Genomic DNA, 230,686 nt, shown 5'->3' with positions numbered 1-230,686 from the left:
AATACTTACCATAAGCAAAGCCTGCTCTACCTTGTTTAGCATGTTGACAATGCCATTTATCAGTTTTGTGAGCAACACCCTTATCATCAATATAGAAGTGTTTGTCGTCAGCTTCATCACAAGGAATCGTTTCGATAGCGCCTTGATCGTCACGGGCTACGGAGATCAAATATTGAGGTTTAACATTACCTGCACCACGGTTCAACCATGCGGTATCAATACGCATAGCCAACTTGTTTTCAGCCTTATCCTTACTCCAAATGCCAAGGTAATCAACAAACTCATCTGTAAAGTTCTTATTACCTTCATCCATCAAGTATTCTTTACGATATTTCTCAACGAATACTAAGCTATCCGGACCATCATTTTCATTTTCACCCAAGATTGCCTTGTTGAAACGACGATACAACGGAGCATCGCTAGGCTCTACAGTAAATGCGGAGGTTCTAGACTCGTTCAATAACTGAACCTTCAAACCTGCAGTCATACCGTCATCAGCGATACCAACTTTAGAAGTCGCAGTATTCAGATTAGCGATATATGCCGCATTATTCGTGTTATCATAAGCTGTCTCCAAGATCGCATAGTAATGCTTGCCATCATAGTGGTTGTTCTCTTTGAAGAAGAATGTATCCACCTCTGCAACTGTACCATAGTTAGCAGCACCCATAGAATACTTGCTACCATAAGCTTTTACCAACTTAGCAGATTTGTTTTTAGCAATTACATAGTTTGTTCTTTCCAATTGAGCAAGTCCCGGAATCTTCTTCAGCAAAGCAGCATCTACATCGATACCATATGCTGCTGTAGAACCTTCAGACAAAGTATACTCGTTAGCAGCTTGTTTAACGTAAATCAAAGAATCTTTGTCTGCACCATTAGCAATCCAGTATTCTTGAGTGAACGGGTTCAAATAGTTAAACTTATATTTATTAACGATCAACTCATTCTTAGAAAGATACTTATAGCCTAACTTAGCATCCTTAATAATAGCAGAATCCTTAATTTGAACGAAAGTAGCATTATTCAAGTTAGCAACAGAAGCAACGATCTCACCCTTCTCATTTAATCTCAACTGTACATTTGCAGATTTCAATGATGGGAACTCACGGTTTACAACATTGATAGGAGATGTTGCTTGAGCAGTAGCAGAACTTAAAGTTTTAGTAATTACGAATTGGTAAGCAGGCATATGCATTGGATCTTGTTCATCTAATGTCACCCACTCAAGTTTGTTATTACCTGCATTATCATTCTCATGAATAGGAGCAGCTAATACCTGACCTTTAGCATTCTTAATGATATACAGACCATTCTCTAAAGAAGTCTTATCACTCTTAACAAAACAGTTTGTAGCATTATACTTAATGTGAGTATTGATCGGTTTCAAACCAATTGTAGCAATTCTATCAGCTACTGTAAAGTTTTGCAACTTAACGAACAAACTATCAGCGCTCACAGCAGTACCTGTAGAGAAAATATCTTGATAGGTAATACCATAGTTAATGATATTACTTACTTGATTCCAATATTTTTCAGGAGTTTTCTCATTTTTGTAACGAACCTGCTTTACTTGGATATACAAGCTATCTGTAGAAGGACGATACGTAAACAAGAACTTATGTTGATCTGCCAAAGTAGAATTCTCAACATTAGCGCTAGGCTCTTTTGACTCATCAGTCCAACCAAATTTCAAGAATTGGATACCAACACCATTAGCAGCAGTATCAACTTTCAAATATTGGTTTGCGTCAGCCTTAGAAGTTACGAAAACGAAATCACGTGTTGTGTTGTCCGCTTTCTTGTCAGCAACAGCTTTTGCTACGAACTCTGTTGTAGAGAATGGATTAACATCTGCATTAGCATCTTTATCAAATGTCAACACAAACTTGTTATCTTTCACATACTCATTAATTTCGCTTGCGCTCAATACATAAGTACCAGCATTAAACAACGTCAACTCAACAGCATCATTAGAAGATGCATTTTGTCTAATATCCTGAGCCAATACTCTTTTAGCTTGAAGACCATTATTTGCACCTTTTGTCAATAAAAGGACATAATCAGGCTCATAATAAGTGTACATCGGTTGATCAGGCAATAAAGAAGTAACATAAGTACTAGAGAAGGCCCAACCACCAAAACTCTCACCAACAGTTAAAGAATCTGTTGAAGCAAATGTTCCAGCCTTAATTGCAGAAGCATCTAAATCCGAAACGGCTAAAGTCTCACCTGTAGATTTGTTAAAGAAGTCATAGATTGGCTCTTTTCCAGAAGCTTCTTCCGTAACTTTCACACACCATAATGAAGCCTTTAGATCAGACAAATTAGCTACAGTTTTAAATGCATACTTGCCATTCTCAATAACAAGTACATTTCCTGCATTGTCTCTAATTTGGTACACACCCTTTTGGGCAGCCTCATCTAACTTTTGCACTGCACCAGCACCAGCACCAACAGGAGCATTAGCTAACTGCGCATTTGCTGACATCGCACTTAAAAGCGCAACACCAGCCAAAAGAGTAGAAAACTTTTTGTTCATAATTAAATAATTTAATATTAATACTAAAGTGTAATAAGCTCTTTAACAACGATCGCTCTCTTAAAAATCAAAACAAACGACGATCGACTTTATTCATCATTTGCAAAGGTACGCGTTTCTTTGATTCGCGCAACCCTTCTTTATCATTTTTTTCTCGCCATATAGGCTTTCTTATCAATCAAATAGACTATTCATTACAAAACCACCGATTACAAAGACAAACCCACTATTGTTCGGTACAAAAGATATATATTTTCCGATTAATTTCATTAATAAATAGAGATCTATATATAATGTACACGTACCTTAATATATAGATATATTATTTTCCGCAAATAATACATAGAGCTATCTGGAACTAGATATATTAATAACACGTACCTTCGCTGCTCAAAAACATCACTTACAATAAGAAACCTCCTTAAAAGCATAGCGACGGATGCTTCCATCCCGTAACGTTAGCAAAAGATGCCCGGTTGATTCAATATCATGGATACAGGCCTCGAATTCTCCCGCCTCATCCCTATAGGCATGATAGCCCTCCCTTCTATACAATGCGAATTGATAGCGGATACGAATATCCTCGTATTCCTCTTGGAGGAGAGATAAATAATAGCGATAGAATACCGAGAGGAAACGGTCCAAAACCTCTTCTCGATCTACTTCCTTACCGATTATTTGAAACAAAGAAACAGGATTCGGAGCATCTCCCCGAAACACCGCTTGATTCAAGTTTATGCCGATCCCGATGATGGAGCAATATAGATTATGCCCTGATAGATCGTTCTCGATCAACATTCCGCAAATCTTCTTATCTTTCCAATAAATATCATTCGGCCATTTCACTGTGACATGATCCGTATATAAGTCTAACGTCTCTTTCACGCTCAAGGCCGCTATTTGAGAAATCAAGAATTGGCGATTTGCCGGGATGCACGTAGGGTACAGGACTGTACTAAACATCAAGTTCTTTCCCGCCTCAGACTCCCAGACATTCCCGATCTGCCCACGTCCGGCTGTCTGGAAATCAGCGACAACTACACTTCCTTCCGGAAGAGATTCTTTGATGATCAACTCACGAAGCAGGCTATTCGTAGAAGTGGTTTCCACCACACGCAAGATGCGGGGAGATTCATTATCAGTGCTCATCATTATAAATCTCCCTTATATTTTTTGGTAGTTTAGCGATCACCTCCCGGTAAGAGTGGAAGATCCAACGTTTAACCTCCTCGTCCTCCATATCCCGATCCAGATAAATGCTATTCCAGTATTTCTTATTAAAATGATAAGCCGGCTCAACCGCCGTATACCGTTCCCGTAACTCTTCCACATAGTCTGTACTGCATTTCAAGGAGACATGAGGCTCCTCCGCATCCAAAGGAAGCAGCAGGAACATCTTATTCTCTACCTTAAAGACCAGCGATACCTCATCGAACGGGAAACACTCGATGGTATTCTTCAAGGAAAGGCAGTATTCACGTACTTCTTCTATATTCATAACTTTTATCTTTTAACGGCAAGGAGCATAGAAAGCATCTTCGATATGGTCGATCAGGAAACCCGTCTCTTTCTTGATCAATGTCACGATATCAAAACGGACCGGTAAGTCTATATTAAAATAACGGACATAGGCATCCGCAGCGGCGACAATCCTCCGAATCTTCTTGGTGTCTACCGCATCTTCCGGTGAAAGCAAAAAATCCTCAGAGCGTGTCTTCACCTCCACCACGATTAACTCATCTTCCTTGACAGCGATAATATCCAGTTCATAATGATGCCAATGCCAATTGGTATGCAACACGTTATATCCATGTTTTACCAGATAGGCACGAGCCTCAGACTCACCTTCCCGACCCATATCGTTCTGTCTTGCCATCGCTTTAATTTGCACAAATATAGCCATTTTCTTTGTTATTCGGCTATTCACTCGTACATTTGCAAATGTATGAAAGAAGAACGTAAATATTCATCGGCTCACCCCAATCATCCGAGGGTACACAAAGTGACCTTTATGCTGAATGACGAAGAGCATAAAGCGGTAAAACGTTACCTTTCACGCTACAAGATCGAGAACAAGTCCCGTTGGTACCGAGAGACGATCCTTTCTCACATCCTCAAGACCTTGGAGGAGGATTATCCGACTCTTTTCAACGAAAATGAGATGAGAAGATGAATCCTTTCAATGACGAATATTTCATGAAGCAAGCGTTGGTGGAAGCTCGTGCGGCAGCGTCCGAGGGTGAGGTTCCCGTAGGAGCTGTTATCGTCTGCAACAACCAGATCATAGCGAGGGCGCATAATCAAACCGAATGCTTGAACGACGTGACCGCACATGCCGAGATGTTGGCGATTACGGCCGCCGCCGGAGTCTTAGGAGCGAAATACCTAACAAATTGTAGTCTATACGTAACCGTGGAACCCTGCATAATGTGTGCCGGCGCGATCGGATGGGCACAATTAAGCACGATCGTATACGGGGCATCCGATGATAAAAGAGGTTTCTCCAAATTCGCCCCTCAAGCCTTCCATCCGAAAGCGATTATCAAAAAAGGTATCCTTGAAAAAGAGTGCGCGGAAGAAATGCAGCGTTTCTTCAAGCAAAGACGCTAAGCTCTATTTAACTTCCTCGTAATCCACATACTCCCCTTCATCCTTGGCGAATATCTTCTTACGGTGCACATAAGGTGTACGATCATCATCATCGTCCCGGGCGGTAGTAGTCGTAGAACGATGTCCGGAAGTATTGCTATTTGTTTGACGACGTTGTTCTCCCTTACGAGTGTTGTTTCCGCTACCAAAAAAGATGTTCTTAAAGGTACGCAAGATGGAGAAACCCATCAGAAACACCAACAGGATAAAGAAAAAAAATATTACAAACAAAAACTTAAACATAATCCGATACTTAAATGATTCTTTACTATCACAAACACAAAGATAAGAATTCTTGTTTATCCCTTTTTGTTAAAAATAGACAAGACTATATATAACAGGATGGTTCCAGAGATTCCCAAGAATCCCCATAACGCCACGAAAATAATGGCACAAGCGATCAATATATAGCGAAGCTCATTACCCTTCCACGCTAAGGATTTCACCTTCAGCGAGAACATCGGTATCTCAGACACCAACAGCAAGGAGGTAATAAACGCCAAGATAACAGTCACCAACACGAACAAGCCTTCATTCGCATGAACAACCGGTAAAACAGAATACCCCGCCGAAGCCCAAAATAAAGCATGCGCCGGAACCGGCAAGCCGATAAACGAGGTAGTTTGCCGTTCATCAATATTGAACTTAGCCAAACGCAAACCTGAAAACGTAGGGATCACGAACGCCAGATAAGGGATATACGTATTCAAAGAGCCAAAAGGCAAAGCCGTAGAAGCCTCTCCCAACAACCAATAGACCACCATGCCCGGAGCGAAGCCGAAACTTACCATATCCGACAAGGAATCCAATTCCTTTCCCATCGGCGAGTAAGCCTTCAATAAACGAGCGGCAAAGCCATCGCAGAAATCAAAGACCGCGGCTATAATAATCCAAATCAACGCAGATAAAAGATTTCCGTGCAAGGCCATAACACTGGCGACACACCCGGACAGAAGGCTCAGACACGTAATTGTATTAGGAATATGTTTTCTTATACTCATTTTGACAAACGGGCTATAGGCGTTTGATTGCCTGTTACTTTTTGATCCATCTCTATTAACACCTCTGTTCCTACCGGCAGGTAGACATCCACGCGAGAACCGAATTTAATAAACCCCATTTGCTCGTCCACATGACATTTCTCTCCCGGCTTGGCATACGTAACGATGCGGCGTGCCATCGCCCCGGCAATCTGACGAGCCAAGACATCCACCCCGTTCCTCGTGGTAATCACGACCGCCGAACGTTCGTTCTCCGTACTACTCTTCGGCAGATAAGCCGCCATAAAACGCCCGTTCTGGTGGGAAACATGCTTAACGGTACCGTTTACGGGAAACCAATTGGCATGTACGTTGAAGATAGACATAAAGATAGATATCTGTAGGCACTTCTTATGAAGGATCTCGTTCTCCATCACTTCCTCGATGGCAACGATCGTACCATCGGCGGGAGCGATCACCAAGCCTTCCGAATCATAAGGAAACCGACGGAAAGGACTACGGAAGAAGTTTAATACCAATAGGAACAATACGGTAGAAACAAAAGCGACAGAATAAAACAGCATACCCTTACCTACCGTATGGTACAAAGTTATATTCACAATAAATAATATTGTAAACAACGTAAGCAGTAAACCGGTTCCTTCTTTATGTACTTTCATTCTTCTTTGACTGTATCGTTTTATACTAAGAATCTGCAAAAATATTCATTTTTACCGAATATCAAAAATATATCACTTATTCACTGCCTCTATTTTACCTAACTCTACGTACCAAAGGTATCCATCGACCCGCTCGAAACCCATTTTACGGATTAATTGCAGGTAATTTCTTACCTGATTAGGATGGCGCTTATCTTGCCGTTCGCCAAATTTATAATCCACGACAATTACCTTGTTATCTTTTATCATCACCCGGTCCGGGCGTTTAGACAAGCCTTTACCGAACAGGATATCCACTTCATTCAAGACACGGGCGGAACCATCATACCAAGCCTTTACCTCCTCCGCTTGCAATAATTCTTCCAGACGGCTGATCAACTCCGCCGCTTCCTCCCGATTAATCACCCCGGCTAACCGATAACTTTCGACCGAAGCAGGAATATCTTTCGGCGTACGTATCCGGCTCAATACCTCATGCATCAAGGTACCGTGCTTCCGCCTGGCATTATCGAAAAAGAACCCTTTCCCATGCAGGCGTAATTGTAAACGATCATCCGGGGAAACGGAATACAGGCGGCTCATGGGGATTTCCTCCAAGGTATCTTCTGCCGTTCTATCCGAAGCTGGATGCCACCATTCGCCCCTTTCAAAGGTATCATCCTCGATATCCGTCTCCACCCCCGCCCACAATAGATCGGCGATGGAAGTTATCTTCTCAACCTTACCTTCCTTGTTGATCTTCCTCGGACGGGGGGAGAATACGATCAGTTCTTCTTTCGAACGGGTAAAAGCGACGTATAAGGTGTTCAAGTTATCGATGAAAGCATGCAAGCGCTCCTTGAAATAATCCTTGGCGAAAATCGTGCTACTCAGGATCTGTCCGTAACGGACAGGAACTAAGTGCAGGCGGTCAAACGGCTTCTTCTCCGGGTGGCACCAAAGGATAACGGGCTTTGTCGGCTTATGGTCGATCTCCCAGTCCCCGAAAGGAATGATAACGACCTTAAAACCTAAGCCCTTGGATTTATGTACGGTCAAGATGCGGATAGCGTTTTGCCCATCCGGGGTAGCGATCGTCTTTCGATAACCGGTCTCGTCCCACCATCTCAAGAAACGGTTCAAATCCGCGCTTTCTTTTTGGGCGTACTCGGAAACCATATCCAGAAAGGCTTGCACGAATACCTGTTCCGTTTCCGGGAAGTAAGCGGAGAAGTTACGGAAGAGCCCTTCGGTTACCTCGTACAAGGATTGCCGGGAAATAGACTGAAGGTTTTGAGAAACAGACTTATCCGCCTCGCTCTCCCCGAATTTTCCGGTTAATACTTGATAGGCATACATCGCCAATTTCCTGTTCGTCTGGTCCTCCGGATTTCGCAAATAGCGCAATACGGCGATCAGGAAACGGACCGCCGGAGAACTACCCACAAACAGAGCATCATCGGAGATGATATCGTAATTGTACCGGTCGGACGGATGCTCTTCCTTATAGGCTAGCAACGTATCAGCCACTAAAGCGCCTTCTTGATTGGTACGCACGAGTATGGCGATGTCTTTTAGCGCGTAACCGTTATCCTGCAAGCGCTCCAAGGTAGCCGGCAAGCGCTCCATCGCCTCTTGCTCCCACTTCTTCTCCTCATCGCCGGACAAGAAATCGATCCGTACATGTCCGTCCTTCTTCTGGAAAGGGGGAGGGACACGCTGAATGCTCTTATCATAAGCGGTCATGATCTTCGTGAAAAAGGCCATGCGTTCTTCCTCGTTTAATGAGGAGGTTTTCAACGCTTCATTATATAGATCTTGCAGGATTGCCGGAGCGGTGGTGAAGAACCCGTTATTAAACTCCACGATATGGCGGCAGCTTCGCCAATTATCCATCAGGGTTTCCTCACGGACCTGTTCCTCCTCGAAATCCCTGCGGACTTGCTCGTCCAATAGCTTCCAATCCGAGTTACGGAAACGATAAATACTTTGCTTCACATCGCCAACGATCAAGTTCGCCCTACCATTCGCCAGACTCTCCTCCACCAAGGGCCGGAAATTATTCCACTGCATGCCGCTGGTATCTTGGAACTCATCGATCATATAATGATCTACGTGCGTACCCGTCTTCTCGTAGATAAAGGGGGCGTCGCTGCCACTGATGACCTTATTCAGCAACTCGGTCGTATCGGCGATCAGCATCACATTCTTTTCTTCCCGGTAAGAGGCGATTTGCCGGGAGATATCGGTTAAGATCCCTAACGTATAATAATAACGCACGATCTCCCGGGCCGTGTTATAGGCCGTCAGGTTGGCGAACAGGGATACGATATTCTTTACGCAGGCATTCAACCCTTCCTCATATACACACCCGATGATCTGCCGGAGGCCCGGTGGAGTCGTCTTGGTCGTATAGGCCTCCGGATTATCCGGCAAAGTTTGGAATGTGGCAGTCGGCTCTTTCATCTCACCTCTCGCCAGCTTCTCGAAATAGAAAAACGGGGAACGGCTTCCCCCCTTAAAATCCGAGGGTTGTAACGCGAACTGTTTCAGCAACGCCACTCCCTCCTCTCCTAAACGTTTCGCCTCCGCCTCTACGGAGCGGATAATGGCGTATAGCTCATTCTTATAGGCATCTAGGGCCTGCTTATCCGCAATATCTTTACCGACCTCCTCGCTAAATGCCTTATAACTCTCCTTAAAGACCTCCCGGCTGAGCGACATGATATCCTTCCGCAAGCTCCAGCCGCCACCATCCTCGATCTTGTCCTCGGCGAAACGCAGCAGCCAACCTAGCAAATCCTTGCTCTCCGGCTTCTCCAGATCGGCCAGCAGGTTATCGATCGCCTCGGTCAAGACCAGTTCTTGGTCCATCTCGATGCCATAGCCGCCTTGCAAACCGATCTCGCGGGTAAAGGCACGCATCGTTTGCTGGAAAAAGCGGTCGATCGTACTGATATTAAAGGCGGAGTAATCGTGCAGGATAGCGACCAGAATCTTCCGGGCCTGCTCCCTCACCTGCCGCTCCGTCAAGGAATAGGCGGAAGAGAGTAGCTGGATATAATCGGACGCGCGGCCGGAAGCGAGGTGATAAAGTTCTTGAACGATACGGGTTTTCATCTCATCCGTCGCCTTATTCGTAAACGTCACGGCCAAGATCCGGCGGTAAGCGCCCGGCTGGGAGAAGAGTAACATCAGGTACTCCCCTGTCAATTTATGCGTCTTGCCCGCCCCGGCAGAAGCCCTATAGATTGTTAGCATAGCGATCGGGGATTAGATCGTACGGCTTTTCGAATAGCCCTCTTTCCGGAGGATATCCAACACCTTGGCACGCAGGTCCCCTTGGATGATTATCTCCCCGTCCTTCGCGGAGCCGCCTACGCCGCATTTCACTTTCAAGAGTTTCCCCAAGGCGGTCAGATCCTCGGAAGTACCCCGGAACCCGGTGATCAAGGTAACCATCTTCCCTCCCCGGTTCCGTTTGTCCAAGGAAATACGCAAAGCTTGTTTCTCCTTCGGCAACGTATCTTCCTCCTCCGTATCTCCCGTATTATATTGAAAATCGGGATTCGTGGAGTACATCACGCCTAATCGATCTTTCCAGTCGTTCGTCTTCATATCGCTCTTTTTTGAGAGCCAAAACTACGGATTTATCTTGGGATGGGCAAACGGGAATTATTCTTTCTCTCTTTCTAAAAAATCTCATCAAAAATCATCCAATCCTAACTCAATTATATATATTTGCAATTAATAATTTGTATCACTTAAATCCAATAAAGTTATGAAGAAAAAAGTTTTAAAGTTTACAGCACTAATCGGTTTAATTTTTTTCGCTCTAAACACTGATGTTTTAGCTGAAAACAGTGACGATAGCGCATGTCCTGATGACGGAGGAGGCCCGGGTATAACTTGTGGTAGATATGAGGGAGCTTGTTGGGCTCTTGACCGAATAAGCCCTATTATTTATATTCATTGCTATTTTTCAGGATGGCAAGAAGATCATTGTTATCCAGATTAACCGAATGAAAAATAGCATTTACTACTATTCGATAGTATCCATATTTCTCTTTCTTTCTTGTACGGGATGGAAAGATAAGAGAAATATGGAATCTGATATCATAACCGCAAATCTGGAAAGGAGAGATAATGTCTCCACCAAGGAACTATTTTCCGATATCCAAGTCATCCCACTGGAGACAACGCCGGAATCGCTGATCCGTGATATAACCCAGATCAAGTTTTTTGAGGGCCGATATTATATCCATGATTATCGAAGATCCCAAATCTTTGTTTTCGACCGGGAGGGACGTTTCCAATTCGCACTTAACGAAAAAGGAGACGGCCCGGGGCAGTACCTAAATCTGTCTGATTTCGCGATCGATACAGCCCGCAGGAATCTTGTAGTACTCTGCGCCGTCAGCAACGCTCTCTTTTTCTATGACCTAGGGGGTAAATTCATCGAGAAAAAGAGACTTCCCGATATCGCAGGGGCTTATAGTTCTCTACAGTTCCAAAACAAGGATACAATCGCTTTCTTTACCTATGATTATGACAATCGCCTGAAGTTCTATTCCTTATCAAAGGATAAAATAATCGATGAATATTTCCATGAAGAGAAAAAAGATATATTTTGCAAAGACGTATTTCCATTCCCACACTCTCTTTGCAGATCTTTGACTAACACGATTTACTCACTCTCAAAAACTACCTTGACAGAGCTTTATCACTGGGATTTTGGTAATTTAAATAACGACATCGAGAAATTGGAGTTTCCTTCCGGCTGGAACCAACAAGAAAAAATCCAATACGCGAAGGATGCCTATTCCTCTAAGAGTGTAAATTATGTGATAGAGTTTCATGGGCAAAATAGCAGATACCGATACGCTATGGTTGTCCGTAAAAACAAGTATATCCAGCTGTTTTATGACGGAAAAAAGCAAAGCTTGCTCCAATTCGAGCGAACCAAAGAGGGTTTGCAACTGTATCCGATCTACTTCGGAGAGGACTTTATCCTTTGCACTCCCGAGGGAGGGCTTCCTTTAGATGACATATTTCCCGAGAAACTACGGAATGAGGAGCAGCGAAGGATCATTCAATCGCATTCGGAAGAAGAGAATCCAATCTTAATTAAATATGTTTTCAAAAATGAAGATTAACGAGAATCTAATTTACATTTTCCTTTTGGGGATACTAGCTGGTATAATTTGCGTACGATGTGTGAATCACTTAAAAAAGTCCCCAAAAGATATGTATATAGACAATTTCGAATACGAGAAAGAAAGTCTGTATATCTACAAAAAGGAAGAATTAAAAAATGGGCATTATGAATGCCTCGACCAAAGGTGCTATTGGGGAACAGACTCTCTAAGTTCCTTCTCCTTAAGCAATCTATGTAATGATAAAAAGTTATTCTTTTGTTTTTCAGAAAAAACATGTCCTCCTTGTATTGACGCAGTTGTCGATATGTTAAACGAGGTTTTTACAGAAGAGGAAATAAAGACAAAAGTAGTTTTCATATCACCCGATTATCCCGCTCGATTAAGAAATGATTGCTATGGAAAAAAGCTATTGACCTTACATAATAAATATTTAGGGTTACCCATAGAACTAGAAGATTCTTTCGCTCCTTTTTTATTCATCATGAACAAAGATTTATGTGTTAAATATCTACATATCCACAATAAAGCACTGCCACAACTTACCTTAATCTATTTGGAAGAAATAAGAAAAATGTGGTAGATGATAGATGACCTCATTGGAAAGATCCCGGGACTTTGTCAAGTAAGTTTTTTTAACATCTAGCCTCCCAGAAGTTTCTACGGCTCTGTCGAGGGGTAGGTACAGGGTCCTAGAAATTCCTACGGCTCTGTCGAGGGGTGAGTACAAGGCCGTAGAAGTTCCAGCGGCCCTGTCGAGGGGTGAGTACGGGGTCCTAGAAGTTTCTAGCGCATTATCCCGCATTATTCCAGCCTTAAATTTGTATCGTAAGCGCTAACTCCTTACATTTGGGAGATCACAAGTTTCTTGATCATTCATTTTTAAATCTAATAGACATGAGAACAATTAAAGCTTTCAATTTGTCCCCACTTCACGTGGAGGAGGATTTCGGATTCCTGAAACAATTCCACGATGAGGCGGTAACGCTACGAGGCGGATCGGGTGGAGACTCGGAGAGCCCCGACGAGATAGCCGACGAGGTGAACCCCGTGCTGGACGGCCAGATCAGCGCGTTCGAGACCAAGTTAGACGCATTCGACGAGGCGCTGAAATCATCCAGCAGCCTGCCTTCCACAGCCTTGGCGACAGACGCTGACGTGGAGCGAGACAGCGCGTGGCGGGGCGCCAACGCTTACGTAAAGGCCATGACGGAGCATCCGGACGTAGCCACCGCCACCGCCGCTATGGAGGTCAAGAGGTTATTTGATACCTATGGCGACCCCACCAGCCTCGCCCAGACTGAGGAAAGCGGAGTGCTGCACAATCTCATCCAAGACCTCAAGGCGCTGGACGCCGAGAAAGCGCGGCTCTTGGCGCTCACCCCATGGATCAACAACCTAGAGAACAAAGAAAAAGCCTTCAAGGAGGCGGCCCAAAAAAGAACGGACGAAAAGTCGAGAGTCATCGTAGGTGTCGTGAAGCAATGCCGTTCCGAGGCAGACAACGCCTACAGGCAGCTGGTGAGCACCGTAAACGCCCTTTGCTTGATTGAGGGCGAGGAGAAATACACTACCTTCATTGATCACGTGAACGTGATGATAGACGAGCGAAAGACGATCCTACGTACCCGGTCTACTATCAACGCAAAGAAAAACAAAACGGACATGCCTGCCCAATAAATCACCCCGGCAATATGCCCCGGCGGATAAATCCCGCCGGGGTATATCCCCTATCTCCTCCCAAGAGCTTTATTTTCAGGCAAACCTCTTGCTTAATAAAGCGGAATCACTACATTTGCTGCCAGAATCACGTTCGCTACATATATCGCTTAGAATTAACGGCCATGAGAAATATCATTCTTTTTATTTTTATTATACTAACGGTCCACTTGAACATGAGTGCGCGAGGCTCCGGCGAGAAACCGTCTATAGTCGTACTGCACTCCATCAACTTCGAGGAAAGCTGGACGAAACAGACCTATCTTGATATAGAAAATAAATTCGGGAAGGAAGGGTTTACCGTAAAGGCGATTCCCTTACAGATCCCCGGTATCCGCACGATGGAAGGTTTTCAAGAGAAGAGACAAATGATCCTAGAGAGAGTACCTGTGCCACCCACCTTAGTCGTATGCATAGGAGATCCCTCTTGGCTTATCACCCGCCCGTTGTTTGACAAGGAATGGAAAGATGTTCCCTCTATCATCTGCTATGCCAGAGATAATATGTACCCGAAAGAAGAATATCTGATAGATCTGGATACCAACGCGCTCGAGACCTTAACCCCCATCACGGACGTAGTAAAAGGCTATAACGCCACTTTTATAAAATACTCAGTCTATATCAAGCAGACGATCGAGCTAATCAAAAAGCTACAACCGGGATTAACCAAGCTGGCCTTTATTTTCGACCATCGTTATATAAGTCAGCAAACGAAAGCGGATGTGGAGGCCGTGCTACGGAAAGATTTCCCGGGCATCCAATTCGAGCCGCTGTCTACGACTTCCATTTCCACCGAGAACTTATTGGACAGGTTGGCCTCTTTCGACAATAAGACCGGCGTCCTTTATTACTCATGGTACAGGACCCAGAAGGACAACGAGAATCGTTACCTAGTCGATAACGTCCAGAAAATGATTAACAGCTTCTCAGTTCCCCCCGTCTTTACCTTGCAAGACGTACAAACAGAAAACGGGAATTTCGCCGGGGGATATTATGTTTCTCCGGAGGATTACGCGCAGGTGACGGCCAACACGATCGAAATGATCCTCTCGGGAAAAGATTGCAAAGAAATCTCTACCCTGACTTCGGGAACCCCGAAGACTTACCTGAATTACCAACACCTATTGCTTCACCAAATCGATCCCGGCTTATATCCCCCAAACGCCACTTATTTCCAAGAGCCTCCCGGTTTCTTTCAGAAATACAAGGTCCATATCATAAGCCTACTCGTCATTCTGGTGTTATTGATAACGATAGGGATATTACGGGTACACCTCTTTATCCAAAAGCAAAAGGGCAAAGACAAGGAACTACGAATCGCACGCCAAGCGCAGGACTTAAACCAGAAATATCAACTCGTCTTGAAAGCCAGCAACATGATGACATGGACGTGGGACGTAAGAGCCGAGATCATAGAGTGCAATAATGTCTACCTCACCCAAAGATCCGCCCGTGACAAAGGCGTAAACGGGATATTCAAGATGTCGCCCGATGAGTTCTATAGCGGCGTGTACCCGGATGACCTAGACCGGCTCCGTGATAAGATGGAAGCACTTGCCTCCGGCGAGGGCCAACCGGTAGATGAGGAAATCCGCTACCTAGACGATACGGGGGAAAACTATATATGGATAGAAATTTACGCCATCACCGGCAAGACCGATCCCGTCGGTAAACCTATCTACCTGATCGGGGGAACTGCCCTGATCCACCAACGCAAGCTGATGGAGCAGGAATTGAGGGACAAAGCGAAGGTAGAGGAATCCAACCGGCTGAAATCAGCCTTCCTAGCGAACATGAGCCACGAGATACGTACCCCGCTGAACGCTATCGTAGGGTTCTCGAACCTGCTCGCCCAAACAAACCCCTCCGAGGAGACAAAAGAATTTTGCGAGATCATCGAGACGAACAACGAACTTCTCCTTCAACTCGTGAACGATATTCTGGATCTATCGAAGATCGAGGCCGGGCAAATGGATTTCATCTATTCCGAGTTCAAGGTATCCACGCTATTCCGGAGCTTATACCAGACCTTCCAAAGCCGGGTGAAAGGCGGAGTCACTCTCTATTGCGAGATACCCGAACAGGATTGTGTTATCTATTCCGAGAAGAATCGCTTGACCCAAGTGATCACCAACTTCCTCACGAACGCCTGTAAGTTCACGTTCCAAGGGTCTATCCGCATGGGATACAAGGAGAGGGAAGATGGATTATACTTTTACGTAAAAGATACCGGAAAAGGTATTGAGCGGAAGAACCTCCCGCACGTATTCGAGCGTTTCGCCAAATTCGATTCCTTTATCCAAGGAACCGGACTCGGGCTATCCATTTGCCAAACGATCCTAGAGAATCTTCACGGGAAGATCGGCGTAGAGTCGGAAGAAGGAAAAGGGAGTACTTTCTGGTTTACGATCCCATGCGCTGTATCAAGACCGTAGCGTAAGCCGAGATCCCTTCCTGCCGTCCGGTGAAGCCCAGCTTCTCCGTGGTCGTAGCCTTGATAGAGATATCCTCCTCGTCCACGTTCATGACCTCGGCCAGCGTTTTCTTCATCAGAGGGATATGGGGATTCAATTTAGGGCGTTCGGCGGCTACGGTGGCATCGATATTACCCAACTCATAGCCCGCGTCTCTCAAAAGCTTCATGGTGTCACGAAGCAATATCTTGCTATCAATGTTCTTATATTCACCTGCCGTATCCGGGAAATGATAACCGATATCCCGCATATTGGCCGCTCCCAGTAAAGCGTCACAGACCGCATGGATCAGCACGTCCGCATCGCTATGTCCCAATAGGCCCAACGTATGCTCGATCTTAATCCCGCCCAGCCATAATTCCCGGTCCGGCACCAAGGCGTGGACGTCATAACCAAAACCTACACGTATCTTCATACCCATTTATCTGAAAAGGTTCTTGATTCCATCCATATCGAACGACAAGGAGAAGCGCAATGTCTGGTCCAACGGGTTACTCTGTACCGTACTGATCAGATAAGCGGCATCCAACTGGAAAACACTCATGCGGAAACCGGCACCGACCGAGAAATACTGACGGTTTCCCTGATATTTATTCTCATAGTAATAACCGCCACGAACAAAGAACTGCTGATTGTAATTATACTCCAGACCGATAGAGGCCATAATCTCCTCTAACTCGCCCTTGAAGCCATTCGGCGAGTCACCGAATGATTTGAAGATACCCGTGATCGGGGACATATTGTTATATTCATCATGTTTTTCCTTATAAGCAGCCTCATCCTCGGGAGTCGTACCTTCTTGAATAGGTTCGGTAGGAACTAAATATTTACTCAAATCCACATAGATACCGATTTGGTTATAATCATCGATCGGATACAGCAAACCGGTTCCAACCTTTAACATCGTAGGCAAGAATTGGTTGGTATTTCCGCCGTCGTAAGAGACCTTCGTACCGATATTGGAGACATTAAAACCAAAGCTCCACAGGCACTCGCTATTCCCTAAGATCACGTATTTCTCCAGATAACCGGCGATATCAGCGGCAAAAGCGTTATCCGGAACCATATCCGCATCCGACGAGGCACCCATGTCCGAACGAATATAGCGCAAGGCGACTGCCATAGAAAACACATCCGATAATTTACGGCTATAACTTACATCAAAAGCCATCTCATAAGGATTCAATATGAGCTGATTACCCATTCCTCCATCCCGGCTTTCCTGTACTTCTCCTAAAGAGAAATAACGCAAAGAAGCTCCGATCGCCTGCATATCGCTATCGCCTAATTTATAATAACCGGCCAGATACGCTAAAGCCACATCATTCACCAATTTACGTAACCAAGGCGTATAGGATAAAGCGACTCCGGCCTTACTATAGCTAAAAGCATACTTAGCCGGGTTCCAGTATTGGGAATTCACATCCGGCGTAGTAGCCACACCGTTATCACCCATAGCACCTCCGCGAGCGTCGGGCGCGATAGACAAAGACGGTATCGCCGTATTAATCGGGGCGAATTTATGTTTAACATCGTCTGCGCCTCCTTGGGCATATAAAGCCGTAAATGCCGTCAAAAAGCTGAAAACCGCTAGTAACAGACTGAATCTTGAAACTCTTACCATATATTCTATTCTAAAAATACATTTACATTTATCATTCCTAGAGGGTAATAAACATACCCCCATGCTTATTATAAACTAATTACCCAATACTTTATTGTGCGAGGATGATTAATTTATTCGCTTTCGTCGCCTCTTTCGAGTTATTCGTGCTAATCGCCGCCCGATACAGATAAACTCCCGGGCGCAACCGCCTGCCACCGTTATCCGTCAAGTTCCAAGTTACGATATAAGCCTTAAACAACTCGGAGGAACCGCTCTTCTCGGTACTCCATAGGAACTTACCGGTCATATCATAAACCATAACCGTCACCTTTAAGTTCGACTCCGGACGATTGTGATGCAGAAAGAATTCCACTTGATCCCGTGCCGGATTCGGGGTGGCATACAGCTCGATCAGATTAGGTTTCAACCCTTCCGCCACCTCAAAAGTAAAGGTATAGGTCGTGGAGTTATTTAAGATATCCCACACCTTAAACTCGGCCGTATGCATTCCCGGCTCCAGCTCGGGGATGGAGAACTGGACAAGTCCTTCGTTCTCACTATCTGGTAGCAACGCATAATAACTATTTAAGTTATAGCTCATAGAGGGCATACTATCAATCGTCAACATCATATCATGCCCTACGCTACTGCCGGTTATATTCACGCCGCTCTTATCCCACAGTTTCGCTACAAAATAAGGAGTCGTGTTTACCTTATCGCCCGAAACAAAACTGGAATCATTCAAATAGATCTGCCGGATTTCGGGACCGATCGTATCAGTCTCCGCCGTATCCGAAGTCCCCCCCACGATAAAATCGAAGAAAGAACCCTGCGCCTCTTTTGTCTCGGAAGATGCATATAGGTTTAATTTACCTTTCTTATTGGAATAAGAGATATCCTTCGGGACCATAAAAGTAAAGCTGAACTTTCCATTTCGAACCGAGTCTCTACCTATATAAATCGTATTCGGATAATCGAGATAAGTGAATTTCTCAGAGCTATTCCCTAAAGTCGTAATGGAACTTTGGCTATCAAATATGGTCGAGCTTAATACGCCCGTGAAATCCGCGGCAAAAGAATCTGACGGATTCAAGATTTCACCCTCTACCGTAATCCGGGATAACGCCTTAAACTCAAAAGGCTCATCAGAAACAGCTTCTCCATTCACAGCCGTCACCCGAGCCTTATACTCTGGATACGCAAACTTTAACGCCGGGTCTCCGATTAAGATAAAGTTCAATTTATTTGAGTCATTGAGTTGACGTTTCGTATACATCATCGCCTCTCCAAGCGTATAACGGCTATTCGCGTCTTCTTGGAACAGGTTATCGATGAGCGCCTTATTTAAGTTCGCATTATTACCGGAGAACACGACACGGGTCGTCGTAAACAAAGCGATACCCCCACTGGTAGGATTCAAGAAAACAGATTCACCCGCAGAAGTTGTCACATCGTCAAAACGGGTAAAGTCGCAAGTAGCCGTCACCCACACCGGCAGATGCTTATAACTGGAATTATTGATATCGGTTTGTGTCCATACGCTTTCGTCCGCCCAATGGGTCGTACTGCCATGCCCCGTATAATTAATCAACAACTGACCACTTTTTAATAGTTTCTCAATCTCATTATGCACATCCGGATAAGTCCCGAGGCTGCTACGCTTATAAGCATCGAAATACACTTTATTAACTAGAAAACCGGGTTGCATCTCTTCAATGGCCTCAGCAAGCTGATCTGCCTGCTTCATATGATTCGTTGTGAAGCTATCCTCATTATTTCCATCATCCGCCACGAATGTCACGTTATTCTTCCAACTACCCGAATCCTTGTTCTCCATATAAGAAATCGTTTTATCCACCATCTGAGTCGCCTCCGTTACTGTACGGATTGGAAAGCGCCCGACACCCAGACACATCTTATCTCGGCTAAAATTACTGCCGGAATTATCCTCTAAAAACGCAAAATAATCATCTGTCGCATAAGAGTAGACATTCAATGACTCTTGAGACTGGAAAGTCAGGAGCATATTACTCCGCGAAACACCTTGAACCTCACCGCTTATCCCCCGATTATCATAGATCCCGTCTCCGAAAAGCAATAAATATTTTGGAGGATTACCCAAAGAAGAACTACGATCGTAAAACATCTTCATCAAACGACGATATGCCGTCGCATCTGGAGTTCCACTAGAGAACTCATTATAAATCGCCTCTGGAGTTACGACTTCAACAGTCAAGCCATCTTTCTCACGGTGCGCAACCGCCAAACGCTCCGCCTGCTGAACCAAAGACGGGGCCGATATAATAATCATATCCCTCTGTTCCAAACCATGCAGATTCGAGGAAGCGACTTCTCCCACGACTTCCGGAGAAGGAAATGTTTGATTGGTTTGAACCAACACAAACTCCCTCAATCTACCCGCTGGTATTGTAAATGAAAGTTCAGAACCATTCAGATCGGCTTCCACTCTCTTCACATTCAACGCATCGGTCACATCAAACACCAAGGTATTCGAATTCGCCTCGCTAATAACAAAGCGAGACGCATTTCCTACAGAAGTCAAGCTTCTGAAAAAAGTACAAGCCCCATAAGGGCGCAACGTACGGACAAATTGCATACGGATATAGTCCAAACGTACATTCGTATGTCCACTTGAACTATAGGAAACCACTACGTTATTTTCCTCACTTTTTGATCCCTTCCATAACGCGGTGGTTGTCCCGGGAATCGCCTTTGTATACGATCTGACATTCGAGCTTACTGTTTGGATAGAAGGTATGGTTATATCCAACAATTCGGAGTCATTGATACTTAAAGAAGCCGTACCGGAGCCAGAGTTAATTCTTGAGATAAAACGCATGGTCACCTTACCGTCCGCATCCGTAATCCCGGGAATAGAAGAAAAGGTAGAAATTGTACGAGGGCGTGCCCCACTAAAGTCCTCTCCAAAAAACTCCCGGCCGGATTGGTTTACGGAGACTAACTCTTGCTCATGCAATAGATAATCATCATAAGTCGTAATCCGAGTGGAAGCGCCACTCGCTTGAGCCACGGAAGTCATATCATTCGTGGGTGTGGCATCGGTCACAAAATAATAACCATACAAAGAATAAGGATTATTCGTATGCACGAATGTCTGGCTCGACGAGTCATACTCCCATTTAACCGGCCCTTTCCCGTAGAATAACAGGTAATCACTCCCACGCCAAACCGGTGTAGAAGGGACATCATCGATATATTCCTTACTGAAATCCTCATCCAAGGGCCATCCTCCATAGCCATGGACAGAGACTTTCGATGGGTCCGAGAAACCCATATTCTTCAAATCCGCATAGGATAATTTGTAGATTCCGGTCTTATCCACCCGGATCTTCACCCATTTCCCCTCCGATAACAGGGATTTAGAAGCATAACGGCTACCATCCGCCCATGTATATGAGCAAAGTAATAAACCTATAATGAATATATATATTAATCTTCTCATCTCACATAAAAATCCAGAAGCTTCCGCTCGCCAAGATATCCCTCCAGATGATCGTCGATCTTCACGGGACCTACGCCAGCAGGTGTTCCGGTATAAATCAAATCGCCTATTTTCAGCGTAAAGAAGCGACTTACGTACGCAATAATCTTATCTACCGAAAACAGCATATTCGAGGTATTGCCTTCCTGTACCTTCGAGCCATTAATATCCAGATGGAACGGAAGCCGGTTTACATCCCCCGCTTGCTCCAGCGGAATAAAGGTCCCGATCACAGCCGAATTATCAAACGCCTTACTAATCTCCCACGGTAATCCTTGCGCACGCAATTTATTCTGCAAATCCCGTGCCGTGAAATCAATACCGACCGTAACCTCATTGTAATAACGATGAGCGAAACGCTCGGCTATATTTTTCCCCAAACGGTCTATCCGTACCACGATCTCCGTCTCATAATGAACTTCCGATGAAAAATCCGGAATAAAAAACGGTTTCCCATCTTTCAACAAAGAGGAGTCCGACTTCATAAAAATAGTAGGCTCTGATAATTCTAACGAATGATGCAGCTCTTTATTGTGAGCGGCATAGTTCATTCCAACGGCGATAATCTTCATATTTTAGTGATTCATTGAGTTCAATCGATTAAACATAACAGCTAAATGCGCATACATAGAAGTATTCTGGACTACGATATGTTCCGGCACCCGTATACGGAAGGGGGTAAAATTCCAAAGAGCCTTGATTCCTCCCTCGATAATCCGGTCTGTCACCTCCTGCGCTTTCTCCACCGGCACGGTGATCACCCCGATCGTCGCGCCATATTCTTTCTGCTTGGCAGGAAAATCATCCATATGAAAAACGGGAATGCCATTAATCATGCTCCCGTCCAAATCCTCACGAACATCAAAGCCCGCCACGATCTCCAATCCATATTGACTCAGTCCGGTGTCATGCAACAAAGAAGCGCCCAGACTCCCTACCCCAAACAGAAATGCCTTATGCTGGGATGTAAAACCGAGGAAATCCTCCAGTACGTCAACCAATGCGTTAATATCGTATCCCACTCTCGTCTTCCCGGAGATATTCACAAAAGAGAGATCTTTAGCGACCTGACTAGGATCTACATTTATCTCCTTAGCGATCTGGGTGGATGAGATAAACGTTTCCCCTTTTCCTTTCATCAACTTTACAAACGCAAGATACCACGGCAACCTCCTTAACGTAGGTTCCGGCACTTTCCATGCCTGTTTTATATCATCGCTGGCCATTGTCTAATTTTCCTATTCATGTATAACATTCGTGCAAGCTTGCAAAAGTACAAAATTAAAAAGATTCACCAAAAAAGCCCCGATCGAGAAACTGTATTTAACTACCACCTTAACAGTGGTCTCACATTCAACAATCACGGCTTCGATACCGGCAAGTATGACGATCCTAGCGTTGTCGGTAATAAAAACTGTCTCTACGATCCTTTTTCCCGTATAAACCTGGGAGGCATTCGAATCTTTTGTATTTTTACGCAAAAGTTTCGAGATATCCAAAACCATAGCACAGATTTAGGTATCATCCACTTTTAACTAAAGTGTTCACACAAAAACTTCAATTATGACAAAGAAAGAAGCTATCAAGATTTTCGAAGAGAAAAAAGTACGTACAGTCTGGGACGATGAAACAGAGGAATGGTTTTTCTCTATAGTAGACGTTGTAAGTATCCTCACCGAAAGTGTGGATGGAAGGAAATATTGGAATAAACTCAAACAAAGGCTAAAAGCTGAAGGTAGTGAGTTGGTGACAAATTGTCACCAACTGAAATTACCTTCTACCGACGGGAAATACTACAAAACCGACGTAGCTACGACAGAACAGCTGTTCCGGCTTATCCAATCCATCCCGTCTCCTAAAGCAGAACCTTTCAAGTTATGGATGGCCCAAGTGGCAAAAGAGCGATTGGATGAAATGCAAGACCCCGAGTTAACGATAGATCGAGCCATGAGGGAATATAAAGCGTTGGGGTACTCGGATAATTGGATTAATCAACGCCTTAAAAGCATCGAGATACGCAAGGACCTAACCGATGAATGGAAACGGCACGGACTACAAGAGGGTATTCAGTTCGCTACCCTTACAGATATCATCTATCAAACGTGGGCCGGTAAAACTTCCAAAGAATATAAACAATTCAAAGGTCTGAAAAAAGAGAGCTTACGAGACAATATGACCAATACGGAACTTGCTCTTAATATGCTTGCCGAAGCAGCTACCACTGAATTGTCCAAAGAAAAGAATCCGCAACATCTCGAAGAACACGAAGTTATCGCCAAACAAGGAGGAAAAGCAGCAGAGGCCGCCCGCAAACAACTTGAAAGCGATTTAGGCCACTCGGTAATCTCTCCCCTCAACGCTAGAACCGGATTGAGACTTAAAGATAAAAACGACAAAGAATAGGCAAAAAGCCCCGATCGAGAAACCGACCGGGGCTTATTCTTTTTCCGCTTTCTTGCCTCACGGAAATACTGACGGAGAGCTTTAATTTTTTACTTTAGTATTAATATCCCCGCATGTTCAACCTCTCGGTTTACTTGAAGACGAATCTCCGCACGGGAATTTTAGAATTATATATCTTTATTATTTAACTACCACCTTAACAGCTTCCTCACCATCAACAGCTACGGCTACGATACCAGCAGGTACGGCGATTGTAGCGTTATCAGATGTAAGAATAGTCTCAGCAACTACCTTACCTAAGATATTGGTGATTACTACAGACTTACCAGCTGCGCCTTGGATAGTCACGGCACCGTTAGTAGCTACTACAGATACGCCTTCTACGGATACCTCATCATTAGAAGTTACCATATCATCCTTTTCTGTCGGGCGAACAGCATTGAAGATCAAAGCACCGTCAGAACCAGTCTTAGCCGCATCAAATTTAGAATCACCACGAGTCAATACCAAGCAACCATTCTGCATCTTCAACCATGCGGCATATTCAGGAGCGATTGAGCCAGACTGAGCCTCTTGGAAGCCCTTTGTTGCTTTTCCGTCAGTAGAAACACCTGCTACTGTTGCATTTGTAGACTTATAGCCTGTTTTCTCATAGATGTTAGATTCGAACAAGAACTCATTGTTCACACCTTCACCTTCGCCTCCTTCAATATAAGCCTTGGCAGCCTCTAACGGATTTACATAACGGAATGACCAAGTTACGTTCTTGTGATTATCACCAGTTAAGTCAACAATGAAGCGCTCGCACTTCGTTGCCTTATAGTTAGCGAAGATCTCAGCGGTATCAATCTTAGCTGGTTCAACTTTCTCGAAACCATTCGTTAATACGACTAAAGAATCGCCAACCTTAATAGCTCTCACGAATCCTACGCGAGTGTAACCACCCTTGATATCCATGTATGGAGCTTCCATGTCATTAACCATAGCGGAGTCACCGAAACTTACCAAATACTTACCATACGTGAAGCCTAAGGTCTTGTGAGTAGCATGAACACATTCGTATGGATCCGTTGTCGGAGTTCCGTCCGGCTTGATGTGAGGACCAGCCTCAGTACAAGGATGAGTCACGATGTTCAAATCTTGATCTTGACGATCAACAGAGATCAAGTATTGTGGTTTGATATAACCTTTACCACGATTTACCCAAGCCGTATCAATATTGAACACCAACTTACCTTTTGCTTTATCCCGGTTCCAGATACCTGCGTAATCAACGGTTTCTGAAGTCAAGCTAGGATTCCACTCATCCATCAAGTATTCTTGACGGATCTTCTCAACGAAAATCAAGCTATCAGCAGCATCGTCGGCCTTCTCACCTATGACGGCATTGTTGAAACGGCGATACAACGGGGTCTTATCTGCTTCTACCGTGAAGGCAGATGTACGAGTCTCGTTCAAGATCTGAACTTTCAATACGGCGCTCTTACCGTCATCAGCAGTACCAACCTTATGAGTTGCCTTGTCAAACTCAGCACTTACGCTTTGGATGATAGCACCAGCCCACTTATAATTAGAAACTGAAACGTCTTGGCCTTGCGCATCTACATATTTCACAACTTCGCCTTTGTCATTCTTTACCTCGTAGGCATAGATAACTTTTCCATCAGAAGCTACCCATTTCGGAGCAGACTCTACAATCGCATAGAAATGTTTAGCATTATAATGATTATTTTCCTTGAAGAAGAATGTATCAACAACATAAGGAGTTACCTTATAATTATTAACACCCATAGAGTACTTCTCACCGTAAGCCTCAACCAAAGACTTCGCACCGTCTACAGTCTTGACTACATAGTTCGTTCTCTCCAAACGTGCGATGCCTAAACGAGCCAATGCTTTACCTTCCGGAGTATCCTTATCTTTACCGTAACCATAACCGTATCCGGCAGTAGAACCTTCTTCCAACATGTAGCGGCTTGCCGTTTCTTTCACATAGTTTACAGAATCCTTATCTGCTCCGTTGGCCATCCAATAGCTATCCGTAAACGGATTCAAATAGTTAAATACATACTTATTAACCAATAAAGAATCTGTCGGGATATAACGATAGCCTAATTTCTTATCACCTAAGATATTCTTATCCGTGATACGAGTGAAAGTAGCTTTATTCAAGACTTTATCAATAGTAGTACCCACTGCCGTACCTATGATATCACCATCCTCATTTAAAGTTAATTGAACAGAATTCGCATACAATTCGGGGAACTCACGGTTAACGAACTTTACAGGAGAAGTAGCCTTTGCCTTATCTGCCGTATAAACCTTTGTTACAACCCATTGATAAGCTGGCATGTGCATCGGATCTTGCTCATCCAAAGTAATCCATTGAGCCTCGTTCGCAGCATTGTTATCATTTAAGTGGATAGGAGCGGCCAAAACTTGTCCCTTATCATTCTTGATAATATACAAACCCTCGTCCAAGGATGTCTTGTTATTAGATGCGACACAACCATTAATACCGAAACTAATCTGTGTATTGATAGCCTTGGTACCGATCGTGACAATACGATCGGCTACCGTATAGTTTTGTAACTTAACGAATAATTGATCCGCATCGGAGTTTGCGTCTGCCGCCTGTTTGCCATCGCAATAAATATCATGGTAGTTTGAACCATATTTCACTTTGGTGGCATCTTTCCAATACCCTCTTTCAGCGGTAGGTTTCTGCGTATCCCTAACACGAGCTTCTTTTACTTGAATAAACAAGCTATCAGCAGAAGGACGATAAGTGAATAGGAACTTATGTTGCTGTGAAATATCATCCGCATCACCCGTTACCGTAAGCGCATCTGCATATTTCTCAACATTCGTATCAGACCATCCGAATTTCAAGAACTCGATACCCACACCGTTAGCGGCTGTATCGACCTTCAAGTAAGTCTTCTTATCTTTCTCGTCTTTCTTAACGACATAAACGAAATTCTTTCCATCAGCGGTTACACCATCGGCCACCTTTGCTTCAATTTGAGAAGCAGAGAATGGGTTGACATCCGCATTAGCATCCAAATGGAAATTCAATACGTCTTTGTTGTTTTTCAAATAAGCGTTGATCTCATTAGCGCTCAATACATAAGTACCGGCGTTCCAAACAGTAAATTTCAATGCACCTTGAGCGTCACCTGTTTTGTCCTCGGCATCAGAAGCCATTACTTTTTTAGCTTTAACCTCATCGCCTTCACCAAACAAAATATAAGCATAATCGGAATCGATGTAAGTAAACAACTCCTTATCGGGTCTTAAACCACCCTTAGTTGGATCTTTCTCGTAACTACTCTTTGTCCAAGTTGAAGAAAAAGCCCAACCACCGAAAGAAGAACCTACATTGCTTGTCTCTGTATCAAATGCCAAAATAGCGCCAGTCTTCTTATTGATGAAATCGAAGATAGGGTTCTTTCCTTGGCTCTCTGTCTCAGTGATAGAGATACACCATAAAGAAGATTCAACATCCGTAAGATCAGAAGGAGCAACCAATTTGTACTTATCATTTTCCACGATAAGGACTTTGTCGTTTGCTTTCAATTGGAACATTCCTTTAGGAGTGGCAGACTCAAAATAGGGTACTGCCGCCGCCCCCACTCCTGAAATAGAAGTAAGAGCATCAATATGCTGAGCCTGTGCAGGAGTTTGAGCATTCAATGTGAATGCGGAAACCAGCAGACCAGCACACAAAAGTGTAGAAAACTTTTTGTTCATAATACTGAAATTAATATTAATACTAGTGTTTATTAAGATAATCAAATACTTAGTCCTATTAAACCGACCCCTAAACCATACAAAACGACTAGTCTAAACGATCGATTAAATCTTGCGTTTTTTTGATGCCTAAACGCACAGTTCGTTGAAGGAATCGCTTGTTTCGTAAAGGATAACCTATCCTATTGATAAGAAAGAGAATAAGCGGTAAAAAAATAGCCCGGAAGGGTTGTAAGTATCGAAGAAACGCGTACCTTTGCAAATGACTAAAAGAATCGATCGTTTAGACTAGTCGTTTTCATACTCCAAATATCATTTCAATCTATTATTCATCAACTTTTATAGTATAGCATTAATTTAATGTACAGGCGTACATTAATATTATATTAAACAAGTCATCCGGAATTTACGGATTGTCATTGTGACACTTTGAAAATTAAAGCCCTTGAGAATCGAATTTTCCGGGAGATTATACATACAGTTCCGTAAAACGAGAAAAAATATTCGCAAGTAGTTATTCCATAACAAGATAACGGAATATGCCCTTTCTTTCTAGCGAAAATTATTCATCCTAATTCATATTCTTAAGGCTAAAACCTGTAATTCACCCGTATGTGAAGGCTATTTCTATCGTATGCGATGGGGATTACTACCGTATGTATCACCTAACGCATACGGTTGCGTCGGCTAACGCATATATTCGCGTGGGCAAACACCACCTTTCTCACCGGAAAAGCGACCTTTTACCTATAAATAAGAGACAAAAAGGCCCTTTTCACCTATTACTTCTCTCTGGTTAGACTTCTCCAAAGAAGAGGTATGTCACACAAACAACCTTGTTTCGCACAAACTGTCATGATTATCGCCGCTTCGCTTACCATCCATCCGCAAGGGCTACAATAGAATAATCGACATAGAAAAGCCCCGCAGGATAACTGAAGCGCACCCCAAAAGTCGCTGAGAAGACCTTGTTGGTTCCGGTATAAAAAGGCTTTCCAAGTGATTAGTTATTCACTTCCCAAGCCGTCAGTTAGCGGCTAGGTATAGCCGCCAGTTATTCACTCGACAAGCCGTCAGTTATTCACTTCAGCAGCCAATGAGAGGGCCCGTTTCTTGGTTATCAGGGCCTGTAAAGCACATGTTTCCCGTATTTTCAAAAAACACTCAAATCTCACAAAAGTGAAACTTTTGGCACACCAGCCCTGCCTCCTTTTAAAAAAAAGCGTATCTTTACCGCAAAGGATGAGATAGGATCATCCGTTTAATCATTTAATCATTTAATCATTTAAACCTATAAGCACTATGGGAAAATTTATCAATCCCTTCACCGATTTCGGCTTTCACCGGATATTCGGGCAGGAGGTACACAAGGAGTTACTAATCGATTTCCTGAACCAGTTGTTCTTCGGAGAGCACTACATTGAGGATATCACGTTCCTTAACCCGATTCAGACCCCCGAGACGCTGGATGACAGGGGAATCGTTTTTGACGTGCATTGCAAGGACAGCAACGGAAACCTATTCGTCGTTGAGATGCAAACCGGGGCACAACCCTATTTCCACGACAGGGGACTGTACTATCTGGCGAGGGCCATCAGTAACCAAGGACAAAAAGGGAAGGACTGGAAATTCGTGTTACAACCCGTATACGGGGTATTCCTACTTAATTACAAGATGGACGTGAACTCAAAGTTCCGGACCGATGTTATATTGGCGGACCGGGAAACCGGAAGGATGTTTAGCGACAGGATACGGCAAGTCTATCTCGAGCTGCCTTACTTCCAAAAAGAACCGGACGAGTGCGAGAATGATTTTGAACGTTGGATTTATTTATTGAAGCATATGGACACTTTAGAGAGAATGCCGTTCAAGGCGAAAAAGGCGGTCTTCGATAAGTTGCTGGAAGTAGCCGACGTGGCAAACCTCAGCAAGGAAGAACGCATACAATACGACGAGGCTCTGAAACGATACAGGGATTATAAGAATACGATCGATTACGCAGAGGAGAAAGGGATATTGAAAGGGAAAGAATCTACGGCCCGCAACATGAAAGCGGATGGATTATCCCACTCAATTATCCAAAAATACACTGGGCTCTCCCTTGAGGATATAGACAAACTATAAAAATAAACCCTCCAGCCCTATTCTCGCTAACCGAATGGTTAGAAGAACAAAGGCTGGAGGGCTTGTTTAATATCTATAAGGAAAGAGATCCTTAGATTCTCTCCAAAGTAGCTATAATAAACTCCCAGATCTTCTGTACGGAATGAATATTCACTCGTTCGTCCGGTGAGTGCGGATATTCCAAATCCGGTCCGATAGAAACCATATCCATATTCGGATAAGCACCTTGGATGATACCGCATTCCAATCCGGCATGCATCACCTTCACCTCAGGTTCCTTACCAAATAAATCCAGATAGGTAGATTTCATCAAGTTCAAGATCGGGGAATTGATATTAGGCTGCCAGCCATTATAATGACCGGACTCCTCCACCTTAGCCCCTGCCAAAGCGAATACACTTTCCAGACTTGAGCAAACAGAATCCCTGCGAGACTCGGATGAGCTACGCACCAAGATCTTCACCTCGATCAACTCATCAGATGTCTTCACGATCGCCAAGTTAGAGGAAGACTCAACCGTACCCGGGAAATCATGCAACATGCTAATCACACCATTCTGGCAACCTTCGATCGCATTGATCAAATCATCCTGTATCTCCTCCGGAATCAACGTAGACGGCAATTCAACCATCTCCGCGACGAAATCGATCTTATCCTCCACACCCATATACTCCGTACGGAACATATCTTGGTAATCAGCCACTAGCTCCCAAAGAGACTCCACGTTATCACCCGGAATCGTTATCACGGCAAAAGCCTCACGAGGGATTGCGTTAGGCAAGGAACCACCCGCCACAGAAGACAAACGAGCGCCATAATCGCATACCGCCTCTTTCAAGAAACGGAAGATCAACTTGTTCGCGTTCGCACGCCCTAAATGAATATCCACACCGGAATGGCCACCTTTCAAGCCAGCCAAGCTAACCTTGACAGCCACGTCACCTTCCGGAATATAAGTATCCTCCTTAAATTGGAAAGAGACATTCACGTTAGCGCCACCCGCGCAACCTACGAACAACTCCCCTTCCTTCTCGGAATCACAATTCAATAAAATATCACCCTTTAAGAAATGCGGCTTCAAGCCGAAAGCGCCGTCCATTCCCTGTTCCTCATCAATCGTAAACAGGGCCTCGATAGGTCCGTGACGCAAGCTATTGTCCGCCAACACGGCCATCGCCAGAGCGGCGCCCATGCCATTGTCCGCCCCCAAAGTCGTCTCACGGGCCGTCACCCAATCACCGTCTATGTAAGCGTCAATCGGATCTTTCTCGAAATCATGCTTTACGGAAGAGTTTTTTTGGGGAACCATATCCAGATGAGACTGCAATGTCACGGTCTTACGACCTTCCATTCCGGGCGTAGCCGGCTTACGGATCAATACGTTACCCACCTCATCTTGCAGGGTTTCCAGTCCCAATCCTTTACCAAAGGATATCATAAAACGGGTTACTGCCTCCATATGTCCGGTCGGACGGGGGATTTGCGTAAGGTCATAAAAATAACCCCATACATGCTTCGGAGATAGATCTTTGATTTCTGCTGACATAGATGTTAATAATTTAGTTCAGTTCATATTTAATACATATCTTGTATTCATCACGAAACAACGACCGGAGCCTCTTTGTTCTCCCGGTTGGTGAGCGGCAAAGCCACCACGCCGAATAATCCGCACAATCCCGTCCATACCGTCTGTACCGTATGAACGACCAAGGCGAACGCCGCCGCGTCATTCTCGTTCACGCCAAAACAAACCAAGGTAGCGATCACCATGAAATGCCACGGTCCGATACCGCCTTGAACAGGCACCGCCACGCCGATACTACTCATCGTAAACGTGATCAGCCCGACCACGATACCCAAGTCCTTGGTAAAGTCGAAAGCATAGAACGTAATATAAAAGTAACAGAAATAACCTCCCCAAATCAATAACGTCTCTATCACGAAACGCATCTTATGCTCCATGTACCAGATACTCTTCATACCGGTCCATACATTCTTCAACATACCTTTGGCTTTCTGTACCAGCGTAAAGTTACTCATATAAGTGAATACAAACCAAATTACAGCGACAAAAATTATCACCGCCACGTAAATCCATATCGAATTAAACATGGATTGGAACCCTTCGAGCAAAGCCGGGTTCTTAGCGAAGAAACTCGTAAAGAAGCTTATATTAAATATGAATATCATCAAGGTTATCAAACCGACCATGATCGTATCGCTCACACGGTCGATCAATAAGGTACCTAAAAGCTTGGTAAACGAGATCTTATCGTATTTCGTGATCATACCGCAACGCCATACCTCGCCGACACGGGGCAACACCAGATTCACGGCGTAATTACCCAACACGGCGTAAATCACGTTACTCATCTTGAAGCGCTCGCCCAAGGAACTGATCAGCAATCCCCACCGTAAACCACGGACGATATTGGCGAACAAGCCGAACAGTAAAGAAACCAGAATAATATCATAACGAACCCCCTCCTTGACTACTCGCCAAATCTCAGTGATATCCATTTTCCGATACAAAAACCAAAGGAGTAAACAGCCGAAGGCTAAAGGTAGAATTATCTTCAGAAACGTACGTAGAATGCTCTTAAAATCCATTAGGTATAGGGAACTTTAAATTATTTATTGTACTTTTGTGCATCCGCAAAGATAAGCATAATATTTAAAAACAAACACATTACACCGAAAAGTGGATGAGATTAGTTAAGCCAAAAAAAGCATTAGGGCAACATTTCCTAAAGGATCTGCAAATAGCACAGCGCATTGCGGACACACTCGATACTTTCAATTCCTTGCCGGTCTTGGAAATCGGACCGGGAATGGGAGTCCTTACCCAGTTCTTGCTGGAGGCGGGACATGATTTGACCGTTGTCGAGTTGGACATGGAATCCGTAGATTACCTGAACCAGAATTTCCCCGATCTGAAAGGGCGTATCATCGCCGAGGATTTCCTGAAATTGGATCTCTCGAAGCTATTTCCGGGGCAGTTTTGTGTGATCGGTAATTACCCCTATAATATCTCCAGCCAGATATTCTTCAAGGTCCTCGATTATAAGGACCAGATTCCCTGCTGCTCGGGGATGTTACAAAAAGAGGTAGCGGAACGCCTAGCGGCGGGTCCCGGTAGCAAGACGTACGGGATATTGAGCGTACTGTTGCAAGCTTGGTACGACGTGGAATACCTCTTTACCGTCAGTGAGAAAGTATTCGATCCGCCTCCAAAAGTGAAAAGCGCCGTATTGAAAATTACCCGTAACGACCGCAAGGAGCTGGGATGCGACGAGAAGTTATTCAAGACTGTAGTAAAGACCTCATTCAACCAACGAAGGAAAACGCTTCGTAATTCCATGAAACCCCTATTGGGTAAAGATTGCCCGGATTACGCCTTGCCGATATTCGACAAGCGCCCGGAACAGTTATCCGTGGAGCAATTCGTGGAACTGACCTTGATCAGCCAAAAGCATTTGGAGAAGTAGGCTGGTGATGTCCTATAATAATATAAGAGTCCAATGATCGAACTGACGAAAGATTACATCGAGAACCTGAAAAGCATCATCGAGGCCAAAGATGACGCGAAGGCACAGGAGGTACTTCATGAACTATATCCTGCCGATATAGCCGAGCTTTATCAAGAACTGAACTTGCAAGAGGCCATTTATCTCTATCTATTGATGGATGGCGACAAAGCGGCGGATGTCTTGATGGAGCTGGATGAGGAAGACCGTCATAAATTATTGAAGGAACTTCCCAATGAGCTTATCGCCAAGCGTTTCGTCGATAACATGGAAACGGATGATGCCGTTGACTTGATGCGTGAGTTGGACGAGGATACCCAAGAGGAGATCCTTTCGCATATCGAGGACGTAGAGCAGGCCGGTGATATCGTGGACTTGTTGAAATACGACGAGGACACCGCCGGCGGTTTGATGGGTACCGAGATGATCGTGGTGAACGAGAATTGGAGTATGCCCAAATGTATCGACGAGATGCGCAAGCAAGCGGAGGAGATGAGCGAGATCTATTATGTATATGTAGTGGATGACGACGAGCGCTTGAAAGGTGTGCTCCCCTTGCAGAAACTGATCACCCACCCATCTGTCTCCAAGATCAAGCATGTCATGAAAAAAGACCCGATCTCCGTTCGCGACAGCGACAGTATCGAGGAGGTTACGGAGACGATCGAGAAATACGACTTGGTAGCCTTGCCCGTAGTCGATAGTATCGGACGTCTGGTAGGACGTATCACGATCGATGACGTTATGGATGAGGTACGCGAGCAACACGAGCGTGATTACCAGTTGGCATCCGGTATCTCGCAAGACGTGGAAACCTCGGATAATGTATTCACCCAAACCGCCGCCCGCCTACCTTGGCTGCTGATCGGCATGATCGGAGGATTGGGAAACTCCGTTATCCTCGGTGGTTTCGAGAGCAGTTTCGCCACTAACCCGAAGATGGCGCTATTTATCCCGCTGATCGGTGGTACCGGTGGAAACGTAGGCATACAATCTTCCGCTATCGTGGTACAAGGCTTGGCAAACAATACCTTGAAGGAAGGGAATATCGTACCGCAAATCCTAAAAGAGTCCGTAGTTTCGTTAATCAATGCCAGCATTATCAGTCTGGTCGTGTTCATTTACAATTTCTTCATGCTGGGAGACCGGGGGATTACGGCCTCCGTATCTTTAAGCCTATTCGCCGTCGTAATGTTCGCCAGTATATTCGGCACGTTAGTTCCCATGACCTTAGATAAGATGAAGATAGATCCGGCCTTGGCGACCGGACCGTTTATCACCATTACCAACGATATTATCGGTATGATGATTTATATGTTCATTACTTCCGCGTTAGCTTGATGCCACGGGTGGGCGAACCCCGCCCCTATTATGTTAAAATAATATGTTATAGAACATATCTACGAAATAGCTGTTATCTTTGTAGCGGTTATCAAAAAAGGTAGAAAAACTATGCTAACAGAAGCATTTTACATTCTCTTCTTCTATTTCACGGGAGAGTTTATCAGCTACTTTATCGACGGTTTCATACCGGGTAGCGTAATTGGGATGGTGCTATTGTTCTTAGCCCTCGCGTTCAAGAAAGTAAAACCTGAAAAGGTGAAACGTCTTTCCACGGTTCTTACCCAAAACATGGGATTATTCTTCGTTCCTGCCGGTGTAGGGCTTATGAATTCCTTCGGGATCATCTCCGAGTATTGGGCAGTCCTGCTGATCGCTTCCGTAGTAAGTACAATTTTAGTCATCGCCAGCGTAGCGTTGGTGCAACAAAAACTGGAAAAGGGAAAATAGACCATGGATAATCTGGCGCATTCCGAGATTTTCGCTCTTACCTTGGTAATTGGTACCTACCTGACTTCCTTGGCTCTTTACAAGAAAGTCCATATCAGTCTTTTGCATCCTTTGCTTACGACCATCTTCGTGATTATCGTGGTACTGGAAGTCCTAGGCATTCAATATGAGTCGTTCCAGCAAAGCAGTCATTTGATCCATTTTATGCTGGGGCCTTCCGTAGTAGCCCTTGGCTATGTGTTATATGAGCAAATCCAATATCTAAAGGGAAATGTCGTTTCGATCTTGACTTCCGTATTTGTCGGGGCCATTGTCGGAATCGTAAGCGTAATCATCATCGGTAAATTGATGGGAGCCGACCAAGCGTTGATCGCCACGCTCCAACCGAAATCCGTCACCACCCCGATCGCTATGGGGATAGCGGAGAAAGCGGGCGGCATACCTTCACTTACCGCCGTCATCGTCGTAGCGGTAGGAATCTTTGGCAGTATAGTGGGCCCTATCGTGATGAGGGTACTGGGAATAGATAGCCATATCGCTAAAGGACTGGCGTTAGGGGCTTCCTCCCATGGAGTAGGAACAGCAGCGGCCATTCAAATCGGGGCCATCGAAGGAGCATTAAGCGGACTGGCGATTGGCTTGATGGGTATCATGACAGCGGTCTTGGTTCCGGTTATTCGGTTGATTTGCAACTATTTTTCCATATAAATACGCAAAACTTTTTGCTACTTTAGCAGGAATGTACTACTTTTGTACCCAAAAATCGTTAAGGATTACTCTATAACATATATAAATAAAGAAAATAAATATGATCAATTCACAAGACATTAAGAAAGGAACTTGTATCCGTTTGGACGGAAAACTCTATTTCTGCGTCGATTTCCTTCACGTAAAACCGGGTAAAGGTAATACCATCATGCGTACCACATTGAAAGATGTTGTAAAAGGCGGTCAGATCGAGCGTCGTTTCAATATCGGTGAGAAGTTGGAAGATGTACGCGTAGAACGTCGCCCGTATCAGTTCACTTATACGGAAGGCGAGCATTATCATTTCATGAACCAAGAGACATTCGATGACGTGATCATCGACAAAAACTTGATCAACGGCGTTGATTTCATGAAAGAGGGAGAAATTGTAGACGTTGTTTCTGATGCATCTACCGATACGGTTCTTTTCGCCGACATGCCTACAAAAGTTCAATTAAAAGTTACTTATACAGAACCGGGTATTAAAGGTGACACTGCTACTAACACCTTGAAACCGGCAACCGTAGAGACTGGTGCGGAAGTTCGCGTTCCGTTGTTCATCAACGAGGGCGAAGTTATCGAGATCAATACGACTGATGGTTCTTACGTAGGCCGTATCCGCGAGTAATCCGGGTCTTGTCAAAATATACGGTTCCCGCTTGATAAGCAGGCGGGAACTATTTTTTTAACCAAATCATAAACCTTTCCCGACTATGAAAGAAAAGACAGGAAAACTTTCCATCAAGGAATGGGCCGAAGAAGACAGGCCCCGTGAGAAAATGCTTCAAAAAGGCGCTTCCGTATTAAGCGATGCCGAATTGATCGCCATACTGATCGGATCCGGCAACAATGAGGAGACGGCCGTACAACTCTCTCAACGGATACTTCACTCCGTAAACAACAATCTGAATACATTGGGTAAACGTTCCATCAAAGAATTAACTTCCGGCTTTAAAGGTATCGGAGAGGCGAAGGCGGTCACGATCTGCGCCGCTATGGAACTAGGGAAACGGCGGGAAACCTCAGAGGCGTCTCCTCAAGATGCTATCCGAAGCAGCAAAGACTCCTATCTCCTATTCCGTACCCAACTATGCGATTTACCTTATGAGGAACTCTGGATCGCTCTAACCAATCCATTAAATAAGGTGATACAAAAGGTAAAAATCAGTCAGGGCGGAGTAAACCAGACTTCCGTGGATATCCGTTTGGTATTAAAAGCGGCGATCAACGCCTTGGCCTCCGGTATAATCCTATGCCATAATCATCCATCCGGTAGCCTCCGCCCCAGTACGCACGACGATGCCTTGACCGAGCGTATCCAAAAAGCGGCGAAGCTGATGGATATTAGGATACTGGACCATATCATCCTGTCCGATAGCGGTTATTATAGCTATGCGGATGAAGGAAGGCTGGTCCGGTGAAACAAATTCTCTTTTCCCCCGGTTTAGTATATAGAAGTATTAATGTATATTCGCGTATAAAACAAAAGAAGATGAACAACGAATTTCTCCAAACAGAAGAAGCGATCGTCGCTATGCTGAAGACGGTATACGACCCGGAAATACCCGTAAACGTATACGATCTTGGGCTTATATATAAGGTAGATATCGATGAGGAAAAAAATGTACGCATCGATATGACCCTCACCGCCCCGAACTGTCCGGCGGCCGATTTCATATTGGAAGATGTCCGTATGAAGGTAGAAGCGGTCGATGGGGTGAACAATGTAGAGGTAAACCTCGTCTTCGAGCCGGAATGGGACAAGGACATGATGACGGAGGAGGCTAAACTGGAATTAGGTTTTCTATGAAAATATATTTCGCCTCAGACGCACATCTGGGAGCCCGTTTCCACAAGGACCCTTTAGCCATCGAGAAGAAACTGGTACGTTGGCTGGATAGCATCAAGGAAGACGCTTCCGCCATTTGGTTTCTGGGGGATATGTTCGATTATTGGTACGAATACAAATACGTCGTACCGAAAGGTCACGTACGTTTTCTGGGGAAATTGGCCGAGTTAGCGGACAGAGGCATAGAAATACATATCTTTATCGGTAACCATGACATCTGGATGTTCGACTACTTGCCGAAAGAGATAGGCGCCATCATCCATCGGGATACCTTGACAGTCGATTTATTAGGGAAACGTTTCTTCCTCGGGCATGGCGATGAGGTAGATTTCCGGAGTAAGGCATTCCGTCTGATCAGGGCTATTTTCCGGAACAAGTTCTGCCAATGGTTATATGCGGGAATACACCCCCGCTGGACGTTCGGGTTCGCTTTAGGTTGGTCGCTCAACAGCCGGAAGAGCGGACTGGAAAAGCAAGAGGCTAAAAAGTATCAAGGGGAAGACGCTGAATATATGGTTGTTTTCGCCAAGGAATATCTAAAGACGCATCCCGATATAAACTTCTTCATTTTCGGCCATCGCCACATCATGTTGGACTTGATGTTAAGCCGTACCTCCCGTATTCTCATAGCCGGGGATTGGATGCAATTCTTCTCTTATATCGTATGGGATGGCGAGAATCTGTATATGGATCAGTTTCTGGAAGAGACGGACGGACAATCTTATCCCAACACATAAGACAGCGTTGTCTTAACACCTTAGACAGTACTGTCGAAGCACCTTAGACAGCGTTGTATGATGTGCTCATACAACGCTGTCCGGATTCTCCGCTTACTTTACCGGGATATAACCAACCTTCTTCACCGTCGCTTGTCCTTCGGCAGACATCACATAATCGATGAACGGTCGCACCTTTGAGGCATTCTTCGTCTCATAGTAGTAGAACAACGGACGGACAACCGGATAGGTCTTATTCCTTGCGTTCTCCAACGAAGGCTCCACGTAGGATTTTCCGGCATCATACGATACATGGATCGGCTTCACTTCTTTATTCAAATAAGCAAGACCTACATAGCCAATGGCTCCTTTCGTCTGGCTTACGCTTTGGATAATGGCACCTGTAGCCGGCATGCTCAAGATACCGTTCATATAGTTCTTATTTTTCAACACGCTCTCCTTGAAGAACTCGTAGGTTCCGGAAGAAGTCTCGCGGGAATAGGCCACGATCTTCATATCCGCACCACCCACTTCTTTCCAATTCTTGATCTTGCCGGTAAAAATGCCTTCCAATTGCTCCCGGGTCAGATTGGATACCTTGTTGGAAGGATGCACGACAACAGCCAGAGCGTCGTAGGCGATCACCTCCTCTTTCGTTTTCTTTCCGGCTTCTTGCAACTTCATGCGCTCGTCGAATTTCATCTTACGGGAAGCCATCGCTATATCCGTAGTGCCTTCCATCAAAGCGGAGATACCCACGCCGGAGCCACCACCCGTCACCGTGATCTTAGCGGCTTTGTCCTTATTCATGAAATTCTCGGCTTCAGTCTGGGTAAGAGGCAAACAAGTATCGCTACCCTTTATCTTCTGGGCAAACACATTCGTAGCAAACAAACACGCTGCCATGGCAGCTAATAAAATCGTCTTCTTCATTACTTTGTATTTATCTTTTATTTACGATACAAAATAAATACTTCGGTATTTCAATGGGATGAAACAGATATTACAATCCTATGAATTAAAACTTATATTGAAGACGGACTGTCAATACATTATCCTTCCGGTCGTTCTCGTAGCCCTTCACGAGGTTACTTTTCTCATTGAAGTTAAACTCGTAGTAAGCTTGTAGACGGATATGTTTATTGAAATTATAGATACCGCCGATACCTATCGTGCTTTGAGCCAAGTCGGTTTTTGAGGTGAAGCTATTTTCCGCCCCTACCTCATTTCCACTCACCTTCGTATTCGGATCGTAAACGTCATATTTCAATACGGCGGAGAAAGGAGAGGCGCCTATATCCTGTACCAAATAAAAGAAGTAACCAAGGAAAGGGCGCTTAAACAAAGAATTTTCCGGCAAATTCTCCGGTCGGGTACTGTAGTTCGGGCTTTTACTGCTCCCGGCGATACCGGGTTGAGTACCGATCAAACCTTCCGCACGGAGAGTGGTCTTTCCTAAAGATGAAAGAAAACTAAACTGTCCATCCAAACCTAAATACTGGCGCTTCATATAAGTACCCGTCTCTCCCATATCCCTCTTAACGAAATGATTGCCACGCATCTCATACGCCTCGGTAGTCGGGTTGTAGACAAAACCATGGTAATAGGAGAAACCGGCTCCCCATTTTCCCCAGTCGCCTATCGCCTTCTCGGCACCCAGACGCCCGATGAAATCTTTCCGGCTATCCGTCTCCCGGTTGATACTGTTTCCGGCAAACAGACCGGCATCCAATCGCAAGAAACTCAATGGGCTGGTAGTCTTGGTACGTAAGGTAAGCATCGCTCCCAAGTCACGCTCATCCGGGAAGAAATACTGGATAATAGTCGCTCTCTCCGGAGATTCGAGAGAACTCGTGGAATAACAGACCTCATAACCGAAAGGACGGTTGAACACACCAGCCATCAACTGGCTACGCTTCGTCCAAGGGTCCTTGATACCGATATACAGATCACGGAAACTTACTCCCTTATCATTCACCTCGATCTGGACAGCACCTGTTCCGATCCCATCATTGTACTCGAACTTCATACGGCCCCGGCGGATACCGATCCGGTTAAACCCTTTATCCAAGTTCTCGTTCTTATCGCCCACCTTCAAGGTAGCGTCCTCCTGTCCATATTGGTATTGTCCTTGGATATAAGCGGAAACCTTGAATTTGCTTAGCTTCTGGACTACCTTATCCAAGGTAGTCACTTCCGTAGCCAAGGAATCGATACGTTTTTCCACCGACTGATCCACCTCCTGCGCTCCCATACTGAATGGAAGCAGCACTAACATGAGCGCTATAACTTTTCCTAATTTCATTCCTAACTATAAAAACTATATTTGCGTCGCAAAGTTACAACGCTCCTGTTTCACACCCGTTTCACATACATTACAATCCTGTTACAGACGTCTTGCCTAATTATTCAGGGACGAATTTACATAAAATAATCGGTTCGTTCCATACATTGCACATGACTAGAATATTTGCGCGATAATTCTGGTCCATTTCGCACATTTATTGGGATATTGTGCTACCTTTGCCTCGATTATTGAAACACTATATTTATTTTTTTAATGAAGACATTAACAATCGGAGACCTAAAGGCTCGTATTCCAATCATCCAAGGTGGAATGGGCGTAGGCATCTCTCTTTCCGGCTTAGCCTCGGCCGTCGCAAATGAAGGTGGGATCGGCGTTATCTCCGCAGCCGGTCTCGGACTTTTATATAAGAAATTGTCACCCAGCAATTATACGGAAGCTGGGAATCTCGGGTTAGCGGAAGAGATCCGCAAGGCCCGGGAAAAAGCGAAAGGTATCATCGGCGTAAACGTAATGGTAGCTCTTTCCGACTTCGCTGAACTGGTGAAGACCAGTATAGCGGAAAAGGTAGACATCATTTTCAGCGGTGCTGGACTGCCTTTGGACTTGCCTTCTTTCCTCAAGAAAGATAGCGTCACCAAGCTGGTTCCCATCGTTTCCAGCGCACGTGCCGTACGTATCATCTGCGAGAAATGGAAGAATAACTATGATTATCTTCCGGATGCGGTGGTACTAGAAGGCCCGAAAGCGGGTGGACATCTGGGATATAAGGAAAACCAGTTGGAAGACCAGCATTTCTCATTGGAAGAATTATTACCTCAAGTCGTAGAGGAAGTCTCTCATTTCGAGCAGAAATACGACAAAAAGATCCCGGTAATCGCGGCAGGAGGCATTTATACGGGTGAAGATATCAAACGCATGATAGACCTTGGAGCATCAGGCGTTCAGTTAGGAACCCGGTTCGTTACCACCACGGAATGCGATGCCTCGGAAGCCTTCAAACAGACCTATATACAGGCCGAGGAGAAGGACATAGAGATCATCAAAAGTCCCGTCGGCATGCCCGGACGAGCCATCCATTGCAGTTTCCTTGAGAAAGTAAAGGCGGGAATCAAGCAACCGAAAGCTTGTCCCTTCAACTGTATCAAGACGTGCGATATATCACGCAGCCCGTATTGTATCGTCACCGCCTTATACAACGCCTTCAAAGGGAATTTCGAGAATGGATACGCTTTCGCCGGCAGTAACGCTTGGCGAGCGAATAAGATCACTTCGGTACGAGAAACCATTACCGAGTTGATGAATGAATGGAAAGCGAAATTATAAGCACAAAAAAAGCCTCCGGGAACGGGGGCTTTTTTTTATATTCGAAGGTAAGTATCTCCATTATTGCTCGGCTAACCAAGCAGCCAGCTCATCCCGGTTCGCAGCGGCATCTTGCACGCCGGCTTGGGCAGCTTGATCGAAATATTGCATAGCGGTCGTATAATCCTTCTTCATCGCATAAGCGACACCTAGGTTATTCCATGCTTCCGGCAAATTAATACCTTGCAAACGACTGATGGCCGGATCGTAAGCACCAGTCTCAATCTCAAGGGCCGCCGTATTTAATTGAGCGATCGGGTCGGTCGGATAAAGACGAACGGCGATATCGAATACCTCCTTGAACTGATCGCTACCTTTATCATAAGAATTGGCTACCAAGAACATCTCATTCAAACTTAAATATTGAGGTTTCGTCTTGATCACTTGCTTGGCCTCGTTCACGTCGAACGGACGTGCGATATAAGCCAAGGTATAATCAATACGTCTTAAAGGAGGATAGTATTTATCCAATAATATCTTATACGTCCGACCTCCGTTCAAGGCATGTAGTTTAGCCTTGCGCTTGTTTATATCTTGAATATCCAAGATCTCCAGAATCTCCTTCTTATTCGCCAAATCCGATTTCGTAACCTCTTGACGCAATCCGATCCAATCCTCACCCATCCAATTTACTTTCATCAAGGAAGGGTCCATCTTCTCCTTATCTTTCATGTAAGCGACAAAAGCCTTGGCACGGCTCTCGGACAATCTCATATTATAATCGTAGCCACCTTCCGGGGAAGCGTATCCGGTAACCTTAAATTCGGTAAAGCTAAGATTCTTATCGTTACGGACTTCCGTTACAATCTTATTCACCTCATTCAGCACGGTAGCGTTATCCTTGAAATCACGTAACAATACGGACTTGCCTACCTCAAAGTTTAAATAAGCGGAATGCGTCTCGCTCCGTTGTTTCACAGGCTCTACCGGAGGAGTAACATAGCTAAGCTCATAAACGGGAGGAGCTAACGGAGGCAATACACGGCTCATCACCCCATAGATGTCATTTGAGACCTCACAAGAAGCGCATCCCGTGGTATTCTCATCCACCATCAAGGTAGCGTTTCGCATCCATCCCGCATAGGGTACGGACAATTCCACCGGAATCAATTCCGGCCCCTTCTTCGTCTGACGGATAATCAAGCTAGGAGTTTGGGGAAATTCATAACTATCGAAACCCAACTCACGGTTCAACGCCTTCATACGTGCCCGCCCGGTAATCACGATCGGGTTAAACTGGTAAGACTGCGATTTATCCACCGATTGCAATACCGGTGTCAGGATGACCATCTCTTGGGATTTCAAACGCAGATTGCTCAGATTGGTCGTAAAATTCATCATAAGCTGGCTTCCGTCCTTCTTTGCGCTTACATTCTCGAAACTAACAGTTCCTCGCACACCGTTCTGTGCCTGTAGGCTCACACCTCCGAGGAACAATAAAGCGATACATATACTCAATAAATGTCTCATATCTCTCTAGATCGTTTTTTAGTGGATAAAATAAATGATAGAAAGGGCCGCTTTCGTTACACCCCAATAGTTCGAGTTCTTGGTCTCGATCTTGGAGCCACATTCCCCGCAATTATACTTATCATAATGTACACGGGCATAACCGGCGCCGATAGCGGCTTCTATACTCCAACGCTTATTCAGTATCCATTGATGTCCCAACGTAAGTCCGCCACCGTACAAATAACCATCATAACGATGGTCCTTCAAATTAGGGAATATGCCAAAGGGTAATTTAATCCCAGCGATATTATACTGTCCGCCCAACGCATGCACGCCAATAAACGTACCGTTGAATTTCTCGCAAGTCCAATAACGCACTTCCGGCATGACAAGCCAATGCTTCAGTTTCTTACCGTCATTGAACTTGAAAGGATTATATCCCGCCGAGACATCCAATGTAACCTTTTTGCTTAAGCCCACCTCGAATCCTAAGTTCGGAGTCGTAGTCGCATCGTAGAGAAGATTGTTCTTCAACGCGAAATGCTGTGCGCTCATAGATAAGGAAAATAACAATGCTAATCCAAGTAAAAATGCTTTCTTCATTTCTTATAAGCTTAATGATTTGAAGAAGAAACAGGAATAAACGGGTTTTAGTTTTCGATAAGCGTTAATAAGATATGATCATTAAATTTAATTATATTAATAGTAAAGGGAATGCGGAAGGCGCTTTTATCGCTTATCCACATTCCCTTTAACTTACTTATAAATATACGATTACTGCTTGATGTCGCCTAATTCGACCAGCTTATTGACAATCGCATAGATCGTAAGACCGCTAGCACTATGAATTTGAAGTTTCCGAGCGATATTACGGCGGTGGGTGATGACCGTATGCGTAGAAAGAAACAAACGATCCGCTATCTCCCGGTTTGTCATTCCCTTCACGACGCAGACTACGATCTCTTTTTCCCTCGAGCTTAACGATTGTTGCTCGTCATCCCCTTCCGGCTCGTCATCCGGAAGTACCTCGGCGTTCAACCGTTCCAATTTGTGCTTGATCTCATCAGCGCTATCGTATATGTTAATTTGTTCATCATAAGAACGCAATAACACACTGTCTGAGACAGAATATAATAAAGCGATACATTTCATCTCGGCACAGCCGCTTTCCTCCTTCAAATGCTGCAACGTGAAATAGCCGGGCAAAGCCGGATTCACGATCAACACATCCGGTTTGTGCATACGAAGCGAGTCGAAAAGAGATTCCACCGAATGAATCTCCACCATCTGGATACGGAAACCCGGTAACCGTTTCAACAGGTTCTCCAGTCCGCTCCTTATGATAACAGAAGGTTCGGCTATCGCAATCTTTAGATTTGTACTCATCGATTCATGCTTATAATTGTTTTTCCAAAGCCAATATGGCCGGTACAAACAAATAATCCTCCACACGGGTATGTGAAGCCAAGTCTTCCTCCGTGGCAAAAATATCGAACAAGACACTATTCAGCATATTCGTACCCGCTCCCGGATAGTATTTGATCAGGATATTTTTCAACTCCGTGATCTTCATCTCGATCTGATCATGACGCTTGCGGAAGATCGTAATATTGTATTTCGGATCTCTCTTTCCTTCCAACAAATTACGGACATAAGGGAAAACAGCACGTTCCTCATAAGACATATGTTTATTTACCTCCTCCGCATACTCATCGAAAAACTTCGTGATCACAAAAGCGACATCCTCCGGGCACCCGGATATAGCGTCTACCAATTTACGACGGATATGTGGCAAGCGGAAGTTCAAGAAGTAATCATGGGCATTATGCAAATAGCGGATCAAGTTCTCGATCGACAGGCATTTGCTGATATTCTCGACAGGCGTATTCACTTCCTCGACCAAGAAATTCACGACCGTCAGGAAAGTACAAGCATCCACCCCATTCTGCCGGCAAACCTCCCCGATATTCTTCTCTCCGAACCCGAGCGCTATACCAAAACGGCTCATGACTAAAACCATCGGATAGTTCTCGCAGATCAGATCACTCATTTTATCGGTTTCCCGGTACATTCCATTTTTATACATAGGCTTCTTTCTAACTTGTCTTGGTGTTTGAATAGCCAAATATACTCCTTTTTCTTCCATATCTCGTACATTTATTATTATTTCACAAAGGCTTAAAGGACGACTCCGTCGGCACGACCGCTATACACTCAGTCTCTATCAACCATCCGGGACGGCAAACGGGGGCCAAGACTATCAAATGTGGCAAATCCGGGTAATGCGCCTCAAAATACTTCTTAACCACCGCATAATCAGCCATATCTCTCAAATAGGTGATCGCCTGCGTAATATCACGAGTAGTAGCGTCCGCCTCTTTCAGCAACACGCTGATATTTTCCATCATCCGCTCGGTTTGTTTTACGATATCGCCCGGATAGACAATCTCTCCCCGGTTATCTATACTCGCCGTACCCGAGATGAAGACCTGTTTACGATCCCCATACGTAACAGCCGTACCCCGCTCGAAGGTTACTCCATATTCATAAGTAGGATTCAAGTGCGTGGGAGCGTAAAGGAACTGAATCTGTCCCGGCTCCAACCCATCCACCGCATAACTGTCCATCTGTACCAACACCGAGGGATCGGCATGACGTCCCTCGATACCCGTACTAGCGATATAATGCGTCTTCTCCGTAAGATTCTGCGTGATAAAAACTTCTTTCCGGGCTTTCACCACACCGGCGTAATTCACGTCTACGTTTTGCACAAAGAACCAAGTACGGACACAATGAGAGGCCAACGTACAACGCTGCCCCATCAATTGCATCACATAGTCATTCAATAAAAGCCGGATCTGGTATTCCGAATTGGCCGCCTTATTGAAGGCACCTCCCCCCCAGAGGTGCCTATAACCGTTATGCGACGCTTCCAGTAAACCGGAATCGTACGTTTGTACCGACATGCCCGTTTGCAAATAAGTCCACATAGCGATCTTTGTTCCATTCAAAGGCGGTTGCTGCACGATAGAGAGCGGACAAAAGGCGCTCTCGCACTCCCACTCCATCACGCTATCCGTCTGATTAGCCGCGTCACTTAAAAAATAACGGCGGAAAACGGCGGTAGCGTCATTCGATAGCTCTTCCTTCACGACAGTCACATAAACCCGCAAAAGGTTTTGCAATTGCTCCACGAAAGACAAACAAGGGTCTGTAATCGATACCATCACCTGATATTCCGTTGTTCCACCTTTGCCCGTGAATGAAGAGATCTGAACCTCTACCGCTTTATCCGTATCTATTTTTCTCGTATAATTCATCATTTTCTTTCTTATCAATTATCCAATGCCCCTCCTAAGATCCAACCTTGGATCAAAGCAAGGACCTCCTGTTTCCCGGAACTATTGAACATATCCTTATGTACCGGATTATCCTCCAATATATCCAGCAAGAAACTATCGTTTATATCACCCGGGGTCACGTAGTTCTTACCCTCTTCCGAAAGGGGCGCCTTGACATTCACTAAGGATTTATAGGCTACATCGTCCCTAAGATCCAGCTGACCGGCCAATCCCGATCCCCCGCCATGACAAGACAGGCAATTCAAGTCGAACACCTGCGCTTGTACACGTTTGAAGCTCGCTAAATCCAATTCGCCCACAGACAAATCAAGCGGTTCGTCCGAATCATCCACCGGAGACGTATAATAGGAGTAAACCAACCGCAATCCCCTACTAATCACAGCGACCTCTATACTCCTCGTATCCGGAGTGACATTATTCAATCGGAGTTTTAGTCTTTTGCCGTCTTCCGCCGGCTTACTGATACGCTGGGTTTGCAAAGGTTTCGACTTATCCTCGCCAAAAGCGCATAACGAGAGCATATTCTCCTTCGGCCAAGCTTTCAGGCCAGTGAAAGAAAGTGACACGGTAGCGGTTCGCCCGGAATCAACCGTCTCATCCGGATAAATCTTACCCTCATCACAACCCAGCCCGAATAACAGGAATAAGGCATACATTATATATAGACTATATAGTTTCATACCCAAAGATTAGAACGTGAACTGCAACATAGCCGTAGCGGAGTGACGAGCCAATCCAATAGCGTCCTCATCCCGGTCATTCTGCGTAGCATGACCGCTACGACCTAAATATTGATACATAACCTGTAGTTTCAAATTATTATTAAAGAAATAATAATTCAAACCAGCGGCGGGCATATTTAACAAACCACCCTCATCCGTAGCGTTTCGATCATAGAAATCATATCGCAAAGCACCCTGTAATTTCGGAGTGATGAAATAGCCCAATTGAGCGTAAGCTCCCCAGAAATTCTTATCCGGCTTTTGCATGATCTTGGTAAAATGCATATTCATATAATAACCTTCGGCTGCTACATACCAGCGGTTCTTGATCCATGCGAACTCAACGCCCACACGGGTGTCGCTACTGGTCAAGAACTCAGCCTCCGCATTATAAGAGGCAGATACGGCGATAGACATCTTATCGTCGTTCAGATTCTCCGGCGAGCCTTGAGACGTTGGCATCTCCCCCTTCGGCATAAAGGCCAGACGACCCGCATATAACAGCGAAGGCAACCATTTATGATCATCGCAGTTTGTCTTAGTCGCCAAATTCACGTCGATACCCGTACCATTAAAAATACCGACTTGATAATTCCATTTATCATGGATCAAACCATGTACCTGTACACCCAAGTCGAATCCCGTGGACATATTCGGTATAACATAATTCACGTCGTAAGGAAGCAATACGGATTGGGAAGCGGAATAAGGCAGTACCGGAAACAACGTCTCCCCCAAAGTACTTAAATAGCCATGCATAAACGGTGTCTTGAACTTACCGACACGGATACGAAACGATTCCTTGATCGCTACGTCGAACCAAGCCTGTTGCAATAAGGCCCCTCCACTCTTAGCGGCATTCAGCGATAAATTGAAAGTAACCCGTCCAAAAGCCTTACCCGTAAAACCGAGAATAGCGTTAGGGATCGCGAAACCAGAGTTCGCTACGCTCTTGGCATAATGGCTTTCCAGCCCTTGGTCGTCATACCGGTTGTAGCAAGCGCTTGCCTGTACCAACGCATAGGGCTTAAACAAAAAGTCACCAGCCTTGGTAGAAAAGGAAAAGCCCTTCTTTCCCGCTAGTGAAACCACATCGTTCTCTACATATTTATCATCCATCTCTTTCTTTGTATCTTGAGCTTTCACGGAGAAAGCACCCGCTGATAGAAGCACCACAAGCAACGTCCTATATATTTTTTTCATTTCGATTCTATGCGTTATTTATTCATAAACTTTGTAGGAATTTAATCAAAGCGGCCCGCTCGTCTTTTGTCATGCGAGAGAATAGGGTACGCGACGCAGCCCCTTCCCCACCATGCCACATAATAGCCTCCGTCAGGTTCCGGGCACGGCCATCATGTAAATAATAGGTATGGCCGTTTACGACCTCTTGTAATCCCAATCCCCATAACGGGGTAGTCCTCCATTCATTACCGTAGGCCAAGCCACTGGGATAATCATCCCCTAGCTCAACCCCCATATCATGCAATAAAAAGTCCGAATAAGGATGGATCACCTGATTACCTAATTGAGGCAATTCCGTATTATTCAAAAGGACAGATCCGCGAGGGCGTGTCTTCAAGGAAGTCACATGGCATAAATGACATTTCGCTTGATAGAAAAGTTGCTCTCCTTGAAGAACCGTAGGATCATCCACATTCCGACGGGCGGGTACCCCCAAGGTCTGGAGGTATAAATCCACATCTTCCATATCTTCCGTAGAGACCTGCGCCCCGGTCATGGCAAAACCCATCATATTACTCTGTCCTTCTCCTACCTCATGCGGGAAACGATCGTTCGTTACACCGAGGTCGGAAGAGAATCCCAATTCCACCGTTAAGTCGGCATGATTCGCCTTATTACCAGAGATACCGATCTGCTTCTTTCCCTTTTCCGTCACATAGTTTATACGTCCACTAATACCATATTCCGGATAATTGCTTTTAGCAGCGATCTGCTTTAGCATATCCAAGTCGAGCGCCATCATCTGCCCCATTCCGACATGCCGTAAGGGTTGACGTACGGAAATCCGTAAATCCGACATCGGGATACTATCAGCATACCATTCCTTTATCTCATAATGAGGGGTGACCAACTCATATTCCTCCCCATCGGGGAACGTATATTTTTGGGAAGTAGTAGTAATCTTAACCCTTCCCTCCGGTTTCGTTCCGTATATCGCTTGATCATGTAGTACCCGGCCGTAATCTTGAAAATAGCCGCCACTTTTACGTGATATATAAATAAGCATGGATGAGAAGCCGGGGCCGGAACCTCCATCGGCTATAGCCGGACGGGTCCGCCCGGTACTTTTATGACAGGAACCGCAAGAATATCCGGCATAAAGCGGCCCTAGTCCTCCACCATCCACATTCTCAACACCGCGAGCATCGTCGTACAATCCATCACCACGATTAAATCGCGTCTCTAATTCGCCCGTAACCCAGTTTGCCTGCGTATCGTACGCATCCGGGGCATTGGAGAAAATGGTTGAGATACCCGCGGACAATTCCTTCTCGGAAGCTACCTGCCCATTGGGTTTCTTAACCTGCCAATTTTCCAAGTCCTCGGATTCGCAACTACACAGCAGACTACCGGATAAAGCGAATAATAGAAGTAATCTTCGTTTCATCGTATCGGCTTGTCCGATTAGTTCGTGAACTTAGACTTAACAACGCCCAAACCTGTCGTTAAATCAGCGCAAGCTTCTGTAGCTGTATTGATATGCTCCGTATCCCCTAGATTGTTACGGAAAGGATAGCCGATCGCATTGATAGCGTCGATTGTCTTATCAATTTGAACTACCATCAAACTATCCAACGTAGGATTAATCATTTTAGTCAACGCATGCAAGCTACTCTCGGAAGCGGATTTCTCATCCAAATCACGACCGCCGAAATAAGCGTTCTTGATACTTACGATATTGTTCTTATAGTCGTCCAAGGAATTCCAGCTATACCAAGACTCTACAGCCAAGACACCGGGGTTATTCGGGTCAGTAGCGTCTTTATTACTTCCATTCCATGCGGTCACCGGGTCAGTTATCTTAGCGGAACCTACTTCATTGGAGATTCCAGCCATACCATTATTTCCATTCAGCATAAGCTCAATCGCCTGATACACATTACCAATGGAATAGGCAGAACCGTCATGTTTCTTCATAGCCTCCGCATAAGAAGAAGGAACATCCGAAGTTCCTAAGCCTTTCAACCAACCATTGTATAAGTCTTGAGTATCAGATAACATACGTTCGGACACTAACTTCAAATACTCCAATTCATTCTTTGCGAACGGGCTTGTTTCCAGATCACGAGGCTCGCCGTCTAAGAATAACATCTTTTCCGCCGTATGGAATCCACGTAAATTTTGAGGACCATCTTCCGCATCTTCGTCTACAGCTCCTGAAATCTTGCTGAATTCTCCTGTAGCTATAATCTCCTCTATACCGTTCTTATCCAAAGGCCAGCTATCCAAGCTCGGGTCGAGCTGTGCCAAATCCGCCACACCGAACAAGAATGCCTCACTTTGTTCCCAAGGTACACGAACCGCACGCCAAGCGTCGCAGGCATCCGCTAAATCATTCTTAGAACCAGACGCGATGAACTTGTCTACCGCATTTTTATAGGCGGTCATCTTTGTCAACATGTCCTTATAGGTAGGCAAAGCTACCTCATCAACGAAAGTAGCGACAACCGCACTCATCTGATCTTCTGTTGGTTTTGCACCCGAATCCGCAGGAAGATTCTTAAAGTCATAAGTTACAACATCGGGGTCCTTGCCCGGATCATCGTTGTCTCCACAAGAAGTGAAGCTCAAAGCCACACCCATCAACATCATGGGTAATAAAAGTACTTTTTTCATATTCTTACATATATATTTGTTAATAGTCTATTATCTTGATAAGAACCAGCCGATATAAGCGATACCGACAGAAACCATATTCTGGCTATTATAATCACCCTTACCTACAATACGGTGCGCATAATCCGCCTTTACGACCAGATTAGGCAATGCGTAATAGTTAAGGCCAGCCGTAATCACGCTCTTTTGAAGACGTCTATCCGCCAGTTTATTACTGCCTTTCTCCACGGATTGCATCGGATTATAATATTCGTAGCGAACGAAAGGATAAATTCTAGGGGCTTTCCGACTAAAGAAGGAACCTACATTATAGCCAACCTCAGCCGCATAACTGACAGCGGTCTCCGCCACGGTTGAATTAGGATATCCGGAAGCTGAAGATGAGTTATTGTTTACCTTTGTCAAAGCGTTGCTGTTGCCCAGATGGCCGTAAACGATATTACCTCTGGCGATCAAATTATTGTTCGGACTTTTATATTGAGCGTCCGCCGTCACGATAGTAAGCGGATATTTCTCACCTTGGTTACGCAGCGGTTTGCTACTATTCTTAGAGGGTTGGTTATAATAAAAAGAAGCGCCCACACGTAAGCCTTTAAATTTCTTCACTCCATTATAGTTGACACGAGCCACAAAGGCAGGATGCGTAAATTGAGTTTCCTCGAAAGCGCCTTGCGTACCTTTGCCAACCCAGTTCTCCATACGGAAACCTTGTGGGTCCAGACCGGAAACGACTTGTAACTCGTAATCGAAATTTCCTAAATCACCAAATAGAGCCACACCCGTCTCATGCCAAGTAGAAGGTAATATGGTAGTCTCTCCTTCCGGACGATATACACCGAAAAAGTTCAAGGGTTCATGATGTGCGTTGGTCAAGCCTACCGGTACGATCATATGTCCAAAACGGAAGTTTAAATGCTTGTTCATCAGATAAGAGATATGGAACTGCTCCAAGGCGACCTCGCCACCTTTCTCGATCTCGGTCTCATATTCTCCATTCTCCTCGTACCACTCCACTTCCCGTGCGGCGCCTGTTCCTCCATACTCAAACTCAATCTCGGAACTCAGTACCCATTTGGGAGAGAACTTATAATCAAAAGCTAAAATAAAACGAGGGATAGAGACAGTAGCCCGATTCATATGTGATGTACCTTGAGGTGTCACCCAATTCCAATCATAATCCATATAACTGGCAGCCATCTCACCATATCCTCCAAAACGGAATTTAGAAAAACCGTCGGCATACATCTCCGATGCCTTTACGGTAGAGCTCATATTACTCTCTTGAGCATGTAGAGCGGTAAAGGAAAGTAATCCAATCGCTAATAAATTTGTTAACGTTCTCATTGCGTTTTATAATTTTTGGCAAAATTACAGGGGCTGAGAATTTGCTACAATCGCCCGAAGTAGGTAAAATGAGACCCTAATTACCTACTCATAGGTATCCCGGAAGAATATTTTCAGGACGTCACACCCAATAGGCCCCATTATTGACCCGCAAGACAACTTGATAGTTAATTTTGGAAAATACGGTTTTGTATTATTTCAGAGGTAAGCGTTAGTTATTACAAGCGAGAAGATCATTAGTTCTAAAAATCGATCTCCATGAAAAGATATATAACAATTAATAGGTATGAGCTCTCCTTTTTTACATATATATAGGTATTGCGCACCCTTATAGGCCGACGTATCTTTGCAATGTCAAAAAGAATGTAACACTATTAGTATATCGCAAACCAAAGCCTTCTGCTAATTTTATGTAAGCATATAAGATGATTAACACCGTAGTGTCGGGAAGTTTTTATTGGTTATTTCCGGCATCACATAAAAAGGGCCTCCCTGTGAAGAGAGGCTCTTTTTGTGTTCAGCTATCCGGTTCATTGATGATGTATTGATAGAGATCCGAGTCTCCGGCCTTATTCATGATCTTATGCTTTTCCAGCTGAAATTTTAACTGGTCTAAACCGAGAGGGCCGAATCCCGAAATCTTCAACAAAGAATCGAGCCCTTTCTTCCTAGCGTAGCGCAATAGGTCCTCCATAGTCTCCAGTTCCAATTTTTGGAGGCATTTACGGATGTAGGGAGACAGGGTTAGGCTTGTGACCGGTAGGGAGATCCGTTTGGCCGCATCCGTGGGGATATCGAACGATGATTTCGGAGCATCGAGACTCAAGCCACTTTTGAGGACTGCTTTATAGAGCGTTCTCAGCTCATATTCCATGTTTCGCTTCTCAAGTCGCAGGCGCTCTATCTCTAGGTCTTGACAGCTGATCGTTTTCTTATATTCGGCTAAGAATCCGGTGTTTTCCTGCAAGCGGAGTACTATGTTCTTATATCGGTAGCACATCCTATCGTAAGATATATCGCAGCGTTTGGCTACGTCCAGTATTTTTGCCCCAGAGGTTATTTCCGTGAATATATACCGATCTTGCTTATCATCTATAAATGTGGATAGTTCGGCGATGATTTGTTTAAGTAGGGGAGAGATGTTCTTTAAGGATCGTAGGCAGAAAAGGTAATCGTCGTACTGGGCGATAATCTCGTCGGCTTCCTCCTCCTTGTCTTGAATGACCAGTTGCAAGTATAGTTTTTGAATCCCTAGATGTTCGATATGGGCAATGAAATCACGTAGGTTCTCAGGATCTACCATACGTGTACCGGTTCTCGTATGGAAAGAGGTTATCTTTCGGGATTTTACCCAATCTTCAATCTCCTCGTACGGGAAACCGGTAATACGGGCGGCTTCTTCTATGGATATGAGTTCTGGCATAAGCATAAGATTGTATTACGAATAAAGTTGTTTTTGTTTAGTTAAAATGCGGAATTTGGAACCGACCAATAACGGTAAGTAGATCAGGTATTCTTTTCGCATCTCAATTAAGAAATAAGAGCCATCATGGGACACTCCCGTAATGTCACTATATCTCCGCACGATACCATGTATCTGGAATTCCCTCTCATTACAATAAAACCCTAACTCTGGAAAATACTTGCTGAAACAAGCGGAGTAGTAAATAAAGAGATTCTGGATCTCATCAATATTACAAGCGTCCATAAGCCATTCACTTTACATGATTAATTATTAGATTTACAAGATCCGGACATGTTTTAGAAAAGATGTCCTTCGTAAAGACGAGCGCTATATGGCTTTTGTTAAGTAGTGGTCCTTTCTTATAAAATAAAGGAAGGGCGAGGACTGAACATTTATGTAGACGAAGGTTCGGCTAAGACCCAACTCCCAATAAAGTCAGCCACACGCCCCCTTTATCTGTATACAAAATATATCCATACTATATTAGCATAGATAACACGTATATCCAGTAAAGGGTTGCGGGGCCTTCTTCGTGCATAGGGAGATTTAAGAAAATTAGCCGATTTTCGTCCTACAGCACAAATATCACACGCAACACGAGGCTCTTAATTAAAAAGCCTTTTCTTGTCGCAAATATACGTATTAATAATATTTCAACCTAAGATAATCCATATGTTTTTTAGTTTATCATTGTTTGATACCAATTATTCGCTTTGACTTATCCAGTCATGCAAATGTATAATATTTTATTTGATTTTCAAACTCCAATACCTCACTTCCAAAGCAAGCTAACTTACTTTTTTCGCCCAATTTTGTCTCCAGTTGTAGAGACGCAGCGTGCTGCGTCTCATCCCCTCAAAATGGTAACTTAAAATAATACGCCAATAACCACCAAAGTCTGCGCCTTCACGAGACAATATACCCATAGAACGCAATTTTGCGATTTGTTTTTCTACAGCACGGGAACTTATACCTAATTTTATAAGCCATAGCTTCGGCTGACATAGAAAGGTCGGAAATGACAAGGTCGATGATCTTCTGTGCTGTTCTACCTATATTTTTAGGCTTATCCGCAGTGTCTCCGAACTCACTCTCCGAACTTTTCTTCATTTACAAGAATGTTTGCTGGCATCCACTTGGGTAGGAAGTGAATCCCATGTCATGTGCATACCCTTCAATATCAATGAAAGAAGTTGTTGAGAATTACATTCTACACTTTCATTACCCACTCTTGTATAGGCAGTGCGTGTTCCGTCTTGGTAATATAATATACAATAAGGTATACAAATGGCACAAATATATAAATTGTTTAATATCAACACCTTAAAAACACGATTGTGATTTTTGAAAAACACGTACGTGTTTCTGTAAAAAGTCGTACATGTTTTTCGGGAAACACGTACGACTTTTTACAGCATCATTCGATAAGGAGCAAGAGCGTACATGAAAATATACGATAAGCCCCCCTTTTAACCAGAGCCAAAAAGCATTTCTTCCTAAGCTCCATCTCATAGATATTTTGGTGTGGTTACCCTTATTCTGAAATAATTTGGTTATTTTTGTATATAATTCAATTAATGTCCATAGAACATGCCATGAATAAGAAATCGCAGATACACAACAAGAACATCTAAATAATAAACAACATGAAATCAACACTTATCGTAGGGATCGGTGCCTCGCTTCTTACAGCCGGTATCGCAAAAGCCCAACAGAGACAAGACATTACACCTAGAACGCCAAACGTATTGTTCATCTATGCGGATGACTTGGGATATGGAGACTTGGAATGCTACGACGGCACGCAAGTGAAAACCCCGAATATCAACCGGCTCGCCAAGAACGGTATCCGCTTCACCAACGCTCACGCGACCGCCTCTACCAGTACGCCCTCCCGATATTCCATGCTAACCGGAGAGTACGCATGGCGCCGCCCGGGAACGGACATCGCCGCGGGAAACGCCGGAATGATCATACGACCGGAGCGTTATACGATAGCCGATATGTTCAAGAACGCGGGATACGCCACGGCCGCTATCGGCAAATGGCATCTTGGCCTAGGAGACAAAGCGGGAGAGCAAGACTGGAACGCCCCACTCCCCACCGCCCTTGGCGATCTGGGATTTGATTATTCCTATATCATGGCGGCGACGGCAGACCGCGTCCCCTGCGTATTCATCGAGAACGGGCAGGTGGCGAACTACGATCCGGACGCCCCGATCTATGTCAGTTACCAGCAGAACTTTCCCGGAGAGCCGACCGGAAAAGATAATCCGGAATTATTATACAACCAGAAGCCTAGTTTCGGGCACGACCAATCCATCGTAAACGGAATCAGCCGTATCGGTTACATGAAAGGTGGCGGCAAGGCGCTTTGGAAAGACGAGAATATCGCCGATTCTATCGTGACACACGCCATCGATTTTATCAAGGAGAATAAAGAGAAGCCTTTCTTCATGTATTTCGCCACGAACGACGTGCATGTACCCCGCTTCCCGCACGACCGTTTCCGGGGAAAGAACCCGATGGGCGTGAGGGGCGACGCTATCGAGCAATTCGACTGGAGCGTAGGCCAATTGATGAAAACATTGGATGAGATGGGATTGACGGAAAACACCTTGATCATCTTGTCAAGCGATAACGGACCTGTCGTAGATGATGGTTACGCGGACCGGGCCGTGGAGCTACTAGGCGATCATAAACCCGCCGGACCGCTTAGAGGTAATAAATACAGTGCCTTCGAAGGGGGAACCCGTATCCCGGCTATCGTACATTGGCCAAAGGAGATCAAGCAAGCCGCCGTATCAGATGCGCTAGTGAGCCAGATCGACTGGTTCGCCTCCCTTGCCTCACTGACGAATTCCCGTCTTCCGGAAGGAAGCGCGCCGGATAGCTATGATTATCTGGATACTTGGATCGGGAAAAGCAAGGAAGACCGCCCGTGGGTAATCGAGCAAGCGCTTAATAAGGCACTTTCCGTCCGTACGAAAGATTGGAAATATATCGAGCCGAGTGTAGGTTCCGCTATCATGGAATATGAGAAGATTGAGACCGGATATTCCCCCGAGCCTCAGTTATACGACATGACGAAGGTCTACGAGGAAGGAAACAAGGCCTTGCAACATCCGGAGATCGTTTTCCAATTGCAGGGAATCTTAAAAGGAGTTCGGGATCACACAATCAAGGCTAAATAATGGAAAGAAGAAACTTCATTAAATCATCCCTCGGAATCGGTCTGGGTGCGACACTTCCGGGGATGACGCATAGCAAAAGCGGGAAAGAGGCAGAGACCGCCGTCTCTCCCGCCATGCCCGTAAAGAGCGGTAAGCCGCATATCATCTTGATCATGACCGATCAACAACGGGGCGACGCCCTCGGCTGCATGGGAAACAAGGCGGTGATCTCACCGAATATCGACCGGCTGGCGCAAGAAGGCTCGTTGTTCGTGAGCGGATATTCCTCCGCTCCAAGTAGTACTCCGGGACGGGCCGGTTTATTGACCGGGATGTCTCCTTGGCATCATGGTATGCTGGGATACGGACGCATGGCCTTGAAGTATCGTTACGAGATGCCTCAGATGATGCGGAATCTGGGGTATTATACCTTCGGGATCGGTAAGATGCATTGGTTTCCGCAGAAAGCGCTTCACGGATTCCACGCGACCTTGATCGACGAGAGTGGCCGGGTGGAAAGTCCCGATTTCATCAGCGATTACCGGGAATGGTTTCAATTGCAGGCACCCGGCAAAGACCCGGATCTTACGGGTATCGGCTGGAACGACCATGCCGCCGGTGTCTATAAGTTAGACGAACGACTTCATCCTACGGCTTGGACCGGACAGACCGCTTGCGAGTTGATCCGGAACTACGACAACGACAAGCCCTTATTCCTCAAGGTATCATTCGCCCGCCCGCATAGTCCTTATGATCCGCCTCAACGTTATCTGGATATGTATAAGGACGCGGATATCCCGAAACCCCATATAGGAGATTGGTGCGGACAATACGCCGAGCCGAAAGATCCTCTCCAAGGAGCATCGGATGCCCCATTCGGTAATTTCGGGGATGCGTATGCCATAAACTCCCGTCGCCATTATTACGCCAATATCACCTTTATCGACGATCAAGTAGGGCAAATCATCCAGACCCTAAAAGACAAAGGTATGTACGACAATGCCCTGATTTGTTTCACGGCGGATCATGGCGATATGTTGGGCGATCATTATCATTGGCGGAAAACCTATCCGTACGAGGGTTCGGCCCATATTCCTTATATCGTAAAATGGCCCGCCGGTATATCCAAATCCATACCGGACGGAAGCAGCATAGAACAACCTGTAGAACTGAGAGACTTCTTGCCTACCTTTATCGATATCGCCGGCGGGTCGGTTCCTCCCGATATGGACGGGCGGTCTTTACTCAAGCTGATCCAAGGCCAGCAGGAACAATGGCGCCCCTATATAGACATGGAGCATGCCACTTGCTATAGCGACGATAATTACTGGGCAGCCCTTACCGATGGGAAGATTAAGTATATCTGGAATTTCCACAACGGAAGCGAGCAGTTGTTCGATTTACGGGAAGACCCGGGAGAGACACATAACCTTAGTGAGGACGCAGCCTATCAGAATAAGTTGTCCGAATTACGCAAGATGATGGTAGAGCATCTGTCCGAGCGAGGAGACTCATTCGTGAAAGACGGTAAATTGATGACTCTCGATACGACCCTATTGTACAGTCCCAATTTCCCGAAATAAGGGACGAGCGAGCCTCGTCCCTACAGTATCTTACGTTTTTTACCTTTTTTTTATCGCGGAATGGATGTATCTTTGCCCAAGAAACTAGAAGAGACTCAACTTAATGCTAGGAATCGTTAGTAAAGGAATCATTATAGGTGTATTGGTTTCGGCCCCCATGGGCCCCATCGGTATGCTCTGTATACAAAGAACACTAAATAAAGGACGTTGGCACGGGTTCGTCACCGGATTAGGGGCCGCTCTATCCGACGTGATTTATGCGGCACTGACTTGTCTGGGCATGGGAGTTGTGGTCAACTTCGTGGAGGCGAACCAAGCGCCCCTGCAATTGATCGGAAGTATCGTTCTCGGCATTTTCGGGTATTATATCTTCCAAAGCAACCCGACTAGGAACCTAAAGAAACACCGAGAAAAAAAATTATCGTTCACCCAAGACTTTATTACAGCTTTTCTACTTACCTTTAGCAACGTGTTAATCGTCTTGCTCTATATCGGATTATTCGCCCGGTTCGGTTTCGTGTTACCGGAACATTCGTTTTGGCTGCTGGTATTGGGCATTGTTTGCATAGGGTTAGGGGCCGTTCTTTGGTGGTTCGGCATAACATATATTATTGGAAAACTGAGAAAATGGTTCAACGTTAGAGGTATTTGGTTACTGAACCGGATCGTGGGCTCTGTCATTATCGTATTGTCTATTATCGGTGCCCTATCGGTTTTATTGACCTCCTACTTACAATGGCCTTTACTTCAAATCTATAGTTAAAATGAAAAGACTGAAAGTTCCTGTTATCCCCGTTCTGGATGTACTCGATATAACATCCATAGAACCGATTCTTGAGGTGCAATCCCAACGTGAGTTCCTCACCCATGCCAATTGGCATGAGTATCCATATAAGCCGATCACCGCTTTTAATATAGCCCGGACAGAGAAAAATCTATATATACGATATAGCGTGCAGGGTAATTCGCTAAAGGCGTCTTATGAGATGGACAATTCCTCGGTCCATAAGGATAGTTGCGTGGAGTTCTTCATGAAAAAGGAAGGTGACTCGCATTATATGAATTTCGAGTTTAATTGTATCGGGACTTGCGATGCCGCCCGCCGTACCTCACGGGATATCAAGACGTCGCTTTCGCAAGAAGAGTATAAAAGCATCATAAGACTCCCATCCGTGAGAAGAAGGGCATTCGAGGAGATTAAAGGTATTCATACATGGAACTTGATCGTAGTCATACCACTCAAGTTGATGGGGTTAGATCCTAGTAATCTGCCGGAGAAAATACTAGGGAACTTCTATAAATGCGCCGATGAGACAATGAATCCGCATTTCGTAAGTTGGAGTCCGATCGACCTTCCCGAGCCTAATTTCCATTGTCCTGAATTCTTCGGGGAGATCTACCTGTAGTATAGACGTAGCGTGCTGCATGCAGCACGCTACGTCTATACAGGCAAGCCTATGGCTATTTATTATTCTTACCTAGTTTCAGCTCAATGACGAAGGCTATTATCAAGCCGATTCCCCCGAACAAAAGAACCGAAGCCCCATAAGCCGTACCCGCTACCTCATGCCTGTACCAACCATCATCATAATAAGAATTTGTCGCCATACACATATTAATAATAAAGCCTACCAACAAACCTAATCCGATTCCCGCCAAAAGGCACCCGGCCTTTAAGCTACTGAACGAGAAGTTTCGCATGTAGTTAGGCAGTCCCAATTTACCATCGAAAGCAGAGGCATCCAGTTTATCACCGATCTTCTCGATAATCGCCAAACGTTCCCTCTTGCGAACAAACAACTCAAATAATCCGTAAATACCTGCACAAACGATTCCGACAACTAGCGGAACAGAAATAAAATCCATCATAACTGTATAATTTTAATTGATTCATTCATATTGTTTGCTAATTTGACGCAACAGTTTCCCATAGGTTACACCTCCGGGCTGAAAAATATTTTTTATTTTTGTTACCGCAAGTTGTAACCTATTTACCCGGCTTGCGTCCATTAAGTACAATGGAATTGTATACCGATACATATTACATACAAAGGATACAAGCAGGGGACGTGGCATGTTTCGCTTGCCTTTTGGACAAGTATAGCCGTCCGATTCACTCGTTGATCCTCAAAGTGGTACGAAGCCAAGAGGAGGCTGAGGAGTTGGCGCAAGATACGTTTATGAAGGTATTCAAAAACCTAGCCTCATTCAAAGGGGATTGTAGTTTCTCCACATGGATTTACCGGATTGCCTATAACACGGCGATATCATCGGTCAGGAAGAAGAGATATGAGTTTCTAGCGATTGAGGAGACTACACTTGAAAACGTATCGGAGGAGGAGGTCACGAACCTGTTCGGACAAACCGAATCCACGGAACAGGTTCAAAGATTGGAAGTCGCCCTTGAACAACTTCTACCGGACGAACGGGCCTTGATCTTGCTCTTTTATTGGAAAGAAAAGACAATAGAAGAACTGGTCTCTATCACCGGCTTGACCGCCTCGAATATTAAAGTCAAGCTACATCGCATCCGAAAAAAATTGTTTGTATTATTAAAAGGAATGGATCATGAGTAAGATAAACACAAATAAGGAACAACCCGATTTATTGGGGGATTTATTCAAACGCATACCGGAGGAGGAGCTTCCCGCCTCGTTCCGTTCGAACGTAATGCGACAAATCATGCTTGAGTCCGCAAAGGCGAAGAAACGTGACGAACGGTTCAGCCTGTTAGCGGCGATCGTGGCCTCGCTTATCATGATTTCCCTTGCGATCGTATCTTTCGTATATATGGAGATACCCAAGATAGCCGTCCCCACAATAAGCACATCGGCCTTGGCTTTCTATTTATACATAGGGGCCATCACGCTCATACTTCTATTGGCGGATTATAAATTGAGGAATCTATTTCACAAGAAAGGATAAGCACGAAGCGAGCTCCGTCCGTATACGAGGAATCTATGGACAAGGAACCATTCAGCCGCTCGGCGATCAAAAGACAGATAGAAAGTCCTAAACCCGCACCGGGTTTGTAATCATCCAGCTTCTCAAAGCGATTGAATACCGCAGCTTGTTTTTCAAGGGGAATACCGGCACCCGTATCCGTAACGGCTATGTATACCTTTTCCCGATCCGGCGCAAGTTGGAACGATAGGTTAATCTCATATTGCTCATCCAGCAGGGCTTTATATTGTTCCAAGATTCGTTCCGTCAACGTATATTGTTTCGTTCGGACACTACTTTCCAATTGATAAGAAGTTAACCGGATTTTAGTATCCATGATATCGGGAACATCTTTTATATCCTTCAATAAATCCAAACCTTCCTGAAAAGAGACTACGGCATCGCTATCCCTACGGATACGTTGGTAAACCATTCCTAAATCACGATAGGCCCGCAGTAAACCATAATCGTTCTTACTATCCCGGGCCAGATCCATATATCGCATGGCCCTATCCATAGCCAACTCATAATTGCCGGACCATAGATAATCCTGACAAACCAAGCTACCGGATAAAAACAACCCTCTGGGACTCTCATGCCTTTTTGAGGCCAACGAATCCAATTGCCCCACCCAATATAATAGGCTATCTCTATTTTCCACATTATAATAATAACGACTCAAGCCAGCCATCGCATCGTACACGATCCCGATGGAATCCAAAGGCATCGCGATATCGATTATCTCTTTCAACGCCGGTACCTCCTCCGGCAATTGCCAGTACAAGCCGATTAATTCTTTAAGAAGGGGTATCTTATCCTGAGGTTTTTGGATACGTGATAAAGATTGGCGTATGCTATCCGCACGAAATTTACTCACGGCATTCTGCGCACTTGTGCCCACCGCAAACAAAATCCACACTATTCCTATAAAAGTATTGACGCTGGACTTTCTTAAAAATCCTCTACTCATTGATTTATCGCTTACAATTCGCAAACTTACAAAATAAATATCAATAAAAATCAACAGCTTTCCGTAATTACAGCCAACACGGCCCAAATGAATGTTTTTACCCCTCAAAACTCTTGTCAATCAGAAAAAAAGCATTACCTTTGCCCCGATTTTTGAGAGATGACAACATAAAGTCTAACTTACTAATTAAAACAAACTTAGTATTAACAATTAAAGAATGGAAAATTTAAAAAACATCCAGCCGGTTGAAGATTTCAACTGGGACGCTTTCGAGCAAGGCGAGACTTACACCGAAGTAAGCAAGGACGATCTTGTAAAAACGTATGACGAGACCCTGAACACGGTAAAAGACAAAGAAGTGGTTATGGGTACCGTTACTTCTATGAACAAACGTGAGGTTGTTGTAAACATCGGTTTCAAATCTGACGGTGTTGTTCCTATGTCCGAGTTCCGTTATAACCCGGATTTAAAGATTGGTGACGAGGTAGAGGTTTACATCGAGAGCCAAGAAGACAAAAAAGGACAATTGATCCTTTCACACAAGAAAGCACGCGCTACACGTTCTTGGGATCGTGTTAACGAGGCTCTTGAAAAAGACGAAATTATCAAAGGTTACATCAAATGTCGTACGAAGGGCGGTATGATTGTCGACGTATTCGGCATCGAAGCGTTCTTGCCGGGTTCTCAGATCGATGTGAAGCCGATCCGCGACTACGATGTATTTGTAGGTAAGACTATGGAATTCAAGATTGTTAAGATCAATCAAGAATTCAAGAATGTTGTTGTATCTCACAAGGCTCTTATCGAGGCTGAGTTGGAACAACAGAAGAAAGATATCATCTCCAAATTGGAGAAAGGACAGGTATTGGAAGGAACTGTCAAAAACATCACTTCTTACGGTGTATTCATCGACTTGGGTGGCGTAGACGGTTTGATCCACATCACAGACCTTTCTTGGGGACGTGTTTCTCATCCGGAAGAAATCGTTCAGCTTGACCAGAAGATCAATGTTGTTATCTTGGACTTCGACGACGAGAAGAAACGTATCGCTCTTGGCTTGAAGCAATTGACTCCGCACCCATGGGATGCTTTGGATACGAACTTGAAGGTTGGTGACAAGGTTAAGGGTAAAGTTGTCGTTATGGCTGACTATGGCGCATTCATCGAGATCGCTCCGGGCGTAGAAGGTTTGATCCACGTTTCAGAGATGTCTTGGACACAGCACTTGCGTTCCGCTCAAGACTTCATGAAGGTTGGTGACGAGATCGAGGCCGTAATCTTGACTTTGGATCGTGACGAGCGTAAGATGTCTCTTGGTATCAAGCAATTGAAGGCTGATCCTTGGGAAAACATCGAGGAGCGCTTCCCGGTAGGTTCTCGTCATGCGGCTAAGGTTCGTAACTTCACAAACTTCGGTGTATTCGTAGAAATCGAGGAAGGTGTTGACGGCTTGATCCACATCTCTGACTTGTCTTGGACGAAGAAGATCAAACATCCGTCTGAATTCACTCAGATCGGAGCAGAGATCGAGGTTCAAGTATTGGAAATCGATAAGGAAAACCGTCGCTTAAGCTTAGGCCACAAGCAATTGGAAGAGAATCCTTGGGATGTATTCGAGACAATCTTCACGGTTGGTTCTATCCACGAAGGTACAATCATCGAAGTATTGGATAAGGGTGCCGTTATCTCTTTGCCTTACGGCGTAGAAGGTTTCGCTACTCCGAAGCATCTTGTAAAAGAAGATGGTTCTCAAGCTCAAGTAGATGAGAAACTTTCATTCAAGGTAATCGAGTTCAACAAGGAAGCTAAACGTATCATCCTTTCTCACAGCCGCATCTTTGAAGATGAGCAAAAAGGCGCTAAGGCAACTTCTGAAAAGAAGGCATCCTCAAAACGTGGTGGTAAAAAAGAAGAGGAATCTGGAATGGTAACCGGTCCGGTTGAAAAGACTACATTAGGTGACATCGAGGAATTGGCTGCTTTGAAAGAAAAACTTTCTGGTAAGTAATTGATCCTTCTTTGAGATATAATAAAAGGAGATATCTGATTCAGGTATCTCCTTTTTCTATGTTATTCCTACTGCGGCTTATTTAAGAAAAGCATTCTTCCGTGACACGTGTCTCACATGGCTCGGAAATACCCAACAAATCATTGATCTCCTTTCTTTTCTCTAAATCCGTAAAATAAGCCTCTACAACTTTATAAATATCAAAACCTCCCGTAGAACCGGCTGCCAAGTTTAGTGACTCGACTAATTTACCTGTAGCTTTATGAATCTCAGCTTGTTTCAGCAAATGAAATTCATTCCCGTGAATTAATTGATTCTTTCCCATGATGTTCCAATTTTAGGTTATACAATATATTACAAAGGATTTCTATTCCTGTCCTAAAGATACAAATATCTTATATATGACCTAATACTTTTATCTATTTTTAAATCGGTTCATCTATTTTATCAGTCGAAAGGGGAAGTATATCTCTACATTCCATTAATTTTGCCAGAAAACTAAAATGAAAAAGTTAGTAATATTCGATCTTGACGGAACATTATTAAATACGATCGCGGATTTAGCCCATAGCACGAACCATGCGTTGCGGCAAAACGGCTTTCCGACACATGACGTAAAGGAGTATAACTTCTTCGTAGGAAACGGCATCAACAAATTATTCGAACGTGCGTTACCCGAAGGTGAAAAGACGGAAGAGAATATACTAAAGGTAAGGGAAGAGTTCTTGAAGCATTACGATCTGCATAACACAGATCGCAGCGTTCCCTACCCCGGTATCCCTGAGTTATTAGCCTTGTTGCAGGAAAGAGGGATAAAACTGGCGGTCGCTTCTAATAAATATCAAGCCGCTACCCGTAAGCTCATCGCCCATTTCTTCCCTTCCATACAATTTACGGAGGTTCTCGGACAGCGTGAAGGAGTAAAGGCGAAGCCAGATCCCAGTATCGTCAATGAGATCGTAGAACGAGCGAGCATATCCAAAGAGTACGCTCTTTATGTCGGTGACTCGGACGTAGACATGCAAACCGCCATCAACAGCGAAGTGACCTCCTGTGGGGTAACATGGGGCTTTCGCCCTCGTACGGAATTAGAGAAATACGCACCCGATCATATAGCGGAAAAGGCAGAAGATATACTCAAGTTTATCTAAAAGACGACCTAAGCCTGTCGTGCGAGGCAATCCTTCCCGTTCTTGTCTCGCACGCTTGTCCTTAACCTGAATTACTAATATTTCCTAACACATATTCCATCCAGCTCTCACAGCCCTTAGAATACAAGTTATCCCTAACATCACCTCAACCGTATTTGCAAAAAAGTATTAGACCTACAAACAAAAACATCCAATAGCGGTTATTTTTCAAGGTATCATTTAAACCAAACTTTAAAAAACGCCAAAACGAGACCTATATTTCTGTAATATTATACCAAACAACCACTAGATAAATATAGTAAAAGACGAAGTTATAATTTTACATAAGAAACATAGACAAAAAGAATGTCGGGAAATATTAAAAAAATAGTTGAGCCGAATAGTGGTATTGATTATTCTTTGGAGAAGGACTTCAAGATCTTTACACTTTCCAAAGAACTCCCTATTACCACTTACCCTTCTTATATAAGATTAGGGATTGTCATCTATTGTGTAAAAGGAAACGCTAAAATTGATATCTATTCCAACAAGCACATTATAACCCCCAAAGAGCTCATCATCATCTTGCCGGGGCAATTGGTCGCATTAACGGACGTTAGCGTAGATTTCCAAATCAGATATTTCACGATCACGGAATCCTTTTATACTGATATATTAAGCGGTATCAGTCGTTTCTCGCCACATTTCTTTTTCTATATGAGGCAACATTACTATTTTGAGATGGAAGACGTGGAAACTCTTTCCTTTGTAGACTTCTTTGAATTACTTATAAGAAAAGCCGTCGATCCGGAAAACCAGTATCGAAGAGAGTCGGTCATACTCTTACTTCGCATATTATTCCTTGATATATATAATCATTATAAAATCAATTCTTTAGACAGCACGGTAACGATAGATGTACACAAGAAAGAACTGACCCACAAATTCTTTCAATTGGTCATGAGTAATTACAAAGTGAACAGAAGCGTGACGTTCTACGCGAACTCTCTATGCATCACCCCTAAATACTTGACCATGGTTGTTAAGGAGGTAAGCGGCAAATCCGCCAAAGATTGGATTACGGAATATATGATCCTAGAATTAAAAGGATTACTCACCAACTCTACCTTGAATATCCAAGAGATTGTTGAGAAGACGCAGTTCTCGAACCAATCCTCGTTGGGACGCTTCTTTCGGAGGCACACGGGCTTATCGCCTTTGCAATACAGGAAAAAATATTTAACAACAGAGCAAAGAACAAACTTCTCAAAAAATAATACGATATGAATAAAAGTCAGCTAATCGAGGAATTATCGAAAAGAGTCGGTAATGACAAAGAAGAAATCCGGTACATATTGGAAGAACTGAATAACATCATCTTAGAGAAAACGAGAGCCGGAGAAAAGGTATGTATACAGGGTTTCGGTGTTTATACTCCCCGCTTGCAGACAAGCAGGTTGGCTAGAAACCCGAAAAGCGGAGAGACTTTAATGTTGATCCCCAGAACCATTGTCCATTTTAAGTGCGCGCCCAATTTGGTAAAAGAGATCAATAAATGAAAAATAAAGGGTCGGCTCCATCAGGAACCGGCCCTTTCGTTATACCTATTAATGACATACCAAAGACAACTTTCTATAATCTACATCAATATTTGTCGAGCATATTTCACGCAAGTGCCTACCTCTTTCACGGAGTCAGACCAAGGCTTGATATCATATTCCAGTTCTATATCGCAATAGATAGGCCATTTCTCTTGTTTGATCAACAAGAGCACGTCTTCCAACGGCATCTCCCCTTGTCCCCATACTTGATTCGTATTCGGCTGGTCCCCTGTCGTAGGCCCCGTCTTGTCTTTCAAGTGGATACTATAGATCCGATCATGATATTTCTTGATCATCTCATTCGGATGGATACCTGTAGAGCCAAAGAAGTGGCCCGCGTCAAAATTCAACATAATAGAAGGAGAGACCGCTAAGATCGGATCGCAACTAAAGCCTTCTTCGGCATATTGCATATGATTATGGAAAGCCATATACATCCCATGCTTCTCGGCAAATGGAGCGACTCTTTTCGCCGTCTCCAAATTAATCTCGTCCGTCACGGCTTTAGCGCCCATGGCCTTGGCTACCTTGAACGCATAATCGATTTCCTCGTCCGAACCCATACGGGAAGGTTCCATCTTCACGATATGCGCCGATATTCCTGCTTCGTTCAATAACTTACGGGCACCTTCCACCTTCGATAGATCCAGCCCGAGACGCCACGCTTTCACCTCTTCCTTATATTTATCGATCTCAGCCTGCTGCTCCGGAGTAAACTTCGGGGGACCCATCCGACGAGGAGCCGCAGGTTTCTCACCCGGTTTCGCCGCGGGTTGAGGAGCTTGCTGACGGAAGAATTTCATCATCGGATTCTCCGGAGCTCCTAAATAAGCTTCCAGATCACCTCCCATCAACTCAATGGAACTGATATTCGCCTCTTGGCAATACTTGATGATATTCTCCAATCCACCCGGCATGGAACGCCAACTATAAGTGATCGTGCCGATTTGCACGCCACCGAACTTCGAGTTAACCTTGCCTGCCTCCGCCGCCGTATCAACCGGAGCGGGAGCCGCCACACTCTTCCCCGTACAAGAGAAAGCACTCGGAAGGAAAGACGCGGCCGCCAAAGCAGCGACCGATCTTCCTAGAAACTCACGTCTGGACTGACCATTGTTCACATCTTTATTCATAACCATTCAATTTATAAATTAATCTTAACCCTTAGAAGAAAGTCCCTTACAGGCTCCAGCCTTTACGATACTCATAGTGGAAATAATCGTTCGCTTCCGGACAATTCGTGATTCTCATATTCTCTGCGTCATATTCCAACGTAAGATCCAACCGTTGCGCGGCGACAGCGACATTCGTCAGCAACATAATCTCCGTCAATTTAGCGGATACCTCAAAATCATTAGCGGCTTTGCGACCTTCCTTTATCGCCTCGATAAAATCCACATAAATATTACTCGGTCGCTTTAATGTCTTCGCCGGAGCTACGAACCCCGGTCTTTCCGGTATCAGTTGCGGCTCCGCTCCATGGGTACCATGCATGATCAGACCTTTATCGCCTATATAAAGCGCTTCCCTTAACTGGCGGTTCGGTTCCAACTCCGCCGGACGAGCCGGTTTTATACCCCCATCACTCCAAGTTACCTTTACCGGAGGCATATTCCCACGAGCCGGGAACTCATACGTCACGCATTCCGATTGTGGCAGATAGTCCTTATTGTAAGGGGTGGAAGTAGCTTGTATTTTCGTGGGCATACCCAAATTAAGCGCCCAAATCGGAGCGTCGAAGGTATGAGCTCCCATATCCCCCATAGCGCCTGTACCGTAATCCCATAATCCACGCCAAGCGAAATGAAGCATCTCCGGATTATAAGGTTTATCAGGGGCCGGACCCAACCATACGTCATAGTTAAGATTAGACGGTATATCCACTCCCGCCGGACGATCAAAATAACCTTGGCGCCACATCGGACGGTTTGTCCACAAATGAACTTCCCTTACGTCACCGATCACACCACCTTGAATCCATTCGACCGTCTGCATAGTCCCTTCAATATTATGCCCTTGGTTACCCATCTGGGTAACAACACCGGTTTGCTTTGCCAGATCCCTCAAAAAGCGGGTCTCATAAATCGTCTTAGCCATCGGCTTTTCTACAAATACATGCTTACCTGCTTTCATCGCATAAGCGGCAATAACCGCATGGGTGTGGTCCGGAGTACCGATCAATACCGCATCGATCTCTTTCTCCTTGTCGATCATTTCCCGGAAATCGGTATACTTCTTCGCTTTCGGGTATCCCGCTAAGATATGTCCGGAGTAATCGTGGTCTACATCACATAGCGCATAAATATTCGCATGCTTAAACGATTGTTTCTCCGCATCTCCCATTTGCACAGGATTATCCGACGCTCTTCGTTCCCGTCTGGGTGGCTGGATGCCCGCATAAGGTTGCATCAGCATACCGCCTCCACCAAAAGATCTCCTTTTAATAGGTACATCCGGAGTAGCGATATTCTGTATATCGCCACCACCTTGGCTACCCACACCGATACCGGCCAAATTGACCATATCGCTAGGTGCCGTATAGCCCGGTCCACCCAAAACGGAACGAGGTACGATTGTAAACGCCGCCGCTGCAGCTACTGTACCTAAGAACTCCCTACGTGTGAAGTTCACCGAATTCTTGTCAGACATAGTGTTACTCATAGTATTAAATTTAAAGTCGAAAAAAAAATATATATAGTAAAACACAACTTCGCTTCCTCGTGCGAAACAACGAGAGCGAATATAGGGAGGAGCAGTAAACCATGAGTTAACGAACGCTAAACAAGGCATTAACCTAGGGCTAATTTAAGGCAAATTTCATATCCGCACAAAGCATAATTCACGCAATAACAGCGACATAAATAAATCAAGAAATATTTATAAAAATCTTCGATAAGTCAGAGGCATAGCACCTGCCTCCCTATTCGAAAGGATCGCTATCAGTGGGGTGCATACATTTGTCACTGTAATGCCAGAGGAGTGCCACACGGATGGCACAGGCATGCCATAACGGTGGCACGGTCTTGCCACAACGATGGCACAGGTGTGACAATAGCGATGGCACAGTCCTGCCAATGAGCAGGCACACTATAATATTACTGGGGAGATTGCTGACTCATCAGCGAAGACGGTACGACCTGCTCAAAAGAAGAGGGGAAAGCCTCGCCATACATCTCTTGGTATAAAGCGCAAAAGCGGTCGTACACATAACGGGCCAATTTGAAGTTGTTCTGGTAAATCAAGGCTTTGATCTTATAGAGCAAAGCCTCCTCGTTGCAAGGATCGTTCAGAAGGATCTGGTCTGCTATCTGGATCACCCGATCCGCCTCATCCTCGATCGAGTAAGTGTCGATAAAGCGAGACAAGACATCCACCGTACTATTACAGATATAACTTTTAAAATCATCCATCCAATCAAACGATTCCCCTTTGAACACTTCTCCTTTGCTGATAATATCATAGAAATATTCAAAGTCCGGCTGAGTCCGTACCCGTTTATCTTTCAGCCAATCCAAACAAGCCAAATAATCGCAATAGACATCTTCCGAAAGCTGGAGAATATATCGATTCGCGTTAAATAGAACCTCGACCGTATCGATACGTTCCAATATCTTCCGGAGTTTCAATATAGATACGCTTCGAAGGCTCTTCGTACTTTTCGAGGGGTTGTCATTCCCCCAAATCATCCGTGTCAAGTCCTTGCTCGATATCCCGAAACCTCCACGGGAAGAGTGAAGCATAATCAAGATAAACAGCTGTTTTAATTTTGGGGTAAATAGAGAGGTTATATCATTTCCATCCCGGTCCAACACATAGAACTCTCCAAACAATCGGATATAATTGCGCAGAACCGGAACCTCCTCAATCTCCTCCGACATCTCTCGCGAAGAACGATCCGGCTCCTCGATTCCTTCCTCGATTCCCTCCTCCGCAACCGTTCCCGCATCAGCCTCATCCTGCCTTGGCTTTTCTTTCACCTTCCGATAGCCTAGATAAGCTATCGAGACCAGAGCCATCAAAATCAACCCAATTCCAAGGACATCCAACCAAGTAATCGCATTCGATATATGTAAATCTAATAACTGGTTGCTCAATCCCAATATCTCCTTATCGCTCAACACACGAGACCAAATACAAAGATTATCCAGCACACCCACGAAGTTCGAGGACTGGCTGAAATTCACGAAACCGACATATAAGCTATCACTACCCAGATAAGCCGGACGATCAAAAGAGATCGCGTCCAGTTTTCCATTTACGAATATAGCCTGCTCCCCATTCCGCTTATTATACCGCCATACGACATTATACCATTTACCCGGCTCGATCTCCGTGTTACCAACCAGATCGTTGTTAAAGAATCCCATATACGGTTTCCGGTTCCGTATCAGTAGATGCAACGCTTGTTGATAAGTACTGTTCTTAGCTCCCAGAATACAATAATCCTCCTTCTCCGGCAGGTACTTAGGTATTTTCAACCAAACGCCGACAGTGAAATCATGATCCCGCATATGAAGTTCCGAAGCGGTCGGTAAATCCACACGGGCCTGATTCTCCAAGGAAGCGACCTGTCCCCGTATAGGGTCCTGAATAAACTCGACATTCCTAGATACCGTGAGATTATGATTGGACGAACCATCTTTCTCATCGCCCTCAAACGGTAAATAAATCTCTATATCCTCGTCAATCCGCAAAGGTCTAGCCTTAAAATCGCTAGCGAAAGCCTTCCTTTGGGTACCGGAGATATAAACCGTAGCCGGCTCTATCCTATAGCCCGGAGAGATCGGGGAAAGCATCAACTCGGCTCCGGGCTCTAGCGGAAAGCAATATTTACCCGTCGTATAATTAGACATCCCATCCCAATTCACGTAGTTAAGCAACTCATTGTTATTCGTAACCGCGCCGTAAATGATATCGAAATTCCGGAAAGTAACCAACGAGACATCCAACCATGCGTAATACTTATCTACTAACACAAAATTGGGAACCCTTCCATCCCGGATCCACGCTCTTTTAAACGATTCTATTAAATAGGGTGTCTGCCGGGCTAAAGCCGAGATATCATTACTATTTCCCCGGGAAGTCTCCAAGAACTTATATCCGGTAAATAAAGACAAATTCTTTTTCAGCCGCTCATCAAAACTCTCAACCCCTTCCGGTTGATTTCCCCAATCAGCGTCCGTATGCTCCACAAAATCCCTCATATTATGCAACCATGAAGGACTGTTCAAATGTTTCTGAACCTCGAAAACGACCAGTCGCTTTCCGGAACTCAACATATCCTTCAGGGATGGCCATCCGTTTTTCGTATCATACTCAAGTACATACTCCATCAAGCCTATTTCCTTAAAAGAGGATTCCAGCTCCATCTCTACATAGAAATCGAGGAAAAGCGTCATAACCTTAGTGGAGTCCGCATCCAAGGCCGTCTTAATGGCTTCCAATGATTCACTAAAAGGAGTAAACGTACCATCAGGTTTCCTTAGTAACAATACATTTGTCTCCGTATCCCGCTTCAAATAGAAATAAAAGCCTTCGATCTGCTTCCGCAATAACTCGTCCAAAGAAAGTTTTTCCGGGGAATTGGAGGATAGACAAGAATAATTAGATAGGATGTAGACGCTCTCGTTATATAAAAGACCGGCCTCTACATCCTCTTGACGTTGAGAAACCAGACGTTGTGCCGAAAGTAATTCCGGCAGGGTGATTATAAGGCTAACAATTAAACATATATAACGAAACCACGCTATCATCGTATACAATATCTTAATTATAAGATCATCCAAAAATAAAGCTTTAATATGACATGACAATGTTTTTAGATTATTATCTTCGCATCAAAATAAAGCGAAGTCATATGGACATACTAGAAATAACGCGAAAGCAAGATCCTCTCTATCCTACCTTTGAGCAAATATATACGGCAAGTTTCCCTCTATTTGAGCAGCGAACAGAAGAACAACAAGAACAGGCCTTCCAATCTCCCAACTATCATCTAGAGGTTTATCTGAAAGATAACCTCTTTATTGGCTTTATCTCATACTGGGATTTTAGCACCTATGTATATATCGAACATTTCGCCATTCATGAGAACTTCAGAGGACAAGGCTATGGCAGCTTATTACTGGAGGATTTTAATAAACGCCTGAATAAGATCATTTTATTAGAGATCGATCCTATCATGGACGAGGTATCAGCTAACCGGTTAAAGTTCTACAAGAAATGTGGTTTCTTTGAAAACAGTTACGACCACCTCCATCCTCCTTATAGAAACGCCTATCAAGGACATGCGTTAATCATCCTGACAACAGAGAGGCCAATTACTGAAGATGAGTATATCCAATTCTGTTCCGACTTGCGGAATATCGTCATGGCAAATTAAGATATAAATATCAAAGCCCCGATCGTTTCTTCGATCAGGACTTTATTTAATATCACCAGAAGCCGGAAACAGGAACTAAGGAGGACAACACCCTTCTTTTCGTAAATTTTCGCATACATCCCGAATAACCGCATATGGCTTTTTATCATAGCCACTGTCAAAAAACTTTTCCATGGCTTCGACTGTATCCAGATAAAGCCATGCTCCTTTCTTCAAGCAAATCAATCTTACGAAACGTGCCTCTATCAGTTTCTCTAACTTCATATAGGCTAAAGTATCATAAAAATATTTCACCAAACGTCTCGCCTCGTCATACTCAAAGGCTTTCGGCAAATTATTTTTCATATCACTCTCCCATTGTTCCAACCGATATACCCCCCGCTTTATATCTTTCAATTTACGTAAAGCCAATTTCATATCCTCCTTCGCGTATTGCGAGATAAAGAACAGATACATATCCGAGGTATTTTTAGTGGTAGCCTGTCTTAAAGCATAAAGAGACAAAAGCACACTTAATACACTAACCACCAAAGCTGTTATATTCCATATATCTTCCATGATTTATCATTTAAAGAGTTTATAAGCCTTTATTCCCCAATCCGTACACCTCCAATGATCACCCTCGCAATCAAATATACAAACCCCGCCTGTCGGGACCTTAATATCATGTGTCGCACAGAAATCCTCATAATTCCCCAGAATATAGGGGGAGAAACGCATCACTCCATTGGAAGAGACTAGTAACCAAGTCTCACCATCAGGGATACTAGCCGCCAAATCCTGCCAACCGCTTATCAGTTTCTCTACATCTACGTTCCATCCTAACGGTACCACGGCCTTCTCATTCCATTGGGCGATCACGGAAAGTCCCCTCTCCACGATCCGATCTTCCGTTAGGTCTTTCCGGCCCATTCCCTCCTTTTCTAAATAGAGAGATCCCAAACGTTTTATTACATGATCTTCTACCATATTCTCATCCGGCCCATAATCAATCTCTTTAAGACGTAAGTCTTGAATGATAGGCAAATCCACATTCATTTCCTCCAAGATATAATTAGCGGTCTCCAATGTGCGTTTTAAGGGGGCCGAAATCACCTTGTCGATCACAATCCCCTTCTCACGTAAATAACGTCCCGCAGATCTAGCTCGTTCCTCCTCTACCAGAGGCAAATCAGTTCTAGCTCCAACCCGAGTCGGAGTCTCTCCCGCACGAAACGTATTACCATGCCGTACGATCACAAGTTTTCTACATTTTTCCATGGTTGTATTAATTTAAAGTCATCTACTATTTTTTGATATTCAGGTAACAAATCTATCAAGCAATCCCAACGTTTTTTCACTTGCTCCTCCGGGAAAAAACGATTCCTCCGAGCCAATCTTTTGATAACCATTTCTGGTGTCGCATCGATGCACACCATATGAATCCGATATCCAAGACTCTTTATCTTCTTATACAAATCCACATGTTCTCTCAACGCATTACTATGTTCAAATAAAATAGGCCACCCATTCCTCAATCCCAACAAAAGAAGACGGTAACCTAAAAAACGAGCAGGAAGTTCCCAACGTAAGAACGCATTCTCCCTATCTAGCGAGTAATCTGCTTGATACCCGGATAATGCCTCCATGATAGCGTCGAAAGCAATATGCAAACAAGGCCCATTCTCAGATAGCCATTCCTCCGCCCAATACGATTTACCGGATGCGGGTATACCACATATATTCAAGAGTAAGGGTGATTCCGATGTCCGCATATCCACCTTTTGGCTGTCTACCCAACAGTCAAAATCCATCCATACCGGACCAGCATCACAGCCAGAAGGTAGAACCTCCTCCAAAGTATGGTAGGGAGATAAAATAGAATCTACGATTCCATCTAAGTCACGAAAGATCGAACTCTCCATACTTCTCAAGTATTTCCTCAACCCGTTTGACATCTTCCGGGGAATCAACCCCGCTTGTTGTCTCACGTCCCCGATAATCGACGTCTACGACCCTCATTTTGATGCCATTCTCTAAGAAGCGCATCTGTTCCAATCCTTCTATATAAGAGCGTTCATACACAGACGGAGGTAATGAGAAATAAGACTCGAGGGCTCGACCGCTATACGCATATAAACCCACATGCCGCCTGACAGGGCTTTTAGGCAAAAGATCCCTAGCCTGATCCTCCTTACGGATAGCGGGTATGGTTTGTTTCGAAAAAGCTAAGGCATATCCCAGCCGATCCACCAATACCGTCGTGCCGGAATAAGGGGTTTCCTTTTTCATCGCCAGTAATTGATCGTATTCGCTCCATCCCAACAAGACCGAGGCGGTAAGGACATCCGCCTTCTCCTTTCTCCATGTATCGATCAGATCTTGCAAGATCCAAGGAGGACACGTGGGATTATCGCCTTGCAGATTTATTATCAGTCCGGGATTGGTGTCCTGTTTCCTTACCGCCTCATAGCAACGTTCCGTACCACTTTTACAATTCGTGGAAGTCATCATCACCGGAATCTCCCGGGATTCGCAAAACGAGACGATGCGCTCATCATCCGTAGCTACCAAATAAGAACAAGACTCATTTTTGCGACATACAAAATCCGCTATATCCGAAACCCGTTTTATCATCTCTATACCTTTAATCTTAACCAAAGGCTTACCCGGCAACCGGCTTGAATCATACCGAGCCGGTATTACAATCAGTACTTTTTCCATAATCACTTCATTTAATAGATTAACATTCTAAACCGTTTAATTTTATAATATGTAATACAATCAGAGTATTGAGGGTCCTTTGTATGATCATCCGCCGCACGGCAAACCACGTGCATATCCTCACCTACGATACATAACGAAGGATAATTTCTTGAATATAATTCATTCCCTTGGCAAGCGATCATCCCAGCCATACACCAGTCCACACAATTCTTCGAGAATAATAATTGTAAACGATGCCTCTCATTATTCGGGAGTCCATACCGGGAAGTCTCAGGTAATGAGCTTATCGTCCGCATAGAATCGAAAGATTGATTGGATGCCATCCAATACAACCGGGATATTTCATCATACACTATAAAGAATTTCAAATGGCCACCGGGAAAGGGCAAGAAAAGCAAGGTCTGTCCGGAAGGAGTCTCTTGAAAGCCGGTTACCATCTGGCCGTTCTTATCTTCCCTCACTTTTAATAAACAAGCGTATCCAATCCCTCCGGTATGCGCACGAAGAAACATATGGAACGTTTTCCCCTCCGGATCATACCAAATATGATGTTTATCCTTTATTTGAACCACTTGAGCCTCCAGCCATCCAGTGGGCGCATTAAAACGACCGGGAGCCAATTCCAGCGGCTTATTGGTCAATGACTCGTAAAAAGGAATGCCAACCCCTTCCGGGAAATGTACCTTATCCCTGAAAACAAAAGGATCGGAACGTCGCCAAGAAGACGCATCCAGTAAATCATCGTGAATAGAGCAAGATAGCAAGGTAGGGCTCAAACCCGCCACATTCCAGCCTTCTATCTCCGAGTTATAAAAACGCTGTTCCATCGCCAAGTAAACCCGCTCGTTAGCGAAAAGAACATTACAGGCAGAAGAATGCCATTTCTCACCTTGGGAGAGAAACGAGGGAACGCTCCACGTATTCCCATCATCTTCCGAGCATATAATACATAAATCGCCTGCGTTTCCTATGATATATATCTTTTCCCCTATACAAAAAGGGCGGGCATGCCAAAAATTAAAATCCGAGATAAAACACCAACTAGCGCCTTGGTCGTCCGATACAAAAATCTTACCGATACCTAACCGTCTTGTCCTTTCCGTGTACAGCTGCGAAGAAGCATAGATTTCTTTTACCCCCTTGCCGCCCAAGTCGAAAGTCACGACCAAGCGTCCCGTCGAAGTCACGGTGATTCCGGGAGTATAACAATAAATGTCTTCCGGACTAATTGATTTATAGATCAATGTTTCTTGAGTAGATATAAGCATAGCACGAGATTTAAGAGTACAAAAAAAGGTCACGACATTTCTTCACAGAAGTTCTCGTGACCTGAGCTTTTAATTTATTACTTTAGTATTAATACCCCCGCATGTTCTACCATCGCGGTGTACTTGAAGAATCTATCTCCACACGGGAATTTCAGAATTATAAATATCTTCTTAAAGGAAGAGATGGGGGAACCCCCATCTCTTGACCTATCTATTTGTTTAATTATTTAACAACCACTTTAACAGCTTCCTCACCATCAACAGCTACAGCTACGATACCGGCAGGTACGGCAATTGTTGCGTTATCAGATGTAAGAACTGTCTCAGCGACTACCTTACCTAAGATGTTAGAGATAACTACTGATTTACCAGCAGCGCCTTGGATAGTTACAGTACCATTATCAGTTGTGATGGAAACACCTTCTACAGCATCGATTGTCTCGTTATCTGTAGCGATATCGTCACCTTGCTCTACGTTGAAGATTAAAGCGTCATCACCACCGGTAGCAGTTTCGTCAAACTTAGAATCATCTTTATCAGACAATACCAAGCAACCATTCTGCATTTTCAACCAAGCAGCTTTTGTAGGAGCGATGTCAAGACCATCTGCCTGCATTGATTCGAACAAGAATGATCTATCAGCCTCAACCTCATTAGCGGCAGCATTTCTGTTAACGAAACGCATTGACCAAGTCACATACTTGTGGTTGTCACCAGATAAAACATATTTGTAAGATACGAAGTTATCCTTGCTTACACCAGCCTTCTTAGCGGCAGCCCAAGCTGCTTCCTCAGCCTTATTTAAAGCCTCAATCGTGATCTCCTCATTCTTCAAGTTCTTGAATTCGTCTCTCAAGATGAACAATGTATCAGCTACACGAACAGCCTCTACGAAACCGGCACGATCATATTTCTTCCACATATAAGCGGCGTCTTTCTTCGCATCGGAAGTATTAGCCTTATCATGTTTCAAAGCGAAATCATGGAAGTTGATCAAATACTTACCTCTCTCGAAACCGGGGATAGCCGGAGTAGCATGTGAACAGTGCGCTGCGTCTACCTTGTTACCTTCATTGTCATAGTGATTGTGAGTATATGTACAAGCAACACCCGGTGTACCCTCGAAGTCGTTACGATCGATTGAGATCAAATACTGAGGTTTGATATTACCAGCGCCACGATTTACCCATGCCGTATCAACGATGAATGACAAGCCATCTTCCGTCTTATCCGGAGTGTAGATACCTAAGAAATCGATATCACCATTCATGAAATTCTTGTTGTTCTCAACTTGCAAGTACTCTTTACGATATTTCTCGATGAAACGTAATGTATCAGCCTTGTCACCTTCATTACCTTCAAGCTCAAGAGAATTGAAACGACGGTACAGTGGAGTCTCATCCGGTTCGATAGCGAATGCGGATGTTCTGGATTCTTTCAATACTTGAGATTTCAATGTAGCAGAGCCATCATAGTCAGATACACCAGCCTTGTTGTCATCTGAAATTGAATAATGTACATCGTTTACATCTTTAGTGTCTTTTTCAGTAGACAAGATCGCATAATAACACTTACCCGTTTCTTTGATCTCATTATTCTCCTTGAAGAAGAACGGAGTAACCTCCTCATTTTCGCCTGTAGTCCGATAATCGTTATGAGTAGGTACATTGAACTTATCCTCTTTATTGATAGCTAAGCCAATACCATTTAATTTCACTACATAAGCCGTTCTATAAAGTTGTTTCAAGCCTTTGATACGATCTTGATGTTCTTTCTCTACCTTGAAACCAAACTTCTCTACCGCATATACAGAGCTGTTTGCACTTCTCTTAGCAGTATCTACATTAAAGGCAGATACACCAACATTAACTGTCAAAGTTGAGTCTTTAGAAGACTTAGCGATGTATTTATCCGTCGCATACGGATGCCAGTAATTAAATGTATATTTATTAACCTTCAACTCATCGTTCGTTAAATTCTTATAACCTAACAAAGAATCAGATACAGCCTCGGCCGGAACCTCTAGAAAACGTAAGTCACTCTTCGCTGCTACTGTAAATTTAGAAGAAACACCATCTTGTGTTAATTCTACATTGCTTTTTGTATATACATATTCCGTATCAGCATTCTTATACAAACTAAATGTTCCTTTCGCATCCTCAAACTCACGGTTAGTAGCTGTTACTGAAGACAGATTATTCTGATCTTTAGCGTTTGTCTTCAAAACAACCCATTGATAGGCTGGCATATGAGCTACATTTTGCTCATCAGCATTCACGGTAGTCCAACGAATCACGCCATTCTCATAGATCGGAGAAGCTAAGTACTCACCCTTCTTGTTCATGATGTAGTAAACACCATCCTTAACAGAGGTCTTTGATTGATCAGCCTCGCAACCACCATAACCTAATTTGATGGTTGTATTCTGTTTGGAATAATCAACGGTCAAGATACGAGTCTCATCCTTGATCAAATCTTGCAAAGACACACGCCAGTTATTTCTTTGGTTGTCTGTCTTTTGATAAATCTCTTTCCAATATTTTACCTTATCATCATCACCTCTCCAAGTGATCTTTTTTACATAGATCTTCAATTCATCTTTGCTAGGAGAATAAACAAATAAGAACTTATGTTGATCTTGTAAATCCCCTAAGCGATCAATAGCCTCTTGTGTTTTGCTAGGACCAGTCCAGCCATAAGCCAAGAACTTGGCACCGGTCTCATTTGTATAAGCTGTATCGACCTTCAAATAAGTGTCCTTATTATCATCGTTCTTACGTGTCACATAAAGCCATTCGCCATTTGTCAAAGTCGCAGTACTGCTAGCATTCACATCGTAATACTTGTTATCACCTGTAGATTCAGCGATAAATTCCTTCTCGTTGAACGGATTCTTTAAGCTGGTACCCTTAACATCCGGAGAGAAATTCAATTTAACACCCGCATCAGCATCCTGCAAATCGAAAATCTTATTCAATTGATCCGCATCTAATACGATATCTTCTGCTTGATACAAAGTAAAGCCAGAGAACGTATTCTTCGCTTCAGTTGAAAGGTTTGAAAGATCTGTAACGTCTGTAGCAGCTGTAGGATCTACCTTTACATCATTCAAGGCATATTTAGCGACCTTGATAGTTCCGTTATCGTTCAACAAACCAATAACAGAGTCTGTGCTAAAGTGAGAATACAAAGGAACATTCTTCTCCAACTTATTCAATACAGAAGAAAAGGCCCAACCAGAGATCTCACCACCGATTATAGGCTTCCACCAATAGCCCTTCTTACCATCCGCACTTTTCAGATCATCACCCATAGCGATATCCAACATCATGCCAGTACCCTTGTTCATGAAATCGAATTTTACCGCTTGACCTTGACTATACGGCTGAGTAGTCACACACCATAACGTATTTTTCAAAACGAAATCCTTATCATTGGCACTCATTGCGACCAATGAATATTCGCCATTCACTTCCTTCATCATCAAGATCTGATCATTCGCATCTCTCAATTGATAAAGGCCGCCCTTGGTATCTTTGTCATACGTAGGCAAAGCTTGTGCACTTTTGTTAATGTCAAGAGCCACTCCGTCCTTAACATCAGCAAGATTCTGCGCATTAGCAGATACCGCAGCAACAAGCGCAGCACCTGCCAAAAGAGTAGAAAACTTTTTGTTCATAATAAATAAATTAATATTAATACTAGTGTTTATTAAGATAATCAACCTGTTAGACTAATTGAAAATCGTCGTTTGCTATTAAAAACGACTAGTCTAAACGATCGTCTAAATCTTGCGTTTTTTGAGCGTCGAGACGGGAGGTTCGTTGAAGGAATCGCTTGTTTCGTGAAGGATAACCTATCCTATTGATAAGAAAGAGAATAAGCGATAAAAAAATCGTCTGGAAGGGTTGCAAGTATCGAAGAAACGCGTACCTTTGCAAATGACTAAAAGAATCGATCGTTTAAACTAGTCGTTTCTATACTAGAAAAATATTTATTAATCATATAAACTTTACTCTCCTATACTAATGTACACATGTACATTTATATCTATATCAAAATATAACACTTTGACATCTTGTATTCTTAACTCCCGGAGAATCGAATTTTTTAGGCTCACCCGATAAATCGTGGGGATAATCTCGCAATGTACTTTTATCTACACTTCAATTTGTTTATCGCACGTTTCACGTCAGCCAACTTGCTTTATGTCAGTGATATGTTGTAAAGGCTGTGAAAGGGAGCGCAGAGATGCCTACGAAGAGTTGTTACCGTTGAGTCTTTCTATTTAATACAAACATTATCGGCAGTAGCTTGCTCTATCTACCCATGAAATCGTTTCACGGTTGTGATACAATCTTTTCACCTATGCGAAACGATTGTATCACGTAGGTGAAAAGATCTCTTCACGAATGTGAAATGATCAGATCATGTAGTGCCTGGCCATACTATCCCTTGGTGGAATATACATTCAGGAAAATTATCCCCACGATTTATCGGCTGATCCGGTATTTGAAGTAGTTACATTATGCCTCTCAAAAAACACGTACGAGTTTTTCGAAAAACATGTACGTGTTTCCGAAAAAACTCGTACGTGTTTTCTTAAAAGCTAAAACGATGCCTATCCTATTAAAAAAGTAGTATCTTTACAACCGGAAGACAGGGTGCCCCGTCTTATTATACTATTATTCATTATTAATCACTGAAACCTATAAACACTATGGGAAAATTTATCAATCCCTTCACCGATTTCGGCTTCAAGCACATATTCGGTAGGGAAATGGACAAGGACATACTAATCGAGTTCCTGAACGACCTCCTCGAAGGGGAGCATACGATCATGGACTTGAGAATCATGAACAATGAGCGATTGCCCGAGACAGAGCAAGGAAGGAAAGTCATCTTTGACATTCATTGCGAGACCGACAAGGGCGAACGGATCATAATCGAGATGCAGAACAGGGAACAGCCCCACTTCAAGGACAGGGCCTTATACTACCTCTCGCACTCGGTGGTGGAACAGGGGATAAAGGGAACATGGGACTATGAGCTGACGGCCGTGTACGGTGTTTTTTTCTTGAACTTCACGCTAGACGAGGAGAACAGGCCAAACAATAACAGGAACGAAGGAAAGTTCCGAAGGGACATCGTGCTGGCGGACCGAGAGAACGGACAGGTATTCAACCCCAAGTTCCGCCAGATCTATATTGAGCTTCCCCGATTCAACAAAGAGGAGGAAGAATGCGAGACCGATTTTGAACGTTGGATTTATGTACTAAAGCATATGGACACATTAGACAGAATGCCATTCAAGGCACGCAAGGCCATATTCGAGCGGTTGGAACGCATCGGATCCATGGCGAACCTAACACCCAAGCAACGGAAGCAGTACGAGGCGGAGTGGAAGATGTATAATGATTATTATAACACCTTGGACTTCGCCGTCGAGAAAGGCATGAAAAAAGGGATGGAAGAAGGCATGGAAAAAGGATTGCAAAAAGGATTGGAGGAAGGGCTACAGAAAGGTTTGCAAAAAGGAAAAGCTGAAGGGCGACAGGAAGAGAAACACTCCATAGCACTTAATCTTAAGAAATTAGGAGTTAGTATAGAGCAAATCGCCTTTGCCACCGGCCTCTCCATAGAAGAAATAGAGAAACTATAATAATCTGAGACCTTTCGCCTGATCAACAACTGATTAGGCGAAAGGACAACTCCCATCCCTCACACCCCAACCATTGTTCGCAAATTATTGTTACCTTTGTACGACAACTATAAGGATAAAACGATATGACAAACGAGAGACCGTTGATTCTGATCACGAATGATGATGGCGTATGGGCTAAAGGTATTAACGAATTGATTGAGTGCCTGAAAGATCTAGGCGATTTGGTGGTATTCGCTCCCGATGGACCTCGTTCCGGGATGGGTAGTGCCATTACATCTTTAGTTCCTATCAAGTATACCTTGTTGAAAAAGGAGGAAGGACTTACCATCTATAGTTGCACCGGGACACCGGTTGATTGTGTTAAATTAGCGATTAATGAGGTTTTGGAGCGCAAGCCCGATCTGTTAGTCTCCGGTATCAACCACGGGGGGAATATGGCTATCTGCGTAAATTATTCCGGAACGATGGGTGCCGCCGCCGAGGGCTGTATTTTCAATGTCCCTTCCATGGGTGTATCCTTACTGGACCATGCGGCTGATGCCGACTTCTCCGAATGCTGCCGTCTTGGACGTATGCTGGCACGCCGGGTATTAAAAGAAGGCTTACCGCACGGAACCTACTTAAACCTCAACGTGCCGAAGCTACCGCAAGTGAAAGGATTGAAAGTTTGTCGCCAAGCTGACGGTCGTTGGGTACGTGAATTCAAGCGTTCCGAGAACGCCAGCGGAGAGCCCGTATTCTGGTTGACAGGAGCTTTCGAAAGCGCCAAACCCATCCACCCGGACAATGATATGCTTGCGCTGGACAGCGGATACGCCTCCCTAGTCCCCTGCAAGATCGACGTTACGGACTACAACTTCATGGCCACCCTAAACAACTGGATCCTTTAATTTTCAATTCTCAATTCATGAAGTATTACCTGATAGCCGGAGAAGCCTCCGGAGACCTGCACGCCTCGAATTTGATGGCAGCCTTGAAAGAGAATGACCCGAAGGCCGAGTTCCGCTTTCTGGGCGGCGATCTGATGAGAGCCGTCGGAGGAACCCTTGTCAAACATTACCGGGAGATGGCGTTCATGGGCTTTATCCCGGTATTGCTGAACTTGCGCACCATCTTAAATAACATGAGGACGTGCCAAGAGGATATCCGCCGCTATCAACCAGATGTCGTCATCTTAATTGACTACCCGGGATTCAACCTGAAGATCGCCAAATATGTGAAAACCCAATTGGGTCTCCCGGTATATTACTATATATCCCCCAAGATATGGGCCTGGAAACAATACCGCATCAGGGACTTCCGGCGTTATGTAGATCGTATGTTCTGCATCCTGCCGTTCGAGACCGAGTTTTTCCGGAAGCTTAATTATTCGGTAGATTACGTAGGAAATCCTTCTGTAGACTCCGTCGCCTATTACAAGGAGCATCAAGCGATTCCCAAAGATGCATTTATCAAAGAGGAAGGATTGGCCGACAAGCCTATCCTCGCCTTGCTATCCGGTAGCCGCAAACAAGAGATCAAGGATAATTTACCGACCATGCTGAAAGTAGCCTCCGCATATCCCGACTACCAGCCGGTAATAGCCGGAGCGCCAGGCATCGATCCTGCCTACTATCAAGAATACATAGGCTCTTATCCCGCCAAGATCGTGTTCGGTAAAACCTATCCCTTGCTACAACATAGCGCCGCCGCCTTGGTAACCTCCGGCACGGCAACCTTGGAAACCGCCCTGTTCCGGGTTCCGCAAGTCGTTTGCTACTACGTCGTGGCCGGACAGTTGGCCAGCTTTATTTTCAAGCATTTCTTCCATACGAAATACATATCCCTCGTGAACCTGATCGGGGGACGGGAGATCGTACAAGAACTATTCGGAGCCCGCTTCTCCGAATCGCAAATACAAGACGAGCTAGGACGTATCCTACAAGATCCGGCCTATCGAAAACGAATGCTAGACGGATACGACGAGATTATCCATACGCTAGGAATGCCCGGGGCTTCAAAGCGTACGGCACGGCTAATCGTTGAATCCCTTGGTTCTTAACATCTTTTATTAACGTCTTTTGCAGCATTTCACCCCGAACTTACATCTTTCCTCATAGAACGATGAAATGTGAACTTTTTAAGAAACAAAAGGAATGAAGACGTTGAGAGCTTTTTTATTGGTTATCGGGATCGCTTTAGTATCCCTTACCCTACCCTCTTGCTTAGATGACGATGACTCGTATTCTTTAGGTGATATCTGGATAGCGGTCGCTACCGTAGTACCGGAAGGCAATAACGTATATTACTTACGGCTGGACGACGGAGATAAGCTATGGCCCGCCGCCACGAACTATCCGAACTATCAGCCGAAGCCTAACCAACGTGCCTTGGTGAACTTCACGATATTGGCGGATTCCACCCAAAGTAATCTAGGAGGTTTCTCCCATTATGTCAAGGTTAACGCGATCCATAACATCCTTACGAAATCCATCGCTAAGAACGAGGGAGCGGCTAATGATTCGATCTATGGTACGGACCCGGTAAGTATTTATGAGAATAACATGTGGATCGGAGACGGATATTTGAATATCTATTTCGAGACACTCTGGGGAGGCAAGACCGCCCACTTTATCAACCTGATCCAACCGGATGCCGAGAATGATCCTTATACGCTGGAGTTTAGGCATAACGCTTACGATGATCCCCAATATACGATCGGGGCCGGACGTGTGGCGTTCAATTTGTCTTCCTTGCCGGATACCAAAGGAGAGACGGTCGATCTTGTCGTAAACTATTGGACTTCCGACGGGAAACAGGCTTATAAATTGAAATATAATTCGGATAAGACAAAAATGGAAGGTACTTCGCAAGGCTATACGAACGATAGTATCTCCAATATAACAGACATGAAATAAACCTTCCCACATAACTTTTATTTTTATCATTTAGTTCAGGAGGAGAGGCGTCGAGATGATGCCTTTCTTTTTTTTGTATTTTTACGCTACAAGATGCAACGGTCAAGGCATCACTCTCGTTTATATAAACAAATGGACAAAGTAACCGAACATCTGATCGAGGGTTGCCGCCGGGGAGACCGGAGCTCGCAACTGAAGTTGTACAAACAATACGCACAGCGATTGTATATAGCCTGCTTGCGTATCGTTGGCAACTCATCCGAGGCGGAAGAAGCCATGCAGGACTCGTTCCTCAAGATCTTCACACGCTTGGACCAATATCATGACGGGCAATGCTTTGAGGCATGGATGCATCGTATCGCCATCCATACGGCCATCGATTATGTACGTCGCCAAGCACCGGACCAAGAGGAACTTTCCGACAATCTGGCCGAACCGGACGAGGAAGGGCCGGACGAGGAAGATATCCAATACTCCGTGGCACAGATAAAGGAAGCCACCACGAAGTTGCCGGCAGGCTATCGCATAATCCTCTCGCTTTACCTCTTTGAGGGATATGATATGGAAGAGATCGCCTCTATCCTGAAAATCCAACCGCCAAGTGTCCGTAGCCAGTACCTACGCGCTAAGCGGAAATTGTTAGACATTATAGCAGCCAATTAAACATGGATAAACTAAAGAATTTCATAGACGCAAACCGTGACGCATTCGAGGAAGATGAGATGCTTCCCGAAGGTCACTTCGAACGTTTCGAGCAAAAACTGCCGAAGCCACGGAAAAACCGTGCGGCCCTATACAACCTATCGGCCTTTGCCATAGCTGCCTCTATCGCTTTGTTGCTCTTATTCCGCTTGCCGGGAGGGACCGGTCTGCCGGAACCCGCGCAAAAGACCACGGCCCAGACCTGCGAGGCCCAAGAAGAGATCGAGGAACTACGTCTATATTACAATATGCAAATGAACGACGTATTGACGCAGATGAAGAAGTTGTATAAACAGGACCGGACACCGGGAGCGGAAGAGTTATTGCAAGAGAGCAAACGGATCCTCACGGATAATTATATGTTCGAGGAAACGATACTCCCTACCTTGCCTTGTTCCAACGACGGTCTCTTCGCCATGACCCAGCATTACAGCAATAGCTTGGAGGGCCTCACGCTGATGCTTAAGCAAATGGAACAAGTCACGGATAACCAGAAATAGTAATAACAATTAATACATATCAATCATGAACACGACACACGTAAAATTGAGTCCCGCCGTATTGCTGACTTTCGTATTGCTGCTATGCAATCTATCGGCAATAGCTAGGCCACAAGAGAAGATCAAGAAAAAAGAGATATCCCAATCCTACAGCGTAAGCGCCGGTGATCGTCTCCAAGTAGAAAATCGTTATGGAAACATCACCGTTACCCACTGGAATCAGAATACGGTAGCTATACGGGTTGAGGTAGAATGTAAGGCTCGCAGCGAGGAACGTGCTCAAGAGAACTTGGACCGTATCCAAATCGAGACCAAGAAGATAGGTGGTATTGTCTCAGCGGTCACTACGATAAAGAAGGAGATGAATAGCAATTCGAATAACGAGTCCATGACGATCAATTATTATATCCAGATGCCTCCTAAGCTCGCCGCAGACTTGAACCAGAAATATGGAAATATCAACTTGCCAAGCGATAATAACGGCAACATGGATATCCATGTAAAATACGGCAACCTGAATGCGGGTAATTTCACAGCCAACGCAATGATAGAGGCCAAATATGGTAACATCGAGGTAGGAAATCTACAGGACGCCCAACTGGATCTGGGCTACGTAGGAACCGCCAAGATTCGCAACGCTAAAGATTTAACGATAGACAGCAAATATTCCAATCTGGATATACAGGATATACAATCTTTACGCATGGAGATTAAATATGGTAATCTCACCATTGAAAGCGTAAGCAGACTAGACATGGAGATTAAGTACAGCGACGCTAAAATCGGGACTCTTAAGGATGCATTAAATGTAAGTAGTCTTAGCTATAGTAACTTAAAGATACGGAACTTGTCTCCCTCTTTCTCGAAGGTGAACGTAGAATCCCATTATGGAAATTTAGAGGTAGCGCTTCCCGCAAAAACTTCTTTCCGGATAGTAGCGGAGAACATGAAGTATTCAAGCTGCGACGTGAACGGTTTCAATATCACCCGCAAGCATTTTGACGATGAGGATCGTGACAAGAATTACACCTATGAGATTAATGGTGGAAAGCAACCGACGATTCACTTCGAAGGAAATCGATATGGAAATCTAAAAGTCAAGGCCAATTAATCGGTTGTAGAGACGGGGCGTGCCCCGTCTCTACAACCGGATATTTTTATTTTGAGGTGTTTTGCCGGCGTATCTCTTCTCTCTTCAACCAGTTATCGAGTTGTGTAAACAGGAAGAAACAAGAGATCCCGGAAGCAATCGTTAAAACAATCGGGAAATAGGCTCGCAAAGAGCCTAAAACCGTTTCCGCCCCGCCCGGAGAAAGCTTAACCAAATACAAGATGCCTACTAACACAAGCATATAAGCGACAAATATGCTAAAAATGCCTACAGGTGTAAATCGTTTCTTGATATAGTACTTATATACCCGCTTCTTCTCTTGTATAATCAATGCCATAATACGGGAGTTTAATGAGGCCGAAGGTTGTTCCGCCGTCCCTCGCATCAACTTACGTGTCAAATGATCAATATCTTTCTCATTCATATTCATAACAAATCAGCTGTCTCTAATTTCATTTTATCTTGCAATACTTCATAAAACCGTTTCCGCCCACGGAATAGTTTTACTTTCACATTAGAAGCGCTCAATTCTGTGATCTGGCAGATCTCTTCCACCGAGCATTCCTCCAAATAATAAAGAGTAAGCAACAAGGCCTCATCAGCCGGAAGCTTTTTCAGCGTACGTGCGATCATCTCTTTCCGGTCCTCACGCTCTAATAAAGCCGTAGCCGATTCAACCTCGCCATTCGAAAGGTCTACAGGGCCCGCCTCCTCATAACTCACGAACATACGCTGTTGTCTCAAGGCCGTCAACGCCGTACGATACACGATCCTATAAAACCATGTTGAGAACTTACTATCGAAATGAAAATCGGAAAGAGCACGATACATCTTCACGAACGCATCCTGTACGGCCTCTTCTGCCTCCTCGCGATTTTCCAAGATACGAAGAGCGATGGTATAAGCCATCTTCTCATACTTCGCGACAAGGCAGGAGAAACTTTGCGTGTCCCCTGCCAAAATACGTTCTATCCACTTTCGCTCATCCATCCGGTATCGTTTATTCTTCCAGACGCATTTTCTTCTCGTCCTCCAATCTCTCCTTCTCCATTAAAGAACGGGAAAGAAAGAAATAAATTATAAAAGCTACTCCACCGAACATAATCGTAATAGCCGGAACTAACAAAAAGAACCAATCGCTATCGTAAGTGAAAGCAGAGTCGACCATCATACCGACAATCACACCCAATGACAAACCGATCATAAAAATACCGTTACGCAGGGTATTATAACGATTAGGCCTTCTCTCGGGGCGCATAGCCTCTTCCAACACAATTCCTTTCTCGATCATCGCCATCTTTTCCTCATGCTTACTTTTAATGGTCATGTAACTAGCGATAATACCTAACAATACCGGCATACCTACCGCACAAATAACACCTAAAATAGGAATCCACAACTCGTTCATATCTTTTATTCTTTAAAGGTTTAATAAATTATTCGCTTTTATCAATAAGACATGAGTAATCACAAATCGGTTACAAAAAAGAGAAGAAATTTTATACATGCACAAATAAAAGAAGCGAACTCCATCCATTTATGAAGTTCGCTTCTTGGGAAAGTTATTTATCGTCTTTTTAGATACTTACGCAAGTTCACCTCTTACGATCTCTTCTTTGTCCTTATCCCAGTACATCGTACGTCCTTCCAGATAAGCACGCGTACCCATGTGGGCAGTCATAGCTTCTTGGAAAGCAGCGTCGATATTACAGCTAGGAGTCTTGCCTTGACGGATACATTCTAGCCACTCACGGATATGCAAGTGAGTCGTATCATAACGTTTACCATTTACATACGTATACAGCAAACCACGTTTAGCGAAATACAACTCCGTAGGAGATGTAACGGAATCCGAGCTATTTTGTCCCGGTACATAGGTATAGAACGGAGTATCTGTAGGAATAATACCTTCCTTGATCTTATCCGCATAACGAGTGGAATCTTGGTCAACCGTAATAGCCAAGATATTGGAAACCTCCATAGAAGCATCATGCCCCATGAACACCTTGCCACGGTTACGGCTACTTGCCAATGTAGCGCTATACAACATCGTCAAGTCACGATCCGGCCACTCGAAAGTAGTCTGCAATACATCAGGTACCGTACGTCCGTCCTTGAAGAAATAAACACCGCCGGATGAAGTAGCGGAATGAGGTATACCCACATGCATGATCTGGTTGACAGCGTCATACTCATGTGTCAACAAGTCACCGGAAAGACCTGTACTATAATCCCACCAGCAACGCCAGCGGAAGAAACGTTCCAGACTGAACTTGCTACGCTCGTCCGGACCGATATATCTTTCAAGCTTGTTGGATGTCATATAATCCATATATTCCTTAATACGCTCAGGATCACCCTCGAACTGCTTCCAATCAATCGTATTAGGATTTGAGCCTTCGATAATATCATATACCCAAGCACCATTTGGAGAGTTACGGTTCGTACAAACCTCGATCAAGTTAACAGGACCTAATAATCCGTTACCGATAATCTCCTCGGCCTTCTGATAGCAATCGGTCTGACGTCCTTGGTGACCTAACTGAAATACAACTCCGGTCTCTTTGATCACTTGGCGAACCATATACGTCTCAGGAACCGTCCATGATAACGGTTTCTCGCAATATACATGCTTTCCGGCACGTGCCGCAGCCATAGCGATCGTGCTATGCCAGTGGTCCGGACCAGCGATAATAACGGCATCCACATCCGGAGCCGTTACCAACTCTTGATAAGTCCGGTAACGTTTCGGAGCAGGCCCGAACTTACCGCCGCTACCCTCACGATGGATATTGGAACCGGTCAATACAGCGGCCTCACCATATACATCAAATATATCACAAACCGCGGTTATCTCAATATTCAGATCATCTTGCTCCATATATTGCTGATAACGCGTGTCTTTCTTATTCAACTTATTAGCTTCTTTCATCTTATCGATCCAAGAAGGCTCAGCGAAACCTGCGGCACGCATCAATTGCTTTCCACGAATACCGAAGCCGACCAAACCGATACGGATCTTCTTGCCATCGCCTTGCGGCTCCAAATAGGAGGCCTGTCTGTTACTTACCTGAAATACATCTGATATGTTACGGCCTCTTAAAGCGTCTTTCCTTTTTTGATAAACGCCATATGCCAAAGCACCTAAGATAGGCACTGTAGCCAATGTCTTCAATGTGTCCCGACGTCCTTTATCGGGCATTTGCTCCTGAGAAGGAGTATTCTTTGCATCTTCTGTTGCCATGGGTATCAAATAAATTTAAGTTTATGCAATATCGGACACACACGTCCTAACACACGATCGAATCCTATGATTTGTGATGTAGGGAATACGCACATCAAACCTAAGGCGGCGAACTCCACAAGGTTCTTGTCAATCCATAAATAAGAGCCTTCAAACGGCATCATATAGCTCGCTCCCACAAAAGAGGGGTGGGATAACGTGTACATAGCGAGAAGAATCATACCTCCAACAGAAGATAAACGATACAAACAGCCTAAAGTCAAGCCTAGGCCGATCAATAACAGAGCCCACTCATTCAAGAAGTTGATGGTCGTCATCAAACTGTCGTCTTGAGTCAATTTGATAAAAAATGAAGCAGCGGGACCCTTTGAATCGAGTAGATAGGGTAGAGATGTCCATTTTGGGTTCATGATTTTTACTAGGCCTTCATACATAAAGTGCCAACCTATAAAAAGACGCAGCATCATCAGCCAAGTCATCTGCGCTTTCGTGTAACCTTGTTCTATTTTCATTTCTTGGTCCTAAAAAATTGGTTTAGAAAAAGTCGATTATTAAAAACACAACACCCGAAGCTAAAATCATAGATTTAGGCCTCGGGCGTTATTTATGCTAAAATGTGCTTGATACGATTAATCCAAAACTTTAACAGTAATGTTACGGAACCAAACATCATCCCCGTGGTCTTGAAATCCGATGAAACCTTCTTTGTTAGCGCCACCGCAATTCAACAACAACTCATAAGCCAACGGCCATTTGTCTTTGCTAAATTTGCTGTTATCCAACATTTCTTTCCACTGCGGAGTCCACAAGTGATACTCAACAACAGGTTCATCGCTATTCAAATAGTGAACAACTGTACCCTTATAGCACATGATCTTACCCTTGTTCCACTCACCGAACGGTTTAGCGTTCTGCGGTTTAGCTGGGATCATGTCATACAGTGATGAAGATTTACGATTGCCATCCTTACCTAACTTAGCGTCGGGGTGGTTCTCGTTATCCAATACTTGGTACTCAGGAGCAGAGATGTAAGAAGGTTGTCCCTCTACCTCTTGAATCATGATGAATACACCAGAGTTAGATCCTTTACCTACTTTCCATTCGAACTCAAGCTCGAAGTTACCCAACTTATGAGCGAAGATCAAGTCCCCACCGTTGGAAGCACCAGCCTCACCAGCACCAGAGCCATTGATTTTGATCGCTCCGTCCTCGATTGTCCAAGCACCCGGAACGTCAGCACGGTCATAACCTCTCCAGCCATTGAATGTCTTACCATCGAAGATCACATATCTACCCTCTTTATCTTTCGGGAAAGTCGTGATATCTACAGTAGGAAGATCTGTCATGAGCTTGTACTCAGGAGTTGCGGCTTCTGTTGTAGTCTCAGCAGCTGCAGGAGCTTCTTCTGTTTTCTTTCCACCACCACAAGATGTGAAATAACACATCATGATAGCGGCACTTGCTAATAATACTGACTTTTTCATTTTATTTATTGAGTTAAAACTATTATCTCGGCATATCTACCAGCTTCCAACCGTCACGATAATTGTGCTTAATCAAACCTGCAGCAAATTCTTGAGCGTTGATAGGATCCGTCCACACTGTCTTAAATTTCGGGTCGCCATCGATAACCTCGAAGGTATCTTTCTGGATAATCTTGATCGTATCATTCGGATCGATATTCGTAAATCTCATGTTAGGACCATCCCACAACAATTCTTTATTCAATCTTTGTAAACGAACAGCCAATACACCCATTACAACCATTTCATTGAACGGACCAGCCTCCAAGAAGTTAGACTTCGTCTGAACACGGCTACCAGCGCTTTCCTTACAAGCACGGATCCAGTCTTGTTCGTGACCACCCTTCATAGCATCTTTCACACGGCGCAATGTTTGAGGAACGTTCGGTTTACGACCAGATAACAACCATGGGTTAACACCGTAGCAACCGCAGATCAATGTATCTTTCGTACCGTGGAAGATACACAATCCACCACCTTCACCCATCAATTCCTTACCTTGAGGGAATCCTTCTGGACGATCCGGCATCATACCACCATCATACCAGTGAACTTCAACCTCCGGCATAGCTACCTTCGGCATATTATCACGAGCCGGGAATACCAACTTAACATGCTGAGCGTTAGGAGCACAGTCTTGTAATAACAATGTAGAAGAACCTTGTACTCTTGTCGGATAGCCTAAATTCAAGCCTTTGAATACCGGATGCAAGATGTGGCAAGCCATATCACCCAACGCACCTGTACCATAATCCCACCATCCGCGCCAGTTCCAAGGATGATATGTCTTATTAAACGGTCTCAATTTAGCAGGACCCGTAAACAAATCCCAATTCAATGTAGAAGGAATCTTATCTACTTTCTCAGGAGCGTTCAAACCTTGCGGCCAAATAGGACGGTTGGTAGCGCATTCTACTTTAGTAACCTCACCAATCTCACCATTCCAAATCCATTCGCAGATCAAATCTACACCTTCAGCCAATGAAGAACCTTGGTTACCCATCTGAGTAGCTACGTCATACTTCTTAGCCAAGTTCGTAAGCAAACGGGACTCATAAACAGAGTGAGTCAACGGTTTCTGAGTGTATACGTGTTTGCCAAGCGTCATAGCGTCAGCCGTGATCATGGCATGAGTATGGTCGGCGGTAGCTACCAACACAGCGTCGATAGATTTACCCATCTCATCATACATCTTACGATAATCCCAGTATTTCTTAGCTTGAGGATGACGGTCGAATACCGGTTTCGCATACTTCCAGTCAATATCACAAAGAGCTACGATATTCTCGGTAGTCTCCATGTTCTTTAAGTTAGCGTTACCCATACCTCCGATACCTACACCGGCAATATTCAATTTATCAGTTGGAGCGATATGACCATGGGTTTTACCTAGGACCGCACTCGGAACAATAGTCAAAGCTGCTGCGGCAGCCGTACCTTTTTGAAGAAAAGATCTTCTAGAAATGTTTGACATAGTAATAATTTTTTATAGATTAGCACTTAACAATGATATTTCATGTGTCTTTACACCTTTACAGGCAACAAATTGTCGCAAATATAGCCAATGCTGTATTATTGACAAGATCAAAAGACCGCTTTCTTATTTAAAATAGTTTTTTTTAACAGACAGGATAGATCTTATTTATAATTTCATAAATATTATCTATAGGATTGGGGGTATTTTATTAACGCGGTTTGGATATATTTGTAAAAACATGAAAACATATTCATATTAACAACTGTTATCTTAAATGAGAACAACTATATGAAAAAAGAATCTGCATTCATACGAATATATCGCTTTTATCTGGAAGGATTCCGGGAGATGAAGCTGGGCAAGACTCTTTGGCTAATAATTCTAGTCAAATTGTTTATCATGTTTTTTATCCTGAGATTATTCTTCTTTCCTAATTATCTCGGGCAATTCGATAGCGATAGTGAGAAGGAGAACCACGTATCGAACGAACTCATACAACGGGCAATAAATCCTTAAAACATTAATAAATATGATTGAAAACATTGACACTTCATTGATCGATTGGTCGAGGGCCCAATTTGCCCTTACTGCCATGTATCATTGGCTCTTCGTGCCACTAACACTAGGACTTGGCGTTATCCAAGCTATTATGGAGACGATTTATTATCGGACAGGTAATGAGGCATGGAAAAAGACCGCCCAATTTTGGATGAAATTATTCGGTATCAATTTCGCTATCGGTGTCGCTACGGGATTGATCCTCGAGTTCGAGTTCGGAACCAACTGGTCTAACTATAGTTGGTTTGTCGGGGATATCTTCGGGGCACCTTTGGCTATCGAGGGAATTCTCGCCTTCTTTATGGAAGCTACCTTTATCGCTGTTATGTTTTTTGGTTGGGACAAGGTTAGCAAACGCTTTCATCTCGCCTCCACTTGGCTGACGATTATCGGTGCTACTCTTTCCGCTCTCTGGATCTTGATCGCTAACGCATGGATGCAATATCCGGTCGGTATGCATTTCAATCCGGATACGGTCCGTAACGAGATGTTCGATTTCTGGGCCGTAGCCTTATCGCCTGTCGCCATTAATAAGTTTTTCCATACGGTATTGTCCGGTTGGATCGTAGGCGCCTTGTTCGTACTAGGAATCAGCTGCTGGTATTTATTAAAGAAACGGAATACCGAATTCGCTTTGTCAAGTATCAAGGTCAGCGCTATATTCGGGTTGGTAGCCTCCATCCTTATTATCTGGACGGGTGATGGCTCCGCTTACCAAGTCGCTCAAAAGCAGCCGATGAAACTAGCCGCCATGGAAGGTCTTTATGAGGGTGGCAACGGAGTAGGACTCGTAGGTATCGGCATCTTAAATCCGGCAAAGACGAGTTATCTGGATAACCAGAACGCATTTATTTTTGACATTAAGTTCCCCAAGCTCCTCTCCTTCTTAGCAGAACGTGACATCAACGCATACGTTCCGGGTATCGTAAACTTGATAGAGGGAGGCTATACGACCAATAAGGGAACGGTAGCGCTCTCCGCCAAAGAAAAAATTGAGAAAGGTAAAGCCGCTATCAAAGCGTTAGCTGATTATCGTAAAGCGGTCAAAGATAAAGATACCGCAGCCGCCGGGCAATACAGGGTAACTTTGGAAGAGAATTTCCCCTATTTCGGATATGGTTATATTAAGGATCCGGCAGAGTTAATCCCGCATGTAGGATTGACATTCTATTCTTTCCGTGTGATGGTGATCCTTGGTTGTTTCTTCATCTTACTATTCATTATTACGTTGATATGGGATAAAAAAGGGAAAATCGCTAATACACGTTGGTTGCAATACGTGGGCCTATGGTCTATACCTTTAGGATATATAGCGGGACAAGCCGGTTGGATCGTAGCGGAGGTAGGACGTCAGCCTTGGGCTATACAGGATATCTTGCCGACCAGCGCTTCGATATCCAAGTTAAACCCGTCCTCGGTACAGACCACTTTCTACCTGTTCCTTATCTTATTTACGATCCTGCTGATCGCAGAGATTGGAATCATGGTTAAGGCCATCAAGAAAGGGCCGGAAGCTGCCGCCCACTAATTTTCAATTTTCAAATATCAATTCTTAATTAGAAAGTCCTATGGATAGTACATATATATTGTTACAACATTACTGGTGGTTTCTGGTATCTCTACTGGGAGCGCTATTAGTATTCCTTCTTTTTGTACAAGGAGGCCAATCTCTACTCTTCACTATCGGCAAGACGGAGATACAGCAAAAAATGTTATTGAACTCGACCGGGCGTAAGTGGGAGTTTACTTTCACTACGTTGGTCACTTTCGGAGGTGCTTTCTTCGCCTCTTTCCCTTTATTTTATTCCACAAGCTTCGGCGGAGCCTATTGGGTATGGATGCTGATCTTACTTTGCTTCGTGATACAAGCCGTATCTTACGAGTATCAAGCGAAAAAAGGCAACTTACTCGGGAAAAAGACGTATCAAGTATTTCTTATGATCAATGGTATAGCAGGTCCGATCTTACTCGGAACCGCTGTAGCGACCTTCTTTAACGGCGCCGAATTTATTGTTAACAAAGAACAGTTGACTGATGTAGCCATGCCCGTCATTTCCACGTGGGCCAATCCTTGGCATGGATTAGAGGCGGCTTTGGTATTTTGGAATTTGTGCCTAGGACTGGCAGTTTTCTTCTTGGCACGAGCTCTGGCCCTACTCTATTTTATCAACAATATCGATGATCCAGAGATTGTCGCTAAAAGCCGGAAACAATTGATACCGGAGACAATCTTGTTCCTCGTCTTTTTCTTGACATTCTTGATCCGTTTATTGTTGGTGGACGGTTTTGCCGTAAATCCGGATACCGGAGAAGTATTTATGCAACCGTATAAGTATTTTATGAACCTGATCGAGATGCCAATCGTGTTAGCCGTATTATTGATTGGCGTGGTTGGCGTGTTATTCGGCATAGGGAAAACGATATTCTCGAAGACTTGGAGAAAAGGCATCTGGTTCGCGGGAGCAGGGACTGTCTTGACCGTATTAGCTTTATTACTTTGCGCAGGATGGAATAATACGGCTTACTACCCATCTTTGGCGGATCTACAAAGTTCATTGACGATCCAGAATAGTTGCTCAAGCCCATTCACGTTGAAAGTAATGAGCTATGTATCTATTCTCGTCCCATTCGTATTAGCCTACATTTTCTATGCTTGGAGAGCGCTTGATCTACATAAGATCAATAGTAAGGAAATGCAAGAAGGAGGTCATACCTATTAAATAATGTGCAAATTAAATAATATGCCAATGTGCCAATATGTCAATGTGCCAGTGAGAATGCAAGTGATAGTATCTTAATTGACACATTAGCATATTGGCATATTGCTACATTGGCACATTAATTTATTGCCTTTGGAAGTCCGCCTCTTTTGTCCACTTAGGCATCTCATCATTGTTGGCGATGACTAAACCGATACTAAACATTAAGTTCATATCTTCCATAGCCCCATCAAAATCCCACCAAGATTCATCATACTCATCATTCGGTTGGTGATACCGGTAAACTTTCGGTTTAGCCTCATGGCGTGCTTTATCCACGTAATCCTTACCGCCACCAACTAAAATCGTAGGTACGCCTTTTTTCACGAAATTAAAATGATCGGAACGGAAATAACCACCCGCAGGATCTTCGGTAATAACCTTCACGGTCCGTCCTTGTGCCGAGGCCATAGCGATCACCAAGGCATCTGTATCCGTCTTGCCCGCTGCCCGGAGAGAAACATCATGGGTACGCTCACGCGGGGCCGTGCCGTCAAAATTCAAGTTAATAGCTGTTTTAGATAACGGGAACAAAGGATGCTCACAATAGTACTGAGAACCTAATAAGCCACATTCCTCGGAAGTCACCGCCACGAATACGATAGAGCGACGAGGACGAACAGGCAATGATTGATATTTCTTAGCTAATAGCATTAAGGTAGCCACACCCGAAGCATTATCACTAGCGCCATTATAGATACTATCCCCATCTATCGGAGTACCGATCCCAAAATGATCCCAATGAGCGGTAAAAACCAAGTATTCATCTTTCAAGTCCGTGCCCGGTAAAACAGCCGCCACATTATGAGACTCGCCTACGGTCATCTTTACATTTAATATAACCTTACTCTTCGCCTTCATCGTAAAACTCTTGAAACCCGGTTTCTTCGCCGCGGCAATCGTCTCATCAAAATTCAATCCGCTAAGGGCGAACATTTTCTTGCAAGCCTCCTCCGAGAGCCATCCCTTCATGCCCAAAGCTTCCGCATTCATTGTCTCCGAGCAAAGAGCGATATTTGTCTGCACGTGAGAAGCCTGACAGACCTTCCAACCATACGAAGCGGCCGCCTCGTTATGAAGAACCAATAAACCTGCGGCACCTTGGCGTTGCGCCTCCTCGAACTTATAAGTCCAACGACCATAATAGGTCATGTTCTTTCCGCGAAACAAAGACGTATCATAAAAACCGGGATCATTCACCATAGCGATAACGATTTTCCCCTTCACGTCTACATTCGCATAATCGTTCCATCCATATTCCGGCGCATTAATGCCAAACCCACAGAACACATAGTCCGTAGTAGGGATAACTACCTGCTCTGTTCCCCGGTTCGTCCAAACGACAATATCATCCGAGAACTTCAAATCCATAGAGCCTTTCGCGCATTTCACCGTGATCTTATCCTTTACCAGACGGGTAAAAGTAGATATTTCCTTCACCGGCTGGAAATAACTATCGCCATTAGCAGGTTGAAGACCTAGTTTCTTAAATTCATCAGCGATGTAATGGATTGTTTTCGTCTCATACTCGGTCAAAGGCTTACGCCCTCCGAACTCATCCGAGCCTAAAGTCTTTACTCGTTCCTTAAAAAAAGCCAAATCTTCCTCATAACTCTGGGCCATAACAGATACGCCCATAGCGAGCATCAGAAGAAAAACAGAGATAAAATTCTTGTTCATAATCGTAGATTGTTAAATGACATAATTTATTAGATATAGGTATTTAGATTTCAAAATAACAATAAAAAAAGGAAACGGCGAAGCTCACGCTTGGCCGTTTCTACATTTAACCGTTTTAAACAAAAAGAAAAAGTTAGTTAAGGCTTAGAAAAAAATATCTTAAGTCTATTTACCGACTGTATATTCGCTTTCCCGAAGGACAGCAAACAAATATATGGAATCCACCTCATCCTGCATACATTACACTTTGTTTTTTTGTTATTTTTCACAGAACAGAAATGCTTTTGTATTATCTTTGCACTCAATTATTCCCATAGACAACAAATGGCTGATTTTGATATAAACATATTGGGATGCGGTTCCGCATTGCCCACGACACGCCATCTGGCGACCTCTCAAATAGTAGATTTACGAGATAAACTATACATGATCGACTGCGGGGAAGGCACGCAAGTGCAAATGCGTCGTATGCGTATAAAATTCAGTCGTTTAAATCATATCTTCATCTCCCACCTACACGGAGATCATTGCTTCGGGCTACCGGGATTGATCTCTACATTAGGTATGCTGGGACGTAATGGAGAACTTGTTATTCATGGGCCGAAAGAGATCGAGAGCTATATGCGTCCGATACTTGATATCTTTTGCAAAGGGTTGCCTTATGAGATCCGTTTTAACTTAATCGATCCGACAACTCATTCGTTAGTTATGGAAGATCGCTCCTTAAGCGTTTATTCCATTCCGTTAAAGCACCGGATACCCTGTTGTGGCTATTTGTTCGCCGAGAAAGCCAAAGAAGCGCATATCATCCGGGAGATGACGGATTTCTATCAGGTTCCTGTCCGTATGATACAAGAGATCAAAAGGGGCGCTGATTTCGTCACCCCGGAAGGAGAGGTAATCCCGAATGCCCGCTTAACCTGCCCTGCCGTCGCTCCCAAACGGTATGCTTATTGCTCGGATACAGCTTTTCACCCATCTATAATCCCCATCATTGAAGGGGTGGATTTATTATACCACGAGGCGACTTTCGCTGAATGTGACGCCGCACGTGCGAAAGAGACCTTCCACTCTACCGCCCGCCAAGCGGCCGAGATTGCTTATAAAGCCCAAGTGAAGCGATTGGTTATCGGTCATTACTCGGCTCGTTACGAGGATATGGCACCGTTAAAGAAAGAAGCAGACAAGATATTTCCCGGCACGATCTTAGGAGAGGAAGGTATGAGGCTTAGTGTATAATCATACATCCGTTTTACGAAATAAAGCTAATTACTTTCTAATATGCAGAAAACTTTCTACATTTGTACGAATTTAGGGACAAGTAAATGAAGCTTATACATATCATCGCTTTGGCACTTGCATTCTCCGCAAGTTATCCGGTTTACGCGCAAGCTAATAAATCGGGAGTCAAGACATTTGCTTCTAGGCAAGAAGATCCCTCTCCTATCGAAATCACGGCCTACGAGAATCGTATCAAGGTAGAGAACGCTCCTGTCGGGAGTATCTTGGAAATCTACAGTGTCGTAGGCATCAAGGTGAAAGAAATCGAAGTCAAGCAGTCCACCGCCGAATATGTCGTAGATATCGCAAAGGGATATTATATCATCCGCATTGGCGATACGGTACGCAAGGTGGCGATACGATAAATAAAAGCCCCATAGGATAAATCCCACGGGGCTTGTTTTTTGATCCGCTCTCTCTTCTCACGAGGATACCTGCGGAAGAACTTTTAATTACTTTAGTATTAATATGCCACGTGTTCACCCGTCACGGGATACTTTTTTATTGTGGCATAGTTATTTAATTATATATATTACATAAAGGCGGGTCTCCCCGCCTCTATTATTTTAAGCTATACGGCTTATCTTATTTAACGACTGTCTTAACAGCCTCTTCACCATCAACAGCTACTGCTACGATACCAGCAGGTACGGAGATTGTAGCGTTATCAGAAGTAAGAACTGTCTCAGCGACAACCTTACCTAAGATGTTAGTGATAACTACAGACTTGCCAGCGGCACCTTGAACAGTTACAGTACCGTTACCAGCTACTACAGATACGCCTTCTACAGAAACTTCATCGTTAGAAGTTACCATATCCTCAGCGTCTGTCTTCTGGTATGCGTTGAATACCAATGCACCGTCACCACCAGTCTTAGCAGCCTCGAATGTAGCGGCCTTGTCGGTCAATACTAAACATCCATTATGCATCTTCAACCAAGCGGCAGCATTTTTAGGAGCGATTGCACGAGAAGCGTCACCAGCTACGGTCTGATATTGAGTATCAGTTGCGCCATATACGTTAGACTCGATCAAGAATGAGTTGTTCTCACCCTCTTTACCATCTACATAAGCGATAGCAGCCAAATCAGGATTTACATAACGGAATGACCAAGTTACATTCTTATGCTTGTCACCTGTCAATACGTTGATGAAGCTAGCGTAGTTCTTGTGGTAGTCTGCGCTGATCGCCTCGATACCCTCGTTCTTCAATTGCTCAGCAGTCATACCTTTGTATTTGCCAGTCAAAACAAACAAAGTATCACCGTATTGAACGGCAGGAACGAAACCTACGCGAGTATAGCTACTGTTAGAAACAGCCTTGGTATTGAACAAATACGGGTTAACAGAAGCAGCGATGTTTGCTTTAGCTGAGTCAGAGAAGTTAACCAAATACTTACCATAGATGAAAGCCGGAGTCTTCACATGAACGGCATGTACACATTGATATGGATCATCTGTAACTTTACCGTCAGCAGTGATGTGATTATTTGTAGTCTCCGTACAAGGAATGATCTTCTCACCCTCGATCAACTCACGATAAGCAGAAACCAAGTATTGAGGTTTAACCTTACCTGCGCCACGAGTCAACCAAGCGGTATCGATACGGAAGGCCAATTTACCATTTGCTTTATCTTTATTCCAGATACCAGCGTAATCAACAGTCTCCGTAGTCAAGTTCGGGTTCCACTCATCCATCAAGTATTCCTGACGAATAGACTCAACGAAATACAAGCTATCTGTTGAGTTATCAGCATTCTCACCTACAAGCTTATTATCGAACTGACGATACAACGGAGTCTGATCCGGAGCGATATAGAAAGCAGAAGTTCTTGTCTCTTTCAAGGTCTGAGCCTTCAAGGAAGCGTTAGCGTCATAGTCAGAAACACCAGCCTTATAGTTACGGATGATACCATTTGTACTAGCCTCCAAGATCGCATAGTAATGATTATAGCCAGCACCTTCCGCCAACTCAATACAGTTGTTCTCCTTGAAGTAAACCGAATCCGAAGATGCATTCAACTTACTTACAGTGTATTTGTTCTCTTTAGCCTCATCGTAGTTACCGAAGATCGCTCCATCATAAGAAATCTGGTACATCTTTCTAACCAACTGAGCCAAGCCCGGGATTCTGCCCTTGTCACCATTGATAGCGGAAGGATTATAACCATAAGCATGTTCTTTGCCTTTAGTCTGGATCTTGAACGCAGTCATACCATCCTTTACAGTCATCGTAGAATCTTTCACGACAGCGATGTATTTGTCTGTCGCATATGGATGCCAGTAGTTGAATGTATACTTGTTGATCATCAACTCTTCTTCAGACAGATTCTTGTAACCAAGATATTTATCGCTATAGTACTTCTTATCTACCGGTACAAATTCCAAAGAATCTCCAGCGAAGTTTGAAGCATAGTAATATTTAGCACCTACATTCTTATTCAACTGAATACCAGAATAAGTAACTGCTGGAGAATACTCACGGTTCCAAGCATTGATCGGAGAAACATTATTCTTATCCGTAGCGTTCACCTTCAATACAACCCATTGATAAGCCGGCATATGATTAGCATCCTGTAAGTCCAAAGTCACCCATTCTGCTGTATTCGTTTGCTCTACGTTATTAACCCAAGTAGTATCGTTATGGATAGGGACTGACAAATACTTACCAGTCTTAGCGCTCTTGATCAAATATACGCCATCAGCGATAGAAGTCTTCGTTGTCGTATAAGTGCCACAGCCCTTATAGTTCAAAGCGATCTCAACCTCTTTCTTGAAATAGATCGTAGCGATACGGATTTGGTCAGCCTTAACCAAGTCTTGAACAGTTACGTAGTTTGCTTTTCCATATTGATCAACATCCGCATTGGTAGCATTAACAGAATTAGTACTGTCAAACGTACCATCGGCTTTTAACTTAATGATTTCCGCAGTATTAGCTGCAATAGCCGCACCAAACTTACCGTTCTTGCCATCCTTCGTATAAGTAACTTGCTTAACCTGAATAACCAAGCTATCTTTTGCAGGGAAGTAAACGAAACGGAACTTAGATTGATCTTTCAAAGCTGTGCCCAATGTATCAGCTACTGTATGCTTCGTCGTTCCAGCTGCGTTCAATTTAGCATAAGTAAGTTGTTTTGTGTTGAAACCTAAGAAACGAGCACCATTCTCATTTACATAAGCAGTATCTACATAAACGAAAGTAGAATCAGCTTTCTTACCTGTAATGATACGCAACCAAGAAGGGTCTACCGTACCGTTATCCTCTGCATCTACAGCGAAGAACTTAGCGTCGTCCGTGAAATAATTCTTCAAAGTAGTGTTATTCTTGTCGTCAACGAATGTCAGCTTAACACCCTTATCAGCGGTTTGAGTTCCGAAGATTGTATTAACAGCATTCGCGTTCATTACGATTGAATCCGGTTCTACCAAAGTGAATTTAGTAAATACAGAACCAGTTTGAGCATCTGCTTGAGCAGTTGTAGCAGTCGCTTTTCCTAACACGAATACATTTGATGTATTAAGCTTAAGACCAACCACTGAATCTGCGTGGAAATAAGAATACAAAGTAGCAGGGTTCATCGCATCCTTATAAGTCGCAGAGAAAGCCCAATCTTGCATCTCACCACCTACGACAGCACCAGTTGCAGCATATGTAGCACCCGAAGCAGGTTTAGCCGCACCATTCAGCGCTGTACCGGCATACGCAACATCCAAACGCTGACCTGTAGCCTTATTCGTGAAGTTGTAGACAGGAGCTTTTCCATAACCCTCAGCAGTTACCTCAACACACCACAAGGAATACGCAAGAGTGTCGGGATTTGCAGCAATCTGATTATACGTCAACGGAAGAAGCTTGCCGTCCTTGTCCATTGTAAGGACCCTGTCTGTGCCAGTAGTTGCCCCAGTGACATCAACCGCCAACTGATATAAACCATCAGCAGCGACAGTCTTCACGGGTCCTCCCGCATTAGCCGTCACCGCACCCAGAAGCGCAGCACCAGCCAAAAGAGTAGAAAACTTTTTGTTCATAATTCTAAAATTAATATTAATACTAGTGTTTATTAAGATAATCAGCTCATTACGTTATCGTATCGATTGCTTTGTCATTCAAAAACGACTAGTTTAAACGAAGGTTTTAATCTTGCGTTTTATAAGGGGTAAATAGAAAGGTTTGTTGAAGGAATCGCTTGTTTCGTAAAGGATAACCTATCCTATTGATAAGAAAGAGAATAAGCTGTAAAAAAATAGCCCGGAAGGGTTGCAAGTATCGAAGAAACGCGTACCTTTGCAAATGACTAAAAGAATCGTTCGTTTAAACTAGTCGTTTCCATACTCCAGATATCATTTCAATCTATTATTCATCAACTTTTATAGTATAGCATTAATAATGTACAGGCGTACATTAATATTATATTAAACAAGTCATCCGGAATTTACGGATTGTCATTATGACACTTTGTAAATTAAAGCCCTTGAGAATCGAATTTTCCGGGAGATTATACATATAGTTCCGTAAAACGAGAAAAAATATTCGCAAGTAGTTATTCCATAATAAGATAACGGAATACGCCCTTTCATTCTGGCGAAAATTATTCATCCTAATTCATATTCTTAAGGCTAAAACCTATAATTCATCCGTATGTGAAGGCTATTTCTATCGTATGCGATAGGGATTACTACCGTATGTATCACCTAATACATACGGTTATGTCGGCTAAAACATACGGTTGCGTCGGCTAACGCATATATTCGCGTGGGCAAACACCACCTTTCTCACCGGAAAAGCGACCTTTTACCTATAAATAAGAGACAAAAAGGCCCTTTTCACCTATTTCTTCTCTCTGGTTAGACTTCTCCAAAGAAGAGGTATGTCAAACAAACAGCCTTGTTTCGCACAAACTGTCATGATTATCGCCGCTTCGCTTACCATCCATCCGCGAGGGCTATAACAGAATAATCGACATAGAAAAGCCCCGCAGGATAACTGAACCGCATCCCAAAGCCACTGAGAAGACCTTGTTGGTTCCGGTATAAAAAGGCTTTCCAAGTGATTAGTTATTCACTTCCCAAGCCGTCAGTTATTCACTTCAACAGCCAATGAGAGGGCCCGTTTCTTGGTTATCTGGGCCTGTACAGGCACATGTTTCCCGTATTTTCAAATAAGCTATGGCTTACATTTGACGCGGAAAGCCTCATTAACCCACCTTTAGCTTTAAGGCTGTATCCTTTATGCGTTCACTATATCTCGTCTTCACTCAAACTACACAAGATATTTCCGAAAAAAAGACGTACGTGTTTTTTTAAAGCCTAAATGAATGCCCCATATAATAAAAATCGTATCTTTATCGCCAAAGATGGAAAAGAGCCATCTATATCCTATTAATCACTAAAACCTATAAACACTATGGGAAAATTTATCAACCCCTTCACCGATTTCGGCTTCAAGCACATATTCGGCAGGGAAATGGACAAGGACATTTTAATCGAGTTCCTGAATGACCTCCTCGAAGGGGAGTATACTATCATGGACCTGAGGATCATGAACAATGAGCGATTGCCCGAGACAGAGCAAGGAAGGAAGGTCATCTTTGACATTCATTGCGAGACCGACAAGGGCGAACGGATCATAATCGAGATGCAGAACAGGGAACAGCCCCACTTCAAGGACAGGGCCTTATACTACCTCTCGCACTCGGTGGTGGAACAGGGGATAAAGGGAACATGGGACTATGAGCTGGCGGCTGTGTACGGCGTCTTCTTCTTGAACTTCACGCTCGACGAAGAGAACGGGCCAGACAAAAACGGGAAGGAGGGTAAATTCCGAAGGGACATCATATTGGCGGACCGGGAGAACGGACAGGTATTCAACCCCAAGTTCCGCCAGATCTATATTGAGCTTCCTCGATTCAACAAAGAGGAGGAAGAATGCGAGACAGATTTTGAACGTTGGATTTATGTACTAAAGCATATGGATACATTAGACAGAATGCCTTTCAAGGCACGCAAGGCCATATTCGAGCGGTTGGAACGCATCGGATCCATGGCGAACCTCACCCCCAAACAACGGGCGCAGTACGAGGCGGAGTGGAAGATGTATAATGATTATTATAACACCTTGGACTTCGCCGTTGAGAAAGGCATGAAAAAAGGGATGGAAGAAGGCATGGAAAAAGGATTGCAAAAAGGATTGCAAAAAGGATTACAAGAAGGACTGCAAAAAGGAAAAGAATCTACGGCACGTAATATGAAAGCCGAAGGAATAACCCCTCTTATCATCCAAAAATGCACCGGCCTTTCCCTTGAGGAAATAGAGCGACTATAAAACAAAATCCCTTCAGCCTCCATCCGTTTTTAACGTATAGTTATCAAAGGAAGAGACTGAAGGGATTTTTTATATTTATAAACGATCTAAAAGCTACTCCTCACGCTGCTTCTTCCATTCCTCCGCACACTCTTCCAAGGCCTTATACCAAGCCTGGCCGAACTTACGGATCAAGGGCTCCTTGAGGAACTTATAAACCGGTAATTGCTCTTTCTTTCCTAAGATCTCCGCTGCCTTACAAACGCTCCAGCGATGATAGTTCACGGCCTTGAAATCCCGATACTGAGTGACACGTATCGGGTAAAGATGGCAAGAAACAGGCTTATAGAAATCCGTCTTACCTTCCCGGTATGCTTTCTCGATAGCGCATTTACAAGTACCATCGGCGTCGTAACAGGTAAAGACACAATCTTTGCCGTTCACGATAGAGGTAACCGTATCGCCTTCCTCATCGATATAAGCTACGCCTTGCTTATGAATGACCTCTTGAGCTTTCGGGGATAAATCATCCCAGATAATGGGCAATACTTTCTGGAGCTTCGCCAACTCCGAATCCTCTAATGGAGCGCCGGAATCTCCTTCCACGCAGCATTCCCCCTTACATTTGGAAAGATCACATAAAAAATAACGCTCGATAACGTCAAGACTTACTAAAGTGTCATCTATCTGGATCATAAGATGCGCCTAGCTCTTATTTAATCAATGACTTACCAGTCATCTCCTTCGGCTGTTTCAAGCCCAAGATGTGAAGGATTGAAGGAGCCACATCGGCCAAGATACCATCCTCTACTTTAGCGTCCTTGTTGGCTGTCACATAAACGAATGGAACAGGGTTCAAGGAGTGAGCCGTATTCGGAGTGCCATCCTCGTTCAAGGCGTGATCCGCATTACCATGGTCAGCGATGATGATTACCTCATAGTCGTTGGCTTTAGCGGCCTCAACCGTATCGTGCAAGCAAGCGTCGATCGTTACGACCGCTTTCTCGATCGCTTTGTAGATACCCGTATGGCCTACCATATCACCGTTGGCGTAGTTCACTACGATGAAATCGAATTTCTTCGTATTGATAGCGTCCACCAATTTATCTTTCACCTCGAAAGCGCTCATTTCCGGTTTTAAGTCGTAAGTAGCCACTTTAGGAGAAGCGACCAAGATACGCTCCTCGCTATCGAACGGAGTCTCGCGGCCACCGTTGAAGAAGAAAGTCACGTGAGCGTATTTCTCTGTCTCGGCGATATGCAACTGAGTCTTACCTACGTTTGCCAAGAACTCACCCAGCGTATTATTTACGTTCTCTTTGTCGAACAAGATATGAACACCCTTGAAGCTAGCGTCATACGGAGTCATACAGAAATATTGCAAGCCCGGGATCGTATGCATACCAGCCTCCGGCATATCTTGCTGAGTCAATACAACCGTAAGCTCTTTCGCACGGTCGTTACGATAGTTGAAGAAGATCACGACATCGCCTTCCTCGATAACAGCAACCGGCTTTCCGTTCTCAACGTGAACGATCGGCTTGATGAACTCGTCCGTTACACCCTCGGCATACGACTCTTCCATCGCTTTTACCATGCACTCGGCTTGCTTACCCTTACCTTCAACCAATAAGTCGTAAGCCTCTTTCACGCGTTCCCAACGTTTGTCACGGTCCATAGCGTAATAACGTCCGATGATAGAAGCGATCTTACCGCCGGTAGTCTTCAGATGATTCTCCAACGTTTCGATAAAACCTTTACCACTCTTCGGGTCCGTATCACGGCCATCCATGAAGCAATGTACATAAGCCTTGCTGATTCCGTATTCCTTGGCGATATCCGTCAACTTCAAAAGATGCTCCAAAGAGCTATGTACACCACCATCGGAAACCAAGCCCATGAAGTGGATCTGCTTATTATTCTCTTTCGCATAGCCATAAGCACGTTTGATCTCCGGGTTCTCCATGATCGTATTCTCGCGGCAAGCGATGTTGATCTTCACCAAATCTTGGTAAACGATACGGCCAGCACCGATGTTCAAGTGGCCCACCTCAGAGTTACCCATTTGTCCGTCAGGCAAACCAACGTTCTCGCCAGAAGCCTGTAACTGTGAGGCTGGATAAGTTTTCAATAACTCGTCCCAATATGGAGTCGGCGTGTTAAAGATCACGTCGTCTTTACCTTTGTCACCAATTCCCCAACCATCACAGATAATTAAAAGTGCTTTTTTGCTCATGATTGCTAATTTATTATATTGATTATGTTTTTAACCTTTACGATCGCGAAGATAATCAATTCCATCGTATTATTGTTTCTCTCAATGTATTACTTTTGTGGCAGGAATGGAAAAGAATATACAAGACAAGGATTTGGGAGTCATAACGCTCCGTACCACTCCCCGGGCCACTCGATACACGCTCAAGATATCAAAAGGAAAGATAACCGCCACGATGCCACCCGGGGGAGACGAGAAACGTATGATCGCTTTTATCATGGAGAACAAGGCCCGGCTGGTAAAAGCGCTCCAGAAGCATCCGGCCCGGCCCCTGCTCGACGAAAGATCGGAGTTACAGGCTACGACATTCCGCTTGCATATCTTCCGCACCGAGCGAAGTAATTTCTACATGAGATTGGAAGATGGGGTACTGCACATCGCTTGTCCGAATGAGACTCGTTTCGAGGAGGAAGAGGTGCAATCCTTACTGAAATCCATGCTGGAGAAGGCGCTCCGCCACGAGGCGAAACGGTTGTTGCCGGAACGTATCACGCTATTGGCAAGGCAACATGGATTTATGTTGACCGGGGTGAAAATCAATAATAGCAAAACGCATTGGGGAAGTTGTACAATGAAGAAGAGCATTAACCTCTCGCAATCATTAATGCTTCTTCCTTGGCATTTGGTGGATTATGTATTATTGCATGAGCTTTGCCATACGATAGAGATGAACCATAGCGAAAGATTCTGGAAACTGATGGATAAGGTGACGGACAATCAAGCGATTCGTTTACGAAATGAGTTGAAAAGTTATCATATGTTGTAGAGACGGGGGATGAGACGGAGCGTGCTCCGTCTCTACAACCGGGTGAATTGTCAGAAATTGGCTCCTACTTGCAGAATGAAAGTCCGAGGTGCGCCGACATCCATCGGACGGGCGCTATAGCGCTTGTTTAAGAGGTTGTTCACCAGTCCTTGTACATGGATATTCTTCGTCACTTTCATCCCGACACGCATATCCATGACGAAATATCCTTTATTGTTCTCTGCCCAATAATCATGTAAGTTTCCGAATAGCATCGAACGCATATAATCCATCAGGTTAGGCTCCGCTTTCATACGCTCATCGACCATAAAATAATCGACCGCCAATGTCTTGCTTTTCCATGACATATTCGTTCCGATATTAAACCGTTTCCATTCCAGATCGAATACCCCCTTTACGGAATGTTTCTGGCGATATTTTAAATACTTGCTGTCATTCGATTTCGAACGCATCGCCATTAAGTCATCATTCGCTTCCTCCTCCGCGTTCCGTGAATCCACGTCCATATCGATCGGATTCGTATAAACATACCCCAAAGTATATGCCAGACGAGTATCACGGTTAAACTCATACACACCCGAGGTAGACAAATCTACCCCATAAATCTCCGCCCGGCCTACGTTCGTGAACTGAGCGCCGATTCCTAAGCCGTCGCCGCTAGAGAACGCATTAAACAACTTGGAAAGCCCATCGATATAATCGAAGGTCTTATTATTAAACAGGCCGAAACGGAACTCGATCATATCCTTGTAACGGGTATAAAAGCCAGCCACATCGACAAAGCCTTTCAAATTGCCGAACTTATAACCTTGCTTGAAACCAAGTTCGGCATTATAACCTTGCTCCGCTTTCAATTCAGCGTTCGGGAAAGCTCCCACACCTCCGATATCCTTCAGGATAAACTTCTCCGTAACGGATGGATAACGGTATCCCTGTCCGAAAGATGCCCGGATAAAACTATACTCACCCAACTCATAATTCAAGCCTCCACGGAAAACAGGTTTTACCGGAACCTTCGCCCCGAAAATCTTCGTCTCCGCTTCCCGGTAGAAATCATCGACCCGGTAATACTCCAGACGAACACCGACCGAGACGTTCAAACGATCGATAAACTTATGATCATATTGCAGGAAGGTAGCCACATTATCGCTACTATGCTGCCCGGTCACTTTCGAATCCGCATGAATACGCTCATAAGTACCTCCAACCGTGAGTTGTGAATGTTCGAACTTCTTGCTGAATTGGTAATCCAGATTATAGGAATAGGTATGATCCGTAGCCTCCGGCGCTTTTTTCTCCATCGGTTTCATGGCATCTACCAACCAAGCCCCTACGTTATTCTTATCGGGTAGCGGAGTACGTCCCATCACCCAAGAAATCAAGTCCATATAATCCGCCGAGGTAGCTGTCGGGAAAAAATGATTTCCCAACTTGCCCAATTCACCCATCAATCCGCTCACCTTCCCGTTCATCACCTCCGGCAAATACGGTAAGAAGGTCGGCAATAACTCAGTTTGCCAGTTTTGCGCCATATTGATAATCTCCGGAACGGATGAGATATCAAAACCCATATTATTCGTTATGTCAAAAAGAGACTTATCCGTGGTATGCGTGATGATACGGCTTCCCCGATGGAAGAAACGCCCCTTGAAACGATGAGTCGTTCCTTTTTCCGAATTTGTATAATTCAAGAAAGGATCTATATAAAATGTATTCTCACGGCGTCCCATATTCGCCAGCGGAGATTGAATATAGGGTTCCTCCGGAGAACGCCAGATAAAGAAACCGGTATAATCGTTATACAAGTAATTCACGTTCACGCCATAGTTCAACCCTTGTACCCGGGGATCGTGATACGTAAGATTCCCACCGACCCGGACACGGCGGTTGTAATTATCCTGCCGATACCCGTCGTCCAAGAATGTATTAGCCCCCACTGTCAAATCAAAATTCTTGATCCTACGGGAATGAGAGAGATCCAAGCCTCCATATAAAGGCGTCCCGTCTTGGCGCGGCTTCCCATACAATCCTCCTTGTACGTTCACCTGTGTTACCGGATCTAATCCGGGGCGTTTCGTTTTCACGTGAATCAAACCATTCAAGGCAGAAGAGCCATATAATACGGAAGAGGCCCCTTTCAGTACCTCTACTTGATCGACGTTCTCCATCGGGATCATATTCCAGTTTATCTCGCCGGAACCCGGAGTTAATACCGACATTCCGTCCACCAGAATCAAGCAACGGCTACCCACGCCATAGGTCCATCCCGTACCACCGCGTACGGAAGGTTGCCGGTCCGTTACGTCCACACCAGAGATATTCTTCAATACATCCGTTAAATCTTTCGGAGACTGACGAGTGATATCTTTCGCTTTCAACAATTCCATAGAGACGGTAATAGCGCTTAGCTTTTGCTCATAACGCCCGACGCTCACGACTACCTCGTCCATCATGTTTGAGCTTGTTCGTAAGGATACGTCACGTGTCAAGAACTCTCCCGGATCTACTTTCACGGGAACGCTCAACGTTTCATATCCCAGATAGCTAAAAGTCAATACAGCGTCGCCATCCGTCACTTTCAGCTCATAATAACCGTTTATATCAGACACAGTTCCTCTTGTACCCCCTTTGTCCTTATAAAAAACGTTTACCCCGGCTAAAGCCTCCTTGCTCTCCGCATCCTTAATATACCCTTTCACGTCTTGGCCGAAAGAGGCATGGGTTATCAAGAGAAGAAATAATATCAATTTGTAAGTATTCTTCATATCCAAATTATATTTCGCACAAATATAAAGGTTTATTCCATACCGCTAGACAGGTATTTAAAAACAGACCAAGAAGTCCTGTAAATAGACTATACTCTTTTTATTGCGCTAAGGAGAACCGTAAACTAATACCATAGTTTGAGTTCGAAGTCGGGTAAGATGAGGTGGACACGATCGGCTCATTGATCTGTAAATCATAGAACGCTCTCAATGTCAAGGCACGACTTAACCCGTAATCCGCAGAGAACTGGATGGTCTTGGCGATATTCCCGCTGGTAGCCTGCGTAAACTGATCCTCTATCTTACGGATCAACGATTGCATTTTACGGTAAGAGAAATCTAAGCGGATCGTAAGATCATTACTGAAGTCCCGTGTCTTTTTCATTTTCAACACCTTGTTAAACTCAGTCAACTTATATCCTACTCCTATCACGAATTCGTTGGAAAGCGCTTCCACCAATTGGTAAGAGGAAATATTCAGGCTTAAGTTACGAGTCTTGCGCAACTCAAACTTACCGGTTATATTATTCAATAAAGTAGCGTCTACACCAAACAACGGGCTGAATCCTTCCGTGATACTCACGGCTGCTATATCATAAGGAGACGACGGTGTAGGATTACCGGTTTGGATATCACGGATATATCCCAAACCATCCTGCCCAGCATCTACCCAATCCAAGAAGGAGGAAAACGCACCTACGCTATAGGAACAACGATATTGATGACTCAACATCATGCTCTTAAAGTATTTGCGAATAACCGGTATACGGATCAAGCCATCATACGTAATACGCCAGTTCGGTAGCAGACTCTTAATGGACGGGAAGGCTGACAAGCCTACCTTATTCGGGTCCTTGCCTGTATAAGCCGCCAAGAAAGCAGGCACCAATACCTCCATGGAATTCAGACTTACACCTCCCCCTACGGCTGGATCATAAGGTTTTCCCGCTAAAGCATGCCCCGCCATAAAACCGGAACTCGGATAAACCGTACCGGAATATGTATCCGCCAAGCGCTGGGCGATCACGCTACGGTGAGCGATAAATTTATCGAACGCTTTCGAGGAATAACCGTTATTAGCGTTTCCGCTACCGCCGAAAGCGCTACCCAAGGCAATCGTCGTCATCGTAAAGCTACCTCCCATCTGCTCGGGCATACCGTCTTGCATATAATAGATATCGGTACTACGGGTATCTACCCGGTTTGCGTTCAAATCAATCTTCAAGCCGGCTATAGGTTCTAGATTCGCACGGATCGTAAGATTCTTCGCGCTATTGATCATGGCAGGCGTCGTCATATTCTCATTCTTTACCAACCAGCCCCGCTCGTCCGCCTCGTCGATAAAGCTCCTTCTTACCGCTCCAAAGGCAAAACCGAGTCCCGGAGCCAAAGTTCCTGTACGCCGTTGCCCGAACATATCACCAACCTCCGGAGCGTAACCACTCAACATCATACCGTCTATCAACGAGTACTGCACGTTTACCCGGCGCAGCATCATCAAGAAACGACTGCCATATTCCGCTACTTTCGTCAAGGTTCCTTCCAAAGGTTGCGGGCCGGGCACGATCGTCAACTTCAAATGAGCCGTATCTTTATTCAAGATCATGACTTGGGCATAATTGATCGGCTTATATTTAATTGAATAGACCTTCCCATCCGCTCCACGTGCCGTGATACGAACCTTCTTCGTAAACATTCCATGCTGCACGATCGTTCCACTATCCGGGCTCAATTGAATCTCTTTCTCTAGTTTCACCTCTTTCTTCTTTTTCTCCGGTTGACGAGCGCTTACCCGGGAAGAGGCCATAAATTTCTGGTTGATCTTCTTCAGATATTTATTCTTATTGTACAATGACTGCAAATTGAAACTACCCTGCCAGTCAAATTGACGTTGGTTCTTTATTATATTACCCTGTTCCAACTCAATACTAGCGACATTGGCTCCACGATCCCAGTTGTACGTGGCATTATAAGTCAATGAACTATTTACCCAGTCTAATGCCGGTATGAATTGCAATGGCATATTCCAAGTGACATTAAACGTTTGGTCATATTTCAAAGGAGTACCCAAATCACGGATACTTTGCTTCACGGAATCCTTCCATACCTGATAATCATCCGGATTCAATTTCTTATTCACTTGAACATTCGGTTCCTCGATGCGGGCATTCGTACCGGAAGTAAACGTCATGCTCAGATTATTCGTAAAGTCCCAACGCAAACTGAAGGCACGGTCCCACAAGAAATTGTGACTGAATGAGAGCAACTGGTTACCTCCATCCGTAGAACTTGTCAAATCCCTTAGCTTAATCTCATAGTAATTCCGCATCATCGCCGTCTGGAAACTAATATTCGACGGAACGTAATTCAGTCCGAATTGCTTGATATATTTTGTATATCCATTATTCTTCTTCAGCTTCTCGAAGGGTCGGAACGGTTTCACGTAAGGCGTATAGTTATAAGCGAAATTACCCCGGTAATCCTTGGTTGTCTCATATTCGGTCTCCGGATTCTTCTTACTGTTCTGGCTATAAGAGTAACCTAACGAGAAGTTCGCCGGATCATACGGCATCGGGTTCTTGCTACGGATATCCACCTTTACGTTATTGAATGATACACTCTTAATCGTGGTCTGGTCCAAAGAATAACTCTTGATGGAGTCTTTCTCGGCTTGGGTCTCTACCGCATCCAAAGCGTCCGAAAGCTTAATATCCTCATTCAACGGATCATACTCAGGAGTTGTAGTCTCTTTCGAATAAGCATAGTAAAAAGGTATGCTAACCTTTGCTTTCTCAGGGAACAACTTACCCAACTCAATCGAGGTCGCCACACTATATTGCGAATAATCATCCATCCGACGTTCGGCCAGCGACTGATCCAACGCACCGAAACCAGCGGTTTCCATTCGTCCACTTACATTGACTGTACCCAAATCTGATAAAGCGACGTTCAGATTCGCATTAGCGGCCCAACCGCCTTTCTCATCGAAATCGGTCATACGAAGTTCGTTTACCCAGACCTCACCGCTCTTGATATCACCCGTATTATTACGTACGCCGATCATGATCACTTTCACCTCCGCTAAGCTAGGGTTACCGATGATACTGATTTTATTACGCGTATTATCCGGATCATTTTTCGAATAAACCTTTTGGTAGCTTATATTTCCCTGTCCTTGACGTTTCAATTTATTTCGCTCCAACTTCAAGTCGGTTAGAGTCTCCAGTTTAAAATTCAAGGTATTATTTAAAGGCCATACTTTTTCTTGATCCGCGCTATTGTTCGTATTATAAAGAATAGTACTATGGGGAGTCAGATCCAAAGGCACCTCATACTCATAATAATTATTCTTATAGTCAGAACCTAAACGAATAAATACAGAGAAATCACCATTCGACAAAGTCTTGCTCTCATCAATCGGCGCTTCCGCATGAGCGAACATTTGTAATCGTTTATACCGGCGAAGGTCATAAGCGGTAGATTTATAAACCGCACGTGCATCCGCAGGAGATAAATCCGTTATTTTCATAGACAATGCCTGCTCGTTCTGTTGAAGCAACTGAGGCTGGCTGGAATCGAACATACGGCTGATACCCGGAGGCAACACATAGTTGACCGGCTGACGCTGCCCGTTCTCCTCTATATTTACAGAAGATACGACGATCTGTCCATCAGACTTTGGCGGAATAAGAGGATTTGACAAATCCTGCGTATAAGTACGCCAATCACCACGAACCAATTCCAAGGTACCGAAACGCAGAACCGTAGACTTACGGAATCCTGTCATATACATACGCATGAAACGGACTGTCTTGAAATCCCGGATCGCTCCAACCCTCTTCTCATAATCTTTAATAGGAATCTTAAATAGATACCATTTTACTTTCTCCTTATCACCATTCATTAAGGTTACTTCCGGAGTACGCTCATCAACGATGTTGTTTACACCGACCTGCAAATCTTTTGGACGGAGAGAGATCTTGTACTCAAAATATTTCTCTGTCTCATTCAACGTATTATCGCCATTGATATCTTCCACATCCGGTGTACTCTTTCCGGCTGTAGCATATCTTTGATCGGATTCTTGTGAGTTTCCCTCTGTACCGTTATATCGTTTATAGCGAGATAAGATATCCAACTCCTTAGCATCGTAATCATCCCCACGGAAATAGTGATAATTATCCCCGGCAGGATCGTTAAAAGGAGAAAACGGATCATCCATCATCTTAGAGATTGTCTCGCCGGATAGTTTCGCCCTCAATTTATTCAAATAATCCGCATACGTAGGGAAAATTTGCTCTTCCTCCGTAGAAAGACCGTTCAAACCGACATCTTGCAGCTCACGATTTTGGGCATCAAACGCATATCCCGTACTTTGCGTGCGAGGCACCTTACCCCAAACAGTCGTATCAACTTTCGACATATCACCGTCCACAGGCATACCATTCTCAAAGAATTTCCGCTCATCTTTCAAGATATCCTCGGAAATCTCACCCAAGTTAAAGTATAGGTCACCACCCTCGGCTGTCTCGTCCTCAAGATACGGGTCTAAAAGCCAGAATTCGATATATTCATAATTGGCAGATTCCAAATCGCTAGGCTCGATCTTGCGCATTACACCACCCCAACGTTTTTCCGGATTACCCAACGTACCGTCCGAGTTTACATTTTCCGCATCCAGGTTATACGGACCACGCTCATTCGGGTAAAAAGCGAGGTTTAATACAGGCAAAGTCGTATTATCATTGGTTCCCAACTCTTTATTCGGGAAGATCTCTTTATAACTGACTCCACGGGTGTAATGATTCGATAAATCATCATTCGTAAGATGTCGAGGGCGGGAAGAGGAACTCTTCCGTGTGAAGATTCCGTCTACCGTATACCAAGCCAACAAAGCTCTGTTTTTACCATAAGCGATATCGTTCACCTTCTCCGCTTCCGGAAATTTAGGATTCGAATCTTCATAGGGGGTACTCGCCAAGTTCCAAGCATACGGGTTCAAAAGATCCATACCACTTTGTGTAGACTCGAAGTCATCCAAATAAGAGTAACCACCCGTATATTGATTCTCATAATGTCCCGCTATTAAATGAGCGAATTCCGCATTGAATGAGATTTGGCTAGGTTTGGTCAATGTCAACAAGGGTAACTTATCAAATACATTTGTCAACCACTGGCTCTCGGCTTTATAAGAGGTATTCAAGCCCCATAAAGTATTCTTTATAGACTCATCTCCCAAAGTGGTTTTTACCGTAAGAGGCATTTCCGACATATGCATAACCGTGGCACCGACCATGAAGTCCTTATTGAACTGGTAATTCAAGTCTAACCCGATCATCGTCTTTCGCTGCATATTAAAAGTAGACTGGTTCTCCAGAGATACGCTAACGGGTGTCCCACTCGATATGATGCTCTCATTCAAGATCGTCACACGTCCTAAACTGTAATCTACCGTATAATCCACATTCTCGGTCAGTGTAGCTCCTCCTGCCGTGACACGTACGGATCCACGGGCCACGTTAGTAGCTCCCAAGTCGATCTCCGAACCCGACGAGGCTTTATACTCACCACTTAAAAGAAATTTATTTTTCTCGGCGATCTGGCGAGCAACAGTTAATGTCGAGTCATACAACTCTTGGAATACATATTTACTGGCATAGGCATTACCTACCTTTTCCCGTAATTTCGAGCCGAAAGGTTGTACACAAGGGAATATAATCTTACCGGTCTCCGCCTGTATCGTATAACCGTCAATAAAATCAAAGAAACCATCCGGATTCGGATTGTCATAGGTATCCAAGCGATCCAGCCCTAATACCCGAATCAAGATTTGATTCGCACAATTACCTTCCGGAAGATAGTTTACATACGTACCGGTAGAATCGCTCTGGTAGGTAACGTTTAACTTAAACTTCTCTTTCTGCACCGAATAAGCACCCAATGAGTATACGTTCTTCATCATCAAGTCCCAGAACATCATATCAGGCGACATCGTGATGCCCTTTAGCAACTTCACATAAATACAGTCGCTCGTATTCTCTTTATTATCCGTAGAGAACTCACCGACTTGATAGGTCTTGCCATTATAGATAAAACTAAAAGCGACACCCAATACCTCATCAGCCTGTAACTGAGTCCTCAAAGAAATATAACCCAATTTCTTGTTTAATGTATACTCAGATGACTCTAGCAAACGGGCACTCTCGATTTTTTCAAAATCCCGTCCTCCCTCCATGGCACCTTTCAAAGCATCATTCACCATATTAATCTTACGGGCACCCGTAAATTGAGTGGTTAAAGTCGTATATAAATTGTTTGCGGAATTATTCGGACGCCTATCCGTTCCGGAAGGCATTACCAAGGCTGTATTACCGATATTACGAGATTCATTTTCTCCCAAATCAGTGAAAGCTACGATATTGCGGGACTGGTCATAATTACCTCGTTTATTGGTCACCCACACTTCTATCTTAGAGATCTCGATACCGGAGGTGACGGTAGGCAAAGACTCCATAAACTTATCGTAGTTATCATAGAAATAATGGCCCAAGAAGAAGTGACGGTTCTCGTCGTATTCATCCACCTTGATCTCGAAGGGCTTCGTCTGCACGCCCCCTTTTGAGCTAACCGTCTTGGATTCAGATTCCTGCTGGGCAAACAAGGCGTTCACTCGCAACTTACCAAATTGTAAATCCGCTTTCATACCAAATAAAGCCGCACCTCCATTAATCAAGGAATTGCTGGTATTCATGCTCACGTTACCGGCTTCCAACGATTTGATAATCTCATCCTCCTCGCCCGTATACGCCAACTTCAATTTCTTGGAATCGAAATCAAAAGAGGTCTCGGTATTGTAATTCATTCCGAAATTCACCTTGCTACCCACCGAGGCTTGTACATTTAACTGCACACTCTCGTCAAAATTGAAGAAAGTACGTTTACGGGAACGCTCCGGAAGAGAAGGATCATTATTCTTATTCGTCTTCAATCCCATCGTGATCTCGGCCGAACCTTGTGTTCTTACACGTACTCCACCGGGGCCGAAAATACGTTCCGCCGCACCGATATTAAACTGCATATCGGTTAAGTTAAACTGTTTATTCGTAGCTTTTTGGAATTCTTCCTCGTTCTTTTGGCGGAAATAGGAACGAAGTGATTGTTGCATAGAATAATCTTGGTATTCCGCTGGGGTTAAACTCATCGGCGTACCAATCTCCATATCGCCTAATTTCGTACGAACAATATACGTATTCGTCTTTAAATCATACTCAATCGTAGTCTTGACATTCTCCGGATCACGCAAATCGGCAGGTGATTGTTTCACGATATCTTGATATTCCTCCGGTGTAGTTTTAGCTACCGGATAACGGGGAGGAATCGTATCCTCCGGAGCTTCCAGCAACTCCAATTCCGGCAAAGATGATGTATACGCAAGGTAATCAGCATTCAGCGAATACAAGCCGACACCAAACAATAATACAACGATCCATATGGAATATTTCAGTATTCGTTTTCTCATTTTCTCATTTAATTGTCAATTGTTAATCGTTAATCCTCAATTGTCAATTATCAAAGCATTCTAAGCGCAGTTTTAATTACTTGTTCCACAGCTAAAGTGGGCGAGCCTTTCAAAATAGCGGATACCGCTTTTTGCGAAGCCGCTTTCTGGAAACCCAACATAACCAATGCGGCTACGGCCTCCTCGGTTACCGCTCCATTAGAGACTGATGCCTCCGGCAAGTTTCCGGCCATACTCTCCATAGGTTTCACCTTATTTTTCAAATCTACCAAGATACGCTGGGCCGTCTTCAAACCAATCCCTTTCACGGCAGTCAATGCGGCCTCATTCTTTGAACCGATCACTTGAACCAATTCGGAGGGCGGTAGAGAAGAAAGGATCATGCGTGCGGTATTCGGTCCCACTCCAGAAACGGAAGTAAGCAAAAGGAACAACTCCCTTTCGATTTTCTCGGCAAAGCCAAATAGTAAATGAGCATCTTCCCGGATTACCTCATATATATATATTTTTCCGGTAGTCTTGTTCCCAAACGCACTATATGTATTCAAGGATATATTCAGCTCGTAGCCTATACCACCACACTCCAAAATCATACGTGTAGGTGTAAGTTCCACGATTTCACCCTTTATATATTCTATCATCTATATATCTTTTTAATATTCCGTACCTATTATAACGCAAAATTAATCAAAAACGTATATCGGGTTACCATTCTTTTCCCGGATAAGGAACCTTAAAGGTTTCAAAACAACCCCGATCCTGCAATGTCACATAACATTGACGATGATCAGGTCCTCCAAATGTTAAGTTAGACGGCTGTTTTCCTGTCAATTGAATCTCTTCAACTAAATCTCCTTGCGGATTTAACAAAGCTATAGTACCCTTATCATAACGGCAAATATAAAGATTTCCTTTCTCGTCACACTTCATACCATCCATACCGTACCCCTCAAAAGTATGAAATAGACGTTTATTCCTTAAAGTACCATCCGGGCATATATCATATACCCAGACTTTTAATTGGGCAGATTCATTAACGTACAAGCGTTTACCATCCTCACTCACAGCAATGCCATTAGTCGTTCCCATATTCGTCTCCAATAAGGAGACTTTCGCATCCGGGGTAATCAACCAAAGTTGGCCTTTTTGATTCGGCCAATCCGGGTCACTCGCATAGATATTTCCATTTGGCGCGAATACGATATCGTTTGGTTGATTCATCTTTGGCTCATGAGCGAATACGCTGATCTTCTTAGATCTCATATCCACTTTTAAGATATTATGCCCTGTATAATCCGCCACGTACATATTTCCGTCTTTCCCGAAGCGGATACTATTCCCGGTAGATCCTTCCGGCAAAGTGAGAAAACAGCCATGGCTACCATCTGGGCGTACAATACCGATCGTCCCTTCTTTCTTATAATTTACGGCATATAAATTTCCTTCGCTATCTACAGCCGGCCCTTCTATACCGGAAGTAAATGTGTGCTCTGGCATCCAACCCGTTGCTTTCAATACATTCTGGGCATTTAAAGAAATCCCACAATACAGAATACCACACAGCAGACTAGCAATGACCTGTATACTTTTCATTTTCAATAATTTTACTGTTTCCAAAAACCGGGGACTAATATCGTTAATACCGTAAATATCTCCAGACGCCCTGTTAACATCAAAAAAGACAGAAACCATTTCGACACCGTGGGGACATCCGCAAAATTACTTACCGGACCAAGCGTTCCCAAGCCGGGCCCAACGTTACTTATAGCAGAAACAGCGGCACCAATCGCCTCCGAAAATCCCATCCCATCCAAAGATAAAGCCAAACAGCTCACCACGATTAACGTAATATAAGCGAACACAAAAGCTAACACACGGTGTACGATATCACCAGATACGACATGCCCGTTCATTCGTACTGGAATCACCGCATGGGGATGTGTCTGTTTCTTAAATTCATTGGAGAGATTCTTCGTTAAAATAACGAAGCGTCCCATCTTCAAGCCACCGCAAGTAGATCCGGCGCATCCACAAATAAACATCAAGATCAATGCGATAAACCAGAAAAACGGTCCCCAAGGAATATAGTCATCCGTAGCGAATCCACAGGTAGAAACCAAGGTCACCACTTGGAAAGCCGCCTTACGGAACGCATTCTCTACATCCGAGGCGAATCCAAGGTACAAGATCCACACCATGACAACGATAATAGCACTTAAAACAAAAAAGAAAAACCAGCGAAACTCCTCATCTTTAATCAATTTCTTCACATTTCCATTAAAACAGAAATAAACCAATGTCATATTGGTAGCTCCGATAAACATGAAAATAGTTATTACATACTCTATATAAGAGGAATTCCAATAAGCGATACTTGCGTTTTTGGTTGAATATCCACCAGTAGATATAGCCGTGAACGCATGATTTACCGCATCATACAAATTCATCGGACCAGCCCATAAAAGGCCGACTAAAAAAAGTGTCAGAAAAACATACACCCCCCACAGGCGTTTAGCGACTTGCGTAATACGAGGACGAAAACGTTCATGGGTTATACCGGGCGTTTCGGCATCAAACATCTGCGAGGCACCACCTCCGAAAATAGGCATCAAAGCCACGGTGAATACGACCATACCGATACCTCCCTGCCACTGTGTAAGACTCCGCCAGAATAAGATACCTTTAGGCAATGCCTCTATATTCGTTAAAATAGTAGAGCCGGTAGTCGTAAATCCGGACATGGTCTCGAAAAAGGCATCGGTCACATTATCTATATATCCTCCAATATAGAATGGTAACATTCCAAATAAAGAGAATAAAATCCAAGTCAATGTCACGATCAACATTCCTTCCCGCCGGCCGGCCGAGTGTTCATTCGCCTTAAAGCCCATAGAGTAGAACAAAAAACCGGTCCCGAATAAGATTCCGCTTGAAATAAGAAGCGGATATACATCACTCCCCCGATAAAGGAAAGCTACGACGGTAGCGGCCAGCATAAAAAAAGTCTCAAGGATGAACATCACCCCTAGCATCTTCACTATAAAACGTACGTTCAACATAACTATCAACTAGTTAAAGTAGTCCTCCAGCTTACGCATAGCCGTATCCAAGCAGAATACGACAACATGATCGTATGCCTGTATCTGAGTATCACCCTTGATCATCATAGGTTCACCGTCACGAATCAACCCACCGAGAGTCATATCTTTCGGCAGACGGAGATCCTTGACTTGTTTCTTGGTAATCTTTGAATCCGGGCGAGCCACCAACTCCGCCACATCCGCATTCGCAAAGGTCAAACATTTCACGTTAGAGACATCCGCATCCAAAAGAAATTGATAGATATGGCTGGCTGCTATCAGCTTTTTGTTGATAACCGAACCGATGTCCATACTTTCCGCCAATTGGATATAATCGATATTCTCAATCTTAGCGATTGTCTTAAACACACCTAAACGCTTAGCGGCCAGACATGCCAATATATTCGTGCTGGAATTTTCCGTCAAAGCTATAAAAGTCTGCGCATCCTTGATGCCTTCTTGCATCAACAAATCAGTATCACGGCCGTCTCCGTTTATAATCAAGACATTACTAGGCACTACCTCAGCGATTCGATGACTTTTCTCTTTATTAGCCTCAATTACTTTTACCCGGATGTTATTAGGTAAATATTGGCAAGCACGGATAGCGATACGGCTTCCTCCCATAATAATAACCTTCTTTACTTCCGGATCTTTCTTTCCGGCCAGTAAGCGCACATCCTCTATATGAGATCGGGTCGTCGTAAAGAATACGATGTCACCAGACTCTATCCGGTCCGTACCACGGGGGATTATCGTCTCGTTCTTTCGCTTAATAGCGACAATATGATATAGCTTCTGCTCATTTAGCAATTCGGCCAATACCCGGTTCACCAAACGGGAATTATCCCGAACTTTAACACCTATCAGAATTAAAGCTCCACCAAACAGCTCCCAATATTGGCGTGTCCACGGACGGCGTACAGCTGTCACGATCTCCTTAGCCGCCAACATCTCAGGATAAATCATCGAGTTGATTCCTAATTTCTCGAACAGCTCTTTATTTTTGGGTAATAAATATTCGTAATTATTGATTCGGGCCAACGTACGATGCGCTCCTAGATTATGAGCCAACATACAAGCCGTCACATTGGTAGTCTCCTCGGGAGTAACACTTACGAACAAGTCCGCTTTCTTGATCCCCGCTTCCTCCAAATCTCTAAGCGAGGTCGGATTCCCGACCATAGGGAGAATCTCCATGCTAGATTTTGAGAAATTCAGCCGTTCCTCATTCGGATCCATCAAAATGATGTCCTGATTCTCTTGAGATAACATTTTCGCTAAATGTGTACCTACTTCTCCCGCACCGGCTATGACAATTTTCATATTTTATTAATTGACAATAATCAATTCTCCTTTTTCAACTGTTTCGCAATGCTCTCGGCATCCATACCACATAATTGATACAGTTCCGGTATAGAACCATGCTCGATAAACGCATCCGGCACTCCGATACGCTTTACATGAGGCGTATAACCATTGTCTGCCATAAACTCAAGGACAGCGCTACCAAAACCACCTTTTATCACTCCATTCTCTACCGTAATAATACGGTTATATTTCCGCCCGATCTCATGCAACAGCTCCTCATCCAACGGTTTCAAGTAGATCATATCGTAATGGGCTATCGATACCCCCTCTTCTTTCACCATCTCGATGGCTTTGATCACCTCGTTTCCGATCGGTCCGATAGAAAGTACGGCGATATCATCCCCGTCACGCAACTTTTTCCCTTTTCCTATAGGCAATACTTGCATCTCGTTACGCCAATCTTTCATCTCCCCCTTACCTCTAGGGTAACGGATTACGAACGGGCCATTAAAAGCAGCATAGCCTGTATACATCAAATTCCGTAAATCCAACTCATTCAATGGGGAAGCGATTACCAAATTCGGTATCGGACGAAGATATGCTAAATCAAACACGCCATGATGTGTAGCTCCATCCTCTCCCACTAATCCCGCACGATCCAGACAGATCACCATATGTAGTTTTTGCAAAGCTACATCATGGATAACCATATCATACGCACGCTGCATAAACGAAGAATACACGTTGCAGAAAGGTATCATTCCCTCCTTAGCTAATCCGGCAGAGAAAGTTACGGAATGTCCTTCCGCAATTCCCACATCAAACGCACGATCCGGGAAGGCTTTCATCATATAAGTCATCGAGCAACCGGAAGGCATAGCCGGAGTTACGCCTACAATACGTTCATCTTTCTCCGCAAGCTCTACCAATGTATGACCGAAGACGTCTTGATATAATTGAGGTTCATCTAATTTACGAACGATAATACGCTGGCCGGTTTCCTTATTGAACTTTCCGGGAGCATGCCATTCCGTAGCAGACTCTTCCGCAGGTTTAAAGCCTTTTCCTTTTTTCGTTTTGATGTGCAACAGCTTAGGGCCTTGCATATCTTTTATATCATTCAATACCTTCACCAGATAATTTACATCATGCCCATCCACCGGACCAAAGTAACGGATGCTGAAGCCTTCAAATAAATTATGTTGCTGGGTAAGCAATGCTTTAAGGCTATTGTTAAAACGTAAGATGTTTTCCCGGCGATCGTTATTGATGAGCTTGATCTTCTTTAAGCCTCGATACACATCGTATCTCATTTTATTATAGGCTTGACTCGTCGTTATATCCACTAAATACTGGCTAAGACCACCTACGCTATGATCTATCGCCATATCGTTATCATTCAAGATAATCAACAAATTATTAGGGTTGGCAGACGCATTATTTAACCCCTCGAAGGCGAGTCCTCCGGTCATAGCGCCATCCCCGATCACGGCGATCACATGGCGATCCAGTTCCTTCTTCAAGGCCGAGGCTACCGACATACCCATCGCCGCAGAGATTGAATTTGAGGCGTGCCCGGCGATAAAAGCGTCATACTCACTTTCCGCAGGATTAGGGAAGCCGCTAATTCCTTTAAACTTACGGAGCGTATGGAAAATATCTTTCCTTCCTGTAAGTATTTTATGTCCGTAAGCTTGATGCCCGACATCCCAGACAATACGGTCATAGGGGGTATTGAATACATAATGAAGGGCGACTGTCAGCTCTACCGTACCAAGGCTTGCACCTAGGTGACCGGGATTCTCAGACAAAACATCGATAATATATTGACGCAAATCGGCACATACCTGCTCCAACTTATCCTGTGACAAATGTCTCAGGTCTTCCGGAAAATGAATGCTATCCAATAGGTGTTCAACTTTGCTTTCAGCCATGTCTGCTAATTTTTCTGGCAAAAATACAGAATAAACGGCATATATAATAGTATTGTTCTGTCATTTCTTAGACAAGGGGGAAATCCATATTGATTTTAACAGCTAAATCCTATAAAATTTCACAGTTATGTTTTTTTCAAAACATAGTTATGAGTTGTGAATTTCATAACTATGAATTTTTCAAGTTATAATATAGTCATGAAATAACACCATTTGGAAATAAAAATAGCCCAACCACACCAAATTTGATCTCTTAAAAAGTACAATAAGTCTAATATTTCCAAACCATTACCTATACACCTAATAATCAACATACAATAAAATCGTATCTATCCAAGCTCCGATTAGTATCCATAGTATTTTGAATTTCTATTAATACTAATCGCTATTTCTATGAATAGTAAATCAGCCTACAATGGAGCCTATTTTCAAGAAATATACAATAAACAGAATGACTCCCGGCTGATTAATAATACGTTTAGCGGTAAAACATATACATAGATACGTTTTCAAGTAAAGATTCGTATTTGGTACAGTTGTCCAAATAAAAAAGAGCTGTGCTTCCCATTTTACCGAGAAGCTTAACAGCTCTTTCTTCTTACAAAACCTCTTAATTTTTTATTCCAAGGTAAAGCTACCGGTCAAGTGTCCCAACCGATGTAACAACACAACCTGATACTGGCCATTTGCTTCTCCCGCTAAAGAGAAAGAATAAGTTCCACCTGCCTCTGAAGAAACAACATCTTCATAGACTTTCACTCCTTTATCATTCATGACACATACGGTCAAGTTTGATAAAGCATCTTCAAAGCTCAAGGAAAGGATGTCTCCTTCGATTGATACAACTGGAGGACGGTTTGTGTTAACGGAACGATAATATTCATCATCCCAAATACCTTCGGTTGGAATATTATCTCCAAACAAAGGTTGTACTAATAACATTGCAAATAAAATTGCACAAAAGGTAAATCGGTTTACATTTCTCATAATAACATTGTGTATTAATTGTGCAACAAACATACAGCGATCCTTTCAAAAATACAGGCATATCTATTGCACAAAATATGCACAAATACAATTAAAACTCACGAATGAACCTATCAAACTTCTCAGACGACCCTGTATCTGAATGTATTTTCTCATAAAGACGTTTTCGAATCATAGAAACATTTGTCGGGGTTGTTACTATCAACATCGCAATAGTAACTGGAGGTACATTTGCTTTAACCAAACAACTTACTCTTAATTCTGTTGTAGTCAACTTTGGCGCTACTCCCATTAAACGATGGGTAAAATTATCGTATGCTTCGTCTATCGCTTTAAATAATTGACACCAATCCTCTTCTTTAGGCCTCCATTCATCTTTAATGTGGAAACGATAATAAATATCAGAAACACAAAACTTGTCTATCAAAAGCTGGCTCTCTGTTTTGACACATTCTAAGCGTTGAATTTCAGCTTCTAACTTCATCTTTTGAAGAGCCATAAGTTCCTTCTCTTTTTCACTATATGCAACAGAAGATTGTTGTAATAGCCTTTCTAAATCAGCTATTTTTTCCTCATTTTCATTTATACGGGCTTGGTCTTCTTCCCGCTTCTTTTTTAAAGCGACTAATCTATCTTGGTGCTCTTGCAAACGTATTTTCTTCTTTTTTAACTGTATATATGATACAACAATGACAACACACACTCCGATTAAACAACCTACAACAATCATACACATATATAAATTATTAACCTTTATACGTTCCAGTAAGATTGTTGCATGCAATAATTTAGCTTCTGACTGATGATAGTCATAGATATTTTCGACTCTTCGGATTGATTCTGTTTGCTTCACTAGGCTTATTGAATCTCTTAACATCTCATACCTCATTTGATTCTCGGCATATTTTTCCCACTGCTTTTGTCCTTTCTCTAACTGCGCTAAAAAATAATAAGCACCAGCTCGAGTCTGTAACCTAGAACTATGTATACAAATGTTCAAAAAGTGATATGCAGAATCTATCTGACTTGTTTTTTGATACAACTTGCCTAGCGCTAAACAAACTGATTCCAACATATTCTCTTTCAATGGATACTTTAATGTCTCATTAAGAAAATAATAACCTTTCGGATATTCTCCCTTTTCGATATACAAATTACCTAATTCTTTATATATCGAAAGCTTACTAGATCGACTTCCAAGAGTAAGCGCTTTTTCATAACACATAATAGCACTATCTTTTTTTGACAAAATAGTAAAAGCTCTTCCTATATCTCTCAAAGCAAAAGACTGACCAATAGAATCCCCTAAAGTCTCAAAGCAATTCAAAGCTTTTTTTTGATATGGAATAGCTTTTTCATATACTTCTTGATAAGTATACAGCATTCCTATACTATTATATATACGCCCAAGTAGCGCATAATCTTCTACTTCACTCTCTTCTTGCAATGCTTTTAAATAGAAGTCCTGCGCATGAAGAGCATCACCTAGGTCTTGGTTTATTCTCCCTCTATAATACCAAGCCTTCGCTTTTCTTCCCCAATCTTCGGTTTTATCAAAATATTGAGTAGAAATAGCGATCAACGAATCTGAAGTAGGTTTGACATAAGTCTTATTTTGAGCTTCTGTCAAAAGCAGGTAGTACATAGCACGATCCTTTTCTGAAAGATCATTTACATCTTGTATTGTTGATAGCAATGTTAAAACGCTATCGGGATGTTGGGACATTATCTTTTCCGCATGTTCATATAGACCTGAGTGATGGCTACATGACATTAGTCCAGTAATAAAGAACAGAAAAAAGACGTATAGATTGTTTTTCATACTCTGTAACATTTTTATTTTCCACAAATGTAAGTAAAATCTCTAATCCTAAAAGTCTTGATTTTTACTGAATTAGACACATACAAGGATTTACGGGTATTTGTATTCCTCCATCTGTTTTGAAAATCAAAACGGATCAAACACCCCGCAAATAAGAAGTAAGTTTAAACTCTTTTACCTTTTAAATACACACAGAAGCACTAGAATACGCAGGATTACTCTAGTATTAGGGCAACAAAGACAACACAAGAGAGTGAACCTTGCCATTGCTGGCAACTACCTGTTCACCCGAAGCCCAGTTCTCTCCTCCATTGAAATCTGATATTTTTCCTCCGGCCTGCAATAGAATCAAGGCACCAGCGGCTACGTCCCAAGGGCCTAAATAGGCTTCTATACGGGCATCAAAACGTCCTGCTGCCACATAACACAGTTCAGCGGCGGCAGATCCCATCAAACGGGTACCTCCCGCAAAACCATACAACCTATCAACCAAATGAGCGGCTACCGGACGATAAGCATCAGAGTTATAAGGGAAACCCAATGCGATAAATGCCTTATCCAATACTGATACATCCGATACATATATCTCATTCCCATCCAAGTAAGCCTTACCGCCTTTCACGGCATAGAAACACTCGTCCCTACACACCTCATAGACTACTCCTAACAATAACTCCTTCCGATTTCTTAAAGCGATACTCACGCAATAAGGTGCGATATCATGAATATAGTTTGAAGTACCGTCCAATGGATCAATTACCCAACAATATTCCTCATCGGTCAAACTTCCAGAGCCTTCCTCCGCGATAAAACCAGCCTCGGGTAGCAAAGTAGACAAAGCCTCTATGATCTGTCGTTCCGATTCTTTATCCACATAAGATACATAGTTATGAGCACTTTTTTCCTCCACTAAGTTCCGGTCAAACTTTCGGCGTTCTTCTTTTAAGAATGTCGCAGAAGCACGAGCTATTTCTCGAACCTCCTTACACAAATAGGCTAAATCTAATTCCATACCGTTCATTTTATTTTGGCAAATGTAATGATTTCCATTTATAGTAATCTCATTTTAGCGACAAATGAGACCACATAGAAACGTAAAAATAATACCTATTACGAATTTACCCTAAAACTCTGCCTTTAAGAAATATTATATTATCTTTGTGTTATGTTCAGCTAAAAAGATTGAGCTATGAAAACAATACATTATCTTTCAATCATCATCTTATCATTCAGCAGTCAAATACTTTTGGCACAGAATGATACTTTAGTCGGTGTATTGCGTGACATCAGCGATAAAATAATCAAACGCTATCCGGTCACGCTAGGCAGTCAGAATCCGATCACCGTGAAAACGAACAAACATGGCGTATTCACCATCCCGGGGGCTAACCTGAATGATACCTTGTTCGTCACTATTAAGAAAACAAGAAATATAGTCAAAGTCCCAGTCAACGGATACAATTATATAACCATTACTTTAGAGAATAGCACATTCAACGCAAAGCGTAGTTTTGAACCGGATGAGGCCCTGAAAGAAATTATGGAAAGGGAACGAAACAAAATAGTAAGCTCAAGCGTTATGAATAAAGAAGAGATACAGAAAACCGGATGCCGGGATCTCTATTGCCTGCTACGAAGGATGAGTGGCATAACATTCGCCGATGGTTCCGTACGCATCCGTGCGAGCGTTTCCCTAAACAGTCCTAGTGACCCGCTAGTAGTGGTAGACGGTATACCGATGGACCTATCTGTTCTAAACACGATTCCCGTCGAAGATGTCTCGGAATTAAAAGTATTGAAAGACGCCGGTGAATACGGGGTAAGAGGCGCAAACGGAGCGATCGTCATAAAAACAGGCAAATAAACAAATAAGAAAAAGAGAAACGTATCAACATGAGAGTATGGATTAAACGGATAGGAGTGATATGCCTAATACCGATCGCATTGGTATTGTTACTCTCTATATTACTATATATACCTCCTTTCCAAAACTTCGCGGTACGGAAAGCGACCGAATATGCGGGAAAAGCGACTGGTATGCAAATCGGGATCGAGCAGATTAGGCTATCTTTCCCGTTAGACCTTACGGTTAAGGGTGTCGAGGTCGTAAATCCTCCCGCCGATACCTTGTTGAGTTTACAGAGCTTGACGGTACGGGTTCGTGCCCTTCCTCTTTTGCGGAAGCAAGTATTGGTAGAGGCGATCGACCTCCGGAACGTAAAGGTTAACACCGGGACTATGATTGAAGGTATAGAAATCAAAGGATTCTTGGGAAAGCTTTACCTGCACACCGATCGTATAGACCTGTCCGAGGAGAAAGCTACATTTAATACCGTAGATTTATCCGATACCGCCATTACCCTTCTATTAAATGATTCAACCTCGAAAGAAGACACGACTTCCACACCTCTGAACTGGGTACTCAAGCTGGATAAAATCAGTTTGGACCGGGTAGCCTTCGCCCTACAAATGCCCTCGGATTCCTTACGCCTTACGGCTTTCGTTAATAAAGCCGGGCTAAATAACGGCCTCGTAGATCTTGGAGCGGAACAATATAAGGCGAGAAACTTTGACATAACGAATTCTACATTCGCTTATGACGGGAATTACGCGGCACCCGAGCAAGGACTCGATTTCTCCCATATTAGTTTAACGAACCTGAACACTTCTATCGATTCCATCTTATATCAAGGAAAAGAAATAAACGCCCACATCAAGGAATTCTTCGTGGAAGAACGTTCCGGCCTCAAGGTTTCGGCATTGGCAGGAAATGTCCGGAGTGACCATGAACAGATAGACGTACCGGATCTACTTCTCCAGACACCAAATTCCGAAGTGAGATTGACAGCGACTATCCCTTGGAGCTCCCTCGAGGACCACCCACAAGGGAGCATGAAAGCCCTGTTAAACGCCTCGTTGGGGAAAGAGGATTTATTGATAGCGGCAGGTTCTCTTCCGGAGGATTTCAAGAAAGCCTACCCGGACAAGCCTCTCGCTATTACGGCTGGCGTAGAAGGCAACCTCTCCAGTATACGTATCATACAAGGCGATATCATGCTGCCGGGAGCGTTTCAGATGAACGTCACGGGTAGCATGGAGTCCGTGACGGATAGCATCCGGCGAACCGGTGAGATTCAGTTAAACGCTCGATCCGGTAATCTGGACTTTTTGCTGGCGATGCTTCCCGCCTCCCAACGGGATCAATTTGCCATTCCGGCAGGAATTCAGTTGAAGGGGGAAGCTACAGTCGCAAATCAAGAATACCGCACCGAGCTTGTTCTTACCCAAGATAAAGGCAAAGTAGGTCTGACCGCCCGCTATAATCCGGTAAAACTGGCTTATGAGGCTAATTTACGGATAGACAGTCTGGAACCTACTCATTTCATGCCCAAAGACTCTCTATTTTGGCTGACCGCCTCTGTTAAAGCAGAAGGCCGGGGCACAGACCCTTTCTCTGAACGTACATGGGCCAAACTGGACGGTAAGATATCGGATATACGCTATGGCGCCTCATCGGTATCAGACGTATCCATCGATGGCTCTCTGGAAAAGAACTTACTGAAAGTGGATCTGCTTAGCAAATACCCGTTGGCGAAAATGGATGTCTCCTTAAACGCGACCCTCCACAAGCACGAGGTGAAAGCGATGTTGATAGCGGATGTAGAGAACATGGATTTACAGGGTATGCACTTAATGGCAAATCCCTTCGCCACCTCTTTCCAGCTCTTCGCCGAGGCAGAAAGTAATCTGGATGAAGATAACACGATCGACGTTACGTTAGGAAACTGGGAGGTCGTCACCCCGAAACAAAGTTTCAAGCCGAAAACGCTGACCTTGCATGCCCGGACGGATATCGATACCACCCGTGTGTCTTTCCACGCCGGGGATTTAGGGATCATCCTCACGGGTAATGATTGCATACACCACATCACGGATAAGTTGACTAAGGTATCGAACGATATCACCCTCCAATTGGAACGGGACTCGACAGTCAATCTGGAGATCCTTCGCCCGCTCCTCCCCGATATGTACCTCGAGGTACGGGCAGGACAGGACAATCCGATCTACAACTATCTCCAAACCTATTACGTAGATTTCAAGAGCATCGCCATGAACGCCTATACCTCACCGGAAACGGGTATACGCATGGATGCCTCCATTTACGATCTGGCACGGGATACGATGCAGATCGATACCATCCGGGCGGAGATGCACCAAGATTCGCTCGGACTACTCTATAGCGCCCAAGTGATCAAGAATAAATACAGGCAGCAACAACCTTTCAGCGCTGGGCTGGACGGGCAAATACGTTATGGCTTCGGCGACGCCCGCCTTTATTTCAAGGACGGGAAAGGCGAGACCGGCTTGTTGCTCGGAATCCGGGCCGATAAGATACAGAACGGGGTCAAGTTCCATCTCTTCCCCGATGACCCGATCATAGCGTTCTGCCCTTTCAAGCTGAATCCGGATAATTACGTCGTGGTACGCAGCATGAAGGATATCGAGGCGAACCTACGACTCAGCGGAGATAATAACGCCGCCCTCTGGATACACTCCCAAGCGGAAAGTGACGAGATGGAGGAAGTCCACGCCGAGTTGAACCAGATCGACCTTGGGGTTATCTCCAACGCATTCAGTTATATCCCGCCGATGAAAGGTATATTGAACGCCGATTTCCAGTACGCTCCTTCCGACTCGGCCTTCATGGTCGTGGCGGATATGAACATTGATGATCTGTATTATGAGAACGAGCGGGTCGGCGAACTCATGTTCAACGCTGTCTATCTACCTTTAGAGCAGGGGAACCATCAAGTGGATATGCACCTTTTCCGGGACCGGAAAGAGGTGAGTGCCATTACCGCCTTATACCAGATGGGCGAGACCGACCATATCAGCGGTAATATCGAGTTCATGCACTTCCCCTTGGATATCGCCAACCCGTTCATCCCGGATGATATGGCGAAAATGGGCGGAGACCTCGATGGTACGCTCGCTATCAGCGGACAAAGCGATAAACCCATGGCCGAGGGATATCTGATTCTCGATACCGCCTCCGTTTATGTAGGCGCCGCAGGTTCTACCTTCCGTTTCGACGATAAGAAGATAGAGATAAAGAACAACCGGATCTTGTTCAACCAATATGGTATTTACGCATACAACAAGAATCCGTTTATCATCAACGGAGAAGTGGATTTCAACGATTTATCCCGCATGACCGCCAATCTTAAACTAACGGCGAATAACTTGCAACTGCTGAACGTTAAGAAAAACGAGGAAAGCCTTGTCTACGGAAAGCTGTTCGTCAACCTGAATTCTACCGTACGCGGGCCGTTGGATGCCTTGACCATGCGAGGGGACTTGCAATTATTGGGCGGCACGAATATCACCTACGTGCTGAAAGACTCCCCGCTGACCGTGCAAGACCGTATGTCGGATATGGTAACCTTCACCTCTTTCACGGATACCTTACGTCGGCGCATGCCTCGTAAGCCCCCGTTGCCGATGGGAGGCATGGACATGTTGATGACGATCCACATCGATCCCGCCGTACAAGCGAACGTGGATTTAAGTCCCGACCAGTCCAACCATATCAATTTGGAGGGTGGCGGCGACCTTTCCTTCCAGTATACCCCGCAAGGCGATATGTTCTTGAACGGACGCTACACGCTGACGGGCGGAACCATCAAGTACTCCATCCCGGTCATCCCGCTGAAGGAGTTCAACGTACAGGAGGGTAGCTACGTGCAATGGACGGGCAACCCCATGGACCCGACCTTGAACCTTACGGCTACCGAGCGAGTCCGTACGTCCGTCACCCTAACCGGGCAATCATCGCCCCGCTTGGTAAATTTCGACGTAGGCATCGAACTGACCCAGCGACTGGAGAACCTAGGGTTGCAATTTACCCTCACCGCCCCGGAAGACATGGCGATGCAAGAGGAACTAACCTCGAAAGGTCCGGAGGAACGGGCGAAGCTGGCTGTCAGCATGCTCGTGACCGGTATGTACCTCGGCGGCGGTGGCGGTGGCGGCAAGGTGAACATGAATATGGGAGACGCCTTGAGCAGCTTCTTGCAAAGCGAGATCAACAACATCGCCGGAAGCGCCTTGAAGTCCGTGGATATCAGTTTCGGCATGGAGACGTACGACGATAATGGCGACGCCGGAGGCGGTACCCGTACCGACTACTCCTTCCGCTTCGCCAAGCGATTCTATAATGACCGTATCCGTGTGGTTCTAGGCGGCCGTATCTCTACCGGCGAGAACATTAACAACGGGCAGGCGCAGCCGTTCATCGACAACGTATCCGTCGAATACCGGCTGGACAGCAGCGGCTCCCGCTACGTCAAGCTCTTCCACGACAAGAACTACGAAAGCCTGCTGGAAGGCGAGATCACGGAGACCGGGGCCGGTATCGTGCTCCGCAAGAAAATGATGCACCTCAGGGAGTTATTCAACTTCAAGAAAACGAAAGTGAAACCCATAAATGATGAAAAGGAATGAAAAGCATTTTAATATATTTTAGGCGGGACGACTCCCTCGGGCGGGGGAGGATGTCTCCCTCGGGCAGGGGAGAGTGTCTCCCTCGGGCAGGGGAGGATGTCTCCCTCGGGCGAGGGAGAGCGTCTAACCCGAGCGGGGGATGGCACGTCGCCACCGGGAGCATCCTCCTATCCGTACTTCTTCTCTCCTCTTGCTCCACCACGAAGAACCTTCCCGAGGGAGCGGTCCTATATACCGGTATCAAGAAAATAGAGGTGAAGAACGAGGATAAGACCAAACCCGGCGAAGCCGCTTTGGAAGAAGTCGAGGCCGCCCTAGCCTATCCTCCCAACAACGCCTTGCTGGGAAGCTCCTCGATCCGGGTGCCTTTTCCTTTCGGCCTGTGGGTCTACAACGCTTTCGTGAACAAGAAAGGGAAGGTCGGCAAGTGGATCTTCAACAAACTAGCGTCGAAACCGGTGCTGATCACCACCGTGAACCCGGATGTCCGCGTCAAGGTAGCCCGGAATCTATTGAACGAGTACGGTTATTTCAACGGAGAGACCTCTTTCGAGATCATACCCGATCCCAAGAATCCCCGGAAGGCGAAGCTGGAATACAGTGTCACCATGAACGATCCGTATACGCTGGACAGCATCCAATACGTCCATATCCGTCACCGTGCCGACTCATTGATCGATGCCACGATCGGCGATCGTATCCTCCACAAAGGAGAGAATTTCAATGTCGTCCAGTTGCAAGCCGAGCGGGAACGCATCTCGTCCTTGCTCCGTAACAACGGCTATTACTATTTCCGTCCCGATTTCATCACCTATCAAGCGGATACCTTGTTGAACCCGGGGAAAGTGGCCTTACGGGTGACCCCGAAGGAAAGCCTGCCCCCCTCGGCCCTCCGCCCTTGGAAGCTCGGGGATATATCCGTCTGGCTAAACGGCTACCAGAATGAGACTCCCACGGACTCGATCCGCTATAAGGACCTTACGATCCATTATGAGGGCAAGCTAAGGGTTCGCCCCTCGGTCATTTACAACCGTTTATATTTCAAGCCGGGGGAACTTTATAACCAGCGGGCGCAGGAACGGACGCAAACGGCCCTGTCCCGCTTGGGTATCTTCCGTTATGCCGAGTTGCAATATTCCCCCCGTGATACCATGCGCCGCCAAGATACGCTGGATCTGCGGATCAATACGGTCTACGATCTTCCATTGGACGGCGAGCTCGAGTTGAACGTTACCGCCAAGAGTAACGACCAAGTGGGTCCGGGCGCCATTTTCAGCGTGACCAAACGGAATGTCTTCGGAGGGGGCGAGACCTTCGGCGTGAAACTCCGCGGCTCTTACGAATGGCAGACCGGCAACAAGCTGGATGGTAGCAACTCCAAGATCAACAGTTATGAGTTAGGCTTGACTACCACGCTGACTTTCCCACGGGTATTGTTCCCTACATTCAGCAAACGGGACATGAATTTCCCGGCCAGCACCACCTTCCGCCTCTATGCGGACCAGATGAACCGGGCCCGTTTCTTCAAGTTGCTGGCATTCGGTGGTGACGCCTCGTATGAGTTCCAGCCTACCGCCACGTCTCATCATTCCATCACCCCTTTCAAGCTGACGTTCAACTTGCTCCAGCATACCACGCATGAGTTCGACAGCATTACCAACGTGAACAAGGCCCTAAAGAAGAGTTTGCAAAATCAATTCATCCCGGCCATGAACTATACCTATACCTATGATGATTCCCCGATTACCAGTCGCCGGAACCATCTTTGGTGGCAGGCATCCGTTACCCAAGCGGGCCTTGTCTTGGATGGGATTTATGCGTTAGCCGGGAAGAAATTCAATAAAGAGGATAAGGAATTACTCGGCAACCCCTTCGCCCAATTCATCAAGGGAACCGCCGAGATACGTTATAATTACGCCCTCGGGCATAAGCAATATCTCGTAGGCCGATTAATGGCCGGCGCTATTTATAGCTACGGCAACGCCCGTACCTCCCCTTATAACGAGCAATTCTACATCGGCGGAGCGAATAGCATCCGTGCCTTTACGATCCGCAGCATCGGTCCCGGACGCTACTACCAGAACAGCGACAACAATAAATACGCTTACATCGACCGTACGGGTGATCTTAAATTCGAGGCCAACCTCGAATACCGCTTCCCGATCCTTGGCGACCTCCACGGGGCTACCTTCCTCGACAGCGGCAACATCTGGTTGATCCGAAACGATCCGGATCGTCCCGGCGGACAACTGAAATGGGGTAGCTTCCTCAAGGATCTAGCCTTGGGAACCGGCTTCGGCCTGCGTTACGACCTCACCTTTATCGTCATCCGTTTCGACGTGGGTATCGGTCTGCACCTCCCTTACGATACCGGAAAGAAAGGCTATTACAATATCCCAAAATTCAAGGACGGCATGGGTTACCATTTCGCTATCGGATACCCCTTCTAGCTGTTCCATTCCTAGGATTCTGTGGTCTTATCCAAGGTATTTCATTTTCAATAGGTCAACCCTAATTGGAAATGAGATACTTTTGCGCTCTCATTTTAATAACAAACAGATTAATTAACGAACAGAATCATGAAGAAGATTTTTTACTTAATGTTGGTAGCCCTTACTGTGGGTATGTTCACCGCTTGCGACGACGATGATGAGAATACCCCTCAAATCAACAACCCGGAACCCAAGGAACAATGGGGCAAGACGCTTCGAGGCGACAATCAAACCCTACTGGCCTTTCCTGATATCTATGCCGATTATTGGGAATACACCTATTCTTACAAAGATAATCCAAACATCGGCCTTCGTTTGACTGGAAAGTTCCCGAAGTCACGCTTCTTCAACTTCACGGTTTATAACGACGAGACCCAAATAGACGTATCCAGCATTGAAGACGTAAATATCCAACCCGACGACAGCTCCATCAACCCTTATGTAAAGGAAACAGATGACTACGGAGCAAATGGCTATACGATTTACATCATTCCCGCTAACACCCCCGCCAGCGCACGTGCCTCGATGAAGAACGTATGTGAGTTCCCGGAAGATGTCAATATGGTCTCCATTTTCATGCGTCTTTACTTGGCGAAACAATATAGCGGCGATGAGTATGGCGGCGTGGACATGCCTGCTATCCAAGCTTTCGATGTGACTACAGGTGAGGAAGTAGATTTCCCGAAGCGTGAGGTCTGCAACATCCACGAATCGTTGAACTTGCCGCCGATGGATTTCTCCGCCGACCTGCCGCAACTCCCGTTCATGCGTGCCCCGCTGAGCCTAATGTACCCGAACAGCCCGGCAGAATACCTATTCGCCCGCATCAAACTGAACGAAGGGGAGGTAGCAACTTTCCGTTTCATCCCTCCTACGGCTCCTAAAAGCGTAAGCGAATACGCCACCGCCGATGTACGATACTGGTCCATATGCCTCGGGTCAGCCGAGACCTACTCGTATGCCTCTATTTACGACAAAGAAATGCCTAAAGTGGACAAGGAAGGTTTCGTAACCTTTATCATAGCGGACGCCAACTCCGCCAAACTGCCCGATCTCCAAGCGAAGGCGGAAGCCAACGACGGTACATATATACTGACTTGGAACCGTAAGGAGCAAGGAGATGGAATCCTTGCCTTATACCGCAACATGGTGATCAATGAGAATTATCCACATTCCATGCGCAAGCTGATGGAGTCCGTTCCTCTAGCGGCCGCCGGCGGCGATATGAGCGGTTTCAACCCGATGAAGATGATCGCCATGCTCGCTATGGGCAACTGGGGACCGCAAGGCTATAAATTCAGCGAGGACGATTTCTTGAGCGATAGCTTCAATTACGCCAATATCCGAAGAATGAAATAAACCAATAGACATATCGTATTTTCAAGTCCCCTCGTATCCGGTCTGAACCGGGACAAGGGGACTTCCTTTTCACACTCTTATCATAAACCATGGAATTTAGATTCCTTATAGACGGGCGGTAATATAATCAATGATCTGCAGACAAAGGTTTGTGGTCTGCTCGTTCACGTCCAGTTCCGGATTCAGCTCTACCAAATCCATCGACTTAACCAGATTCGTAGACAACATATGATCCACGAAGTTATTAAACTCATCCGGCATCAGTCCCTCACACACACGGGTTCCCGTGCCCGGAGCGAAACGGGGGTCTATGCTATCCACGTCTATGCTGAAATGCACGTTGCGGATCTTCCGTTCCTTCAATTTCCGCTTGATATCCTCAGCTACGAAGCCGATGCCTTTCAGATGGATCGTCTCCATCGTATAGACACTCAGCTTCTCCCGTTCGATCAAATCCCACTCGCCCTCATCCAGACTGCGGGTCCCGACCAAGAATACGTTCTGAGGATTCACCTTATTCCCGGGAGCGTAGATATTCACCAGTTCCTCGCTTCCCATCCCCATCAACGCACTCAGAGGCATCCCGTGGATATTACCACTGGGTGACGTCTCGCTGGTATTGATATCCCCATGAGCGTCCAGCCAGATAATGCCGAAATCATCATAACATTTGCCCACGCCCGAGGCACTTCCCAAGCCCAGCGAATGATCCCCGCCAATCACCAAGGGGAACGCTCCTCCACGCAATGTATCATAAACCAACTCCGCCAGATTCGTATTCACCTCCACGATCGCATCCAGATATTTCATGCTGTTACCCCGTACGAACTTATCCGCCTCGCTAACAGGGGGTACATACAAATTACCCAAATCAAAGGCTTTATGCCCGTTCTTCCGGATCACTCCCATCAATCCCCGTTCCCGGAGGTGATTCGGGGCACGCTCTACGCCCTCCCGATCACATCCCAAGTTCAAGGGAACGCCTATTACATTTATTTTCATACCTTAGAATTTAGCGAATGTATCTCGTATGATACCAATAGCTTCCATCATTTGCTCCTCAGTAATCACCAAAGGAGGCGTGAAGCGGATGATATGATCGTGGGTAGGCTTGGCTATCAAGCCGTTTTCCTTCAACGCCAAACAGATGTCCCATGCCGTCTTCCCATCTTTAGGTTCCGTCACGACAGCGTTCAGCAAGCCTTTACCCCGTACTTTCTTAATCATCGGATTATCGATCTTCTCGATCTCGCTACGGAACAATTCACCCATCTTGAAAGCGTTCTCCGAGAGACGCTCATCGCGTACCACCTCCAAGGCGGCGATAGCTACCTTCGCCGCCAAAGGATTGCCCCCGTAGGTAGAACCGTGCTCTCCCGGAGCGATCGTTAGCATGATCTCATCATCCGCCAATACCGCCGAGACCGGACTGACCCCACCCGACAAGGCCTTTCCCAAGATCAAGATATCCGGGCGAATCCCCTCGTAATCGCAAGCCAATAGCTTACCGGTACGACCGATACCTGTCTGTATCTCATCCGCGATAAACAACACATTATGCTGATGGCAAAGATCATAGCAAGCCCGCAGATAACCATCGTCGGGCACCACGACCCCGGCCTCACCTTGGATCGGTTCCACCAAGAAGCCTACTACATCGGAATCTTTCAAGGCCTCGGCCAACGCATCCACCTTATTATAGGGTATCTTTATAAATCCGGGCGTATAAGGGCCGAAATCGGCGTAGGAACTAGGATCGGTGCTCATGGAGATAATCGTAATCGTACGTCCGTGGAAATTCTCGCTACAAACCACGATCTTCGCACGCTCCGGAGCGCCCCCTTTCCGACGGTATCCCCAACGGCGGCAAAGCTTCAAGGCCGTCTCTACCGCCTCGGCCCCCGTATTCATCGGCAAGAGCTTATCATATCCGAAAAACTTACAGGTAAATTCCATGTACTCACCCAGTATATCCGCATGAAAAGCACGGGATACGAGCGTAAGCTTCTCCGCCTGCTCCATCAGGGCCTTCACGATCTTAGGATGGCAATGTCCTTGGCTCAAGGCAGAATAGCCAGACAAGAAATCAAAATAACGTTTTCCTTCCACGTCCCACACGAACACGCCTTCGCCTCTTCTGAGAACGACCGGCAGAGGATGGTAGTTGTGGGCACCATACTTCTCCTCTCTGGTAATGTAATCTTCCGGTTTCATACTATAATTGAGTTTAAATGACTAGCATATTGTAAGCGTTTGCATCGGGATAGCTCAAAGATAAGCATTTGCGGCTAACCAATTGATTACGGGTATGTATGTTAAGAAACATATTCACAAAAAAGAAGGGATGCCCCGCTCTCCCCAAGGAGAAACAAGGGCATCCCTCTCACGTCAAACAAACAACGCTTAGTTCCGTATCCGTACCTTATAGGTCTGGTCGGCTATCCGGACAAGATAGACTCCCGAGGGAAGAGCGCGTCTTGTCTCGCCGGGAACGACCGCGAACCGGGCACGACGAGCACCCGACAGGCCGACAACCCATGCCTCAGCCGGACGATCCGCACGGATATGGAGGGCGTTGGCAGAGGTCCAAACCGCTATGCCTCCCTCTACCGAGGCATTCGATGTCGGGGTATCCGGGGTGTCGGGTGTGTCAGGATAATCGGGATCCACCGGCCCAGATTTGGGCGTATAGCTTACCACGAACGGGCTGAAGCTGGCAACGGAGATCTCCATATAATCATCCTCTAATGTCAAATTGTTATTACCCTCGGAATACACGTCTACCACGCCGTCCGAGCGGAGGTGGATAATCACGATATCATGTTGGGTTTTATTTACGCCTTCCGGATACGGGATACGTACCGTCACGATATCGGAGGGCTGCACGGGAGTTACGGCGGTAGTGGTGGATGCGTCGGTAGCGGAAATCGTGGTCGTCACCTTAACCAAGGTCACTTCCATCACGATCTTCGGGGCATCAGGAGCGATACCCGCATCTTGGGCGGCAGCTTTCGCTTTCTCTTCAATCTCAGCCTTTTTCGCTGGGTCTTCTATATCTTCCTTCACCAAGCGGAGGCTGGAGAGTTCCGTATCCGATGGCAGGGATACGGCATCGGGGATGATCACGATCGAGTTATCATCCGTTGGAACATTCGTTCCCTCCTGCCCTTCCTTTTCCTTGGGAACGGCCGGCGTACCGATCGTAGCGATCTCTTCCGGAGTCACGGAAGATTCCTGCGTAAAGGCAGCGGTTATCGTCAAGTCGTCGGTACCGGAGACGGTAATATTCCCAGATGCTAGCGGGTCATCATTCACTTTGTAACTCACGAATTCGTACTTTGGCAAGGCCGTATGTGCCAAGCTCAACTCAGTACCAACGGGTACGGCATCGCCGGATTTCACGCTCACTTCCTTACCCTCTTTTGTATAAGAAACGGAGATCGTACCGCCTTCCGGCTGCAGGATCTTGACGTAATATTCCGACTCGGGAAGTACCGTGAAGTTTACCTCATACGTACGCTTGGTCTGTCCATCCTCGGCGGTAACGACCAAGGTAGCCTTGGCCGATCCACTCTCGAGCGATACGGTAGCCGTGAACGATCCTGTCGGTTCTACGGAAACAGGCGATCCATTCACGAGCAGCTCAGCCTTCGCATCGACCAGCTGGCCGGATAAGGTGAGGGTAGCCGATTTCTGGGTGGAATTTGGGAGCAGCACCTCATATTTCATCGTAGAGGCAAGAAAACCGGGAAGCGGGGTAACCTCCCCACTTCCTTCCTTATACGATAGGGAACTCAAACGGGCTTCCGAGGACAGAGCCACGAGGATAGGCTCAAATTTCACCTCAGCCTCCACCGTATAGGCCGGCATCAAGAAGTAGGTCGTACCATCTTTCTCTTTCTGCAACGGAACAGTATTGGTTTTATCCCCGACCTTCCCGGATACCTTCAAGGAGCCGAACACCATTTGGTAGCCTTTGTTGGGGGTGGCGGCAATCGTCACCTTCGTACCGGAGGCGACCTCGCCGCCGGAAACAATCGAACTACCCGGAGCATCGGCGGTACTCAAGGTAAGCGTACCGTTCGCCGGGTTGGCGAAGGTGACGGTGGACTGGATCTTCTCGTACTCCACCTCTACCGTGACCGGGAAGTCCGGCATGGTGAAGGTGTAGAGGTAGGCGATACCGCTACTGGCATCGGGCTTAAACGTAGCCGGTACCGTTTCGGAGGGCGTACCCGTGCGGTAAACCTTCGGGTAACCGGAAGCCATTCGGTAGCCGTCGGCGGGGGTGACGGTAATCGTCACCTCGGTGCCGGAATGCAAGGTCGTAGGGGATGTGAGGGTCTCACCGTCCGCCGAGATCGATAAGGAGGCAGATCCTTCCGCGGGAGCCTCGAAAGTCAACATGAAAGGAAGAGCGGGGTAGTCGGGACGAGCCTTCGTCTCGATCCCTTCCTGCGCCCGGGCGGTCATCGAGAAGACCGCCAGCAGGCATACGAGCCATAAACTAGTATATTGTTTCATATCAAAGCGCTATTTTATAAGTGATGTTATTGATTCGAACCATGTAAATACCGGAAGGCAAAGCCAAGCGGGTATCGCCGGGGGCGATAGAGGCGGCGTAGACGGTACGTCCGTCGGAGCGTACCACGGTAAGCGCGGCGGCCTCCCCGGAATAGACATGCAGCGCACCGTCGGCGGCCCAGATACGGACAGCGGCGGTAGCGGTAGCGATCTCGTTGGCGGTCACCACGGAGCCATCGCACACACCCACGCTACGAACCAGCGAGCGGGTGACGGCATTGGCGGTGATGTATGCCTCGAAAGGCTTCAGCACATAATCCGCCTCCTGAAGGTCGAAGCGGGTACCCTCGGCATTGAGCACGTAGATACCACGGAGCGTAAGGTTGGCGAGATTCGGGTTCGTCCGGAAGAGGAACACGCCGTTCTCGAGGGCATCGCCGGAAGCGACCGTAGCCGTAGCCGGTATCTCGATCGGCGCGTCGGAGGCTGTTTGGCTAAAGGTTACCCGAGTCAAGGCTGCGTCGGCGGCCAACAGATAGGGGCTACCGGCGGTGAGATCGACCCTTTTCCCGTAAAGGACAGAGACCTCTTCCCAACCTTGGGCAACGGCCTCCTTAGCGGTGTAGCCGGTGGCGGCATAAAGGATTAGCCCACTACCATATTCCGCAGAGGCTGTCAATTCGATAGGGCTACCGAAGGTCGTCCATTTGTTATTCAGCGAACGGTTGGTTTTGAAAGTCTTGGACACCTTCAGCGCATTCGTTGTCACGACCTGCGCACCCTCCTCCAATGTCAACTCAAAGACGGACGCATTCTCGCTATCGACGGTAAGCACGCCATCGGATTTAACGATGACACTCTGTGACAGGCCGGCCTCGGAGAGATTCTGATTGCCGGAGATCTCGACCTCTTTCCAATCACTCACCTCCGTAAAGGTCGTTACCCTACCATCCGCCTCGGGAGCAGGGAAGCGATCGATTGCCGTGCCTTCGCTATCGAGGCCTTTCTGCGGGATAAACGTACTAGCTTTCATCTCCCAGAGCTTATACTCCTCGCCCGCCGTAACGGTAGTGGCTAAGGTCTTGTTGTAGCGTTTTACTTCGATGGGCTGGGATGAGCGAGGCAGAAACCTTATCGTAGCGCCAGCATCTCCCGCCTCATCCGTGAACAGACATTCCATCCAAGCATTGGTAAGGGTACCGGTGTTATGGATAGCGGTGTGGGCACAATGGAAAGTGGTATAGCCATTTACCGGATCAAGCACGCTGAAGGTGCCAGAGTTATCGAGGCAGTAATGCATATCGGACGAGCTGCTGTTTTCAATGCGGAAGCTGCTGCCCGACAGCCTCAAGGTGCCTTTATTGATCAAGGTAGAGGCACCGGACGAGCCGAGGATCGAACCGGTCTGCGCAATTGTCAGATCACAACCTTCGTTGACGGTCAAGGCAGCACCGTCGGTCGGGCGTATCGTTACGTAATTCAACGTCAGCGTCGGGTTGCCGGTAGCGGTGGCGACGATGAGCTTGTTGGCGGAAGGGCCTGGGGGTGACGATATTTTGCCGTTGAAACGGGTCTCCGTTCCGGCTCCCTTTTTATAACTCCATTTGTTGTTGGAGTAGAAGAGCATGAAGGTCATCGTATCGCTAGAAGACAAGGGCAGTGACAACAAGGACCTCAGATAGGAGGCAGACGACAAGCCGGACTGGCCGGGGATAATAGTACTCGCGTAAGCTGTAGGCAGACCGTCAGCGCCATAGCCGGCAATAGCTTTCAGTTGCGGGAGCAGGCCGTTCTCGGCGGTACCGATGGCGGTGAAGGCTTGTGTATTTTCGGGGCCTGCCCAAGCGGCGATCTCGGCGGCGACATCATCGAGGTAAGTGTCGGCACCGTTTGCCTTATCGCTACCTATGTTATCGGTAGGGACTGGCGTATTATCTCCTATCGTCAGTTGGATCATGGTGCTGGCGTAGTTGTCGAGAAGGGTAACTTTATTAGTAGGTGAATCAGATCCGAGAATCCGACCGGCCTGTTTATCCGACGTATTTCCTAAGGCTTTCACGCCGGCGGTAGTTAAGGCGAGGCAATTCTTTATCATTATATTAATGTTTCCAGCAAAAGCTTGCCCCACAATACCACCTGCGGCAGCTATCCGGCTGTCGCTGTTTGATCCTGCAGAAACAGCGCCTGTGGCAAAACAAGATTCAATCGTCGTTTTCTCAGATAGTCCGGCAATGCCGCCGGAATAAGCATTAGCAGCGGAAGATTTAGCGATTATCCACCCTGTCGAATAGCAGTGCGATATGCTACAATTACCGCTACTATAGGCTCCGATACCGCCCGCATACGCGGCATCGCTAGAACCAGAACCGGTAGCAGTAACACGGATATCCTCCGTATTGAAGCAGGAAACGATAGAAGAGCCATTATTAGTCGCTACGATTCCACCACCACGACCCATCTTTCCGGTCATAGTGACAGCTCCCCTGTTTGAACAAGCGCTAATCACCGAACCTTCAGAGTAACCGGCAATTCCACCGAGAGACCCAGAATTGCCGGTCACAGAAAAACTAACCTTGCATTGATTATGGCAATTGATGATTTTTCCATTCTTTACATAACCTGCCACGCAGCCAAGATAGTAAGCGGTATCTTGAGCATTAGCAATAGTTGTCAAATTAATATTGTCAGATCCTGCCATCGTCAGATTCCGCACGGTCGCTCCATACAGATAACCGAAAAGGCCGATATAGTAAAACGAGGCCGAGGAGATCGTCATTCCGGTAATCGTATGGCCGCCACCATCGAAGGTGCCTTGAAAGTAGTAACGTGCATCGAAGCCTTTATAAGTCCCTATCGGTATCCAATTAGCCTCGAAGCCGCTCGCCACGCCTTGGGCAGGTTTCGCCAGCGAGATATCGTCCGCAAGCGTAACCGTACAGTCCTTGAAGCCCTCGGAGGCGGGATAGGAATCGGTATAGGTTTTATCGGCATCGGCGATTGTCTTCCCGTTATTCGTCACCCAAGCGATCCACGCGAGGCCGCAGGCGGTCTTGACGGTGTAGGTAGTGCCGGAGACGGCGACATCGGTGCCAGTCGGGCCGACATTGGCTAATTTGGCGTACTCGGGCCAGTCGGCGGGGAGAGTCGTCATGCCTGAGAAGGAGACTAATTTATCTTCCGTTGCCGTAAAGACGGTTGTTCCTTTCGAATCCATCAGTTGTTCGTTGCCCAGCCAAAGGGTGTAGCCGGTGTTCTTTGTGACGTTGATGGCGAAACCCTTCTTTTTACCGTCGGTGGTGAATTGGATAACGGGATCGAACGATTGGCCGCTGGCGTCTTTCACCTCGAGCGTCTGGCCACTCGTTGGGGCGGTGGCGAACTGCCATTGGAGGAAGGGGGATTTCACTCTAGAGCTTCCATAAATTGCGTCTCCACCTTTATCTTCCGAAGAAACCGTTACTTTCGCGTCTTCGGTAGCCGAGAAAGCACCCCAATTGTCTAGAAACACAGCAACAGCTTCCGCCGTGACAGTTATCTTGCCTTTGATGGTGGTATTTATAGCAGAACTAGTAGAGTACAGATATATTCCATATGATCCAGTTCCTTCCGCGGCGATATTCAATCCGGCGGTGCCACCATCCAGAAGCAGGATGCATCCTTGGTAGTTATTAATCACATCCTTTTTCGCTTTCAGGTTACTGGCAGAGTTGCCTGTCGCTTGGATACAGAACGGTTTACTGCCCTCCAGATAAAATAATGAGCCGTCGGCAGTAGTGGAGGTCAGGTTTAGCCCATCCAATTTTAGGATCGGGTAGCTGTCAAGATTATTCGCGTCGGCTATCGCTTTCTCGCTTTTGATATTGATCGCGCCCTGCTGCCAGTTTGCGTTCGTGCCCGTCAGCGTACCGGAGAACTCGGTGTCGGTGCCATTAGTCCCGATCTTGTAAAACCAAGCGTAATCGGTCGAGCCGGCGGTTTTCGGTTTATAGGTGAGGGTTAGTTTATCAGTAATACTAGTACTAGCCACGTCAAGCGGCTGTGGCTGCGCTTGCGCTCCTGCCATTGCCGGCCCCCATAGGGCCAGCGTCAGGATACAGAACATCCGCACGGCGGCCCGGAGGGAGAGCCGCGCGGATATCTTTCTAGAAAGATAAAATTCGTTCATATGGATTCGATTTTAAGTGTTTGACAATTTGCTAGGCTCAGATCTCGTCCGGGCTCTCGCTATCGCCGCCGGGGTTCTCGGGGTCGGGCGCAGGGTCGGGTGTGGGATAAGGCTTGTCGTCGGACTTGGAGGGGCTGGTGGGGCCTCCCTTGGCGGCGATGAGGTTCTTATACTTGCGGAAGATCTGGTTCACGGTGTCGATGAAGGCGTTGATGGCCTCGGTAGGCTCAAGTACGGCGTAGGCGTTGACACGCTGGATGATGAGGTCGAGGGTCTCGTCGGTCGCCTTGCGGGCCTTGGTGGTATCGGTCTTCACACGGGCGGAGTACTCGTCGGTGCGGGTGATGTCGAGAGCCTTGTAGGCATCGTTCAAGGTTTTCAACTGGGCCACGTAGGTGTCGAGGTGGAGGGTCTTGAGGGCTTCCGATACGTCAGCCTTGGCGAGGTCGAGCAGCAGGCCGTCGATCAGGGCGGTCTCCTCGGCGTAGGCCTTGGCGTAGATCTTGTCGTAGGCCCGCAGCACGCTGTCTACCAGCAGGGCGGGGGTACGCAGGGTCTCGTCGGGGCATACCTTATAGGAGCCGTTCATGGAGTAGATGAACTGGAGGGTCTTGTCACGCTCCTTGTCTTTCGCCTCCAGCTGGGCGGTGGAGGCGCTCTTGGTGACGCGGTTCACGCACTCCGCCTCCCGGTCGATGCATTCCTTGTAACCCGGGGCGAGGGCCTCCAGATGGAGGGCGGCCACGGTCGTATCCAAGATACGGGCGTAGATCTCGTTGTTCATGTTCATGTGGCCGGCGTTGGTCAACGCGGTCTTCGATACCGATCCGATTTGTTTCGCTAAACTCATACTGTTTGTTGTTTTTTCGTTAATACTTTCCTCTTGTCCGCAGACGTAAGGTTTCCTACAAATGCAGGATAATCCCTTTGATAATCATATATTTTTCTATCAAACAATGCCTACGGGTGTCGAAATCTCTCCCGAGACATCGGAAAGGACCGCTATGGTCGTAAGGATCGCTCCGGACGCCTCGGGAGAGGCCACTACGACCATAGGGATCACTCCAGAGGCTTCGGGAGGGGCCGTTACGGTCGTGGGGATCGTTCCGGAGGCCTCGAGAGGGATGGCTACGGTCGTAGGGATCGTTTCCGAGGTATTTCGCTAGTCCGTCGCTTTCGTAAACCGGATCGGCCAGTCCAACGGCTTGGTGGTGTAGACCGGGAAGATCCATTGCTCATGGTTGGTGGCTTTGTTGCGGCCGAACCAACTGTCTCCCTCGTTCAAGTCGTTCTCTTGGTCCACCCCGAAGCGGTACGGCGGGTTCTCGCTCTTCAATTTATACTCCTTGCTTCCCCAATAGGCCGGGAATTGCTCGTCGATGGAGTAAGGAAGCGTCATGTCGGTACCGGGCGAGGTGGCGATCACGTAGTATAGGTCATCGCTCTTCCCCTTGCGGGCGATGCCCACGCCGGAGACCGGTTCCTTATGGCTGTCGTCGGGCGAGAACTTCAAGCAAACGTAATGGTTATCGATCGCGTCCCACATCATTCCCGATTCGGCGTCCTGCCCCCGCGGTTCGAAGCCGTGCTTGCGGGCGTCGTCCTCCTTCATGAAGCGCATGTGGTAGATGGGGCGGCACTCGTCCTTGAAGTCGAGGGCTACCCACCAGAGCTGGTCGGCGTTATCCCCCACGTCGAGGTACTCGTGGGCCGAGGTATCGAGCATCTTGCCGATCCGCGAGTCGTTCGGTCCCTTGGTATTCAGCACCAGCGGGCTGTAGATGCGCTCCTTGCCGTCCGGCCCGGTGAAGACACGTTGTCCGGCGGGATCCCCGTGATTGTCCTTCCCGGTACGCATCATGAAGTCGGCCAGGATCAGCTGCGGTTTCTTGGCCAGCTTCGAACGCGCCTCCACGTAGGGGTCCAGATATTTCTTCAGCGCGTCTTGCCGCGCGTAGTTCTTCGTCAGGTAATACAGGGGGACCAGGAAGCAACGGGTGGTATCGCCCCTCGGGCCGTAGCTTACGAGGTGGAGGTTGCTGTTCTCGTCGGCGATGGACTTGTCCCAGCTCTCGAAGTCCACGGAGGCGTTGCCGCCGGTGATGATCATGATGCTCTCCTCGGACATATGCTCGTTCAGCTCCGACTTCGTATAGCCGCCCCCGGCGCCGATCTTGCCGCCGTGGGTACCCATCACGCGGTAGTAGGTCTGGAGCCAGTTCTCGTTCTCTCCCGCCGGCGACGACGACTTGGCGGAAAGCTCCGCCTCGGCGGCGAACACCGTCTCGTCGTAATAGAGGTTCTCCTTCCGGCTGTAGATATAGGTATAGCTCCCGCCGAAGACACCGCCCACCAGCACGTGGGTGCCGTAGGTGTCGTATAGATCGTAGATGCCCTTCTGTGTGTTGCCGTATCGCTTGTAGAGGTCGCTATTGGTTTCGTTCAGCAAGCGCGAGGCGGTCGTGGTGAGGAACGGCAGGAAGACGTCGGGATCGCTGGCAGAGGTATAGATGGCGGTGGCCATATGCAGCTCCACCATCGGCTTGACATGCACGTCCACGTGATACTCGAAGCGGTTGGACGAGGTCTGGTTATGCTGGAACCGCTGGTCGAAGGAGCCGGAGAAGAGTTTCGACCTCGTAGGCGTAGGAGCGCCTTGGTTCGTGAAGCCGAGGCTGCTCACCGAGATGCCGAGCTCCTGCCACATGTTGTCCACCATCTCCTCGTAGTCCACGCCGGAGCGTTCCCGTCCCCACGACTCGGCGTGGGGGGTCTTCACGAAAGCCTCCGTGCCGTACATCAGGTCGAAATCTAGGAAAGGCTCGCTAGGGGCGGCGAAGATATCGCCCGCCGTGTTCACCGTCTTGCCCACGTTGTGCATATAGCTCGGGGCGTTATCCGACGCTGAGCTTTCCAGCTTGGGTTGCGACACGAGGAAGAGCGTGTCCGTCGCCGCCTCCCCCGACTTGCTGGCGATCCCCCGCAGGGCGATCTTCTCGAGGAAAGGCTTACGCTCCACCTCCTTCTTGAGGTTGAGCACGAGGAAGCGGCTCTCGGCCCCCTGCCTCATCTCCCAATCGAAATACTTGCCGCTGAACTCGAAGTCGCGGATACGATCATCGTGCACCGGGATGGCGATCTCGCCCTCCCACGGATGGATGATGAACAGCCGGTTGCCGTCCGACTCGTCGGAGAGGTTGAACTCCGCCACACGCTGGGGGACGTACACTTCCGTGTCGTCGTCGGAACATCCCGTGAGGAAGGCCGACACCACCAGCGTCAAAATACCGAAAAATAAAGATTCTCTTCTCATACTGATTCTTCTTAGATAAAGGTGTATACTCTATATTATAATGTAGGGAGTTCGCCTCCCCATGACCCTATTCGATCGCCCGTACCCATTCGTCCATGCCCTTGGCGGCCTCCGGCGGCATCTTCTGTTTCAGCCGGTAGCGGGTGGTGTGCAAGCTTCCGATGGAGATAGACATCTTGTCGGCGATCTCCCGGTTGCTCAGGTTCATCTTGATCAGCATGCAAAGCGTTTCCTCCGCCGGCGTGATCCCCGGCACCCGCTCCCTAAGCGTCGGCAGGAAACCCGGATACGATGCCCGGAACGATCGGTGGAACGATCCGTTCCCTTTTCGCTCCGGATCGGCGGGAAGGCACGAGGCCAGCAGGTGCTCCTTCCGTATCGGGCACTCGGCGGCGTGACGCTCCAAGTGTTCCGACAGTACGTCGAACCGCTCGTCGATCCGCCGGCGCAGATGCTTCCATGCGAACACCCAGCAGCCCCCGCAGAGGAGGAGCGCCAGCATCCCGCACATCATCAAAATCCGTAAGTATGACCCTTCCATTACTACTTCGTTTTTGTTTCTCAAAGGAAACCATTCCTATCCTTATACGACGAATTCTTTTTTGAGCAATCCGCTCAACAAGTCCTCAACAACGGCCTTATCCGCACGAAATGCGATCATCAATTTAATTGACACGCCGCTCGGGGCACCGGTGGTACGGACAAGTCAAAGGTACGCCGCCGGGCCTTCGGACGGATAAAAAACCAATAGATGATTCAATCGATTTATCCCCCGGGACACGCTATTTTCCATGAAAAACGGCGTATATTCGCGATAAACCATAAAATCCTACGCAGATGAGAGACATCACGCATTTCCTGCTAGCCACCCTCCTCTCGCTAGCCACCCTCGCTTGCCGGCACGACACGCCTCCCGCGGACGGCTCCCTCTCCCGGCAGCTTCCGCCCGATACCAAGGAGATACTCCGGCAGCTCAACGACCGCGACAACCGGGAGGAGGCCTTGCGCCTCGCCGACAGCCTCGCCGCTCTTCCCCCTTCCGACGACCCGTGGCTAGAGATCCGTATCGCCCAAGCGGTAGCCAACACGCTCTATAAATTCCGCCGCGACCCTTCGGATGCGATCCGTGTGCAAGAAAGGGCCCTCGCCGTCTATCGCCTCCACCCCGATGCCGCCGACGATCCGGCCGACCTGCTCTCTACCCTCGGCCATTATTACCGCCGCAAGGGAATGCGGGAAAAAGAGGTGGAAGTCATACAGGAAGCCATGGACTGGTGCGTAGCCCACCCCGAGAAGCTCAACCGGGGTTTCGTCTACACCTTCGCCGACCTCTCCTCCACCTATAGCGACCTCGGATTGTACGACAAGGCTATGGAGGCCATCTCACGCTCCATCGACTACTCCCTCCAGTTGGATAGTTTTACCATCAGCGACCTCTACCGGATGAAAGCCGGGATATTCTGGGAGCTGGAACAGCACGACTCTACCTTATATTACGCACGGCAGGCCTTAAAGAGAGGGGAGGAGCTGAAAGAGAACGCCTATGTCCTCGCCGCCAAAAACATACTTTACAATTATTACTACGAATATGTGCCCGACTCTATCCCTGCCGCCCTCGAAGGGTACAAGGAATTGATAGAAGAGGAAGAAGCGATCTCCGCGGGGTATCAAGATCTTTTCAAATTCATGCTGGGGGCCTGCCTCGTACGCGACGGAAAGCCGGAAAAAGGCTTCCCCCTGATGGAAGAGGCCTACGCTCTCTACAAGAAATACGAGGCGAACGATATGATGGATTGGACCGGACGGCATTTGCTCAACCTTTACGCCCAACAAAAGAAGGGAGACAAGATGGCTGAGATCTACCCGGAATACAAGGAGATACACGACTCGTTGCAACTGGCGGAGAAACAGCGGTACGCCATTGGTGCCAACGTACGCTACGAGACCGGACGGAAGGAGCAGGAGAATCGGGCCTTATCCGCCGAAGTGGCCTTGAAGGAACGTTCGCTCGTTTATACGCGCGTCATCCTGATCCTAGCCATTTGCCTGCTGACCGGGATCATTGTCTACGCACTCCAACGTCGCCGGCTTCACCAACGTGAGCGGGAGATCCAGCGTCAACGGCTGGATAATCTCCTCGCTACCCAACAAGAACTGAACCGCCGCAATGAGCGACTGAGCGCCGAGCTGGAGCAAGCCGCCCATAACGAGGTGATCGACAGCGTACGCCAGAAGCTCAACCCCTCCTTGCTGAGCGGCGAGGACGAGTTGCGGTTCCGCCAATCCTTCGCTGCCCTGTACCCTCGCTTCCTGCCCGGCTTGCGTAAGGACTTCCCGGAACTGACCAAATCCGACGAACTGCTCTGCATGCTGATCTACCTGAAGCAGAGCACGGACGAGATCTCGTTGGCCTTGGGCATCTCCCGTCCCAGCGTCAACTCCGGACGCAGCCGTATCCGCAAGAAACTTGGATTGCAGAAAGAGGAATCCTTGGACGAATTCCTGCAAAAAAGATAATCCCTCCTTTCCGGCGGCTGCCACCCGAAGGTGGCATGCTCGCCGGAAAGGAGGGGATCAAGGGCGGATCAAGTACGAACCGCTACGCATAGCCGATAAAGGCCGCTTATAAAGTTGTCAGATAATTTTTCAGCGGATTGGAGTACATCTCTAAGATCTTCTTACGTAAGAACGCCTCATCCTTGTTCGGAAGGACGATCTTATCCAATTGTCCTTGCAAGTATTCCTCGAATTGCTTCTTATCCTTCGGACCATAATGTTCTTGGAAACGACGAGTGCCGTTCAGTAAGTCATACGCCACGTAATTGCACGGATAGAAACGATAGTTCTTATAGATCTCCCGGTCGATAACGGACGCGATAGCGCTTACCAGCTCATTCTTCTCCATATCCTTGTCCAGTTTAGCCAAGGAATCATTGATCGGGGAAGTAATCGTAAAGTGGACACGACCCTTATTGTTCAAGATACCCGTTTCCATGCTCAATAGATCATCCCGCTGGCATTTCACGAAATCCGGATCATCCCGCTTCATCTGAAATTCTTTCGCCTTCAAAAAATCGCAAGGATCAAACTCGTAGGAGATAGCGACCGGCACGATATTCAAATCCATCAAATTCAACAACAGATTGTCCTTATCACCGCCGATACTCAACATTTTTAATACGCTGCCCTGCGTACGATCGTCCGAATCCTTGGCACGTCCCTCACGCTGGGCGATCCATACAGACTCGTTCACATTCTTGATCGCATGATGGATATAGGCGGAAAGCGTCTTGCTGACCTCCAACATCTGACGAACAGAAACGCCACGCTTCACAATAAAACTATTGTTCAAGCGTACCAATGTCTCGATCCACGGACGGATTAAAAGATTGTCGCCGATAGCGACCTGCGTCATACCATACCCCACATCATATAACATGACATTCAAGAAGGAGGCATCCAATACGATATCCCTATGGTTCGAGATAAACGTACAGGCCGCCTTATCTTTCGGCAGACGGCTACGCCCTGAGATAGTAAGCGAGAAAGTAGTATTTTTCGCCACCGTCATTACAGCGTCATAGGCCAGAGTAGATTTAAACTCCTCCTTCGTCTTGCAAGCACGCATGGCAACTGAGAATTCCTCCCAATTCAAATTCGGCTTTATGTAACGTAAAGCCCGCTCGAAATCCTCATTGGCGACCAATTTTTCAATCGCGTCCTTCACCTCACTGTTGTTCAGCGGACGGATGTCGTCGAAATTAGGGGAAACTGTTTCTGTATCCATATCTATTCATTTTGTTTTTCTGTTTTTGAGTTCGTCTTCAATAATGTCTGTCATGACATCCTTTATATCCAATCCCGCCGCACGTACTTGCTGTGGGATAAAGCTGGTAGCCGTCATTCCCGGTGTCGTGTTTATTTCCAGTAAGACAGGCTCCCCGTCTGCCGGAATAATATAATCCACACGAATCAGTCCTTTGGCGCCCAATATATCGTAGATCCTTGATGTCTTGCGCTGTATCAACTCCGTCAACTCGGCGGAGATACGGGCCGGAGTGATCTCGTCCACCTGCCCGTTATACTTTGCGTCGAAATCGAAGAATTCGTTATCCGTAACCACCTCGGTCAAAGGAAAGACAACCTCTTTACCCTCCACCTTATAGCAACCGCATGTCACTTCCGTTCCATCGATAAAGCTCTCGAGAATCACCTCACGTCCTTCCCCAAACGCCTTAGCGATAGCGGGCTGGATAGCGGAGAGCTCTTTCACCTTCGTCACGCCGAAACTACTACCCCCATCGTTTGGTTTCACGAAAATAGGCAAACCCAAACGAGTCACGACTTCTTCGTCCGTAATAGTCTCTCCCTTGAACAAATGAATGGATGCGGCAATTTTTACACCAAAGTCTTTCAAGTAATGATTGCATACGTATTTATTGAATGTCAAAGCGCTCACCAGCATCCCGCAAGACGAGTAAGGCATACCGATCATATCGAAATATCCTTGCAAACGTCCGTCCTCGCCCGGAGTACCGTGTATCGTTATATAAGCGAAGTCAAAATGCCTCGTCACGCTATTCTCCTTGAAGCTAAAATCATTCTTATCAATTGGTGTATGTTCCCCGCTAGGAAGTATAACCGCCCACTCATCCCTCTTAACGATGGCAATATATAAATTATATTTGTCTTTATCAATAAAAGAGTAGATTCCGTCCGCACTTTTTAATGAAATAACGATCTCGGAGGAATCTCCCCCTGCTACGATAGCGATGTTCTTTTTCATTTTTATAGTTCTTTAGTGTTCGCGTATACACGCCATCTGTCGATCAGCTGCTGCATATCGGAAGGAATCTCGGAATCGAAAAACATCTCCTCTCCCGTAGTAGGATGAACGAACCCCAACGTCTTAGCATGCAAGGCCTGACGTGGACAAATAGCGAAACAGTTTTGCACGAACTGTTTATATTTAGTAAAAGTTGTTCCTTTCAAGATATCATGTCCGCCATACCGCTCATCGTTGAAAAGCGTATGACCGATATATTTCATATGTACACGGATCTGGTGCGTGCGCCCCGTCTCCAGACGACACTCCACCAAGCTCACGTAGCCCAAACGTTCCAACACGGTGTAATGGGTGACGGCAGTCTTGCCTTGATCGCCTTCCGGGAAGACGGTCATTTGCATACGGTCACGAGGATCACGACCTATATTTCCCTCGATACGCCCCTCATCCTCTTGAACGATGCCCCATACCAAGGCACGGTATTTACGTTTGGTTGTCTTGTTGAAGAACTGCAGGCTTAGGTTACTCTTGGCCTCCGGGCGTTTAGCCACCACCAATAAGCCCGACGTATCCTTATCGATACGGTGTACCAAGCCTAAACGAGGATCGGAAGGATCATAATAGGGATCATCCTTCAAATAATAAGCCAAGGCATTCACCAACGTACCGGTATAATTACCATGACCGGGATGTACGACCAAGCCTGCCGGCTTATTCACCACCAGCAAATCATCGTCCTCATATACTATATTCAAAGGGATATCTTCGGGGATAATCTCCAGTTCCCGGCGTGGGCGATCCATCACGATAGAAACCACATCCAAAGGTTTCACCCGGTAATTACTTTTCACCGGCTTATCGTTCACCAAGATACAACCCGCCTCAGCCGCCAATTGGATGCGGTTACGGGTAGCGCCCATCATACGGTCTACCAAGAACTTATCTACCCGGAGCAGGGATTGCCCCTTGTCCGCTACGAAGCGGAAATGCTCATACATCTGGCTCGACGATGTTTCGTCTTCTTCCGGCATCAACAGGTCGTCTACCTGTTCATCATCCATATCGTCCAAAAACTCGTCCATTCCCTTAAAACCAGTTTTCTATATCACTATCCAATGGTTCTACCGGAATACTATCCAAAGCCAATGAGTCGGGAAGCATATTCGGATCGCCACTGCTTACTTTCAATACCAGATGAGCGGTCAACGGTACATGTTCCCCCTTGAGCAAGGTGCGCCCGTTTAACTCCACCCCCATCGCCAAATCTTTATAATCGCCCGGCACATACTCTATCTCGACCGACGAGAAGCCACGGGCCCGCAGCAAGGCATACGCCTGACGGAAAGATAAGTCTTCCACCTCCGGTATCACGGCCATCTGGGAGGTCAACGCGTTAATCGTAACAAAGACGATCCGCCCCTCTTTCACCTTCGATCCGACACCGGGAACCAACTCCACGATGGAGCCCGGAGCCACATCTTTCGAGAATACGGAATCGATCACGTTATAGCGTAGCTTATTATTCCCGAAAAACTCGGCGGCGTCCTCTAGCTTCATTCCTTTCACGTCCGGAACGACCACCGCTTGATTATGGCGGGTATAAGAATCCAGCCACGCCAGCACGCCATAAACAACGCCGCACGACACGACTATCACCAACAAGAGATTGATGACAAACGGATTCTTTATCAGTTTTACAAAAAAGTTACTCATTTCACGTATGTATTTGTAGGCGGTTCAAAAGTAGAAAAAAAACGGCATATAGACCAATATCCACCAGAGCAATACTACAAAAACAAAGAAAGTAAAGGCTTTTTAGGAAAAAACCTCTACTTTCTTTATAAATCTTTAGAACGTGACTAATTATCCGTTGTATTCGTCAGATACCGTTAATTTAGCTCTGCCTTTAGCACGACGAGAAGCTAATACTCTACGGCCATTAGCGGTAGCCATTCTTGAACGGAAGCCATGCTTGTTCTTTCTTTTTCTGTTGGAAGGTTGGAATGTTCTTTTCATCTTTCTATATTATTTATTATTATTCGCATACTTATTCGGGCTGCAAAGATAGAGCCTTTTTTTTAATAAACAAAGGGTTGCGCAATTTTTTACGCAAGAACCTTTGATATCAGACCAAAGCAAGTTAACTGCATGGGGCAAGTAAGTTAACGTCATCGGCAAATGAAGAAAGCGATGCCGCCCATCTCCTTACGGAATGAATGGCATCGATAAAGCACGAATGCTATATGAGGTAAAGGGCCGGGGAGGAGGTGCAGCCTACGTGTAAAACAAATTCAATCCATTGTGTGCTGCACGCTCCCCGCATCCGTCATTCACATGATGGATGGGAACCCATTATTATTATCTCATATTCACAAATACATAATTACTGGTACTACTTTTCGCCAAATCAGATACAGACATTTCCGCAGTATACGTACTTCCCCTATATGTGTGTGTAAACGTTATTTCATCATCTGCATACACGGATACTTTATCCAATATTATTTTAGAGCTATTATTAGTTCTAATTGCTGCTCCTCCACCACTTGATATGGAATAAGTGATCGTTACATTACTTCCCACATTGCTTCCATTTCTTCGACATTGCAAATAGAAAGTTTTCGTCTCTTTAACTTTTTCAGGTCTAGTATAACTCAAATCAGAAACAGGATTGAATAAATCAGCCTTTAAAATAACATCATCTTCATCATCATTTGCTGTATTTGTTTTAAATTGAATAACCTTCTCTTCAGGACTAAATATCTGATCCGTATAGACGTAGTACCAATCGCTCGCTCCGGTCGTTTCCAAACGAACACCGGGTTCTACCGCATACAGTTTTTTAGTATATATCTTATATTCAATGGGGAATAAGGATTCATCAATATCTTCCGGTATCGAGAATTTCAGATAAGCATCTTTTTGCTGACCTGCAGCAATTTCATTTGTGCCTGTTCCATTCTTCACGTTTTCAAATCTCGGATTAATAAAGTCATAAGGGGGACGTAAGACCAATTTAATCTTACGCTGCAAATTACCTCCTACCACGTAGAAATACGCTATTTTCTCACCGGAGCCAGGAGCCGGCTTTATATTGGCTGTAATCGTTATCGTCTGATTGCCAGAAGGTATCCAAGAAGGATAACTTAAGTTACCATCTACGACATCCGACATTCCCTCATCCGGAACCACGCTCAATTGCCCTGCTCCCGCATATGTCGCAGTCATCGACAATGTGTTAGAAGCCCCCGTAAAAACGAATGTCGTCTTTGTAACATTCAAGGCCTCGCCATCATAAGTTATATTCGGATACTTTTCCATAATAGCCGAGGCCGTGATATTATTATCCGCTATCACATTTTCATCTATAACCTCAGCCCACGTAGCTCCTTTTCTGGAAACGCTCTTGACCGTTATATTAAAGGCATAATTACGAACGACATCATAAACACGAGTTACCTTATCATTCTCATCCTTTACGGCAAGATCAATCTTATAATATGTATAGGTATCGTTACCAGCAAATTGCGCCTTAATAATAACAAAAGTCGCTTTCTTATCTTGGTTGTAATGTTCAAAAGTATACACAGATTCACCCGACTTCGCATATTTACTAGCATCTGGCTCATTCTGGGGCGCATAAAAATCTTGATTTGGAATATTCAACTTTCCCGCATCTTTATAACCGATAGATGCCAACTGTGATTCATTATAAATGAGATAAGAAACATTTTTCAATTTCACAGCTGCCTCCGATGAGAGATTCAGCGTTATTTTGGCCCAGTTTCGTAGTAGTTCAACATTGTTGTTACCAGCATCTTCTAGATTATTGCTTATATTTTTCGCAGGAATTTCACTAAAAGTTCTCTTTCCCCAAAAGATTTGCTTATCTGTCGCTAACGAGGCCATTCCGCTTTCTTGGGAAGGGGTTAACGTTCCGTCATTGGCGACAAAATGGATGGTACGGGTTTCTTTTGAGATAGTAGCCGTATATCCATTGCCAGAAACCTCTGCCTTTACGACTGGAGATATAAACTCTCCGTTCTCCTTAAACGTATATAGATATAAGGACTCAACGCCTTTCTCCACATCCCCGGTCGCTTTCGTAATCTCAAGAGCATTCGGAGCATCTACAGAGAATGAAAGAGAAACCATTGATCCATCTGTCGGCTGAATTTCTATTTGTTCTATTTCCTCTGTCGCACATGAAGCGAGCAACAGCAATACAGAAAATAGAGTATATAATCTTTTTATCATAATTAGAGTTATATTAAATTAGTATATATCATAAACACAGCGAGCTCCACCATTACCGCTAAGTACTGTATTTGCATTACTAGCGCTATTAGATGTATTTTTCCCAAAATCATAATACCAAGGCTTTCTTGCTCCCCAATATTGACTACTTTGATTAAACAAATAATCGATTGCAGGAGAAGCTTCTTGTATTACATCCATAAATTTAAGTTCTGCTAATGTCGGCATTCTCCATTTGCCGGGAGGATAAGTCGCGCTCTTCCCTGTCTTCTTCGGATCTAAAGTCTCCCAATATGTAAGACATCTATCATGTGCCATTTGCCATGTATACGTACCTGCCGAAACTGCCGCATACCTTGATGCCGCAATAAAACGAGGAGAGATCATATTATTAGAAAGTTCATCATTCTTTGTCTCCACTTTTCCATTTACGATATGAGAAGGATCACCAATAATCCAATCTCCTGCAGCAATAGTTGTAATTGTAAATAAATTAGGATTTTTAGAATAGTCTGCACTTGAATCATGATTACCACCTTCTGATTTTTGTCCTGTCAGATATTGAGGCGGATACTGATCCACTGCAATTCCTAATACTTTCAAACCCTCTGCATTATGAACTCCAAAAACAAATTGCTTTGGGAAATAATTCTCTGGTAATTTACTCGTAATTTTGATATATCCACTCTTTCCTAAATCTCCTATTATAGACGGATACTGCTTATCTCTATTATCATAGTATCCTGTACCTTTAGTAATAACATTTCCTTTTAACTCATACTTTTCATAAGTCGCATAAGATGGTTGATCAATCGTAATATTCGAGCTAGAAGCAAACTCAATCTTATACTCACTGATATTCGCCATCACCACTTTAGTCTCCCTCACGAACAAATACTTCAAATCTGCAATAACCACATCCACGACAAACTTTTCCACGCCTTCCCACGGTGTTGTAGATACCGTAAAGTTGATTCGTTGCGTCTTCATGGATATTTTACCTGTAAGCTCATATCTATTACCATGTATGATACCATTTGTCGTACATCCTTCAAGCTCTTTTGTCGGATTAAAATCCTCATATTTATATGAACGGTCTTTTTCTTCCTCGATTATATCCCCTTTTGTTACGTTTTGAATGGTCATATCCTCATTAAAAGTTGTCGTAACTTGTATCTTTTGTAAATCACCCGTCACATATATAGACAATGGGCTTGTTGTCGTATTCAACTTCTCATAGGTATAGAAAGGTAGTGCAACCCCGTTTTGCAAGGTAAGCACTTTACCTGTAGAGAGAGCATTATCATATCGGTTATTTCGATCAAGCAAAAGCAAATCTGATTTCTGATTAATATTATTGACCGTAAGTTTAGTTACGGAATAGAACCATTGGTTGGTTACTTTTGTATTACTTGTCCCAGAAATAGTCTCCGGCTCTTCATCTACCGTAAACTTCATATCGATGCGTGCCGCTAATTGCGTCATCGGAACACGTATACTTGTCACAGTCGTATTCAGCTCATACGAAGGCAACTCTCCAACCTTTACTAAATTTGAAGCATCAAAAGTCCCACCAGAAACTGTTTCCGACAAACCTTTCAAGTTCTCATAAGTAGTCGTTTTCAATGCGGCCAACTCGTTATAATGCGTTGAATTCGCAATCACTACGATACGAACCTTACCTGTCTTTGCTTGTATATTATCAATTTTATAAGCAATCAATGTTTTTCCATCAATCGTTACGGTAGAATTGGAAATTCCCCCGTCAAACGCTACAGACTTGTACTCCAAGCACTCACCCACAGTTCCATTCGCCTCATTGAATATAGCGACCACAACATTATTCACTTTTACCTCATCCTCCGTCGAATATGTATACCCTTCAGCGATATCCCCTCCAGCTTTCGTCATCGCTGTCACTTCTCCCAAAGTAAGAGTCATAGAGAATGAGATATCCCGCCCGTCCTCATTTCCTCGCTGAACTTCTTCTTCCGAGTTACAGCTCGTGAAAAGCAGTCCGACAAACAGCACTGATAATATATTCCTTATTTTCATAATCTTGTATTTTTATTTTACCCGTTTACACCTTAATTATCTTCCATAGGAATGGATATGGTATTATTCAACCAATCTCTTGTATAGCAAAGTAGTTCTGTCTCGACCTTATCTCCAATAATAGTCATATTGACAACCAAGCGATAAACATATCCGGATTTTACACCATGCAAAATATTCCCCTCCTTATTGATCACAAACTGCCTTGTCGTTCTTTCCTCGCTATTTCCGACCTTAAACCGGACTTGTATTTTCACTTGATCACTTTCTGCCGCCGCCAGATTCCGGAACGAGTAAAAAGACAATACATTTTTATTCTCTACAAAAGAATAAGTTGACGGAAGCTCCGATACTCCATCATATACCTCCACATTACACGTCTTATTCTCCTGCAAATAAGTCGCATTTTTATGAGTTTGCTCATTTGTCGTATAACTCTCAGGATTCAAGTTCAACAGATCCACTCCTGTAACAGTAATCTTCTCTTGAACAGATGCTCCTTGAAAACCAGAAACATTAAATTCCGCAAGTTCTATACGAGCGGTTAGCTGAGAAAGAGGGACTGGACCAACTTCTAAAGGTTTTTCCAATGCTTCCCTAATTGTCGCATAACCGGCAAAGTTGGAATCAAAATTGATATTCATTTTCCCTACTTTAACTAAAGCATCCTTATTATCCTGTATTATATCGTTTATATCACTTTCCGATTGACAACCCGCAAACGATTTAGAGCTATTAGCGATTACCATTACGGAGTAAGGGCTAGGCTTTTTCACTTTCACGATTACTTTTGCCCAGTCATCTTCCGTGCCGTTTTTCTTTTTAACGATATAATTCTCGCTATTTACAAACAGCCCTTCCATTATCGAATTGACTTGCCCACCCTCAAAAAAAATCAATGTACAATTATTAATCTTTGCCTCGTCCATGGAAGCAGGCAATGTCCCTACGCCAGACAAGGATTTTGTCTCCAAAGAAAAAAGAGAAACTTTCATAGAAAGGGGAACCTCTCCCTCCTCTATCACAACACTCCCCGAATGTCCTTTCTCTATATCCCTCAGCGCATCATCATCCATTGAGCACGAGACCGCCAGCAGTAACAAGCAGATACTTGAGATTATCGTCTTTATTTCCATATTCTTATATTTATTCGTTCAACCTCCTTATTCTTGATAAAAGACATTAAGATGGATTGAGTTCAGATAGGACTAATACCTTTCCTTCCATTCCAAATACTTGTCAGATTGCATATTCTATCCAATTTTATTATTTTGGTAGACATTATTTTCAGATCAGCTCAATTTGCCATTCAATAATGGAGAGGGTTGATCTTTCCTTATTTAGCCTATTTTCCTACGTAACTCACCGCCCTTAGTCCTATCTGTACTAGATACCGGAAATTTGTAAGTTAGGCTTTTTACACTGGCAAAATTAAATGGATACATTAATGAATGGAATAGGCGGAACTTTCAACTTTAAGGGGTAAAACTAGCAATTTAAGGTTTGTTGAAATAAACGATAGAGAATCCTATCATTTCGATAGAGATACCCATGCTGCCAGAGAAACATTATAGGTCATGGTTGCTTTTTTATGAATAGGAACAAAGATAATCGTTTAATTCACTATCTTTGTGGAAGTATAAACAAATGAACAAGATAACTATGAAAAATAAATCATCGTTAGTACGTTTCGATTGGGCGATCAAACGTTTACTTCGCCAAAAGTCCAATTTTGTAGTCCTCGAAGGTCTTTTATCCACTCTTCTCGGAGAGGACGTGGTGATCGTACGCATCCTTGAAAGCGAGGACAAGTTCAATCCGGTAGACGTATTGGCGGAAAACGACAAAGGCGAACTTGTAATCATCAAGGTACAGAACAACCGGGAGCTAGACTATTTCCACCGTATGCTCTATGGCAGATCCAAGACCGTCACCGAGTATATCCACGAGGGAGAGAAATATGGAACCATCAAGAAAATATATTCCGTAAACATAATCTATTTCAGCCTTGGACAGGGAAAGGATTACGTATATCACGGGAAGACCCAATTCAGAGGCATTCATTTTGATGATATACTGAAACTATCCACCCGCCAACGGGAACAATTCGTCAAACAGGAAGCCAACGATATTTTTCCGGAATATTACGTATTACGTGTCAACGAGTTTGACGAACTGGCGAAAACGCCTCTCGACCAATGGATCTATTTCTTGAAAACAGGAGAAATAGATGAGCATGCCACTGCCAAGGGATTACTGGAGGCACGCGAGAAGCTACGGATCGACAGGCTCAGCCCTTCCGAGAAAAGCCAATACTACGCCCACATGGAAGCCCTTCGATATCAAAAGAGCGTCATCGAGACCGGATGGATAGAAGGACATGCGGAAGGGAGAGCTGAAGGCATAGCAGAAGGGAGAGCAGAAAGCATAGCCAAGGGACGAGAGGAAGGCATTGCAGAAGGACAGAACCTAGAGAAACGTCAAATTGCCGCCAACTTGAAAAAGCAAGGGCTTTCCATAGAGATAATCGCAAACTGCACCGGGCTTTCTCCGGAAGAAATAGCGAATTGCTAATACCTATTTATATAAAGGGGGAATCAAAAGATTCCCCCTTTATACATATCATCGAAATTCGAATGCTGTCCGTTCATCTTCTGGGCCTCCTCGCTTTCTGGATTCAGTTCCAAAGATTTCTTCAAGTCCTCGAACGCACCGGTCTTATCACCTTTCAGATTCTTGGCTCGCCCACGCTCACTATAAGCCTTGGCAAAAGACGGATTCGTCTCGATCGCCTCGTCGAAGAAAGCGATCGCCTCGTCATATTTCTTTTGCTCGATCAGTAACTGACCAGATAAGATACAAGCGTCCTCATTAAACGGATTTAGATCTAGGACCTGCTGGAAATCAGAATTCGCGGCCTCGATATCCCCTAAAGCCATATGAATACGTCCTCTCAATAAATAAGAACTTTCCTCCTCCGGCACGATCTCGATCGCTTTCTCCACATCGGGCAGCGCCTCTTTAGCTTGTCCCAGTCCTAAAAGAATCTCCGCACGCAATAAATAAGCATCGGCGAAATCCTCCTTCAAGGAGATCGATCTCGTCAAGTCGGCGATAGCGCCAAATACGTCATTCGTCGCTTTCTTCGCTTTTGCCATCATGAAATAAGCGACATGATTAGAAGGCTCTAGCTCGATCACGTGCAAACAATCGGTTATGACCTCCGCATCCTTATCCAACATAAACAATAAGTTAACGCGAGTCAAGCGGGTAGCGATATGATCCGGCTCCATCTCAACCATCCGGTTCAACACATCCTCGGCTTTCCCTAGATCGTTCGCCATCGTATAAGCGGAAACGAGATAGCTCATCGTCTCAAAATCCTCCTGTATATTCAGTGCCTCCGTAAAGCATTTGATCGCATAAACAAGTTTTCCCATCTTCTGGGCACGTACGCCGTCGTATTTCAAGATATCAAAGTTCTTCTGCTCGTTCTTCGCCTTATCCTCCGTCGCCTCGGCCGGTTTGGAAGAAGAGAATAAAGATGTAAAGAAATTTCCCATGGTCTTATTCCTTAATTATTATAGTTTTACATTATTAGAATTCCACCGCAAAGTTACGGTAATATATTTGAATTTTCAGCCGTACAAGCGCCGGAAAAAACACGTACGTGTTTTTGGAAAAAGTCGTACATGTTTTTCGGAAAACACGTACATGTTTTTTCAAGCTGACAATCATTCACCGAAAAGGCCGTTTCGCTTATTTATTTTCATTTTTTTAATTAAAATGTAACAGATCGTTTTCCAGTATTTTATAATTTTGCGATTGTTTTTAATTTGGCTGAAAGTTGCTCAATCCTTTGTAGAAACCTTTTAAGCTAGCCACAAATATAGAATATGGAGAATATAGAGACAGGACTTTTGTTAATGGTAGTTGGAATGACCACCGTATTTGCTATCCTTTTGATCGTTATCAATCTGGGAAAAGGACTTATCGTCTTGGTGAATAAATACGCACCGGAAGAGATCATAGCGAAGAAACCAGTAGCGGCAGCCGTTCGGGTACAAACGGCCACTCCAACGCAAACCACCGCAATCGGCAGTCTTTCCGGACAGGAGACAGCCGCCATCGTATCGGCAATCAGCGCCGTGACCCGTGGACAGGGGAAAGTTATCAAAATTGAGAAAGTATAAATAATACATATTAATATCATGAAAAGAGAAATCAAATTCAGTTTGGTCTTCAGAGACATGTGGCAATCTGCCGGAAAGTATGTCCCGACCGTAGACCAACTAACCAGAGTCGCTCCGGCAATTATCGAGATGGGCTGTTTCGCCCGGGTGGAAACGAATGGCGGAGGATTTGAACAAGTCAACTTATTATTCGGCGAGAATCCTAATAAAGCGGTCCGTGAATGGACAAAACCTTTCCATGCGGCAGGTATCCAGACGCATATGTTGGACCGCGCGTTGAACGGCCTTCGCATGAGCCCGGTACCCGACGATGTACGTCAGCTATTTTATAAGGTAAAGAAAGCGCAGGGAACGGATATCGCCCGCACGTTCTGCGGTTTGAACGACGTACGGAATATCGCCCCATCTATTAAATACGCGAAAGAGGCCGGTATGATCTCACAATGCTCCTTGTGTATCACGCATTCTCCGGTACATACGGTTGAGTATTATACCAAGATGGCATTCGAGTTGATCGAGCTCGGAGCGGATGAGATTTGTATCAAGGATATGGCCGGTATCGGACGTCCGTACACATTAGGCCGTATCGTAGCCAATATCAAGGAAAAATATCCAGAGATCCCGATCCAATATCATAGCCATGCCGGTCCCGGCTTTAACGTAGCTTCCATCATGGAGGTTTGTAACGCAGGTTGCGACTATATCGACGTAGGTATGGAGCCGCTTTCTTGGGGTACAGGACATGCGGACTTGCTGACCGTACAGGCGATGTTGAAGGACGCCGGTTATAAGGTGCCCGAGATCAATATGGAGGCTTATATGAAGGTTCGTGCCTTGGTTCAAGAATTCATGGATGATTTCTTGGGATTGTATATCAGCCCGAAGAACCGGTTGATGAATTCCTTGCTGATCGGACCGGGACTTCCGGGCGGTATGATGGGTAGCTTGATGGCGGACCTTGAGAAGAACCTAGAGACGATCAACAAGAGCAATATAAAGAACAACAAACCGCTGATGTCTCAAGACCAGTTATTGATCAAGTTGTTCGACGAGGTAGCTTACGTATGGCCACGTGTCGGTTATCCTCCATTGGTAACTCCATTCAGCCAATACGTGAAGAACCTAGCTTTGATGAACGTCATGCAGATGGAGAAGGGGAAAGCCCGCTGGAGCATGATCGCCGACGATATCTGGGATATGATCCTCGGAAAGGCCGGACGTCTTCCGGGCCCGTTGGCTCCCGAGATCGTCGAGAAGGCGAAGGCCGAAGGCCGCCAGTTCTTCGAGGGCAATCCTCAAGACAATTATCCGGACGCATTGGATAAGTATCGAAAGTTGATGAACGAGAAGCAATGGGAAGTTGGCGAGGATGAGGAAGAACTCTTCGAATACGCCATGCACCCCGCTCAATACGAGGCATATCGCTCCGGAAAGGCCAAGGTCGAGTTTAAGGCAGACGTGGCAAAACGTAAGGCAGAGAAAGCGAACGCCGGTAAACCGACGGTACCCGCCACTCCAGCCGCACCGGCTCCGGCACCTGCCGCTGCATTAACGATGCCGACTACTCCGCAAGTCATGACCGTAGATGTAAACGGGCAAGCTTACCGTGTGACCGTCGCTTTTGGTGATACCAACAGCGCGACTCCGGAAGTTAAACCGACAGCGGCTCCCGCCCCGACAGCCCCGGAGACAACAAACGCTCCCGCAGGCGCTGGAAAAGAGGTGCTTTCTCCGCTGGAAGGTAAATTCTTCCTTATAAAGAACGCTTCCGATACACCGGTGAAGGTAGGCGACGTAGTGAAAGAAGGTGATGTCCTTTGCTACGTGGAGGCCATGAAAACATACAATGCCGTACGTGCCGAGTTCGGGGGAACGATCACGGCGATCTGCCTGTCTTCCGGTGATGCCGTATCTGAGGATGATGTATTAATGACGATTCAATAATGAACGAGATATTTCAAAACTTATATGAGATGACTGCGTTCAGCAATATCATTGCTGAACCGCAGTTCTTGATCATGTATGCCATAGCGTTCGTATTGCTCTACCTCGGTATCAAGAAACAATACGAGCCACTATTGCTCGTGCCTATCGCGTTCGGCGTATTGCTCGCCAATTTCCCCGGAGGCGATATGGGAGTGATTCAAGCGGATGAGAATGGGTTGATTAATGTACACGGCGTGATGAGAAACATCTGGGAAATGCCGCTGCATGATATCGCACACGAGCTTGGCTTGATGAACTTCATCTATTATATGTTGATCAAGACGGGCTTCTTGCCGCCGATTATCTTCATGGGTGTCGGTGCGTTGACCGACTTCGGCCCAATGCTCCGCAACCTTCGCCTATCCATTTTCGGCGCCGCGGCCCAATTGGGAATCTTCACGGTGCTTTTGGTAGCGATCTTGATGGGATTCACACCGAAAGAAGCCGGATCTCTTGGAATCATCGGAGGTGCCGATGGCCCGACGGCTATCTTCACGACCATTAAGTTGGCGCCTCATTTATTAGGCCCGATCGCTATCGCAGCTTATTCTTACATGGCTTTAGTTCCAGTTATCATTCCTTTGGTAGTTAAACTATTGTGTACGAAGGATGAGTTACGGATCAACATGAAAGAGCAAGAGAAGAAATTTCCTTCCGACACGGAGATCAAGAACTTGCGTGTATTGAAGATTATCTTCCCGATCGTGGTAACTACCGTAGTCGCCTTGTTTGTTCCCAGCTCCGTTCCATTGATCGGTATGCTGATGTTCGGTAACTTGATAAAGGAGATCGGGACAAATACGTTCCGACTGTTCGATGCGGCTTCCAACAGCATCATGAACGCCGCGACGATCTTCCTTGGATTATCTGTCGGAGCTACCATGACATCAGAGGCGTTCTTGAACCTGACAACAATCGGTATCGTAATCGGCGGTTTCTTGGCATTCGCCTTGTCTATCGCCGGAGGTATCTTCTTCGTTAAGATTTTCAATTTGTTCACCAAGAAGAAAATCAATCCGCTTATCGGAGCCACGGGTTTAAGTGCTGTACCCATGGCCTCTCGTGTGGCGAATGAGATCGCGTTGCAATATGATCCGAAGAACCATGTCTTGCAATATTGCATGGCTAGTAATATCTCGGGGGTGATCGGCTCAGCGGTAGCTGCCGGCGTGTTGATTTCCTTCTTGGGATAAATAAGATTAAATAGTATGAGTAGATGGTGGGAGACGGGGCATGCCCCGTCTCTACAACCGGAATCAGGAGAAATCGGCCAACCTTAACATCTATTAGTATCCAAAATGACTTTTTAGATAAATAATTTCCCCGAAATGCTGTAATCCAAAAATATTTAGTTTAATTTGTGACTTGATATAGGAATGTATTTATCCTTTTCTTAAAAGCGATTGTATATGAAGGACACTCTTGAGACTAATTTGCCGGAAGAAGCCGGGAAATTGGAAGAAACTAAAAAACCGGTTGAGACGCCGGAAATCGATGCTACCGCAGACGTTGAAGCCAACGATACAGCGGAGGCGGATGCTGCTATTGCCGCAGGTAAATTAACCAAAGAAGAAATTCTCGCTAAGTTAACCGAACTTGTTGAGACTTCCGTAGAGACTTCCCGTGGAGAAGTAGAGGCTTTGAAACAGGCTTACTACAAGATCCGTCGTAACGAGGTGGAAGAGCTTAAGAAAGTATTCATCGCTGATGGTGGCGAAGAAAAGGATTTTACAGCCCCCGCTGACGAAACCGAGAACAAGATCAAGGATTTGCTCACCTCTTATAAAGAGAAAAGAGCCGCTATCCTCGCCGAGGAAGAGCGTGTAAAGGCCGCTAACTACGCTTTGAAATTGCAGTTGATCGACCAGTTGAAAGAGCTTTGCGAAAGCCAAGATGATTTCAATAAATTATACAACTCTTTCAAGGACATCCAACAAAGATGGAAAGAGGTGAAGGCCGTTCCCCAAGAGCACGTGAACGAGCTTTGGAAGAACTATCAGATCTACACCGAGAAATTCTATGATATTATCAAGATAAACAATCAGTTCCGTGATTACGACTTCAAGAAGAATCTGGAATTGAAGACCGCCTTGTGCGAAACCGTAGAGAAACTAGGTAACGAGCCGGATGTTATCTCCGCTTTCCACCAGCTTCAGAAGCTGCACCAGCAATGGCGTGAGATCGGGCCGGTAGCGAAAGAGTTACGTGAGGACTTATGGGCTCGCTTCAAAGCTGCCTCAACCGTGATCAATAAGCGTCACCAAGAGCACTTCGAGAAACTGAAAGCGAAAGAGCAGGAGAATCTGGATGCGAAGACCGTGATTTGCGAACAAATCGAGGCGATTGATTTCAGCGCGTTGAAATCGTTTAAGGATTGGGAAGAAAAGAATAAGGAGGTAATCGGCTTGCAAGAGAAATGGAAGACGATTGGTTTTGCTCCGAAAAAATATAACGTAAAGATATTCGAACGTTTCCGTGCCGCTTGCGATGTCTACTTCGAGAAGAAGAGCGAGTTCTACAAGGCGATCAAGAGCGATATGGAGAAAAACCTCGACGCTAAACGTGCGTTATGCGAGAAAGCCGAGGCTTTGAAGGATAGTACGGACTGGAAGGATACGACGGATAAGATGATCGCTTTGCAGAAAGAATGGAAGACGATCGGACCGGTAGCCCGTAAGCATTCCGACGCTGTCTGGAAACGTTTTATCTCGGCTTGTGATTATTTCTTCGAGCAAAAGAATAAGAACGTTGTTTCCCAAAAGAGCATAGAGCAGACCAACTTGGCCGCTAAGAAAGAGTTGATCGCTAAGATTAAGGGCATGGACGAGAGCCTTGGACATGATGAGGCTATCACGACCTTGAAGTCTTATATGGCGGAATGGAACACGATCGGTTTCGTACCGTTCAAGGAGAAAGATAAGATCTACAAGGAATATCACGAGGCGGTTGACCAACAATTCGATCGCTTGAAGGTAGACCAGAACGATCGCAAGATGCAGTCGTTCCGCAACAACCTAAACGAGATGACCAGCGGCGAAAGAGGTAAAGGCCGTTTGTTCAGCGAGCGTGATAAGTTGATGCGTATGTACGAGCGCATGAAGAACGAGCTTCAGACTTACGAGAACAACATCGGCTTCCTAAGCATTTCCTCCAAGGGCGGCGGCGGTTTACTGAAAGAAATGGAACGCAAGATCGAAAAACTGAAAGAGGATATGGCTTTAACAGTCAAGAAGATCGATGCCATCGACGAGAATCTGGAATAACAATCTCATAAACCCGAGCAAAGCCGTCCTTTAAAAAGACGGCTTTGTTGTTTTTACGCTTTTATGTCACGGATACATTATTTCAATCCCGGCCACGAGACGGCCGTACTTTTAGGGACACAGAACTACACGGCACCGACAAATGTCCGTAAAATGCAAAAAGACTTGGCGCTGCTGCCGGTTTGGTATGCGGAAGAGGATGATTTTGTCTATCTGGAAGATAGTAAGGCAGCCCCTCCGTTTTTCTCCCATTTACCCAAAGACCTACACCCGGCTCCTATACCTGTAACAAAAGCGATGCTGATGAAAAACGCTCCCTACCTCTCTCCTATGGACGCAGCCCCGTGGGGACTTTCCCCGCATAGTCTTCATTTATTCGAGCAGTTGAGGGACAAGGCAAAAGTCCGGCTATCCGTCCCGACTTGGAAAGAGGATTATTTTCGCCTTACCGGTAGGCAAACGGCGGCGGAATGTCTGGAAAAGATACAGGCCCTCCTACCCGATCTCCCTATTCCGGTAGCGCCTCGTTTCTGCACGAAAATCCGGGAGGTGGAGAGATACATGCTCTTATGCAACGCTCCCTTCGTATTAAAAACACCCTATTCCTCTTCCGGACGGGGATTGCTATGGGTAGAGAAACGAAAACCGGATACAAAAACGAAAAACTGGATAGAGGGCGCATTCAACAAACAAGGAATGATCAGCATCGAAAGCGGATTAGACAAAGTACAGGATTTCGCCATGGAATTTTATTCCGACGGGCAAGGTACTGTCCGTTACGAGGGATTATCCGTTTTCAATACCGAGGAGCGAGGCTCCTATACAGGCAACATCCTAGAGGAACAATCCACCATGCTCTCTCGCATCACCCGATTCACGGGCGAAGAAACCTATTCCCGCATCCAAGAGGCGGTACGCTCTGTATTACAAGAAGTGTACGGATCTACTTACGCGGGCTGTATAGGCGTGGACATGCTGGTCTATAGACAAAAGGATGGATCTTTCGCTATTCATCCCTGCATTGAGATCAATATGCGATACACGATGGGAATGGTCGCTTTACGTCTATTCCAGCATTATGTAGCGCCTAGGGCTGTTGGCGATTACCGGGTTTCTTACGAGAAGGAAGCCGGAGAAGCTCTCGAGAAACACCGCCTCATGTCTGAGACTTATCCACTTCGCTTTGCGAATGGAAGGATTCAAGAAGGCTACCTCTCATTATGCCCCGTCACGAAAGACACACATTATCGAGCCTATTTATTGCTCATATAACAGATTATTCATTACATTTGTAAAAATCTTTAGACCTCAGTAATACCATTAATAAATTTATCATTATGAAAAGATTATCAATCTTGGCCGTATTCATGCTGATCAGCGTGATCACGTTCGCCCAACAAGCCCTTTGGGGTAGTCAGAACATCATCTCTCCGGAGATTCATCCGGATAACACCGTAACCTTCCGGTTCATGGCGCCCAAAGCGATCAAGGTGCAGGTAACAGGAGATTTCCTTCCCACACAGAAGATGGAGACTCAGTTCGGTTTAGTGGATGTACCCGGTACCGTAGATTTAAAGGAAGGTAAAGAAGGCGTTTGGGAATATACCACACCGGAACCTCTTCCCTCCGAATTATATAGTTACTCCTTTATTGTCGACGGATTAAAGACTACAGATCCGAACAATGTCTATCTGAACCGTGACGTGGCATCCGTTACGAATATCTTTATCATCAAGGGTGGACAGGGCGATTTATACAGCGTTAATGATGTTCCTCACGGAACGGTCGCTCGCCGTTGGTATGAGAGCCCGACATTGGGAAAGACCCGCCGTATTACCGTTTATACGCCGGCTGGCTATGAGACAAGTGGCAAAAAATATCCGGTATTCTACCTCTTACATGGCATGGGTGGCGACGAGGAAGCTTGGATCGCCTTAGGACGTACGGCCCAAATCTTAGACAATTTGATCGCCCAAGGTAAGGCAAAACCGATGATCGTGGTTATGACAAACGGAAACGCGGATCAAGAGGCCGCTCCGGGAGAATCCAGCCTAGGTTTAGTTAAGCCGAATATGCAACTACCTAAAACCATGGAGGGTAGCATGGAAAGCAGCTTCCCGGATGTCATTAAGTTTATCGAGAGCAATTACCGTGTAGAAAAGAAGAAATCCAGCCGTGCGATAGCCGGACTTTCCATGGGTGGTTTCCATTCTTTGCATATATCTAAGCAATATCCGGATATGTTCGATTACGTGGGATTATTCTCTGCCGCTATCCTCCCCCGCGAAGGCTCCGAATCTCCCATCTACCAGAATATGGATGAGAAGCTGAAAGTACAATTCGGCAAGCACCCGAAATTATACTGGATCGCTATCGGTAAAACCGACTTCTTATACAAGAACAACGTAGACTATCGCAAGAAACTAGACGATAGCGGCTACAAATACGAATACTACGAGAGCGACGGCGGCCATATCTGGAAAAACTGGCGCATCTACCTCACAAAATTCGCCCCAATGTTATTCAAATAACAAAATACCCCAGTTGTAGAGACGCGGCATGTGCCGCGTCTCTATGACCTAGCTACAGTCATGTAATTACAACGTATTCTTAAGGATACGCTTAAATACAACATCTCTGAGATTACGGGCGATCGGGATTTGATAGGATTCGATACGTAATCTATTCCCTTCTACCAGATCGACACGATCCGCATTAATTATATACGATTTATGCGTTTGGAGAAATTGATCATCGGGTAGGGATTCCCCGATCCGCTTCAAGGTTGAATGGGTCAATACTCTACCGGAAGTAGTATAGATACTAACATAATTTTCCAACGCCTCTACAAATAAGATATCTCTTAGGTAGATCTTACGCATTTGCTTCTCGCTTTTCACGAAGAACGAGGCATCCGTATCCGGCGTATTCTCCCGAGCCAACAGGTCGTGCACCTTATTCACGCCTTTTAAGAAACGCTCAAAGGAAATAGGCTTCAGCAAATAATCCACGACATCCAGCTCATACCCTTTCAAGGCATATTGCTCATAAGCGGAAGTAACGATCACTTTGGGAGGCTGGTTTAAGGTCGCCAATAAATCCAAACCGGAAAGATAAGGCATCTCGATATCTAACAAAAGTAAATCCGGCTGCTGAGTTTTCAACAGGGTATTTAATTGGATAGCGTCCTCACATACACCGGTCAAGGAGAGAAAATCCACTCGCTCCACATACGATTGCAATCCTTTACGGGCCATCGGCTCATCATCTGTTATCACGCAGGTTATTGTCATATTTCTTCTATTTCAATCATTAATTCCGCTACGAACTCAGTCTCTTCTTTCCGGGTTTCCAAACGGTGCTTACTGGGATACAATAAAGATAATCGGCGGCGTAAATTTACCAGACCGATGCCTTTACGTTGCCGTTCATCCACCGATTTACGCAACGCTTCGTCCTCCGCTGAAAGCTCGGGGATGGAGTTTCGTATAAACAAACTGATCCGGTTATTTTCCCATTTCATGATAATATCCAATTGATAATCGCCACCTACGTATTTAAAAGCGTTCTCTACCAACGGGAGGAAGAGTAACGGATAAATATTCAGTTCATTCAATTCGGGCGGAAACTCTACACGCAACCGCAGGCGTTCACTCATACGAAGCTTACGCAAAGCTATATAAGTTTTCAAATAATCAATTTCTTGTAGGATACTGACCTTCTGATTACCGCCATACAGTTGGTAACGCAAGAGTTCGGATATCATCTCTAACGTGCGACGAGGCGCCTTGTTACTTTCATCAATCTGGAAATAAACGGTATTGAGCGCATTAAACAAGAAGTGAGGATGATATTGGGATTTCAAGAACTTCAATTCCGTCTGTAATTGATCATTCTTGATCTTTTCGAGTTGGATACGCTGCTCGGCGTAATCTTTATCCAATACTTGAGCTCGCTGAACATTATAGACCATAAACGCAAACAAGCTCCCTATCACGTTCGCAATTATTATATCGTCCATATGGAAAGTATCACCGATAAATATACGGGTTATTGCCAACGTAGCATTCACACCCAATATAATAAATAAGAAAGGCATTCCATACGATCTCCAAACAAATTTCCACCTATTCGGTTCTTTCGCTCTTCGGCTCTTCTCGATCTGGCTTCCAAAGTAAATAAAAAACAAATAAGAGACAAAGATTAGAATCACGATCTCTAGGATACTATTCCCCAAGGACTGTGTCCAGTAGTGTCCTTCTTTCGTATAATCCGTTACCCAGCGGATACAAGAATACAAAGAGACCGCAAAAATCAAGGCATATATCCACTTATATATCTTTTTCATAAACCATTTGTCTAGAGGTTTCACAAATTTATTCTTTTACTTTCATCTACGCTATGCTTCCGGCGAGATTCTTTCACCTCCAAACCACGATTTATACGATAGGTCAATGAAATACCGACTACCGTCCGGTTCATCCGCTCTTTTATAAAAGCGTGCTGGGTGGGAGTCATCACGCTCATTCTCGATACATTCGAATGGAAAATATCCCGTGCGAATAACTGGATCGTTCCCCGGCCTTTCCATATCTTCTTCTGGATACCGGCATTTATTTGCCATAACGGATAGATCGTAGCTTGTCCCGCCGCCATTTTCCCATTATAGAAACCGATAAGTTCAGCGCTCCAAGTCCGGGCAAAGCTAAACTGATTCGAGATCCCGATATTCGGCGTCCATCTCTTATTCACCTTTACTTGATAATTCTCCGGTAAACGATACCGGTTATAGATCCAGGATGCGCTGACGTTCACGTTCCAAAATGAGGTTAACGGTAATTGGGAGGTACTGAGCCGGGGACCTACGCTGACGCGGGAAGAGAGATTTTCCGGTGAGACATAAACGACATAGTTCCCTTGATCCAAATAGCTCTTGATAATTACATCCTTCGTATAATTGAAAGCAAGCCCCACCCGGAATAAATCGCCATGTATATAGGCCAGTTCCAGATTATCGGATAATTCCGGGCGTAATAAGGTGTTACCTTTATCATACGTATACTCATCGTGGATATATACAAACGGATTCAGGTCCCGGTAATTCGGACGGACAATCCGTTTGCCATAAGTAAGCGACAGACTATTCCCATTCCTCAAGGCATACTGAACAGAAAGCGTTGGGAACAAGTGCGTATAATGATTGGTAAACGAGGAGTCTCTTTGATAAGCGTTACCCGATTGTTCGCCCTCTATGCGGGTATTTTCCAGACGAAGACCTGCCTCCAGACTTATAGAAGAGAATTTGGCGTCAAGCTGTACATAGCCCGCGTTTATATTCTCGTCATACTGAAAATCACAACTCAAGTCATGGTCCGGTTGCCAAGAATCACCTTGTAACCGATTATAATCAGCGTTATTATCAATAGAGACAAAAGAGGTCTTGGCGCCTGCATGGAACGTGAAGGATTTCGAGAAAGGCCACACCAGATTCGCTTGTCCGGAGTATAAATGGATTCCTCCATCCATATCCCCAAACAAGGTATCTTGGCTATTCAAATATTGGTCTTCCTCGTATCGATAACGCAAGTAGTCCATAGAGGCATCCAAGACCCCGCCATCGGAGTTAAAGGTATGTGTTAAACTTAAAACAGCCGTAAAATTATCCTGCGAACGATTCTGGTCGTTCAAGGTACGAAGCAAACCTCCGGTTTGCGGAGATCGCTTAGGAATGGATGAGTTCATGTCTCCCTCAACCTTGCTACCCGCCAGATTTCCATCCGTGGAAAGCCCTATCGTAGTCTTTTCCGACATTTGATAATCGATCCCGAAACGATAATAGTTTGACTTATTCTTCCAAGTTCGATAGGAAGATTGCGTCATCTGCCCGGTCTCCCCTTCCGGCCGCCAACCTTCCAGATAGCTTCTCTCCACATACAAATCATCGTAATCATTCTTCCGGGAATAGGAATAAGAGAGATAGAAGTTGAACTTATTCGTCCGCAGATTCAAGGTAGTAGAAGCGAAACCTTCCCCATATTTACCTTGGTCATAACTACCATTTACCGAAAGGTTCATTCCCCTTCGCAATATCTTCTTCGTACGTATATCGATAATACCGGAGTTTCCGCTAGCGTCGTAACGTGCCGAGGGATGCGTAATCAAATCGATTTTATCCGTAATGGAGGCAGGAGTCGATTTTAAGAGATTGACAAGATCTTGCCCCGATAAATAGGTAGGCTTACCATCCATCAAGATATTCGCCCCGTTTTGACCATTCAAGAAAATAGTGCCATCATTTTGTATCACGACTCCCGGCAAACTGGTCAACACGTCGTAGACATTCCCTTGGCTTTGGGTGATAGAGGCATCCAGCCTATAAGTCATCTTCCCCGGTTTCATTTCTACCGTAGGGAGCTTAGCCATGATCACCACCTCCTGTAACTTCTGGTCCGCTATCGTATCGACCTGTCCCCAACCACAAAAAGGGGTAATTATCAATAGAACTATTATAAAAAGATTCCTGCTCATGTCGTTTTTATATCAAAATTACATCAGCAGGAGTATCCAATCAAATTATTTTGACCAACGGAAGTATCCGGGGGATGAAAGGTAAGAAAACCTTTTATATAGTCGGTTTATCCACCCGTCCGGCAAATAAGATAGCACCCGTACTCTTCTCCTTTAGGACATAGCCGAAGGGATGGTCAAAACGAAGTTCGGAAATAGTAGGGGCAGGAGAATCCATAAATAGATTCATATCAGCCATAGTCACGGCAGCCGCCTCTGTTCCGGACTCGTTTACCTCAATAAAGGTTTTCTGTTTTACCTCATTTACATATACAGAGGCATCACACATCATTGAGAAATCAGCCAAAACCGGATCAAATGCGTCTGAGATCCCCATCACTCGCATGATCTCTTTCAAATCCATCGAAGGAGACTCAAACTTGAACCGCGGAAGATATAGTTTCAGATTCTGCCGTTTCATCTTATCAATCCAATGATTCCACTCCGTATCATCCAGCCCTTCGATAAGGCGACTCAACGCAACTTCATCGTCTGCGCTAGGCATGAATACGACAAGGCTAAACGCACCATTGCCATAAGGTAACTCCACGACAGAAACCTTATCGTCTACATAGCAATCAGTAGTATTCTCCTGCCGCATGGTGGGTACTTTTATCTCCTCCCCACTATTCAAATAAAAAGGTTCGTCTTTCGTATCCTTTTCCTTAAACTCCGAAGTCCATACCCCCTTAAAATAAATAGCGTTAATCAAAAGAGAGACGGCATCGGAAGAAGAATCATCAAGGATCTTTTGTATTAAATTATTCGTCTTATCGGCACACCAACGGTTTACTTTATCCTTCGTCCCATCATTAAACGGCTCATTGTAAACCTCTGCGTTATAATACATCTTATTGGTCTTAACAAAAGATTCCAACACCTTAAAGTCGTCCCTAACCCACACGCTATTGGCATTGGTAAAAATCGTACGTCCATCCAATTTAGGCAGCTCCGTTTGCATCATTTGCGCATAGGCGTTTATCTCTTCGTAGGTAAAGTTCTCATAGCCCAAAGTCTCTTGGATCTCCTTATAGGTATTTCCATCCGCGCCATTCAGGACCATGCCCAAACAAAGGTTCACACTCAAAGGAGATATACAAAAGTCAGCCTTTTGCCTACGAGCCATCTCTCTATAAAAATCGAAAGAGAATTTTTGTACTTTCGCATTTACCTCGGCGGATTTAGAGGTCAAGGGAATGTCATATCGTTCCGTATCCTGACCGAAATTATCTCCCTCCAAATCATTTTCGCAGCTTGTCAATGCAAATAACGGGATGCACAGGCATAAGAATAGGTAGTAAGTGCTTTTCATAATACAATGATTTAAATGTTCCTATATATAATATAGATGCGCAAGATACACATAATGTTGCATTTTATCTATCTTATTTAAAGACATTAGATTGTTTTCACTCGCCGTTTTATACTTAAATAAATTTAATGTACGCACGTACATTAATACCGTATCAAAATATCTCCATCAACAAACAAGCAATGCTTCCAGTATGAAATCTCCTACTTTTGCCTTCTGAAATGAATAACTTGCGGCTTGTCGAGTGAATAACTAACGAGTATACCCAGTGAATAACTAACGGCTTTAGAAGTGATTAGTTATTCACTTCTAAACGCTTTTTCCAGCTGTTGATCAAGCAAAATTCTCATTTCCATAAAGTCATCCACGAAGAGGCTTTTCTGTCTTTTTGAGTAGTATTAGAGCTTTTCCATAACATCTCATTTCCACAGGAATCACAAGATAAAGGAGGGGAGATAACAATAAACAGTGCTTTTCCAATGAAAAAGACCGTTTTCGATACACATTAGGCGACAAAAGCCTACACATACGGTCGCGTTAAGCAACGCCAGTAGTGCCATTGGGCATTATAAGCAGTCGCAAATAGGGTTGTAAGTAGTCGTGAATGGGCATTCTTACCTCCTTATAGCCCTATCGTAACACCGTTTTTCCCTCCTTTTGCTCCATCGGATATGAATTACGATGAATTATTTTCGCTAGAACAAAAGGCTATTTTTCGGCATTGCTCTATCAATGAACCGATTGCTGATTTATTTTTTCAAATTCAAGCACAAGACGTACCTTAGCCCGGAAAAACCGATTCTCCGGGACTTCCGATTACAAATTGTCAATCCTAACAGATTGTCATGTCCTTCGATCGTCTTTCTCGAAATCTCCCAAAGATGATTATCAATTCAATAAAAAAACGTATTTTTGTCACATACAATCTATAAACAACCCAAGATATGGAAGTGACAGTCAAGAAAGTAGAAATTACCTTACCGGAGGTAGACATGGCCTTGCTCAAAGAACTGGCCAAGAAATTCGGTTGGAATATCGGCAGGAAGAAGTCCGGTATAGAGAAGGGGCTGGAGGATATCAAGGCAGGAAGGGTTTATAAGGCCAAAGATATGGAAGATCTAAAAAAGCATTTGCTAAATCAATAAACCATGTACGACGTACAGACTACCAAGCAATTTGATAAGAGTTTCAAGAAATGCTTGAAAAGGAATTGCAATCCAGAACTCCTATGGGAGTTATCGGCATTCTTCAAGAAACCGGTTCCCTCCCAATGCAATATCACCCCCATAAACTAAGCGGTAAATTTGAGGGCTTATGGGAATGCCATATTAAAAGCGACTGGCTCTTAATATGGCAACAAAACGATACCGAACTGGTCTTGATCATGACCGATACCGGTACACACACTGATTTATTTTAAGACTTGGGATGATCCACTCGGCCTGCGAATAAAATGGCACCCGTACTATTCTCCTTTAAGACATAGCCGAAGGGATGATCAAAACGAAGTTCCTTTAAAGTGGTAGCGGGAGGAAGCGCACTTGTATCCATATCTACTATCGTAACAGCGGCGGCTTCCGTGCCGGACTCATCGACCTTAATAAAGGTATTTTGTTTTATCAAGCCTATAAATAAAGGCTGTTCGGTTGATATATTCGTGAAGTCTGCCTCCGACTTAAAGGCATCCTTGACTCCCAATGTCCTCATCACATCTGTTAAATCCATACTTGATTCCATCGTAAAGTGAGGCAAATAGAGGTCGAACGAATAAGAACTCAGGTTGCTCATCCACTGGTTCCAACGATCCGCATCCAAGTCCGCAATCAACTCATCTAGCGAGGTTTTCTTCTTATCGGACGGCATAAAAAGAACCAGACTAAACGCTCCGTTTCCATAAGGTAGTTCCACGACAGATACCTGCTCATCACCATAATAATAATTTGTCGCTTGTTGTTTCATGGTAGGAACTTTGATCTCTGATCCGTCCTTTAGATGGAACGGCTTGTCCTTTGTATCTCCCTTATCGAACTCCATTTTCCACACTCCCTTGAAATAAATGGCGTTGATCAGGCATGCCAATGTATTGGGACTGATTGTCTCCAGCATCTTAGGGATCAAATCATTCGTTTTATTGGCGCACCAATGGTTGATCTTGTCCACCGTCTCCATATTGAACGGCTCGTTATAAACCTCGGCATTATAATACGTTTGATTGGTCTTTACAAATGGTTCCAGCATTTGGAAATCATCCTTGATCCACATACTATTCGCATTCATGAAAATAGTACGACCATCCAACTTGGGAAGCTCCGTCTGCATCATTTGGGCATAAGCGTTTATCTCCTCGTTGGTTAAGCCCTCATAACCTAAGGCTTCTTGTAGCTCTGTATACGTATTACCATTCGCCCCATTCAATACCATACCCAAACAAAAGGAGGCGCTTAAAGGAGAGATACAAAAATTCGACTCCTCCTTGCCAGCCATTTCCTTATAAAAATTAAAAGCGAACTTCTGCCCTCTAGCGTTTACCTCTAGCGATTTAGTATCCAAAGGTATATCATATCGCTCAGTATCGGTTCCGAAAGGTTCTTCAGAAGAATCATTGTCACACCCAGTCAACGCAAACAAAGGTATGCAGAGACAGAGCGACAGGAATAGGTAATTGTTGGTCTTCATAACTTGATATTTTTAATGTCCTTATATCTAATTGATGAATAGGTCTCCATTAAAGTTGCATCCCGCCTATATATTTATCACAACAGTAACTCAACGGATGGAAACGTAGGGATATAATAAAAGCCGTATCACTGCGGATCAGTTATACGGCTAAACTGGAGTAAGCTATGACGGGAGATGATGATCAGCGGTTATGCTTGATCAGATTCATAAACTCCTCGCGCGTCTTAGCTTGTTGGAAAAAGCCGGTGAAATCAGAGGTAGTCGTCAAGGAATTTTGTTTCTCCACGCCACGCATCTGCATGCACATATGTTGCGCCTCGATCACGACCATCACGCCCAACGGGTCCAAGGTCCTCTGGATGCAATCCTTGATCTGCATCGTCATACGCTCCTGTATCTGGAGACGGCGGGCGAAGATATCCACTACCCTAGGGATCTTGCTTAAGCCCGTAATATATTTCTTGGGGATATAAGCCACGTGGGCCTTGCCGAAGAAAGGCAACATATGATGCTCACAAAGGGAGAAGAAATCGATATCTTTCACGATAACCATCTGTTTGTAATCCTCTTCCTGAAACATGGCGGAACGGAGCACCGCCTCCGGGTCCTCATGATATCCCTTGGTTAAAAACTGCATGGCTTTCGCCACACGTTCCGGCGTTTTAAGCAGACCCTCACGCCCGGCATCCTCACCCAGCAAACCCAATACTTCCTTATAATGGCCGGCCAAAGCTTCCCGTGTACGTAGCGTCTCTTCGTTTACTTCTGACATCATCTTTAATTTAGGGGAATTTTTATCTCTTCTCGTACGATATACATTTCCTTCCCGTATTTCGGGAAAGCACCCATCAACAGGCGCATCATATGATAGGCCTCCTCATGCGAGCGGAAATCTCCCACACGCAACTTCCAGAACGGGGCGTTGTAAGTGACATACGTCGGGATCTCTGGAAAAAGCTCCTTGATTTCCTTCTCCTTACGAAAAGCCTCGTCTTTCGAGACCCGTTGGTTATTACCGGAAAATACCTGCGTACGATACCCTTGTACCTTCAAGAAGGTAAGGCTATCGGTCGTCTCCACGTTCGCTCCACGCATACGCTCACCCACCATCTCGCGGATAGCGGCGGATTGATTGATAACGACCTCGCCTTTTCCCAAACCGGATCTCTGCAACGCATCGAATATGGTCGAACGCTCACCTTCCAACGCCGTCTGAGCGAATAAAGATGAAGTACCGGCCATCATAAAGGCAAATAGCAATAAGATACAAGGAATTCTTTTCATAGATAGAATATTAAAAAGAGTATCTTTCCCCATTCATTGAGGGGAAAGATACCTTCTTATTATGAATTAATTAAAAAGCCTCGATAATCGGCATGAATTTGTCAACGGCCAAAGAAGCGCCACCGATCAAACCACCGTCTACGTTCGGTTTAGCGAACAATTCCTTAGCGTTACCGGCGTTACAGCTACCACCGTAAAGGATCGTGCAGTTATCAGCTACCTCATTGCCATATTTAGCGGCCAAAGTAGCGCGGATGTGAGCATGGATCTCCTCAGCTTGCTCAGCGGAAGCAGTCTTACCTGTACCGATAGCCCATACCGGCTCGTAAGCCAAGACGATCTTGCCGAAATCCTCAGCGGAAAGATCGAACAAAGAACCAGCGATTTGAGCGTCTACTACCTCGAAGTGCTTGCCAGCTTCTCTCTCCTCCAAAACCTCACCGATACAGAAGATCGGAGTCAAACCGTTAGCCAAAGCCAACTCAACCTTCGTCTTCAAGATCTCCGGAGTCTCATGATAATAAGCACGTCTCTCAGAGTGGCCTAAGATCACATATTTCGCGCCAGTAGAAGCTACCATAGCGGCAGAAACCTCACCTGTATAAGCACCTTTTTCCTTGTCAGCGCAGTTCTCAGCTGCAACACCGATCTTGTTTGTATCGATAGCGGCAGCAACGCTTGCCAAGTGAGTGAACGGAGTACCGATGATCACATCGCAATTCGGAGTCTTACCCTTCAAAGCCTCGTCCAAACCTTTAGCCAAAGCAAGACCTTCAGCAAGAGTAGTGTTCATTTTCCAGTTTCCTGCAACAATATTCTTTCTCATAACTTAATAATTTAAATATGTAATACAAATAAATCTCTATTCAGATTCTTTTCCTTTCCGGCGACGGCGATTGCGCAAGGCATCGTATCCCCAAACCAGCAACAAAGGTACGGTAAAACTTAATAGGTTGGTTATTAGCCGGGCATCTTCTTTCGCTTTCCAGTCGGTATTTCCTTCCAGATAGCCGTTTACGATCGTTTTCAGGTCTTCTTCCTGTGGGATATCGTTGTAATGCCACTTCATCAAGATCGTACCTTTCTTCAGCAAGACCAATCCCGGATTGGAGCGGATGATTGTTTTCAAAAGGACATCATCGGCCATAAGAAACGGATACTCGGCACCGGTATTATCACTCCATGTAGCGATAGCCTCGGCGGAAGAACCCGTCACGCAATAAAAGCCCAAGCCGTTCTCCAAGGCGTAATCGTATACATTGTTGATCTCGTCGATACGCTCATCATCCGCATTCTCCAGACGGGGAGCGATCAAAAGGAAGAGACCTTTCGGGTCGTTCAGCAACTCATCAGTCACGTCTGCGTCATTCTCATTATAGATATGAAATGTGGTAACGGGGGGAACGTATCCTTGTTTGACCAGCTTGGTCTTTGAATCCACGAAAGTCCACGTACTATCATCGGCCGGGGCGTTCTCCAAAGAAAATTCTTTCTGTACGCCATCCTTCTCGTAAATAAAAGAATACGCATATTCATCCTCGGGCGCACCTTCCGGTATCGACATCAAGGCAGAGATATTCGCACCCAACTTATAGGGACGGAAATCCAAGATCGGCAAATGATTATAATTCCGGTAAGCGAAACCGATAGCGAAGACATATGCCCACAAGGCCACGAACCAGTAGACATGGTAGGTATAGCCTTGTAAAAGCCGCTGATTATGGATGAACACGTAAATAGCGGCGGCCAAAAGTACGACATTCTTATAGAAGGTCTGCCAATTACTGATCACCAAGGCATCCCCGAAGCAACCGCAATCCGATACGGGATTGAAGATCGCCAGATACAGCGTCAGCGGCGTCATGAAAGACATCATCAGCAAGGTCAAGAAGGTCGTATACCGCCGATACACTCCTACTAACATACATACACCCAGCATGAACTCCAGAGCGGACAAATTAAAGGAGATCAATACCGTAAAGGGTTGCAGCTTATCCAGCCCAAAGGAAGTCAGATAGTCGCCAATCTTAATGGCGCCTCCCATGGGATCGACAGCCTTCACCGTTCCGGAGAAGATAAAGACAACTCCCAATAACAGGCGGCAGACCTCTGCGATCACTTTCTTTACGGTTTCCTTATATTCCATGTAGCTCACTCCTCGCCAAACTCCAGCTTAATCAAGCCGAAGAGGGCATAATTGATCATATCCATGTAGTTGGCGTCCACTCCCTCGGAGACGAGTGTCTTGCCTCCATGACTCTCGATTTGCTTGGTCCGATAAATCTTCATCAAAATAAGATCCGTGTACGAGCTGATACGCATACTGCGCCACGCCTCATCATAGTCGTGATTCTTGGCGTACATCAGTTCCTTCGTCTCAGTGATGTATTTATCGTATAATTCCAAGGCTTTATCTATCGTGATATCGGTCGTATCCGCGAATCCCAACGCCAACTGGATCAAACCGATCACGCCATAATTAACGATGGCGATAAACTCCGGACGGATTCCCTCGTCCACCATGCTCGTCCCCTTAATCTCCAAGCTACGGATACGGTTCGCCTTGATAAATATTTGGTCAGTAACCGACTGGGGACGCATAATCCTCCACGACGGCCCGTAATCTTTCAACTTCTTCTCGAACAACTCCCGGCACAGGGAGATCACTTGCTCGAATTGTTCCTTTGTATTTGGCATACTATCCTAGATTATACCCGCGAATATAGGAAAAAAGACGTAGATGTTCTCGAAAATTCAAGACAACAAAAGCTAATAAGATAAATGAAAAGAGGTTACAACAAAAAGGAGCCACTTTATAAGCGGCTCCTTTTCGTTTCCTTACATCTTATATATCGTTATGAACAGCGTAATGAGCGTCCTAAGCGCAACACGGTAGTCTTTGTGATACCGTTCAATTCGCAAAGTTTACTAACGGAAGTACCGTATCTTTTAGCGATAGCGCCAAGCGTATCACCGGATTTAATACGATGATAAACCGGAGTAGCCTCCACATCATTCATTGTATTCGTGTCTTCTCCTAAAGAAGCGGTAGCGGAAGAACTTGCCTGTACCGTGATTTTCTTAGAAGATCCGGAAGCGGTCGATTTCTTTTGAGTTTGAGCTTTTGGAGTCGCTTTAGCCGCGGTTTCCACACCGGCACTACAACGAATGGACTGGCCGATACGTAACATAGAAGTAGATTTCAATCCATTTAAACGACAAAGCTCATTCACTGTCGTACCATATATACGTGCGATTTTACCTAAGGTATCACCGGATTTTACACGATGGTACACCATCTGACTATTGGAAGATGTATAGATATTGCTCTTACGTCCGTTAATCTTGACGTTACGAAACACATATTGATCCTGATGAGGTATTGAGTTCTCGAAGTCAATAATATCAGCCGGGTTAATAGCCTGTCCAAGAAAACGAGTCTCAAAATGCAAATGAGATCCCGTAGAGCGTCCTGTATTTCCCCCTAAAGCGATCGGATCTCCAGCCCGTACGATATCGTTCACACCTACTAAGAATTTAGATAAATGACCATATACAGTCTCTAAACCATTCGGATGGCGAATCACAAGATAATAGCCATATCCCCTACGCTCGAAATTCTTGATACGCACCTTGCCGTCAAACGCCGCACGGATCGTATCTCCAATTTGCACTTTCAAGTCTATCCCCTTATGCATCCGTCTACGGCGAGGACCATACTTTGAAGTGACCCTTGTCATAGAGTCCATAGGCAAGACAAAAGTAGAACAATCGATTACGCAAGAATCCGGCATATCTACCTTTTTACCCCGGAAAGGATTCACCCATTCATTTGTCCATTCGCCATATAATTCATCGGCAGGGAACATCAAGTTCTCTCTCGCCTCCAACTCCGCTTTCTCATTAATCTCCGCAAGCTCCTTCAAAGCCATATCTTTCTTAAAGCCAACACGGTCAGCCATTAACTCAGATACACGCTTGTCCATAAGTTTGTGGGTTGGATGATTGGGAGTCTCCGGAGTTTCCGGTTTCACCGGGTTCTCCGCATTAGCAGTCGATACCATCACAGCGGCACAACAAATGAATAGAAATGTCCTTATACTCATTTTTTGATAACTTTCATTCTTATAATTCAGGATAAAACGGCAATACCCGGCATCTCTGCCTGATTGTCAACTTGTCAAAGTTCGGAAATTTGAATAAGCCGACAAAATTGATTAACGAAAAATTTCTGCAATGACTTTGAATAAAAGCAAAACAAGCGAATAAACGAACTAAATATCAAAGACTTACAGAACAATATGTTTCACAACATATTAGCTAATCATTCCCCAATTTATCTTCCTTGTGAACAGAGTTTTGAGCCTTTCGCTCAATATCCGGTGCTGTTCGGACAATAATTCGGGGTCTTCGTCAAGAACTCCTTGAGCGATATCCCGCGCATACTGAAGTATTTGTCCATCGGCCGCCAAGTCCGCTATTTTAAGGTCTATCCCCTCGCCACTTTGCCGGGTACCTTCCAGATCTCCATGTCCCCGGAGACGGAGATCCGCCTCAGCGATCTCAAAACCATTCGTACTGTTCACCATAATCTCCAGTCGCTTACGAGTGTCATTACTTAGTTTATAAGAAGAGACCAAGATACAATAAGATTGTTCAGCACCACGTCCTACCCGGCCACGAAGCTGATGAAGTTGAGAGAGACCGAAACGTTCAGCACTCTCGATCACCATGACGGATGCGTTCGGCACGTTCACGCCAACCTCTATAACCGTAGTAGCCATCAAGATTTGCGCCTCGCCGGAGATAAACTTCTGCATCTCGGTATCCTTATCCGCCGCTTTCATACGGCCATGTACCATACATACCTTATATTCTGGGAAGACCTCCTTGAACGTCTCAAAACCGGCCTCCAAGTCTTTATAATCCAGTTTCTCATTTCCTTCAATCAAGGGATATACCACATAAACCTGACGCCCCTTTTGTATCTCTTTCCGAAGGAACTCATACAATTGCGCCTTTTTATTATCATAGCGATGAAGCGTCTGTATCGGTTTACGTCCCGGAGGTAACTCATCGATCACCGATACATCCAGATCCCCATACAAAGTCATCGCCAAAGTACGGGGAATCGGGGTAGCCGTCATCACCAACACATGCGGCACGATCGCATTCTTCGTCCAAAGGCGTGAGCGTTGCTCCACACCAAAACGGTGCTGCTCATCGATAATCGCTAATCCCAACGAAGAGAAAACCACTGTCTCCTCAATCAGCGCATGCGTCCCGATCACGATCTGGATCTCACCGCTGGCAATAGCCGGTAATATCTTATCCCGCTCTTTCTTCTTGGTAGATCCGGTCAAAAGAGCGACCTTAACGTCCATATCTTTCAGGAATCCCATGATCGTCGCATAATGCTGGGTCGCCAATATCTCGGTAGGAGCCATCATACAAGCTTGGCAATGATTATCTATCGCCAATAGCATAGACAATAAGCCTACCAAAGTCTTGCCACTCCCCACATCACCTTGCAGCAGGCGATTCATCTGCCGCCCGCTACCCATATCGATCCGGATCTCACGAACTACCCGTTTCTGGGCGTTCGTCAACTCAAAAGGAAGATACTCTTTATAGAACGTATTGAAATAATGGCCGACCGTAGGGAAAACGATCCCTTTTAGCTTCAGTTTCCGAACGCTAGCGGTACGTAATATATTTAATTGTATGAAGAAAAGCTCGTCAAACTTCAAACGTAACTGGGCGTCACGCAACTTAGCGGCAGATTCCGGGAAATGGATATTCCGCATCGCCTCTGTCATAGACATCATATGGATCCGTTTCAATACGTCGGGGGAAAGCGTCTCCGGAAGTTCCCAGTTCAGCCAGCTTAACAACGTATATTGCAGGTTCTGGATCGCCCTGGAATTCAGAAACGACTTTTTCATCTTCTCCGAGGTATTGTAGAACGGGGTCAAGCCTCTCGCCACTTGATCCGCTTGGTCCAATAAATCAATATCCGGATGCGGTATGTTATAGGTATGCCCAAACTCCGTAGGCTTTCCGAAAACTATATACTCGGTATTGGGACGATACTTATCTGTCACATAATTCAAACCCTTGAACCAGATCAAATCGATCGTGCCCGTACCATCCGAGAACTTACCGACCAGCCGTTTACTCCGTCCCTCGCCTAGCGTATCGAAATAGAGAATCTGGCCTTTCAACTGGATATAAGGCATATTCCCACTGATCTCAGCTACTTTATAAAACCGGCTGCGATCTATATATTTATAAGGAAAATAAAAGAGCAAGTCCTCATACGACGATATCCCCGCTTCCTTTTGCAGGATATCCGCCTTCTTGGGTCCTACTCCCGGCAAGTACGTAATCGATCGCTTATCAAGGTCCAGCATAACATCTATGAGTTTTTAGGGTTTACCGGGCAAACATCGCTTCCGCTATTAACAAATCAAAGGGCGTGGTAATCTTGATATTCTCACGATCACCGGGAACCGTATCAATCGCATGCCCCATCGCCTCCACCACGGAAGCGTCGTCCGTAAATAAAGACGAATAAGGTTGCTCATAGGCTTTTGTCAATAATTCCAGATGGAAGACTTGCGGGGTTTGTACAGCCATATAGCGGGAACGGTCCACCGGATGGCTCCCTTTTCCATCTGTCTCACGCAGGGAATCAATCATCGGAACAACCGGGATAACGGCTCCCGTGACAGCCGCTTTATCAAAGCAGGCCTCAACAACCTCCGGAGAGACGAAAGGACGAACGCCATCGTGCACAGCGACCAAACTCAGACCGCTATCCTCCTCCCCCTTCCGACGCCTCTCCGCCAAAAGCCAATCCAACCCATTCTTAACCGAGAAGAAGCGAGTATCTCCCCCTTTCACGATCGCATGCGGGACCTTGCAGCCGATTTCCTTGCAAAGCATATTCCAATACGGCTGATGATCCTCCGGAAGCACAAGGATTATACGTGCGGAAGCATCCCAACGATGAAAAGCCTCTAACGTATGCATCAAAAGAGGTTTCCCCCGCATAGGAATAAACTGCTTCGGCAGATCTCCACCCATACGAAGCCCTTTACCCCCGGCAACGATCAAGACGTACTTATTCATCAATCCAATTCCTCCAAAACTTTTTTAACTTCCTCATCCACTTTATACAGCTTCTCCTTGCAGAGCTTGATCAGACGGGTAGCTTCTTTTACCTTCTCGGACAGGATATCGACATCCAAGTCTCCATTCTCGATCTCAGCCACGATCTTACGAAGTTTCTCGATCGCCTCGTTATATGTTTCTTCTTTCTTCGCCATATTAATTATGTATTTATCGGACGGTTATAAAACCACCCTCTATGGTTTGATAATACTTTTTATTTCACCATCGATGAAGCGAGTCGTCAGTTCTTCGCCGGCTCGCAAATCAGAGGCATGTTTGATAATCTTGCCATCTTTCAAGGCTAAGCTATAGCCTCGCTTTAAGATATAATCAGGAGAAGCCATCTTGATAAACTGTTCCGTAAGCTGGATAAAACGCACATCCTCGGAGAGTTTAGAGGTAATACCGTTTCGCAAGCGAAGTTCCGTATTCTCAAGCACCGACTGGCGGCGTGATAACAAACCCGATGCCATCGCAGGTAAACGGCTCGCTATCGTTTGCAGTCCCGAACGATTCCGCTCGATCCGGCTTGTCACGATAGAAGGGAAACGGGTCGCTACCAATTGTAAATAGTTTTTCTGTCGGGATAGAATATCCATAGCCAATAAACTCACGTCTTGACGCAAACTCTCCAACTCCTCACCAACGCTATCCATTCGGGAAATAAGGAACTCGGCGACAGCGGTCGGTGTCTTCATCCGGGTATGCGCCACCAAATCTACAACCGTATCATCCCGTTCGTGCCCGATACCCGTGATAATCGGTAAAGGGAATTGAGCGCAATTCGCCGCCAACAGATAAGAATCGAAGCTATTCAAGTCCGAGGTAGCCCCACCCCCACGGATAATCACGACCACATCAAAAAGATCTTGATGTTGATAAATCCGGTCTAAAGCCGCTATTACAGAAGCCTCCGTCCGTTCTCCCTGCATCAAGGCGGGGAATAATTTGGTATAGAACGGATAACCTCCTTTATTCCGTGTCAACTGATTCATAAAATCCTCGTAGCCGGCAGCCGTCGGAGAAGTAATGATAGCGATTCTCCTAGGAAGTAGCGGAAAAGGCAATTCCTTATTCAGTGTAAAGACCCCTTCCTCCTGCAATTGGCGGATAATCTCCATACGCTTACGCACCATATCACCTAACGTATAAGCCGGATCTATATCAAGCACCGTAAGACTCAATCCATACAACTCGTGGAACTCAACAGACACCTTCACCAACACTTTCAAGCCGGAAGCGAACATCTGACCGGTCTCCATCTCGAAATAAGGTTTCAACATACGAAACGTCTTCGCCCAGATAGACCCTCGTACCTTGGCCACCAATTGCCCGGTCTGCACATTCTTCTCCACAAACTCCAGATAACAATGTCCGGAAGAAGTATTCACCCGCACATCGCTCATCTCCGCACGCACCCAGCAAGTCTCCGGGAAAGCCCTCGACAACGCACCCCGTATACGAGTATTCAGCTCTAACAAAGATAGAGCCTCTTTCTCACCCGATAAGTTATTTAGATTCGGCCGCATATTTACGCTCTTGTTTATAAGCTTTGTACACATCCGGGATGCCATATCCCAACTCAGCGTCCGGTTGCTCAAACTTACTGCCGAAACGCTGCAAAAGAGAGATTATATCCTTATTCGTCAGACTGGGAAACGCTTGCCATAGACAAACACCCAACCCCGCTAAGATCGGCGTAGCGAAAGAGGTACCGTTCGCGTAACGGATATTCCCCGTAGGATCTATCACGCAACAGCCCGTACCCAAGGCAACCACATCCGGCTTCACCCGGTAATCCGCCGTAAAGCCAACAGAACTGAAATTACTTTTCTTCTTACGATCCGTGATAGCGCCCACTGTCAATATATCCGGGGCATCCGCTGGAAAGGTTATCTTTCCCCAGCTACCGCCCCCCTCGTTGCCGGCGCTACTAAACAACAAGATCCCTTTTGATGAAGCCATCTTAGCGGCACGACTGATCAAGGAAGTCCTCCCGTCCAATTGATCTTGATGATAGTTCAGGGCCTCTACATCAAAAGAGAAATACCCCAACGAAGAAGAGACCACATCCACTCCCACGCTATCGGCAAATTCCATAGCTGCCGTCCAATAATCCTCCTCGATGGGAAACTCCGAACGGCTATCCTCGCTCTTTATCAGCCAATATTCGGCTTGGGGAGCCGTACCGACCATCAAGCCCGGCGCATCAGCGGCCAAGCAAGATAAGACCTTCGTCCCATGATCATCCCCGATGAAAACGCTTCGGCCGGGGAAAACCACGTTATGCGTTCCTAATAACCGCAAGGAATCAAATACGCTGATCCGATCCACGTTCATGAAACCGGCATCGACCACGGCCACACGCATACCCTTACCCTTAAAGCCCGCCTCATGCAATTTGATACCGTTCAGCATCTTGATCTGCTCCTCGGCATAACCGTAAGGCGATTTCTCCGGTTTATCTATTGGCATAAACCGTGTCGTATCATTCTCCTCCCTAGGAATATCGATTTCCTCGTCACCTTTCCAGACCCATTTCACGGAATCCACGATCGGGAGGCGCAAGAGACGCTCAGCGACCAAGCTATCCGGACTGGACACCACGACCGTAGAGAACCATTTGCTCTCCAGCACCGGTTTTCCTCCATTGGCGGACAAGGTATCCAGATAAGCTTGAGCGATCGGCAAATCCGATTCCGACACCGATATACCTTGCCGGTTCCGTCGCTCAACAGACTCCTTGGAAAGATATTCCTCCGGGTTATCCAGCGTATAACCGGAATCCCCTTTATCTTTCAAATACACCCGAAAACGAAAACTTTCCCCCGCATGTACTCCCAAAGAAAACAAACTGAATACGAAAACGAATATTCCTATATATTTACTCATAGAACCTCACACAATTACGAATTACAAAGATAGATGATACCGCCGAATAAACAAAAAAGCCCGGCACTGGAATAGGCCGGGCTCATGTATAATTCTTCGTCTTATTCATTGATATTACAGATAGGGATCTCACGTTTAACACTTTGGCGTAAAGAAATCAAGGTCTCTGTAGCCGTAACACCCGGTATCTCTTGAATCTTGGAGTTCAAAAGCTCCATCAAGTGCTCGTTATCACGGGCATACAGCTTGATCAGCATCGTATACGGACCCGTAGTGAAATGGCATTCTACCACTTCGGGTATTTTCTCGAATTCCGGGACAACATCCTTGTACATAGATCCACGCTCCAATTTCACGCCGATATAGGTACATGTATTATACCCCAATATTTTAGGATTGATGTGATACCCTGAGCCAACGATCACATTCATATCAATCATGCGTTGAACCCGTTGATGAATAGCTGCACGAGATACACCGCACTCCTCGGCAACATCTTTAAAAGGAATCCTAGCATTCTTTGAAATAATGTTCAATATCTGCCGGTCCAGTTTGTCTATCTTCTCCATTTTAAATTCGCTTTATTATATGCATTCAGATTTAATGTATCAAAAGTATATAATAAATTTGAATCATATATCATTCTGAAAGAAAAAAGTAATCAATAAATAATAAAAGCGGGCAAAAAATGCTTTTTAGCATAATTTGCCCGCCTATTATCTTACAAACGTTCCGTTTCTATTTCTTCGCTACTTATTCTTTTACGATGTCAAGCAACTCAACCTCGAACTTCAATACGCTGTTCGGTTTGATATCTTGTCCTGCGCCACGTTCGCCATAAGCCAACTCAGCCGGGATCCAGAAGATATATTTAGAACCGACCGGCATGATCTGCAAGCCCTCAGTCCAGCCCTTGATTACTTGGCCAACACCGAACTCAGCCGGCTCGCCACGATCCACGGAGCTATCAAACTTAGTACCGTCCAATAGAGTTCCGGTATAATGAACTTTTACCTTATCGGTAGCGGTCGGCTTCGCGCCTGTACCTTCTTTCTCTACCTTATATTGCAAGCCGCTCTCAGTCGTGATAACGCCTTCTTTTGTCTTATTCTCCGCCAAGAACTTATCGCCCTCTTCTTTTGTCTTCTTAGCCTCGCGAGCCTGAGCCTCTACGAAGTAAGTCTGCAAATATTGTTGAGCCTGTTGCGGATTCATCTTCATCGCAGAAGAATCCCCTTTGATAGCTTGGATAAAACCAGCGATCAAATCATCTACGTTAGCCTCACCACCCGGCAAAGTCTTTAAGTTTTCCTTATAACCGGCACCTGTGCTGATACCAATAGCGTAGCTTGCGCTATCGATAGAAGTCTTCAAGCTCGCGCTTTTGTGAGAATCACCGCAAGAGGTGAAAGATGCGCCCATTGCTACAATCACTGTAGCGACTAATACACTTAACTTTTTCATTTTTCTTTAACTCTTATATATTATTTTTCGATATCTAATAACTCAACGTCGAAGATCAACGTACTATTCGGCTCGATAGCCTCACCTGCCCCACGCTCGCCATAAGCAAGGTTAGACGGGATAAACAATCTCCATTTAGAACCGACCGGCATCAACTGCAAGGCCTCTACCCATCCCGGGATTACCTGTGAAACACCGAATACGGCGGGCTCGCCTCTCTGTACGGAGCTATCAAACACCTGACCGTTGATTAACGTACCGTGATAGTGGCATTTTACCTTATCGTTCGCCGTAGGTTTAGCGCCTGTACCATTCTTCAGCACCTCGTATTGCAAACCGCTAGGCAACTCTACCACACCAGCCTTATGCTTATTGATAGAAAGGAACTCCTCACCGGCTTTCTTATTGATCTCCAGTTTCTCTTGTTGAAGCTTCATGAAGTAATCATTGATCACTTGTTTTGCCTCATCATAACTAAGAGCAGGTTTTGCCTCTGTTAAGACGTCATTCAATCCCTGTACAAAATCTTCCACTTGAAGATCCTTGATGCCTGAGTTCTGGAAATTATTTCCGATACTTAAGCCAAGCGCATAACTTACTTTATCCATTCTTTTTTCTTGTTCAACTAATTATAAGCCACAAAAGTAATGCTTTTAATCGTATAACAGCATTTTGTAAGAACTTTTTATTTCATTCAAAGCTTTTTACGAAATAAAGTCGTAACTTCGTAACTATTAATATATACATCTATACATTAAACAAGTAACAGATGAAAAAGTTAGTCATACTTACCGGAGCGGGAATGAGCGCAGAGAGCGGTATCTCCACTTTCCGTGACTCGGACGGGTTATGGGAGAAATACCGGGTGGAAGATGTCGCCACGCCGGAAGGCTTCGCCGCCAACCCTAAATTGGTTCTCGACTTCTACAACCAGCGCAGAAGAGAGCTATTGAATACGAAACCTAACGCCGGTCACCTCGGCCTTGCCGCCTTGGAGAAAGATTTCGACGTACGGATCATTACCCAGAATATCGATAACTTACATGAACGCGCAGGTAGCAGCCACGTGATCCATCTGCATGGAGAGTTGATGAAGGCATGCTCCGTAAGGGATCTGGACACGACCTACAATCTATCGCCGGAGAACCCGGATATTCATCTGGGCGACAAGGACCCTCACGGAAATCAGCTACGTCCTTTCGTTGTATGGTTTGGAGAGGCGGTACCCATGATAGAGCCTTCCATCAAGCTGGTGGAAGATTGTGATATTTTCGTGATTATCGGTACCTCCTTAAACGTCTACCCTGCTGCCGGATTACTAAACTACGTGCGCCGGGGCCAACCGATCTACTTGATCGACCCGAAAGATGTACGTACTTATCGCAACGATATCGAGCATATACAGGCCGGGGCCTCGGAAGGGGTCAAGAGGCTGACGGAGTTGCTTACGCAGAATTAAACAATTCATACACTCATTAGGTCTGACGAAGGCAAGTATAAACACGAAGTCCTTGGCATGCGAACACATTGCCAAGGACTTGTCTTTTTATCCGCTTCCATCCTCACGGAAGTACTTACGGATGAACTTTAATTTATTACTTTAGTATTAATATTAATCCAATTCCCGCCTGTTCATCCGTCACGGATTACTTGGATCGATACCCGCACGGGAATCGTATGATTATCTTATTTCGTTTATTTCTTATTTCACGATTGCCTTTACAGCCTCCTCACCATCAACAGCTACGGCTACGATACCGGCAGGTACAGCGATTGTAGCGTTATCGGAGGTAAGAACAGTCTCAGCGACAACCTTACCTAAGATATTCGTGATAACGATAGACTTACCGGCTGCGCCTTGAACGGTTACAGTACCGTTGCCGGCTACGATAGATACGCCTTCAGCGTTAGCGCCTTCGATAGATGTTACCATATCCTCAGCATCAGTCTTCTGATATGCGTTGAAGATCAAGGCACCGTCAGAACCAGTCTTAGCTGCGCTGAACTCTGAATCACCACGAGTTAATACCAAGCAACCGTTCTGCATCTTCAACCATGCGGCATATTGAGGAGCTATGGAACCGGCCTTAACTTCCTTGTAACCTGCAGTAGCCTTACCTTTATTACCCGTAACAGCAGCGTCAGCAGTCTCGGAATAAATGTTAGACTCGAACATGAACTCATTGTTCTCACCCTCTTTACCATCCTCGTAAGCTTGAGCGGCCTTATCCGGATTTACGTAACGGAATGACCAAGTTACGTTCTTATGGTTGTCGCCTCGCAAGTTTACAATATATGTCTCGTTGATCTTAGCTTTCTCATAAGCTTTGATAATTGTCTCAACATTCAACTCTTCCGGTTTCATGTTAGCGAAATCATTCACCAAGATGAACAAACTGTCGCCTGCGTGGATAGCCTTTACGAAACCAACGCGAGTATAACCACCGTCAATATCCATATACGGAGTCTTGTATTCCTTGCCTTTAATAAGGGCAGAGTCACCGAAACTTACCAAATACTTACCGTAGTTGAAGCCTTGGCTAGCAGGAGTAGCATGTGAGCATTTATCTGCCTCTACAGGATTTCCGGCGTTGTCGAAATGATTATGAGCATATGTACAAGGAACACCCGGAGTACCGGCTTGATCCTGACGAGCTACAGACACCAAATATTGAGGCTTGATATTGCCAGCGCCACGGTTTACCCAAGCGGTATCAACGATGAACGCCAATTTACCATCAGCTTTCTCCTTATTCCAGATACCAGCGTAATCAACCTTCTTATCTGTCAAGTTCTTATTCCACTCATCCATCAAGTATTCCTTACGGATCTTTTCTACGAAGAATAAGCTGTCAGCTGTCTCGCTCTCTTCCAACTCGGCGTTGTCGAAACGACGATACAATGGAGAGTTGTCAACCTCTACCGCAAAAGCGGAAGTACGGATCTCATTGTCAGTGCCATCATCGAACTTATCATTCAACTTTCCTTCCGTCAAATCCAACGTGTTATCATCCACAGAAACCTTGACAGTAGCATAATCCGTTGATTTGTGTTTTTGTTCAGCAACTGAAGTTAATTCAATCTCGTCAAATATGACTTTACTTTCATCTTCATTCAACGTATACACATAAGCCTTCTTGATCTCGCTGTTGTCCTTAATTAAACGATAGCCATCCTTGTCGTAAAGAAGCGTATTTTCTTCGTCTTTCACTTTAGCAAGCTCCTTACCATCGATCTTACCTTCCTTAACCTCTTTACCTAAATAATCAGAAGTGAAGAATGAGCCCTCACCAACTGCATGCGTACGCTCCACAGCCTTCACTAACGCATAGTAATGCTTGCCATTATCGCAATTGTTCTCTTTCAAGAAGAACAAAGTAGGCTCGGATTTCATCATATACTTTTTAGCGTCAGAGTCATAAGAGATATAATGTCCCTTGCCATCAGATACATAGTAAGCGTTTCTTACCAAGCCATTCTCATAGCCATATTTGTCATCCTTGACTTTCAAGATCAAACGGAAATTGGACTTGCCATCATTCTCGTCTACACGTACGATAGAGTCCTTGCCTGCCGGGGTGTATAAATATTTGTCTAATGACAAGCCATGCAAGTAATTAAATGTATAGGTCTGCACCATAGCCTCGTTAGCGGTTACGTACTTATAACCCAACTTCGTATCCTTGACTAATTCGTCCGCTACCTTCGTGAAGGTCAATGTATCGGGCATTGTTCCATTGAAATAAAAGACATCACCGCTACCTTCCACCGCATAGAATTGGGTTGAAGTCTTAGGCAAAACACTTTCAGCAGACGCATCAGCTCCCCAATCATTGAACTCTCGGTTCTTGATCGTGACCGCAGACGTAGTAGAAACTCCATTCTTTTTAACCACCCATTGAGCAGCCGGCATATGATTGAAATCTTGTCTCTTAGCCTGATCAGCCCAGCCGAAATCACCAGCAAGGTTAGCCAACGCATAAGTACCGTTTTGGGCGAACTTCGGATTTCCTGCCTTAGCCTTAAACTGGACCGTATAAACACCATCGGGGATTGTAGTCGGTTTCAAACCTGTGAAACTCGTACCGATAGTAATCTTTACGTTTTGAGTTACCACACCTGTTTTTTCTTTTTCCGTCTCATCCGTATTCAATGACAATACATTTACACTGGCTAGACTAGCCATATAAATATACTTGTCGTTTACTACGTTTTCAGCGGATTGCCATTTCGCATTATCAAAGCTGTCCTTTATTCTTTTAGCATAAGCGGCATCTGTCTCATCCTCTCTGCGAGGCACTTGGTGCATAGCGTCCTTCACTTGGACATAAAGCTTGTCATCTACTGCATTATAAGTAAACTTATACTTATAAGAGCCTTGCAAACGTCCGTTCTTTAGAGTTGTATATGTAACTGATTCACCCTCCACGGTACCCGTAATAGATTTCGTATCCTTTAAAGAGCCATCGTCGTTTTTAGGCCCATAGGCATCATACGTATAAGTAAGCAAGGAACCATCTGTTTCCGTACCGCCATAATAAGTGGTATCAACAACAACATACAACTGCGCATCATCTTTTTTCTGGTCTTTAGCCTGTAAAAGTACATAGCCTTCAGTAGCGTCTTCCGCAACAAGGTCGGTCGCCGTCAAATGATTTTTCTTTCCAGAAGTAACCTCCGGAGTCATATTCAAACGGAAAGAGTTTTCAACTGCCGATTGCAACAAGGTATTTAAATCCTTTGCTCCTAATTCTAACTCCTGCGGAATATTACCTTGGTTCAATCCGATAGATAATACAGATGTTCCCGTTAAAGAAGTACTTGATCCCTTAACCAAGATCATCTTGCCATCAGACGATCTGGTCGCCAGATAAACATATTTATTACCATCCACATAAGAAACCAAAGTTTTGCCGCTGCCGTCAAGATCTTTCACTACCCACTCCGTAGCGCTACCCCCTAAAGTGGCTACGGCCGCCTCCTTAACTTTCTTAGCGGTTTTAGCCGCATCTACCGTTTCACCGTCTTCTTGCATAACAGCCTCTGCCGCCAAAGAAGGATCTACAGCGAAAGTCAAGCCTGTATTCTTGTTCACAAAAGAATAAACCGTTTGACCTAAAACGGTCTTCTTCTCCGAAACTGTCCAAGTAGCCTTGTTTAAGTTCTCCAATGTAAACTGAGAAGTCCCAGTCTCCTTTGTAATATAACCGAAGGTCGTTCCTTTTGTGATACCTAAGAACTTCGCCTCAGAACCGTTTTGAAACAAAACGGCCTCCCCTTTTTTAGGCGTTATCGTCGCATTAGGATCCGGAGTTTCTTCCGCAGCCATTGTAGCTTGCGGAGCAACTGGAGTTCCGACATACGCCGCTACCGTACCTACAGAGAAAGCAGATACAAGCATGGCGCTAGCCAAAAACGTTGTAAATTTCTTGTTCATAAATCGAAAATTTAATATTAATAATAGTGTTAATTAAATATCATTCAAGACCTTAACAAATCGTCGCTATTTAAAAACGACTAGTCTAAACGATCGTTTAAACTAGTCGTTTCTATCCCATAAAAAATTCTCAAATATCAACGTATTTAACTATACATTAATGTACGAGCGTACATTAAAAGAACAATTCATTTCTACTTTCAATTATCTATTTATATTTTACTTCCAATACAGACTATTTCCCGCGAATCTCCCTGTCAGTAAAACAGCATTCATACAATCCTTTTGACTGAAATAAAGCGCATATCGTGACATAGGCTATTCGTAAAAGAGGCAAGATAATGAGAAAAAGGAGGTTGTAAGCGGCGTTTTATGCGGCAAAGTACTACTTTTTACACACGAGTATCGACAAAAGCCTACACTATCGGTCGTGTTTGGCAACGCCAATAGTGCCGTTAGGCATCGTGAATAGTCAAGAATAGGGTCGTGAACTATCAAGAATAACCATCATAACCCTGTCACTTCCCTATCGTAACCCATTGAGATAGGTTTTTCATCCCATAAAATAGGAATTAGGATGAGCTAGTTTCGCTAGAACAAAAGAGCATCTTTTGATATCCAACTATCCAACAAGCGATTAAATATATTTTAACTCAAATTTAAGAGTAGACTGTACATTCCCCCGCAATAATCGATTCTACGGGCGTTAAGATTACAAACTGTCAAAAAGAAAGAACTCGACACTAGGAGCCATTGGCTATCAATTCAGTCAAATAAAACAGCCTCTTTCCTTATTTCTTCTCCAATATGACTATATATTCATTGCACATCGTACTAACCTTCTTCCCTGCCACATTAGTAGGACTTGTTTTGGAAGGCATCCTTTTGTTAGGTATTTCTCTAACAATAGTATCGATATGTGTAAAACCATTCTTCTCAAACATTTCAGCAGTAAAGTAATCTAATGGAATTTGAACCCCCTTAACCGTTCTGTTCCCTACGACATAACAAACGACTCCACCACTCTTTATTACAGACGCGACATTCTTTATAGAACAACTATAATCATTAAGAAACGAGACCACTTCCAAATTTCTCTTTGGGTCAATGCTCTTTATTTCGTCCAGTTCAGATTTAATGCTTTTAGTCTCAAAAAGTTCCTCTTTCTGAACTCGTCCCCCCATTAGGAGATTATCTAGTGTTTTAGCATTTTCAAAATTGAACCATTCATTTGCCCACCTTGAAAATTGTCCATAAGCAACGGTTGTTCTACTATCGCCATAAGGCGGAGAGGTTACAACCATATCAACACTATTCGACTGTATTATATCGGAAGGGATTTCTATAGTACTATTAAAGTCATAGATACCTATATTACATGGATATTTTATACTATTAAACTCCTCAAGTCCATTTATATTTCTTATAACCTTTTCTTCAAACAATCGAAAGACATCCGGTTTGAAGTCTTTAATTTTCTCTTCCTTCATCCTAAACCGCTTAAATTCTCCATTCCTCGTAAACGATACCTCTCTAACAGTCTCGGAAAGAGGAACTTTAAAGAAATCAGCGAAATCCAAAGCCACACATTCATTAATTACTTGATAAATATAAGAAAGGCGCAAAAGGCTATCTCTGGAATACCAATAAGTATAATTAGAAATATTATCGAAGTTCTTATTCTTGACCTTATCTTCAGAATACTCAAAGAACAAGGCTTGCATCATTGAAAAAGTATCTCTGATACAAGATAAATCATAATGGGTTGTTTTTACATGGCTCATCAATCTAGCCAATGGATTAAGGTCTGTTCCTATCGCGTTTATACCTTTTATAGAAGCCTCAACTAACGATGTACCGCTTCCCATATATGGATCAAAAAGTAGCTCAACTCCATCCTCTGGCCTATATTCCTCTATTAGAGCTCTTGCTACTTGGGGAATCATCATCGCAGGATACGCATGATAGCAATGAGTAAATTCTTTGGTATCGGCATCCTTAAAGCTCCACCTATTATCAATCGTTCTTTTGTACATACCTTCCTTACTTATATTATGTGAGTGCAAATATACTCATTTGCTCACATATTGTGAGTACATAAGCATATATAAAACTATATTTTTGGGCAAAAATAACAATAATGATTAGAAAGACCGAGTATCAACTTGAAATCATCCTTAAGATAAAGGAGCTAAGAGAGGCCAACAATGTTAGCCAAAAAGAGTTGTCGAATCTCCTCGAAGTGGCTCCGGGCTTAATAGGGAGCATAGAAAGCCCTAAATTTCCACATAAGTACACCCTTAGTCAGATCTATAAAATATGCCACTATTTCAACATTACCATAGAACAGCTATTCATATCAGAGGAAGATTTTTCCAAAGATAGAGATATTATTGACTTACTCATATTTAATATAATACGTTATGGAGAATAAGGATTTTATTATTTCAAAGTTCAAAGAGGTTAAATCCTTGGAATATGTTCCAAGCAATAGAGCCAACAATACTGGGATTGGAAAAACATTTGAAGATTACATCGGAGTTGTCGAGAACAATTTAGACGAGCCCGATTTAGCTGGATTCGAAATAAAATCTCATCGCGGCGCTTCATGCTCTTACGTTACCCTATTCACTAAAAGCCCCTCATTTCCCAAACGTGCGAATGCTTATTTAAAAGATAAATTTGGAACACCTTATGAAGATGCACCATCTATAAATAGCTTGCATACGTCTATGTTTGCAAATAGCTATAACACATATATGAAGAAATATTCTTTTAAACTCCTAAACAACCCTGTCGCCAAGACAATATTAATAGGAGTATTTGACTTAAATACAAAAGAGCTGTTAGATTGTAGCGTAGGTTACACCTATCAAGACATTCAAAAAGCACTAACAAAGAAGCTAAAGAACTTATTATATGTAACTGCCCAAACGAAAAAAGAAGGAGGTAAGGAACTCTTCTACTTCAATAAAGCCGATATATATACAGAGCCATCATTTGAGCGTTTTATATCACTCTTAACCGATGGGAAGATAATGTATGATATAAGAATCGGGAGCTATAAATCTGGCCCCAAATATGGTATGCCGCACGATCATGGGAGTGGATTCAGAATATTAGAGGCTAATATCAGACTATTATATTCTGATCACGAAACCATAGAATAAAACAAGCTACGCTTCATTTGTTGGCTTCTGTATCAAGACCGGAGACAAATACCATAGGGTTTCAACGATAATAGGCTCAATATCCCAACCGGATATTATCTACCCAAAAGGTATTTCCCGGAGACCCTATGTATGAGCCTCCGTGACTGGAACAGAACTCTAAGATCATATGGGTTACCTCATCGTCCTCCGTTCCCCAGCCGATCTCTTGGATGGGCACATTCTTGCCTTTGCTGTTCAAGCTATAACGGGCGGACTCACCGAGTTGAAACCCCATATATTCTTCATAATCGCTACGTTTCGTGATATCGCCGTATAAGATCGTGAAATTGGCATCGTTTACCCAATCCGTATTTTTATCCATCCGGATTACCAGCGTACCGATACGCTTAGCATATATGTTCCCGTCCTTATCTTCCCAACGCTTCTGAAGAAAGAGATTCACCAAAGGCATATCAATGCCATCTACCTCCGATCTCTTGCTAAAACCACTCAATTTAATACGATTGGGATCACCGGAGAGTTTCACCTTATAATCGAATAACAAGGACGTAGGTTTTTGGTGAAACGGGATACCGCAAACGATCTGTCCCCACGTCTCCGAAGAATTCTTCGCCGGTTCCAGAAAACGGCCGAGATAGAGACATCCCCCGACCAACACCTTCACGTTCATGATGCCCATCGCCGAGATCGATTCTATACCCGTCTCCAGCCGTGCGCAATACCCCTCATCCCGTCTTTCGGGGTAGACACTGACGCTAGCTTTCGTAATCCCGCTCACCCTTGCCATCACGTTAGAACTGCCCCAAGGCGAAACTTTCGACTCAAAAGGTCTATTTCCGATAATCGTATCCGTAGGGCCAACGCAGTAAAGTGTCTTTGTCTCCTTCCCGATAATAGCCGATTCCGTGATCTTACGTACCACCCACTGATCCAGATCGCCATAACGGATCGCTTCCGTCTTTCGCTGGGCATATAGCGCCATACTCATCCCCAAAAAGACAAATAAATAGCCTAACCGATTATTTACTACCATAAGTTACCCCCCTATCCAAATCCTTTTTTATTTTTGCAGCGAAATTAATTAGAATCGATAACACAAGGAAGGTCCGTATAAAGAATTTATTCGGATTATCCATGATAAATAACAAACGACGTGAATAAACCCATGGCAGAAAAGCCCCGGACACCCTCCATCGCGATCTCTTTACTACCCGTAGTGACATTAGTCATCATGCTGGCCGTAGCCATCTATATTTTCCGGGGCGATTCCCTTGGAGGAGCCAGCCAAATCGTATTATTGATAGCCACCTCGATCTGCTCTTTGATCGCCGTCTTTCATTGCAGGATCAAGTGGGAAGATATCGAGGGGCAAATCGCCCGTAACATCTATGGGATCGCACCGTCTGTCATCATCCTTTTATTGATCGGAACCCTATCGGGCAGTTGGATGGTAAGCGGGATCGTGCCGTCCTTGATCTATTACGGGTTGCAAGTCATGCAAACGGATTTCTTCCTCGTGGCCTGTTGCCTGCTATGCAGTATCGTATCGGTCATGACGGGTAGCTCGTGGACTACCATCGCCACCATCGGGATCGCCTTGATCGGGATTGGCGAGGCGCAAGGCTTCAGTACGGGGTGGGTAGCGGGAGCGATTATATCGGGCGCTTATTTCGGGGATAAGATGTCGCCGTTATCAGACACTACGGTATTGGCGGCCTCCGTAACGGACACGCCCCTTTTCACGCATATCCGGTATATGCTTTATACGACCGTTCCCTCTATGATCGTCACACTGATCGTATTCAGCATCGCCGGATTCTCGAGGGAGACAGCGGACGCATCCCAGATAGCCGCTTTCTCCGAAGCCTTGAAAGGCTCGTTCCATATCACGCCTTGGCTTATGATCGTACCGATCGTTACCGGAATCATGATCGCCAAGAAGACACCTTCGATCGTAGTGCTTTTCGCCTCTTCCATACTCGCCGGAATATTCGCCTTGATCTTCCAGCCAAACGCCTTATTGGAGATTTCCGGGATCACGGATAGCGGAATTATCGCCTATATCAAAGGCCTGCTGATGACTTTCTATGACAGCACGCAGATACAGACCGGCAACGAGGCCCTGAACTCTCTAGTCTCTACCCGGGGAATGGCCGGGATGATGAACACGATTTGGCTGATCATTTGCGCCATGTGTTTCGGCGGGGCCATGTCCGCTAGCGGCATGCTGGAAAGCATCACACGTATCTTCTTGCATTTCATGCGAGGCCGTACCAGCATGGTCGCCTCTACCGTCGTGTCCGGATTATCCTTGAACATCTGCACGGCGGACCAGTTCATCGCCATCATCCTGAACAGCGAAATGTTTAAAGAAGTATATAAGCAACGGGGATTCGAGAGCCGCCTGCTTAGCCGGACAACGGAAGACTCAGTCACCGTCACCTCCGTGCTGATCCCGTGGACGACTTGCGGCATGACGCAATCTACAATCCTCGGCGTATCTACTTGGACTTATTTCCCTTATTGCGTCTTTAATATCGTCAGCCCGTTTATGAGCATTCTTATAGCGGCAACCGGTTATAAGATCGTCCAAAAGACTGTGAAATAAGGAAATCAATCTATAATTCATAGCGTTATTCAAGGTATTTTTAGTATTTTCGCACCATCATTATTTAAGCGACTGAATGAACAATGGAAAATCATCTTAAGAAGATGCCCTCCCCTTTACTTTCACTAGTGCCTATCCTCGTGCTGGTAGCTCTTTTGTTTGTAACCATACGCACTTTTGGCAGCGACGCGTTGAGCGGCGGAAGCCAAGTCGTATTACTTACCACCACGGCGGTGGCCTCCCTTTTGGCCATGATCTTCTGCAAAGTCAAATGGCGTGATATAGAAGAGGCGATATGTAAAAACATATTGGGAGTGGCCACAGCTATAATTATCCTATTGTTGATTGGCGCTTTATCCGGTAGCTGGATGATCAGCGGTATCGTCCCGACCTTGATTTATTACGGGATGCAAATCATTCATCCGAGTTTCTTCCTTGCCTCTTGTTGCGTGATCTGCGCTGTCGTATCCGTTATGACCGGTAGCTCGTGGACTACCATCGCCACGATCGGTATCGCCTTGATGGGTATCGGCGAGGCACAGGGCTTCGCTACGGGATGGGTAGCCGGAGCGATCATCTCGGGCGCTTATTTCGGGGATAAGATCTCACCGCTCTCGGACACGACGGTATTAGCTTCTTCCGTAACGCATACCCCTTTGTTCTCCCATATCCGGTATATGATGCTTACGACAATACCGTCTATGGTGATCACGTTGATTATCTTTACCATAGCGGGTTTTACGCATACCTCGAACGCATCCGGGCAAATAGCCGAGTTCGCCGCCTCGTTGAACGAAAGCTTTAATATCTCACTCTGGCTACTGATCGTACCGGTGGTAACGGGTATATTAATCGCCAAGAAAGTACCGTCTTTGATCACCTTGTTTATCTCGACAGCGATGGCGGGGGTGCTCGCGATCTTTTTCCAGCCTCATTTATTGCAAGAGGTAGCGGGAGCGTCGGTAGCGGATGCCTCCTCCCTGTTTAAGGGATTATTCATGACATTCTACGGGAGTACCCAAATCGATACGGGCAACGAGGCATTGAACAGCTTGGTCGCTACCCGGGGTATGGCGGGCATGATGAATACGATTTGGCTGATCATCTGCGCCATGTGCTTCGGCGGCTCCATGACGGCCAGCGGTATGCTGGAAAGCCTTACGTCTGTATTCCTGCGCTTTATGAAACGGAGGGTCGGCATGGTGGCGTCTACCGTATTCTCCGGTTTATTCTTGAATATCGTTACGGCCGATCAATACATATCTATTATCCTTACCGGAAATATGTTCAAGGATATCTACAAGAAAAAAGGATATGAGAGTCGCCTGTTAAGCCGTACGACGGAAGATTCCGTAACCGTAACGTCCGTGCTGGTACCGTGGAACACCTGCGGCATGACGCAAGCCACGATATTAGGCGTAGCGACCCTGACGTATCTTCCTTATTGCTTCTTTAACCTGATCAGTCCGTTGATGAGTATTACGATGGCCGCCATTGGCTTCAAAATAAAGCAACACCATGAAGAAGATCAGAGTATCATTGTTAACTAAAGTCGTTATCGCTATCGCCGCCGGCGTATTGTTCGGCCAGTTTTTACCGGGAGGAATCGCACGTATCTTTGTAACCTTCAATTCATTGTTCGGCAACTTCCTATCGTTCTCCATCCCTCTAATCATATTGGGGCTGGTGACTCCCGCTATCGGAGATCTGGGTAAAGGAGCCGGAAAGCTATTGTTGATAACCGCCTTGATCGCTTACGGTTCAACAGTCTTCTCGGGTTTCTTCACGTTCCTGAGCGGATCGGCTATATTCCCGCACATACTACCGACCAACACGGAATTGACGGCAATGGAGAATCCGGAAGATTTCATGCTGACACCTTACTTCGTGGTAAATATGCCGCCTTTAATGGATGTCATGACAGCCTTGCTGCTATCCTTTACGATTGGCCTAGGGCTTTCTAATATAGCGGGAACCACCCTGCGTGACTCTTTCACGGATTTCAAGGAAATTATCATTAAGCTAATCGAGGTGGTTATCATCCCGTTATTACCGCTCCATATTTTCGGTATCTTCCTGAACATGACCGTGAGCGGACAAGTCATGAGTATTATCACGATGTTCCTCAAGGTTATCATAGTCATCTTTGTCTTACATGTATTATTGTTATTGATCCAATTCACGATAGCCGGAGCCATAGCCGGGAAAAATCCGCTCCGCCTCTTGAAGAATATGTTACCGGCCTACGCTACGGCTCTGGGGACCCAATCCTCCGCCGCCACGATTCCCGTGACACTGGCGCAGGCTGTCAAGAATGGCGTACGGGAGAATATAGCGATCTTTACCGTTCCGCTTTGCGCCACGATCCATCTGGCAGGTAGCACCATGAAAATCGTAGCTTGCGCTATGGCTATCATGATCATGGCGGGAGAACCGGTTACCTTCTCCAATTTCAGCGGATTTATCATGATGCTGGGAATTACGATGGTAGCGGCTCCGGGGGTTCCGGGAGGGGCTATTATGGCCGCTTTGGGTATCTTGCAAAGTATGCTAGGATTCAATGAGACACTGCAAGCGTTAATGATCGCCCTTTATATTGCCATGGATAGTTTTGGCACCGCTTGCAACGTGACGGGAGATGGCGCTATCGCTGTCGTGGTGGATAAAATAGCCGGGAAAAACACCCCATAGTTACCTAGAGTAGCAGGAAGCCATAAGCGCCTCCAAGGTATCGACCTCTTTTTCCCGCATCATCGTAAGGGCGATATGGGCACAGGCGTAAGCGTCGGCCATGGCGTTATGATGTTGGGTAAGGTCGTAACCGCAGTGGGCGGCTACTGTCTGCAACTGATGATTTACCAGAAACGGGTACATCTTCCGGGATAGACGGCAAGTGCAATAGAAGGGATATTTCGGATAGGCTAAGTCATATACCTCGTGGGCGGCTTTCAGGCATCCCTCATCAAACGGACTGTTATGGGCAACAAGGGGGAGATCCTTTAGTTTCGGGGCGATGCTTTCCCAAGCCTCCTCGAAACATAACGCATCATTCGTATCCTCAACGCTCAACCCATGTATAGCCGTAGTCCAACGGGTATAGAAATTAGGGGTAGGACGTACCAAGGTATAAATGCTATCTACTACCCAGTCATCCTCCAATATGGCGATACCTATACTGCAAATACTGCTCCGCTTTCCATTAGCGGTCTCAAAGTCAATGGCTGCGAATCGTTCCATAGATAGATTACTAGTTTTTAATCCGTTTACTATTTATTTGTAGAGACGAGGCGTGCCCCATCTCTACAAATAACCTCTCATTATTTATGGCTCCAGTCCCTTGGTGCGGGGACAGGGGCTAGCGGTTTGCGTTCTTTTAATTGTTTCATGACTTCCTCGATAGCACGGTCTAATTGTTGATCCTCACCGTTCCATTCCTTGATGGGGTCGTTATCGATCAAGATATCCGGATCCACACCGTGGTTCTCGATAATCCAGTTACCCGTCTTCGGATCATAGCTCGTGAAGAAAGGCACACGGATATCCGTACCGTCCATATAAGGAAGCGGGCCGCTAATACCGATGATACCGCCCCAAGTACGGGTTCCAATCAATTTACCTAAGCCAAGCGCACGGAAGCCCCACGGGAATAAATCGCCATCGGAAGCGGAATACTTATTGATCAAGCAAACTTTCGGGCCAACCTGTACGGCATCCGGTACGGTCCCGATCAAAGAAGAACCCCGGCGCATCGTCAAACGATACGGCTCACGAGACAGACGTTCCAGAATCATCGGGGAGACATTTCCACCGCCATTCGCACGATCATCGATAATCAAACCTTCTTTATCCAATTGCGGATAGAAATAGCGGGAGAACTCATTCAAGCCTTCCGGCCCCATATCCGGGATATAGATATAACCGACCTTACCGTTCGTCGCCTTATCCACCTTCTTGATATTATCTTGGATCCAATTATAGTGATACAAAGAATATTCTTCCGCCAACGGACTGACCACGATCTTACGAGCCCCCGCCAACTGAGGCTTGCTATTCAAAGACAACTCGGTCGGAACGTTCGCCTTCCCGATCAACAACTTATACATATCGTTCACGCTATTCGTAGGTACTCCGTCTATAGCGACGATATACTCTCCGGCCTTCGCCTCAACACCCGGCTCTGTCAATGGAGAACGTAATTCCTTACTCCAAGAAGCCCCCGGCAGGATCTTTTCCAAGCGGAAGAAACCACTCTTATCCCGAGAAACCTCAGCACCTAGCAGACCCATCGATACCCGTTTAGGACTTTCCACCTCACCGGGGTTCACATAAGCATGCCCTACTCCCAGCTCGCCGATCATCTCGCCAATAATATAATTCAAGTCCAAACGTGTTTTCACGTAAGGAAGAAGGGCGGCGTATTTCTCCTTGATCGCCTTCCAATCCTTGCCATGCATATTCTCCAGATAGAAACCATCCCGGAAAGCACGCCAAGCCTCGTCGAAGATTTGCGCCCATTCCTTCGTATAGTCTACCGTGATCTTCATATTCGCCAGATTAACCGGCTTACTTAAATCCGCTTTACCTTTCGGTATATCGGTTACGAATAGTTGATCGTCCTTAAAGAAAACAGCTTTCTTGCCAGCCGGATCAACCATCATAGCGGCATCGCTAACGGTTTCCTCTTTCTGTTTCTTCAAGTCAAACATCTTCATGCCGCCTTTCGTGAAATAATACACGTTCGTTCCATCGGAATAAAGATCGTAGTAATTCGATCCCGGCAAGGGGAGCTTAACGATTCGATCCGTGATACCCTCTATATCAATCTTTACGACCGGAGTAGAAGCCTCATTCTTTGTCTCGTCCTTTTTAGAGGCATCCGCTTTCGCCGGGGTAGATTCAATGGCTACCTCCGCATCCGTTTCCATAAACGGGGAAGCGGTATCCTTAGACAATAACGCCAGATATACGCCACCCATATTATTATACACATGATTCCATTCCGTTTGGCTATACGTAGGATTGAAATCACGGGCGGAAGTGAATACCAGATATTTGCCATCCGTACTGAATACCGGAGAATAAGACTCGTACCATTTATCGGTCACGGGATATTCTTTCTTACCCGCGATATCGTAGACATAGACGATTGAGAAATTATTATCGGACACACGGGAATAAGTCAACCAATTATTATCCGGAGAGAAACTTACGTTGCGGGCTTCACCTAACAGACTTTGTGAGATAGTTGTTAGCTGTTTGTTAGATACGTCCAAAAGATTGATACGATTTTTACGATCCGTATAGACAATCTTCTTGGAATCCGGACTCCACTGGAAAGTACGGATATACGTATCGTTATTCTTGGTCAACTGGGTAGGCTCGCCCCCCTCGGAATCTTGGAGATACAGCTCGGTCTCGCCGGTAGCGTCGGAGATATAGGCTATATGTTTTCCGTCCGGCGACCATTGAGCGTCACGTTCGTGCGCTCCCGGAGTACGGGTGATATTTTTCGTAACCCCTTTATCTACCGGGATATTGAAGACCTCGCCACGAGCCGTCACCACCATACGCTCACCTTTTGGGGAGAGGCTGGCACTCGTGATATATTTGGAGCCATCCTTGATCTCGCTACGTGCGTAGACATTATCGGAGGCCAGGGTTACGTTCACTTTCTCCGGTTTCTTCGACGCCGCATCCATCTTATAGATATAGCCTCCATTCTCGAAAACGATCGTATTGCCGAAGCTGCTAGGGAATTTCACGTCGTACTCGGTGAAGTTCGTCACCTTACTTGTTTGTTTTGTCTTCGTATTGTAAACGAACAAGTTCATCGTGTAATCCCGATCCGAAAGGAAATAGATCTCATCACCAATCCACATCGGAAAGATATCTTGCGCCTCATTGTTCGTGATATTCTCTACACTTTTCTTCTCCGGATTATACACCCAGATATCATCGGCCATACCGCCCTTATAGTATTTCCATGTACGGAACTCACGCATTACCCGGTTGTAAGCCAATTGTTTTCCGTCGGGCGAATAGCTACAAAAGCCGCCCTCGGGCAAGGGAACCACCTCGGAAAGGCCACCTTCTTTATTTACCGTATATAACTTACCGGAGAACCCATCGCTGATGCGGTTGCGGTAAACAATACCATTACCGTCCGGTGTCCAAGTCATCACAATATTATTCGGCCCCATGCGATCGCCCAGATCATCACGGCTATTCGTAGCCGTGTAAGTGATACGCAATGGCTCACCGCCGGAAGAGGGCATCGTGTACACTTCCGTGTTACCGTCGTACTGTCCCGTAAAAGCGATCGTCTTACCATCCGGGGAGAAACGGGGAAACATCTCATACCCCACATACGATGTCAATCGCTGTGCCTCACCACCTGTAGCCGGGACCTTATATAAATCGCCAGCGTACGAGAATACAATCTCTGAACCATTTGTAGCCGGAAAGCGCATTAATCTCGCCTCATCCGCCGCCATCAACAACGTAGGGATAGCGACAGCCGCCAATGCTGTTAAAATCATTCTTTTCCTCATAACCAATCTTTTCTTTTAATCATATCTGTTCTATCCGTTTTTAGTTGGCCCAATAGCGGGTAGGACCTCAAATGTACATAAAAAGATCCAAAATCCAAGTCAAGTCCCTTATATATCCGATCCTAGAAAAAGTTTTAGAATCTCTAATTTATTACTACCTTTGCGCCGGAAATCAAACAATGATACAAATAAGATGAACAAGAAGCTTCTGAACAACTCAAAAAGATGGTATACCCGGGCTTTCTCGGGCAATACGATCGTGCATGTTCATTGGTTCAGCGGTTTTGTCTAAATCCATCCATACTCTTCTTGAGAGGACTTCTTTTTATAGTTCTCTTCTTACACCTACATCTAGGTCTTAATTGCACTCAAGTTTAACTTCTGCGGAAAAGAGGGAGTATTCGTATGCTTCGTTTCCGGGGAAAAGATGTCTTGCGCATCTCAAAATACAATATGCTTATGTTTATCATTCTAGGTCTATTAGGTCTGGGGATAAGCGTCGGTTATTTATGCCGACACGTCCCCGCTTTCAAGGGATTGGAACATTCCATCTCTTATACGATTTTCGCGATGTTGTTCATATTCGGTATTACCATAGGAGCCAACCAATCTTTGCTGAATAATATTGGTGAGTTTGGAATACAAGCAGCCATACTTGCTATTTGCGGAGTATTGGGAAGTCTGGTAGCATCTTTTATCGCTTATAAATTATTTATCAAGAAAGGAGGTCTCAATGAAAAATAACCTAATCGTTATCTTATGTTTCACAGCGGGAATCTTTTGCGGAACCTTCGCCAACACGACTATCTCCACGTATTGCGAAAAACTACCGCAATTCTTGCTATACGCCCTCGTTATCCAAGTAGGATTGAATCTGGGAGCAAACGCCGAATTAGGAAAGATGGTAAAGGATATCCGGTTTTCCAGTTTGTTACTGCCGTTCTTTACGATCATCGGCACGTTAGTATTCTCCGCGGCGGCAAGTTTGTTATTGACCTCGTGGAATATATATGATTGTATGGCTGTAGGAAGCGGATTCGCCTATTATTCCTTATCCTCCTTGCTTATCGTACAACTGAAAGAGGCGTCGGCAGGGATAGAGATCGCTTCGCAACTTGGGGCTATCGCGTTATTGGCTAATATCATCCGGGAAATGTTAGCTTTATTCGGGGCACCGCTGTATGCCTCTTTCTTTGGTAAATTCGCTCCGGTATCCGTGGCGGGAATCAATTCCATGGATGTCTGCCTTCCGGTTATCAGCCGGTATTCCGGAAAGAATATCGTACCTGTGGCTATTATTCACGGGATTATCCTCGAGATCAGCGTGCCGTTGCTTATCTCGCTCTTTTGCAAGTAGAAGCAGGATTTATCCTCAACACCCGCTATAAACACTAAAGAGGATGCGTACATTATATCGACGCATCCTCTTGTTCCTTTATCCGTACTTCCTCCTCACGGAGGTACTTACGGACCTCTTAATTTATTACTTTAGTATTAATATTAATCCAACTCCCGCCTGTTCATCCGTCACGGATTACTTGGATCGATACCCGCACGGGAATTGTATGATTATCTTATTTTGTTAAATTCTTATTTAACGATAGCCTTAACAGCTTCCTCACCATCAACAGCCACAGCTACGATACCGGCAGGCACGGAGATTGTAGCGTTATCGGAAGTAAGAACGGTCTCAGCGATTACCTTACCCAAGATATTCGTGATAACTACAGACTTACCAGCTGCGCCTTGAACGGTTACGGTACCGTTACCGGCTACTACAGAGATACCTTCTACAGCATCGATTGTTTCGTTATCTGTTGCGATATCATCACCTTGCTCCACATTAAAGATCAAAGCATCGTCACCACCTGTATTCATCTCATCGAAATTAGAAGAACGATCATCAGACAGAACTAAACAACCATTCTGCATTCTCAACCAAGCCGCATATGTAGGAGCGATGTCACCCATAGCAGAATTATTGTAACCAGAAACATGTTTACTCTTCATAGACTCGAACAAGAATGCTCTATCAGCTTCTACCTCATTAGCGGCAACTTCCTTGTTTACGAAACGCATAGACCAAGTCACATACTTATGGTTATCACCAGATAAGATATATTTGTGTGAAACAAATTCATCTTCAGATACTCCAGCCTTCTTAGCCGCAGTCCAAGCATCCTCCTCAGCCTTGTTCAAATCAGCGAAGTTGATCTTCTCGTTCGGTAAGTTCTTGAACTCATCTCTCAAGATATACAAAGTATCAGCTACACGGATAGCTTCCACGAAACCTGCACGATCATATTTCTTCCACATGTAGTCAGCATCTTGCTCCCCATTTGATAATGTTGACCAACCATATTTATTAGCGAAATCATGGAAATTGATCAAATATTTACCTCTTTCAAAGCCCGGAACAGCCGGTTTTGCGTGAACGCAATGCCATTTATCTGTCGGTTTACCTTCTGCGGTAAAGTGATGGTCATCTTCCGTACAAGGTACGCCTTCAACTCCTTCGAAATCATTACGATCAATAGAGATCAAATATTGAGGCTTGATATTACCAGAACCACGGTTTACCCATGCGGTATCAACGATGAATGACAAACCATCCTCAGTCTTATCCGGAGTATAAATACCTAAGAAGTCAATACCTTCTTTCATGAAGTTCTTATTATTCTCAACCTGCAAGTATTCTTTACGGTATTTCTCGATAAAACGTAAAGTATCGGCCTTGTCACCTTCATTACCTTCAAGTTCAAGAGAACTGAAACGACGGTAAAGCGGAGTGTTGTCCGGTTCGATAGCGAAAGCAGAAGTACGAGTCTCGCCTAATACTTGATTCTTCAATGTAGCGGCACCGTCATAATCGGATACTCCAGCTTTCTGATAACCTAATACATATTTTGTAGCATTAGGATAATTATCATATGCAGCATTAACAATCGCATAATAGTGCTTTCCACTGATATGGTTGTTTTCTTTGAAGAATGCATAATAAGTCGTATAAGATTGCTGATGACCAGTAGCACTAGAACCTACATTAAACTTATCTTCCTTATTAACTTTCCATTCATTAAGTTCACCTTTACCATCTTTATAAGAAACCTCATAAGCAGTTCTCACTAGAGTCTTCAAGCCTTTAATACGATTCTTAGCCACATCATCGCTAACCTTATAACCGTAAGGGATATCTACAGTCGCAAATATCTTTGAGTTATTATACCAACGCTCAGTCAATGTATCAATTACGAAAGCATCTTTTCCATCCAACACAGTCAACGTAGAGTCTGTAGATTTAGCGATGTATTTATCCGTAGCATAAGGATGCCAATAGTTAAACGTATATTTGTTAACCAACAAAGAATCTTTCTCCAACTTTCTGTAACCTAAATACGGATCAGAAATAGAAGCTGCCGGAACTTTCTCGAAGAACAAAGAATCTATACCGACAGAGCCATACTCCGCTGTAAGTTTATCTCCATATACAAACATATAAGAACCACCCTCTGCCTTTCTTAACTGAACAGTAGAATAAACAGCAGTCTTATATGACTCCATCTGGCCATCACCATCAAAATCCGCATTTATAACTTTATCTGCGAATTCACGGTTAGAGATAGTAACCGGAGACACAGCCTTCACTTTATCATTACTTGTATTTTTCTTCAATACAACCCATTGATAAGCTGGCATATGAGCAACACTCTGCTCATCCTCATTCACGGTTGTCCAACGGATAGTACCATTCTCATAGATAGGAGAAGCTAAATACTGTCCTTGTTTATTCTTGATGAAATAAACACCATCATCAACGGAAGTCTTGGAAGAACCCTTTTCCTCACATCCGCTAAGACCCAAAGAAATATGAGTGTTCTGGTCCTCCGGATCAACTGTCAAAATACAAGTTTCATCTTTAATCAAGTCTTGCAAAGAGACACGCCAAAACTCATGCTCGTTAACTGGAGTAGCCGTAACGTGCGTATTCCAATACTTGCCATCATTATTCCAAGTAACTTTTTTTACATAGATGTACAAGCTATCGCCACTCGGAGAATAGATGAATTTGAACTGATGTTGAGCACGTAATTCAGAGCTAATAGAACTGTAAGCATCAGCTTTATCCTTTGCTTTCTCTGTCCAACCGTAAGCTAAGAACTTTGTACCTGTCTCATTCGTATAAGCCGTATCAACTTTCAAATAAGCGTCTTTATCCTTTTGCTTGATGAAAAGCCATTTGTTATTATCTTTATCCTCTGCGATAAACTTCTGCTCATTGAACGGATTCTTTAAGCTAGTACCTTTCACGTCCGGAGTGAAAGTCAATTGTACTCCAGCCTTGTTATCTTGAAGAAGACCCAACTTCGTATTTACTTGATCTTCGCTCAATGCGATTTGTGCTGCGCCAACCAAAGCAAAGTTAGTCACATCAGCGGCGTTTGAAGTGGCATCTATTTGATTAGCACCCCACTTGGCAACCTTAACAGCGCCGGTAGCAGGATCCGCTTTCAAACCAACAATTGAGTCCGTTGAGAAATAAGAATACAAAGGTCTCTTTTCTTCCAAATCCTTGTATGAGCGAGAGAATGCCCAACCTGCGATCTCACCACCTAAAACAGGTTTCCAAGCACCATTCATACCATTCTCAGTCTTCTCATGGCCAGCCATTGTCAAATCCAACATAGTTCCAGACAATTTATTCTGGAAGTCATAAATAGGAGCTTGACCTTGGTTATAATTAGAGACAGAAACACACCACAATGTAGCCTCTAAGTTATTCTTAGCTTCGCTTGCACTATAAACACGTAGTTCATAATCACCTGTTCCACGATTTAGCTCCATCGCAAGATAAGCAGGAGTAGTGCCATCCATGACCTTCAACTGATAAAGACCAGAATTAGCTCCCTCCTTCAAACCGCCTAAACGCCATTCTTGACCCAATACAGTTTCCGGGTCTACTCGACTTGGTGTAGTCTGTGCATTAACAGACATAACACTTAACAGCGCCATACCTGCCAAAAGAGTAGAAAACTTCTTGTTCATAAATTCAAAATTTAATATTAATAATAGTGTTAATTAAAGTCCATCCCGTCGTTTAGTACCCTTGTTTTACTCGAAAACGACTAGTCTAAACGATCGTTTAGATCTTGCGTTTTTTAGGCGCTTGAGCGGGAGGTTCGTTGAAGGAATCGCTTGTTTGGTAAATGATAACCTATCCTATTGATAAGAAAGAGGATAAGTGGAAAAAAAATAGCCCGGAAGGGTTGCAAGTATCGAAGAAACGCGTACCTTTGCAAATGACTAAAAGAATCGATCGTTTAGACTAGCCGTTTCTATCTATTATATAATGTACGCATGTACATTAATATATGGTATCCATCCATAACCGCATAATAAATACAAAACACAAACATTCACATGCAATCATAGCGAATACACAAACGTATAATCCAAGGCTTGTCAAGCCATAAGCTTACGAAGTAGTAGAATCTCAATGGGGATAGGCATATCAGTTATGCCATGCGAAATAGGAAGAACTTCAGGTCAGTTGCAAATCTTACTTCTAAATATAAAAACAAGGTATCTTAAATTGATCAAAATGGGAGCCGATTACTATCCATAGTATTTTGCACTACTATTAATACTAATCGTACTTTCTATAAATAGTAAAGCTGACTACCATGAATCTGCTTTTTAAGAAATATACAATAAACAGGATGCGCGATACGAAAATAAACCTTACCTTTGGAGCAGTAATCACCTAAAACCATTTAACTATGGCACAATACGTAGACATCATGACTGATGCTGGATTTAAGGCTGTCTTCCAAGACAAGCAAGTTACCATCAAGTTCCTTAACGCCGCCCTAGCCGGCGAACGGCAGATCAAGGACATCACCTACCTCGACAAGGAGATCAAGCCAGAGATTGTCGAGAACCGTACCATCATATTCGACCTGCTCTGCGAGGACGTGTCCGGGGCCAAGTTCATCCTAGAGATGCAGAATTGTCCCCAGTACTATTTCTTTAACAGAGGTTTTTATTATCTTTGTCGCATGGTGGCCCGGCAAGGACAAATCGGCAAGCAATGGCAATATCGGTTGCTACCCATCTACGGAGTTTATTTCTTGAATTTCAAGTTGCCGGAGTTCACAGACTTCCGTACAGATGTTGTCCTCGCTAACGAGAGGACGGGAAAGGTGTTCAATGAGATCAAGATGAAGCAGATCTACATATCGTTCCCGTTATTCAGTTTAAGCAAGGAGGAGTGCAAGAGCTCCTTCGAACGTTGGATTTATACATTGAAGAATATGAACCTATTTGAACAATCTCCCTTCAAGGAGGAACAGGAGACCTTCCTTCGCTTACTGGACGTGGCGAACGTCAACTCACTCAGCGAAAAAGAACGTGCGATCTACGAGGAAAACCTAAAGAATTATCGGGATTGGTATGCGACCATCGATTACGCACAAACGGAAGGGATTGAAAAAGGAATGCAGGAAGGAATGCAAAAAGGGATGCAGAAAGGGATCGAGAAAGGGATCGAGAAAGGCCGTCAAGAGGAAAAACTCCAGATAGCCCAAAAGATGAAGGAGCAAGGACTTGACTCCGAACTTATCGCCCAATGCTCCGGACTTTCTGTTGAAGACATTGAGCGACTATAACCCGAATCAACCGATTCAATTCGATCCGGGCCGCTTCCATCCACTATCCGGAGGAAACGGCCCGGATTACTTTCGTACATTCACGATACCTAGAAAGCGTAATTAAAATCCAACGGAATAAAGAAACTGACGATTGTTCCGCTCCCCATCCCCTTCTCCTTGCTTTGGACCGAATATGTGATCTTCTCTTTATTTCTCCTATTCAACAATAGGATCGTACGGTAAAGGACTTTCGTTCCCATCCCCGTACCGTTATGTCCCGCATTCGTAAACAGACGATACCCGGGTCCATTATCCTCTATACGGATATGGATGCCTTTCCCGTCGCGCTCCACGAAAACAGATAATCGCTTCTCGCCCTCGATCGCACACAAGCCATGTTTCACGGCATTCTCTACGGGTATCTGGATCAGCATGGCCGGGAGATAGATTGCGTCCGTGTCAAGGGAGGGATCGAGATTCCATTCCAGACGGAAGTCCGGCCCTAATCCTTGCGCCTGCAAATTCAAGTAAGTCCGGACAAAGCGTAATTCTTCCTCCAACGTGATACTAAGCTTTTCCGTGATCTCCAAACTACTACGTAACAACTCCACCAATCCGGAAAGTTGCGTACGGCGGGAACTTCCTTCTTCCTCCGAGCTAATCTCCCGGTTCAATATATTGAATATAAAATGAGGGGATACACGGTTGCGAATACTCTCCATCTTCAGCTTCGTCACCTGATCGATATGGCTTAACCACTGGGCATGCCGTTTACGTTTCATAAAGTAATAAGCCATGCCGCTGACGATCGACAAGATCGCAAAAAGCAAGATCCAAACCCAACGGCTCATTTCCAAGTATTCCATCCGGCCGGCCTGTTGCCTAATGATAACCTCCCGCTTGAGCAAAGTCGTATCTTGCCTATAACGCATATCTATCTCGGCGACACGCATCTGGGTTCGTTCGCTACGAATATTGTTCTCAATGACGCTATTCTTCGTTTGATACTCATAAGCACGCCTAAAATCGCCCGTGGTAGCGAAGTAATTCTGCAAGTTCTTATTACGGATCACTACCATCTTGGGATCTATGCCTACCGTATCCGTGTAACTCCTCAACAATCGATAAGCCAGCCCGGAGTTCCCCTCTTTTAAGGCTAGCGAAGCCTTCAGGGTTGTCAAATGGTACAAGGCCGTCTTATTATTATAGGTATGGAAGTACCTAAACCCTTTTTCCAGATAAAAACGAGCGGAATCCAACTGATCCATACATAGATAGATCTCCCCTAAATTGATCTCGCATACGTTGGTATAGAAATCCATATGAGTAGGACGTACCACCTCACGGGCTTTCAAGAACCAAGGAAGCGCCTTCGCATACTCTTCCTTGTAATAATAGTAATTTCCCCGGCTATTGCAAAAGGTGAATTTCTCGCTCAAGTTACGAGAATCCAGTTCTTTCTCCGCCAAACGGTAAAAGTGATCGGATAAGTCAAAGTCCCTCAATTCCATATACGTCTCGCCCAAACCAAAATAAATAGGAAAGGACATCCGATCCATAATACCCAATGAATCACTCACGAAAAGAGCTTGGCGAAAGTAGCGGGCTCGCTGATCGTAAGCTCCTTTCCGGGTATATATATCCGCTATATTGATATAAATATCCGGGATTTTATGCTCCATCTCACTCTGCCGGATCTCTTGATACGCCTCGGAATAGCAAAGGAGGGCCGAATCCGTTTTATCCAAAAATGAATAATAATTGCCAACCGTATTTTTCAGCGTCCCTAAGAGTCCATGTATCTTGGGAGACATCGGTACACGGTCGCAATAATCTATAATTGACCGATGTAAAACAAACCCGGAATCATATACACTATTTGCAAAATAAATCTGGCTTTTAGCCGCAAGTAATTTATAATATTTATCGCTATCTTTAGTTAGACTTAAAGCTTCATCCAATGCGGAATGAGCATATCGAGGATTCCGGTAAATCGAATCCATAGCCATATGTTCCAAAGAGTCAATCCGCAGGTTATCAGAAAAAGCAAATGTTTTTTCCGGTAGCTTTCCACAAGAAAACAGAAACACAAAATGAAATAGCAATAATAAAATGGACATAAAAGTCATACACACCCTATATTTCGTCATCATCTTGGCGGTTTTAAAGTTCATATGCAAAAATATTTAAAAATTTAATCTACGCAATTATTTCTCCTAATAAATATCGAAAATCGATTACATTTGTAAATCTAAAATAGAGTACACATGAAAAACTTGATGATTCCTGCGCTGGCGTTATTTTTATCGGCGGCGGCGCAAGCAGACGACAGTCCGTTATGGATGCGTTACTGCGCGATCTCCCCGGACGGGCAGACGATCGCGTTTTCTTACCAAGGGGATATCTACACGGTCCCTTCTTCCGGAGGAAAAGCCCGGCAGTTGACAACACATCCGGCGCATGATACCCGTCCGGTCTGGTCGCCCGACGGACAGAGAATAGCCTTCGCCTCCAACCGTAGCGGCAACTTCGATGTATTTCTCATGAACAAGGAGGGAGGGGAACCCAAGCGGCTCACCACCCACTCCACAAACGAATATCCCACTACCTTTAAGGATAACGGACACATCTTGTATCTGGCCAACGTATTGCAAGACGCCAAGGATATCCAATTCCCCGGCACCCGCTTTATGCAAGTCTATGAGATAAGCACGGACGGAGGAAGGCCGGATTTATATTCTTCGTTATACATGGAAAATATAGCCCTCAGCAAAGATGGCAGTAAATTATTATACAATGACTACAAAGGTTACGAGGACCCTTGGCGCAAGCATCATCAATCTTCTATCACCCGTGATATCTGGTTATGTACGCTTGGAAAAGATCGCTCTTTCCAGAAAGTAACCACTTTTGGCGGTGAGGATCGTAATCCTGTATGGGCCGCGGATGGGGCGTCTTTCTATTACCTAAGCGAGGAGAAAGGAAGCTTTAACATCTTCAAGAAAGATTTGGCAGGCAACAGCGAGAAACAAATCACGACGCATACCACCCACCCCGTGCGTTTCCTTACCTCCGATAATACCGGGACTCTATGCTATAGTTACGACGGCGAGATCTATACCGTTAAGGAAGGCCAGAAACCTGCCAAGGTGAATATCCAGATCGTCGCGGATAAGATCGAGAACGACGTAATCCATCGTCTTCTGACCGATGGAGCTACGGATATCGCCGTCTCCCCGAATGGAAAAGAGGTAGCGTTTATCACTCGTGGCGATGTTTACGTAACTTCTATTGAATACGAGACGACTCGTCAAATCACGAACACGCCGCAACAAGAGCGCAATATAGATTTCAGCCCCGACGGACGTTCATTGGTATATTCCGCCGAACGGGAAGGAACATGGGGAATCTACGAAAGTAAACTTACACGTGACGAAGATAAGCAATTCACGTACGCCCCGGAATTGAAAGAGGAGCCTCTTGTCGTCTCCGGACAAACCTCGTTCCAACCCTTATACTCTCCGGATGGTAACGAGGTGGCTTTCCTTGAGAACCGCACCACCTTACGTGTTATCAACCGAAAGACCAAGCAGGTCCGCACCGTATTGGACGGGAAATACCTCTATTCGTATAGCGATGGAGACCAGCATTTCCAATGGTCGCCAGACAGCAAGTGGTTCTTGGTAGATTACATCTCCGTCGGAGGATGGAACAATACGGATATCGCCCTCGTGAAAGCGGACGGTAGCGGCGAGGTAACGAACCTGACGGAAAGCGGTTATTCGGATGGCGACGCGAAATGGGTATTAGACGGTAAGGCCATGATCTGGTCCTCCGACCGTGCCGGTTTCCGCAGCCACGGTAGCTGGGGTGCTGAGCGGGATGTGTACATCATGTTCTTCGACGGTGAGGCTTACGATAAATTCCGCCTCAGTAAAGAAGAACTGGCCTTGGTAGAAGCGGATGAAAACAAAGATAAGGACGAGGATAAGACATCCGATAAAGATTCCGATAAGAAAAAAGAGGATAAGGATAAGCCTGTAGCCCCCTTGAAGTTTGATTTGGAGAACCGCAAGGACCGGATTATTCGCCTGACCGCTAATTCATCCTCATTGGGAGACGCCGTACTCGCCCCGAAAGGAGATAAACTATATTATTGCGCCGCTTTCGAGAAAGGCTTTGATTTATGGGAACACGACTTGAAGGAAAAGTCCACTAAATTACTGCTCAAGAATGTCGGTCGAGGCACTCTATTCGCCGATAAGAAAGTAGAGAACCTCTATCTTACCGCCGGCGGTAAACTGAAAAAGATAGAGTTGAAGGATAGCAAGGAAAAACCGATCGCTTTCAAGGCCGAGTTCGCTTATCGTCCGGCAGAGGAGCGTGCTTATATCTTCCACCACGCTTGGCGTCAAGTCTTGGATAAGTTCTATGATCCGACACTCCGGGGCATGGATTGGAAAGGGTATGAGACCGCTTACGCCCGTTTCCTTCCGCATATCAACAACAATTTTGATTTCCAAGAGATGCTTTCCGAGCTATTGGGCGAGTTGAACGGCTCCCATACGGGCGCTCGTTACAATCCGGGACTAACCGGGCCGGAAACCGCCAGCTTAGGCGCTTTCTTCGATAACGCATACACAGGCGACGGATTGAAGATCGAGGAAATCATCGCCAAGGGCCCGCTGACATTGGCCGACAGCCAGATAAAGAAAGGCTGTATCATCGAGAAGATAGACGGAACACCGATAAAGAAAGACGCCGATTATTATCCACTGCTAAGCGGTAAAGTCGGTAAGAAAGTAATGCTTTCTGTCTATGATCCTACCAGCAAACAGCGTTTCGAGGAACAGGTAAAAGCGATCGGTAACGGAGAGCAATCGAACCTCCTTTATAAAAGATGGATCGAGAATTGCCAAGAAACCGTAGATAAATTATCGAACGGGCAAATCGGATATGTACATGTGAGAGGTATGAACAGCGAGAGTTTCCGCGAGGTCTATTCCGCCTTATTAGGCCGTTGCCGGAATAAGAAAGCCGTGATCGTGGATACCCGCCATAACGGAGGTGGCTGGTTGCATGATGATCTGGCTACCTTATTGAGCGGCAAGGAGTATCAGCGCTTCGAGCCTCGCGGACAATACATCGGTAGCGATCCTTACAATAAGTGGACCAAACCGTCCTGTGTCTTGATGTGCGAGGATAATTATTCGAACGCTCATGGTTTCCCTTGGGTTTATAAGACCTTAGGTATCGGCAAGCTGATCGGCGCCCCGGTTCCGGGAACCATGACAGCCGTATGGTGGGAAACGCAAATCGATCCGACCTTGGTATTCGGTATCCCGCAAGTAGGCGTGAAAGATATGCAAGGCAATTATCTGGAAAACCAACAATTGCAACCGGATGTCGAGGTGTACAATACTCCCGAGGCGCAGCTCTCCGGCGAGGACACGCAATTAAAAAGAGCGGTAGAAGTGATGCTGCAAACTGTAAAATAGCTTTTCTAGGCCTCGGAAATGACTTTTCAACCTTGTAAAATGCCTTCCGAGGCCTCGGAAACGACTTTTCAACCTTGCAAGGTGGTTTCCGAGATCTCGGAAGCCTCTTTCACTCACATCGAACAGAAGAAAGAAACGAAAAACGGAACCATGAAGTCCACCAAGATCCCGTGAAAGATAGAGACAAAGACCAAATCCTTTCCACAATAACGGGTGATAATCGGCAATGTCGTATCCATCGTAGTAGCTCCTCCCGCGCAGATCGGAGATAGCCTTCCGAAATATCTAACGAACAACGGAGCGCCCAGCAAGGCGAATATCTCACGGATAATATTAGCGATCAAGGCGATCGTTCCTAACTCCGCCGCCAATTGCGCCCCCAGCGTCGGTTCTTTTAGCTCTGTTATCAAGATGGAGGATAATGAATAATAGGCGAAACCGCTTCCGACCGCCAAACAATCGAACACGCTCCATTTGGTAAGAGCAAGGCTGATCAGGGCGGAGAAGCTCAACGTCCCGATAATAGTAGCCAGAGGCACCAATAAGAGTTTCGGCCGTATACTCGATAAAATCTCTTTCAGTTTCTTATCGCTTCCGATGCTAATCCCTACTTGAAACATCAAGAGGTAAAGTACATAAACCGTTATATCATTCTCGATAATGACCCCGGGCAGATAACCGCTCCATCCCAGCAAGCACCCCAAGGCAAAGAAGCCCACGACGATCAAACTCCCTTTCATCCCCGGCTCCTTTCCTTAAAAAAGAAATGATAAACTCCCCACGCCGCCAAGACGCTACCCAACGTACCGGCCGAAGCGATCAACAAGGCTTGCCCGCCCAACGTCGTAAGATTATTCACGATAGACTCATTGGCCCCTACCGAAATTCCCAGCAGGAACAAAAGAAGAAGAATCGTATAAGAAATAGGCTTACCGATCTTTTGCAGCCATTCTACTTTACGAAAGAAATACCCGACGGCAATGCCGCAGAACATGATTCCGATTACTGTAAACATCCCTTTGTAGTTTTTGCCGCGAAGTTAACAGAAACTCACAGTACCACAAAACGGCTACTTCTTCGTTTTCTTGAATTTCACGGGAATCTGCATACCTCCGGCGTCGGCCATTCCCTCTAACTTATTTCCTTTCTGGGTCATAGTTAAGTCTACAGGCGTTCCATCCACATAAAAAGAGCTGGTATAGGTATCTCCTTTCGCCTTGATATCATTTATCTCCAAGGTACTACCTTGTATATTCACTTTAGCGGTCAACTTGCCGTTCTCTTGCTTTATCTGAAAACTTCCATCTTGATATCCATACGGAGCGTCGGGGGCAGAGAAGGACCAATCGCCTACGAGCTTACTGAGATCTGCGGCTTTATCCTGTGCCGAGATCGTGATACAAAACAAAAGGCATAAAAGGGTGGTAAAGGCTTTCTTCATGTTCGTTCCCATAATCTTATGAATTAAATGAGTAATAGATTTAAATAACGTTCCAAATGTAGTGATTAATTTTCGATCTTCCGAGATATGTTCTAATATACGAGCATCAAATTCTTTCCCCAAAGGGGGTAATGCCTCGGCCTCATGAGATACGAACCAAGCCTTATAGGGTAATAAGTCGGGAGGTACCACCGCAGAGGAGAAAAACTGGCGTAATTCCCGCTCTTCCTCCACGGATGTGGCGCATTCCCAATATTTATCCAGCAACTTATTTATTCGTTGATAGTCCATACACGATCCATAAACAGATTACCTTACCGCATACCGCTCCATCCTTTCCTTATTTCCGGAATACGTTTCCCTCAATGCCAGATTACGCGCTACCATCATGCAATAGGAAGGTAAGTTCTCAATGACAATCCAGCTATCCCGGTCTTCCCAAACCTTAAGCAGGGCTTCCTGAACGATCTGCTCAGACTTCTCCACGTCTCCGGTAATCCGGAAAACAACCCGGAAAAGGTTATTCTTCAGCGGCAATATCTTTGTCGTAAATTCGTTTGTTCCCATACTTTTTTATCTATAAGACGAGCCAAGCCCGAAAAAGGTTGCAGATTTTAAAAGGAAATTTCCAATATTCCCCCAAAGCCATTATCTTTGTGACAGATGATTGATAATTCGCTTATTACAAACTAAATCAATAATAACAGTGAAAAGAACGATCTTATTTTTTCAGGCCGCTCTTGCCTGCCTGCTGGTAGGATGCAAGCAAGCGCCGGAGTCGCCGCGACTACAAGATGAGGTGAGGTATGTAGACCCATTCATCGGAACCGGGTTCCATGGACACACATTCCCCGGAGCTACCCGTCCGTACGCGATGGTACAACTAAGCCCGGATACCCATATCTTGGGATGGGACGCAAGTAGTGGTTACCATTATGATGATGACCATATCTACGGGTTCAGCCACACGCATCTTTCTGGTACGGGTATCGGCGATCTGGGTGACGTAGCTTTATTACCTTTCTCCGGTGGAGATTCCATCAAACCAGTAGCTACCTTCAAGAAAGACACTGAGAAAGCGACACCGGGGTATTATGCCGTACGCTTGGATAACTTTGGCATCAACGTGGAATTGACTTCTACGGATCGTGTAGGTTTCCACAAATATACATACGACAATCCCAAAGAACGTCGTGTCCTGCTTGACTTAGGGCATATCCTTCAACCGAACTGGGGACATAAGCTGATCGGTAACCAATATTTACTTGTAAACGACTCCACGGTGGAAGGAACCGTGAAGACACAAGGTTGGGCGCATTTCCATTCTATGTCCTATCGGATTACTTTCTCGGAACCGATCGAGACGGTATACCAATACATCGGGGGGAAATTACGTAAAGACTCCTTGTTCTTACGCCTAAATACGGCAGAAGATTTGAAGTTCCATTACAAATTCGCTGAAAAGGCACAACCGCTTTATGTAAAAGTAGCCTTATCCGTAGTCGATCCGGAAGGCGCCGAGAAGAATCTCGAGGCAGAATTGCCCGGATGGGATTTCGATAAGACCCGTGAGGAATCAACGCATATTTGGAACGAGGCGTTAAACTTGATCCAGATCGAGGCAGATCCGAAAGTCATGGTCAATTTCTATACGGCGCTCTACCATACCATGATCGCCCCCTTCGCTTATCAAGACGTGGACGGGCGTTATTTGGGTATGGACAAGAAAGTGCATACCGCCGAACCGGGTTACGTAAATTATTCCGTATTCTCCTTGTGGGATACGTTCCGTGCGCTTCATCCGTTAATGACAATCATTAATCCGGCCCTAGCGACTGATTGGGGTAAGGTACTCGTGCAAGGTTATAAAGAAGGTGGAATATTACCCAAATGGCCTTTAGCCTCTAGTTATACAGGTTGTATGGTAGGATATCCGGCCGTCTCGGTCCTCGCCGACCTTGTAGCGAAAGATTTAGCGGAAGGTGATATGAGCACGTGGGCGGAAGCCGGCGCACGTTCTTCCGTTTACCGTGAGGATCTTGCCGAGAAGTTCAGAGGAACCCGTGAGCTGGATCTGATCACGATGCATCCTTACTATAAGGAGAAATATGGTTTCGTCCCCGCCGATTCTGTTCCTGAATCCGTATCGTGGGGATTGGAGATGGCATACGAGGATTGGTGTATCTCCCAAATCGCCAAGAAGGCAGGTAATATAGAGTTGGCGAATGAGTATGCCAAGAAAGCCGAATACTACAAACGCTATTTAGATCCCGAGACGAAAATGATGCGTCCGGTAATGGGCGACGGTTCTTTCCGTACTCCATTCAACCCTCGCTATTCTTCGCATATGAAAAGCGACTATACCGAAGGGAATGCCTTTCAATGGAGTTTCTTCGCACCACATGATATGGATAACTTCATCGCCGCTATCGGTGGCAAGAAAGAGCTGGAAACACGTTTAGACACCCTGTTCACCACCTCTTCCCAGATTGACGGGGCAGAAGCCTCCGGAGATATTACCGGATTGATCGGCCAATACGCTCATGGAAACGAGCCGAGCCACCATATGGCCTATCTTTATAACTGGACAGATTCTCCATGGAAAGGGCAAGGGTATTTAGATTATATCATGCAGAATTTCTACACGAATGAACCGGATGGTATCATCGGTAATGAGGATTGCGGACAGATGTCTGCTTGGTATGTCATGAGCGCCCTAGGTTTCTATCAGGTAAGTCCGGGTATTCCGGTTTACACATTGGGCCGTCCGATGGTAAATAAGGCTTCTATGCACGTAAAAGGCGGTATTTTCGAGATCGTGGCGACCAACAATAGTCCCGCCAATAAATACGTTAAAGAAGTCAAGCTAAACGGTAAAGTCCTAGAGACTCCTTTCATCAGCCACTCCGATATCATAAATGGAGGTAAGCTTGAGTTTATCATGACCGATCAACCGGTAAAATAAATTCATATAAAGAAACATAAAAACAAAGGGGCTGTCCAAAAAGTGTGACAGCCCCTTTTTGCTATTGTTTATTTCAG

At 45.1% G+C, this 230,686-nt stretch carries 178 protein-coding genes and 3 pseudogenes (1 of these 181 cut by a window edge); 69 read left to right on the top strand and 112 right to left on the bottom strand.

What is annotated here, in order from left to right:
* The 4 genes from DWY79_RS04940 to DWY79_RS04925 form a co-directional block, all read right to left on the bottom strand.
* A protein-coding gene (locus DWY79_RS04940; protein ID WP_057328069.1) for a DUF6383 domain-containing protein crosses the window boundary here: on the bottom strand, positions 1-2,542 show its 5' portion. The gene continues 785 nt to the left of window position 1, outside the view; the window shows 2,542 of its 3,327 coding nt (coding positions 1-2,542); the start codon lies at positions 2,540-2,542; its stop codon lies off the left edge, out of view.
* A 399-nt stretch (positions 2,543-2,941) separates the two neighbouring features.
* A complete protein-coding gene (locus DWY79_RS04935; RefSeq protein WP_122368945.1) occupies positions 2,942-3,694 on the bottom strand; it encodes a biotin--[acetyl-CoA-carboxylase] ligase in 753 nt (250 codons plus the stop codon).
* Positions 3,681-4,040 carry an MmcQ/YjbR family DNA-binding protein gene (locus DWY79_RS04930; RefSeq protein WP_005866809.1) on the bottom strand — a complete coding sequence of 120 codons (360 nt, stop codon included), beginning with the start codon at positions 4,038-4,040 and terminating at the stop codon, positions 3,681-3,683. Before DWY79_RS04930 ends, DWY79_RS04935 begins: the two co-directional genes overlap by 14 nt.
* Positions 4,041-4,052: 12 nt before the next feature.
* Positions 4,053-4,418: a YraN family protein gene (locus DWY79_RS04925; RefSeq protein WP_008773876.1), complete on the bottom strand. Its 366-nt coding sequence runs from the start codon at positions 4,416-4,418 to the stop codon at positions 4,053-4,055.
* Positions 4,419-4,487: 69 nt separating this feature from the next.
* On the opposite strand from DWY79_RS04925, the gene DWY79_RS04920 reads away from it, so the two are divergent.
* Both DWY79_RS04920 and DWY79_RS04915 read left to right on the top strand, forming a co-directional pair.
* Positions 4,488-4,715 (top strand): hypothetical protein, encoded by a 228-nt coding sequence (locus tag DWY79_RS04920; RefSeq protein WP_005861242.1) that lies wholly within the window; start codon positions 4,488-4,490, stop codon positions 4,713-4,715.
* Positions 4,712-5,152: a nucleoside deaminase gene (locus DWY79_RS04915; protein WP_008780688.1), complete on the top strand. Its 441-nt coding sequence runs from the start codon at positions 4,712-4,714 to the stop codon at positions 5,150-5,152. Before DWY79_RS04920 ends, DWY79_RS04915 begins: the two co-directional genes overlap by 4 nt.
* A gap of 3 nt (positions 5,153-5,155) precedes the next feature.
* Here the strand turns inward: DWY79_RS04915 and DWY79_RS04910 are convergent, their stop codons facing one another.
* The 5 genes from DWY79_RS04910 to DWY79_RS04890 form a co-directional block, all read right to left on the bottom strand.
* Positions 5,156-5,434 (bottom strand): DUF4834 family protein, encoded by a 279-nt coding sequence (locus DWY79_RS04910; protein WP_008773877.1) that lies wholly within the window; start codon positions 5,432-5,434, stop codon positions 5,156-5,158.
* A gap of 56 nt (positions 5,435-5,490) precedes the next feature.
* Positions 5,491-6,192 carry a phosphatidylcholine/phosphatidylserine synthase gene (locus DWY79_RS04905; protein ID WP_048927943.1) on the bottom strand — a complete coding sequence of 234 codons (702 nt, stop codon included), beginning with the start codon at positions 6,190-6,192 and terminating at the stop codon, positions 5,491-5,493.
* Positions 6,189-6,851 carry a phosphatidylserine decarboxylase family protein gene (locus DWY79_RS04900; RefSeq protein WP_005861238.1) on the bottom strand — a complete coding sequence of 221 codons (663 nt, stop codon included), beginning with the start codon at positions 6,849-6,851 and terminating at the stop codon, positions 6,189-6,191. Before DWY79_RS04900 ends, DWY79_RS04905 begins: the two co-directional genes overlap by 4 nt.
* A 72-nt stretch (positions 6,852-6,923) precedes the next feature.
* Positions 6,924-10,091: an exodeoxyribonuclease V subunit beta gene (locus DWY79_RS04895; RefSeq protein ID WP_122368943.1), complete on the bottom strand. Its 3,168-nt coding sequence runs from the start codon at positions 10,089-10,091 to the stop codon at positions 6,924-6,926.
* A gap of 12 nt (positions 10,092-10,103) precedes the next feature.
* A complete protein-coding gene (locus DWY79_RS04890; protein WP_005866798.1) occupies positions 10,104-10,448 on the bottom strand; it encodes a translation initiation factor in 345 nt (114 codons plus the stop codon).
* 163 nt (positions 10,449-10,611) lie between these two features.
* Between DWY79_RS04890 and DWY79_RS04885 the strand changes: the two genes are divergently transcribed.
* From DWY79_RS04885 to DWY79_RS04865, 5 genes are all read left to right on the top strand, one after another.
* Positions 10,612-10,848: a hypothetical protein gene (locus tag DWY79_RS04885; RefSeq protein ID WP_005866796.1), complete on the top strand. Its 237-nt coding sequence runs from the start codon at positions 10,612-10,614 to the stop codon at positions 10,846-10,848.
* A gap of 4 nt (positions 10,849-10,852) precedes the next feature.
* Positions 10,853-11,986 (top strand): 6-bladed beta-propeller, encoded by a 1,134-nt coding sequence (locus DWY79_RS04880; protein ID WP_008778466.1) that lies wholly within the window; start codon positions 10,853-10,855, stop codon positions 11,984-11,986.
* A 91-nt stretch (positions 11,987-12,077) separates the two neighbouring features.
* The gene (locus DWY79_RS04875) at positions 12,078-12,569 is read left to right on the top strand and encodes a hypothetical protein (protein WP_227793681.1); all 492 of its coding nucleotides are present in this window, start codon (positions 12,078-12,080) and stop codon (positions 12,567-12,569) included.
* A gap of 314 nt (positions 12,570-12,883) precedes the next feature.
* Positions 12,884-13,666 carry a DUF6261 family protein gene (locus DWY79_RS04870; protein WP_005866789.1) on the top strand — a complete coding sequence of 261 codons (783 nt, stop codon included), beginning with the start codon at positions 12,884-12,886 and terminating at the stop codon, positions 13,664-13,666.
* Positions 13,667-13,830: 164 nt separating this feature from the next.
* Entirely contained in the window at positions 13,831-16,140 is a 2,310-nt protein-coding gene (locus tag DWY79_RS04865) for a PAS domain-containing sensor histidine kinase (RefSeq protein WP_199705190.1), read from the top strand.
* Here the strand turns inward: DWY79_RS04865 and ispF are convergent.
* From ispF to DWY79_RS04840, 5 genes are all read right to left on the bottom strand, one after another.
* Positions 16,109-16,594: a 2-C-methyl-D-erythritol 2,4-cyclodiphosphate synthase gene (gene ispF, locus DWY79_RS04860; RefSeq protein WP_005866785.1), complete on the bottom strand. Its 486-nt coding sequence runs from the start codon at positions 16,592-16,594 to the stop codon at positions 16,109-16,111. The two genes, DWY79_RS04865 and ispF, sit on opposite strands and share 32 nt — an antisense overlap.
* A 6-nt stretch (positions 16,595-16,600) precedes the next feature.
* Positions 16,601-17,803 (bottom strand): type IX secretion system outer membrane channel protein PorV, encoded by a 1,203-nt coding sequence (porV, locus tag DWY79_RS04855; protein ID WP_005861221.1) that lies wholly within the window; start codon positions 17,801-17,803, stop codon positions 16,601-16,603.
* 91 nt (positions 17,804-17,894) lie between these two features.
* Positions 17,895-21,269 carry a type IX secretion system sortase PorU gene (gene porU, locus DWY79_RS04850; RefSeq protein WP_122368942.1) on the bottom strand — a complete coding sequence of 1,125 codons (3,375 nt, stop codon included), beginning with the start codon at positions 21,267-21,269 and terminating at the stop codon, positions 17,895-17,897.
* The gene (locus DWY79_RS04845) at positions 21,266-21,880 is read right to left on the bottom strand and encodes a fumarylacetoacetate hydrolase family protein (RefSeq protein WP_005861219.1); all 615 of its coding nucleotides are present in this window, start codon (positions 21,878-21,880) and stop codon (positions 21,266-21,268) included. The genes porU and DWY79_RS04845 overlap by 4 nt, the downstream gene beginning before the upstream one ends.
* A 3-nt stretch (positions 21,881-21,883) precedes the next feature.
* Positions 21,884-22,534 (bottom strand): redox-sensing transcriptional repressor Rex, encoded by a 651-nt coding sequence (locus DWY79_RS04840; RefSeq protein WP_005866780.1) that lies wholly within the window; start codon positions 22,532-22,534, stop codon positions 21,884-21,886.
* 337 nt (positions 22,535-22,871) lie between these two features.
* On the opposite strand from DWY79_RS04840, the gene DWY79_RS04830 reads away from it, so the two are divergent.
* Positions 22,872-23,711 (top strand): Bro-N domain-containing protein, encoded by an 840-nt coding sequence (locus DWY79_RS04830; RefSeq protein WP_057326026.1) that lies wholly within the window; start codon positions 22,872-22,874, stop codon positions 23,709-23,711.
* A 180-nt stretch (positions 23,712-23,891) separates the two neighbouring features.
* Here DWY79_RS04830 and DWY79_RS04825 read toward each other — a convergent pair whose 3' ends face one another.
* The gene (locus DWY79_RS04825; RefSeq protein ID WP_122368941.1) at positions 23,892-27,464 is read right to left on the bottom strand and encodes a DUF6383 domain-containing protein; all 3,573 of its coding nucleotides are present in this window, start codon (positions 27,462-27,464) and stop codon (positions 23,892-23,894) included.
* A gap of 1,302 nt (positions 27,465-28,766) precedes the next feature.
* On the opposite strand from DWY79_RS04825, the gene DWY79_RS04815 reads away from it, so the two are divergent.
* Entirely contained in the window at positions 28,767-29,588 is an 822-nt protein-coding gene (locus DWY79_RS04815; protein WP_122368940.1) for an Rpn family recombination-promoting nuclease/putative transposase, read from the top strand.
* 91 nt (positions 29,589-29,679) lie between these two features.
* On the opposite strand, the gene DWY79_RS04810 is transcribed toward DWY79_RS04815, so the two are convergent.
* Entirely contained in the window at positions 29,680-31,134 is a 1,455-nt protein-coding gene (locus tag DWY79_RS04810; RefSeq protein WP_122368939.1) for an aminoacyl-histidine dipeptidase, read from the bottom strand.
* A gap of 50 nt (positions 31,135-31,184) precedes the next feature.
* Positions 31,185-32,198 (bottom strand): lysylphosphatidylglycerol synthase transmembrane domain-containing protein, encoded by a 1,014-nt coding sequence (locus DWY79_RS04805; RefSeq protein WP_057326028.1) that lies wholly within the window; start codon positions 32,196-32,198, stop codon positions 31,185-31,187.
* Positions 32,199-32,293: 95 nt separating this feature from the next.
* Between DWY79_RS04805 and rsmA the strand changes: the two genes are divergently transcribed.
* The 8 genes from rsmA (at position 32,294) to DWY79_RS04765 (ending at position 38,239) form a co-directional block, all read left to right on the top strand.
* Positions 32,294-33,076: a 16S rRNA (adenine(1518)-N(6)/adenine(1519)-N(6))-dimethyltransferase RsmA gene (gene rsmA / locus DWY79_RS04800; protein ID WP_122368938.1), complete on the top strand. Its 783-nt coding sequence runs from the start codon at positions 32,294-32,296 to the stop codon at positions 33,074-33,076.
* A gap of 33 nt (positions 33,077-33,109) precedes the next feature.
* Entirely contained in the window at positions 33,110-34,456 is a 1,347-nt protein-coding gene (gene mgtE / locus DWY79_RS04795; RefSeq protein ID WP_005861206.1) for a magnesium transporter, read from the top strand.
* 111 nt (positions 34,457-34,567) lie between these two features.
* Positions 34,568-34,906 carry a CidA/LrgA family protein gene (locus DWY79_RS04790; protein ID WP_005861203.1) on the top strand — a complete coding sequence of 113 codons (339 nt, stop codon included), beginning with the start codon at positions 34,568-34,570 and terminating at the stop codon, positions 34,904-34,906.
* A 3-nt stretch (positions 34,907-34,909) separates the two neighbouring features.
* Positions 34,910-35,614 (top strand): LrgB family protein, encoded by a 705-nt coding sequence (locus DWY79_RS04785; protein ID WP_005861201.1) that lies wholly within the window; start codon positions 34,910-34,912, stop codon positions 35,612-35,614.
* A gap of 100 nt (positions 35,615-35,714) precedes the next feature.
* Positions 35,715-36,281, top strand: coding sequence for an elongation factor P (efp, locus tag DWY79_RS04780; RefSeq protein ID WP_005861200.1), 567 nt, complete (start codon positions 35,715-35,717; stop codon positions 36,279-36,281).
* 85 nt (positions 36,282-36,366) lie between these two features.
* Positions 36,367-37,074, top strand: a complete 708-nt coding sequence (gene radC / locus DWY79_RS04775; protein WP_005866762.1) for a DNA repair protein RadC — start codon at positions 36,367-36,369, stop codon at positions 37,072-37,074.
* 71 nt (positions 37,075-37,145) lie between these two features.
* Entirely contained in the window at positions 37,146-37,463 is a 318-nt protein-coding gene (locus DWY79_RS04770) for a metal-sulfur cluster assembly factor (protein WP_005861198.1), read from the top strand.
* The gene (locus DWY79_RS04765; protein WP_036615259.1) at positions 37,460-38,239 is read left to right on the top strand and encodes a UDP-2,3-diacylglucosamine diphosphatase; all 780 of its coding nucleotides are present in this window, start codon (positions 37,460-37,462) and stop codon (positions 38,237-38,239) included. The genes DWY79_RS04770 and DWY79_RS04765 overlap by 4 nt, the downstream gene beginning before the upstream one ends.
* Positions 38,240-38,332: 93 nt before the next feature.
* Here DWY79_RS04765 and DWY79_RS04760 read toward each other — a convergent pair whose 3' ends face one another.
* Positions 38,333-39,151 carry a PstS family phosphate ABC transporter substrate-binding protein gene (locus DWY79_RS04760; RefSeq protein WP_122368937.1) on the bottom strand — a complete coding sequence of 273 codons (819 nt, stop codon included), beginning with the start codon at positions 39,149-39,151 and terminating at the stop codon, positions 38,333-38,335.
* Positions 39,152-39,236: 85 nt separating this feature from the next.
* Positions 39,237-40,523, bottom strand: a complete 1,287-nt coding sequence (locus DWY79_RS04755) for a hypothetical protein (protein WP_008773889.1) — start codon at positions 40,521-40,523, stop codon at positions 39,237-39,239.
* 255 nt (positions 40,524-40,778) lie between these two features.
* Between DWY79_RS04755 and DWY79_RS04750 the strand changes: the two genes are divergently transcribed.
* A complete protein-coding gene (locus DWY79_RS04750) occupies positions 40,779-41,849 on the top strand; it encodes a nitronate monooxygenase family protein (protein ID WP_005861189.1) in 1,071 nt (356 codons plus the stop codon).
* Positions 41,850-41,909: 60 nt separating this feature from the next.
* Here the strand turns inward: DWY79_RS04750 and DWY79_RS04745 are convergent, their stop codons facing one another.
* From DWY79_RS04745 to DWY79_RS04675, 14 genes and pseudogenes are all read right to left on the bottom strand, one after another.
* Positions 41,910-43,358 carry a DUF3868 domain-containing protein gene (locus DWY79_RS04745; RefSeq protein ID WP_005866758.1) on the bottom strand — a complete coding sequence of 483 codons (1,449 nt, stop codon included), beginning with the start codon at positions 43,356-43,358 and terminating at the stop codon, positions 41,910-41,912.
* Positions 43,359-43,376: 18 nt separating this feature from the next.
* Positions 43,377-43,943 carry a DUF3575 domain-containing protein gene (locus tag DWY79_RS04740; protein WP_005861186.1) on the bottom strand — a complete coding sequence of 189 codons (567 nt, stop codon included), beginning with the start codon at positions 43,941-43,943 and terminating at the stop codon, positions 43,377-43,379.
* Positions 43,944-44,114: 171 nt separating this feature from the next.
* A complete protein-coding gene (locus DWY79_RS04735) occupies positions 44,115-44,726 on the bottom strand; it encodes a response regulator transcription factor (protein ID WP_005866756.1) in 612 nt (203 codons plus the stop codon).
* A gap of 10 nt (positions 44,727-44,736) precedes the next feature.
* Positions 44,737-45,426 (bottom strand): hemerythrin domain-containing protein, encoded by a 690-nt coding sequence (locus DWY79_RS04730; protein ID WP_010185248.1) that lies wholly within the window; start codon positions 45,424-45,426, stop codon positions 44,737-44,739.
* Between the two features lie 82 nt (positions 45,427-45,508).
* The gene (locus DWY79_RS04725; RefSeq protein WP_008778471.1) at positions 45,509-46,663 is read right to left on the bottom strand and encodes a Rid family hydrolase; all 1,155 of its coding nucleotides are present in this window, start codon (positions 46,661-46,663) and stop codon (positions 45,509-45,511) included.
* 11 nt (positions 46,664-46,674) lie between these two features.
* Entirely contained in the window at positions 46,675-47,382 is a 708-nt protein-coding gene (locus DWY79_RS04720; RefSeq protein ID WP_005866753.1) for a hypothetical protein, read from the bottom strand.
* Positions 47,383-47,391: 9 nt separating this feature from the next.
* Positions 47,392-48,627: a porin gene (locus DWY79_RS04715; RefSeq protein ID WP_122368936.1), complete on the bottom strand. Its 1,236-nt coding sequence runs from the start codon at positions 48,625-48,627 to the stop codon at positions 47,392-47,394.
* A gap of 22 nt (positions 48,628-48,649) precedes the next feature.
* On the bottom strand, positions 48,650-50,056 hold the full coding sequence (locus DWY79_RS04710; protein ID WP_122368935.1) for a di-heme oxidoredictase family protein: 1,407 nt from the start codon (positions 50,054-50,056) through the stop codon (positions 48,650-48,652).
* A gap of 17 nt (positions 50,057-50,073) precedes the next feature.
* Complete coding sequence (locus DWY79_RS04705) at positions 50,074-51,285, bottom strand: imelysin family protein (protein ID WP_008778472.1); 1,212 nt, start codon at positions 51,283-51,285, stop codon at positions 50,074-50,076.
* A 30-nt stretch (positions 51,286-51,315) separates the two neighbouring features.
* On the bottom strand, positions 51,316-52,629 hold the full coding sequence (locus DWY79_RS04700) for a porin (protein WP_005861166.1): 1,314 nt from the start codon (positions 52,627-52,629) through the stop codon (positions 51,316-51,318).
* Positions 52,630-53,146: 517 nt separating this feature from the next.
* Positions 53,147-54,052, bottom strand: a complete 906-nt coding sequence (locus DWY79_RS04695) for a transcriptional regulator (protein ID WP_048927927.1) — start codon at positions 54,050-54,052, stop codon at positions 53,147-53,149.
* Positions 54,053-54,067: 15 nt separating this feature from the next.
* Positions 54,068-54,337 carry a hypothetical protein gene (locus tag DWY79_RS04690; protein ID WP_005861164.1) on the bottom strand — a complete coding sequence of 90 codons (270 nt, stop codon included), beginning with the start codon at positions 54,335-54,337 and terminating at the stop codon, positions 54,068-54,070.
* Between the two features lie 623 nt (positions 54,338-54,960).
* Positions 54,961-55,204, bottom strand: a pseudogene (locus tag DWY79_RS23355) (HTH domain-containing protein); the annotation flags it as partial.
* Positions 55,205-55,209: 5 nt separating this feature from the next.
* A pseudogene (locus DWY79_RS04675) lies at positions 55,210-55,359 on the bottom strand (AAA family ATPase); the annotation flags it as partial.
* A 381-nt stretch (positions 55,360-55,740) separates the two neighbouring features.
* Here DWY79_RS04675 and DWY79_RS04665 point away from each other — a divergent pair.
* The 4 genes from DWY79_RS04665 (at position 55,741) to DWY79_RS04650 (ending at position 60,256) form a co-directional block, all read left to right on the top strand.
* Positions 55,741-57,288, top strand: a complete 1,548-nt coding sequence (locus DWY79_RS04665; RefSeq protein WP_022192541.1) for an arylsulfatase — start codon at positions 55,741-55,743, stop codon at positions 57,286-57,288.
* On the top strand, positions 57,288-58,850 hold the full coding sequence (locus tag DWY79_RS04660; RefSeq protein ID WP_005861155.1) for an arylsulfatase: 1,563 nt from the start codon (positions 57,288-57,290) through the stop codon (positions 58,848-58,850). The genes DWY79_RS04665 and DWY79_RS04660 overlap by 1 nt, the downstream gene beginning before the upstream one ends.
* 103 nt (positions 58,851-58,953) lie before the next feature.
* Positions 58,954-59,613 (top strand): LysE family translocator, encoded by a 660-nt coding sequence (locus DWY79_RS04655; protein ID WP_005861153.1) that lies wholly within the window; start codon positions 58,954-58,956, stop codon positions 59,611-59,613.
* Position 59,614: 1 nt separating this feature from the next.
* Positions 59,615-60,256, top strand: a complete 642-nt coding sequence (locus tag DWY79_RS04650) for a carbohydrate-binding family 9-like protein (RefSeq protein WP_005861151.1) — start codon at positions 59,615-59,617, stop codon at positions 60,254-60,256.
* Between the two features lie 55 nt (positions 60,257-60,311).
* Here the strand turns inward: DWY79_RS04650 and DWY79_RS04645 are convergent, their stop codons facing one another.
* Positions 60,312-60,719 (bottom strand): DUF6249 domain-containing protein, encoded by a 408-nt coding sequence (locus tag DWY79_RS04645; RefSeq protein WP_008780672.1) that lies wholly within the window; start codon positions 60,717-60,719, stop codon positions 60,312-60,314.
* A 149-nt stretch (positions 60,720-60,868) separates the two neighbouring features.
* Here DWY79_RS04645 and DWY79_RS04640 point away from each other — a divergent pair, with 149 nt between their 5' ends.
* Together DWY79_RS04640 and DWY79_RS04635 are read left to right on the top strand one after the other, a co-directional pair.
* Positions 60,869-61,426 (top strand): RNA polymerase sigma factor, encoded by a 558-nt coding sequence (locus DWY79_RS04640; protein ID WP_036615402.1) that lies wholly within the window; start codon positions 60,869-60,871, stop codon positions 61,424-61,426.
* Positions 61,419-61,775, top strand: coding sequence for a hypothetical protein (locus DWY79_RS04635; protein WP_005866723.1), 357 nt, complete (start codon positions 61,419-61,421; stop codon positions 61,773-61,775). The genes DWY79_RS04640 and DWY79_RS04635 overlap by 8 nt, the downstream gene beginning before the upstream one ends.
* Here the strand turns inward: DWY79_RS04635 and DWY79_RS04630 are convergent.
* Complete coding sequence (locus DWY79_RS04630) at positions 61,720-62,763, bottom strand: ATP-binding protein (RefSeq protein ID WP_121962104.1); 1,044 nt, start codon at positions 62,761-62,763, stop codon at positions 61,720-61,722. The two genes, DWY79_RS04635 and DWY79_RS04630, sit on opposite strands and share 56 nt — an antisense overlap.
* 217 nt (positions 62,764-62,980) lie before the next feature.
* On the opposite strand from DWY79_RS04630, the gene rpsA reads away from it, so the two are divergent.
* Positions 62,981-64,771 carry a 30S ribosomal protein S1 gene (gene rpsA, locus DWY79_RS04625; RefSeq protein WP_005861137.1) on the top strand — a complete coding sequence of 597 codons (1,791 nt, stop codon included), beginning with the start codon at positions 62,981-62,983 and terminating at the stop codon, positions 64,769-64,771.
* 82 nt (positions 64,772-64,853) lie between these two features.
* On the opposite strand, the gene DWY79_RS04620 is transcribed toward rpsA, so the two are convergent.
* On the bottom strand, positions 64,854-65,096 hold the full coding sequence (locus DWY79_RS04620; protein WP_005861135.1) for a hypothetical protein: 243 nt from the start codon (positions 65,094-65,096) through the stop codon (positions 64,854-64,856).
* A gap of 178 nt (positions 65,097-65,274) precedes the next feature.
* Here DWY79_RS04620 and DWY79_RS04615 point away from each other — a divergent pair, with 178 nt between their 5' ends.
* The 3 genes from DWY79_RS04615 to DWY79_RS04605 all read left to right on the top strand — a co-directional run bounded on the left by DWY79_RS04615 (position 65,275) and on the right by DWY79_RS04605 (position 67,460).
* Complete coding sequence (locus DWY79_RS04615; protein WP_008773910.1) at positions 65,275-65,922, top strand: HAD family hydrolase; 648 nt, start codon at positions 65,275-65,277, stop codon at positions 65,920-65,922.
* 345 nt (positions 65,923-66,267) lie between these two features.
* Positions 66,268-67,188 (top strand): helix-turn-helix domain-containing protein, encoded by a 921-nt coding sequence (locus DWY79_RS04610; RefSeq protein WP_122368934.1) that lies wholly within the window; start codon positions 66,268-66,270, stop codon positions 67,186-67,188.
* Entirely contained in the window at positions 67,185-67,460 is a 276-nt protein-coding gene (locus DWY79_RS04605) for an HU family DNA-binding protein (protein WP_005866712.1), read from the top strand. The genes DWY79_RS04610 and DWY79_RS04605 overlap by 4 nt, the downstream gene beginning before the upstream one ends.
* Positions 67,461-67,540: 80 nt before the next feature.
* On the opposite strand, the gene DWY79_RS04600 is transcribed toward DWY79_RS04605, so the two are convergent.
* The 3 genes from DWY79_RS04600 to DWY79_RS04590 form a co-directional block, all read right to left on the bottom strand.
* The gene (locus DWY79_RS04600; protein WP_009276440.1) at positions 67,541-68,635 is read right to left on the bottom strand and encodes a sugar phosphate isomerase/epimerase; all 1,095 of its coding nucleotides are present in this window, start codon (positions 68,633-68,635) and stop codon (positions 67,541-67,543) included.
* A 46-nt stretch (positions 68,636-68,681) separates the two neighbouring features.
* Positions 68,682-70,151 (bottom strand): Gfo/Idh/MocA family protein, encoded by a 1,470-nt coding sequence (locus tag DWY79_RS04595; protein ID WP_010185273.1) that lies wholly within the window; start codon positions 70,149-70,151, stop codon positions 68,682-68,684.
* Between the two features lie 446 nt (positions 70,152-70,597).
* Complete coding sequence (locus DWY79_RS04590) at positions 70,598-73,288, bottom strand: LamG-like jellyroll fold domain-containing protein (RefSeq protein ID WP_008778476.1); 2,691 nt, start codon at positions 73,286-73,288, stop codon at positions 70,598-70,600.
* Positions 73,289-73,359: 71 nt separating this feature from the next.
* Here DWY79_RS04590 and DWY79_RS04585 point away from each other — a divergent pair, with 71 nt between their 5' ends.
* Positions 73,360-73,884: a GNAT family N-acetyltransferase gene (locus tag DWY79_RS04585; RefSeq protein WP_048927923.1), complete on the top strand. Its 525-nt coding sequence runs from the start codon at positions 73,360-73,362 to the stop codon at positions 73,882-73,884.
* Positions 73,885-73,959: 75 nt separating this feature from the next.
* Here DWY79_RS04585 and DWY79_RS04580 read toward each other — a convergent pair whose 3' ends face one another.
* From DWY79_RS04580 to DWY79_RS04555, 6 genes are all read right to left on the bottom strand, one after another.
* Positions 73,960-74,442 carry a hypothetical protein gene (locus DWY79_RS04580; protein ID WP_005861117.1) on the bottom strand — a complete coding sequence of 161 codons (483 nt, stop codon included), beginning with the start codon at positions 74,440-74,442 and terminating at the stop codon, positions 73,960-73,962.
* A gap of 6 nt (positions 74,443-74,448) precedes the next feature.
* The gene (locus DWY79_RS04575; protein WP_048927922.1) at positions 74,449-75,144 is read right to left on the bottom strand and encodes a histidine phosphatase family protein; all 696 of its coding nucleotides are present in this window, start codon (positions 75,142-75,144) and stop codon (positions 74,449-74,451) included.
* Positions 75,120-75,788: an AAA family ATPase gene (locus DWY79_RS04570; RefSeq protein WP_034527662.1), complete on the bottom strand. Its 669-nt coding sequence runs from the start codon at positions 75,786-75,788 to the stop codon at positions 75,120-75,122. The genes DWY79_RS04575 and DWY79_RS04570 overlap by 25 nt, the downstream gene beginning before the upstream one ends.
* Positions 75,766-76,587 (bottom strand): manno-octulosonate cytidylyltransferase, encoded by an 822-nt coding sequence (locus tag DWY79_RS04565; protein ID WP_034527660.1) that lies wholly within the window; start codon positions 76,585-76,587, stop codon positions 75,766-75,768. The genes DWY79_RS04570 and DWY79_RS04565 overlap by 23 nt, the downstream gene beginning before the upstream one ends.
* An 11-nt stretch (positions 76,588-76,598) precedes the next feature.
* Positions 76,599-77,858 (bottom strand): sialidase family protein, encoded by a 1,260-nt coding sequence (locus tag DWY79_RS04560; protein ID WP_008780660.1) that lies wholly within the window; start codon positions 77,856-77,858, stop codon positions 76,599-76,601.
* A gap of 223 nt (positions 77,859-78,081) precedes the next feature.
* On the bottom strand, positions 78,082-81,537 hold the full coding sequence (locus tag DWY79_RS04555) for a DUF6383 domain-containing protein (protein WP_122368933.1): 3,456 nt from the start codon (positions 81,535-81,537) through the stop codon (positions 78,082-78,084).
* 1,041 nt (positions 81,538-82,578) lie between these two features.
* Between DWY79_RS04555 and DWY79_RS04550 the strand changes: the two genes are divergently transcribed.
* The 7 genes from DWY79_RS04550 (at position 82,579) to DWY79_RS04520 (ending at position 88,733) form a co-directional block, all read left to right on the top strand.
* Complete coding sequence (locus DWY79_RS04550) at positions 82,579-83,520, top strand: Rpn family recombination-promoting nuclease/putative transposase (protein WP_122368932.1); 942 nt, start codon at positions 82,579-82,581, stop codon at positions 83,518-83,520.
* Between the two features lie 125 nt (positions 83,521-83,645).
* A complete protein-coding gene (gene surE / locus DWY79_RS04545; protein WP_005866690.1) occupies positions 83,646-84,413 on the top strand; it encodes a 5'/3'-nucleotidase SurE in 768 nt (255 codons plus the stop codon).
* Positions 84,414-84,430: 17 nt separating this feature from the next.
* The gene (lpxB, locus tag DWY79_RS04540) at positions 84,431-85,564 is read left to right on the top strand and encodes a lipid-A-disaccharide synthase (protein WP_121961253.1); all 1,134 of its coding nucleotides are present in this window, start codon (positions 84,431-84,433) and stop codon (positions 85,562-85,564) included.
* A gap of 94 nt (positions 85,565-85,658) precedes the next feature.
* Positions 85,659-86,420 carry a NigD-like protein gene (locus tag DWY79_RS04535; protein WP_048927916.1) on the top strand — a complete coding sequence of 254 codons (762 nt, stop codon included), beginning with the start codon at positions 85,659-85,661 and terminating at the stop codon, positions 86,418-86,420.
* A gap of 132 nt (positions 86,421-86,552) precedes the next feature.
* On the top strand, positions 86,553-87,083 hold the full coding sequence (locus DWY79_RS04530) for an RNA polymerase sigma factor (RefSeq protein WP_057326035.1): 531 nt from the start codon (positions 86,553-86,555) through the stop codon (positions 87,081-87,083).
* Between the two features lie 2 nt (positions 87,084-87,085).
* A complete protein-coding gene (locus DWY79_RS04525) occupies positions 87,086-87,622 on the top strand; it encodes a hypothetical protein (RefSeq protein ID WP_048927914.1) in 537 nt (178 codons plus the stop codon).
* A 25-nt stretch (positions 87,623-87,647) separates the two neighbouring features.
* Positions 87,648-88,733, top strand: coding sequence for a hypothetical protein (locus DWY79_RS04520; RefSeq protein ID WP_005861094.1), 1,086 nt, complete (start codon positions 87,648-87,650; stop codon positions 88,731-88,733).
* Between the two features lie 46 nt (positions 88,734-88,779).
* Here the strand turns inward: DWY79_RS04520 and DWY79_RS04515 are convergent, their stop codons facing one another.
* The 7 genes from DWY79_RS04515 to DWY79_RS04485 form a co-directional block, all read right to left on the bottom strand.
* Positions 88,780-89,157: a hypothetical protein gene (locus DWY79_RS04515; protein ID WP_226769929.1), complete on the bottom strand. Its 378-nt coding sequence runs from the start codon at positions 89,155-89,157 to the stop codon at positions 88,780-88,782.
* 2 nt (positions 89,158-89,159) lie between these two features.
* Positions 89,160-89,723, bottom strand: coding sequence for an RNA polymerase sigma factor (locus DWY79_RS04510; protein ID WP_122368931.1), 564 nt, complete (start codon positions 89,721-89,723; stop codon positions 89,160-89,162).
* Between the two features lie 10 nt (positions 89,724-89,733).
* Positions 89,734-90,141, bottom strand: a complete 408-nt coding sequence (locus DWY79_RS04505; protein ID WP_008773927.1) for a DUF6249 domain-containing protein — start codon at positions 90,139-90,141, stop codon at positions 89,734-89,736.
* Positions 90,142-90,318: 177 nt separating this feature from the next.
* Positions 90,319-91,977 (bottom strand): Gfo/Idh/MocA family protein, encoded by a 1,659-nt coding sequence (locus tag DWY79_RS04500; protein WP_005861085.1) that lies wholly within the window; start codon positions 91,975-91,977, stop codon positions 90,319-90,321.
* A 5-nt stretch (positions 91,978-91,982) separates the two neighbouring features.
* Positions 91,983-92,489 carry a DoxX family membrane protein gene (locus DWY79_RS04495; RefSeq protein ID WP_005861083.1) on the bottom strand — a complete coding sequence of 169 codons (507 nt, stop codon included), beginning with the start codon at positions 92,487-92,489 and terminating at the stop codon, positions 91,983-91,985.
* A 117-nt stretch (positions 92,490-92,606) separates the two neighbouring features.
* Positions 92,607-93,461, bottom strand: coding sequence for a DUF1080 domain-containing protein (locus tag DWY79_RS04490; RefSeq protein WP_008780652.1), 855 nt, complete (start codon positions 93,459-93,461; stop codon positions 92,607-92,609).
* 22 nt (positions 93,462-93,483) lie between these two features.
* The gene (locus DWY79_RS04485) at positions 93,484-94,974 is read right to left on the bottom strand and encodes a Gfo/Idh/MocA family oxidoreductase (protein ID WP_122368930.1); all 1,491 of its coding nucleotides are present in this window, start codon (positions 94,972-94,974) and stop codon (positions 93,484-93,486) included.
* 291 nt (positions 94,975-95,265) lie between these two features.
* Between DWY79_RS04485 and DWY79_RS04480 the strand changes: the two genes are divergently transcribed.
* From DWY79_RS04480 to DWY79_RS04470, 3 genes are read left to right on the top strand one after another with little or no spacing between them, the layout of a single operon-like run.
* On the top strand, positions 95,266-95,493 hold the full coding sequence (locus tag DWY79_RS04480; protein ID WP_005861078.1) for a DUF4492 domain-containing protein: 228 nt from the start codon (positions 95,266-95,268) through the stop codon (positions 95,491-95,493).
* A 13-nt stretch (positions 95,494-95,506) separates the two neighbouring features.
* On the top strand, positions 95,507-97,063 hold the full coding sequence (locus tag DWY79_RS04475; protein ID WP_011966930.1) for a cytochrome ubiquinol oxidase subunit I: 1,557 nt from the start codon (positions 95,507-95,509) through the stop codon (positions 97,061-97,063).
* Between the two features lie 40 nt (positions 97,064-97,103).
* Entirely contained in the window at positions 97,104-98,255 is a 1,152-nt protein-coding gene (locus DWY79_RS04470) for a cytochrome d ubiquinol oxidase subunit II (RefSeq protein ID WP_005861074.1), read from the top strand.
* 123 nt (positions 98,256-98,378) lie between these two features.
* On the opposite strand, the gene DWY79_RS04465 is transcribed toward DWY79_RS04470, so the two are convergent.
* Positions 98,379-99,974 (bottom strand): M28 family peptidase, encoded by a 1,596-nt coding sequence (locus tag DWY79_RS04465; protein ID WP_122368929.1) that lies wholly within the window; start codon positions 99,972-99,974, stop codon positions 98,379-98,381.
* Positions 99,975-100,298: 324 nt separating this feature from the next.
* On the opposite strand from DWY79_RS04465, the gene DWY79_RS04460 reads away from it, so the two are divergent.
* Positions 100,299-101,213 carry a ribonuclease Z gene (locus DWY79_RS04460; protein ID WP_122368928.1) on the top strand — a complete coding sequence of 305 codons (915 nt, stop codon included), beginning with the start codon at positions 100,299-100,301 and terminating at the stop codon, positions 101,211-101,213.
* Between the two features lie 86 nt (positions 101,214-101,299).
* Positions 101,300-101,620, top strand: coding sequence for a T9SS type A sorting domain-containing protein (locus tag DWY79_RS04455; RefSeq protein WP_005861068.1), 321 nt, complete (start codon positions 101,300-101,302; stop codon positions 101,618-101,620).
* 220 nt (positions 101,621-101,840) lie between these two features.
* Here DWY79_RS04455 and DWY79_RS04450 read toward each other — a convergent pair whose 3' ends face one another.
* Positions 101,841-105,287 (bottom strand): DUF6383 domain-containing protein, encoded by a 3,447-nt coding sequence (locus DWY79_RS04450; protein WP_122368927.1) that lies wholly within the window; start codon positions 105,285-105,287, stop codon positions 101,841-101,843.
* A 1,375-nt stretch (positions 105,288-106,662) separates the two neighbouring features.
* On the opposite strand from DWY79_RS04450, the gene DWY79_RS04440 reads away from it, so the two are divergent.
* Complete coding sequence (locus DWY79_RS04440) at positions 106,663-107,580, top strand: Rpn family recombination-promoting nuclease/putative transposase (RefSeq protein ID WP_122368926.1); 918 nt, start codon at positions 106,663-106,665, stop codon at positions 107,578-107,580.
* Positions 107,581-107,673: 93 nt separating this feature from the next.
* On the opposite strand, the gene DWY79_RS04435 is transcribed toward DWY79_RS04440, so the two are convergent.
* Positions 107,674-108,255 (bottom strand): DUF3109 family protein, encoded by a 582-nt coding sequence (locus tag DWY79_RS04435; protein ID WP_005861059.1) that lies wholly within the window; start codon positions 108,253-108,255, stop codon positions 107,674-107,676.
* 16 nt (positions 108,256-108,271) lie between these two features.
* Entirely contained in the window at positions 108,272-109,795 is a 1,524-nt protein-coding gene (gene gpmI / locus DWY79_RS04430) for a 2,3-bisphosphoglycerate-independent phosphoglycerate mutase (RefSeq protein ID WP_121962121.1), read from the bottom strand.
* Positions 109,796-109,901: 106 nt separating this feature from the next.
* Between gpmI and DWY79_RS04425 the strand changes: the two genes are divergently transcribed.
* Positions 109,902-110,600, top strand: a complete 699-nt coding sequence (locus DWY79_RS04425) for a M48 family metallopeptidase (RefSeq protein ID WP_122368925.1) — start codon at positions 109,902-109,904, stop codon at positions 110,598-110,600.
* A gap of 50 nt (positions 110,601-110,650) precedes the next feature.
* Here the strand turns inward: DWY79_RS04425 and DWY79_RS04420 are convergent, their stop codons facing one another.
* The 10 genes from DWY79_RS04420 to DWY79_RS04375 all read right to left on the bottom strand — a co-directional run bounded on the left by DWY79_RS04420 (position 110,651) and on the right by DWY79_RS04375 (position 131,030).
* The gene (locus DWY79_RS04420) at positions 110,651-113,365 is read right to left on the bottom strand and encodes a TonB-dependent receptor (protein WP_122368924.1); all 2,715 of its coding nucleotides are present in this window, start codon (positions 113,363-113,365) and stop codon (positions 110,651-110,653) included.
* Positions 113,366-113,465: 100 nt separating this feature from the next.
* A complete protein-coding gene (gene sprA, locus DWY79_RS04415) occupies positions 113,466-120,884 on the bottom strand; it encodes a cell surface protein SprA (protein WP_122368923.1) in 7,419 nt (2,472 codons plus the stop codon).
* 50 nt (positions 120,885-120,934) lie between these two features.
* On the bottom strand, positions 120,935-121,525 hold the full coding sequence (gene ruvA / locus DWY79_RS04410; protein ID WP_005866654.1) for a Holliday junction branch migration protein RuvA: 591 nt from the start codon (positions 121,523-121,525) through the stop codon (positions 120,935-120,937).
* Between the two features lie 64 nt (positions 121,526-121,589).
* The gene (locus tag DWY79_RS04405; RefSeq protein ID WP_122368922.1) at positions 121,590-122,477 is read right to left on the bottom strand and encodes an SMP-30/gluconolactonase/LRE family protein; all 888 of its coding nucleotides are present in this window, start codon (positions 122,475-122,477) and stop codon (positions 121,590-121,592) included.
* A gap of 11 nt (positions 122,478-122,488) precedes the next feature.
* On the bottom strand, positions 122,489-123,943 hold the full coding sequence (locus tag DWY79_RS04400; protein ID WP_005861045.1) for a TrkH family potassium uptake protein: 1,455 nt from the start codon (positions 123,941-123,943) through the stop codon (positions 122,489-122,491).
* A gap of 9 nt (positions 123,944-123,952) precedes the next feature.
* Positions 123,953-125,290: a Trk system potassium transporter TrkA gene (gene trkA, locus DWY79_RS04395; protein WP_005861043.1), complete on the bottom strand. Its 1,338-nt coding sequence runs from the start codon at positions 125,288-125,290 to the stop codon at positions 123,953-123,955.
* Between the two features lie 20 nt (positions 125,291-125,310).
* The gene (gene dxs, locus DWY79_RS04390; RefSeq protein WP_008773943.1) at positions 125,311-127,209 is read right to left on the bottom strand and encodes a 1-deoxy-D-xylulose-5-phosphate synthase; all 1,899 of its coding nucleotides are present in this window, start codon (positions 127,207-127,209) and stop codon (positions 125,311-125,313) included.
* A 618-nt stretch (positions 127,210-127,827) separates the two neighbouring features.
* Positions 127,828-128,196: a DUF3244 domain-containing protein gene (locus DWY79_RS04385; RefSeq protein ID WP_057319232.1), complete on the bottom strand. Its 369-nt coding sequence runs from the start codon at positions 128,194-128,196 to the stop codon at positions 127,828-127,830.
* Between the two features lie 91 nt (positions 128,197-128,287).
* On the bottom strand, positions 128,288-130,018 hold the full coding sequence (locus tag DWY79_RS04380) for a tetratricopeptide repeat protein (RefSeq protein ID WP_057319292.1): 1,731 nt from the start codon (positions 130,016-130,018) through the stop codon (positions 128,288-128,290).
* Positions 130,019-130,244: 226 nt separating this feature from the next.
* Complete coding sequence (locus tag DWY79_RS04375; protein ID WP_121962159.1) at positions 130,245-131,030, bottom strand: inositol monophosphatase family protein; 786 nt, start codon at positions 131,028-131,030, stop codon at positions 130,245-130,247.
* A 177-nt stretch (positions 131,031-131,207) separates the two neighbouring features.
* Here DWY79_RS04375 and DWY79_RS04370 point away from each other — a divergent pair, with 177 nt between their 5' ends.
* The 4 genes from DWY79_RS04370 (at position 131,208) to DWY79_RS04355 (ending at position 140,373) form a co-directional block, all read left to right on the top strand.
* Positions 131,208-131,882 (top strand): TonB-dependent receptor plug domain-containing protein, encoded by a 675-nt coding sequence (locus tag DWY79_RS04370; protein ID WP_048927898.1) that lies wholly within the window; start codon positions 131,208-131,210, stop codon positions 131,880-131,882.
* Between the two features lie 29 nt (positions 131,883-131,911).
* The gene (locus tag DWY79_RS04365) at positions 131,912-136,522 is read left to right on the top strand and encodes a translocation/assembly module TamB domain-containing protein (RefSeq protein ID WP_122368921.1); all 4,611 of its coding nucleotides are present in this window, start codon (positions 131,912-131,914) and stop codon (positions 136,520-136,522) included.
* Positions 136,519-138,972 (top strand): BamA/TamA family outer membrane protein, encoded by a 2,454-nt coding sequence (locus DWY79_RS04360; RefSeq protein WP_122368920.1) that lies wholly within the window; start codon positions 136,519-136,521, stop codon positions 138,970-138,972. The genes DWY79_RS04365 and DWY79_RS04360 overlap by 4 nt, the downstream gene beginning before the upstream one ends.
* A gap of 129 nt (positions 138,973-139,101) precedes the next feature.
* Positions 139,102-140,373 (top strand): hypothetical protein, encoded by a 1,272-nt coding sequence (locus tag DWY79_RS04355; RefSeq protein ID WP_011966938.1) that lies wholly within the window; start codon positions 139,102-139,104, stop codon positions 140,371-140,373.
* Between the two features lie 105 nt (positions 140,374-140,478).
* Here DWY79_RS04355 and rocF read toward each other — a convergent pair whose 3' ends face one another.
* From rocF to DWY79_RS04330, 5 genes are all read right to left on the bottom strand, one after another.
* Positions 140,479-141,375: an arginase gene (rocF, locus tag DWY79_RS04350; RefSeq protein WP_121962129.1), complete on the bottom strand. Its 897-nt coding sequence runs from the start codon at positions 141,373-141,375 to the stop codon at positions 140,479-140,481.
* Positions 141,376-141,378: 3 nt separating this feature from the next.
* The gene (rocD, locus tag DWY79_RS04345; protein ID WP_122368919.1) at positions 141,379-142,587 is read right to left on the bottom strand and encodes an ornithine--oxo-acid transaminase; all 1,209 of its coding nucleotides are present in this window, start codon (positions 142,585-142,587) and stop codon (positions 141,379-141,381) included.
* Positions 142,588-142,776: 189 nt separating this feature from the next.
* Entirely contained in the window at positions 142,777-144,897 is a 2,121-nt protein-coding gene (locus DWY79_RS04340; protein WP_122368918.1) for a cadherin-like beta sandwich domain-containing protein, read from the bottom strand.
* Between the two features lies 1 nt (position 144,898).
* Positions 144,899-149,062, bottom strand: coding sequence for a hypothetical protein (locus DWY79_RS04335; RefSeq protein ID WP_122368917.1), 4,164 nt, complete (start codon positions 149,060-149,062; stop codon positions 144,899-144,901).
* A 37-nt stretch (positions 149,063-149,099) separates the two neighbouring features.
* Complete coding sequence (locus DWY79_RS04330; protein WP_122368916.1) at positions 149,100-149,912, bottom strand: DUF6261 family protein; 813 nt, start codon at positions 149,910-149,912, stop codon at positions 149,100-149,102.
* A 106-nt stretch (positions 149,913-150,018) separates the two neighbouring features.
* Here DWY79_RS04330 and DWY79_RS04325 point away from each other — a divergent pair, with 106 nt between their 5' ends.
* On the top strand, positions 150,019-150,228 hold the full coding sequence (locus DWY79_RS04325; protein ID WP_048927890.1) for a hypothetical protein: 210 nt from the start codon (positions 150,019-150,021) through the stop codon (positions 150,226-150,228).
* Here DWY79_RS04325 and DWY79_RS04320 read toward each other — a convergent pair.
* Together DWY79_RS04320 and DWY79_RS04315 are read right to left on the bottom strand one after the other, a co-directional pair.
* Positions 150,225-152,375 carry an MAC/perforin domain-containing protein gene (locus DWY79_RS04320; RefSeq protein ID WP_122368915.1) on the bottom strand — a complete coding sequence of 717 codons (2,151 nt, stop codon included), beginning with the start codon at positions 152,373-152,375 and terminating at the stop codon, positions 150,225-150,227. The genes DWY79_RS04325 and DWY79_RS04320 overlap by 4 nt on opposite strands.
* Positions 152,376-152,442: 67 nt before the next feature.
* Entirely contained in the window at positions 152,443-152,916 is a 474-nt protein-coding gene (locus tag DWY79_RS04315) for a helix-turn-helix transcriptional regulator (RefSeq protein WP_005866615.1), read from the bottom strand.
* A gap of 296 nt (positions 152,917-153,212) precedes the next feature.
* Here DWY79_RS04315 and DWY79_RS04310 point away from each other — a divergent pair, with 296 nt between their 5' ends.
* The gene (locus DWY79_RS04310) at positions 153,213-154,892 is read left to right on the top strand and encodes a membrane protein (RefSeq protein WP_048927888.1); all 1,680 of its coding nucleotides are present in this window, start codon (positions 153,213-153,215) and stop codon (positions 154,890-154,892) included.
* A gap of 106 nt (positions 154,893-154,998) precedes the next feature.
* Here the strand turns inward: DWY79_RS04310 and DWY79_RS04305 are convergent, their stop codons facing one another.
* The 8 genes from DWY79_RS04305 to DWY79_RS04270 all read right to left on the bottom strand — a co-directional run bounded on the left by DWY79_RS04305 (position 154,999) and on the right by DWY79_RS04270 (position 164,609).
* Positions 154,999-156,162, bottom strand: a complete 1,164-nt coding sequence (locus DWY79_RS04305; protein WP_005866611.1) for a 1-acyl-sn-glycerol-3-phosphate acyltransferase — start codon at positions 156,160-156,162, stop codon at positions 154,999-155,001.
* 6 nt (positions 156,163-156,168) lie between these two features.
* A complete protein-coding gene (locus tag DWY79_RS04300; protein ID WP_122368914.1) occupies positions 156,169-157,161 on the bottom strand; it encodes a D-alanine--D-alanine ligase in 993 nt (330 codons plus the stop codon).
* A 2-nt stretch (positions 157,162-157,163) separates the two neighbouring features.
* Positions 157,164-158,243 carry an RluA family pseudouridine synthase gene (locus DWY79_RS04295; RefSeq protein ID WP_005861030.1) on the bottom strand — a complete coding sequence of 360 codons (1,080 nt, stop codon included), beginning with the start codon at positions 158,241-158,243 and terminating at the stop codon, positions 157,164-157,166.
* A gap of 4 nt (positions 158,244-158,247) precedes the next feature.
* Positions 158,248-158,874, bottom strand: a complete 627-nt coding sequence (locus DWY79_RS04290; protein ID WP_005861027.1) for a PASTA domain-containing protein — start codon at positions 158,872-158,874, stop codon at positions 158,248-158,250.
* A 150-nt stretch (positions 158,875-159,024) separates the two neighbouring features.
* Positions 159,025-159,177, bottom strand: coding sequence for a 50S ribosomal protein L34 (rpmH, locus tag DWY79_RS04285; protein ID WP_005633099.1), 153 nt, complete (start codon positions 159,175-159,177; stop codon positions 159,025-159,027).
* Positions 159,178-159,519: 342 nt separating this feature from the next.
* Positions 159,520-161,418 carry a hypothetical protein gene (locus DWY79_RS04280; RefSeq protein ID WP_122368913.1) on the bottom strand — a complete coding sequence of 633 codons (1,899 nt, stop codon included), beginning with the start codon at positions 161,416-161,418 and terminating at the stop codon, positions 159,520-159,522.
* An 18-nt stretch (positions 161,419-161,436) separates the two neighbouring features.
* Positions 161,437-163,473, bottom strand: a complete 2,037-nt coding sequence (locus tag DWY79_RS04275) for a fimbrial protein (protein WP_122368912.1) — start codon at positions 163,471-163,473, stop codon at positions 161,437-161,439.
* A 32-nt stretch (positions 163,474-163,505) separates the two neighbouring features.
* Positions 163,506-164,609, bottom strand: coding sequence for a hypothetical protein (locus DWY79_RS04270; RefSeq protein WP_122368911.1), 1,104 nt, complete (start codon positions 164,607-164,609; stop codon positions 163,506-163,508).
* Between the two features lie 526 nt (positions 164,610-165,135).
* On the opposite strand from DWY79_RS04270, the gene DWY79_RS04265 reads away from it, so the two are divergent.
* A complete protein-coding gene (locus DWY79_RS04265; RefSeq protein WP_122368978.1) occupies positions 165,136-166,047 on the top strand; it encodes a PD-(D/E)XK nuclease family transposase in 912 nt (303 codons plus the stop codon).
* A gap of 23 nt (positions 166,048-166,070) precedes the next feature.
* Here the strand turns inward: DWY79_RS04265 and DWY79_RS04260 are convergent, their stop codons facing one another.
* Positions 166,071-167,036 carry a tetratricopeptide repeat protein gene (locus DWY79_RS04260; RefSeq protein WP_008773956.1) on the bottom strand — a complete coding sequence of 322 codons (966 nt, stop codon included), beginning with the start codon at positions 167,034-167,036 and terminating at the stop codon, positions 166,071-166,073.
* Between the two features lie 333 nt (positions 167,037-167,369).
* Between DWY79_RS04260 and DWY79_RS04255 the strand changes: the two genes are divergently transcribed.
* The 6 genes from DWY79_RS04255 (at position 167,370) to DWY79_RS04230 (ending at position 175,446) form a co-directional block, all read left to right on the top strand.
* Positions 167,370-167,666 (top strand): OadG family protein, encoded by a 297-nt coding sequence (locus tag DWY79_RS04255; RefSeq protein ID WP_008773957.1) that lies wholly within the window; start codon positions 167,370-167,372, stop codon positions 167,664-167,666.
* 18 nt (positions 167,667-167,684) lie between these two features.
* The gene (locus DWY79_RS04250; protein WP_005861011.1) at positions 167,685-169,610 is read left to right on the top strand and encodes a biotin/lipoyl-containing protein; all 1,926 of its coding nucleotides are present in this window, start codon (positions 167,685-167,687) and stop codon (positions 169,608-169,610) included.
* A complete protein-coding gene (locus DWY79_RS04245) occupies positions 169,610-170,845 on the top strand; it encodes a sodium ion-translocating decarboxylase subunit beta (RefSeq protein WP_122368910.1) in 1,236 nt (411 codons plus the stop codon). The genes DWY79_RS04250 and DWY79_RS04245 overlap by 1 nt, the downstream gene beginning before the upstream one ends.
* A gap of 216 nt (positions 170,846-171,061) precedes the next feature.
* Complete coding sequence (locus DWY79_RS04240; protein ID WP_008780630.1) at positions 171,062-172,915, top strand: DUF349 domain-containing protein; 1,854 nt, start codon at positions 171,062-171,064, stop codon at positions 172,913-172,915.
* Between the two features lie 63 nt (positions 172,916-172,978).
* Positions 172,979-174,187: a hypothetical protein gene (locus DWY79_RS04235; RefSeq protein WP_122368909.1), complete on the top strand. Its 1,209-nt coding sequence runs from the start codon at positions 172,979-172,981 to the stop codon at positions 174,185-174,187.
* Between the two features lie 65 nt (positions 174,188-174,252).
* The gene (locus DWY79_RS04230) at positions 174,253-175,446 is read left to right on the top strand and encodes an esterase (RefSeq protein ID WP_122368908.1); all 1,194 of its coding nucleotides are present in this window, start codon (positions 174,253-174,255) and stop codon (positions 175,444-175,446) included.
* 66 nt (positions 175,447-175,512) lie between these two features.
* Here the strand turns inward: DWY79_RS04230 and DWY79_RS04225 are convergent, their stop codons facing one another.
* The 4 genes from DWY79_RS04225 to DWY79_RS04210 all read right to left on the bottom strand — a co-directional run bounded on the left by DWY79_RS04225 (position 175,513) and on the right by DWY79_RS04210 (position 180,794).
* A complete protein-coding gene (locus DWY79_RS04225) occupies positions 175,513-176,208 on the bottom strand; it encodes a LytTR family DNA-binding domain-containing protein (RefSeq protein WP_122368907.1) in 696 nt (231 codons plus the stop codon).
* Complete coding sequence (locus DWY79_RS04220; protein ID WP_057319263.1) at positions 176,205-177,263, bottom strand: sensor histidine kinase; 1,059 nt, start codon at positions 177,261-177,263, stop codon at positions 176,205-176,207. Before DWY79_RS04220 ends, DWY79_RS04225 begins: the two co-directional genes overlap by 4 nt.
* A gap of 20 nt (positions 177,264-177,283) precedes the next feature.
* Complete coding sequence (locus DWY79_RS04215; protein ID WP_122368906.1) at positions 177,284-179,443, bottom strand: outer membrane beta-barrel protein; 2,160 nt, start codon at positions 179,441-179,443, stop codon at positions 177,284-177,286.
* Between the two features lie 94 nt (positions 179,444-179,537).
* On the bottom strand, positions 179,538-180,794 hold the full coding sequence (locus DWY79_RS04210; protein WP_070103032.1) for a serpin family protein: 1,257 nt from the start codon (positions 180,792-180,794) through the stop codon (positions 179,538-179,540).
* A 944-nt stretch (positions 180,795-181,738) separates the two neighbouring features.
* On the opposite strand from DWY79_RS04210, the gene DWY79_RS04205 reads away from it, so the two are divergent.
* Both DWY79_RS04205 and DWY79_RS04200 read left to right on the top strand, forming a co-directional pair.
* On the top strand, positions 181,739-181,939 hold the full coding sequence (locus DWY79_RS04205; protein WP_034532133.1) for a hypothetical protein: 201 nt from the start codon (positions 181,739-181,741) through the stop codon (positions 181,937-181,939).
* 3 nt (positions 181,940-181,942) lie between these two features.
* Positions 181,943-182,214: pseudogene (locus DWY79_RS04200) on the top strand (type II toxin-antitoxin system YafQ family toxin).
* On the opposite strand, the gene DWY79_RS04195 reads toward DWY79_RS04200, so the two are convergent.
* The 15 genes from DWY79_RS04195 to DWY79_RS04125 form a co-directional block, all read right to left on the bottom strand.
* Positions 182,211-183,470 (bottom strand): serpin family protein, encoded by a 1,260-nt coding sequence (locus tag DWY79_RS04195; protein WP_122368905.1) that lies wholly within the window; start codon positions 183,468-183,470, stop codon positions 182,211-182,213. The pseudogene DWY79_RS04200 and the gene DWY79_RS04195 overlap by 4 nt on opposite strands.
* Positions 183,471-183,654: 184 nt before the next feature.
* Positions 183,655-184,245, bottom strand: coding sequence for a GTP cyclohydrolase I FolE (gene folE / locus DWY79_RS04190; protein ID WP_191215943.1), 591 nt, complete (start codon positions 184,243-184,245; stop codon positions 183,655-183,657).
* Positions 184,246-184,250: 5 nt separating this feature from the next.
* Complete coding sequence (locus tag DWY79_RS04185) at positions 184,251-184,757, bottom strand: hypothetical protein (protein ID WP_005860984.1); 507 nt, start codon at positions 184,755-184,757, stop codon at positions 184,251-184,253.
* A 70-nt stretch (positions 184,758-184,827) separates the two neighbouring features.
* Entirely contained in the window at positions 184,828-185,583 is a 756-nt protein-coding gene (gene tpiA, locus DWY79_RS04180) for a triose-phosphate isomerase (protein ID WP_008773970.1), read from the bottom strand.
* 36 nt (positions 185,584-185,619) lie between these two features.
* Complete coding sequence (locus DWY79_RS04175; RefSeq protein ID WP_122368904.1) at positions 185,620-186,903, bottom strand: BT_3928 family protein; 1,284 nt, start codon at positions 186,901-186,903, stop codon at positions 185,620-185,622.
* A gap of 5 nt (positions 186,904-186,908) precedes the next feature.
* Positions 186,909-187,454 carry a DUF1599 domain-containing protein gene (locus DWY79_RS04170; protein WP_121773605.1) on the bottom strand — a complete coding sequence of 182 codons (546 nt, stop codon included), beginning with the start codon at positions 187,452-187,454 and terminating at the stop codon, positions 186,909-186,911.
* Between the two features lie 158 nt (positions 187,455-187,612).
* Positions 187,613-188,863: a M23 family metallopeptidase gene (locus DWY79_RS04165; RefSeq protein ID WP_122368903.1), complete on the bottom strand. Its 1,251-nt coding sequence runs from the start codon at positions 188,861-188,863 to the stop codon at positions 187,613-187,615.
* Positions 188,864-189,073: 210 nt separating this feature from the next.
* Entirely contained in the window at positions 189,074-191,170 is a 2,097-nt protein-coding gene (recG, locus tag DWY79_RS04160) for an ATP-dependent DNA helicase RecG (protein ID WP_122368902.1), read from the bottom strand.
* Positions 191,171-191,192: 22 nt separating this feature from the next.
* Positions 191,193-191,891, bottom strand: a complete 699-nt coding sequence (locus DWY79_RS04155; protein WP_122368901.1) for a 2-C-methyl-D-erythritol 4-phosphate cytidylyltransferase — start codon at positions 191,889-191,891, stop codon at positions 191,193-191,195.
* Positions 191,891-192,088 (bottom strand): exodeoxyribonuclease VII small subunit, encoded by a 198-nt coding sequence (xseB, locus tag DWY79_RS04150; RefSeq protein WP_005860969.1) that lies wholly within the window; start codon positions 192,086-192,088, stop codon positions 191,891-191,893. The genes DWY79_RS04155 and xseB overlap by 1 nt, the downstream gene beginning before the upstream one ends.
* 39 nt (positions 192,089-192,127) lie before the next feature.
* Complete coding sequence (gene xseA, locus DWY79_RS04145; protein WP_121960971.1) at positions 192,128-193,462, bottom strand: exodeoxyribonuclease VII large subunit; 1,335 nt, start codon at positions 193,460-193,462, stop codon at positions 192,128-192,130.
* Positions 193,443-194,825: a S8 family serine peptidase gene (locus tag DWY79_RS04140; RefSeq protein WP_008773976.1), complete on the bottom strand. Its 1,383-nt coding sequence runs from the start codon at positions 194,823-194,825 to the stop codon at positions 193,443-193,445. Before DWY79_RS04140 ends, xseA begins: the two co-directional genes overlap by 20 nt.
* Positions 194,826-194,926: 101 nt before the next feature.
* Complete coding sequence (locus DWY79_RS04135) at positions 194,927-195,394, bottom strand: Lrp/AsnC family transcriptional regulator (RefSeq protein WP_005860962.1); 468 nt, start codon at positions 195,392-195,394, stop codon at positions 194,927-194,929.
* A 184-nt stretch (positions 195,395-195,578) separates the two neighbouring features.
* Positions 195,579-196,289 carry an FKBP-type peptidyl-prolyl cis-trans isomerase gene (locus tag DWY79_RS04130; RefSeq protein WP_005860960.1) on the bottom strand — a complete coding sequence of 237 codons (711 nt, stop codon included), beginning with the start codon at positions 196,287-196,289 and terminating at the stop codon, positions 195,579-195,581.
* 20 nt (positions 196,290-196,309) lie between these two features.
* Complete coding sequence (locus DWY79_RS04125; protein ID WP_005866557.1) at positions 196,310-196,897, bottom strand: FKBP-type peptidyl-prolyl cis-trans isomerase; 588 nt, start codon at positions 196,895-196,897, stop codon at positions 196,310-196,312.
* A 161-nt stretch (positions 196,898-197,058) separates the two neighbouring features.
* Here DWY79_RS04125 and DWY79_RS04120 point away from each other — a divergent pair, with 161 nt between their 5' ends.
* Positions 197,059-197,748, top strand: a complete 690-nt coding sequence (locus DWY79_RS04120; RefSeq protein WP_005866555.1) for an NAD-dependent deacylase — start codon at positions 197,059-197,061, stop codon at positions 197,746-197,748.
* A gap of 243 nt (positions 197,749-197,991) precedes the next feature.
* Here DWY79_RS04120 and DWY79_RS04115 read toward each other — a convergent pair whose 3' ends face one another.
* Both DWY79_RS04115 and DWY79_RS04110 read right to left on the bottom strand, forming a co-directional pair.
* Positions 197,992-201,726: a DUF6383 domain-containing protein gene (locus DWY79_RS04115; RefSeq protein ID WP_048927871.1), complete on the bottom strand. Its 3,735-nt coding sequence runs from the start codon at positions 201,724-201,726 to the stop codon at positions 197,992-197,994.
* Between the two features lie 791 nt (positions 201,727-202,517).
* Positions 202,518-203,762: a DNA methyltransferase gene (locus tag DWY79_RS04110; protein ID WP_122368900.1), complete on the bottom strand. Its 1,245-nt coding sequence runs from the start codon at positions 203,760-203,762 to the stop codon at positions 202,518-202,520.
* A gap of 104 nt (positions 203,763-203,866) precedes the next feature.
* On the opposite strand from DWY79_RS04110, the gene DWY79_RS04105 reads away from it, so the two are divergent.
* The gene (locus tag DWY79_RS04105) at positions 203,867-204,160 is read left to right on the top strand and encodes a helix-turn-helix transcriptional regulator (RefSeq protein WP_005860945.1); all 294 of its coding nucleotides are present in this window, start codon (positions 203,867-203,869) and stop codon (positions 204,158-204,160) included.
* A complete protein-coding gene (locus DWY79_RS04100) occupies positions 204,150-204,896 on the top strand; it encodes an MvaI/BcnI restriction endonuclease family protein (protein ID WP_005860943.1) in 747 nt (248 codons plus the stop codon). The genes DWY79_RS04105 and DWY79_RS04100 overlap by 11 nt, the downstream gene beginning before the upstream one ends.
* A gap of 76 nt (positions 204,897-204,972) precedes the next feature.
* Here the strand turns inward: DWY79_RS04100 and DWY79_RS04095 are convergent, their stop codons facing one another.
* On the bottom strand, positions 204,973-205,932 hold the full coding sequence (locus DWY79_RS04095; RefSeq protein ID WP_122368899.1) for a PCMD domain-containing protein: 960 nt from the start codon (positions 205,930-205,932) through the stop codon (positions 204,973-204,975).
* 132 nt (positions 205,933-206,064) lie between these two features.
* Here DWY79_RS04095 and DWY79_RS04090 point away from each other — a divergent pair, with 132 nt between their 5' ends.
* The 3 genes from DWY79_RS04090 (at position 206,065) to DWY79_RS04080 (ending at position 210,198) form a co-directional block, all read left to right on the top strand.
* Complete coding sequence (locus DWY79_RS04090; RefSeq protein WP_122368898.1) at positions 206,065-207,507, top strand: Na+/H+ antiporter NhaC family protein; 1,443 nt, start codon at positions 206,065-206,067, stop codon at positions 207,505-207,507.
* Positions 207,508-207,590: 83 nt separating this feature from the next.
* Positions 207,591-209,057, top strand: coding sequence for a Na+/H+ antiporter NhaC (gene nhaC / locus DWY79_RS04085; RefSeq protein WP_005860937.1), 1,467 nt, complete (start codon positions 207,591-207,593; stop codon positions 209,055-209,057).
* Positions 209,026-210,198: a dicarboxylate/amino acid:cation symporter gene (locus DWY79_RS04080; protein WP_005866537.1), complete on the top strand. Its 1,173-nt coding sequence runs from the start codon at positions 209,026-209,028 to the stop codon at positions 210,196-210,198. Before nhaC ends, DWY79_RS04080 begins: the two co-directional genes overlap by 32 nt.
* Here DWY79_RS04080 and DWY79_RS04075 read toward each other — a convergent pair whose 3' ends face one another.
* Both DWY79_RS04075 and DWY79_RS04070 read right to left on the bottom strand, forming a co-directional pair.
* Positions 210,199-210,744 (bottom strand): 3'-5' exonuclease, encoded by a 546-nt coding sequence (locus DWY79_RS04075; RefSeq protein WP_008780611.1) that lies wholly within the window; start codon positions 210,742-210,744, stop codon positions 210,199-210,201.
* An 80-nt stretch (positions 210,745-210,824) separates the two neighbouring features.
* Complete coding sequence (locus DWY79_RS04070) at positions 210,825-214,058, bottom strand: S41 family peptidase (protein ID WP_008780610.1); 3,234 nt, start codon at positions 214,056-214,058, stop codon at positions 210,825-210,827.
* Between the two features lie 459 nt (positions 214,059-214,517).
* Between DWY79_RS04070 and DWY79_RS04065 the strand changes: the two genes are divergently transcribed.
* The gene (locus DWY79_RS04065) at positions 214,518-214,802 is read left to right on the top strand and encodes a LysO family transporter (RefSeq protein WP_172718840.1); all 285 of its coding nucleotides are present in this window, start codon (positions 214,518-214,520) and stop codon (positions 214,800-214,802) included.
* On the top strand, positions 214,792-215,415 hold the full coding sequence (locus tag DWY79_RS04060) for a lysine exporter LysO family protein (protein WP_005860926.1): 624 nt from the start codon (positions 214,792-214,794) through the stop codon (positions 215,413-215,415). The genes DWY79_RS04065 and DWY79_RS04060 overlap by 11 nt, the downstream gene beginning before the upstream one ends.
* Before the next feature lie 233 nt (positions 215,416-215,648).
* On the opposite strand, the gene DWY79_RS04055 is transcribed toward DWY79_RS04060, so the two are convergent.
* Positions 215,649-219,101, bottom strand: coding sequence for a DUF6383 domain-containing protein (locus DWY79_RS04055; protein WP_122368897.1), 3,453 nt, complete (start codon positions 219,099-219,101; stop codon positions 215,649-215,651).
* Positions 219,102-219,835: 734 nt separating this feature from the next.
* Here DWY79_RS04055 and DWY79_RS04050 point away from each other — a divergent pair.
* Positions 219,836-220,723, top strand: coding sequence for an Rpn family recombination-promoting nuclease/putative transposase (locus DWY79_RS04050; RefSeq protein ID WP_121960974.1), 888 nt, complete (start codon positions 219,836-219,838; stop codon positions 220,721-220,723).
* A gap of 89 nt (positions 220,724-220,812) precedes the next feature.
* On the opposite strand, the gene DWY79_RS04045 is transcribed toward DWY79_RS04050, so the two are convergent.
* On the bottom strand, positions 220,813-222,879 hold the full coding sequence (locus DWY79_RS04045; RefSeq protein ID WP_122368896.1) for a histidine kinase: 2,067 nt from the start codon (positions 222,877-222,879) through the stop codon (positions 220,813-220,815).
* Between the two features lie 93 nt (positions 222,880-222,972).
* Between DWY79_RS04045 and DWY79_RS04040 the strand changes: the two genes are divergently transcribed.
* Complete coding sequence (locus DWY79_RS04040) at positions 222,973-226,203, top strand: S41 family peptidase (RefSeq protein ID WP_121956219.1); 3,231 nt, start codon at positions 222,973-222,975, stop codon at positions 226,201-226,203.
* 113 nt (positions 226,204-226,316) lie between these two features.
* Here the strand turns inward: DWY79_RS04040 and DWY79_RS04035 are convergent, their stop codons facing one another.
* From DWY79_RS04035 to DWY79_RS04020, 4 genes are read right to left on the bottom strand one after another with little or no spacing between them, the layout of a single operon-like run.
* Positions 226,317-226,943 (bottom strand): lysine exporter LysO family protein, encoded by a 627-nt coding sequence (locus DWY79_RS04035; RefSeq protein WP_122368895.1) that lies wholly within the window; start codon positions 226,941-226,943, stop codon positions 226,317-226,319.
* Positions 226,940-227,218, bottom strand: a complete 279-nt coding sequence (locus DWY79_RS04030) for a LysO family transporter (protein WP_008773990.1) — start codon at positions 227,216-227,218, stop codon at positions 226,940-226,942. The genes DWY79_RS04035 and DWY79_RS04030 overlap by 4 nt, the downstream gene beginning before the upstream one ends.
* 54 nt (positions 227,219-227,272) lie before the next feature.
* Positions 227,273-227,935 (bottom strand): hypothetical protein, encoded by a 663-nt coding sequence (locus DWY79_RS04025; RefSeq protein WP_034532144.1) that lies wholly within the window; start codon positions 227,933-227,935, stop codon positions 227,273-227,275.
* An 18-nt stretch (positions 227,936-227,953) separates the two neighbouring features.
* A complete protein-coding gene (locus DWY79_RS04020) occupies positions 227,954-228,211 on the bottom strand; it encodes an RNA polymerase sigma factor (RefSeq protein WP_044546140.1) in 258 nt (85 codons plus the stop codon).
* A gap of 139 nt (positions 228,212-228,350) precedes the next feature.
* On the opposite strand from DWY79_RS04020, the gene DWY79_RS04015 reads away from it, so the two are divergent.
* Positions 228,351-230,609 (top strand): GH92 family glycosyl hydrolase, encoded by a 2,259-nt coding sequence (locus DWY79_RS04015; protein ID WP_009018441.1) that lies wholly within the window; start codon positions 228,351-228,353, stop codon positions 230,607-230,609.
* The last annotated feature ends 77 nt before the right edge of the window (positions 230,610-230,686 follow it).

It is taken from the genome of Parabacteroides sp. AF27-14 (assembly GCF_003635425.1).
Lineage (GTDB): Bacteria > Bacteroidota > Bacteroidia > Bacteroidales > Tannerellaceae > Parabacteroides > Parabacteroides distasonis.
The sequence above is the reverse complement of the archived record's forward strand: the minus strand, read 5'-3'. Positions and strand labels throughout refer to the sequence as shown.

Excerpts from the sequence above, each read along its gene's own strand:
- DWY79_RS04935 (WP_122368945.1), bottom strand. The coding sequence starts at position 3,694 with ATGATGAGCACTGATAATGAATCTCCCCGCATCTTGCGTGTGGTGGAA.
- DWY79_RS04930 (WP_005866809.1), bottom strand. The coding sequence starts at position 4,040 with ATGAATATAGAAGAAGTACGTGAATACTGCCTTTCCTTGAAGAATACC.
- DWY79_RS04925 (WP_008773876.1), bottom strand. The coding sequence starts at position 4,418 with ATGGCAAGACAGAACGATATGGGTCGGGAAGGTGAGTCTGAGGCTCGT.
- DWY79_RS04920 (WP_005861242.1), top strand. The coding sequence starts at position 4,488 with ATGAAAGAAGAACGTAAATATTCATCGGCTCACCCCAATCATCCGAGG.
- DWY79_RS04915 (WP_008780688.1), top strand. The coding sequence starts at position 4,712 with ATGAATCCTTTCAATGACGAATATTTCATGAAGCAAGCGTTGGTGGAA.
- DWY79_RS04910 (WP_008773877.1), bottom strand. The coding sequence starts at position 5,434 with ATGTTTAAGTTTTTGTTTGTAATATTTTTTTTCTTTATCCTGTTGGTG.
- DWY79_RS04905 (WP_048927943.1), bottom strand. The coding sequence starts at position 6,192 with ATGAGTATAAGAAAACATATTCCTAATACAATTACGTGTCTGAGCCTT.
- DWY79_RS04900 (WP_005861238.1), bottom strand. The coding sequence starts at position 6,851 with ATGAAAGTACATAAAGAAGGAACCGGTTTACTGCTTACGTTGTTTACA.
- DWY79_RS04895 (WP_122368943.1), bottom strand. The coding sequence starts at position 10,091 with ATGCTAACAATCTATAGGGCTTCTGCCGGGGCGGGCAAGACGCATAAA.
- DWY79_RS04890 (WP_005866798.1), bottom strand. The coding sequence starts at position 10,448 with ATGAAGACGAACGACTGGAAAGATCGATTAGGCGTGATGTACTCCACG.
- DWY79_RS04885 (WP_005866796.1), top strand. The coding sequence starts at position 10,612 with ATGAAGAAAAAAGTTTTAAAGTTTACAGCACTAATCGGTTTAATTTTT.
- DWY79_RS04880 (WP_008778466.1), top strand. The coding sequence starts at position 10,853 with ATGAAAAATAGCATTTACTACTATTCGATAGTATCCATATTTCTCTTT.
- DWY79_RS04875 (WP_227793681.1), top strand. The coding sequence starts at position 12,078 with ATGTATATAGACAATTTCGAATACGAGAAAGAAAGTCTGTATATCTAC.
- DWY79_RS04870 (WP_005866789.1), top strand. The coding sequence starts at position 12,884 with ATGAGAACAATTAAAGCTTTCAATTTGTCCCCACTTCACGTGGAGGAG.
- DWY79_RS04865 (WP_199705190.1), top strand. The coding sequence starts at position 13,831 with ATGAGAAATATCATTCTTTTTATTTTTATTATACTAACGGTCCACTTG.
- ispF (WP_005866785.1), bottom strand. The coding sequence starts at position 16,594 with ATGAAGATACGTGTAGGTTTTGGTTATGACGTCCACGCCTTGGTGCCG.
- porV (WP_005861221.1), bottom strand. The coding sequence starts at position 17,803 with ATGGTAAGAGTTTCAAGATTCAGTCTGTTACTAGCGGTTTTCAGCTTT.
- porU (WP_122368942.1), bottom strand. The coding sequence starts at position 21,269 with ATGAGAAGATTAATATATATATTCATTATAGGTTTATTACTTTGCTCA.
- DWY79_RS04845 (WP_005861219.1), bottom strand. The coding sequence starts at position 21,880 with ATGAAGATTATCGCCGTTGGAATGAACTATGCCGCTCACAATAAAGAG.
- DWY79_RS04840 (WP_005866780.1), bottom strand. The coding sequence starts at position 22,534 with ATGGCCAGCGATGATATAAAACAGGCATGGAAAGTGCCGGAACCTACG.
- DWY79_RS04830 (WP_057326026.1), top strand. The coding sequence starts at position 22,872 with ATGACAAAGAAAGAAGCTATCAAGATTTTCGAAGAGAAAAAAGTACGT.
- DWY79_RS04825 (WP_122368941.1), bottom strand. The coding sequence starts at position 27,464 with ATGAACAAAAAGTTTTCTACACTTTTGTGTGCTGGTCTGCTGGTTTCC.
- DWY79_RS04815 (WP_122368940.1), top strand. The coding sequence starts at position 28,767 with ATGGGAAAATTTATCAATCCCTTCACCGATTTCGGCTTTCACCGGATA.
- DWY79_RS04810 (WP_122368939.1), bottom strand. The coding sequence starts at position 31,134 with ATGTCAGCAGAAATCAAAGATCTATCTCCGAAGCATGTATGGGGTTAT.
- DWY79_RS04805 (WP_057326028.1), bottom strand. The coding sequence starts at position 32,198 with ATGGATTTTAAGAGCATTCTACGTACGTTTCTGAAGATAATTCTACCT.
- rsmA (WP_122368938.1), top strand. The coding sequence starts at position 32,294 with ATGAGATTAGTTAAGCCAAAAAAAGCATTAGGGCAACATTTCCTAAAG.
- mgtE (WP_005861206.1), top strand. The coding sequence starts at position 33,110 with ATGATCGAACTGACGAAAGATTACATCGAGAACCTGAAAAGCATCATC.
- DWY79_RS04790 (WP_005861203.1), top strand. The coding sequence starts at position 34,568 with ATGCTAACAGAAGCATTTTACATTCTCTTCTTCTATTTCACGGGAGAG.
- DWY79_RS04785 (WP_005861201.1), top strand. The coding sequence starts at position 34,910 with ATGGATAATCTGGCGCATTCCGAGATTTTCGCTCTTACCTTGGTAATT.
- efp (WP_005861200.1), top strand. The coding sequence starts at position 35,715 with ATGATCAATTCACAAGACATTAAGAAAGGAACTTGTATCCGTTTGGAC.
- radC (WP_005866762.1), top strand. The coding sequence starts at position 36,367 with ATGAAAGAAAAGACAGGAAAACTTTCCATCAAGGAATGGGCCGAAGAA.
- DWY79_RS04770 (WP_005861198.1), top strand. The coding sequence starts at position 37,146 with ATGAACAACGAATTTCTCCAAACAGAAGAAGCGATCGTCGCTATGCTG.
- DWY79_RS04765 (WP_036615259.1), top strand. The coding sequence starts at position 37,460 with ATGAAAATATATTTCGCCTCAGACGCACATCTGGGAGCCCGTTTCCAC.
- DWY79_RS04760 (WP_122368937.1), bottom strand. The coding sequence starts at position 39,151 with ATGAAGAAGACGATTTTATTAGCTGCCATGGCAGCGTGTTTGTTTGCT.
- DWY79_RS04755 (WP_008773889.1), bottom strand. The coding sequence starts at position 40,523 with ATGAAATTAGGAAAAGTTATAGCGCTCATGTTAGTGCTGCTTCCATTC.
- DWY79_RS04750 (WP_005861189.1), top strand. The coding sequence starts at position 40,779 with ATGAAGACATTAACAATCGGAGACCTAAAGGCTCGTATTCCAATCATC.
- DWY79_RS04745 (WP_005866758.1), bottom strand. The coding sequence starts at position 43,358 with ATGAGACATTTATTGAGTATATGTATCGCTTTATTGTTCCTCGGAGGT.
- DWY79_RS04740 (WP_005861186.1), bottom strand. The coding sequence starts at position 43,943 with ATGAAGAAAGCATTTTTACTTGGATTAGCATTGTTATTTTCCTTATCT.
- DWY79_RS04735 (WP_005866756.1), bottom strand. The coding sequence starts at position 44,726 with ATGAGTACAAATCTAAAGATTGCGATAGCCGAACCTTCTGTTATCATA.
- DWY79_RS04730 (WP_010185248.1), bottom strand. The coding sequence starts at position 45,426 with ATGTATAAAAATGGAATGTACCGGGAAACCGATAAAATGAGTGATCTG.
- DWY79_RS04725 (WP_008778471.1), bottom strand. The coding sequence starts at position 46,663 with ATGATGAATTATACGAGAAAAATAGATACGGATAAAGCGGTAGAGGTT.
- DWY79_RS04720 (WP_005866753.1), bottom strand. The coding sequence starts at position 47,382 with ATGAAACTATATAGTCTATATATAATGTATGCCTTATTCCTGTTATTC.
- DWY79_RS04715 (WP_122368936.1), bottom strand. The coding sequence starts at position 48,627 with ATGAAAAAAATATATAGGACGTTGCTTGTGGTGCTTCTATCAGCGGGT.
- DWY79_RS04710 (WP_122368935.1), bottom strand. The coding sequence starts at position 50,056 with ATGAAACGAAGATTACTTCTATTATTCGCTTTATCCGGTAGTCTGCTG.
- DWY79_RS04705 (WP_008778472.1), bottom strand. The coding sequence starts at position 51,285 with ATGAAAAAAGTACTTTTATTACCCATGATGTTGATGGGTGTGGCTTTG.
- DWY79_RS04700 (WP_005861166.1), bottom strand. The coding sequence starts at position 52,629 with ATGAGAACGTTAACAAATTTATTAGCGATTGGATTACTTTCCTTTACC.
- DWY79_RS04695 (WP_048927927.1), bottom strand. The coding sequence starts at position 54,052 with ATGCCAGAACTCATATCCATAGAAGAAGCCGCCCGTATTACCGGTTTC.
- DWY79_RS04690 (WP_005861164.1), bottom strand. The coding sequence starts at position 54,337 with ATGGACGCTTGTAATATTGATGAGATCCAGAATCTCTTTATTTACTAC.
- DWY79_RS04665 (WP_022192541.1), top strand. The coding sequence starts at position 55,741 with ATGAAATCAACACTTATCGTAGGGATCGGTGCCTCGCTTCTTACAGCC.
- DWY79_RS04660 (WP_005861155.1), top strand. The coding sequence starts at position 57,288 with ATGGAAAGAAGAAACTTCATTAAATCATCCCTCGGAATCGGTCTGGGT.
- DWY79_RS04655 (WP_005861153.1), top strand. The coding sequence starts at position 58,954 with ATGCTAGGAATCGTTAGTAAAGGAATCATTATAGGTGTATTGGTTTCG.
- DWY79_RS04650 (WP_005861151.1), top strand. The coding sequence starts at position 59,615 with ATGAAAAGACTGAAAGTTCCTGTTATCCCCGTTCTGGATGTACTCGAT.
- DWY79_RS04645 (WP_008780672.1), bottom strand. The coding sequence starts at position 60,719 with ATGATGGATTTTATTTCTGTTCCGCTAGTTGTCGGAATCGTTTGTGCA.
- DWY79_RS04640 (WP_036615402.1), top strand. The coding sequence starts at position 60,869 with ATGGAATTGTATACCGATACATATTACATACAAAGGATACAAGCAGGG.
- DWY79_RS04635 (WP_005866723.1), top strand. The coding sequence starts at position 61,419 with ATGAGTAAGATAAACACAAATAAGGAACAACCCGATTTATTGGGGGAT.
- DWY79_RS04630 (WP_121962104.1), bottom strand. The coding sequence starts at position 62,763 with ATGAGTAGAGGATTTTTAAGAAAGTCCAGCGTCAATACTTTTATAGGA.
- rpsA (WP_005861137.1), top strand. The coding sequence starts at position 62,981 with ATGGAAAATTTAAAAAACATCCAGCCGGTTGAAGATTTCAACTGGGAC.
- DWY79_RS04620 (WP_005861135.1), bottom strand. The coding sequence starts at position 65,096 with ATGGGAAAGAATCAATTAATTCACGGGAATGAATTTCATTTGCTGAAA.
- DWY79_RS04615 (WP_008773910.1), top strand. The coding sequence starts at position 65,275 with ATGAAAAAGTTAGTAATATTCGATCTTGACGGAACATTATTAAATACG.
- DWY79_RS04610 (WP_122368934.1), top strand. The coding sequence starts at position 66,268 with ATGTCGGGAAATATTAAAAAAATAGTTGAGCCGAATAGTGGTATTGAT.
- DWY79_RS04605 (WP_005866712.1), top strand. The coding sequence starts at position 67,185 with ATGAATAAAAGTCAGCTAATCGAGGAATTATCGAAAAGAGTCGGTAAT.
- DWY79_RS04600 (WP_009276440.1), bottom strand. The coding sequence starts at position 68,635 with ATGAATAAAGATGTGAACAATGGTCAGTCCAGACGTGAGTTTCTAGGA.
- DWY79_RS04595 (WP_010185273.1), bottom strand. The coding sequence starts at position 70,151 with ATGTCTGACAAGAATTCGGTGAACTTCACACGTAGGGAGTTCTTAGGT.
- DWY79_RS04585 (WP_048927923.1), top strand. The coding sequence starts at position 73,360 with ATGGACATACTAGAAATAACGCGAAAGCAAGATCCTCTCTATCCTACC.
- DWY79_RS04580 (WP_005861117.1), bottom strand. The coding sequence starts at position 74,442 with ATGGAAGATATATGGAATATAACAGCTTTGGTGGTTAGTGTATTAAGT.
- DWY79_RS04575 (WP_048927922.1), bottom strand. The coding sequence starts at position 75,144 with ATGGAAAAATGTAGAAAACTTGTGATCGTACGGCATGGTAATACGTTT.
- DWY79_RS04570 (WP_034527662.1), bottom strand. The coding sequence starts at position 75,788 with ATGGAGAGTTCGATCTTTCGTGACTTAGATGGAATCGTAGATTCTATT.
- DWY79_RS04565 (WP_034527660.1), bottom strand. The coding sequence starts at position 76,587 with ATGGAAAAAGTACTGATTGTAATACCGGCTCGGTATGATTCAAGCCGG.
- DWY79_RS04560 (WP_008780660.1), bottom strand. The coding sequence starts at position 77,858 with ATGCTTATATCTACTCAAGAAACATTGATCTATAAATCAATTAGTCCG.
- DWY79_RS04555 (WP_122368933.1), bottom strand. The coding sequence starts at position 81,537 with ATGAACAAAAAGTTTTCTACTCTTTTGGCAGGTGCTGCGCTTGTTGCT.
- DWY79_RS04550 (WP_122368932.1), top strand. The coding sequence starts at position 82,579 with ATGGGAAAATTTATCAATCCCTTCACCGATTTCGGCTTCAAGCACATA.
- surE (WP_005866690.1), top strand. The coding sequence starts at position 83,646 with ATGACAAACGAGAGACCGTTGATTCTGATCACGAATGATGATGGCGTA.
- lpxB (WP_121961253.1), top strand. The coding sequence starts at position 84,431 with ATGAAGTATTACCTGATAGCCGGAGAAGCCTCCGGAGACCTGCACGCC.
- DWY79_RS04535 (WP_048927916.1), top strand. The coding sequence starts at position 85,659 with ATGAAGACGTTGAGAGCTTTTTTATTGGTTATCGGGATCGCTTTAGTA.
- DWY79_RS04530 (WP_057326035.1), top strand. The coding sequence starts at position 86,553 with ATGGACAAAGTAACCGAACATCTGATCGAGGGTTGCCGCCGGGGAGAC.
- DWY79_RS04525 (WP_048927914.1), top strand. The coding sequence starts at position 87,086 with ATGGATAAACTAAAGAATTTCATAGACGCAAACCGTGACGCATTCGAG.
- DWY79_RS04520 (WP_005861094.1), top strand. The coding sequence starts at position 87,648 with ATGAACACGACACACGTAAAATTGAGTCCCGCCGTATTGCTGACTTTC.
- DWY79_RS04515 (WP_226769929.1), bottom strand. The coding sequence starts at position 89,157 with ATGAATGAGAAAGATATTGATCATTTGACACGTAAGTTGATGCGAGGG.
- DWY79_RS04510 (WP_122368931.1), bottom strand. The coding sequence starts at position 89,723 with ATGGATGAGCGAAAGTGGATAGAACGTATTTTGGCAGGGGACACGCAA.
- DWY79_RS04505 (WP_008773927.1), bottom strand. The coding sequence starts at position 90,141 with ATGAACGAGTTGTGGATTCCTATTTTAGGTGTTATTTGTGCGGTAGGT.
- DWY79_RS04500 (WP_005861085.1), bottom strand. The coding sequence starts at position 91,977 with ATGGCAACAGAAGATGCAAAGAATACTCCTTCTCAGGAGCAAATGCCC.
- DWY79_RS04495 (WP_005861083.1), bottom strand. The coding sequence starts at position 92,489 with ATGAAAATAGAACAAGGTTACACGAAAGCGCAGATGACTTGGCTGATG.
- DWY79_RS04490 (WP_008780652.1), bottom strand. The coding sequence starts at position 93,461 with ATGAAAAAGTCAGTATTATTAGCAAGTGCCGCTATCATGATGTGTTAT.
- DWY79_RS04485 (WP_122368930.1), bottom strand. The coding sequence starts at position 94,974 with ATGTCAAACATTTCTAGAAGATCTTTTCTTCAAAAAGGTACGGCTGCC.
- DWY79_RS04480 (WP_005861078.1), top strand. The coding sequence starts at position 95,266 with ATGAAAAAAGAATCTGCATTCATACGAATATATCGCTTTTATCTGGAA.
- DWY79_RS04475 (WP_011966930.1), top strand. The coding sequence starts at position 95,507 with ATGATTGAAAACATTGACACTTCATTGATCGATTGGTCGAGGGCCCAA.
- DWY79_RS04470 (WP_005861074.1), top strand. The coding sequence starts at position 97,104 with ATGGATAGTACATATATATTGTTACAACATTACTGGTGGTTTCTGGTA.
- DWY79_RS04465 (WP_122368929.1), bottom strand. The coding sequence starts at position 99,974 with ATGAACAAGAATTTTATCTCTGTTTTTCTTCTGATGCTCGCTATGGGC.
- DWY79_RS04460 (WP_122368928.1), top strand. The coding sequence starts at position 100,299 with ATGGCTGATTTTGATATAAACATATTGGGATGCGGTTCCGCATTGCCC.
- DWY79_RS04455 (WP_005861068.1), top strand. The coding sequence starts at position 101,300 with ATGAAGCTTATACATATCATCGCTTTGGCACTTGCATTCTCCGCAAGT.
- DWY79_RS04450 (WP_122368927.1), bottom strand. The coding sequence starts at position 105,287 with ATGAACAAAAAGTTTTCTACTCTTTTGGCTGGTGCTGCGCTTCTGGGT.
- DWY79_RS04440 (WP_122368926.1), top strand. The coding sequence starts at position 106,663 with ATGGGAAAATTTATCAACCCCTTCACCGATTTCGGCTTCAAGCACATA.
- DWY79_RS04435 (WP_005861059.1), bottom strand. The coding sequence starts at position 108,255 with ATGATCCAGATAGATGACACTTTAGTAAGTCTTGACGTTATCGAGCGT.
- gpmI (WP_121962121.1), bottom strand. The coding sequence starts at position 109,795 with ATGAGCAAAAAAGCACTTTTAATTATCTGTGATGGTTGGGGAATTGGT.
- DWY79_RS04425 (WP_122368925.1), top strand. The coding sequence starts at position 109,902 with ATGGAAAAGAATATACAAGACAAGGATTTGGGAGTCATAACGCTCCGT.
- DWY79_RS04420 (WP_122368924.1), bottom strand. The coding sequence starts at position 113,365 with ATGAAGAATACTTACAAATTGATATTATTTCTTCTCTTGATAACCCAT.
- sprA (WP_122368923.1), bottom strand. The coding sequence starts at position 120,884 with ATGAGAAAACGAATACTGAAATATTCCATATGGATCGTTGTATTATTG.
- ruvA (WP_005866654.1), bottom strand. The coding sequence starts at position 121,525 with ATGATAGAATATATAAAGGGTGAAATCGTGGAACTTACACCTACACGT.
- DWY79_RS04405 (WP_122368922.1), bottom strand. The coding sequence starts at position 122,477 with ATGAAAAGTATACAGGTCATTGCTAGTCTGCTGTGTGGTATTCTGTAT.
- DWY79_RS04400 (WP_005861045.1), bottom strand. The coding sequence starts at position 123,943 with ATGTTGAACGTACGTTTTATAGTGAAGATGCTAGGGGTGATGTTCATC.
- trkA (WP_005861043.1), bottom strand. The coding sequence starts at position 125,290 with ATGAAAATTGTCATAGCCGGTGCGGGAGAAGTAGGTACACATTTAGCG.
- dxs (WP_008773943.1), bottom strand. The coding sequence starts at position 127,209 with ATGGCTGAAAGCAAAGTTGAACACCTATTGGATAGCATTCATTTTCCG.
- DWY79_RS04385 (WP_057319232.1), bottom strand. The coding sequence starts at position 128,196 with ATGAGAAATGTAAACCGATTTACCTTTTGTGCAATTTTATTTGCAATG.
- DWY79_RS04380 (WP_057319292.1), bottom strand. The coding sequence starts at position 130,018 with ATGAAAAACAATCTATACGTCTTTTTTCTGTTCTTTATTACTGGACTA.
- DWY79_RS04375 (WP_121962159.1), bottom strand. The coding sequence starts at position 131,030 with ATGGAATTAGATTTAGCCTATTTGTGTAAGGAGGTTCGAGAAATAGCT.
- DWY79_RS04370 (WP_048927898.1), top strand. The coding sequence starts at position 131,208 with ATGAAAACAATACATTATCTTTCAATCATCATCTTATCATTCAGCAGT.
- DWY79_RS04365 (WP_122368921.1), top strand. The coding sequence starts at position 131,912 with ATGAGAGTATGGATTAAACGGATAGGAGTGATATGCCTAATACCGATC.
- DWY79_RS04360 (WP_122368920.1), top strand. The coding sequence starts at position 136,519 with ATGAAAAGCATTTTAATATATTTTAGGCGGGACGACTCCCTCGGGCGG.
- DWY79_RS04355 (WP_011966938.1), top strand. The coding sequence starts at position 139,102 with ATGAAGAAGATTTTTTACTTAATGTTGGTAGCCCTTACTGTGGGTATG.
- rocF (WP_121962129.1), bottom strand. The coding sequence starts at position 141,375 with ATGAAAATAAATGTAATAGGCGTTCCCTTGAACTTGGGATGTGATCGG.
- rocD (WP_122368919.1), bottom strand. The coding sequence starts at position 142,587 with ATGAAACCGGAAGATTACATTACCAGAGAGGAGAAGTATGGTGCCCAC.
- DWY79_RS04340 (WP_122368918.1), bottom strand. The coding sequence starts at position 144,897 with ATGAAACAATATACTAGTTTATGGCTCGTATGCCTGCTGGCGGTCTTC.
- DWY79_RS04335 (WP_122368917.1), bottom strand. The coding sequence starts at position 149,062 with ATGAACGAATTTTATCTTTCTAGAAAGATATCCGCGCGGCTCTCCCTC.
- DWY79_RS04330 (WP_122368916.1), bottom strand. The coding sequence starts at position 149,912 with ATGAGTTTAGCGAAACAAATCGGATCGGTATCGAAGACCGCGTTGACC.
- DWY79_RS04325 (WP_048927890.1), top strand. The coding sequence starts at position 150,019 with ATGCCTACGGGTGTCGAAATCTCTCCCGAGACATCGGAAAGGACCGCT.
- DWY79_RS04320 (WP_122368915.1), bottom strand. The coding sequence starts at position 152,375 with ATGAGAAGAGAATCTTTATTTTTCGGTATTTTGACGCTGGTGGTGTCG.
- DWY79_RS04315 (WP_005866615.1), bottom strand. The coding sequence starts at position 152,916 with ATGGAAGGGTCATACTTACGGATTTTGATGATGTGCGGGATGCTGGCG.
- DWY79_RS04310 (WP_048927888.1), top strand. The coding sequence starts at position 153,213 with ATGAGAGACATCACGCATTTCCTGCTAGCCACCCTCCTCTCGCTAGCC.
- DWY79_RS04305 (WP_005866611.1), bottom strand. The coding sequence starts at position 156,162 with ATGGATACAGAAACAGTTTCCCCTAATTTCGACGACATCCGTCCGCTG.
- DWY79_RS04300 (WP_122368914.1), bottom strand. The coding sequence starts at position 157,161 with ATGAAAAAGAACATCGCTATCGTAGCAGGGGGAGATTCCTCCGAGATC.
- DWY79_RS04295 (WP_005861030.1), bottom strand. The coding sequence starts at position 158,243 with ATGGACGAGTTTTTGGACGATATGGATGATGAACAGGTAGACGACCTG.
- DWY79_RS04290 (WP_005861027.1), bottom strand. The coding sequence starts at position 158,874 with ATGAGTAACTTTTTTGTAAAACTGATAAAGAATCCGTTTGTCATCAAT.
- rpmH (WP_005633099.1), bottom strand. The coding sequence starts at position 159,177 with ATGAAAAGAACATTCCAACCTTCCAACAGAAAAAGAAAGAACAAGCAT.
- DWY79_RS04280 (WP_122368913.1), bottom strand. The coding sequence starts at position 161,418 with ATGATAAAAAGATTATATACTCTATTTTCTGTATTGCTGTTGCTCGCT.
- DWY79_RS04275 (WP_122368912.1), bottom strand. The coding sequence starts at position 163,473 with ATGAAAATAAGGAATATATTATCAGTGCTGTTTGTCGGACTGCTTTTC.
- DWY79_RS04270 (WP_122368911.1), bottom strand. The coding sequence starts at position 164,609 with ATGGAAATAAAGACGATAATCTCAAGTATCTGCTTGTTACTGCTGGCG.
- DWY79_RS04265 (WP_122368978.1), top strand. The coding sequence starts at position 165,136 with ATGAAAAATAAATCATCGTTAGTACGTTTCGATTGGGCGATCAAACGT.
- DWY79_RS04260 (WP_008773956.1), bottom strand. The coding sequence starts at position 167,036 with ATGGGAAATTTCTTTACATCTTTATTCTCTTCTTCCAAACCGGCCGAG.
- DWY79_RS04255 (WP_008773957.1), top strand. The coding sequence starts at position 167,370 with ATGGAGAATATAGAGACAGGACTTTTGTTAATGGTAGTTGGAATGACC.
- DWY79_RS04250 (WP_005861011.1), top strand. The coding sequence starts at position 167,685 with ATGAAAAGAGAAATCAAATTCAGTTTGGTCTTCAGAGACATGTGGCAA.
- DWY79_RS04245 (WP_122368910.1), top strand. The coding sequence starts at position 169,610 with ATGAACGAGATATTTCAAAACTTATATGAGATGACTGCGTTCAGCAAT.
- DWY79_RS04240 (WP_008780630.1), top strand. The coding sequence starts at position 171,062 with ATGAAGGACACTCTTGAGACTAATTTGCCGGAAGAAGCCGGGAAATTG.
- DWY79_RS04235 (WP_122368909.1), top strand. The coding sequence starts at position 172,979 with ATGTCACGGATACATTATTTCAATCCCGGCCACGAGACGGCCGTACTT.
- DWY79_RS04230 (WP_122368908.1), top strand. The coding sequence starts at position 174,253 with ATGAAAAGATTATCAATCTTGGCCGTATTCATGCTGATCAGCGTGATC.
- DWY79_RS04225 (WP_122368907.1), bottom strand. The coding sequence starts at position 176,208 with ATGACAATAACCTGCGTGATAACAGATGATGAGCCGATGGCCCGTAAA.
- DWY79_RS04220 (WP_057319263.1), bottom strand. The coding sequence starts at position 177,263 with ATGAAAAAGATATATAAGTGGATATATGCCTTGATTTTTGCGGTCTCT.
- DWY79_RS04215 (WP_122368906.1), bottom strand. The coding sequence starts at position 179,443 with ATGAGCAGGAATCTTTTTATAATAGTTCTATTGATAATTACCCCTTTT.
- DWY79_RS04210 (WP_070103032.1), bottom strand. The coding sequence starts at position 180,794 with ATGAAAAGCACTTACTACCTATTCTTATGCCTGTGCATCCCGTTATTT.
- DWY79_RS04205 (WP_034532133.1), top strand. The coding sequence starts at position 181,739 with ATGGAAGTGACAGTCAAGAAAGTAGAAATTACCTTACCGGAGGTAGAC.
- DWY79_RS04195 (WP_122368905.1), bottom strand. The coding sequence starts at position 183,470 with ATGAAGACCAACAATTACCTATTCCTGTCGCTCTGTCTCTGCATACCT.
- folE (WP_191215943.1), bottom strand. The coding sequence starts at position 184,245 with ATGTCAGAAGTAAACGAAGAGACGCTACGTACACGGGAAGCTTTGGCC.
- DWY79_RS04185 (WP_005860984.1), bottom strand. The coding sequence starts at position 184,757 with ATGAAAAGAATTCCTTGTATCTTATTGCTATTTGCCTTTATGATGGCC.
- tpiA (WP_008773970.1), bottom strand. The coding sequence starts at position 185,583 with ATGAGAAAGAATATTGTTGCAGGAAACTGGAAAATGAACACTACTCTT.
- DWY79_RS04175 (WP_122368904.1), bottom strand. The coding sequence starts at position 186,903 with ATGGAATATAAGGAAACCGTAAAGAAAGTGATCGCAGAGGTCTGCCGC.
- DWY79_RS04170 (WP_121773605.1), bottom strand. The coding sequence starts at position 187,454 with ATGCCAAATACAAAGGAACAATTCGAGCAAGTGATCTCCCTGTGCCGG.
- DWY79_RS04165 (WP_122368903.1), bottom strand. The coding sequence starts at position 188,863 with ATGAGTATAAGGACATTTCTATTCATTTGTTGTGCCGCTGTGATGGTA.
- recG (WP_122368902.1), bottom strand. The coding sequence starts at position 191,170 with ATGCTGGACCTTGATAAGCGATCGATTACGTACTTGCCGGGAGTAGGA.
- DWY79_RS04155 (WP_122368901.1), bottom strand. The coding sequence starts at position 191,891 with ATGAATAAGTACGTCTTGATCGTTGCCGGGGGTAAAGGGCTTCGTATG.
- xseB (WP_005860969.1), bottom strand. The coding sequence starts at position 192,088 with ATGGCGAAGAAAGAAGAAACATATAACGAGGCGATCGAGAAACTTCGT.
- xseA (WP_121960971.1), bottom strand. The coding sequence starts at position 193,462 with ATGCGGCCGAATCTAAATAACTTATCGGGTGAGAAAGAGGCTCTATCT.
- DWY79_RS04140 (WP_008773976.1), bottom strand. The coding sequence starts at position 194,825 with ATGAGTAAATATATAGGAATATTCGTTTTCGTATTCAGTTTGTTTTCT.
- DWY79_RS04135 (WP_005860962.1), bottom strand. The coding sequence starts at position 195,394 with ATGGAGAAGATAGACAAACTGGACCGGCAGATATTGAACATTATTTCA.
- DWY79_RS04130 (WP_005860960.1), bottom strand. The coding sequence starts at position 196,289 with ATGAAAAAGTTAAGTGTATTAGTCGCTACAGTGATTGTAGCAATGGGC.
- DWY79_RS04125 (WP_005866557.1), bottom strand. The coding sequence starts at position 196,897 with ATGGATAAAGTAAGTTATGCGCTTGGCTTAAGTATCGGAAATAATTTC.
- DWY79_RS04120 (WP_005866555.1), top strand. The coding sequence starts at position 197,059 with ATGAAAAAGTTAGTCATACTTACCGGAGCGGGAATGAGCGCAGAGAGC.
- DWY79_RS04115 (WP_048927871.1), bottom strand. The coding sequence starts at position 201,726 with ATGAACAAGAAATTTACAACGTTTTTGGCTAGCGCCATGCTTGTATCT.
- DWY79_RS04110 (WP_122368900.1), bottom strand. The coding sequence starts at position 203,762 with ATGTACAAAAGAACGATTGATAATAGGTGGAGCTTTAAGGATGCCGAT.
- DWY79_RS04105 (WP_005860945.1), top strand. The coding sequence starts at position 203,867 with ATGATTAGAAAGACCGAGTATCAACTTGAAATCATCCTTAAGATAAAG.
- DWY79_RS04100 (WP_005860943.1), top strand. The coding sequence starts at position 204,150 with ATGGAGAATAAGGATTTTATTATTTCAAAGTTCAAAGAGGTTAAATCC.
- DWY79_RS04095 (WP_122368899.1), bottom strand. The coding sequence starts at position 205,932 with ATGGTAGTAAATAATCGGTTAGGCTATTTATTTGTCTTTTTGGGGATG.
- DWY79_RS04090 (WP_122368898.1), top strand. The coding sequence starts at position 206,065 with ATGGCAGAAAAGCCCCGGACACCCTCCATCGCGATCTCTTTACTACCC.
- nhaC (WP_005860937.1), top strand. The coding sequence starts at position 207,591 with ATGGAAAATCATCTTAAGAAGATGCCCTCCCCTTTACTTTCACTAGTG.
- DWY79_RS04080 (WP_005866537.1), top strand. The coding sequence starts at position 209,026 with ATGAAGAAGATCAGAGTATCATTGTTAACTAAAGTCGTTATCGCTATC.
- DWY79_RS04075 (WP_008780611.1), bottom strand. The coding sequence starts at position 210,744 with ATGGAACGATTCGCAGCCATTGACTTTGAGACCGCTAATGGAAAGCGG.
- DWY79_RS04070 (WP_008780610.1), bottom strand. The coding sequence starts at position 214,058 with ATGAGGAAAAGAATGATTTTAACAGCATTGGCGGCTGTCGCTATCCCT.
- DWY79_RS04065 (WP_172718840.1), top strand. The coding sequence starts at position 214,518 with ATGTTTATCATTCTAGGTCTATTAGGTCTGGGGATAAGCGTCGGTTAT.
- DWY79_RS04060 (WP_005860926.1), top strand. The coding sequence starts at position 214,792 with ATGAAAAATAACCTAATCGTTATCTTATGTTTCACAGCGGGAATCTTT.
- DWY79_RS04055 (WP_122368897.1), bottom strand. The coding sequence starts at position 219,101 with ATGAACAAGAAGTTTTCTACTCTTTTGGCAGGTATGGCGCTGTTAAGT.
- DWY79_RS04050 (WP_121960974.1), top strand. The coding sequence starts at position 219,836 with ATGGCACAATACGTAGACATCATGACTGATGCTGGATTTAAGGCTGTC.
- DWY79_RS04045 (WP_122368896.1), bottom strand. The coding sequence starts at position 222,879 with ATGAACTTTAAAACCGCCAAGATGATGACGAAATATAGGGTGTGTATG.
- DWY79_RS04040 (WP_121956219.1), top strand. The coding sequence starts at position 222,973 with ATGAAAAACTTGATGATTCCTGCGCTGGCGTTATTTTTATCGGCGGCG.
- DWY79_RS04035 (WP_122368895.1), bottom strand. The coding sequence starts at position 226,943 with ATGAAAGGGAGTTTGATCGTCGTGGGCTTCTTTGCCTTGGGGTGCTTG.
- DWY79_RS04030 (WP_008773990.1), bottom strand. The coding sequence starts at position 227,218 with ATGTTTACAGTAATCGGAATCATGTTCTGCGGCATTGCCGTCGGGTAT.
- DWY79_RS04025 (WP_034532144.1), bottom strand. The coding sequence starts at position 227,935 with ATGGACTATCAACGAATAAATAAGTTGCTGGATAAATATTGGGAATGC.
- DWY79_RS04020 (WP_044546140.1), bottom strand. The coding sequence starts at position 228,211 with ATGGGAACAAACGAATTTACGACAAAGATATTGCCGCTGAAGAATAAC.